This is a genomic window from Halorhodospira sp. 9621, assembly GCF_022228055.1.
GTDB lineage: Bacteria > Pseudomonadota > Gammaproteobacteria > Nitrococcales > Halorhodospiraceae > Halorhodospira > Halorhodospira halophila_A.
Genome location: NZ_JAJNRD010000003.1, coordinates 1 through 179690 on the forward strand (window position 1 = coordinate 1; position 179690 = coordinate 179690).

Sequence of the window (179690 nt, forward strand, 5' to 3'; positions counted from 1 at the left end):
CCGCCAGGGCCAGAACCAAAGCCATCAGCCCCAGTCCGCCCAGGCCCCAGGTGGCCGGGGGCACATCGGCCCAGGCCTCGGGCGTCCCCTCGCCGGTGTGGCTGAGCACGGCGGCGATGATCAGCGCAGCCCCGGCGATGGCGGCGTAGACCCGTCGGTTGCCCCGGTCGACCTCCCGACGCAGCTGTTCCATCTCCTGGCAGTGGCGGTGGAGTTCCGCGCGCATGCTGGCCAGGTCGTCCAGCCCGCGGTCGATTCGGTTGGGCAGCTCCGGTAGCTTGTCCCCCCACTCCGGCAGCTGTTTGCGGATGTTGCGCAGCGCTGCCGCCGGGCCCAGCTCCTCGCGCATCCAGCGCTCCAGGAATGGTTTGGCCGTGGTCCACAGGTCCAGATCGGGGTAGAGGTTGCGGCCCAGCCCCTCGATGTTGAGCAGGGTCTTCTGCAGCAGCACCAGCTGCGGCTGCACCTCCATGTTGAAGCGCCGGCCGGTCTGGAACAGCCGCAGCAGCAGCTGGGCGAAGGAGATCTCGTGCAGCGGGCGGGCGAAGGCCGGTTCGCAGACGGTACGGATGGCGGCCTCGAACTCCTCGACCCGGGTACCCGCCGGGACCCATCCCGACTCGACGTGCAATTCGGCCACCCGCCGGTAGTCCCGGTTGAAGAAGGCCATGAAATTACCGGCCAGGTAGTGGTGGTCCGTCGGTGCCAGCGAACCCATGATGCCGAAGTCGATCGCGATGTAACGCGGCTCGGTGGGCCGCGTGGGGTCGACGAAGATGTTGCCCGGGTGCATGTCCGCGTGGAAGAAGCTGTCGCGGAAGACCTGGGTAAAGAAGATCTCGGTGCCGCGCTCGGCGAGCTTCTTGAGGTCGATGCCGTGGGCCTTGAGGGCCTCGATGTCGCTGATCGGCAACCCGTGCACCCGCTCCATGACCATTACGTTGCGCCCGGTGTAGCGCCAGTAGACGGCTGGCACGTAGAGCAGCTCCGAGTTCTCGAAGTTGCGCCGCAGCTGCGAGGCGTTGGCCGCCTCGCGCATGAGGTCGAGCTCGTCGTAGAGGTTCTTCTCGAACTCGCGGATGACGTCCACCGGGTGCAGACGTCGTGCGTCGGGTACGTAGCGCTCGGCCAGGGCGGCGGCGGTATGTAGCAGGTCCAGGTCGCGGCGGATGACCGCCGGGATGCCCGGGCGTACCACCTTGACCACCACCTCGCTGCCGTCGTGCAGCTGCGCGCCGTGGACCTGGGCGATAGAGGCCGAGGCGATGGGGGTGTCCTCGAAGTGGGCGAAGACGTCCTGGATGGGGCAACCGTAGGTCCGCTCGACGATGCGCCGGGCGTCCTCGTGGGGGAACGGCGGCACCCGGTCCTGTAGCCGCGCCAGCTCACGGGCAACGTCGGCCGGGAGCAAGTCCTGGCGCGTCGACAGGATCTGCCCGAGCTTGACGAAGATCGGTCCCAGCTCCTCCAGGGCACGCCGGACGCGCACCCCGCGGGGGACCTTGCGCCGTACCCAGCGCCAGGGCATGAAGATGACCAGAAAGCGCAGCGGGCGGAAGATGGGGGCCGCCAACACGACGTCGTCGACGCCGTTGCGGAGCATCACCAGCTGGATCCGGGTCAGGCGCAACAGGCGACGCGGTCCGATCATCAGCGCCCTCGTTCCAGCCGCTGGATGCGTGCGGCGAGGCGGTCGGTGTCAGCGCGCAGGCGGTCCACGTCTTCCAGGAAGGCGCGGGCGCGCTCGGGCTCCGGCACTAGGCCGGACTCCTCGGCCAGCCACTCGCCGAGGTCGGTGGCGCTCTGCTGCGCGCTGTCGTTGAGCCAGCGGCCTGCGTTGCGCAGGGTGTCGGCGCTCCACTGTGCCAATGGGTCGCCGAGCAGGCGCGCCAGCGGTTCCTCCCAGTCCGGGCGCAGGCCGCTGAACAGGTTGCGCAGGTGCTCGACCACCGCCACCTCACCGCGGATGCGCAGTCGTCCCACGGCGTCGCTGCCCTGACTCAGTAGCGCCGTCAGTGCCTCGCGGCTGGCGATGATCTCGGCGTCGGTCTCCTCGTCGGCGTCGGCCCCGCTGCCGCAGAGCACGACACCCGATTCGCGGAAGCGCACCACCAAGTGCGGGAATCCCTCCACGCTCAGACGCACCCGCCGGCCGAGCAGCGGGGCGAGCAGCTCGGCGGCGTCGGGATCCAGGTGGATCCAGCGGTTGATCAGGGCGTCGAGCATGGCATCGGCGTCTTCAGTAGACCCAGCCGGTGTGGATGGCAGCCACACCGGCGGTGAGCAGGGTGTAGTCGCAGTCCTCGAAGCCGGCCTCCTCCATCATGCCCTTGAGCACCGGGGCCTCGGGGTGCATGCGGATCGACTCGGCCAGGTAGCGGTAGCTCTCCGCATCGTTGACCACCAGCTTGCCCATCATCGGCATGATGCGGAAGGAGTAGAGGTCGTAGAGTGGTCGCAGTGCCGAGACGTACACGTGGGAGAACTCGAGGATCACAGCCCGTCCACCGGGGCGTAGCACGCGGCGCATCTCGGCCAGGGCGTTTTCCTTGCGGGTGACGTTGCGCAGACCGAAACCGATGGTCACCCGATCGAAGGAGGCGTCGGGAAAGGGCAGTTCCTCGGCGTCGGCAAGGACGCAAGCAGCCTGTTCGCCGACGCCCTCGTCGATCATGCGGTCCCGCCCCCGGGCGAGCATGGAGAGGTTGATGTCGCTCATCACCACCCGGCCTTCGGGGCCAACGCGGGGCAGCGCCAGGCTGGCCAGATCGCCGGTGCCCGAAGCGATGTCCAGAACCTCGTGGCCCGGGCGCAGCACGGTCTGGCCGATGGTCTGGCGTTTCCAGATGCGGTGCAGGCCACCGGACATCAGGTCGTTCATGAAGTCGTAGCGGTCCGCCACCGAATCGAAAACCGAGCCGACCCGCTTGGCCTTCTCCTCCAGCGGGACCTCGCGGTAGCCGAAGTGGGTGGTCTTGTCGTCGCTCACGCTGTCCTCCCCCTACCCGCCCCTGCGGGTTGTCTCGGATGGGCCGGTCACAGGATGTACCGACTCAGGTCCTCGTCCTCGGCCAGGCCGGCCAGGTGCTCTTCCACATAGGCCGCATCGACGGTGCGGGTCTGGCCGCTGTGGTCCGCCGCCTCGTAGGAGAGCTGCTCGAGCAGGCGTTCCATCACGGTGTGCAGGCGCCGGGCGCCGATGTTCTCGGTTCGCTCGTTGACCTGACGGGCGATCTCGGCGATGCGGCGCACGCCGTCGTCGGTGAATTCCAGGGTCAATCCCTCGGCGGCCATCAGGGCCCGGTACTGCGCCACCAGCGAGCTGCTCGGCTCGGTGAGGATGCGCACGAACTCTTCGGTGCCCAGGGCCTCCAGTTCAACGCGGATGGGCAGGCGCCCCTGGAGCTCTGGGATCAGATCCGAGGGCTTGGCAACGTGGAAGGCGCCGGAGGCGATGAACAGGATATGGTCGGTACGCACCATGCCGTGCTTGGTGGAGACCGTGGCGCCCTCGACCAGCGGCAGCAGGTCGCGCTGGACGCCCTCGCGGGAGACGTCCCCGCCGCCGCTCTGCTCGGCACGCTTGGTGACCTTGTCGACCTCATCGAGGAAGACGATGCCCTGCTCCTCGACCCGCTTGACGGCCTCGGCCTTGACCTCTTCCTCGTTGACCAGTTTGGCGGCTTCCTCGTCCCGCAGCACCCGTTTGGCCTCGGCGACGGTTAGCTTGCGCCGCTGGGTCCGCTCCTGGCCCATGTTGCGGAACAGCCCCTGGAGCTGGTTGGACATCTCCTCCATCCCCGGCGGAGCCATGATGTCCACGCCGGGCCCGCTGGCCTGGACCTCGACCTCGATCTCGCGGTCGTCGAGTTCGCCGTTGCGCAGCTTCTGCCGGAACTTCTCCCGGGTGCGGTTCTCTACGTCCTCGGGTCCGCCGCCGCTGGGCCCGGGCAGCAGGGTGTCGAGCAGGCGGTCCTCAACGGCCCGATCGGCCTTGTGGCGCATCTCGGCCATGGCCTCTTCGCGAACCAGCTTCAGGGCCAGGTCGGTGAGGTCGCGGATGATCGACTCGACGTCGCGGCCGACGTAGCCGACCTCGGTGAACTTGGTCGCCTCGATCTTGATGAACGGCGCCCGCGCCAACCGTGCCAGCCGGCGGGCGATCTCGGTCTTGCCGACGCCAGTGGGGCCGATCATGAGGATGTTCTTGGGGGTGATCTCGCTGCGCAGCGGCTCGTCGACCTGCATGCGCCGCCAGCGATTGCGCAGGGCGATGGCCACGGCGCGCTTCGCCTCGCCCTGGCCGACGATGTGCTTGTCCAGCTCCTGGACGATCTCGCGCGGGGTCATCGTGGCTTCCGACATGTCGTTACGACTCCTCACGGGTCTCGGGCAGCGTCTCCACGGTGATGTGGCGGTTGGTATAGACGCAGATATCGCCGGCGATCTCCAGCGCCCGCTGGGTGATCTGGGCCGCGGGCAATTCGGTGGACTCGAGCAGGGCCCGGCCGGCGGCCTGGGCGTAGGGACCGCCGGAGCCGACGGCCATCAGGTCGTGCTCCGGCTCGATGACGTCGCCGGTACCGGAGAGCGTCAGTAGGGATTCGGTGTTGGCGACCACGAGCAGGGCCTCCAGGCGGCGCAGGACGCGGTCCGAGCGCCACTCCTTGGCCAGCTCGACGGCGGAGCGGGCCAGTTGCCCGTGGTGCTTCTCAAGCTGCGCCTCGAAGCGCTCGAACAGTGTGAATGCGTCCGCCGTGGCGCCGGCAAAACCGGCCAGAACCCGGCCGTGGTAGAGCCGGCGGACCTTGCGCGCGTTGCCCTTGAGCACCGTGTGCCCGAGGGTGACCTGTCCGTCGCCGCCGAGGGCGACCTGCCCCTCGCGGCGGACGGCGAGGATGGTGGTGCCGTGCAGTGTTTCCAAGATCGGCCTCCTGAGTGTTCGCGCCGCTCATTGTACCCGAGAGCATCGCCCGCGGGTCGACGCTGCCGTGGCACCGAGCCCGCGGTTCACTCCGGATCCGGGTCCCGGCGCCGCCGGGCCCGGGGGTGGGCGCGGTCGTAGACCTGGGCCAGGTGCTGGAAGTCGAGGTGCGTGTAGATCTGGGTGGTGGAGATGTCGGCGTGCCCGAGCAGCTCCTGGACGGCGCGCAGGTCGCCGCTGGACTCGAGCATGTGTGTGGCGAAGGAGTGGCGGAGCATGTGCGGGTGGACCCGCCGTTGGACCCCGCGCAGTCGGGCCAGGCGCTGGAGCCGGCGCTGCACGGTGCGCGGACCCAGCCGCGCACCGTGGCGGCCGACGAACACGGCGGTCTCCTCGGCGTCCGCCCAAGCCGGTCGGTGGCGGAGCCAGGCGTCGAGGGCTCGCAGGGCTTGGCGTCCGACCGGCACCACCCGGTCCTTGGCGCCCTTGCCGCGCAGCACGCGGACCAGCCCGTCGCGCCGGTCGATGTCCATCACGTTCAGCCCGACCACCTCGGAGAGGCGCAGCCCGCTGGAGTAGATGAGCTCGTAGAGCGCGGCGTCGCGGGCCTGGAGCGGGTGCTCGAAGTCGGCGCCGTCGAGCAGTCCGGCCGCCTCGTCCGGGTCGAGGGTGCCGGGCAGGCGCCGCGGGGTCTGTGGCGGACGCACCTCGGCGGCCGGGTCCGCGGCGGCCGCCCCTTCCCGGATCAGGAAGCGATAGAAGCTGCGCAGCGCGGCCAGCTGCCGGCCTAGGGTGCGGCCGGCCAGGCCGCGACGGCGGCCGCGGGCGACCCAGGCACGGACCACGTCGTGATTCACGGCGGACCAGCTGGAGAGGTCCTGCTCGGCGCAATAGGCGGCGAAGGCCTCCAGATCCTGGCGGTAGCGCTGCCGTGTCGGTTCAGCCAGGCGGCGCTCCGTGGCCAGGTGGCGGTCGAACCGCTCCAGCCAGCTAAGGTCCAAGGCTACCCCCGGTGCAGGAGCCGGTCGAATACGCGCGCCGCGGTGGTACCGAGCCGGCGCAGGAAGACCGTGCCCTGGCCCGGGTGGTAGCGCTGGGGATCGCTGCTGCCGATGCCGAGCACGCCCACGGCACGCTCGTCGATCATCGGTACCAGTGCGGCACTGGCCACGGTTGTCTCGGTGTCCGGAAAGATGGTCCGGGCCTGGGCGTCGGTGGGTGCCCCGCAGCTGGGGCGGCCGCGCTCGAGCAGGGGCCTGAAGCAGGTCAGCGTCGGGTCGCCGTCGCCGAGCAACTCGGGGAGGGGCTCGCGCGCCGCGGCACTGCCCTGCTCCGGGGCGATGAGCAGCAGACCGACGGCATCGGCCTGGAAACCCTCGCGCAGTCCGGCACGCAGGGCCTCGACCGCCGCCTGCAGGTCGTCGGCGGCGAACAGGTCCAGGGTCAGCTCGTGGAGCCGTTCGGCGGTTCCCTCGTTCTGCCGGGCCACCCGGACCATGTCGTCGAGACGCCGGCGCAGCCCCGCACTCTCCTCGCGCAGGACCCGGACCTGGTGTTCGATCAGCGAGGTGGCATCGCCGCAGTCGTGGCGGAGTTCGAGCCGCGCGAGAACCTCGGGGTGGCGGTGCAGCAGGTCGGGGTGTTCGACCAGGTAGGCGGCCACCTCGGCCTCGTCGAGCAGCGGGGCCTCTTCACGCTTCGCGCTCTCTGTCACACCGTTCGTCCTGCTTGCTTAGCGGGTCGGTCCCCGGGGCGTCACCGCGGCGGAGGCGGGTAGCTCGATCTCGCCGCGGAAAACGGTGCGTGCCGGGCCGGTCATCCACACCGAGCGCCCGGGACCGCGCCAGTGTATCACGAGCACTCCGCCGGTCAGCTCCACGGTCACCGTGGTGTCGAGCCAGTCGCGCAGGCGGCCGGCGACCACGGCGGCACACGCCCCGGTGCCGCAGGCCGGCGTCTCGCCGACGCCGCGCTCGAAGACACGCAGACGGATCCGATCGCGGCTGCAGACCTCCATGAAGCCGACGTTGACCCGCCGCGGGAAGCGCGCGTGCCGCTCGATTTCGGCCCCAAGCTCGGCCACGGCGGCGGTGTCGACGTCGTCGACGCGGAGGACGGCGTGCGGGTTGCCCAACGAGACCGCACCGATGGTCCGCTCACCGCTGCTAGTGGCCAGCCGGTACGCCTCCTGCCTCACCGGCGCCTGGAACGGGATCCGTGCGGGCTCGAGTTCCGGTGGACCCATGTCGACGCTCACCTGGCCGTCGTCGCGGGGCTCCGCCTCGGTGATCCGGCCGTCCGTCTCGATCCGCAGCACCCCCGGCGCGGCCAGCCCCTCGTCGATTAGGAAGCGGGCCAGACAGCGGACGCCATTGCCGCAATGCTCGACCTCGCCGCCGTCGGCGTTGAAGATCCGGTAGCGGACGTCGGCGGCGACGTGCGCCGGCGGCTCGGCGACCAGCAGCTGGTCACAGCCGACGCCGAGCCGGCGGTCGGCCAGGCTGCGGATGGTCTCGGTGGTCAGCTCCAGGCGCTGGCGGACGCCGTCGAGGACGACGAAGTCGTTGCCCAGCGCCTCCATCTTGGTAAAGCGCACGGCTTCAGTCCTCCGGTAGAGACGCTTCCCCGGTCATCAGCTCGTCGAGGGTCTCACGGCGGCGGATCAGGTGGCTCCGGGGACCGTCGACGAGTACCTCCGGCGGCCGAGGCCGGGCGTTATACGCTGAAGCCATGACGGCGCCGTAGGCGCCGGCGCTGCGGATGGCCAGCAGACCGCCGGCGGCGGCCGGCAGCGGGCAATCGCGGGCGAAGGTATCTGCGGACTCGCACACCGGTCCGACCACATCCACCGGGCGGCAGTGCGCGCTCGTCGGGGCGATGGACTCGACGGTGTGGGCGGCGTCGTAGAGCGCCGGGCGCAGGTAGTCGTTCATGCCGGCGTCGACGATGGCGAACTCCCTGCCTCCGTTTTGTTTGAGATACTCGATGCGCGTGACCAGGACGCCGGCCTCGGCGACGATGGCCCGGCCCGGCTCGACCAGAACCGCTACCCCGAGATCCCGCAGCGGCGCCGTGACGGCCTCGATGTGCTCCGCCGGGCTCGGTGGCCGCTCATCGACGTAGTGCACCCCGAGCCCCCCGCCGGCGTCGACGTGGTCCAGGACGATCCCCTGCTCCTGCAGACGGCGCGCCAGTGCCGCCAGCCGCTCGGCGGCCTCGGTCAGGGGAGCCACCGAGAGCAGTTGCGAGCCGATGTGGCAGGCGATGCCGCGTACCTGCAGGCGTGGGTCGTCGGCCGCCTGCCGATAGAGGGCTTCGGCCTCGTCGAGGGCGATCCCGAACTTGCTCTGTGCCAGTCCGGTGGCGATGTAGGGGTGGGTCTCGGGGTTGACGTCGGGGTTGACCCGCAGGGCCACCGGCGCCGGGGTGCCCTCGGCCTCCGCGACGCCGGCGATGCGTTCGAGCTCGGCGGCGGACTCCACGTTGAAGCAGCGGATGCCGGCGCGCAGCGCGCGGCGGATCTCGTCGGTGCCCTTGCCAACGCCGGAGAAGACCACCCGCGCGGCTTCCCCGCCGGCGCGCAGGACCCGTTCCAGTTCGCCGCCCGAGACGATGTCGAAGCCGGCGCCGTGGCGGGCGAGCAGATTGAGCAGGCCGAGGTTGCCGTTGGCCTTGACTGCGTAGCAGATATCGGCATCGCTGCCGAGGGCGGTGCGGTAGCGATTCCAGCGCGCCTCGATAGCGGCGCGGGAGTAGACGTAACAGGGGGTGCCGTAACGCTCGGCCACCTCGTCGAGGGGCAGTGATTCCACCCACAGGCGGTCATCGTGTCGGGTGAAGCCGGGGTGCGTCATGACGGGTCCTCTTCGCCGCTTTCGTCGGGGAGGTAGAGATCGGCCTTCTGGCCGCAGCCACCGGCGAGGATCAGCAGGGCGAGCAGCACCAGCGCCGCCGTCCGGGATCGCGTAGGCATGAGCCTCTCCACGGATGGGTGATAAACCGCTCATTATAGCGGCTAGCGGGGCCCATCGTGAGGGCGGCGGGTGCCGGCCGTTCCGCGGTTTCCGTCCCCGGACCCCCTCGTTATACTGATCCAACCATCAGATAAACTAAGGCATTGAGAGGGGTCATGACGGACAATCCGCTTCGAGGGCTGGCCGGCGTCGGGCAGAGCGTCTGGTACGACAACATCCATCGCGGCATGCTGCCGGAGGAGCTGGAGCGCCTGGTCCGGGAGGACGGGCTGAGCGGCGTGACCACCAATCCGGCCATCTTCCAGAAGGCGATCGGTGGCACCGACGCCTACGACCAGGCCATCACCGAGGCGATCGGGCAGGTCGGCCGTGACCCGGAAGCGGTCTTCGAGGCGCTGGCCATGGACGACATCCGCGCCGCGGCGCGGGTCCTGCGTCGGGTTTATGAGGCCAGCGACGGCGTCGACGGCTACGTCAGTATGGAGGTGTCACCGGATCTGGCCGGGGATGCGCGCGGCACAGTCACGGAGGCTCTGCGCCTCTCCGCCGAGGCCGGCGAGCCCAACGTCATGATCAAAGTCCCCGCCACCTCGGCCGGCGTGGAGGCCTTCGAGGAGCTGACGGTCCGGGGCATACCGGTGAACGTGACCCTGATCTTCGGGGTCGAGCGCTACCGGCAGGTGGCCGATGCGTACGTGCGCGCCCTTGAGCGGCGCCGTCAGGCCGGGGATCCGGTCGCCGCGCCGGCGTCGGTGGCGAGCCTGTTCATCAGCCGCCTCGACGCCAAGATCGATCCGCTGTTGTCGGACGATGCGTCGGCGCCCGTGCCGCCCGGGCAGGCGGCCATCGCTAACGCGCGGACCGCCTACTCGGTCTATCGGGAGATCTTCCACGGCGCCGGCTTCGCCGCCCTGGCCGAGGCCGGAGCGCGGCCCCAGCGGCTGCTCTGGGCTAGCACCGGGGTCAAGGGCGAGCGCTACCCGGAGACCTACTATGTCGAGGCGCTTGCCGGCCCGGAGACCGTCACCACCTTGCCGCCGGCCACCTACGAGGCATACCGCCGGGACGGCCAGCCGCAGGAGCGGATCACCGAGCGGCTCGAGCAGGCGCCCGCGGTGCTCGACGAGCTGCGGGCGCAGGGCATCGACCTCGACGGTGTCCTCGCAGAACTTGAGCGCGAGGGAATCGATGCCTTCGTCCAGGCCCACCGGGCCCTGCTCGAGGCCCTGGAGAAAAAGCTGCAGGCCGCCGCCGGGACGTGAGACCCTGACCCGCCGAGATCCCGTAGGCGTCATGCAGAGGAAGGAGGCTGCCATTGGCCACGTACGCGATCGGTGACATTCAGGGATGCTGCGACCCGCTCAAGCGACTACTGGAGCAGATCCGCTTCGATCCGGCGCAGGACACGATCTGGTTCGTGGGCGATCTGGTCAACCGTGGCCCGGACTCGCTCGGTGTGCTGCGCTTGGTGCGCAACGAGCTCGGCGATCGGGCGATCACCGTCCTCGGCAACCACGACATCCACCTGATGTCGGTCTGGAGTGGCCACGGCCGGCTGAAGAACGCCGATACCCTGCGCGGCACCTTGGATGCCCCGGACGTCGATGAGCTGATCGAGTGGCTGCGGCGCCGGCCGCTGATGCACGTCGACGAGAGCCTGGGCTACGCCATGGCCCACGCCGGCCTGCCGCCGGCCTGGAGCGTGGCCGAGGCGAAGCTGCGCGCCCACGAGCTGGAGCGGGCCCTGCGCGGCGACATCCCCCTCGACGACCTGATGGACAACATCTACGGCAACCGGCCCATCGAGTGGTCCGACGAGCTCGAGGGCTACGACCGGCTGCGCTTCATCACCAACGCCTTCATGCGCATGCGCTTCGTCGACGGTCAGGGTCGGCTGCTGCTGCGCGAGAAGGGTCGACCCGACCGTGCCCCAGAGGGGCACTACCCATGGTTTGTCGCCCGGAGGAGGCTGCGCGCCTCGCCGGATCCGGTGAAGCTGGTGACCGGGCATTGGTCGCTGCTTGGCTTCCACAATGACCACGGGGTGCTGAGCATCGACACGGGCTGCCAGTGGGGCAATACGCTGACGGCCGTGCGGATCGATGACGGCAGCGAGGCGGTGCATAGCCTCAAGTGTCCCGAGCACGCCTGAGCGGCCGCTCAGAGCGCCTTGAGCAGTCGCTGCCAGTCGAAGGCCGGCCCCGGGTCCGTCTTGCGTCCCGGGGCGATATCGCTGTGGCCGGCGATGCGATCCGGCTTGATCGCCGGGTAGCGGGCCCGCAGCGTCTGTACCACCGGGAGCAGCGTCACGTACTGAGCCTCCGTGAACGGAGTGCGCTCGTCGCCCTCGAGCTCGATCCCCACCGAGAAGTCGTTGCACTCGGGGCGTCCCCGGAACGACGAGCGGCCGGCGTGCCACGCGCGGCGGTGGAACGGTACGTACTGCGTGACATTGCCTTGGCGGTCGATGAGCAGGTGGGCAGAGACGCGCAGATCGGCGATCGACTCAAAGGTGGGGTGAGCCGCCGGGTCGAGCTGGTTGGTGAACAGCTCGTCGATCCAGCCGCCGCCGAACTCCCCGGGGGGCAGGCTGATGGCGTGGAGGACTAGCAGGTCGACGACGCAGCCAGGCGGGCGGGGGCCGTGATTCGGTGAAGGGCAGTGGCGGGCCGGGTGCAGGAGCCCTGTGGCGGGATCAATGCTGTAGCGTCCGCTGCTGGGCACGGGACGGCTCCGGCAACCGTTGACCGATGGCCCCCGCCGCCTGGCGGGGGCCATCAGATACCGTCGAAAGGGGTCGCCTCAGCGGCCGATGGCCACGTCGAGGCGGGTGCCGAAGGCCGACTCGTAGCGGCTCTTGAAGCTATCGGCGTCGATGGAGTGGTTCTGCGTACCGCTCTGCTCGACCTTGATCGCGCCCATCAGCGAGGCGATACGGCCGGTGGTCTCCCAGTCCAGATCGCGCAGCAGGCCGAAGAGCAGCCCGGCCCGGAAGGCGTCGCCGCAACCCGTGGGGTCGGCGACCTGGCTGATCGGTGCCGCCGGCACGTGGATGATCTGGCCGTTGGTGTAGATGTGGGAGCCCTCGGCGCCGCGGGTCACGATCAGCGCCTCGACCTTGTTCGCGATGTCCTCGAGCTCCATGTGGGTCTTCTCGGTGAGCAGGCGCGACTCGTAGTCGTTGACCGCCACCCAGGTGGCGCCCTCGACGAACTCACGCAGCTGATCACCGTCGAACGCCGGCATGGCCTGGCCCGGGTCGAAGATGAACGGGATACCGGCGTCGACGAACTGCCGGGCGTGCTTGACCATGCCCTCCGGGCCGTTGGGGGCGACCACCCCGACCTTGCCGCCGGCGTCGGTGGGGACGTCAACCTTGTGGGCGTCGCCCATGGCGCCCGGGTGGAACGCCGTGATCTGGTTGTCGTCCATGTCGGTGGTGATGTAGGCCTGGGCAGTGTAGTGCTCGTTGAGCGTGCTGATATAGCGCTGCTCGATGCCGTGGCTTGTCATCCAGTCGGCGTAGCTGCCGATGTCGGCGCCGACGGTGGCCAGGGTGAGCGGCTCCTCACCGAGCATCTTCAGGTTGTAGGCGATGTTGCCGGCGCAGCCGCCGTATTCGCGGCGCAGCTGCGGCACCAGGAACGAGACGTTCAGGATGTGGACCTGCTCCGGCAGGATGTGGTTCCGGAAGCGGTCGTGGAACACCATGATGGTGTCGAAAGCGACAGAGCCGCTGATAATGGCGGACATTGAATCCTCCTTGTCGTGGGTGTTCGTTAGCCTTCCCAGCGCAGATCGAGCTCACGCGCGGCCTTGACGTCGTCGAGCCGGCGCACGGGCAGGCGGTACGGAGCGCCCTTGACCATGTCGATGTTCTCGCGCGCCTCCTCGCGGATGCGCACCATGGCGTCGACGAAGCCGTCGAGCTCGCGCTTGGACTCGGTCTCGGTCGGCTCGATGAGCAACGCCTCGGGCACCAACAGGGGGAAGTAGGTGGTCGGCGCATGGTAGCCGAGATCGAGCAGGCGCTTGGCGAAGTCCATGACGTTGGCGCCGAGCTCCTTGGCCTCGTGCTTGAGGCTGACGATGAACTCGTGGCTGGCCCGGCGCTCCGGGTAGGCCACGGTGAAGCCGGCCTCGCGCAGCCGGGTCATCAGGTAGTTGGCGTTGAGCGTCGAGTACTCGGCCACCCGGGGCATGCCCTCGCGGCCGAGCATGCGCATGTAGGCGTACGCGCGCAGCAGCACCCCGGAGTTGCCGTTGAAGGTGCACAGCCGGCCGATGGAACTCGGGCAGTCCGTCTCGGTGAGCCAGCGGTAGTGATCGCCCTCCCGGGTGACCCGGGGGATGGGTAGGTAGGGTAGCAGGCGCTCGCTGACGCCCACCGCACCGGCACCCGGTCCCCCGCCGCCGTGGGGCGTGGAGAACGTCTTGTGCAGGTTCATGTGGATGACGTCGAAGCCCATGTCCCCGGGCCGCGCCTTGCCGAGGATGGCGTTGAGGTTGGCGCCGTCGTAGTAGAGCAGGCCGCCGGCCTCGTGGACGGTCATGGCGATCTCCTCGATGCGCCGCTCGAAGACCCCCACGGTCGACGGGTTGGTGAGCATGATCCCGGCGGTCTGCGGTCCGACGGCCGCCTTGAACGCCTCCATGTCGACGTCCCCGTCGGCACCGGTGGGGATCTCGCGCACCTTGTAGCCGCACATGGTGGCAGTGGCCGGATTGGTGCCGTGGGCCGCATCGGGCACCAGGATCTCGGTGCGCCCGTCGTCGCCGCGTGCGTCGTGGTAGGCGCGGATCATGGCCACACCGGCGAACTCGCCCTGGGCGCCGGCCATCACCGACAGCGTGACATCCTGCATGCCGGTGACGACGGCCAGATCCTGCTGGAGCTCGTGGATGCAGGCCAGGAAGCCCTGCCCCGTCTCGTCGGGCGCCAGCGGATGGCGCTCGAGGAACTGGGGCAGCATCGCGAGGTTGTTGGCACCCCGCGGGTTGTACTTCATGGTGCAGGAGCCCAGCGGGTAAAAATGGGTGTCGATGGAGAAATTCTTCTGCGACAGCCGGGTGTAGTGACGCACCGTCTCCAGCTCCGAGACCTGCGGCAGTTGAGGCTGGCGCTGGCGGCGGAAACGGCGCGGGAGGCTGTCAGCCCCCGGCGCCTCCTTGGGGGCCTGGGCGTAGGCACGCCGGCCCTCACGGCTGATGTCATAGATGAGCACAGCTTCGGACTCCTCAGTCATAATCACAGGGCGCGCTGCACGTCGTCGTAGTCGGGTTCCTCGGCGATCTCGGGGACGAGCTGCGTGTACACCACCTGCCCGCCGTCATCGATGATCACCACGGCCCGGGCGCACAGGCCCTCCATGGGGCCCTCCTCGATGCGCACGCCGTAGTCGCGGGCGAAGGCCGAATCGCGCATGGCCGAGAGCATCACCACGTTGCCGACGCCCTCCGCGCTACAGAAGCGCTGCTGGGCAAAGGGCAGATCGGCGGAGACGGTGGCGAAGGTGACCTCCGCATGGCTGCGGGCCAGCTCATCGAAACGCTTGGCCGAGGCGCTGCACACCGGGGTGTCGAGACTCGGCACGATGTTGAGCACCAGCCGCCGACCGGCGAAGTCGCCCAGTCGGTGATCCTGCAGCTCGCTGTCAACCAGCCGGAAATCCGGGGCTGCCGAGCCGGTGCCCGGCAGCTCGCCGCAGGTACGGAACGGGGTGCCCTTGAGGGTGACGGTGGCCATGGCGCGATACCTCCTCCGCGACGATGCGCGGTTGTGGGGCTCAGGCGCGGGCGCGCTGCCCGGTGTTGCGCAGGGCATCGGCCAGCGCCGCAGCGAACCGGTCGATCTCCTCGGAGGTGCGGGTCTCGGTGGCGCAGACGAGCAGCGCCGGACCCCACTCCGGGAATTCCTGACTGAGGTCGTAGCCACCGAGTACGCCGCGGTGGGCGAGCGTCGGCAGGACCTCCTCGGCAGGCGCGGGGATCCGCAGCGGGACCTCGTGGAAGAAGGGGCCGTCGAAGAGCCGCTCGACTCCATCGATGGCTGTCAGCTTCTGTACCAGCTCCCGTGTGCGCTCGTGGCTGACCGCCGCCACGCGGGCGAGCCCCTCGGCACCGAGCAGGGACAGGTGCACGGTGGCCGCGGTGACCATCAGCCCCTGGTTGGTGCAGATGTTGGACGTCGCCTTGGAGCGGCGGATGTGCTGCTCCCGGGCCTGCAATGTCAAGGTATAGCCGGTTCGCCCGTCGGCGTCGACCGTTCGCCCGACGATCCGGCCGGGCAGTTGACGCACGTGCTGCTTGCGCGTGGTCATGTAGCCGAAGTATGGGCCGCCGGAGGCCAGCGGGATGCCCAGCGGCTGCCCCTCGCCACAGGCGATGTCGGCGCCTTCGCTGCCCCACTCGCCGGGTGGGGTCAAAAGCGCCAGAGCGACCGGGTTACACACGGCAATGACCAAGGCGTTCAGACCGTGGGCCCAGTCGGTCAGGCGGTCCACCTCCTCGAGGGCGCCGAAGAAGTTCGGCTGCGGGACCACCACCGCGGCGAAGGGTTCGTCCTCGAAGCGGCCGAGTGCCTCGGGATCGATGCGCCCGACGGTGTCGTCCAGGGGAGCCTCAACCAGCTCGATGCCCTGGTTGGCGACAATGGTCTCGACCACGCGCCGGTAGTACGGATGCACGCTGCGCGGCATCAGTACCCGCTTGCTCTTGGCCTTGCGGTTGGCCCGCACGGCCATGAGCACCGCCTCGGCCAGCGCGGTGGCGCCGTCGTAGAGCGAGGCGTTGGAGGCGTACAGCCCGGTGAGCTCCGACATCATGGTCTGGAACTCGTAGAGCAGCTGCAGGGTGCCCTGCGACGCCTCGGCCTGATACGGCGTGTAAGCGCTGTAGAACTCACCGCGGGTGGTGATCTCCCAGACGGCCGCCGGAACGTGGTGATCGTAGGCGCCGGCGCCCACGAAGCAGGCCGGCTGCACGTCCTGCGCGGCCCGGCGACGCATAAGCTGCGTCACCTCCATCTCGTTCATCCCGGCGGGGATGGCATCGATGGACGCCTTACGCAGCGATTCGGGGATTTCGTCGAAGAGATCCTCGATCCGCTCGACGCCGATGGCGTCGAGCATCTCGCGGATCTCCTGCTCGGTATGCGGTACAAACGGCATCGTTCGGGTCCCGTGTTAGCGGACGGGTTTCAACCCTCGTCGGCCACCAGCTCCTGATAGGCGGCGGCATCCAGAAGACCGTCGATCTCACTAGTGTCGGCGGGCTGGATGCGCATGATCCACCCATCGCCGTAAGGGTCGGTGTTCACGGCCTCGGGGTTGTCGGCCAGGGCCTCGTTGCCCTGGGTGACCTCGCCACTGATCGGGGCGTAGACGTCGGAGGCGGCCTTGACCGACTCGACCACCGCGCACGCCTCTTCGGCCTGGACCTGGCTTCCGGCCTCCGGCGGTTCGACGAAGACCAGGTCGCCCAGCGACTCCTGGGCGTGCTCGGTGATCCCCACCGTCACGCTGCCATCGGCTTCCACGCGGACCCACTCGTGGTTGCGCGTGTACTTGAGGTCTTCAGGTACCTGACTCATGGGATGCGTTCCTCGCAATTCGGGGATGAATTCGCGTCTGAAAGCCGTGGAAGGGCTAGACGCATACCTTACCATGGCGGACGAAGGGCGGTTTGACACGCCGCGCGGCGGCCTCGCGGTTGCGGATGACCACGCGGAAATCGCCCTCGGCGTCGGCGGGGATGCGGGCCAGTGCGATGGGCCCGCCGAGGGTCGGCGAATGGGCGCCGCTGGTGATCACCCCGTCGCCAGCGTCAGTGCGCACGACGTAGCCCGCGCGGGCCGGGGCGCGACCCTCGACCACCAGGCCGATCAGGCGCCAGGCGACGCCCTGGCGGTGCTGCTCCTCGAGTGCCGCACGGCCGACGAAGTCGCGATCCTCCGGGGCCCACGCCACGGTCCACCCGAGCGCGGCCTCCAGCGGCGTGGTCTCCTCGTCCATCTCGTTGCCGTTGAGGTTGAGTCCGGCCTCGAGGCGCAGGCTGTCGCGGGCGCCGAGCCCGCACGGCTGGGCGCCGGCCTCAGTCAGCCGATCCCACAGAGCGGGGGCCTGGTCGGCCGGTAGGATCAGCTCGAAGCCGTCCTCGCCGGTGTAACCGGTGCGCCCGGCAAAGACCTCACCCACCGTGGCCGCCTGGAACGGTTTACAGGCCAGCGCTGCGGCAGCCTCGTCGCCGTAGAGCTGCTCGAGCAGGGAGGTCGCCCGCGGCCCCTGGACCGCGACCATGGCCAGGTCGTCCCGGGCCTCGGCGGTGACGCCGGCCTGCTGCGCCTGTTCGAGCAGCCGCGGGCGGACCTTCTCGCGGGTGGCGGCGTTGGAGACCACGCGGTAGGTCTCCTCGTCGCGTAGGTAGACGATCAGGTCGTCGACGACACCGCCGCGCTCGTTGAGCAGGCAACTATAGAGGGCTTGCCCGGGGCGCCCGTCCAGCTTGGCGACATCGTTGGCCAGCTGTTGGCGCAGCAGGCCACGGGCAGCCGGGCCGGAGAGGTCGGTGACGGCCATATGGGAGACGTCGAACAGGCCGACGTCGCTGCGCACGGCCTGGTGTTCGGCCAGCTGAGAGCCGTAGTGAAGCGGCATCTCCCAGCCGGCGAAATCGACCACGCGGGCGCCGGCGCCCACGTGTCTATCGTAGAGCGGAGTTCTTTGCGGCATCTCTGGAATCGGTCGCTAGGGTGGCGAAATACTATACGCACAAAGTCCGATAAACCCAAACGAGGGGCCCTGAGGCGCCGGGTGCCGGGCCCTAGCGACCGCGGATCGTGCCCCGTACGAGCAGGATCACCGGCAGCAGCCCGACGCCGACCAAGGTGATCGCCGGCACCGCCGCCCGCTCCCACACGCCCTCGGTGGTGAACTCGTAGATGCGCACCGCCAGGGTATCCCAGCCGAAGGGTCGCAGCAGCAGGGTGGCGGGCATCTCCTTCATCACGTCGACGCCGACGAGCAGCAGTGCGGTGAGTAGCCCCGGGGCGAGCATGGGCACGTAGATCCGGCGGATCACCTCGCGGTCGCCGGCGCCCAGGCTTCGCGCCGCATCGCGCAAGACGGGACGGACCCGCTCGAGGCTGCTGTCCACGGCGCCGTAGGCGACCGCCATGAAGCGCACTACGTAGGCGAGGATCAGGGCGAAGATGCTTCCCGCAAGGAAGGTGGTGCCCAGTCCACCCCAGGGGCCGACCAGGCTGGCTACCAGGTGATCGAGCCAGGTCAGCGCCAGCATGATGCCGACGGCCAGCACTGCGCCGGGTAGCGCGTAGCCCAGGGTCGCGGCGGTGACCGCGCGCTGGGTCAGCCGGTCCGGCTGCACGCGGCGGGCATAGGCCAGCAGCAGTGCGATCAGCACGGTGAGCACTGCGGCGCTGGCGCCGAGGGTGAGGGTGTTCTGGATCAGCGACCAGTAGGTGCTGTCCAGATCCTCGAGGCGCCGGGAGGCCCAGATCAGCAGCTGGATCATGGGTAAGACAAAGCCCAGCGCCAGAACGGTGCCGGCTGCCGCTGTGGCCGCCCAGCGGCGCCAGCCCCGCAGCTGGATGCGCTCCAGGTGCTGGGTGCCGCCCTGGGAGAAGCGAGCCCGGCCGCGGGCCCGGCGTTCGACCCACAGCCCGGCGAGGATGATCAGCAGCAGGATGGCCGCCAGCTGCGCGGCGGCGTTGATGCTGAAGAAGCCGAACCAGGCACGGTAGATGGCCGTGGTGAACGTCTCGAAGTTGAAGATGGCTACAGCGCCGAAATCGGCCAGCGTCTCCATCAGGGCCAGGGCCGTGCCCGCGGCGATGGCCGGCCGGGCCATGGGGACGGCCACCCGGAAGAACGCCGCCCACGGTGACAGCCCCTGGATGCGGGCGGCCTCCAGGGGGCCTCGGCCCTGGGCGAGGAACGCCGTCCGGGTGAGCATGTAGACGTAAGGATAGAAGACCAGCGCCATGACCAGCACCACCCCCGGTGCCGAGCGCACCGAGGGTAGTTCGAAACCGGGGCCGATGAGCTCCCGCAGTCCGGTCTGCAGCGGGCCGGCGTACTCGAAGAAGCCGATGAATACGAAGGCCAGCACGTAGGCCGGAACCGCCAGCGGCAGCATCAGGGCCCAGTCGAAGAAGCGGCGCCCGGGGAATTCGCAGACCGCCGTCAGCCACGCCAGGCCCACGCCCAGGACCATTACGGCGCTGCCGACGCCAAAGATGAGGATGGCGGTGTTGCGCAGGATCTCGGGCAGCAGCGTGTCGGCCAGGTGGCGCCAGACCTCGTGATCCGGGTTCAGCCACGAGAACAGGGTCACCAGGATGGGCGTAAACAGCAGGCCCCCGGCGATGACTGCGAAGACACGCCAGGGGCCGATGCGCTGCCAGAGTCGGCGCAGCCTGGGGCTGCGCGCCGCGCTCGTGAGCGAGACCACGTCGCTTACCGGTACCCGGCCCGATCCATCAGCATGGTGGCCTGGCGCTGGAGCCGGCCGGCTTCGCTGACGTTGATGGTATCGGGCTTGAACTCGCCCCACCCGGCGACGATGGGATCGAGTTCGACGCCCTCCACCGCGGGATACTCAAGGTTAATGGCGGCGAACTGCTCCTGGGCGTCATCGCTGGCCAGCCACTCGAGCAGCTTTTGGGCCTTCTCGGGATTGGAGGCGTGCCGGGTTACGCCGGCCCCGGACACGTTGACGTGGACGCCGTGGCCATCCTGATCGGGCCAGAAGACCTCGACCGGGAAGTCCGGGTCATCGCGCAGGATGCGCCCGAGGTAGTAGGTGTTGGTGATGCCCACGTCGCACTGGCCGGCCTCGATGGCCTCGAGGACCGAGGTGTCGTTGGAGAAGGGTGAGGTGGCCAGGTTGTCGACCCAGCCCTCGACGATGCGGGCTGTCTCCTCCTCGCCCTCGTGGTGAAGCATCATGGCCACCAGAGACTGGTTGTAGACTTGCTGCGAGGTCCGCAGGCACAGCCGTCCCTCCCACTGGTCGTCGGCCAGGCCGGCGTAGGTGTCGAGTTCTTCGGGATCGACCCGCTCGGGGCTGTACATGATGGTGCGTGCGCGCACGGACAGACCGAACCAGCGATCCTCCGGATCGCGCAGGTGCTCAGGGATGCGCTCGCGCAGCTGCGCCGAGTCGAGGCTGGCGAGCAGGTCGTTCTCGGTGGCCTGGTGCAGGTTGCCGGCATCCACGGTGAGCAGCACGTCCGCTGGGGTGCGCTCGCCCTCGGCCTTGAGCCGCTCCATCAGCGGGCCGGCGTCATCGGTGACGAAGCGCACGGAGATCCCGGTCTCTTCGGTGAAACGCTCGAGAATGGGGCTGATCAGGTGATCCTGGCGCGCCGAATAGACGGTCAGCTCATCGTCACCGGTGTCGCACCCGGTTACCAAGACGGCTCCTGCGACCAGCGCGGTCACGACGGGGATTCGACGGAACATGGGTTCTCCCTGTGTTTGGTCCATGACAGCGATCGATGATAATGATTCTTGTTTCTGGCTGGCAAGCGTCTTGGCACCCTTGACCGGAATTCGTTATACGCCAGGTCCGCGGGCGAGCTCCGGGAGGTCGCCGTGGAGGCCCATCAGACCGGTCATCAGCGCCTGTCGCAGGGGCGGCAAGCGGGCCGCGATGCGTAGCCCCGTGCCTCGCAGCAGGGGCAACGGCGCTGCCTGCGCGCCGAAAAGCCACTGGGTGATGTCCAGACCGTTCTGCATGCGCGCGTTGCTGCCCCGGCGACGCCGCTCGTAGCGACGCAGCGGGCCGATGCCGCCCGGATCGCGCCCGGCCGAGTGGGCCTCCAGGACGCACTCGATCAGCGTGGCGGCATCCAGCAGGCTGAGGTTCACTGCCTGCGCGGCCAGCGGGTGCACCGTGTGGGCCGCATTGCCGACCAGCGCCAGTCGCGGTCCGATGTAGCGCTCCGCACGCCCGCGGATCAGCCGTTGTGCCTGGCGGGCGGATGACGCCTCGATGCCGCCGAGCACGGCGCCGCTGGCGATCTCCAGCTGATGGTGAAACGAGCTGCTGTCTGCCTCCAGAAGCCGCCGAGCGCGCGTCCGGGGTACCGGCCAGAGCAGGGCTGACTCGTGCTCGTCGAGGGGCAGCAGGGTCAACGGCTCGTCGCCGCAGAAGCGCTGGCGGACGGTGTGCCCCGGGGGGCGCTCGGTGCGGATCCGGGCGATCACGGCGTCCTGGCCGTAACCGGCGCGGCGCCAGCGGATACCCGCCAGCCGGCGCAGGGGGGAGTTGTCGCCGTCGGCGGCCACCAGCAGCCTGGCGGTCAGCGCCTGCCCGTCCTCGAGGTGAATGGTCAGCCGCTGCCGGTCGGCGGCGATGTCGCGGACAGGGCCCGTGGCCAGGCGGCGCGTCTGCGGTAGGGCGTCGAAGAGCTCGCGCAGGGCGCGGTCAATCACGCCCCGCTCAACCACGTGCCCGAGGCGCGTCTCGCCGACTTCACAGGCGCTGAGGGTCAGGTGAGCCGCGGCGTTGCAGTCCTCCAGTTCCAGCGCCTCGATCGGGTAGGTGCGGTCCCGGGTGATGAAGGGCCAGCCACCGAGATGGCGCAGGACCCGCTCGGAGACGATGTCGATCACCGAGTGCCGGGGCTCGCTCCCCGGTGCCGGGGCCGCACAAACCTCTGCGGCATCCAGCAGGGTGACCGCCAGGCCGCCTCGAGCGAGTCCGACGGCGGTCGCCAGCGCCGACGCGCCGGCGCCCTGGATGATGACGTCCGCTTCCTTCACGACGGGTCCTCCCCGGTGGCCTCCGGTGGTCGGCAGGCGGCGACCGGCAACGGGCCGACCCGCCCGGCGCCGGTGCGCAGCAGGGTGCGCCGCATGGGGGGGCAGCGCTGCAGGGCGGCTAGTCCGGCACTGCGCGCCAGCCGCAGCAGCGGGTGGGCTGACCCGAAGCCGCTCACCAGGGTGTTGGTAAAGGCCCGCGTGCGCAGGAGATCCTCGGAGCGTCGCCGGACGTAGGCCCGGAGCAGCGGTTCGGCGCCGGGGTCGCCGCCGCCGGCGCGGCTGTCGCCGATGAGCTCGACCAGCGTCGCCGCGTCGCGCAGAGCGAGGTTGAGGCCCTGTCCGGCGACCGGGTGCAGGGTATGCGCCGCATTGCCAAGCAGCAGCACCCGGCCGGTATACGGGGTCGGGGTGTAGCGTTCCACCAGCGGGTAGGTGAGGCGGTGACCGCAGCTGCGGAAGGGGCCCAGGCGGTAGCCGAAGGCCTGTTGGAGGGCGGCCAGGAACCGCGCATCGTCGCCGTCGCGGTAGGCCTCGGCGCGTTCCGGCGGCACGGACCAGACGATGGCGCAGCGCCCCTCGGCGATGGGCAGCAGCGCCAGGGGGCCGGCTCGGGTGAAGCGCTCGAAGGCCCAACCCTGGTGGTGTCGGGCCGGCGTCACGGTGGTGATCACCGCGCTCTGGCGGTAGTCACGGCTGTGCACCGAAAGTCCGGCCAGCTTGCGGGTCTGGGAATCGGCTCCGTCCGCGGCGACGAGCAGGCGCGCGCTGAGCCGTTGCTCACCGTCGGTCCCGGCCGAGGTCACCCGGACGCGATCGCTGCCCTGTTCCACGGCCTGCACCTGAGCGGGACTGATCAGGGTGATGCGCTCGTCGGTTTCCAGACGCTCGCCGAGGACGGTGCCCATCTGCCGGTTGGCGAGCAGCCAGCCAAGCGCATCCACCCCCTCTTGCCCGGCGTCGAAGTGGACGAAGCCCCAGCCGCCCTGCTCCGATACGTGGATGTGTCGGATCGGGGTGAGCACCGACCGCACTGGTTGCCACAGCCCCCAGGCGTCGAGGATGTAGCGGCTGGAGGGAGCGAGGGCCGTATGGCGTTCATCGAAACTTGGCTGTGCACCATGATCCGCTGGGACCGGCTCGATCACCGCCACGCGCAGCCCGGCCTGGGCCAGCCCGCAGGCCAGGGCGCCGCCGACCAGGCCGCCGCCGGCGATGATGATGTCGTAGGGCTCGGTCTCCAACGTCAGTCGAAATCTCCACTTTCCTCGTAGCCCGCGCCGCGCACGGCGCCCATCAGATCCTCGATGGCCTCGGGCGTTTTCGGGACGCCGCTGGTGAGCACGCGCGGAGTCTCCCGTTCGACAACCACGTCGTCCTCGATACGCACGCCGATCCCGTGCCAGCGACGGTCCACCTCCTCGCTGCCCGGTGGGCAATAGAGCCCCGGCTCGACGGTCACCACCATGCCGGGATGGAGGACGCGCCACGCTCCCTCTACTGCATAGCTGCCGACGTCGTGCACGTCCAGTCCCAGCCAGTGCCCGGTGCGGTGCGGGAAGAAGCGCCGGTGGGCGCCCTGCTCGATCAGGCCGTCGACTTCGCCTTCAAGCCAGCCAAGATCCACCATGCCCTGGGTGAGGATGCGCGTGGCGGTGCGGTGGAAGGCGTCGAAGTCGTTGCCGCTGCGCACCTGCTCGATAGCTGCCTCCTGGGCGGCGAGGACCACGTCGTAGACGGCCCGCTGTTCGGCGCTGAAGGAGCCGCTGACCGGGAAGGTGCGGGTGATGTCCGCGGCGTAGCCGTCCACCTCGGCGCCGGCGTCGATGAGCACCAGATCGCCCTCGCGCAACCGGTCGCGCAGGGTGATGTAGTGGAGCACGCAGGCGTTGGCGCCCCCAGCGACAATGCTCGGGTAGGCCGCCTCGCCGCCGTGGCGATGGAAGATGCCGAGCAGTTCGGCAGCCAGGGTGTACTCGGGCATGTCCGGCTGCACCACCTGCATGGCGCGCCGGTGGGCGGCCACCGAGATGCCGGCGGCCCTGCGCATGGCCTCCAGTTCAGCCGGGCGCTTGATCAGGCGCTGCTCGTGGATGTTGTGATCGAGCAGTTCGATGCTGCTCGGCGCCACGCTTAGGCCACGGGCGCGTTCGCGGCCGGCCTGCAGCCATTGCAGCAGCCTGCGATCCCAGTGTTCGTCGCGCCCCAGCGGACCGATGAGCCGCTCCCGGCCGACGAGCAGATCGGGCAGGCGTTGATCAAGCTCGCTCAGCGGCCAAGCCTGGTCAGCGCCGTAGGCCGCACAGGCCGCCTCGGGACCGGTGCGTGCCCCGGCCCAGCGCTCCGCGTCGGGATCCCGCTCGCGGACGAACAGGATGTACTCGCCTTCGGGCCGGCCCGGGGCGATGACCGCTACGGCGTCCGGCTCCGGGAAGGCGGTGAGGTAGCGGAAGTCGCTGTCCTGGCGGAACGGATGATCCACGTCGCGATTGCGCGGCTGCTCCCGTGCCGCCGGGATCACCGCCACCGCGGCCTCGCCCATGCGCCGTGCCAGGGTCTCCCGCTGCTCGCGGGCGAGCTGCCGGAAGTCGATGGCCTCGCTCATGAGTTCTGCGCCTCGATGCTCGGGTGCCCCATGTGCTCGCGGCAGAGCAGGACGCCGACGCGGATGTACTCGAGCAGCTCCGTGTAGGACGCCTCATCATCCTCGTCGTCGGCTGGCTCGGCGGCAACCCGGGCGATCTCGGCCAGGTCGCTGAGGAACTCGCGGACCTCGGCGGGCAGTTCGGTGTCCTGGCCGGGCTCGGTGCGCCCAATCCCGAACAGGAACCCGCTGCTCCAGGCGGCCAGGGCGCGGACCCGCTCGTTCAGCGGCTCGTCCTCGGGCGGCAGCAGCGGCGCAAAGCCCATGGCGTCGTCAGCGAGTTCGGTGGCGGTTTCGTCGTAGAGCAGCGTCAGGGTCTCTAGGCAGGCGCGGGCCGACTCGCCGCGCGGTTCGGTATCCGCCAGCACCTCGGCGATCCAGTGCGCCTGCCCGGCCTCGCCGGTGCCGCTGAGCATACCGGCCAGCATCCCGTGGGCTTCGGCTGCACCCACCGGCGTACCGACCGCCTCGAGGACCTCGGCGACCCCCTGATAACGTTGTCCGGAAGCCATGGCTCGTCCACCCTCATCTGTCGTGGAACCGGGATGGTCCCATCCTAACAGCGGCGCTGCCGATTGACCGTGCCCGACCGGCGCACTATAGTCGGCGATCAGGGGAGGTGACTCCAAGTGTCTGATTACTCGGTCGAAGAGCTGGTGCGTCTGGAGCAGCGCATCGAGCAGCTGCTGCGCCAGCACGAGCGCCTGCGCGAAGAAAACCGCCTGCTTCGCCAGGCGCAGGAGCAGCTCCAGGCGGATCGGGCCGCGCTTCAGGAGAAGAACGAACTCGCCCGGTCCCAGATCGAGTCGATGATCAGCCGGCTCAAGGCGATGGAGCAGTAGCGCATGACCGAAGCGGTCAAGGTACGCATCCTCGATCAGGACTTCACCGTGGCGTGTCCCGAGGACGCCAAAAACGAGCTGTTGCAGTCCGCGGACTATGTGGATCGCAAGATGCGCGAGATCCGCAAGAGCGGCAATGTGGTCGGCACGGATCGGGTTGCCGTGGTGGCGGCGCTGAACATCGCCTACGAACTGCTCAGCGTCCAGGCCGAGAACGAGCAGCTGGCAGACGTACGCCAGCGCCTGGCCCGGCTGGACGCGCGCATTTCGGAGGCTGTCGACGGTGGCTCCTGAGATTGCTTGCACGAAACCCTGCCGTGGGTGATCATGGAGTCACGGCATCCCCTGCGGTGTTCGATCTCAGGCCGAGTTATCTTGAGCCTCAGAGCAATGCCCAAGGGACCGGGCGTGGGTTGACCGGTGTGCATGTCCGCTTCGAGCGGAAAGCCTAAGGCAGCTCCCCCCGTCCCTACCTGAACCGAAGGGTTCAAGGGCAGGCCTGTACGGCATACGCGGGGGGTGTCCTTTTTCCCTTGCCGCGCATACCTCCTTCCCCCTTGTGTCGAGGAGTGCCGCCTTGGCTGCCAAGCGCGACATCCGCCGTCGCTTGCGCGAGCACCGTCGCCGGATCCCTGCCAGCGACCGTCGTCGTGCCGGACTCCGCTTGCGCGACGAGGTGCTCAGGCTGGTCGTGACCCGGGGCCTGCATCGCGTAGCCGGATACCTCGACGCCGACGGCGAGGCGCCTACCGGGGCGATCCTCACGGCACTGCACCAGCGCGGGAGGGCTGTCTACCTGCCGGCGTTGCGTCGGCACGGTCGCCGCATGGCCTTCCGGCGCTGGGTCCCGGGCACTCCGCTGCGCCCCAATCGGTACGGAGTCCCCGAGCCGCCGCCCGCGCTGGCGGACGAGGTGCCGGTGCGGGGGCTGGATCTGGTGCTGGCTCCGCTGGTTGCCTTTGATCCCGCCGGGCGGCGGCTCGGTATGGGCGGCGGATTCTACGACGCCACCTTCGCCCGAATGCGCCGCTACCCCTGGCACCCTCCGCGGATCGTTGGCCTGGCGTTCAGCACGCAGCAGGTGGCGGAACTGCCCGGCGAAGCCTGGGACCTGCCCCTGGACGGGGTGATCACCGAGCGTGGCTGTGTCAGTCTGCCGGTACGCACGATCCGGCAGGAGGCGGCATGAACCGCTGGTTGATGAAGTCCGAGCCCGACGTGTTCGGCATCGAGGATCTCGCTGCGGCCCCGCAGGGGACTGATCGTTGGGATGGGGTGCGCAATTACCAGGTGCGCAACATGATCCGTGATCACATGCGTCCGGGTGATGTGGCCTTCTTCTACCACTCCAACACCCGTCCGCCGGGGGTGGTCGGGTTGATGGAGGTGGTCAGCGACCCTTACCCGGATCCTACGGCTTTCGATCCTGACGACCCCCACTACGACCCGAAAAGCACCCCGGAGGCGCCCCGCTGGTTCTGCGTCGATGTCCGCTTTCGCGAGCGCCTGTCCCGCCGGGTCACCCTTCAGGAGCTGCGGGATTGCCCCGAGCTTGAGGGGTTCCCGTTGATCCGGCGGGGCAATCGTCTGTCCATTGTCCCGGTCACCGAGGCGCAGTGGACGGCCATCCTCCGCCTGGCCGACGACTGAGCGGGGCCTTTCCAACCCGGGTGCGTCGCCGGCGTCCGCGGTCGGTGGGCTCATCTTCCCGTCGACGCGGCCGATCCCCTCTCCACGGGCCGGCGCCATGGCAGCGCCGGCATCAGCCCACAAAAGGGAGCCGACGCGATCATGAACGAATCCGGCACCAGAGACTGGCGCATGGGGCGCTGGGTGGTCATCAGCGCGATCCTGGCGGTGTTTTTCGCCGCGCCGGTGGCTTACTGGGGTTACCAGTCGTTTGAGGAGCGGGTCGACGGGCAGCCACCGCCGGAGGTCGTGGATCCGGAGCCGTTTCGGGTCCCCGAGCTGACCTTCATCGAAGCCGACAGCAGTGAGGTTCTGCTTGAGCGTCTGCGCGAGCACGGCGGCGAGCAGTGGCCTCCCGACGAAGTGGTTCCGGCGGTGACTGCGGGTAGCTTCCCCGAGGACCTCGACGAGGTGGACGTGCAGACCCGCAAGGAGGTCTTCTTCCGTATCCTGACGCCCATCGTACTGGCAGAAAATGCCCGTCTGCGCGAGGCCCGCGCGTTCGTGGTCGAGGCCGGGGCCCGTCGCGACGAGCTCGAAGGTGCCGCCGGCGAGCGCCTGGAGGCCCTGGCCGAGCACTACCGGGTCGATCTCGACGACGACGATGCCATTGAGGTGTTGCTCCACCGGCTCGACGAGATCCCGCCGGATATGGCTCTGGCCCAGGCCGCCAACGAGAGCGGCTGGGGAACCTCGCGCTTCACCCGGCAGGCCAACAACCTCTTCGGCGAGTGGACCTGGACGCAGGAGGAGGGTCTGGTCCCCGAGCGTCGCGGCGAAGGTGAGAGCCACCGCATCCGGGTTTTCCCGTCCCTGCAGCGCTCCGTGCGCTCCTACTACTTCACCCTCAATGTCGGGCACGCCTACGACGATCTGCGTGATCTGCGCGCCGAGATGCGGGATGAGGCGCGGGAGCTCGACGGGGAGGCACTGAGCGCCGGATTGACGGCCTACTCGGAACGCGGCCAGGCCTACGTTGAAGAGGTGCGCTCGATGATCCGTTTCAACGAACTCGCACGGATCAACGGCCTGCGTCTCGACGAGGTCGAGCACGAGCCGACGCAGCTGGCCGAAGCCGGGGGGCCGGACGAGGCGGAGGCGGCCGGCGAGTGATCGCCCCCGCCGCCCCGGGTCAGGGGTTGAGCCACTGCTTGCTGAACCAGAAGAAGCGCCCGCTGCCGTCGCGGTGCGGCGCGGTGCAGTTGTAGCGGGCGCGACCCTTGCCGAAGGGCTCCTCGGCCTGCACGGCTAAGCGGGTCTGCTCGTCGTCCAGCCATTCCACCTCCATCGCCCCCTGGCCACTGGCGAAGCAGTTCAGGCGGCCGGCGCCGACGTCGTGGTCCTCGGCCAGCTGGATCTCCATGCGCGGCGGGTTGTTGTCCGCGTCGAGGAGCGGGTCGAAGGGTTCCATCGACTCGACGGGCAGCGGCAGGCTGTTGGCACGCAGTTCGAAGTCCTCCATGTCGCCGAACTGTTCGTTGACCGCGAAGCGCGGCAGGGCACGCTTGTCGCTGAGTGTTCCGATGGCCCCGGAATGCTGTCCGAAAGCGGTGTACCCCTTGTCACGAAGCAGGTCGGCCAGTTCCGGGTTGTACTCGCCGAAGGGGTAGGCGTAGAGCTTCGGGTCGGTGTTCACGTCCTCGCCGAGTTCCTCCTGCAGGCGCTGCTGGGCGTTGTCGACGTCCTCGCGCATGCGCGCCCGCCACGCCTCGTCGTCCTCCTCGTCATCCCGGCGGACGAGGTAGTCGTGGCTGGAGGAGTGATTGGCGAAGCGGACGAGGCCCGAGTCGCGCATCTCGCGCATCTGCTCCCAGTCCATATAGGCGGAGCGGCCCGAGTCGACGTCGTCGGTGGCGACGAAGACCGTCATTGGCCAGTCGCGCTCCTTCAGGCGGGGGAACGCCTCCTCGTACACGGAGGCGTAGGCGTCATCGACGGTAATCGATACCGTCCGTTCCGGGAGCTCGCCACCGTGGCGGAGCACGTCGATGACCCACTCGACGGGCCAGACGTTGAAGTCCTCCTCCTCAAGGTAGTCGAGCTGTGCCTCGAACTGCTCGAGCCGGACGCTGGTGGACGGATAGCGGTCCTCGCCGAAGCGGTGATACATGAAGACGACGGCGCTGCCCCGGGGCTCGGCCTGCGGATCCTTTTCCGGCGGCTGTTGCCCGAGGGCGTGGCTGCTGCCGCCCGCCGTTAGGGCGGCCAGGGTGATGCCGAGCGGCAGCCAGGTGCGTGCGTGCATAACGGATCTCCTCGTGTGCGCGGGCTCAGCTCAGGAACAGCTTGTAAGCCGGGTTGTCCGTCTCCTCGACGCAGCTGTAGTCGAGTTCGTGCAGGAACTCCTGGAAGGCCTCGCGCGCGTCGGCGGGCACCTGGATCCCGCAGAGGACCCGACCGTAAGCGGCGCCATTGTTGCGGTAGTGGAACAGGCTGATGTTCCAGCGTCCCCCCAGGCTGGCCAGGAACTGCATCAATGCACCGGGGCGCTCCGGGAACTCGAAGCGGTAGACCACCTCGTCGGCGACACCGTGCCCACGGCCGCCGACCATGTGGCGCACGTGGACCTTCGCCATCTCGTCCCGGGTTAGGTCGAGCACGGGGTACCCCTGTTCGCGCAGCCGGTCGATCAGGGCGTGGCGCTCCTGGTCGCCCTCCTGCAGGGCGATTCCGGCGTAGACGTGGGCGGTGTCCGGGTCGGCCATGCGGTAGTTGAACTCGGTGATCGGTCGTTCGCCGATGGTCTCGCAGAAGCGCCGGAAGGCGCCCGGGCGCTCGGGGATGGTCACCGCCAGCACCGCCTCGCGGTGCTCACCCAGCTCGGCGCGCTCGGCTACGTGGGACAGCCGTGAGAAGTTCATGTTGGCGCCGCTGTTGATCGCCACCAGGGTTTCGTTGCGGATGCCGTGCGCGCTGGCGTATTTCTTGGCGCCAGCCACACCGAGTGCCCCGGCCGGCTCCAGAATGGAGCGGGTCTCCTCGAAGACCTCCTTGATCGACGCGCAAATCTCATCGGTACTGACCAGCACCACCTCGTCGATGTGGCGGCGCAGGATGGGCCAGGTATGCTCGCCGATCTGGCGCACCGCCACGCCGTCCGCGAACAGCCCCACCTGATCGAGGCGGACGCGCTCGTCGCGCTCGAGGCTGGTGGCCAGGGTCGGGGCATCCTCGGGCTCGACGGCCACGATGCGGATATCCGGGCGCAGCTGGCTGATGTAGACGGCGATGCCCGCGGCCAGTCCGCCGCCACCGACCGGGATGAACACGGCATGGATGTCGCGCGGGTGCTGGTGGAGGATCTCCATGCCCACCGTGCCCTGGCCGGCGATGACGTCCGGGTGGTCGTAGGGTGGGATGTAGGTCAGGCCGTGGCTGTCGATCAGTTCTTGCGCCTTGCCCGACGCGGCGTCGTAGCCGTCGCCGTGCAGCACGACGTTGCCGCCGAAGCGGCGCACCGCGTCCACCTTGATCTGCGGTGTGGTCCGCGGCATGACGATGGTGGCCTCGATGCCGAGCCGTCGCGCCGAGAGCGCAACACCCTGGGCGTGGTTGCCCGCCGAAGCGCAGATCACTCCGCGTTGGCGGGCCTCCTCGGAAAGGCGGATGATGCGGTTGTAGGCGCCGCGCAGCTTGAAGGAGAAGACCGGCTGGAGATCCTCGCGCTTGAGCAGCAGGTGGTTGCCCATGCGCGCTGAGAGGATCGGCGCGGCCTCCAGCGGCGTCTGCTCGGCGACGTCGTAGACACAGGCGGTCAGGATGCGCTCAAGGTAGGCGCGCTGATCCTGTTCCAGCGCCGGTTTGTCGGCGTCGGGCTTGACTTGGTTATGATGGGTAGCCATATCACCTACAGCATACCGCTAGCGGCGGTCGTACCGAACCCACTTGGATCAAAATGCATCAGGAGTCGAGATGAGCGATCAGGGCAAGCGTCTGGCCGCCGAGGCGGCGCTGGAGTACGTCGAGGAAGACGCCTATGTCGGCGTCGGGACTGGCTCGACGGTCAATCTGTTCATCGATGCCCTGGCAGACATGCGCGATCGCATCGCCGGGGCGGTCTCCAGCTCGGAGGCCAGCACCCAGCGGCTGCGTGACCGCGGCATCGACGTGACCGACCTCAACAGTGCCGGCCGCTTGCCGGTCTACATCGACGGGGCCGACGAGGCCAACCGCTTCCTGCAACTGATCAAGGGCGGTGGCGGGGCGCTGACCCGCGAAAAGATCGTTGCTTCGGCCTCGGACCGGTTCGTCTGCGTGGCCGATGAGGGCAAGATGGTCGATGTCCTCGGTGCCTTCCCGCTTCCGGTGGAGGTGATCCCGATGGCGCGCAGCACCGTGGCCCGGGAGCTGGTTCGGCTCGGCGGCCGGCCGGAGCTGCGCGAGGGGTTCACCACCGACAACGGGAACGTGATCCTCGACGTTCACGGTCTGTCGATCACCGAGCCCATGAAGCTCGAGCAGACCCTGAACAATATCCCCGGCGTGGTGACCAACGGGATCTTCGCCCTGCGCCCGGCGGATTTGCTGCTGCTCGGCAGCGACTCGGGGGTCCGGCGTCTGACGGCCGAGTAAGGGCGTCCGCAACGGGAGGTCGTGTTGTCGGACATCCCTCGCCTGCTCATCGTCCTCGGGATCCTGCTGGTTCTGGTCGGGCTCGCCTGGCCCTGGATCGACAAGCTCGGTCTGGGTCGCCTGCCCGGGGACATCGCCATCGAGCGCGATGGATTCCGCTTCTACTTCCCCATCACCACCATGCTGCTGGTCAGCGCGGTGGTGACCCTGCTGCTGTGGCTGTTCCGCAAATAGCCCCAGGGCTAGCCACCGCTGACCGGTGGCAGCAGAACCAGGACGCTGTCGTCGTCCACCCGCGTATCCGGCGGGACCAGGGTATCGCCCACGGCCACGGCCACCTGCGGCAGGTGCTCGGCCAGCCCCGGGCAGGCCACGGCGGCCGCATCGAGCGCCGCGGCCACCGTGCCCTCGGGCGGGGCCGGCAGCTCGAGCCGGGTTGCTCCGGCGGCCTCGGTCAGTACCCCGTACAGTTCCAGTTGCATGGCCGTCTCCCTCCCCCGCCAGGCTGGACCTCTCCCCGCGGACCGGTCACAATCGCCGCATCCCGGCGCGGTTCGCGCTCCGTTCGTTCTTGCCGCTGAACAGGTTCTCGCATGGATCGGTCGATGACGCAAACGTCCCCGCGCCCGTCCTGGCCAACGATCGCCTGGCACGCGATCCGGCCGCGCACGCTGCCGCTTTCGCTGTCCCCGATCCTCGCCGGCTCCGCTGTGGGCTGGGTGGAAAGTGGTGTCCTGCGCCTGGACGTGACCCTGGTTGCGGCGCTTTCCACCGCGGCGATCCAGATCGGAACCAATCTGCAGAACGATGCCGCCGACACCCTCAATCAGACCGATAGCGCCGAGCGGATCGGTCCGGTGCGGGTTACCGAGCGCGGTTGGCTCACCCCGCGCCAGGTCATGGCGGCCGCCTACAGCGCCTTTGCTCTGGCCCTGGTCTGCGGTGCCTACCTGGTGGCCATCGGCGGGTTGCCGATCCTGGTGCTGGGTATCCTCTCGGTGCTGGCCGGTTACGCGTATTCCGGGGGGCCGTTCCCGATCTCACGCGGCCCCTTCGGCGAGTTGTTCGTCATCTTCTTCTTCGGGCTGGTTGCCGTCGGTGGTGTGGTCTATCTGTATACGGGGGCGATCAGCCCCCCGGCGCTGGTGATGGGACTGGCCGTCGGGTTGCCCGCGGCCGCGGTGCTCCTGGTCAATAACTTGCGCGACCGCGAGGGAGACCGTGAGGCCGGGCGCTGGACGCTGGCCATCCTGCTAGGGCCCTTGGGATCGGTCTGGCTGTTCGGCGGGCTGCTGGCTGGCGTGGCGCTGGGCTTGCTCGGGTTGGCCGCGTTCGGGGTGCCGTGGACCGGTGCGGCCCTGGGGCTGGCCGTGCTGCCCTTCGGGGTGCGCATCTGGCGCTCGCTGATGGGTGCGAGCAGCGGCGAGGATTACAATCGCTGCCTGGCCCGTACCGGGGTGTTCCAGCTGCTGCTCGCCCTCGTCGCCGGCGCGGGGCTGGTCGCCGGGGCCTACCTCCACGGGATCGCCTAGGGGCCGGGCCCGGCGCCATGGATGCTTGTTGAAGGCATCCGGGGCAAGCGTTATGGTCCGATTGACCGCCCGGTTGGTCGTCACCGCACGGATTCAATAGGCACAGGAGAGAGGCTAGCGATCATGCAAACGGCGCGAGATCTGCTTTTCGGAGGGGTGGCCCCGGCTACGCTGGTCGCTGATGCGGGGTTGACCGCGCTGCGGGTTGGCGCCGGACTGATGATGGCCGTGGGCCACGGTTTGCCCAAGATCCCGCCCCAGGAGGGGTTCGTCGGTATGGTGGAGGGCATCGGCCTGCCGGTGCCCCTGTTCTTTGCCTGGCTGGCGGGGATCGCCGAGTTGATCGGAGGCCTGCTACTCGCCGCCGGCCTGCTGACCCGCCCCGCGGCTGCGGTGATCCTCGGCACCATGCTGGTTGCCGCTTTCGGGGTGCATTTCGCCGCGGGCGACCCGCTGTTCGCCGTTGATGGCCCGAGCGCCGAGATGGCCGTGCTCTACGCCTTCGTCGCCCTGGCGTTCATGCTGGTCGGTTCCGGCCGGCTCGGTGTTGACCACCTGGTGCGCGAGCGTGTCGCGCGGCTGACCCCCTGAGGAGGTGCCATGAGCGAGGAAGAGGCTTCCACGCCCGCGGAGGGAACTTGGAAAAGCCGGCTGGGGCGCTGGCTGAACATTGCCCTGGCCATCGGTGCGCTGGTCGCCCTGGTCGGGACGTTCATCGTCTGGGGCGAGGGTGCATTCGGCTTCCTGCTGGCGTTCGTCGTCCTCTTCCCGGCTGCGCTGGTCTCGGCGCTGATGCGCTGGTGGCCGCGGCACTCGGCCGAGGGCGTGCGTGATGGCCTGTGCTGGCGGCGCCGGCTGTACATCAGCGCCGGCGGTATCGCCTTCGCGTCGCTGCTGTGCCTGGTCATCGGGGTGGCGTGGTTCGGGACCGCTCCCGGGACCATGTTGCTGGTGGCCGGAACCATGCTGCTGCCGCCGGCGGTGATACTGGGGCTGCTGGCCTTCTCCCTGCGCGATCGAGAGCGTCTGGCGGATACGGTGCGCGATCCGGGCGAGCCAATCGTCTACCAGGCCGAGGTGCACTGGGGGGTTTTCCTGCCCACCATCCTGGTGCTGACCGCGACGCTGCTGCTCGTGCTGGCGCCTCTGGGTACCTTCGGGTACGTCCTGGCCACCATCCTCTATTTGATCGTGCTGCCCGGCACCGCGGCCCATTCGCTCAGCATCTTCCTCAACACCGAGCTGGAGCTGACGCCGAACAAGCTGATCGCCGGTACCGGTCTGATCGTGCGCACGGCGCGTGTCTTCGAGCGTGAGCATATCCAGGCCGTCGGGGTCTACTACGGCTGGATGGGGCGCATCCTCGGATACGGACGCCTGAGCTTCGTCTGCAAGGACGGCACCAGCTTCAAGGTGCCGGGCATTGTCGATCCCGACGGTCTGCGCCACATCGTCGATCGAGGTCTGTAGGCCCTCGCGGTTACCCCGTAGTCGGCCGCGGTGGCGAGTCGACCCCGGTGTCCGCCAGGTACGGGTCGATGAGGCCGCGCAGGTCGACCCGTGCCTGCAGGCGCCGGCAGAGCATGAAGGTGCCCATGAACTTGCGGTGCAGGAACAGGGTATCGGAGGCTGGCGTCCCGGCGAAGCGGTCGCTGAAGAACATGGTCCGGCCCCGGTGGTAGACCCGCTCGAACAGGTCCGACGCGCCGAAGTCGTAGGCCCCTTGGTGACGCAGCGGCTCACTGGTCATCTCCAGCAGCTCCAGTAGCGCCCCCTCCTGCTCCGCTGACGCGCCAGGCTCCAGATACCCGAGTTCCCGTGCGCACGACTGCAAGACCTCACGGTCCCGATCCCGAGCGGCGCGCCCCATGCGCCGATAGGTTTCGACCAGTTCGGGGCGCACCGAGTGCGTGGCGCCGAAATCGAGCAGCACCAGGCAGCCGCGTTCGGCGTCGTAGAGGAAGTTGCTGAAATTGGGGTCGGTCTGCACCAGGCGGAACTCGAAGAGCTCGCGCAACGCCAGCCGGCTGAGCAACGAGGCCGCATGATCGCACAGGGAAGCCGGCTCGCCGCCCCGACCGGCCAGCTGATCGACCGGGGTGCCGTGGACATAGTCCATGGCCAGCACCCGGGGGGTGGTCAGGTCCCGGTGCACGCCGGGCAGGGTGATCTCCGGGTCGTCGCCCAGCGCCCGGTCGTAGGCCTCCAGGGCGTCGGCTTCCGCCTCATAGTCGGCCTCCTGGTGAAGCTGGCGCCTCGCCTCGTCGAGCAGGCTCTCGACGCGTAGGCCGCGCGGCATGAGGCCGCTGTGACGCATCACGAAACCGAGATTGTCCAGGTCGCTGTCGATGCTCTCGCGCACCCCGGGGAACTGGATCTTCAGCGCCAGTTCCCGCCCGTCGGCGGCCACGGCACGATGGACCTGGCCGATCGAGGCGGCGGCTACGGGGGTGAAGTCAAAATCACGGAACCGCTTGAGCCACCCTTTGCCGAACTCGCGGCGCAGGACGCTGTCGAGCTGGCTTAGCGGCATCGCCTCCGCCTCATGGCGCAGTGCGCCCATGATCTCCGCGATCTCGGGGGCCAGTACGTCGGTGCCGTCCATGGACATCAACTGGCCCATCTTCATCACGGCGCCCCGCATGCGCCCGAGTCGGTCGGTAATCCGCCGGGCGCGCTCCGGGGAGAGCTCGATCCGGCCCTGGCCCTCTTCGCCCCCGGTCAGGTCGCGCAGGCCGCTCCAGCCGATCCCCAGAGCTAGATCGCCGGTGGCCCGCCCCAAGTGATAGAGGCGACCCCACCGGCTGCTGGGTACAGCCCGGCTGCGGCGCTCGTCACCGCTGCCGCTCATGCGTTGTCGAGGGTCGAGAGCATGTACTCGATGGCCTTGATCAGTTCGTCCTTATCGGCCCGCCCGCGGTAGGCCGGCATGGCGCCCTTGCCCCGCAGGGTGGCGTCGAGCAGCTCGTCGATGTCGCGCGAGCGGTCCGCCCAGTCTGCCTCCTGCCCGAGGACCGGCGCACCGGCGATGCCGCGGTCGTGGCACGAACGGCAGCTCGGAGCGGTGCCACTGCGGTAGATGGCGAGTCCGGGGTGGTCTTCATTGCCCTGTTCGGTTTGGTCGGCCACTGGCTGTGCCTCAGCTTCCTCATCGGCCGATGTCGCCTCGTCGGTCGACACGCTGTTGTTTCCTTCCTCGGTTGCCGCCTCCTCGCGGGCGCCCTCCATCGGATCCTCGGCCGGCTCGAAATGCGCCTCCTGATCGCCCGTCTCGTCCGTCTCGGGGGTTTCAGGGGCGGATGAATCGTTGCAGCCCGAAAGGGCCAGCAGGCCCGCGGCGATGATCACCAACATCCAGTACCGCACGTGCATGGTGCACTCCTCTTGCTCAGACCGGCGTCTCTATCTCTGCAGTGTAGGCGGAGTGCGGTCTTCCGTCACGCTGCACCGATAGGGTCCCGGCGAGGGTGTTTTGCCCCTGGCACCGCCGGAGTCGGAATCAGTAAGCTGTGGCTCAGGATTCATTCGGGGGAGTGCCCATGCATTGGAGTCGCGAGTCCTGGATCGGGCTGGCAGCACTGGTGTTCGCCATCCTGATCTACTACCTGCTGCACTGGGTGGGGATGGCCTTCCTGGACGCCATCTGGGCCGGCCATGGCCTGGAACGCGGCTCGCCGGTGGCCGTGCTGCTCGGGCCGTTGGTCCTGGCTGTGGTCCTTGTCGTGACCGCCGCGGTCGCCGCAGTGCCGGCCTGGGCGCTGCTCTTTGCCATGGGGGTTGGGCGCTTCCTGGGCCACCGCGCCGGACTGTGGCCCCTGCTCGGATTGAGTGCTCCGGAGGGCAAGGATCTGCGTGCTCACCTCGGGGCCGCGCGTCACGCCGTGCGCACGGCGCTGGAGGCCGTGGTGGGGGTCGGCCTGTTCGCCCCGATGGGCATCCTCTACGGGGGGATCCTGATCGCTTTGGGTGGTGGCGGTGCACCCGGTGCTCTGGTCAACATCCTCGGTTACGGTCTGGGGTTTTTCCTGGCTTGGGCGACCATGCGGCTACTGGTGCGCTACTGGGGGCGCCTGGAAGCCCTGCGCGCCGATGCGCTGGCGCAGGCCGAGCGTGGGGCGCTGTGGCTCGAGCTCATCGGGCAGCGCATCCTGCGCCAGCTCAACGGCGGGCGACTGCCCCGCGATTGACGGGTGCGCACCGCCCTGGCGGCGGTGCGCTGGCTGGAAGTTCTCCCCCTCCCCGTTTTGTCGCTCTCCCGCAATCGAAGCGGGTTGTCAGGCATGCACCGGCGCTATGCTATAGGTGATTACTCTGGTCCCTCGCGTCGCGTCGCGCGGGATGGTCGGTGGCGATGAGATTGCCAGGGACGCGGTGGATAGCCGCGAAGCCGAGGGAGAGGTGCATGTTCGAGCGCATCAAAGACTGCCGTAATGTAAGTGACTTTCGCGAGCTGGCCCGCAAGCGGTTGCCCGGGCCCATCTTCCACTACATCGACGGGGCGGCCGAGGACGAGATCACCTATCGGCGCAATACCCAGGCCTTCGAGCGGTGCGATCTGGTACCGAACGTGCTCGCCGGGGTGGAGGAGGTCGACCCCTCGGTGACCGTGATGGGGCAGCGGCTGGGCATGCCCGTATTCTGCTCGCCGACCGCGCTCCAGCGCCTGTTTCACTACCAGGGTGAGCGCGCGGTGGCCGCAGCCGCGCAGAAATACCATACGTTCTTCGGTATCTCGTCGCTCGGTACGGTCAGCATTGAGGAGATCGGCGAGCGTTACTCCACGCCGAAGATGTTCCAGTTTTATTTCCACAAGGACCGCGAGCTGAACCGGGCGATGATCGAGCGTTGCCAGGCCGCCGGTTTCGAGGCTCTGACGCTGACCGTGGATACCATCACCGGGGGGAATCGTGAGCGGGACCTGCGCACTGGTTTCACTTCACCGCCGCGACTGACGCTGCGCAGCCTGGCTAGCTTCGCTTGGCACCCGCGCTGGGCATTCAACTACTACACCAGGGAGCCCTTCAGCCTGCCGCAGCTCAGCACCCACGTGCGCGAGGGGAGCAAAGTCCCCATCTCGGTGGGCGAGTACTTCTCGACCATGCTCGATCAGGGGCTGACCTGGCGGCACGCCGAGCAGTTGTGCGCCCAATGGGGAGGACCGTTCTGTCTCAAGGGCGTGATGAGCCCGGAGGATGCGCGGCGGGCGGTGGATATCGGTGCCTCGGCGATCATGGTCTCGAACCATGCGGGAAGGCAGCTCGATGGCTCGCGGGCGCCCTTCGATCAGATCGCGGAAATCGCGGACGCCGTCGGCGGGCAGATCGACATTATATGTGATGGCGGCATCCAGCGCGGTACTCACATCCTCAAGGCGCTTGCTGCCGGCGCCACGGCCTGTTCCGGCGGTCACCTGTACCTTTACGCGCTGGCCGCCGGTGGCCAGGCGGGGGTCGAGAAAGCGCTTGACAATCTCTACAACGAGGTCATCCGTGACATGAAGCTGATGGGGATTACGTCGCTGGATCAGTTGACACGGGATCATCTGCGCTATCGATAGGCGGTCCGCGTCGATCCATCGGCACCGCCGTCGCTGTCCGCCAAAACCATGCAGTCAGCAGATGCGGGCGGGCTCAGGAAGCCTCCCAAGCATCTCTCAAAGGCGCTGCCGAGGAGGCCCCGCAGCAAGCATGTGGTTACGAGTCAGTTGCCATCTGGAACTCGAGCTGGAGGGCGAGAGCCTCATGCTATTCATGCTGCGTGCACGCAGCAGTGGACGGCAGTGGGTGGCCCGGGATCGCTACGCCGTGCGGCCAAGCCTGCCCATCACGGAGTACCGCGACCTCTACGGCAATGCCTGCCAGCGCCTGCTCGCTTCTGCGGGAGCGCTTACGGTGTCGGTGAGCGCTGATGTTCGCGTGCCGGCTGGCGTCGAGCAGCAGCCGGGCGCGCCGTTCGTGCCCGTACAGGACCTTCCCCAGGAAACACTCATCCACCTGCTGCCCAGCCGCTATTGTGAATCGGACCGACTCCTTGCGCAGGCGAGCGATATCGTTGCCGGCCAGTCACCCGGCTATGACCAGGTGGCAGCCATCGCGACGTGGATCTATCACAATGTCGCATACCAGCCGACAACGGATCCGGAGCCGATCTCAGCGCAGCAGCTCCTTGAACGCCGTGCGGGGGTCTGCCGTGACTTTGCGCATCTGGGTATTGCACTCTGCCGCAGCCTCAGTATCCCGGCGCGCCTCGTGACGGGTTATCTCCAGGGGTTGGAGCCGATGGACCTTCACGCTTGGTTCGAGGCGTATGTTGGTGGTGGCTGGTTTACCTTTGATCCGACCAGGGAGACCCTTGAGGGTGCGCGGGTTCAACTCGGGCACGGCCGCGATGCGGCCGATGCCCCGGTCTTCCACCAGTTCGGACCGCCCGTCGTGCCGAGCGTGATGCAGGTGCAGGTTGAGCCGATCTCCGGTCCTGACGCAGGTCTCTTCGCCGCCGGGGTGGAACGATCCGCACGGGATGTTGGCTGACCCGGGGTCTGAAGAGACAGCGCCTGTGCCTCAGGGTTCAGCTATACAGGGGGCTAAGGTGGCGTTGGGGCTTTGCAGGACGCCGCGGGAAAGAGAAATGGTGGCCGGGGACGGAATCGAACCGCCGACACTGAGATTTTCAATCCCATGCTCTACCGACTGAGCTACCCGGCCATCGGCTGCGTATTCAAGCTGAAACCGCCCCCCGAGTCAAGGGGCGGCGCCGTTTTCAGCTGCCATCAGGGCTGAAATCCGGCGGTGGTGCCGAGCCTTGGCCAAAGAAGAAGTTCTCCATCTCGCGCTCGAGAAAGGCGCGGGCCTTGGGGTCGGCCGGGGTGAGCCGGTATTCGTTGATGAGCATAGTCTGCTGCTGGACCCACATGCTCCAGGCCTGCTTGCTTACGTTTTCGAAGATCCGCTGGCCCAGCTCGCCGGGGTACGGTGGGCGGTCCAGGGCGTCGGCCTCCTGCTGGAGCTTCACGCAGTGCACCTTTCTCGACATGCTGCCCTCTTGATGGATGTAAGCGTCCGGTTAGTGTACCGACCCGGTCCATGTTGCTGCCAGCGTACCTGGATTCAGGTCACCGGATAGCCGGCATCGCGGAGGATCCGCCGGATCGGTGCCGGCAGTCCGGGCAACGTCTCCTGGCCGGGACGGAACCAGCGGCGTTGGGCGGTGGGCTCGCCGACGGCGGTTGCCGCTGTGTGCCAGCGCAGCCGCACCGGCTGCAGGATCAGCTCAAAGTGGGTCAGTGCGTGGTGTCGCTCGGGTAGCCTTCCGGCCGGTTCGCAGTGCGCGCCCAACGCCTGTGCCCGCGCCAACGGGTCTTCGTCCGGCTGGCACTCCGGCAGGGACCATAGCCCGCCCCAGATGCCCGTGGCTGGGCGGCGTTCCAGCAGCAGGGTGTCGGTGTGCTCGATCAACAGCAGCTGCCGTTGGCGCCGGGGGCGCCGGCGCGCCGGTCGGGGGGCCGGGTAGGCCTCGGGATGGCCCGCCGCCCGGGCCGTGCACGCCGAGGCCAGGGGGCATAGCAGGCACGCCGGTTCCTGCGGCGTACAGACCAGTGCCCCGAGATCCATCAGCCCCTGGTTGAACCGGCGGCAGTCGTCTTCAGGGATGAGGGCGGCGGAAAGCGCCCACAGCTCCCGCGCGACCGGGTTGCGCCCGGGCCAGCCCTCGATGCCGGCGAGCCGCGCCAGCACCCGTTTAACGTTGCCGTCGAGGATCGGCGCGGGTAGGCCGTGGCCCAGCGAGCGGATGGCACCCGCCGTGGAGGGGCCGATACCAGGCAGCGTCTGCAGGGCCGCGAGCTCGTCGGGCAGGTGACCGTTCCAATCGGCCTCAATTCGCTGTGCGGCGGCATGCAGGTTGCGGGCACGGGCGTAGTAGCCCAGCCCGGCCCAGAGCCCGAGGACATCGTCGAGTTCGGCGTGGGCGAGGTCGATTACGTCCGGGTAGTGCCCCATGAAGCGCTCGAAGTAGGGTACGACGGTCTCGACCCGGGTCTGCTGCAGCATGACCTCGGAGATCCACACCCGGTAGGGCGTGGCCGGCTGCTGCCAGGGCAGGTCGTTTCGCCCGTGCTGCCGCTGCCACGCGATCAGTTGCTCCTGAAGCGCCTGGCAGCGGTCTGGGGTGGCCCAGCGGCGCATCCGCTCAGCGCAGCCGCCGCAGGAAGCTCTCCGCCTCCTGACGGATGCGGTCCTCGGCGCGGTCGGTTTGCTCCTCGAGCTCCTGTTCAATCCGCTCCCGGAAGCCCTCTCGGACCTTCTCTTCGGCCTCCTCGAGCCGCTGCTGGGCCTCGCGCAGACGCCGGATCTCCTGCTCGGTCAGCGCAGCGCGGAGGTCGAAGCGGATGCGTGGGCTGAACAGGTCACCGCTGAACTCCATGGGTACGGTGATGTCCTTGAGCTCGCGAATCGGTCGGCCGTCGGCGTCCTCCAGGTTGTCGATCACCGATAGGCGCACGCGGTAGTCGATGGTCTCGCTGAGCACGTTGGCGTGACCGGCGCCGCGAGCGCGCAGGATCGGCGATTCGGCGCGCAGGTTGTCGTTGTGAATCTCGCCGTCGCGCAGCTCGAAGCCTGCCGTCAAGGATCCGAAATCCGTGCGTGCCTCGTCCTCCGGCGGCTCCGGCCTCGGCTGGGCCCGGACTCGGGCCACGCCCTCGCGGAACATGTGCGGGATGTTCAGGCCAAGCACCGCGCCCTCGCTGACATCCAGCTCGGCATCGCCGCGGAAGTCCTCGATCAGCTGGTAGAGGTTCTCGCCGCCGCCTTCGCCCCGCAGAGCGAAGCGGCCCCGGCCGTGGAGCCAGTCCCGCTCGAGGAGGTCCTCGAGCAGCGGTGCGAACCGCACGTTATCCAGGCGGTGGTCGAGCTCGAAGTACGGATAGTCGCCGCGGGCATCGAGGAAGGTGGCGGCGCGATACTCGCCCTCGTAGAGGCGAGCCTCCATGCCGGCAATGCCCACGCGGCCGTCTTTGCCGCTGAGATCTCCGCGGATGTCCTCGATCAGCAGCCCGGAGAGGGTCAGGGCGCCGATCTCCAGCCCGCCATTGAGTGCCAGGGTGCGCAGGGGCTCCAGCGGCAGGTCGAGAGCGACCTCCTCGAGATCGGGCAGGCCGGTATCCGGCGCCGTCGGCTCGTCCACGGCACGCCGTTGCTCGGCGGGCAGGTAGCGGTCCAGGTTGATCTCGTCGACAGTCAGATTGAGGGTCATGGCCGGGCCGGTCCAGTTCTCGATCCCGCCGTCGAGCTCGATGCGCGATTGATCCACATCCAAGCCGAATTCGGGCAGCAACAGTTGCTGGCCATCCAGCTCGATCCGTCCCGTGCCGCCGACACGGGTCAGCGCCGTGGCGTCTGCCGGCGTGGGCATGCCGACGTCCAGCCGGCTTAGCGCTGTGCGCAGATTGAACGCGGGCAGTTGCCAGTCGATGCCGCCAAAGGCGCCGTCTTCATCCATCTCCAGGTCGGCCGCCGCCTGGAGGGTGATCCCGGCGGCAGTGGCTTCCAGCTCCGGCCAGTCCACCCGCAGCGTCTCGCCCAGGCCGATGCTGCCGTGGCCGGTCACACCCAGACGCTGTTGGCGGCCGGGCACCTCGGCCCCCTGGGCCTCGATGAGCATCTCGAGTCCGTCCAGGTCGAACTGTTCCAGGGCCTCGTCCAGGGTGGCCTGCAGGCGCAGTTGACCGTCGATTCGGGGCAGATCTTCGCCCTGGCCGACCCAGCTCGACTGCACGGCCACCGGGCGCCCAAGGCGCAGCGCCTCGATGTCCAGGTCGAAGCGTTCCACCTCCTTGCGGTCATCGATGCTGCGGTCCTCCCAGAACAGCTGCCCGCGCCGGACCTGCAGTCCGCCGAAGGCGGCATCCCGGAGGATGGGTGGCAGCTCGCCGAGCGGTGCCCCGTCCGTCGGTTCCGCCGGCGGTTCTTCCTCCTCGGCGAACCGCGCGACCAGGTCCTCCCAGTTGCCTTCGCCCTCCTCGTTGATCATGAGCCGGGCGATGGGAGCCTCGACACTGACCAGCCGTGTCTCGAGCTGGCCCCAGAGCAAGGGCAGGAGACGCACCGCCGCGTCCACCCGTTCCACCTCCAGGAAGGGGTCCTCGTGGAATCCGTCCCGGTCGGCGAGGGTGACGCGGCCGACTTCGACCCCCAGCCACGGGAAGAAGGAGAGCCGGATGTCCCCGTCGATGGTCAGCTCCCGTCCGGTCTCTTCCTGAACGGCAGCCGCGATGTCGTCCCGGTAGTCATTGGGGTCGAGGATCACGCTGATCAGCGTTGCCGTCGCAACCAGCAGGGCGAACAGCCCGATCACGGCGTAGAGGAACCACTTGAGTATCCAGGGCATAAACCGAGTCCTGCGTTGAACGTGTCCGATGGCTGGCATTCTATCGTGCCACGCCGTCAGGCTTGTCCCCGAGGATACGTGGGCTGGTATCGTACCGGTAAGGTCTTCGCGGAGTCCGCCATGCGTTTTTACCTGTACGTGGTTGTTGCCCTGATGATCCTCATGCTGGTCTGGACGTTCTTCATCTGGGATCCGGAGGAGATGATCCCCCCGGCCACCGAGCGTGAGGCGCCCGTCCACCCCGATGAGCAGCAGGAGTAGCCGAGGTGGCAGGACACGCCGGCGAGGTGTTTAAGCCCCTGGCCCTGTCGGTGCTCACCGTTTCCGACAGCCGGGGGTTGGCGGAGGATACCTCCGGGGCCGCGCTGGCGGAGCGGCTTGAGTCAGCCGGCCACGCCCTGGCCGGTCGGACCATCGTCCCGGATGATCGCTATCGGATCCGCGCCGAGGTCTCGGCCTGGGTTGCGGATGATCGGGTGGACGGGGTGCTCATCAACGGTGGGACTGGGCTCACTGCCCGCGACGTGACGCCGGAGGCGATCAGGCCGCTTTTTGATCGCGAGATCCCGGGCTTCGGCGAGCTTTTCCGGCAGCGCTCCTTCGAGGAAATCGGCAACGCCACCCTGCAGTCGCGGGCCGTGGCGGGTGTGGCCAACGCTACGCTCATCTTTGCCCTGCCGGGGTCCACCGGCGGGTGCTGCACCGCGTGGGATCGAGTGCTCGCCGATCAGCTCGATGCCCGCACCCGGCCGTGCAATTTTGCGACCTTGCTGCCCCGCACGCGTGGTTCGGAGCCCTTGGCGTAGCGCCCGAAATTCGGTACGCTACCCCCTTACCGCCCGTAGCTCAGCCGGATAGAGCGTCGGCCTCCGGAGCCGAAGGTCGCAGGTTCGAATCCTGCCGGGCGGGCCACCTTCCCCATCGCTTAACGCCAATCGCCCCCGCGGCAATCCGAAAGAACCGCGTCCGCTGCGCGGGCGCCGGAGCGCAGTGCGCCGTGCTGCGATCCGTGGGCCCGGTGGTCGCCGCAGGCATAGAGGCCCCCGCCGAGCCGCGCGCCCTGATAGGGCTCGGTCAGAGCAGGCGGTGCCTGGACCGGTTGTCCGTACGGGATGCGCTCTAGGCGCAGAGGCCGCCAATGATCGACCACCGGCCCGAACCAGTCACGCAGCTGCGATACGGCCTCGCACTGCAGGGTGGGGTCGTCCAGATCCTGCGCGTCCCCGAGCACCGTCGCGCTGACTAGGTGCCAGCCGGCTGGGGCATACTCCGGCGCGACCACGCTAGGCACCGCCAGGTGCAGGACGGGCCCCTCGCCCTCGCCGTTAAGCAGGATCAGTGGGTCGGTGACCGGTGGCTCAGGGACGGCGAACTGCAGACAGGTTACCGGTCGGCCGGCGGCGGTGGGCTGCCCGGTCAGTCGGGTGAAAGCCGGGCCGTCGGTGGCTACAACGACCGCATCGGGGCTGAGCCGTTCACCGTCCGCAAGCCGCACGCTTGGCCCATCCTCGATGGCCTCGGCGGCGGTGCCCAGCCGCAGTGTCACCCGCTCCGCGGGCAGCTGGTCTGCCAGCTGCCGGGGTAGGTCGCCCACGCCAGCGGCGGGGATCGCCGCATCGCCCTCGGCGAACATGCGAAAGACGAAGTTGAGCAGCCGGGCCGAGGTCTGGAGCTGCGGGTCGAGCAGCACGCCGCCGAACAGCGGCCGCAGGAAACGCTCGATCATCGGCCCGGAGAAGCCCTCGGCGGTGAGCGACTCGGCACTGCTGCGTTGCGGTCCGTACAGGGGGCTCTCGGGATCGCCGCGGCGCAGACGCGCCCGCAGCCGGGCGATGCGCACCTTGTCGCCCAGGCTGCCCACCGGCGCCCGCAGGGTCTTCAACAGCGCCTGCGGGGCGCGGAATGGATCGCTGAGGCGGTGCAGGCCGCCCTCGGTCCGGATCAGGGCCCCGGGGGCGAAGCGGCGCAGGCGTAGGGCGCCCAGGTCAGCGCGGGTGCGCAGCTCCGGGTAGGCGGTCAACAAGACCTGGAAACCGCGATCCAGCTGGAAGGCCGGCTCCTGATCGTCGGCCAAGCCGCCATCGAGGCGCAGGCGGTCGGTGCGAACCCGCCCGCCCACCTCCCTGGAGGCTTCCAGCAACCGGACGTGGGCACCACCCAGGGCCAGATCGCGGGCTGCGGCCAGGCCGGCCAGGCCGGCGCCGATCACCACCACTTGCGGATGTTCCGCGCTCATACTGCTCCTCCTGGGTGCGGACTCTGCGGGCTAGAGACCCTGCCGTTCGCGCCAGCGCTCAATGGCCTCCGCCACCTTTGCCGGGCACTCCTCCTGCGGGAGGTGGCCGCACGCCTGCAGTTCCACCCGCTCGGCGTTGGGCAGGGCGTCAGCCACGCGGTGGGAATCCGCGGCAGGGATGACTTCGTCCTCGACGCTGATGATGACCTGCGTCGGGGTCTCGATGCCTGCCAGGGGGCCGCGCACTTGCAGGGCGTCGGTCAGCGAGCGGTGCATCAGCTGCCCCCAGGCCCGGTCCCAGCCGGCCATGGCGGTGTGCATGGTCATGCGGGCCTCGCGCTCCGGGGTGATGGCGTCCTCGTCGTAATAAGAGCGCTCGAGCAGTTCGGTGCTTTTCCCGAACCAGCGCCCTCCCAGCAGGCTCAGGCGCTTGGCCTGCGGCAGTTGCGCCAGCCACTGGGGTAGCGTGGGTCGCTCTAGGGCGGCCATTGGGTTGATCAGCACCAGACCGGCGACCCGCTCGGGCGCCTGGCGTGCCGCCTCCAGAGCGATCACCCCGCCGGCGGAGTTGCCCACCAACACCGCCTCCTCCTGGCCGAGTTCATCCATGAGGCTGAACAGGTGGTCGACGTCGGCCTCCAGGGTGAAGGGGTTGGGTCCCTCGCCGGGATAGTCGGGCTTGTCGCTCAGCCCGTAGGGGATCTGGTCGTAGGCCACGGTGTAGCGGTCGCGTCCCAGTTTCGGCAGAAGCGGTTCCCAGGTCACGGTACTGAACGAGAAGCCGTGCAGGAGAAGCCAGGCCGGCCGCCCGGTATCGGCGTGCTCTTCGCCAGCGGCGACGTAGTGCAGCTGCAGCCCGTCGGGGTAACCGGGGAACGAGATCGAGACAAAGCGGCTGTCGTCACCGCCGAGTTCGCGGCCGTCCTTGACCCCGTCCGCCGGCTGCGTGGGGATCATGAACGGCCCGATGGCGAGAACCAGGCCCGCGAGTATGAATAGGCCGCCGACCACGATACCGATGCCCTGCAGGATGGTGCCGACTGTCCCCACGCTCATCCCCCTTGCTGGTCTTCCGTTCCGGGCCAAGGCTACCACGGCCGTGGCGGCGCTTGCCGCGTGCGGCGGTCTGTGCAGTTGACCCGGTCGCGCGGCGGCGCTAGCGTTCACGGGAGCCTGGCAACCACGCGCACCTGCGCCGGAGTCGGCAGAGCATGGTCCCTTCCGGCGGTTATCGCGGCTTCGTCCTGGCGGCACTGTTCCTGATGCTCGGCCTTTCTGCGGGGACCGCCGGGCCGGAGCGGGGCTGCCCGGACGCCGACTACGGCGAGCGCTTCCACGAGGCCCTGGAGGCGGCGCGCGCCGATGACTGGTCCCGCGTGGCCGAGCTTGAGCCCTGTCTCGGCGATGCCCACCCGATGGCCGCCTACCTCGACTTCCACCGTCTGCGCAGTGCGCTCCCCGAGGTCGATCCGCAGCGTGTGGTGGCCTACCGCCAGCGCTATGCCGGTACCCCGCTGGCCGATGTCCTCAAGCGCGTCGCCTTGCGTCGCTACGCCGAGGCGGGGGACGACGCGGCGGTGCGCCGGGTGACCGACGAGCCACCCTCCCGCCTGGCTCTGCGCTGTCACTGGTGGCAGGCCCATCTGGAAACGCGCCGGGGAGAGGCCCTCGCCTTTGCCCGGCGCACCTGGCACGCCGGGGTCTCGCGGCCGTCAGCATGCGACGGGCTATTCGAGGCAGCCCGCGGGGCTGGCGTCATCGACGACCGGGCTGTCTGGGAGCGTATGCGTCTGGCCTTTCGCAACGAGCAGGCGGGTCTGATGCGCTATCTCGAGGGGCTGCTCGGTGGGGAGCGCTGGCTGGTCGCCGCCGAGTGGCTCCAGCGGCTCGACCGAAATCCGGCGCGGATCATCGAGCTCGATGAGGGTCTGCCGCCGCGGCTGCGTCGACAGCTTACTGCCGACGGGCTCTACCGGCTGGCCCGCGTGGACACCGCGGCCGCGCGCAGTTATCTGGAGCAGAGTGGCGACGGGCTTGCCGAGCTGCCCGCGGGCGAGCGGCGGGAGGTGTTTGAGCGGGTTGCCTGGTACTCGATCATCCGGGGCATCCCTGAGAACCGCGGTTGGGTCGACCGGTGGCTGGCCGAGCAGGACGATACCGATTTGCTCGAGCAGCGCATGCGCCGGGCGGTGATCGAGGAGCAGTGGACCGACCTGGTCTACTGGTACACCCGTCTGCCCGAGGCCTCCGCACGCAGTGCGCGCTGGCAGTACTGGCTGGGTCGGGCGCGGGCCGAGCTGGGAGACCCGGCGCTGGCAGGTGAGCACTGGCGGGAGGCGGCGGGGGAGCGCTCGTTCTGGGGGTTCATGGCGGCCGAACGGGTCGGGCGGCCCTATGCGCTGCGCGAGGTCCGCCCGGAACCGGATCCGCCTGCTCCGGATCCCGCCCTCCTGCGGGTCCGCCTGCTCCACGGTGTCGGTGAACTGCGTCTGGCCCGGGACGAGTGGCGCCACCTGCTGCAAGGCCGTGAGGCGGCGGAACAACGCGCCCTAGCTGCCCACGCCTACCGGCAGGGGTGGCACGAGCTGGCGGTGGTCGCCGCCAACCGCGCCGGGGCCCACGAGGCGTTGCAGTGGCGTTTCCCCCATGCCTACCGGGATGCCTTCCGGCGGGCGGCCGCGGAGACCGGCATCGAATCCTGCCTGCTCATGGCGGTCGCCCGGCGCGAGTCGGGTTTCCATCGGGATGCCGTCTCGCCGGCGGGGGCCCGCGGGCTGATGCAGCTGCTGCCGGGTACTGCCCGCCAGATGGCCCGTTCCAACGGTGAGCCCCTGCCGGATGCCCGGGCGCTGAACGATCCGGAACTCAATGTGCGCCTCGGTGCCGAGTACATGCAGCGGCTATTGGAGCGCTTCGAAGGCAACCGGCCGAAGGCACTGGCGGCCTACAACGCCGGTCCGAGCCGTGTCGCGGGGTGGCTGGAGCGGGATGGACGCCCTCTGGATGTCTGGATCGAGTCGATCCCCTACTACGAGACCCGGCGATACGTGCAAGCGGTGCTTGCCTACCGCACGATCCTGGCCCACCGTGGCGGGCTGGAACCGGTGGCCTCGGTGGTCACGCACGAGGAGATGGCCCTGGTCTACGGGGAGCCGACGGACGACCGGGAACCGGCCACGGTGCGCCTGAGCCGGCACCCGGCGGATGGCCCGCTGCCGGGGTCTGACGATCCTCTGCGGGACTGAGCGGCGCGTCGCGCCCTGTTACCCTGATCCCCCGTTCGCCCGGTCGCGGCTCTGCTGCACCCGGGCGTTTCCGGAGTCGCTCAAGCGTTAGGGAAACCGACGTGACCGTACTCAACCAGAAAGGACCCTCCTCTTGGCACTGGCTGGTGGGCGGGGCTGCGCTCGTGATCATCCTGGCCGGGCTCCAGGCGGTCTCCGGCATCGTCAATCCGCTGCTGCTGGCCGCGTTCCTGGCCATCGCCTCGGCGACCCCGCTGAACTGGATGCAGCGCCGCGGCGTGCCGGCAGCGGTGGCGGTGATGATCCTCTTCCTGGGGGTGGGGCTGGTCTTCTTCCTGCTCTTCCTCGCCCTGCGCGGCGCGGTGGAGACCATGGCTGCGCAAGCGCCGCAGTATCAGGAGCAGCTCACCGTGGTCTTCGGTCAGGTGCGCGATTACGTCGTCGCCATGGGTGTGCCGCCGGAGGCCCTCCCCGAGGAGGTGCCGCTGCCGGCAGTGGGTACGCTGACCGATGCGGCGGCGACCATCGCCAGCGGCATCGGCCAGTTTACGGCGGCCACCTTCCTGGTGCTGCTCGCCTTCATGTTCCTGCTGCTCGAGGAGAGCACGCTGCCCGGCAAGCTCTCGGTGGCCTTCCCGGCCAGTCGTCGGGCGCGGGTGCGCACTCGCCGGTTCCTCCACGCCGTTGATCGCTACATCTTCATCAAGAGCGCGACCAGCACGCTGACCGGCGTGATCATCGGCACCGGGCTCTGGCTGATTGGGGTGGATTTCCCGATCCTCTGGGGCATCCTCGCCGGATTGCTGAACTTTATCCCCACGGTCGGGTCGATCATTGCTGCCGCCCCTGCGGTGGTGGTGGCCCTGCTCGGGGGAGGGCTGCTCGATGCGGTGCTCACCGTCGTCCTTTACGTGGCGGTGAATGTGGCCATCGGTTCCATCACCGAGCCGCGATTGATGGGGCGGACTCTGGGGCTGTCGCCACTGGTGGTGTTGATCTCGTTGATGGTCTGGGGCTGGGTGTTCGGGCCGGTAGGGATGCTGCTGTCGATCCCGCTGACCATGATCGCCAAGCTGGCCCTTGAGGCGCAGCCCGAGACCCGCTGGATCGCCGTGCTGCTCAGCGATCGCGCCGACGAGCGCATCGGCTGACCCGCACGGCCCCGCCCCGGATCGGGCGTGCCCGATCCGGGGCGGCCTGCAGCGACCTCGTGGCGGTCAGCGCCGCGGGCCGAACTCCTCACGGAAGCGTTCGCGCTGCTCGGCGTCGAGCAGTCCGATCATCTCGTTGCGCATGCGCACGCGCTCGGCCAACAGCTCGCCCTGCAGCTCGGACATGCGGCCATGGAGCTCTTCGATGGCGTCGGGGTCCGGCTGCTCGACCGCCATCAGCTCGGCCATATCGTCGCGCATTTCGGCCAGTTCGACCCCTACGTGGGCCTCGAACTCCCGGTAGGCGCGGCGGAGCTTGCGCATCTCGGCGAGCTTGTCGCCCTCAAGCTCCAGCTCCCAGAGGGGCGTCCGTGGATCACCGAAGCCGCCCTCAAAACCGCCGCGCATCCAGTCCCAGCACGGGCCGTAGCCCAGGCCGGAGCCCATGCCCATTCCCATGCCGGGTTGCTGCATCGCTCCGGCACCCGGGCCTCCAGGCCCGAAACCTTGTCCCATGCCGGCGCCGCGATCGGCCTGAGCCGCTGCCAGCCCGCTGCCGAGCAGCGCCGCGGTAGCGAAGGCGATCAGGGATGCGGTTCTTCTGCTGCCGCGAACTCGTCCTGCCATGGTCTTGCCTCCCTTGAGAGTCGCTCTCTCCATCGATGCGTGATCCGGCGGCAGCGGTGCCGCCGCCGGGTCCTGTGGAAAACGGGTCGGGCGGCCGATCAGGCCGCCGCGGCGGCGAGGAACAGGCCGATGACGCAGGCCAAAGCGGCCATCCAGGCCAGGCTGCGCAGGCTCGCGTAATCGCCGATGTAGAACAGCCCGTAGGCAATTCGCAGCAGGACGAAGAGCACCGCCAAGGTGTCGATCACGCCCTGCGCCGCGCCGACTTGGTGGGCGATGATGACCGCCGCCGCAAAGGGCGGGAAGGCCTCGTAGCCGTTCTGCTGGGCCCAGTGGGCGCGCTTTGGCCACCCTTCCTGGCGGTCGAGCCACTCCCGGGGGCGGGTGTTGTCGAACTGCCCGCCACCAAACTTGGCGGCGCCGGCGAAGGCCATGGGCAGGATGGCGGCGACGAGGACCATCCAGTAGCCGAGGGACATGGGCATCTCCTTCCACTGGCTGCGACCCCCGTCCGGGGGCCTCCGGCCCCAGTCTAGGGCAATCCGCGCCTCCCCGCCTATTGTCCCGTCGACGATGCCGGCGGGCCCGGCGCTCAGCCGGTCTCGTTGCGCAGCTGCTCGGCCCGCTCAATGAGTTCGGCCCGGCGGATCTTGAGTCCCCGCGTCTCGGGCAGCGGGTGCCAGGCAACCGGGGTCATGTGCGGGCTCAGTCGGGCTCGCAGCCACTCGCGCAATGCGCTCACGGGGAGCTCGTCGCCGTTCGTCTGCACGAACGCCACTGGGCGCTGGCCGAACTCGCGATCGCTGCGTGGGACCACCACCGCCTCGCGGACCACCGGGTGCTCGCGGAGAGCCGCCTCGATGGTCTCAGGCTGGATGTTTTCGCCGCCGCTGATGAACTGGTTGTCGCGGCGTCCCGTGATCACCAGGCGCCCCGCATGCCAGTACCCCAGGTCGCCGGTTGAGAACCAGCCGTCCCCGTCGGTCAGCGGCGCCACGCTGCCGCCGTCAAGGTACCCCGGGCAGAGCGTCTCGCCGCGCACGCGGATCTCACCCTCGTCGATGCGCAGCTCGCGGAAGGGCAGGACCCGTCCGCCACCGCGCAGCGCAGGCCAAGTGGCCACCTGAGCGGTCATCTCGGTCAGGCCGTAGCTCATGTAGCACGGAACCCCCCGCGCCTGCGCCTGCTCCAGCAGATCGGCCGCTACCGGCCCGCCGCCGAGCAGCACGCAGCGCAGGAAGGGCAGGGGGGTGTCGGCCGCATGCAGCAGGCGGCGCAGCTGGGTCTCCACCATGGAGACATGGCTGATGCGGTGGGTGCTCAGGAAGGCCGCGTCCTCGCTGCGACCACCAACGACCATGGGTACCCCGGCCTCCAGGCAGCGGAAGATGATCCCCAGCCCGCCCACATGGAACAGGGGTAGGGAGAGCAGGTAGCGATCCGGGCTGCGCAGCGGCAGGTATGCCAGGGCGCCCTGGGCGCTGCGGACGTAGTTGGCGTAACTGTGTGCCGCGATGCGCGGCGTCCCGGTCGAGCCGGAGGTGGCCACCCCGGCGCAGGGGGCGTCGGCCTTGAAGCGCCACTGCAGATCCGCAGCGGGTGTGCCGGGCGGGCCTTCGCCGGTGTGTCGGAGTTCGGCGCCGGGGGCTGGGATCAGACCGGAGATGCCGTGCCCGGCCAGCAGCCCCTGCAGGGCGGCCTCCGGCATGCGCTCCGAGACCGGCAGGACACGCCCGCCGGCCCGCAACACGGCCAGCCAGTCGATGACCCCGGCGGTGTCGGTGGTGATGCGAAGGGAGGTCCATGTCCCGGCGCCGAGGCCCTGCTCCTGCAGGGCCCGGGCGCGCCGGCTGACCGCCTCGTGGAGGGCTGCGAAGGTGTAGCAGAACCCCGGTTCGATGAGCGCCGGGTGCTGCGGCCAGCGGTGGCTGGCCCGCGTCAGTCGGCACGGGAACCGGGCGGGCATGGTCACAGCAGCGGGGCCTCCGCAGTGAGCTGCTCACGCCGGCGTACCGGCTTGGTTGTGTGCCCGGGCTGGCTGCGCAGGGGCTCGAGCAGGGCCTCGGGCCAGGCGCCGAAGGTATCCAGTCCCGGAGTGGCCTGCAGCCCCCACCTCGCGGCCAACCGGGTGTAGAGGTCCAGGGTGATGTTGCTTTCGAAGGCAGCGCTGAGCACCACCTGCACACCGGCGCTGGTGGCGGCGTCGATCCACGCGCGGGTGCGGGTCAACCCGGTCAGCATCGGCTTGAGGACCACTGCACCGAGCCCGGCGGTGGTGAGGTCGGCGTCCGGATGCTCGCGGAGGGTCTCATCCCAGGCGAAGGGGATGGCTGTCCGTGACGACCATCCGGCGTACGAGGCACCCGGGCGCAGCGGCTCCTCGATGAAGGCCACGCGCTCCGCGGGCAGCCCGGCGCAGAGGCGTGCCGCCTCCTCGGGGGTCCAGCTGCGGTTGGCGTCCAGTCGCAGCTGCGTGGTAGCGGGCAGCCGGTCAAGGATGTACGCCAAGCGGCGTGCGTCCTCCGCCACGCTGGCCCGGCCCACCTTCACCTTAACGCAGGGGCCGACCGGTGCGTCGATGCGGCGTTGCTCGTGGCCGATCAGGCGGCAGCTGGTCACCTGCGGCGTCTCTCCGGGAGGGTGGACCCACTGCAGCCAGCCGGCCTCCAGGCCGAAGCGCGCGGCCGGTGGGAGCGCCCGCAGCGCCTCGGGGACGCCGGTGCCGGAGGTGGCCTGCTGCAGCTCGCCGGCGGCCCTTTCGGCACCGGCGGCGAAGAAGTGCCGGCAGGCGTCGATGCATTCGTCCAGGCCCTCGGTGCTGAACCCGGGCAACGGGGCGATCTCCGAGATGGCCCGGCATCCTTCCTCGCTCTCCCAGAACAGCAGGGCGCCGTGGCGCTCCGCAACCGGGGCCGTGCCGGGCAGAAGCGCCACCCGGTAGCGGCGAACCTCCACCGAGCGCAGCTGCGTGGACACGGTTAGGGGTTGTGCTTGAAGCGCCGGAAGTTCGGCTTGCGTTTCTCCAGGTAGGCGTTACGGCCCTCCTGCCCCTCTTCGGTCATGTAGAAGAGCATGGTGGCGTTGCCGGCCAGCTCCTGGATGCCGGCCTGCCCGTCGACGCCGGCGTTGAATGCGGACTTGAGTGCGCGCAGGGCGATGGGCGAGTGCTCGAGGATGCGCTGGCACCAGGCCACGGTCTCGCGCTCGAGCTCGCTGAGCGGCACCACCTTGTTGACCAGGTCCATGGCCCGCGCCTCCTCGGCGTCGTACTGCCGGCACAGGAACCAGATCTCCCGGGCCTTCTTCTGGCCGACGACGCTGGCCATGTAGCTGGCTCCGAAGCCGCCGTCGAAGGAGCCCACCCGCGGTCCGGTCTGGCCGAAGCGCGCGTTGTCGGCGGCCACCGTCAGGTCGCAGATCAGGTGCAGCACGTGGCCGCCGCCGATGGCGTAGCCGGCCACCATGGCGATCACCGGCTTCGGACAGGAGCGGATGTCGCGCTGCAGGTCGAGGACGTTCAGGTGGTGGGTGCCCTGCTCGTCCTGGTAGCCGGAGTCGCCGCGCACCCGCTGATCACCGCCCGAGCAGAAGGCCAGGTCGCCGTAGCCGGTCAGGATGACCACGCCGATCTCCTGGTCGAAGCGGGCATCGGCGAGGGCCTGCTGCATCTCAAGGACGGTGCGCGGCCGGAAGGCGTTGCGCACCTCGGGGCGGTTGATGGTGATCTTCGCGATCCCGTCGGCCTTGTGATAGAGGACGTCCGTGTAGCCGCTGGAGCAGTCGGTCCAGTCCAGCGCCGTTTCGATGGAGTTCGGGTGCTCTTCGCTCATATCAGGGGTGCTCACCGGTGCAGATGCGTTGGATGACTGCGGCCACCGCCTCGGGGGCCTCGGCGTGGCAGTTATGCCCGACGCCATCGATTTTGACAACCGTAAGCCCCGGGGTCTGGGTGGCCAGGTCGTCGGCGATGGCCGAGAACTTCTGATCCCGCGCGCCGGCGATGTAGGCGCAGGGGGCTGCGAGGCGGCGCAGCGCCGGGCGCAGATCCGGCTGTCCGGCCACGCTGGCGGCGCGCAGGGTCGCGGCCAGGTGTTGGGGGTCGTGTCCGGCCCGGCGCTGTATCAGGGCCCGGCGACGCGGCTCGCTCAGGTCGGCGAAGACCGGTTGGCGGTACCAGGCGTCCAGGTTCTCCAGCCATGAGCCGGTGCTCAGACGTCGGGCCCAGGCATCATCGTGGCGACGCCGCTGCGCCCTTGCCGAGGCATCCTGCAGCCCCGGGTGGGCGCCCTCTAGGATCAGCGCGCTGATTCGCTGGGGATGCCGGTCGGCAAGCGCGAGGGCCAGGCGACCGCCGAGGGAGTAGCCAACCAGGGCGAAGCGCGGCGGCAGTTCGGGGGCCAGGCGCGCCCAGAGGGCGTCGGCCAGCGCATCAAAGGTTTGCCCCGGCGGCGGTGCGCCGTCGTGTCCAGGCAGGGGCGGGGTTCGGCAGCGCAACCCCGGCGCCAGCGCCTCGGCCACCGGCCGCCACTCGTCGGGATCGCCCAGGAAGCCGTGCAGGCAGACGACATCGGGGGTGTGGGCGGTGGGTCCTGCATCCGCCATCGGTCACAACGCCTCGAGGGCGCGGAACAGGGCCGCTATCTGCCCGCTGCCGGCGCCGGGCGGGCACACCACTTCGATGACGCTGCCGCCGGGCCTGGATCGCGCCTCGCGGTGAGCCGCCTGGAGGCTGTCGCCGTCGCCGCAGTGCCAGTAGGGCAGCCGGAACTGCTCGGCCGCACGGGCGAACCCGTAGCCGTGGGGCATGCGGAACAGGCGGCGATGGGCCTCGCCGGTCTCTTCGCGGGCCGGCAGCAGATCGAAGATGCCGCCGCCATCGTTGTTGAGCACCACCACCACGCAGGTATGTCGGGCCTCGCCGAGCAGGGCCAGGCTGTTGAGGTCGTGCAGGGCCGATAGGTCGCCGACCACCAGCGTGACGCCGTCCCGGTGGTGGTGGGCGAAACCGGCGGCGGTGGCGATCAGCCCATCGATGCCGCTGACGCCGCGTTGCGTGACGCAGGGGTTGCCGTGGGCGGGTGCGGCAAAGAGATCGAAGACCCGGATCGGTAGGCTGTTGCCGGGGAACAGCGCCATGCCTGGTGGCAGCACCTGGCTGATTCGCTCGGCGGCGGCCGGCTCCGCGAACGGGGCGTTGGCCAGCGCCGTGCGGCACGCCTCGGCCACCCGGGCGCGGGCCTCGGCAAGGCCGGGTAGTGGCGGCTGTGGCGCGTCGGGGCGAAGGGTGCGGCATGCGGCGGCGATATCCGCCTGAACCGTGGTCGCGTGCCAGTCGGGGTCGAGATCCTCATCGCCACGGGTGACCAGCCAGCGCTGCGGTGCGTGGTCGGCGAGCCAGGCGGGCAGCCGGCGGCCGGTGAGCCGGCCACCGAACTGGACGACCTGGCGGGCGTGGCCCAGGGCCTCGCGCCCGGCGGCCGTGGCAAGCAATAGCTCCGCCCCGCCGACCACGCACGGGTGGGCGCGCAAGCGCAGCTGGCTGCCGGGGTCGGCGAGGACGGGGATGTTGCCGGCGGCGGCGGTCTCCAGCACCGCTTCGGCCTCGTCGCTGCGCAGCTCACCGGCGACGAACAGCTGCGGTGGGTCCGCCTCCTTAAGCGGCGGCGCCGCTACTTGCCCCTGGTGGCCGGGTGGCAGGGGCGGGGGCGCCGCGGGTTGTTCGGCGCCCCCGTAGAGGGGTTCGCGCAGCGGCATGTTGATATGGATGGGCCCGCTGCCGCCGGGGTCGGTGGCGGCGGTCAGGGTGGCGTCCAGACGCCGGTTCAGCCAGCGGCCGCACAGCGCCGTCTCGGGTGTCGGCAGTGCCAGGGTGGCCCGTACCAGCGGGGCGAAGAGGCCCTCCTGGGGCATGGCCTGGTTGGCGCCGCAGTCGTGTAGTTCGGGCGGTCGATCGGCGCTGATCACCACCAGGGGTAGCCGGCTCTGCCGGGCCTCCGCGACCGCGGGGTGGAGGTTCGGCACTGCTGTGCCCGAGGTGGTGATCACCGCTACCGGGCGCTGGCTGGCGCGAATCAGCCCCAATGCGTAGAAGGCCAGGCCGCGTTCGTCGAAGTGGGTGTGCACGCGCAGCCCGCAGGCGGCCTCGGTTCGTCGGGCGGCGGCCAGTGCCAGAGGGGCACTGCGGCTGCCGGGGGCGATGCAGAAGTCCACCACGCCGTGGCCGTGCAGACGGTCGATAAGGCTGCCGGCCCAGGTGGCGTTGAGGTCCTCGGTGCGCACGCTGTCCCCCGGACTAGCCCTGCACGGCGGAGAGGAAGGACTCGATCTTGGCCTCCAGCTCCTGCCACTCGGCCTCGGGCTCGGAGCCCTGGACGATGCCGACGCCGGAGTAGCACCAGGCCCGGTCGCCGGCGACCAGCGCCGAGCGGATAGCCACGGCCAGCTCCGAGGCATCGCCGGAAAGCAGGCCGATGACCCCGCTGTACCAGCCGCGGCGGAAACCCTCCTGGCGGCTGATCAGGTCCTGGGCCCGGCGGCGCGGGAAGCCGCAGACCGCCGGTGTCGGGTGGAGGGCATCGAGCAGTTGGTGGTCGCCGACCCCCGGGCGCAGGGTCGCCTCGATGGGCAGCCGGCGGTGCTGGATGCGGTCGAGTTTGAGCACTCCGGCCTGCTCGGGGGCGTCGATGCGGATCGCCCAAGGCTCGAGTTCCCCGCGGATGTAGCGGGTGACCCAGGCGTGTTCGCGGACCAGCTTAGAGTCCTCCCGCAAGGACGCCTCCAGGGCGGCGTCCTCCGCCGCGGTCTCACCGCGGCGCACAGTGCCGGCCAGGGATTCGGTCTGGACCGAACGCCCGCTGCGGTAGAACAGCCGCTCCGGCGAGCAGCCCATGAAGATCCGTCCGGCGTGCTCGATGGCGAAGCAGTAGCTGCCGTCGGTGATCGCCGACCAGCGGCGCAGCGTGGTGAAGGCGGCCAGCGGGCGGTCGAGCCGGAGGGCTACCTGCCGGGCCAGCACCGCCTTGTGCACGTGGCCGACCCGGATGTCTCGGAGGATCGCCTCGATGCGGCTGCTGCACTCGGCGAAATCCAGGTCCTCCGTGCGGTCGGTGACCCGTGCCGGCCGGTGTTCGCTCACGGCTGCCGGGCGCAGATCCTCAAGGAGCCCGGTCAGCTCGCTCCGGCGTTGCCGGAGTTCCGCAGCACTTTCGGCGTACAGGTTGACACTCAGCTGCTGCCCGGCGCGGTTGCCTTGCAGTTCCACTGCGGGGAGTAGGGCCAGGCTGGCCGGGAAACCCTGCCACTCGCCGGCACCAGAGCGGCCATCGAAGGAGAAGGCGCAGAGCAGGTGGACCCCGGGGTGGCGCGCCAGGCTCTGGGCGTGGCGCAGCAGCGCGGGGTGGTCGTCCGGGGTGTCGGCCGTGTACCGCCAAGCGGCGCCGATGCCGGCCAGGCGGATCTGACCGGAGCGGTCCTGCCAGTAGCAGCGCGGCGCCAGCGGGTTGGCCTCCAGCCAAGCGAGCGGGTCGACCTCCGGTACGGGCACGCTGGCTCGCACCAGGCCCGGGCTCTCGAACCGCCACTGCCGCACCTGCACGAGCAGGTCCTCGATGGCCTGCTCCGCGGGGTCGCAGGGGCTCCCTCGACGGTGGCCGGCGTCCCCGCTCGGTGGGGTACCCGGCACGTTGGCACGTTGCGGGCTGTGAGGCATCGCGATCCAGGGGTTGGTGGTGCTGCGCCCGGCACGGATCAGGGTGTCGCGCAGGGGTTATACACTACCTGAACGAGCACTCGCGCGCACGCATGCGGCGTGCGGTTGGCGGTTCGGCGGCGCGGTGCCTGCGCGGCCCCGTGGGCCGGTTCAGCGGCGACGCACGAACCGGCCGGTCAGAGCCTCGATGCCGGCGATGCGCTCGGTGACCGCCTGCAGCCGTTCGTCGGTTCGCAGCGATTCGCCGGTGACCCGCTCGGCCACCCCCTCGATGCTCGAGACGCTGCGCGCGATCTCCTGCGAGGTGGCCCCCTGCTGTTCGGTGGCGGTGGCGATCTGGCCGGCCATGTCGCGGATCTCGTCGACGGCCGCCTGGATCTCCTGCAGCGAGCTGCTGGACTCGTCGGCGTGCGCCAGGGTCTGCTCGGCGCGACTGCGGCTCTCACGCATGGCCTCGACGGCCTCGGCCGAGCCGCTCTGCAGCGACTCGATGATGCCATCGATCTCGCGGGTCGATTCCGCCGTCTGCCCGGCGAGCTTGCGCACCTCCTCGGCGACGACGGTAAAGCTGCGCCCCGCCTCGCCGGCGCGGGCGGATTCCACCGACGCATTCAGGGCGAGCAGGTGGGTCTGCTTGGTGATCTTGCCGATGAGGGTGGCCGCCTTGCCGATGCGCTCCGCCTCGCCGTTGACCCGTTCGATGGTGGCCGCGGCGTTCTCGATGTCGCGGACCAGGGAGCGCACCGCGGCGGTGCTCTGTTCCACGGTCTGCCGGCCCCGCTCGGTCTGTTTCCCGGCGCGCTCGGTGGCATCGGCGGTGGCCGAAGCGTTCTGGGCCACCTCCTGGACCGTCGCGCTCATCTGTTCCATGGCGGTGGCTACGCTGCGGGTTTCGTCGCTCTGCTGCTGCGCCTCGTCGCGCACCGCGTGCATCGACTGGCGGGCCTCGGCGGCCTCTGCGGAGAGGCGGCGGGCGTCGTCCCCCAGGCGCTTGGCGATGGCCTGGGTCTCGGAGGCGAGGTGCAGCAGCGCCAGATGGATCGACGCTCGATCGTCGCGGCGGCCGAGGTAGATCGCCTCGCTGAGCGGGTCATCGAGCAGCGCTCGGGCCTGCTCGCGGGCGCCACGGAGCTGACTCAGCACCTGCAGGCCGGCGGCGCCGAGGGCGGCGATGCCGGCGGTGCCGAGCGACAGCTGGCCCCCGGTGCCGACCGGCAGCAGGGCGCCGAGGGCGACGCCGAGCAGTGCGGCCAGCGCACCGCCGGCCAGCCAGACGCCACCGCCCGGGCGCCGCCGTTCGATCAGCCCGGCGGGCAGGGGGCCCTTGTCCGGCTCCGCGGCGCGCAGGCGCCGGTAAGCGCGTTCGGCCCGCTCGATCACCGCCTCGTCGCCGATCTGCTGACGCACCGACTGGATCTCGGTGATGTTGCCCGTATCGTCTCGGATGGGCGTGGCGTAGGCGTGAACCCAGTAGTGATCGCCGTTCTTGCAGCGGTTCTTGATCACCCCCATCCACGGTTGCCCGGACTGCAGGCGCTGCCACATGTGCTCGAACACCACCCGCGGCATGTCCGGGTGACGGATCACGTTGTGGGGTTGCCCGATGAGTTCGTCCGGTTGGTAGCCGCTGATGCGGACAAAGTCCTCGTTGATGTAGCGGATCCGTCCGCGGGAGTCGGTGGTCGACAGGATGTTGGCGCCATCCCAGACGGCAACACGGCGCTGCGTGACCGGTTCGTTGACTCGCAACGCGGAGCCCTCCTCTGTGTCGGCGGCGGCGCGGCCGCGCCTGAACCAATGTATGATCCAGAGTACGGTCTTTCGTTGGTGGAGTCACTTCCCTGTGGGCGCGGTCGGGGTTGGGCCAACCGCTGCTCCGGGGCTACAGTGATCCCGTGGGGAATCGGTCCCCGCAGGGCCGTGGGCCGCTGGTTCCTGCACTGCTGAGGGTGGACGTTTGCCCAGATTGAATGCCGAGTCCGACCCGGACGACTTACTTACCCTGGCCGCCGAGTCGGTGGGCTTGGGCGTATGGCGTATCGACCTGCAGACCGAGTGCATCGAGCTGTGTCCGCGCGCCCGGGCCCTCTTCGGCTTGACCGACGACGCCCCGCGGCCGGCCCGCGAGGGGCTGGACCACTATGCCCTCGAGCATCGCGAGCGGTTGCAGGAGGCCTATCGCCGGTGCATCGATGACGGCACCGCCTACGATGTCGAGTTCCAAGCCCGGGTTGCCGGCGGGGAGCAGCGCTGGCTGCGCGCGACCGGGACGCCGGTGCGCGATGCCGCCGGCCGGATGACCGCGGTGGCCGGCGCCCTGCTCGATATCGAGGATTATAAGGCGCGCGAGTCCGAGCACGCCGAGGCGCGGGTGGCGGCCGAGCGCACGGACCGGGCCAAGTCGGAGTTCCTCTCGGCGATGAGCCACGAGCTGCGCACCCCGCTCAACGCCATCGTCGGCTTCGCGCAGCTGCTCTATGCCGACGATGAGCTCGATGCCGCCACCCGCAGCGAATACTTGCGCCACATCCTCAGTGCCGGCTGGCACCTGCGTGATCTGGTCGGCGACATCCTGGATCTGGCGCGGATCGAGGCCGGCCGTGCGTCACTGACGCCGGAGACGGTGCGCGTCTCCGATCTGCTGCAGGAGGGTCTGCGCCTCGTGCGTGATCAGGCCGCCGACCACGGCGTCAGCCTGCGCCTGGAGGGTTCCGGGCGCTCCAGCGGGGTGTGTGTCTGGGCGGACCGGCTGCGGCTCAAGCAGGTGGTGCTGAACCTGCTGACCAACGCCATCAAGTACAACCGTGAGGGCGGATCGGTGGTCCTCAGCTACGGATGCGACGAGGCCGGGCAGGTGTGGGTCGACGTGGCCGACACGGGGCTGGGGATTGATCCGGAGCGCCGCGAGGGGCTCTTCGAGACCTTCGACCGGCTCGGGCGCGAGACGGGAAGCATCGAGGGCGTGGGGATCGGGCTACCGCTGGCGCTGCGGCTCAGCCGCCTGATGGGCGGTGATCTGCATTTGGTCGAGAGCGCACCGGATCAGGGCTCCCGCTTCCGGCTGAGCCTGCCCGGCATCGACGGTGAGGGCTGGGATCGGCACCACACGCCGAGCCTCGACCCGCAGTTGCTGGATGAGCGCGCCGATGATCCGCCCCTGCGTGTGCTGGCGGTGGAGGACAACCGGGTCAACATGCTGCTGCTCAGCGGTTTGGTGGCCAAGCGCCGGGGCGTGGAGCTGCTCGAGGCCTACGACGGAGGCACCGGGCTGGAGATGGCCAAGCGCAAGCGGCCGGATCTGATCCTGCTCGACATGCACCTGCCGGATACCGACGGCTTTGCCTTGGCCCGGCAGCTGCGCGCCGATCCGGCGCTGCACGAGACACCGCTGGTGGCGGTCAGCGCCGATGCCAGCGACGAGGTCCGTCGCCGAGCCCTGGACGAGGGGTTCAACGACTATATCGTCAAGCCTTTCGAGCTGGAGCAGCTCGATGCGCTGATCCGCGAGGTCCGGCTGAGTCGCTAGCCGTGGGAGCCGGGGTGCAGCAGGACGCCACCACCTACTGCCTGACGCTGTTCCTTACCGAGGCGATGCGGGTCAGAGTGGGCCGGCTCGGGATGGTGGGATTCCCCGCCGGCTGGTGGGTCTACACGGGCAGCGCGCGGCGCAACATGGATGCCCGGATCGCCCGGCACCTGCGCCGGGACAAACCGCGGCGCTGGCACCTGGACTACCTGACCGGCGACCGGCGCGTCATCGTGGTGTCGGTCACCCGGCACGCCGAGCCGGAGTGTCGGCGCAACCGCCGCAATGGCGGTATCGTGGTGGTGTCGGGCTTCGGCGCTAGCGACTGCGTGGCCGGCTGTGGTAGCCACCTGCGCTGGCTCGGCGCGGCGCCTGTGCCGGACGCTGCGAGTGGCGGCGCCGATAGCCTCCGGCAGCACCCGCAATCCCCGGAAAGAGGACACCCATGTACGTAGATCCCATGCCCCTGAGCGCTTACCCCTGGTACCTGCGCCCTTGGTTCTGGTGGCAGCGGCGGCGCGCCGGCTCGGTGTCCGAACCGATCCGCCTGTGGGCGCGCCGGCCCCGGTTGCTGGCGCCGCTGATGCTCCTCGGGGCGGCGTTCGAGCGCCGGCGCGCCGACCTCGAGCCCGGTCTGCGCGGGTTGGTGGGGCTGCGCGTGGGGCAGCTCAACGAATGCCCTTTCACGGTTGATCAGAGCGCCCACAGCCTCCAACGACAGGGTGTGCCCTGGGAGAAGATCCGTGCGGTCGCCGATTGGGCCGAGGGGGAGGGTTTCACCAGCCGGGAGCGGGTGGTGCTCGGCTACGTCGAGGCGGTCACGCGCAGCGACACCCCGGTCAGCGCCGACGTGGTCGGGGCGGTGAAGCGCCATCTGGATGATGAGGCCCTGATCGAACTCACCGGGCTGGTGGCCTTCCACAACATGACCACCAAGTTCAACAATGCCCTCGATGTCCCGCCCCAGGGGCTGTGCGTGCTGAGCGTCAACGAGCGTGGCGAGGCGGTGGCCCGGGAGGCGAACCCGGCCCGGGGCGAGTAGGGTATCCTCCGAAAGGTGTGGATCCGAGTGACGAGGAGGTCCCGTGAGCACGCTGGAGCAAGCCCTGATTGGCAACTGCGCCTTTGCCGCGCTGGTCAACCGCCAGGCCGAGATCACCTGGGCCTGTATGCCCCGCTTCGACGGCGATCCGGTGTTCTGCTCCCTGCTCGGCGATCCGGCCGCCGGCGCCGGGGCGGGGCGGTTCGCCATCGAACTCGAGGGGTTGGCGCGCACCGAGCAGTGGTACGAGCGGAACACCGCCATCGTGGTGACGCGGCTCTACGATCATCAGGGCGGGGTGGTGGAGGTGACCGACTTCGCCCCGCGCTTCGAGCAGTTCGGACGAACCTTCCGCCCGGTGGAGTTGATCCGCCAGGTGCGCCGGGTGGCCGGTTCGCCCCTGATTCGGCTGGTGGTGCGGCCGGTGTTCGATCATGGTCGGGCGTTGCCCAGCGTCACCCAGGGCAGCAATCACGTGCGCTACGTCGGCCCGGGCCAAGTCCTGCGCCTGACCACCGACGCCTCGCTGACCGCGATCCAGGATGAGACCCCGTTCATCCTCGAGGACGACCTGACGCTCGTGTTCGGTCCCGACGAGACGCTGCCCCAGTCGCCCCATGAGACGGGCTACCAGTTCTATGAGCACACCTGCATCTATTGGCAGGAGTGGGTGCGCAACCTGGCCATCCCCTTCGAGTGGCAGGAGGCGGTGATCCGCGCCGCGATCACGCTTAAGCTCAACACCTACGAGGACACCGGTGCGGTGATCGCCGCGGTGACCACCTCGGTCCCCGAGGCGCCGGATACCGGTCGCAACTGGGACTACCGGTACTGCTGGCTGCGTGACGCGTACTTCGTGATCAACGCCCTCAACCGGCTGGGGGCGACCAAGACGATGGAGCACTACGTGCGCTTCATCATCAACACCACCGCCGGTATCGAGGGTCGCTCCCTGCGCCCGGTGTATCGCATCAACGGCCGCGATGATCTCTTCGAGACCATCGCCTACGGGTTGCCCGGATACCGGGAGATGGGCCCGGTCCGCATCGGCAACCAGGCCTACGAGCAGCAGCAGAACGACGTCTACGGCTCGGTGATCCTGGCCACGGCGCACCTGTTCTTCGATGAGCGCCTGCGCCGCCGCGGCGATGAAGCGCTGTTCCGTCGCCTCGAGCAGCTCGGCGAGCAGGCCGTGGCCGTCTACCGCGAGCCGGATGCCGGCCCCTGGGAGTTCCGCGGTTTTGAGAAGGTGCACACTTTCTCGGCGGCAATCTGCTGGGCGGCTGCCCGCAACCTGCGCGCTATCGCCGCTAAACTGGGGCTGATGGAGCGGGCCGACTACTGGCGCCGCCGCGCCGACGAGATGGCAGCCACCATCCGCACCGAGGCCTGGAACGAGCAGCGCAACAGCTACATGGCCAGCTTCGGCGGCCAGGATCTCGACGCCAGTCTGATGCTGCTCTACGAATGGGGTTTCCTGCGCGCGGGCGACCCGCGTCTGGCCGGAACCGTGCGCGCCGTGGAGCAGGAGCTGCGCCACGGCGACTTCCTGTTCCGCTACGTCCACGAGGACGACTTCGGCAAGCCGCACACGGCCTTCACCACCTGCACCTTCTGGTATATCGATGCCCTGGCCGCGGTCGGGCGTGACGCGGAGGCCCGCGCGCTGTTCGAGCGCCTGCTCGAGTGCCGCAATCACGTCGGTCTGCTCTCGGAGGATATCGACCCGTACACTGGAGAACTCTGGGGCAACTTCCCGCAGACCTACAGCATGGTCGGACTCATTAACTCGGCCATGCGCCTGAGTCGTACTTGGGAGGAACCGCTGTGAGTCGACTGGTGACCGTTTCCAACCGTGTGGCCCTGCCCAGCCAGCTGCAGGCGGCCCAGGGTGGGCTCGCTGTCGGCCTGCGCTCGGCGCTGGAGGAGTCTGGCGGGATCTGGTTCGGCTGGGACGGCGGCGTCGACGAGCGCATCGACGGGTTGCGCCAGCCGCGCGTGCAGACCGCCAACGGGGTGCGTTACGCCACCCTGCGTCTGAGTCGCAGTGAATACAACCGGTACTACCTGGGGTACGCCAACCAGGTGCTGTGGCCGCTGTTCCACTACCGCATGTCCTTCGTGCACTGCCGCCGGGAGCGCGTCGAGGGCTACTGGGAGGTGAACCGGCTGTTCGCCGAGCACCTACCGCCGCTGCTTGAGGGCGACGAGGTTATCTGGGTCCATGACTACCACTTCATCCCGCTCGGGCAGTTGCTGCGCGAACAGGGCGTCGAGGCGCCCATCGGCTTCTTCCTGCACACCCCCTTCCCGCCCTGGGATGTCTACCGCGCTCTACCGGGCCACGAGCGTCTGCTTGAGTCCCTGTGCCGCTACGACCTGGTGGGGTTCCAGACAGCCATCGACCGGGACAACTTCTTCGACTGCCTGGCGCATTACCGCCCGCAGCTCCCGCGCCCCCGGGCCGAGGTCTTCCCCATCAGCATCGATGTCGATCAGGTAGCCCGCGAGGCCCAGCGGGGTTACAACTCCCAGCAGGGGCGGCGGCTGCAGCAGAGTCTGCGCGATCGGCGGCTGATGATCGGGGTCGACCGGCTCGACTACAGCAAGGGCCTGCGCAACCGGTTCGAGGCCTACGAGGCCCTGCTCGAGCAGCACAGCGAGCAGCGCGGGGATGTGGTCTTCCTGCAGATCGCCCCCGTCTCACGCGGGGATGTGCCCGAGTACGAGGAGATCCGCCAGCACCTGGAGTACCTGGCCGGCCACATCAATGGTCGTTTCGCGGAGTACGACTGGGTGCCGCTGCGCTACCTCAACCGCGGCTTCCACCGCTCGAACATCCTTGGCTTTCTGGCGCGCAGCGATGTCGGGCTGATCACCCCGATGCGCGACGGCATGAACCTGGTGGCGAAGGAGTTCGTCGCCGCTCAGGATCCCGGTGATCCGGGTGCCCTTGTGCTCTCGCGCTATGCGGGCGCGGCGCAGGAGTTGGATGGCGCGGTGCTGGTCAATCCCTACGATGTGGACCAGATGGTCGATGCTATGCACCAGGCGCTGACCATGCCGCTGGGTGAGCGACGCGAGCGCTGGCAGCAGATGATCGAGGCCCTGCGCCGGCAGGATATCCACCGCTGGCGGACGGAGTTCATCCAGGCCCTGCACGATGCTCACCGCGCAAGGAGTTCGGAGGCGCTGTGACCCGTTACCTGCTGGCCGACATCGGCGGTACGCATACCCGCGTGGCGGAGGCGGTTCCGGGCGAACCCCCGGGGCCGGTCACGCAGTACCGCAATCGCGATCTCGCCGGCCCCAGCGAGGCGCTGCAGCGCCACCGCACCGGGCACGCCGACGAAGACTGGTGGGTGGCGGCGGCAGTGGCCGGACCCGTGGCTCAGGGGGAGGTTCGGCTGACCAACCTCGGCTGGCAGCTCGAGGTCGGCGAGCTGGCGTGCCGTACCGGGGCGGCTCGTGCCGAGCTGGTTAACGACTACCAGGCGCTGGCCCGCGCTCTGCCCGAACTGGATCCGGCGGCGCACTGCACTGTGCTGCGATCCGGTACGCCGGCGTCGGGTGGGGCGATGGCGGTGCTTGGGCCGGGCACGGGCCTGGGCGTCTCCGGGCTGGTGCCGGCCGTCCGGGGCTGGGGGGTGATCGCCGGCGAGGGCGGCCACGTCACCCTCGCCGCCGCCGACGAGACCGAGGCAACGTTGCTCGGTGCCTTGCGCGGGGAACTCGGCCACGTCTCCGCCGAGGCGGTGCTCAGTGGGCCCGGGTTGAGCCGGCTGCACCGGGTGCTCCACGGGGTCGAGGCGGCCCCGGAGGCCATTACTGCCGCCGACGGCGAGGCCGACCCGGCGGCTCGGGAGACCATCGACCGTTTCCTCGCCCTGCTCGGCGGGACCGCCGGCAACCTCGCGCTCACCCTGGGTGCGCGCGCAGGTGTGTTCCTCGCCGGCGGGCTCCTGCCGCGGTTGAGTGCCTCGCGGCTAGCCGACTCGCCGTTGCTCGAGCGCTTCCTGGCCAAAGGGCGCTTCCGTAGCTACCTCGAGCCGGTGCCGGTTTGGCGCATCGACGATCCGGCGGCAGCTGCGCTGCTCGGGCTGCGCGCGTGGCTGGATGACTTGCGGTACCCTTGAGACCCGAGTGGATTCAGGCATGCGGCTGGCAGGCGAGGCCTTCTGACCATGGCATCATCCCGCATCCCGGCGGACGAGGCGCACCGCCTCGAGGCCCTGGCGCGGTACCAAGGCGGTGAAAGCGGCCCCGAGGTGGCCTTTGACCGGCTGGTGGGCTTGTGCGCAAGGGTCTTCGAGGTGCCCATCGCTTTCATCTCGCTGGTCGAGCGCGAGCGGCAATGGTTCAAGGCGGCTCGCGGGCTGGAGCTGACGGAGACGCCGCGCGAGATCGCCTTCTGCAACTGCGTGATCGAGACCGGGGATCCGCTGGTGGTCACTGACAGCCACCGGGATCCGTACTACGCGGACCATCCGCTGGTTACCGGGCCCCCGCACCTGCGCTTTTACGCCGGGGTGCCGCTGGTCGTCGATGGCGGCGCGCGGATCGGCACCCTATGCCTCGGGGATCGCCGGCCGCGGACCCTCTCCGGCGCCGAGCTGGAGACCCTGCAGGAGCTGGCGGCCATGGTGGTGGACGAGTTCGAGCTGCGCCGGGCCAACCAGCGCCTCGATCAAGAGCGGGCGCGCGCCGAGCGGGCGGCCACCGAGCTGCGCCGCGCCAACCTCGAACTGCAGCAGGCCCGCGAGGAGGCCGAGCGGGGTAATCGGGCCAAGAGCCAGTTCCTCTCAAGCATGAGCCACGAACTGCGCACGCCGCTGAACGCCGTGCTCGGTTTCGCCCAGATCCTCGATCAGGACCCGCGCGAGCCGCTCTCCGAGCGCCAGGCCGGCTACGTCGAGCAGATCCTCGGGGGTGGTCGGCACTTGCTGTCGCTGATCGACGACATCCTCGATCTCTCCCGGGTTGAGGCCGGTCGGGTGCAGCTGCAGCCGGAGTGGGTGGCGCCGGGGTCGCTGGTTGATCAGTGCGTCGAGCTGCTCGGTCCCCTGGCCGCCGATGCTGGGGTGCACCTGTCGGTGCAGCAGGCCGCTGATGCCCCGGCAACGATCCGGGCCGATCCACAGCGCATCCGGCAGGTGCTGTTCAACCTGCTCAGCAATGCCGTGAAGTACAACCGGCCGCAGGGGCGGGTGGACCTCGAGGTCGAAGCGTCCGCCGCCAACCGGATCCGGTTCCGGGTGCGGGACACCGGGGTCGGCATCCCTGAGGAGCGCCAGCGCGAGGTCTTCTACCCCTTCAATCGCCTGGGCCTGGAATCCTCGGAGGTGGAGGGGACCGGAATCGGCCTGGTGGTGACTCGCCGCCTGGTTGAGCAGATGGGCGGAGAGCTAGGCTTCTCCAGCGAGCCCGGGGCCGGGTCGGTCTTCTGGGTCGAACTGCCCTGTTTCCCTGCGGAGAGCGAGGTTTCCGGCGATGGATAAGCCGAGCTACGAGGGCAGCGGGCTGGTCAACCTGATGGCCTCCCTGGGTCGCGCATTCGCGGCCGGGTCGAGCCACTATCCAGCCCTCGACCCCGATCCGGACCTGGGGCTGGAGGATGCCCGCACGGTGATCCTCTGGATTATCGACGGCCTCGGCGACCACTTCCTGGCCCGACAGCCGGCCAGCACACTGGCCCGAGACCGGGTTCGGGGGCTGACCTCGGTTTTCCCGGCCACCACCTCGGCGGCGCTGACCAGTATCATTACCGGCCGCCCACCGCGGGGGCACGGGGTCACAGGCTGGTTCATGTACGTCCACGAGCTCGGCGCCGTCACCGCCTGGCTGCCTTTCGGGCCGCGGGTGGGCAAGGGGCAGTGGTCCGGTATCGAGCCGGAAAGCGCCGAGTTGCTTCAGCGCGACCCGATCTGGGATCGCTTCGAGGCCGAGACGCACGTCGTCCAGCCCTCTTGGCTGGTCGATACGCCGTACAGCCGCGGGGTCACGGGACGCTATGCCCGGCGCCACGGTTATCAGGGGCTGGACGAGCTGCGCGAGGTGCTCGTGCGGATCGCCCGCGAGCCCGGCCGGCAGCGCCGATTCGTCTACGCCTACTGGCCGGATCTGGATACGCTGAGCCATCAGCACGGGGTCGACAGTGCGCCGGTGCGCGATCAGTTTCGCTCCATCGATATCGCCTGGCAGCGACTGCTCGACGGGGTCCAGGGTACCGATACCGTGGTGCTGGCCACGGCCGATCACGGCCTGATCGACACCGCCCCCGAGCGGACCCTCTACCTCGAGGACCATCCGGAACTCGCCGAGATGCTGGCCCTGCCGCTGTGCGGCGAGCCGCGGGCGGCTTACTGCTACCTGCGTCCCGGCACCGAGACCGACTTCCAGCTCTATTGTCGGGAGCGCCTGGGGGCCGTCTGCCAGGTCGCCCGGGCCGAAGAGCTGCTTGCAGCCGGTTGGTTCGGTCCGATGCCCGAGCACCCCCGGCTGCGCCGGAGGATCGGCGACTGGGTGTTGTTGCCTGCGGACGGCTGGGTGATCAAGGATCGGCTGGTGGGTGAGGGCCGTTTCGCCCAGGTGGGCGTGCACGGTGGCGCCTCGGCCAGTGAGCAGTGGGTGCCGCTGATTGCCGCACGGCCGTGATAGCATCAGCAGGATGGAATCCCTGCTCTACACCGCCGAGGTGCCCTTCGAGGCCGCGCGACGCGTTGGCCGGGGCTGGCACGGCCACTCCTTCCGGCTGCGTGTGCGGGCGGCGCCCGATGGTGGTGCCGCCGATCCGGACGCGCTGGCCGATGCGTGCGCCCGCGTGACGGCGCCATTTGACTACACGCTCCTCAACGAGCGCCTCGAGGATCCCGCTGACGACCGGCTGCTCGACGAGCTCGGCCGGTGCTTGCGCACCGCTGGCGTGACCCCGCGGCGGCTGGCGCTGCGCAGTGCCCCGGATCGCGGCGTCGGCCGCGGTGAGGTGGACTGGGCGTGGCGGGCCTTCCGGTTCGAGGCGGCCCATCGGCTGCCCTACGTCCCCGAAGGCCACCCGTGCGGGCGCATGCACGGGCACGGGTACCTGGTGGTGCTCGAGGCCACCGGCGCCGATGCTGAGGGGCTGGGGGCGGCGTGGGCGCCGCTGGGCGAGGCCCTGGACCGCGCCTGCCTGAACGACTTCCTGGACAACCCCACCAGTGAACTCATTGCCGTCTGGCTCTGGGAGCAGCTCCGTCCCCGCTGCCCCGGGCTTACCCGATTGCATGTCCATGAGACGGAGCACTCTGGCTGCACCTACGACGGCGAGCGGCACACCATCTGGAAGGCCCAGCGTTTTGAGGCCGCCACCTGCGTTTCGGGGCCCGGAGATCGACGCGGCCGGTTGCACGGGCACGGCTATCGGCTGCGGGTCCATGTCACTGCCCCGCTGGACCGCGTGCTCGGCTGGACGTTGGACTACGGCGACGTCAAGGCGGCCTTCGCGCCTGTGCGCCAGGCGCTGGACCACCAGCGCCTGGACGCGATCGCCGGTCTCGAGGCCGGGGACGTGGCCAGTCTGGCCGCCTGGGTGGCGCGCTCCGCGCACCAGCGGCTGCCGGAACTCCACCGCGTGGACTGCTACGAGCGCGACGGCGTCGGGGCCATCGCCTGGCCGGATTGAGCCGTGAGCTACGCCGTCCACAGTCTGTTCTATACCCTGCAGGGCGAAGGAGGGCGAAGCGGCCGGCCGGCTGTCTTTGTGCGTTTTGCCGGCTGCAACCTGTGGAGCGGCCGGGAGTCCGATCGAGCGACGGCCGTCTGCAGGTTCTGCGATACCGAGTTCGTGGGTACCGGCGGTCCCGGCGGGGGGCGTTTCGGTGACGCCGGGGAGCTGGCCGCGGCGGTGGCGGCGCAGTGGCCCGACGGCGGTGCGCCCTATGTCGTTTGCACCGGCGGTGAACCGGCGTTACAGCTCGACGCGGACCTGCTGGCAGCCCTGCACGCCCGGGGGTTTGAGGTGGCCGTGGAGACCAACGGCACCTTGCCCCTGGCGCCGGGCGTGGACTGGCTTTGCGTTAGCCCCAAAGCAGGGACCGAGCTGGCGGTCACCGCCGGTGACGAACTCAAGCTGATCTATCCGCAGCCCGGAGCAGAGCCGGAGCGCTACGCCCACCTGGCATTCCGCCACTTCTATCTCCAGCCCTTGGACGATGCCCAGCGCGATGCGCATACCCGTGCGGCACTGGACTACTGCCGTGCGCACCCGCAGTGGTGGCTGAGCATGCAGATCCACAAAGACCTGGGTATCCCGTAGCCCTCGGGGCGCCGCTTGCGCTCGGCCGGGGACCCAGGCAACGTGGACCCTCAGGTCCGCCTCTGGCGAGGGGAAAGGTCATGTTCGAGGTCAGTCTGGATACTGTCTGCTTTATCATCCGCAAGTGCCGGGAGTTCCAGGCTAAGGAGGCGGTGGTCATCCCCGACTCGCCGGATGGCCCCGAGGACGACTGGGCGCTTCAGGTCCTTGCCGACCACGCCGATGACCTGAGCGTGCAAGAGCTGCGTGCCACCTTCGAGGACATGGAGCCGGCGGAGCAGGCCGAGGTCGTGGCGCTGATGTGGATCGGACGCGGCGATTTCGATGCCAGCGAGTGGACGGAGGCGCGCAGCGAGGCGAAGTCGGCGTGGAACCCGCGGACCGCTGACTATATCCTCGCTACGCCGCTGGCGGCCGACTACCTGGAAGAGGGACTGGATGCCTTCGGTTTCGAGTGTGACGACTGAAGGCCGCGCGGGCCGGCTACGACCGCCCGAGCCGGTTCGATAGCCAGGTGTCCAGGCGCTGGATCTCGGGCATGCAGACCGCGTGCTCCATAGGGAAATCGTGCCACTCCACGGGATGGCCTGCGGCCTCCAGCTCGGCAGCCGCCTGGCGGCCGAGTTCGATGGGAACGATCGGATCCTGCGTCCCGTGGGCCATGAAGACCGGGGCCCGTGCCCCGTCGTGGCCGGTCTCCGTGGCGCTCGGCAACCAGCCCGAAAGCGCAATGACCCCGGCCGGCGGGGTTGACGAGTTGAGCGCCGTGTAGAGGGCGGTGGCGGCGCCCTGCGAGAAGCCTGCGAGGAACAGGCGCTCGGCGGGGGTGCCGCGTTCCACCTCCCGGCGCATCAGCGCCTCGATCTGCAGTCGTGCTCGCTCGAGCCCCGGCGTATCCTCATCGATGCCGCCGCCGCCAAGGCCCCGGATGTCGTACCACGCCGGCATGGACATGCCGCCGTTGACCGTGACCGGCTGGACCGGGGCGTGGGGGAAGATCAAGCGCACGCCGTAACCGGCGCTCTGGCGGAGTTCATCGACGATGGGCGCGAAGTCGTGGCCGTCGGCGCCCAGGCCGTGGAGCCAGATGATGCTGGCGGAAACGTTCTCGCCGGTGCGCTTCTCCACGCACTCGAGCAGGGAGGTCTCGTTCATGCTTGATCCTTGGTGGTGACTCGGTTGGCCATACGCTCCAGCCGTTCACGATCCTCCTGGTGCCAGGCCAGGGCGTCGCTGGCCTGGACGGCGGCGTCGAGGATCGGCGCCACCCACGGGGGCTGCTCGGGGCTGATGCGGTAGTGGACCCATTGCCCGCGGCGTCGACACTCGACCAGCCCGGCCTCGCGGAGCATGGCTAGATGGCGGGAGATCTTGGGCTGAATAATACCCAGTGCTTCAGTGAGCTCGCAGACGCATAACCAGCCCTCGCGGCGCAGCAGAAGCAGGCAACGCAGCCGCGTGGGGTCGCCGAAGAGTCGGAACAGGTGGTCGGGCGTCAGGGGCATGCGCTCAGGGTAGGGGGCGCGCGGTATTCGTTCAAGCGAATAGCTACGGCGCCACGCGCCGCCTCTGCCCGACAGAGGCGGCGCGTGGCGCCGTCTTAGCGTCCGCTCACGCGGCCTTGGTGGTCTTCGCGGCCAGGCTACTGGTGCTCTCGCGGACCGACTGCTGCAGGTCCTCGGTCATCGCCTGGCTGAGCTGGGCCAGAGTCCGGGCATCCTTGGCGAGGCTGTCCGAGGTCTCGCGGGCCGCCTCCACGCTCTTCTGCAGGTAGTTCTGCAGCTGCTCCGGCGACTGGACCTCGCTTGCTTCGCGCAGGTTGCCGAGGGTGGCGTCGGTGTAGCGCCGGGCCATGTCCAGCTGGTAATCGGTCATCTTCTCCCAGTGCTCGAGCATCTTGCTGTTCACACCGTGGAAGGGCTCGGCATAGGGCCCGAACTGGGTCTGCATCTGCTTGATCATCTCTTGGTAGTTCATCATTGCCACCGCTCCTTTCGCGCCGTTCCGGGCTTTGTCTCGATTGTTGCCATGCAGCATAGCAGTGGCCATGTTGCGTCGCAACAAAATCGGTTGAAAAAAACTCGTGGGTGGCAGGTTGCGAGGCCCCCAACTTGTGCCAATATATGGGGCGCGACCGACAGCAAGACCTGACCCTGGTCCTCATGGAGGTCGCGTCACGATGATTAATACAGAGGTTGTTTGAGATGTCAGAGCGTCAACAAGGTACGGTTAAGTGGTTCGACAACGCCAAGGGCTACGGCTTCATCAGCCGCGAGGGGGGTGAAGACGTGTTCGTCCACTTCCGTGCCATCCGGGGCGACGGTTTCCGCTCCCTGGACGAGGGTCAAGCGGTCGAGTTCAGCGTGACCCGCAGCCCCAAGGGCCTGCAGGCCGAGGACGTCGCAGCGCTTTAAACCGCCGCCAGAGCGGCAGTAAGCTGCCATTGAGAGAAAGGCCCGCCCCTGGCGGGCCTTTCTCGTTGTGGGACGTGCGTGTGCGCCCCGGCGACATGTGCTAAACAGAGGGGTCCACAGAGGGAGTTGCCCCACCCATGTCCGAACGCGTCTTCACCCTGGAAGTCCACCCCTGCCTCCCGCCGTCACTCGCCCGCCTGCGCGAGCTGGTCGATGACCTCTACTATTCCTGGGACCGGCGAGTCCGGGGGCTGTTCTACCAGATTGACCCCGAGTGCTGGGAGGCCAGCGGCCACAACCCCAAGGTTTTCCTGCGCCGGGTTCCCCAGGAGGCGTTAGAGCGTGCCGCCGAGGACCCGACCTTCCTGGAAGACTACAACCGGACCCTTTCCGCCTACGACACCTATCTGGAGCAGGACACGTCGCCGGAGGTTGCCCCGCACCTGGATCCGGACCAGGACCTGGTGGCCTACTTCTGCGCCGAGTTCGGCCTGCACGAGAGCCTGCCCCTTTACTCTGGCGGCCTCGGCATCCTCGCCGGTGACCACTGCAAGGCGGCCAGCGATCTGCGCGTGCCGCTGATCGCGGTCGGGTTGCTCTATCGCCAGGGCTACTTCATCCAGAGCATCGATCACGAAGGGCGCCAGGTGGCGCACTATGTGCCCACCGAGGTGGCGCAGCTGCCCGCCTACCCACGCCAGGATGGTGACGGCGAGGAGCTGCGGGTGGCTGTCGACTTCCCCGGACGATCGGTGCAGCTGCGCATCTGGTCGGTGCGGGCCGGCCACGTGCGTCTGTACATGCTCGACAGCGATGTGCCCGAGAACACCCCCGAGGATCGCTCGATCACCTATCAGCTCTACGGCGGCGGCACCGAGATGCGCATCAAGCAGGAGCTCTGCCTCGGCATCGGGGGCGTACGGGCGCTGCGCAAGCTTGGCGTGGCGCCGACGGTCTGGCACTTGAACGAGGGGCACTCGGCCTTCCAGCTCGTCGAGCGCTGCCGCGAGTGGGTGGCGGCCGGCGTCGATTTCGTCACGGCGATGGAGGCCGTCGCCGGGGGCTCGGTGTTTACGACGCACACGCCGGTGGCGGCGGGTCACGACATCTTCGATCCGGAGATGGTCCGCGAATACCTGGGGGCTGCGCTCGGGGACTCCGGGCTCGATATCGATGCCCTGCTGGCGCTGGGCAACGGGCGGGCTGAGCAGCCGGGTTTCAACATGACCAGCCTGGCCCTGCGCGGATCGCGCTTCCACAACGGGGTCAGCCGAATCCACGGCCGCGTGGCCTCGGAGATGGAGGCGCGCATCTGGCCTGATGTGCCGGCTCAGGAGAACCCCATCCACGCCATCACCAACGGCGTGCACGTGCCGACCTTCCTGGCCCAGGAGTGGGGCAATCTCTTCGATCAGCGCTGGCCGGCCTGGCGCAGCGAGCTGAGCAACGAGGCGTTCTGGAGCGTGGTCGACGAGCTGCCCGATCACCGCTACTGGAGCATGCGCCAGAGCCTGAAGTCGCAGATGCTCCGCGACGTCTGTGCCCGGGTCGAGGCGCGGTGCAAGCGCAACGGCATGGCCGAGGCGATGATCCGGCGCATGACCCGCTTCATCCGCGACCCCGAGGCCGATGTCCTCGTGCTCGGTTTTGCCCGCCGCTTTGCCACCTACAAGCGCGCTCTGCTGATCTTCCGCGACCTCGAGCGTCTCAAGCAGCTGCTCAACGATCCCGAGCGGCCGATGATCCTGATCTTCGCCGGCAAGGCCCACCCGCACGATGAGCAGGGCCAGGAGATGATTCGGCGGATCCACGAGCTGACCCTCGATCCCGATCTGATCGGGCGGCTTCTGCTGCTGGAGAACTACGACATGGCGCTGGCGCGCAAGCTGGTGACCGGTGTCGACGTGTGGCTGAACAATCCGGAGTACCCCCTGGAGGCGTGCGGCACCTCCGGTCAGAAGGCGGCCATCAACGGGGTGGTCAATCTCTCGGTTCTGGATGGCTGGTGGGATGAGGGCTACGCCGGGGACAACGGCTGGGCGATCTACCCCCACGCGCCGGGCTTCGATCCGGAGTACCGTGACGGCGAGGAGGCCCGCGACCTGCTCGATACCCTTGCCGGTGAGGTGGCGCCGCTCTACTTCGATCGCGGTGAGCGCGGCTACTCGGCCGGCTGGGTGCAGATGTCCAAGGCCTCGATGCGCAGTACGCTGCCCCGGTTCAATGCGCAGCGCATGGTGATGGACTATGTGCGCGATCTCTATGGCCCGGCCGCCCGACATCATCGGCGCCTGACCGACGAGGAGTTGGCCGGCGCCGCTGGTCTGGCCGCCTGGAAGGAGCATGTGCGGGCCTGCTGGGACGGGACGGCCCTGGAGCTGATCGACGAGGCCCCGGACGCCCTGCGCCACGGAGAGCCGTTGCGTCTGCGGGTGAAGGCGCAGCTCAACGGGCTGGGTGCCGATGATGTCACCGTCGAGTGCCGCTTCAGCCCGGTGCCCCACCCCCGGGATCCGGGCCAGACCCAGCGTTTCGTGTTCTCGCCCACTGGCGGTGATGACGACGGGGATCCGCTGTTCTCCCTGGACATTCAACCCCGCCTCAACGGCTTGCAGTACTTCCGTATCTGCATGTACCCGAGCCACCCGCTGCTCGGTCACCCGCTGGAGCTGGGGCGGATGCGCTGGCTCTAGGCGGCGACCGCCGCCTAGAGCCGGCCGTAGAGTTCGTTGAGGGCGCGCAGCTGCCCGGCCAGGGGGTCGGGCAGCCACTCCCATTCAAAACGCCAGCGCCAGTTGCCCTCGGCAACCCCGGGCACGTTCATGCGGTGCTCGCCGCCCAGCGCCAGCAGATCCTGCAACGGGATCACGGCCAGTCCCGCCACCGACGCCAGCGCTGCCCGGATCAGCGGCCACGGCATCGGTTCGCCGGGGTGGCCCAGGTAGGCGTGGAGCCGCTGCGCCGTCGCCTCCGGTAGGTCGGCGTACCAGCCCAGGGTGGTGTCGTTGTCGTGGGTACCGGTGTAGACGACGCAGTGCCGGTGGTGCTGGTGGGGTAGGTAGGGGTTGGCGGCGTCGCTGTCGAAGGCGAAGTGCAGCACCTTCATCCCCGGCAGGGCGAAGCGCTCGCGGAGCCGCTCCACGTCCTCGGTGATCACGCCCAGATCCTCGGCCACCAGCGGGACCCGACCGAAGCGCTCCTCCACCGCCTCGAGTAGGGCGTCCCCGGGGGCTGCCTCCCAGTATCCGTCCCGGGCGGTGGGCGCCTCGGCCGGGATCGCCCAGCAGGCGCTCAGCCCCCGGAAGTGATCGATGCGCACGAAGTCGAACAGGGCCAGCTGGGTGGCCAGCCGCTCGAGCCACCACGCGAAGCCGTCGCCCTGCAGGCGCTGCCAGTCGTAGAGCGGGTTGCCCCAGCGCTGGCCCTCGGCGGAGAAATAGTCCGGTGGCACGCCGGCGACGAGGGCCGCATGCCCCTCGTCGTCGAGTCGGAAGTACCGCCGGTGGGCCCAGGTATCGGCGCTGTCGTGGGCGACGAAAATGGGGACGTCGCCGAAGAACTGGACACCGCGCTCGGCGGCGTAGTCGCGCAACGCCTGCCACTGGCTGAAGAAGAGGTACTGTTCAAAGATGTGGCGGTCGATCCGCCCGGCCAGCCGGTGGGTGGCTGCCTCCAGCGCCGCCGGTTCGCGGTCCCGCTCGGCGGCGGGCCACGTCCACCAGGCCGCGTCGCCGTGCTCCTCGCGTAGGGCGGCGTAGAGGGCGTAGTCCTCCAGCCAGTGGCCCTGCTCGCGCCGGAAGGCGTCGATCTGCGCCTCGGTCGGTGCGTCACCTTGTTCGCGCAGCCGCTGGTGGGCGCGGTGCAGGCAGGAGCGGCGCCAGGCCCGCAGCGCGACAGGATCGTCTCCGGTCTCTGGGGGGTGAAGCTCCTCCGGCGTCAGCCACCCCCGCTCGGCCAGTGCGTTTAGGTCGATGTAGCACGGCTCGCCCGCGTGAACCGACAACCCCTGGTAGGGGCTGAGGTCGTCGTGGGTGGGGCCGAGCGGCAGCATCTGCCAGATGGTGAAGCCGCTTGCCGCCAGCCAGTCCACGAAGCGGTAGGCGTGCTGCCCCAGGTCGCCGTTGCCTGCGGGCCCAGGCAGGGCGCTGAGGTGAACCAGCACCCCAGCCCGGCGCCGCTCGGCCAGCTCCGCGCCGCTCACGGCTCGGCGCGTCCGTGGCGCATCACGCCGCCGCGCTCGGGCGAGCCCCGGCCCTGGCGCGCGAAGGCGTGGCTCAGGTGCTCCGGCGGCTCCTGGCCCAGGGCGTGGTACAGCGCGGCGAGTTGGATCCGATAGAGGTGGTCGAAGTCGCGGATCACGTCGGCGGGGTTGTAGTCGCCGAACCACCAGAACCAGTCCGAACTCTCGCAGATGGCCAGCTGCGCCTCGGCGCGTTCCCGGGCGGCTTCGTCGAGCGCGCCGATACGCTGATCGAACGCCTGCTTGGCCTCGGCAAGCAGCTCCCAGGCCCGATCCTTGTCCACCTCGCCGATCCAGGTGGAGAGGGTGCCGTAGACCCAGCTGCCGGCCACCAGTCGTGACAGGGGGCGCGGCTCGAGTTCCTCGGCCGCCTCGGCGAAGGTGGTCAGCACCAGTCCCGGGTGATCGCCGAGCCGCTGATACAGGCCGTTGAGAAAATGGAAACCGTTGGCGGGGTAGTGCTCCCAGGCGTTCTCGCCGTCCATGATGATCGGGATGACCGTCTGTTCCGGTGCCTCGCAGCCGGCGGCGATGGCCTCCATGCGGCTGATTAGATTGGCGACGGCGTCGTCGCCGTGCCAGTCGGAGAACTCGAAGCCGATGGCGTCGGACAGCCCGTCGTCGCGGAAGAAGCAGCGGGTTCCGTCGCCGCTGTCGCCCTCGGCGTCGAGGGCGTAGGCCCGGTGCCACTGGCCGTTGCCGGTGCCCTCCGGGCCGAGGCTGTTGTCCAGGACCGCGCCGCCGCTGGCCGCCCAGCGGAATCCGAACTCCTGCAGTAGCCTCAGGGTGGCCTGGCTGATCGCCCCCTCCGACGGCCAGCACCCCCGCGGCCGGTGGCCGAAGGTGTGCTCAAAGCGCCGTATGCCCTGCTCGAGGTGCCAGCGCGCCCGGTCCTCGCCGCCGGGATAGCGGTCGACCACCGGCATGGAACTCTCGGGCCAGGACTCGCGGGCGCACTGCAGATCCTGGAGCAGTGGCAGGATGGGGTGCCCATAGGGGGTCATCGACAGCTCGACCCGCCCGGTCTCGGCCAGGTGGCGGTAGCGGTGGGGCAGGCCGGCGAGCAGCTCGCCGATTACGCCGAGCAGTTCGCGTCGGTCGTGGAGGGTAAAGCCCTTGCCCTGGTCGATCAGCCGCTGGACCCGCGGCTCGCCGCGGCGGACGGTCTCGCCCATCCAGCCCAGGTGGTACCAGGTGATCAGATCCACCAAGAAGGCGTCGCTGAGGTAGCGCATGCTCGCCGGGTGGGCGCTGACCATCTCGGCGATCTCGAGCAGGTGCCGGAATGCCGGGAACGGGTCCGCTAGCCGCTGGCGGTTGATGCGCTGGCACTGCTCGACCAGGCGGCGCCGCTCGTGCTCGTTGACCGGCAGGGTGGGCATGGCCAGGGCGCGCAGCAGGGGGTCGCGCAGCCGTTCGCCGCTTTCCAGGAAGCCGGCGATCTGGCGGCTGTAGTCCTCCAGCTGCTCGAGGAGAACCGGGGAGAAGTTGACCACTGCGCGCGCCGCCGGGTTGGCCTCGAGGTGGGCGGCCATGTCGGCGTAGTCCTTGATCCCGTGCAGGTAGGTCCAAGGTAGTAGGTAGTCGCCGGTGCCGGGGTCGAGGTAGCTCGGCTGGTGCATGTGCCAGCACAGCACCACGCGCACGGGCTGGGTCTCTGTCGCGTTCGGGTCGCTGGCATCAATAGACAACGTGGATCTCCTGGCCGAGCATTTCCGGGGTGACGAGGACAACACCGCTGGGGCTGACCGTAAAGCGCCGCGCGTCCTCCTCGGGATCTTCGCCGATCACGGTCCCCGCCTGGATGTGGCAGTACTTGTCGATCACCGCGTTGCGGATCCGACAGTCGGGCTCGATATGGGCCTCGGGGAGGATCACCGAGTCCTCAACCCGGGTGCGTTCATCGACGATCACCGACGAGAACAGTAGCGAGCGCCGTAGCCGCGCCCCGGAGATGATGCACCCGCCGGAGACCATGGAGTCGACTACGGTGCCGCGGCGGCCCTCCTCGTCGAAGACGAACTTGGCCGGGGGCAGCTGCTCCTGGAAGGTCCAGATCGGCCACTTGCGGTCATAGAGGTTGAGCTCCGGGGTGACGTCGATCAGCTCAAGGTTGGTCCGCCAGAAGGCGTCGATGGTTCCTACGTCCCGCCAGTACGCCTGGTCCCCGGTGGTCGGCTCCCGGAAGGGGTAGGCCATGACTCGGGCCTGGTCGATCAGCTGCGGGATGATGTCCTTGCCGAAGTCATGCTCCGAGCCGCTGCGGGCGTCCGCCCCGAGGGTTCGGAAGAGGAAGTCCCGGTTGAAGACGTAGACCCCCATGGAGGCCAGCGCACGGTCGTCGCGGCCGGGGATCGGCGTGGGGTTGGCCGGCTTCTCGTCGAAGCGAACCACCCGGCTGTCGTCATCGATGCCCATGACGCCGAAGGCGCTGGCTTCCTCGATGGGGACCTCGAGGCAACTGACGGTGACGTCGGCGCCGCTCTCCACGTGGTAGGCAAGCAGCGGCCCGTAGTCCATCTTGTAGATGTGGTCGCCGGCGAGGATCAGGACGTAGTCGGGATCGTGCAGCCGGACGATGTCCAGGCTCTGATAAACCGCATCGGCCGTGCCTTGGTACCAGGAGTCGGCGATGCGCTGCTGGGCTGGCAGCAGTTCGACGAACTCGCCGAAGTCGCTGCTCAGCGAGCTCCAGCCCTGACGGATGTGCCGGATCAGGGAGTGGGCCTTGTACTGGGTGAGTACGCCAATGCGCCGCACGCCGGAATTAATGCAGTTGGACAGGGGGAAGTCGATGATGCGGAACTTGCCGCCGAACGGAACCGCCGGTTTGGCACGCCACTGGGTGAGCTCGCGCAGCCGCGTGCCGCGGCCGCCGGCGAGGATCAGGGCCAGGGTGTCTCGGGTCAGGCGGCTGACGAAACGGGGAGAGCGATGGGATAACACGTCGGATCTTCCTGGTGACAGAGGCCTGAAGGGCAGTATGGACGGCTTTTCCGGCGATCGACAGGGTATTGCGTGCCAGCGCCCCTTCCGGCAGGGTCCATTGAAGCCGGCGAGCGGGGTGTGCGCGTGAATCGATCCATTCAGAAGGATGCCGGGGGTGACGACCGGCAGCGTATCGCGGAGGGCCGTCACGCCGACCCCTTCGCCTACCTCGGCGGGCCCCACGGCGCCGAGCGCCGGGTGCGGATCTACCACCCGGAAGCCGTGGAGGTAACCTTCAAGGACGGCACCGCGGTGCCCCGTATCGCGGGTACCGACTTCTTCGAGGCGCCGCTGCCCGCCGCCCTGCAGGCGCCGTACGTCTTCTGCTGGCGCGACGCTGGCGGGAGCTGGCGCAGCACCTACGACCCCTACAGCTTCCCGCCGGTGCTCTCCGAGTTCGATCTGCACCTCTACGCCGAGGGGCGGCACTGGCACGCCCAGCGCTTTCTAGGCGCGCACTGCACCACGGTGGAGGGGGTGGCGGGCGTGGCCTTTGCCGTCTGGGCGCCCAACGCCGAGCGGGTCAGCGTGGTGGGCGACTTCAACCGCTGGGACGGGCGTCTTCACCCCATGCGGTTGCGCCTCGAGGCCGGGGTGTGGGAGCTGTTTATCCCCGGGCTGGAGCCGGGGGCGTTGTACAAGTTCGAGTTACGCGGTCACGGCGGTTGTGGCCCCATGCTCAAGACCGACCCCTGTGCCCGGCGTTACCAGCAAAGGCCCGAAACGGCCGCCGTGGTCGAGCCGCCGGAGGCCTACGCCTGGGAGGACGGCGAGTGGATGGAGCGCCGGCGCCGGGAGGGCAGCGCCTGGCAGCAGGCGCCCTGGTCGATCTACGAGGTCCACCTTGGCTCCTGGCAGCGCGATGCGCAGGGCGGTTTCCTCGACTACCGCACCCTTGCCCACGAGCTGGTCGCGTACGTCCAGCGCACTGGGTTTACCCACATCGAGCTGCTGCCGATCACCGAGCACCCGCTGGACGACTCTTGGGGCTACCAGACCACCGGCTACTTTGCCCCGACCAGCCGCTTCGGCGGCCCGGATGATTTCCGCTACTTCATTGACTACTGCCACCGCCACGGCATCGGAGTGATCCTGGACTGGGTGCCCGCCCACTTCCCGCGGGACGCCTGGGCGCTGGCCCGCTTCGACGGTACGCCGCTCTACGAGCACGCCGATCCCCGCCAGGGGGAGCACCGCGACTGGGGGACGCTGATCTTCAACTTCGGCCGCAACGAGGTGCGCAGTTTCCTGCTCTCCAGCGCCCTGTACTGGCTCGAGGCCTACCATCTGGATGGGCTGCGCGTCGACGCAGTGGCCTCCATGCTCTATCTGGACTACTCCCGCGAGGACGGTGACTGGGTGGCGAACGTCCACGGCGGCAACGAGAACCTGGAGGCCATCGCCTTCCTGCGCGAGGTCAACACCGTTACCCACGGCGAGCAGCCTGGGACCTGCATCATCGCGGAGGAGTCCACCTCTTGGCCGCAGGTCACGCGCCCGACCTACCTCGGTGGGCTGGGGTTCACCATGAAGTGGAACATGGGCTGGATGCACGACACCCTGACCTACCTCGGCGAGGACCCCGTCCACCGCCGCTACCACCACGACCAGCTGACCTTTGGTCTGCTCTACGCCTTCACCGAGAACTTCGTCCTGCCGTTCAGTCACGACGAGGTGGTCCACGGCAAGGGCAGCCTGCTTGACCGCATGCCCGGCGACGACTGGCAGCGCCTGGCCAACCTGCGCCTGCTCTACGCCTACCAGTTCACCTATCCGGGCAAAAAGCTGCTGTTCATGGGCTGCGAGATCGGCCAGCGCAGCGAATGGGATGCCGATTCTACGGTGGACTGGGCGGCCCTATCCGATCCACGCCACGCCGGCGTGCAGCGCCTGATCGGCGATCTCAACGGGCTCTACCGGGGCGAGCCGGCGCTGCACCGGCACGACTTCTCCGAGGCGGGCTTCGCCTGGGTGGATTGCCACGACGCCGAGCAGTCGGTGCTCAGTTACCTGCGCTGCGGTGACGCCGGCGAGCGGGCAATGGTGGTTCTCAACTTCACGCCGGTGCCACGCCACGGCTATCGGCTGGGCGTGCCGGTCGCTGGGTACTGGGCGGAGCGGATGAACACCGATTCGGCCCTCTACGGCGGCTCGGATGTGGGCAACGCCGGTGGCGTGATCGCCGAGCCGGTGCCGTGGAGCGGCCACCCGTATTCGGTGGTGCTGACCCTGCCGCCGCTGGCCGGCCTGGTGCTGGTCGGGGAGGGTGCGTGAGGATCCTGTTCGCCACCGCCGAGGCTTGGCCGCTGGCCAAGACCGGGGGCTTGGGCGACGTGGCTTTCGGCCTGACCCGGGGGCTGGCTGAGCTCGATTGCGACGTACACCTGTTGATGCCCGCCTATCCGGGTGCCGCCGAGCAGCTGGAGGGCACGGTCCGCCGGCGTCAGGTGCCGTGGGCCGACGGGGATGTGGCGCTGATTGAAGGGCGGCTGCCCGGCACCGGGGTTGGGGTCTGGCTGCTCGACGATCCGCCGCTGTTCGCACGCGTCGGCGGTCCCTACGCCACGGCTGGGGGCGATGCCTGGCCGGACAATCATTGGCGGTTCTGCCGTCTGTCGCAGGTGGCTGCGGCTCTGGCAGCGGGGGATTTGCTGGACTGGCGCGCCGACGTGCTCCACGGCAACGACTGGCAGACCGCGTTGGCCCCGGTGTTCCTGCGCGAGCGCAGCGAGCGGCCGGCCACCGTGTTCGGTATCCACAATCTGGCCTACCGCGGGCTCTTTCCGGCGGAACTCTATCCCCGGCTCGGGCTGCCAGCCGAGCTCTGGCACCCCGAGGGGTTGGAGTTTTTCGGCCAGCTGGCCTTTATCAAGGGCTCGCTGGTCTTCGCCGACGCCCTGGTGACGGTCAGCCCAACCTACGCTCGCGAGATCCAGACCCCGGCCTTTGGCTGGGGGCTGGAGGGGCTCCTCCACCACCGGCGGGACCGGCTGTTCGGCATCGTCAACGGCATCGATACCGAGACCTGGGACCCGGGGCGTGACCCCCATCTGGCCGCCCGCTACGCCGAACCGGACGACCCGGCCCGGTGGGCCAATCGCGGGGCCGTGGCACGGGCCGTTGGCCTGGCGGAGGGCGACGGGCCCGTGCTCGGTTTCGTCGGTCGGCTGGTGGAGCAAAAGGGTGTGGACCTGATCCTGGCGGCGTTGCCGCGTCTGCTGGCCAGCGGCGCGCGGCTGGCCCTTCTCGGCTCGGGGGATCATAGGCTGGAGGCCGCGCTGCGTGCCGCGGCCGAACAATATCCGGGGCAGGTCGGGGTGGTGATCGGCTACGATGAGGCGCTCGCCCACCAGATCGAGGCCGGCAGTGATCTGTTTCTGATGCCCTCGCGCTTTGAGCCGTGCGGGCTCAACCAGCTCTACTCCCTGCGCTACGGGACGCCGCCGGTGGTCCACCCCACCGGCGGGCTGGCGGATACGGTCGTGGACGTGGATGCCCACCCCCAGAGCGGTAACGGTTTCCACCTGGCTGCGGCGGAGGGCGCCGCCCTGGCCGAGGCGGTGGAGCGGGCCTTGGCGCACTGGCGGGATCGGTCGGCTTGGCACGCCATCCAGGCCCGCGGCATGGCCGGGAGCTACTCGTGGGAGGCCTCGGCGCGGGCGTATCGGGATCTGTATCGCGAGCTGGGGGCAGAGCGGGGATGACGACCGCTCCGCCGGGTCAGCGCCCGCGGATTAGCGCTGGCGCCTGCCCCGCCCCCGGCCCTTTCGCTGCCGGGCCGGGGGGGCGCCCGCGGGCGGCGTCTGCCGGCGGGGGTGCTTGCCCGTCGGGGTCCGTCGCCCCTCGCCGGCGGATCCGGTGCCCGGCGGCTGGTGGGCGGGCACCAGGTGACGTTTGCTGTTGCCGATCAGGTCCGCGCGGCCCATGCGCTGCAGGGCCTGGCGCAGCAGCGGCCAGTTCTCCGGGTCGTGGTAACGCAGGAAGGCCTTGTGGAGCCGACGCGTGCGCAGACCCCGGGCGGTGTGCACCGGGGCGCCGCCCTCCGGCCCGACCCGGCGCAGCGGGTCGCGGCCGCTGTGATACATGGCGGTGGCCAGCGCCATGGGCGTGGGCAGGAAGGCCTGCACCTGGTTGGGCCGGAAGCCGTTGCGCTTGAGCCACAGGGCCAGCTGCAGCATGTCCTCGTCCGTGGTGCCCGGGTGGGCGGCGATGAAGTACGGGATTAGGTACTGCTCCTTGCCCGCCCGCCGGCTGTAGTCCTCAAACAGCGCCTTGAAGCGATCGTAGGTGTCCATGCCCGGTTTGAGCATCCGCCCCAGGGGCCCGGGCTCCGTGTGCTCCGGCGCGATCTTCAGGTAGCCGCCGACGTGGTGGCTGACCAGCTCCCGCACGTAAGCCTTGGAGTGGATGGCCAGGTCGTAGCGCACGCCCGAGGCCACCAGGACCTTCTTCACGCCGGGGCGTTGCCGGGCCTGGCGGTAGAGGTCGATCAGCGGCTCGTGATCGGTGTCAAGGTTGCGGCAGATGCGGGGGTAGAGGCACGACATGCGCCGGCAATGGGCCTCGGCCTGCGGGTCCTTGCAGCCCATGCGGTACATGTTGGCACTGGGGCCGCCGAGATCCGAGATGACCCCGGTAAAGCCCTCGGTGCGCTCGGCGATCTCGTCGATCTCGCGCAGGATCGACTCCCGGGAGCGGGACTGGATCAGCCGCCCCTCGTGCTCCGTGATCGAGCAGAAGCTGCAGCCGCCGAAGCAGCCGCGCATGATGCTCACCGAGAAGCGGATCATCTCCCAGGCGGGGATCCGGCGTCCGGCGTAGTCTGGGTGCGGCCCCCGCTGGTAGGGCAGTTCGTAGAGGGTGTCCAGCTCCTCGGTGCTCAGCGGCAGCGGAGGCGGCGTGATCCAGACCTCCTGATCGCCGTGGGCCTGCACCAGGGTCCGGGCGTTGTGCGGGTTGGTCTCCTGGCGGGTGATGCGCGCCAGCTCGGCAAAACGATCCGCGTCCCGGCGCACGCTCTCCCAGTCCGGCAGCCGCAGCACGCCCTGCTGGTCGGCCGGGTCGTCCTCCGCGGGGCCGGGAGCGGGGCGGGCGTAAGCGATGCCGCGCACGTCGCGGATCCGCTGCGGCGGCTCGCCGGCGGCGATGCGGTGGGCGACCTCGACCAGGGCCCGTTCCGCGTTGCCGTAGAGCAACAGGTCGGCCTTGGCGTCGAGCAGCACCGAGCGCCGGACCTTGTCGGACCAGTAGTCGTAGTGGGCCAGGCGGCGCAGGCTGGCCTCGATCCCGCCCAGGAGGATCGGCGTGTCGCGGTAGGCCTGGCGCAGGCGCTGGCTGTAGACGATGGTGGCCCGGTCGGGGCGGCGTCCGCCCTCGTCATCGGGGCTGTAGGCGTCGTTGCTGCGGCGCCGACCATCGGCGGTGTACCGGTTGACCATGGAGTCCATGTTGCCGGCGGTGACGCCAAAGAAGAGGTTCGGTGCCCCCAGGGCCTGGAAGTCGGTGGTGTCGCGCCAGTCGGGCTGGGCGATAATACCCACGCGGAAGCCCTGGGCCTCGAGCAGACGGCCGATGATGGCCATGCCGAAGCTCGGGTGATCGACGTAGGCGTCGCCGGTGACCAGGATGATGTCGCAGCTGTCCCAGCCCAACTCGCCCATTTCTCGCCGGGACATGGGCAGAAACGGCGCTACGCCGAAGCGGGCCGCCCAGTAGGGGCGGTAGGAGAACAGTGCGGGGGGCTTCGAGTCGTTCACGCCGTCATGGTAACCGGCGCAGCGGGGCGCGTCATGGACGTTTTGTGTGCCGCGGCCGCAACTTGAGCGGATCCCGGGGCGGCGCTAGGGTGTCGGGCTCGAATCATCGCCCCGGAGTCCATGTGTCATGAAGATCGAGCAGCAGACCCTCACCGTGCAGACCCGCGGCCGTGGGACCCATGAGCTCACCCGTCGCCTCGCCGACGCCATTGGTGAGTACGGCGTTTCGCGTGGCCTCGCGCATGCCTTCTGCCACCACACCAGCGCCTCGCTCATGATCACCGAGAACGCCGATCCCAGTGTCCGCGCCGATCTGGAGCGGTTCATGGCCCGTGTAGCGCCGGACGGCGACCCCATGTACGAGCACGACATGGAGGGCCCTGACGACATGCCGGCCCACATCCGCAGCATGCTCACCGGCAGCGGCGTGACCATCCCGATCAGCGGCGGTCGCCCGGCGCTGGGGACGTGGCAGGGGCTCTACCTCTGGGAGCACCGCAGCGGGGGGCATGCTCGACGCGTGACGCTGACGCTGATCGGGGAGTGACGGGAAGAGTCACGATCGAGTCACGCGGGTCGCCGGGAGGCTGGACGCAGTACGTGGGTTTTTGCGTAACGATGGATTGGAGGGCGGGAAATGGTGGGCCCGGTCGGATTCGAACCGACGACCAAGGGATTATGAGTCACGCTCCAACCGTTGCGGGCTGTCTGCCGGGTTCGTCTTTTGTTGTGCCTTTGTCAACATAGTGCGCTGATCGTAAAGCCTTTATGGTCGCCTTCCGTCGTCCCGCGTCGTTTCCTGTTGCATCCTCTGTCGCCCTGTGTAGCCTGTCCGAAGTGTATCCAGAGTGTATCCGGGGGTGCCGGATACACCGGCCGCGACGGACGGACGGGAGGGGGCAATGGCGCACGGACAAGCCGTCAAACTGACAGCCAAGGCCGTAGAGCGGTACCGACCCGGGGAGAAGCGCCGACATATCAAGGACGCGCTCACGCCGGGTCTGTACCTGCGGATCGAGCCGACCGGCCGGAAAGCCTGGTACTACCGCTACGGCGGGCAGGGGGCGCGGTGGATGCGGCTGGGCAGCACCGATGAACTGGACGTGAGCCAGGCGCGGGCGAAGGCGACGGAGTACCGCCAGGCGGTGAGGGCCGGCGAGGATCCGGCAGCCGAGCGCCAGCGGGCCCGGGCCGAACGCCGGCGCACGCCCACCGTGGCGGACTTCGTGGACGAATACATCCAGCGCCATGCGAAGCCGCATAAGCGGACCTGGAACGAGGACCAGCGGACACTACGGAACTGGGTGGTCCCGAGAATCGGGCGGCTCAAGGTCGATGAGGTACATCGGCGCGACGTGACAGCCGTACTGGACGCCTGCCGCGACGCCGGACACCGGCGGATGCCGGGGAAGGTGCTGGCGGTCATGCGGCGGATGTTCCGCTTCGCGGTCGAGCGCGGCGTAATCGAAACCACGCCGGTGCAATACATCAGCGAGCGCCAGCCGGAGTCCACGCCGCGGGCGATGCAGCCCGAGACCGTTCGCGCCTGGTGGGAAGCCACCGGCCGAACCATCGGGGCCGAGGTGCCGGAGGAGCCCAAACCAGTGGCGCTGGCGCTTCGGCTGCTGCTGCTGACCGGACAGCGCCCGGGCGAGGTGGCCGGGATCCGGCTGGACGAGCTGGACCTGGACAACGAGGAGACCGGGCCGGTTTGGACGATCCCCGCCGAGCGGCGTAAGCACGGCAAGGCCCACGCCGTCGCGCTGTGTCCGATGGCGGAGGCCGTTGTCCGGCAAGCGCTGGACACGGTGGCCGCGCCAGGGGGCGAGGACGGCAGCCCCGGGCTGCTGTTCCCGAACCGCGCCGGCGGGCCGTGCCGAGTGGATAGCGGCCTGAACCGATCGCTGCGGCTTTACTTCGGCCGGAGCGGGCCCACGCCCCACGCGGCCCGGCACACCGTCGCCACTGAGCTGGAGGCCCTCGGCTTCGATGAGCAGGACATTGGCCGTGTCCTCGGCCACGCCTCAACGACCGTAACCGGCCGGGTCTATATCAACCGGCGGTCCCTGACCGCGCAGCGGCGTATCCTGGGGGCGTGGGAAGCGCGGCTGCGGGAGATCACCGGCGCTGGGGCGGCGGGTACTGAATAGATAACCACCGGCCGGGCGGCGGCGGCGTGGGGCGGGCCGTGTTCGCCGCCCCCGGGCAGCCGCCCGCCGACGCTGCCGCATCCCCGCGCAAACCTAGCCGGCGCGCACGCACCAGCGGGCCGCGGCTCCCCGTCAGTCGCAACCGCCTATCCATCCAGCATCGCCGCCGACGCCCGCCAGAACCGACGCCATCGCCACCAGTAGCAGCACCCAGCCCCGGCGGCCGCTGGTGGTGCCCAGCGGCGCCGAGGCGGGGCGCCCGACGAGCCCTGGGCTCCCGCCCGCTGCTGTTCGTTGTCCGCCCGCTACCGCCGCGCTCGGAACCCGTGCAGGTGGGTCAGCTAGCCGCACCGCGCAGCCCTTTGCGCTTACCGCCCGTCAGTAACTTACCCGGTAGGTTTGCAATGCGTCGATCCGACCTGTCCGGGGCGGGAAGCCTGTCTGCGCGCGGGTCTCGTTAGTCCCTTTGTCGGAAAGACCCGACAATTTGTCGAAGTGGACTAGACAATCTGTAGGGTGTTGTTTGTGCAGCAAAATTTGTCTTTTCTCGCTTGCGAGCCCTCCGTTCCTGGGGGACGATGGAACTGTGACTGGCGACAGCAGATCACCGGGGCCGAACACTAACAGCGAGGAGCAATACCGATGTCAGCACTGAAAAGACCCCCCGCCCAGCAAGCGCGCGTTTCCGGGTCGTCGCCCCGTTCGCTGGCCGATCAACTCCCCTGCCTCGCCCGCGACGTGGACGTCGCAAAGGCTCTAGGGGTCCACCGGGCTACCGTCCATCGTTGGGCGCAAAAGGGGCGGCTGCCCCGGCCAGTTCGGCTGGGAACCAACTACTCGCGCTGGCGCGCAAGCGACATCGTGGCCTGGGCGCGGGAGGTCGGCTTGGAAAGGGCGGAGGAGTGAGGAGACGGCCTGCCCTCGGCGAGGAGGGGGCGAGGACAGGCCGGAGCCGCGCACGAACGGACGAACGAGAGGACAGACACAAGGAGAACGCCATGGACTACCCCTCTACTGGATATAGTAACAGCCCGAACAGCGGCCCGCACGCAGCCGCCCCTGCGGCCGGCCTCGGGCTCGGCGAGGCGCTCCAGCGTGTGGAGCGTGAGGACGGCGGTGGTGTCGCCGCCCCGGCCCAAGAGAGTCGGCGAGACGACGGCAGCGCCCGCCAGGAGCAACGACACGCGCCCAACCGGACACATAGGGAATACCGCGAGGACGGCTACCAGGTGGCCCCAATCATCCCGCCCGGGGCCGAGCTGTCACCGAACACCTCAATTCAGCGCGACGACGTGGGCAAGATCCCCGGCCGGTTGGGGCAGAACGGTTGGGCTGGCTTCGACTGGTTACGGAAAAGCAGGAAGCCTACTAAGAAAGCGCTGGAGCAGTGGACCAAAACCGGCGCCGGCGTCGGGTTCGTCTGCGGCGAGCCGGGCGGTGTGGTCGGTATCGACATCGACGTGCTCGACGAAGACGCCGCCGGGCTGGTGCAGCAGGTCGCGGAGCAGACGCTGGGCGGTGCGCCGGTGCGGGTGGGGCGTTGGCCGAAACGGCTGTTGGTCTACGGCGTAGACGTGCTGTCCGAGCCGGTCCAGACCAGCAAGATCGCTTTCCGCTCCGGCGCCGAGGGTACACGCAAGCACCTAATCGAGATCCGCGGCCAAGGGCAGCAGTTCGTCGCGCAGGGCATCCACCCGAATACCAGACAGCCGTACACCTGGGACCGGCCGGTGCCGCCGCGGGATGAGCTGGTCCAGGTGGACGCCGGACAGGTGTGCGAGCTGGTGGACGCGCTGGTCGAGGCGCTGGAGGAGGCCGGGTGGGAAGTTCAGCAGGGCGGCGGCAAGGGGCGGAGTGCAGCCGCCCGGGCGAAGGTGGATCAAGACGCGCTGGCGGCCGACGACCTGGACATGATGGACGAGGCGGTGGCTGCGATCCGCAACACGACGGCGCGCTTCCCGGACCGGGATGCCTACATCCGCGTAGCGAACGCGATCAAGGCGGCGTACCGGGACGACCCGGCCCGGGGTGAGGCGGCGTGGCTGGACTGGTGCGCCCGGTGGGAAGACCCGCCCGAGGGTGACGGCAACGAACCGGACAAGGCGCTGTCGGACTACCGGCGCTGCCGGCCGCCGTTCGAGATTGGCGCCCCTTACCTGTACCAGCTCGCCCGTGAGGATGGGTTCAATGACGCGGCCCGGGTTTTCCCGGACGCACCGCCGGAGCCGGCCAGCGATGGCAACGCCGACAGCGCGCCCAGCGGCACGGACAACCAGACGGACGACCAGCGGCGCTGGAACCAGGCGCTCCAGTACATGCTCGGGGACTACGTCTACGTCGAAGACGTCGAGCGTTTCGTCTGTCTGTCCGAGAGCTACCGGCGGCTGCTGACCCCGAAGACTTTGGATATTCGGATGACGAAGCTAGGGCTGGGCAGCGTCGGCGCATCGAAAAACCGCGGGTCCGTCCAGTTCCACGAGCACGACGGCACCCTGGTCAAATCCGCGACCTACCGGCCGGAGGACCATCGGAACGTAGTGGACGAGGGGCTGATGGGCCCGGCGGTGAACCTCTGGCGCCCGGGGGAGCTGACTCAAGAGCAAGCCGCGGCTATGACGGTGTCCGGCGACGACGTCCGGCCGTGGCTGGAGCTGGTCGAGCATATCGTGCCGGATGACGACGAGCGGCGGACTGTACTGGACTGGCTGGCGTGGTGCGTCCAGAACCCCGGGGCCAAGCCGAGCTGGCACCTGGTGCTGGGCGGGCGGCCGGGGTGCGGGAAAGACACGATCCTGCAACCGGTGATCCGAGCCTTGGGGCGGCACAACGTGGCACAGCTACAAGCTCATGAGCTGCAACAACCGTGGACGGACTTTCTGGAGGGCACGGCTCTGGTCGTGGTCCAGGAAATGAACAGTTTCGAGCGGAAGGCCGTCATGGACCGACTGAAGCCGCTGCTGGCTCGGCCGCCCGAGGAAGTTCGCATCAACGCGAAGAATCAACGGCAGTACACGCTGCCGAACATCACGGCCTGGGTCTTCCTGACTAACCACGAGAACGCTATCGCCATCGAAACAGGCGACCGGCGGTTCTTTGTCGTCTGGTCCGACTTCTCCAAGCCCAACTGGCCGGAAGAACGGTTCGGGGAGCTATATCGCTGGATGGAGCAGGAAGGTGGCTGGCGGTCCGTTGCGGCATGGCTCACACAGCGCGAGCTGTCCGAAGGGTTCAACGCGAAAGGGGCCGCCCCGCATACGACGGCCAAGGCCCACATGCAGACCATGACTGAGCCGGCGCTGAAGCAGGACATCCGCGAGATCCTGAGCAACCAGGAGGGGCCGGCCGGATACCACCGGGACCTGATCGCTCCGGCCGAGTTGCGCCAGTACCTCCAGCGGGAGCACGGATACCCGAGCCACCTGACCACTCCGAACAAGGTGACGAGCGTCCTGCGGGAGCTGGGGGGCAGAAAGCTCGGGCAATTCTGGTACGGAAGCAATGCCCGGGCAGTGATGTGGGCGGTCAGCAACGTGGAGCACTGGCAGAAGCAGGTCGCGGACGGGGTCAATCCGGCGCGGGTTTACTTCGACGAGGTGGAAGCCCGCAACGAGTCGGTCATCAAGGCGAAGTTCGGCGGGGGTGCCCTCGACGACTAGGGCGCCTCCGGCCGCGGGGTGTTGCCCCGCTAACCGCTAGGCTTCGCTAACTGTCGCGCGCAAGGGTTAGCGGATCGTAACGCACTGTTTTATAGGTAGTTAACACTGTTACCTCTAACCTCTAACCAAAAAAGGAATATAGAGAGATAGGAGAGTGTAAGGGTGTATCTGTGCGCATACGGGTGTGTGCACTGTATGTACCGAAAAAAAAACGGGGTTAGCGGTTAGCGGGTGAGCGGTAACCACCCGGCCGCCTCCGCAGCCGCATGACGAAGGAGAAGCAGACATGAGAGATCGCACAGACGTGATCGCAGATCAGACCCCCTGGCCCCCGGGCGAGGCGTTGCCGGAGCTGGGCGAACTGCTGTTCGGGGCAATCATCACCGGCCGCACTGGAACGCTGCACCGGACTCGGGGCGGCCACATCAGCAGCGCCAGCCCCCTGGAGCAGGAGGGGGCCGAGTTGCCGTATGCGCTCCAGCGCCGGGAAGCGGCCATGCGCCTTCTCGCGCTGCGAGCAGCGGTCATCGACCGCCCCGAGCTTGCCGGCGTTACGACCGCGGAACCGGAGTTCTTCGAGGGTGGTGGCGAGCCCGACGACAACCCCGACCTGGTGCAGGAGGCCATGCGCTCGCCGGAGGCGTTGGCCGCCCCGACGGCGCCGCTGGAGGATGCCATGGACGCCGAGCTGCTGGCGGCCCTCAAGGAGGCGGCGCTGGTCTTGCTCGCGTCTCGCCCCGCCCTGGCCGCCGCCCACGACGACCTCCAGGCCGACACCGGCCAGGCGGTCCACCGGCCGCAAGCCCTCCGCCCCGCTGTGGCCGCGCTCGCCCCGAACAGCGCCGAGCGCGATCCCGAACGCCGATGGAATATGGCGGTAGAGCAGGCCCGGCAGCTTGTCAGGGAGACGCACGAAATGCCTTCCCAGCCGTCCAGCCCCCACGACCTGAGCAGCGAACAGGAGAAGCGGACGGCCTGGCGGATGCTCCAGGTGCTGGGGCTCACCACCCAACAAGCCGAGCGCGTCCGCCAGCTGGGGCTCCAGCGGCGCCGGATCGTGGAGTCGGACCCGGAAATGCGCGAGCAGCTCAACACGGACTCCGATCTGTTCGTGTTCATGGATAACATCCTGCTCGGGCTCATGCCCCCCTGGGACGGCAGCGGGGACACCGCGACGGACGCGCGGCTACTTGTTGAGGACATGCGCCTGTACCGCCGCGACCTGCTTTCCCGACTCACCGCGAACTGGACGCCGTCCTCCCCGGCGTTACGCAGTAACGCGATGCATTGAGCAAGGAGATCCCCAATGGCACGCCACAGGACAGTCCGAAACCAGTCGGGCCGCCCCGGACCGCGGGAAGCGGCCCGCGTGACCGGCCGTGACCCGAAAACGCAGCGGTTCCGCGGCGCCATCCACGGACTGACCGAGAAACAGAGGGCGTTCGTCCGAGCGCTCGTTTACAACGGAGGCAGCCAAGCCGATGCCGTCCGCGCTGCCGGGTACAACTCGACCTATCCGCGCTCCATGGCGCGGGATCTGCTGGCCAACGACCGCGTGGCGCGCGCACTCCATGAAGAACGGCAGTGGGCGATCTCGGGCGGCTTGGCGAACGCGGCTATCGGCGTCCTCAATGATCTTTTGTCGGATCCGGAAACCCCGGCCGCCACCCGGTTCAATGCTGCGAAGTTCGCGCTGGAAATGGCCGGCCACAGCGTGGACGAGCAGCAGCCGAAGGAGGACGAAGCGAGCCTGAACCGCCCGCTGGCGGAAATGACCCTGGAGGAGCTGGAGGGCATCGTCAGGGACGGGCAGCGGCTGCGGGACGCCCTGAACCCACCGGATCAGGACACCGCTGGCGCCGTCATCGAGCAACCTGACGAGGCCGCGGGAGACGATTCTGGCGAGCCTGTCACGGGCGGCGACGGGGCTGCGGAGCCATGATCGTCGGGACCGCCTGCCCGGTCTTGCTCCGGACGGCTTCCAGCCGCTACGGCTTGCGCACTCGCTCTGTGCGCCGCCGTAGCGGGCATGTCCGCGGCACCGGACAGCCTCCCCGCCCGGCCTCCTGGTCGCCCCCGACCCGGTGGCCCGGTGGGGCTCTGGAACCTGCGGACCCTCCCGGCCCTGCGGAACCTGCGAACCCAGCCGACCCTACCGAACCCGCCGACCAAGCGACCACGCAACCGCCCGGCCCTCCGATCCGGTCGGCCAGCACCAGCGGGGCAACCGCCGGACAGCCTTTCCTGGCCCCTGGCTATCCGGCACCCTTGTAGTGATAGAGGACGTATATACAGGAGACACTGAGATGCCGCGCACACCGAACCCCAATTACGCGAACCCGCACTGGGCCCGCGCCGCCGAGAACCTCGGTAAGATCATCGCCGGCCCGGACGCCCGGCAACAGCTCGAAATGGAGTCCACGGCCGCCCAGCGGGCCGGGCAGGACCTTGAGAACCGCCGATTGGCGGACGCCCTCGACGCTGACGAGCGTATGCGCTTCGGCATGACCTACGGCGGAACGCCGGACGGCGGCACCGAAGCGCAGTCCCTGGGCGGCGGGGGCCTGACGGACCCCGAGTCGGGAGCGCCGACGATGTTTTCCGGCTTGGCTGAGGCCGACCCGGCCGCCACCGGCCACCAGGTGGACGTCCCCACCAGCCAGGATTACGGCCCGCGCGAACTCATGCGCGATGCGGTGTCCTCCGGCCGGGCCAGCGAGGCCCCGGACCTGGCGCAGGCCCTCGGCGGTATCAACCTGGCCGAAGGTCGGGCCACGCCGGATCAGATGCGGGCCTACATGGCCGGGGCCGGCCAGCAGCCCGGCGCTGACCTGGCGCTCACGACCGGCCGCGCGGACCAACTCCGTGCCGAGGACCGCCAGCACGACCTCGCGGAGGTCTTCGCCGAGCGGGAGGCCGATTGGACCTATTCGCCCGAGGCCCTGGTCCACGATCAGCTTGCCGAGGGCAACGTGGACGCGGCGGCGCTGATGTCCGAGGAGCTGGGCGTCCGGGGTCCGCTGTCGTCGGACGAGCAGATCGCCCGCGACCACCGGCGCGGGGATCCCGAAGCGGCCGCAGCACTGTCCGGTATCCGCTACGGCGAGGGCCCGCAGGCCCCGGCTGGTGCGGACTTCGACCCGGGCGACGTGCTGGACTACGAGAAGCACGTCTACAGCATCGTGAACGACCACCTCCCGGAAGACATGCCGGGCAACCACCGGGGCGAGATCGCACGCCGCGCCGTCGAGATCGCGCGCCAAGGGCGGGGACAGGTCAGCCCGACCGAAGCGGTCCACATGGCTATGGACGAGGGCGGCGGCCTGCACATGGCGGGTGCCGGCTGGATTCGCAGCGGCACGCCGAAGCTTCGCGGTGCTCCAGCCCCGACCGGCCACCCGATCAACTGGCCGCAGGGCGCCGGCCCGCAGCCCCAACCCGGGGCGCCAGGCCAGATCCCGCAGCAAGAAAGGCAGCCGCAACCGGCCCGCGAACCGCGCGGCCGTGCGGATGCAGGCCGGCACCAGGAGGACACGGTGGCCGGCGGTGGTGCCGATCAGGTCGTGATGCTCGGCCCGGACGGTGAGCCGATCACCCAAGCCGAGATCGAGGAGACGGCCCGCGGGCGAGATATGAGCCCCGAGGCAGTCGAGGCCTTCCTGCTCAAGCAAGGCGCCCAACCCCGCGGCCAGGGCGCCGGCGGCGGTCGGATCCAGCCGGGTGATATGTACGGCACCGGCGTGGTCCGGTAGCTGCCGCTACCCCGGCCCGCGTGCCAGGGTTACAACTGCTCCACGTCCAGGTGGTCGTAGTCTTGCCACGCGGGCCGGGGCGTCAGCCGGTTCCCGGGCGGTGGTGCGAACTGATGCGGAGCGTATGATTCCGGCGGGTCTTGCTCCTCGGCGCCGCGGTACCGTTCGAGGAGGTCTGTCGGCTCATCGGCTCGGCCCTGCTGGCGGTCCGGGGAGCCGTCGCCGTACCGCTCCAGCAGATCGCGGCCCCCGTCCGTTCCGCCTTCGTCCGTGCCCCCGCCCCGGGGTGGCTCAGACGGCTGGGGCACGTTGGGGCCAGGGTTGGGTCGCTGCAAGCCATGCGCCTGGCCGAAGCCCGCGCCTTGCGCGCTTTCTGCGCCCGCCGCCGGGGACTGCCTGTCCATCTCCTCGACCGCCGCCGCGGCCGTGAGGACCACCAGCAACGCCACGATAATCCGTCCACCCCACATCCCGGCGCCCCTTTCGTTTGCCGGCGCAGTTCTGCGCCCCCCAACATTTACTCTGGCAGCGCTGACGGCATCCATAAAGCGAGCCGGGGTGTTTTCGGCTACAGGGGGTGGGGTGGCGCGTGGCCGCGGCGGCTTCGGCCGAAACGGCGGCGGCGGACGCCGCATCGGCGGCGCTGGGTAAGCCACACCTACCGCCCTACCGGGTCGGCCTGGTCGGGGCGGCACCCGGGCGACCCGGTGGGGCTGGGTTGCGGAGGGGTCCGGTCAGTTCTGCGAGCTGCGCAATTTTCTCGCGCGGCCGGGATAGGAGGCTCGGCGGCGCGGGCGGACATACCCCAGGGGGCAGCCGCGCGAGCTGGACCGAAGCAAGCAGCCGGCTCGCGCGCTGCGTCGGCGGGAGCGCTGCGTCTGTCCGGCAGGGCCACCCCCTAGCGCACCGGCGGCGAGGTGCCGCCCCCAGGATGCGGACCGCGGCAGCACCGGCCATGTCCGGCGGACAGCGGACAAGCCAGCTCCGCCGCCAGGAGGGCCGGGCGGCCCGTGACATTGTCACACCAGCCGCCGCCCCCGCTGGCACCGACCCGCCCGGCTGGGCGGCGGCTTACCCTCACCACGCCACCGGATCCGCAACGGCTGGCCGCTGCCGCCGCGACCGGCTGCCACCGTGACCGCCGCCTACCTGACCGCGAGCTGCGACACGCTGCCGCATACCCACCCCAAGAAAAGCAGTTATGAGAATTGATATTCCCGTAACAATTAGGCAGCGTAGGGGGTGAAGGCGGCCACGGTGGACCGCCAGCACAACGAGCAGCGAGGAGCGGAGCCATGATCGACCAACAGACCATCGAAACCGTCCTGGACAACATCGCGGATCAATGCCCAATGGGCTATTGGCCAGGCAACGAGTTTGGGGGCATCCATGTCCCGCCCCCCTTGGACGGTCCGGTCAGGCAAGAGGCGGAGCGGCGCGCGGCGCTCAGTCGTATCGGGAACCGGATCAAGCCGGCAGATGGCACCGTCTACATGCACCCGAACGACGGCGGCGCCGTTGGGTTTCCCGAACTGATGCGGGGGCTCCAGGGCGTAGACCGCATCCTGGCCGAGGTTGAGGGGTTGGACGCCGCAACCGCCGCGGACCTGGAGCGGCTCCGGCATTGCCTCGCCCATGAGCTAGTCGGCGGTCCGGATGTTGAGATCGAGCCGGAACCGCTCCTGGCCATGGCGCGGGTCTACGCCGCCAATGAACTGGAGCGCGAGGTCAGCCATGGGTGACGAGCAGCAGCGCAACGGCAACCAGCAGCCCCCGCCCCCGCGCGGGGGCGCGGCTGCTTCGGACAATGCGGCCGGACAGCCGGACAGTGCGGGGCACCAGGGCGCGGCGGCGGCTGCGCAGTCGGACACGCCGGACACGGCCGCAGCACCAGCGGCGGACACGCCGGGCAGCGGGGGCGGTGGCGGCGCGCTGCTACCCGCGCGGCCGGAGGGCGGGGAGCTGGACTACCTCGCCCCCGAGACGGCCGCCCAGAATCCGGCCGCCGTCTACCTGGCGCGGCTGTCCGGCGGTAGCCGGCGGACGATGCGGGCGGCGCTGGACGTGATCGCGTCCGAACTGTCCGGCGGGCAGCATGACGCCGCCAGCGCGCCGTGGGGGCGTGTCCGGTATGAGCACGTCCAGGCGGTACGGTCCCGGCTGGCGGAACGGTACGCGCCGGCCACGGCGAACAAGCACCTGTCAGCGCTGCGGAATGTCCTAAAGGAAGCCTGGCGGCTTGGGCACATGAGCGCGGAGCACTACCACCGGGCGGTGGACGTGGCGGCGGTGCGCGGGAACTCGCAGCCCAAGGGCCGCGCGCTAACGCTGGCCGAGGCCCAGGCGGTCTTCCGCGCCTGCTTGGAGCGCGGCGGACCAGCCGGGGCGCGGGACGCGGCGCTGTTCGGGGTGCTGTACGGCGGCGGGCTTCGCCGCTCCGAGGCCGTGGCACTAGACCTGGACGACTTCCACGAAAACGGCGGCGAGGGGCCGCGCCTGATCGTGCGGGGCAAGGGTCAGAAGGCCAGGACCACATACCTGGACGCCGGAACCCATGCGGCGCTGGCGGATTGGATCGAGTGGCGGGGCCGAGAGGCGGGGCCGCTGCTCTGTCCGGTGACGCAGGCCGGCCGGGTGGATCTGCGGCGGATGACGGATCAGGCGGTGTACTACGCGCTGGACCGAGCCCGGCAGCGGGCCAACGTCGAGCCGTTCACGCCGCATGATCTTCGGCGCAGCTACGCCGGCGACCTGCTCGACGCCGGGGCGGACCTGGCCACCGTGCGCGGCCTGATGGGGCACGCCAGCGTCGAGACCACGGCCAACTACGACCGCCGAGGCGAGCGCGCCAAGGCCCGGGCCGCGGCGCTGCGGGTAACGCCGTACTCGTCCGGCGGCGGTGGTGGCGAGTGAAAGCGCGCCCCTGGTGCCGCTCCCGTTCCATGGGCGGCGCCGGGGGCGGTTGCTTCGGGGTGGTGTAGCCGGCTGCCGCCGCTGGCGACACCGGAGCTGGCGCGTGGCGGTCAGTGACCTAGACTGCGACGGTGAGCGATAGGAGTGCTGACCGAGTCCAGGAGGGAGCGGGGGATGGTTTCGGAAGTGCTGGATGCGATCCACGGCTTTAGCCAGTGGCTCGGCGACATTCTTGCCGCACTGATCGCGGCCGCCCTCATGATGGCGGCGTTTGCTCTCCTTGCAGGAGCGTTGTTCCTGGCGGCCTGGGCGTTCGCCTGGGTACTGGCGAAGCTCTTGCTGTGGGCGGATGGCCGGGGCGTTTTCGACTGGATAGCGCGCCACGCCCGACCTTTCACCACGGAGCGGTCCCGCAGGAACTGGCGCCTTTACCTGAGCGATCTGCTTCACACGGCCGAGCAGCTCACGGGCAAATAGCCTCCCCACCGTCACCCCCGCATGGCGCCCCATGAGCCCGTGATGGCGGGGCGCCATCCCCAGGCCGCGTGCCCGGCGGTGCCGACCGCCACGCGAGCGATAGTGTCGCCAGAGGTGTCGCCAGCCGAGCCCCAGCGGGGGCGAGCTATGAGCGTAAGCAGTTGAAAGTATTGGTGGGCCCGGTCGGATTCGAACCGACGACCAAGGGATTATGAGTCCCCTGCTCTAACCACTGAGCTACAGGCCCGTCGGAGGGGATAGGGATCCCGCAGGGATCAAAACACAACCCCGGGGCGCCGGCAATGGCACCCCGGGGATCGGCTCGGGCGCGGGTTACTCCTCCAGGAAGCTGCGCAGCCCCTCCGAGCGGGTCGGGTGGCGCAGCTTGCGCAGCGCCTTGGCCTCGATCTGGCGGATGCGCTCGCGGGTGACATCGAACTGTTTGCCGACCTCTTCGAGGGTATGGTCGGTGTTCATGTCGATGCCAAAGCGCATGCGCAGGACCTTGGCCTCCCGGGGCGTCAGCCCGGAGAGTACCTCGCGCACCGACTCGCGCAGGCCTTCGGAGGTGGCCGAGTCCACCGGCGAGGTGACGCTGGTGTCCTCGATGAAGTCGCCCAGGTGGCTGTCCTCGTCGTCGCCGATGGGCGTCTCCATGGAGATCGGCTCCTTGGCGATCTTGAGGACCTTGCGCACCTTGTCCTCGGGCATCTCCATGCGCTCGGCGAGCTCCTCGGGGGTGGCCTCGCGGCCCATCTCCTGAAGCATCTGCCGCGATACCCGGTTGAGCTTGTTGATGGTCTCGATCATGTGCACCGGGATGCGGATGGTCCGGGCCTGGTCCGCGATGGAGCGCGTAATCGCCTGGCGGATCCACCACGTTGCATAAGTCGAGAACTTGTAGCCGCGCCGGTACTCGAACTTATCCACGGCCTTCATCAGGCCGATGTTGCCCTCCTGGATCAGGTCCAGGAACTGGAGGCCGCGGTTGGTGTACTTCTTCGCGATGGAGATGACCAGGCGCAGGTTGGCCTCGACCATCTCCTTCTTGGCGCGGCGGGCCTTGGCCTCACCGATGGACATGCGGCGGTTGATCTCCTTGATCTCCGCGACGGAGAGGCCGTTCTTGTCGGCGATCTCCTTGAGATCCGCCTGGGCCTTGCGGATGGTCTCGGCGTGCGGCTTCAGTCGCTCGGCGCGCTCGCCCCCCTCGGCCAGCAGGTCGTCGAGCCAAGTGGGGTCGGTTTCGCGATCCTGGAAGCTCTTGACGAACTCCTTGCGAGCCATTCGCCCTTCGCGGGTGCACAGATTCATGATCTCGCGCTCTCGGGCGCGGATCGTATCCACCGTGCCACGCAGCCGGTCGGCCACAGCGTCCACCACCTTCGGGGTGAACTTGATGCTCAGGAAGATCTCCTCCAGCTCGCCGCGCAGTTCGGCGATGCGCGGTGCGGCCGAACCCTCGCTGGCCAAAACCTCCTGCATCTCGTTGTAGGCGGCCCGCAGGCGCTCAAAGAGCTCCGCCACCGCCTCGGGATCGGGGCCGGTTTCGGTGGCGGTGGTCTCCTCCTCGTCCTCGGTGGCGGTCTCCGGGGCGGCAGCGGGGGCCTCCGGAAGCTGCTCGGAGCCGTCCTCGCGGTCACGGAAGCCGGCAAGGATGTCGGTCAGCCGGGCCTCGCCCTCCTGGGCGCGGTCGTAGAGCATGATCAGCTGCCGGGCCGCCTCCGGGTAGGAGGAGAGGGCCATCAAAGCACGGTCGAGCCCGTCCTCAATCCGCTTGGCCAGCTCGATCTCGCCCTCGCGGGTGAGCAGCTCGACGCTGCCCATCTCGCGCATGTACATGCGCACGGGGTCGGTGGTCCGGCCGAACTCGGCGTCCACGGCGGCGAGGGCGGCAGCGGCCTCTTCGGCCTCGTCCTCGTCGGTGGCCACGGTGGTTTCAGCCAGGAGCAGCTCGTCCGAGTCCGGGGCCGTCTCGTGGACGTTGATTCCCATGTCGTTGATCATGCCGATGATATCGTCGATTTGATCGGGGTCGACGATATCGTCGGGGAGGTGGTCGTTAACCTCCGCGTAGGTCAGAAAGCCCTGCTCTTTGCCCTTGGCGATGAGCTGCTTGATTTGCGACTGTTGATCCTGTGACATAGGCGATCGGTCTGATCCGCGGTTGCTCGGGGAAGGCGCCGCTGAGCGGAACCGTACAGTGTAGCGTCCAGGTTCGGGTTCCTTCAAGGGCGCGTCAGGTTTTAGAGGCGAAACGCCGCGCGAAGTTCCTCCATCTCCTGCTGTTCATCGGCGCTGATCCGGCCCCGCTTGAGCCGGTCCATCAGCAGCTGCAGTCGTGTCGCCTGACGCAGCCGCTCCTGCTCCAGGTCCATGGTCTGCTCATCCCGTTCCTCCTGCTCGAGCTCACGGACCAACCGCTTCTGCTCGTTGTGGATGATCTGCTCCTCGATCCGCATGAGGGCGTCCTGGAGTTCCTGCTGGTGGTCCCCCTCGGCCATGGCGGTTCGTTGCCAGGCCGCCAGCCGGTGTAGCGGGGTCTCGTGCGGGGTGTCGCGGAACCGCTCCAAGACCCTTGCCGTTGTGATATTGGGTTCCGTGCGCGCCAGTTCAAGGAGCTGTTGCAGCAAGTCTAGTCCAGGAATGTCTCGATCGGCGAAGCGGTCCGGGTCGCCGGCGTACGCCGCGAGCTGCGGCTGCTGCAGCAGCAGGGCGATGGCGTGGCGCACGGGGGTGCGCTGCAGGCTTGTCTCGGGACTGCGTGGGGCGCTGCGCGGCTGCGCGGCGCCTTGGTTGCGGGTGGCTTCGCCCCGTCCTTCGAGGATGCGGTCGATGCGTTCGGGCTCGGTGCGCGTCAGCTCGGCGAGCTGGCCGATCAGCGTCTCGCGCACGATGCCCCGTGGTAGCCGCCGCAGCGGGTTGCTGGCCCGTTCCAGCAGGCGGGCGCGGCCGTCGACGGTGGTCAGGTCGCACTCCTCGCCGAGGTGGGCCAGGAAGAATTCGATGACCGGCGTGGCGGCATCCAGGCGTGCTTCGAAGGCCTCGCGGCCCTCGCTGCGCACCAGGTCGTCGGGGTCGCTGCCCTCGGGCAGCAGCAGCACGCGGACCTCGCGGTCGCCCTGCAGGACTGGGAGCAGGTTCTCGACGGCGCGCAGCGCCGCGCTGCGGCCGGCGTCGTCGCCGTCGAAACAGAGCACCAGTTCGTCCGCGGAGCGCAGTAGCAGCGTCGCCTGCTCGGCGGTGGTGGCGGTACCCAGGGTGGCGACGGCGCCAGGGATGCCCTGCTGGGTCAGGGCGATGACATCCATGTACCCCTCGACCACGATCAGCCGGCCGGGGCGGCGCTCGGCTTGAAGGGCTTGGTAGAGGCCGTAGACTTCACGGCCCTTGTGGAAGACCGGGGTCTCCGGGGAGTTGAGGTACTTGGGCTCGCCGTCGGAGACCACTCGGGCGCCGAAGGCCACCACGCGACCGCGGCGATCGTGGATCGGGAAGGTAATGCGATCGCGGAAACGGTCGTAGGTCTTCTGTTCCCGTTCGATGATCAGTCCGGCGCGGATGGCCGGTCGCGGGTCATCGAGCTGGCGCAGGAGGTTGTCCCAGCCCGGCGGGGCGAAGCCGAGGCCGAAACGGGCGGCCACCTCCCCGGAGATCCCGCGCCGACGCAGGTATTCTACGGCGCTCTGGCGCGCGGGGTGGTTGCGCAGTGCGTCGCGGAAGAACTGGTGGGCGTGGGCCAGAGCGCGGTACAGCGGGGCGTATTCGTCGGCGGCCCGGCGGGCCCCGCCGCCGTCCGGGATTTCCAGGCCAACCCGGCCGGCCAGCTCCTCAATGGCCTCACGGAACTCCATGCGGTCGTGTTCCATGAGGAAGCGGATCGCCGTGCCGTGGGCACCACAGCCGAAGCAGTGGTAGGTCTGTCGTTCAGGATTGACGTTGAACGAGGGGGTGCGCTCGTCGTGGAAGGGGCAGCGCGCCTTGTAATTGCTGCCGGCCGGGCGCAACGGCACGCGCTCGCCGATGACGGCGACGATGTCGGTGCGTTGCAGCACCTCATCGATGAACTCATCGGGGATCCGCCCGGCCATCGGCCAGCCTCCGGGGTCTGGAAGGCTCCAGACGGTATCGCGGCGAGGGCGGGGTCAGCCGCCGAGGCGGTTCTTGACGCGAGCGCTGACTGCGCCGAGGTCGGCCCGCCCCTGGAGCTTCTCTTTGAGAGATCCCATGACGCGGCCCATGTCCTTGATCGATGCGGCCCCTGAGTTGTTGATGGCCTCTTCGATCAGGGCGTCGATCTCTTCATCGCTGGCCGCTTGGGGAAGGAACTCGGAGAGGATCTCGATCTCTCGTTCCTCGGCCTCGGCCCGGGCGGTCTGGCCGGCGTCGCGGTACTGCTCGGCGGACTCCCGCCGCTGCTTGACCGCCTTGGCCAGGACATCGATGGCCGCGCTGTCGTCGGTGGCGAGGTCACAGCGCTCGTCCACCTCACGCTGCTTGAGTGCCGCGCTCGCCGAGCGCAGGACCGCCAATCGCTCCTTGTCGCCGGAACGCATGGCGGATTTCACTGCCTCGAGCACGGTTTCCTTGACGCTGCTGGGTGCGGCCATCGGTTCCTGGGTCCGGGGGTCAGTAGGGCCGCTGGCGCCGCTGCTGCTCGCGGTTGAGCCGCTTCATGTGCCGCTTGACGGCGGCGGCCTGCTTGCGCTTACGCACCTGCGTGGGCTTTTCGTAGTACTCGCGCCGGCGGATCTCGGACAGCACGCCCGCCTTCTCGCAGGAACGCTTGAAGCGGCGCAGGGCCACCTCGAATGGCTCGTTTTCGCGGACTTTCACAATCGGCATGCGCTCGTCGACCCCTTCGTCGTTGTCCATGGCAAATGATTATCCGGGCATTTCAGCCCAAAGATAAACGAGCAGTCTAGTTGCCATGAGGGGGGTATTTCAACCTCGCCGTCGGCGTTTTTTCGGGTAGGGGCGACTGCCATCGGGCTGCGTGTTGAAGCGCTTGTAGGTCCACTGGTACTGCGCCGGAGCGATGCGCACGCACTGCTCGACTCCCCGGTTGATCGCCGCCGTGGCCGAGGTCGGGTCGCGGCCGGCGACGTCAGGGTCGGCGGGCAGGAAGTGCAGATCGTAGCCGCGACCGGCGGGGAGTCGCTCGGCGAACGCGAATAGTGGCACGGCGCCGGAGCGCTGGGCGATGCGCCCGGCCAGGGTCATGGTCTTGGCGGGGACCCCGAAAAACGGCGCGAAGGGTTCACTGCCGTCCGGCTCCTGGTCGGGCAGGATGCCGACCACCTCCCGGCGGGCGAGGGCGCGCAGTACGCCGCGCACGCCCTGGGGGCCGGCGGGGAGCAGGCGGGCTCCGTTGCGCGAGCGCCCGGCGAGCAGGATGGGTTCCAGAGCGGGCTGGCGGGGGGGGCGGTACAGGGCCGTGAGCGGTTGTCGCGCAGCCACCCAGAGGTTGAGCAGTTCCCAGCAGCCGATATGGGGGGCGAGCAGGAGCACGCCCCGACCTTCATCCAGGGCCTGGTCGAAGTGGGTTCGGCCGTGGACCTGGCGCACCCAGCCGACCACCCGTTCAGGCGGGCGCTTAAAGACCGGCGCGATCTCCAGCGCGGTCTTGCACGTCTCCTGCAGGGCGTTGCGAACCAGGCGGCGCCGCGCGCCCGCGGCCAGATCCGGGAAGCAGAGGCGCAGGTTGATCTCGGCGACCTGCCGCGTCCGATTGGGCAGGTAGGCCAGGGTGGTGCCGACCGCCGCACCGACGGCGTGCAGTACGGGCAGGGGCAGTCGGGCCAGGACGGAGAGGGTCCATTCCAGGCTGCGTGGTGGGGCTGGCTCTTCGGTCATGGCGATAGCTAACCTGTTCCCGGGGCGGCAAGGCAACCCGGGCGGTGGTGTTCGGGGGCAGGCTCGCTACACTTTCCCGGTGGGGTGCCATGCGCGCCCGGGACGAGCCTTTACCCATGTGGCCGTGCCCGGAGTTCTTCGTGAGGACATACAGGAGAGGATTCCAATGAGCGGTAACCAACCGATGGAAGAAATGGTCCGGAACTGGACCGAGATGCAGCAGCGCATGTGGGATACGTGGCTGCAGACGGTGCGTGGCATGCAGATGCCCACCGGGGTGTCCCAGGGCGATGAGTGGCAGCGCCACTATCAGCAGAACCTGGAGGCCTGGGAGAAGGCGGTCCGCGAGGCCCTCGACGCCCAGGTGCAGTGGGCGCAGAAGTGGGCACAGCAGGCCGGTGCCGGAGAGCATGCCAGCGAGGGGATGCAGGAGGCGGTTAAGCAGACCCAGGAGATGATGAAGTCCTGGACCGAGGCGCAGAGCAAGCTCTGGAACGCCTGGTTCGACAGCGTGAAGAACATGGATCCGTCCCGCATGGCGGAGCAGTGGGACTCGGAGGGCCAGCGCGTGCTCCAGGCCTGGCAGGATGCGACCAAGCGGGCTCAGGAGGCGATGCAGGAGCTATCCGGAACCGCGACGTCGGGGGCTGCCGGCTCGCAGAAATCCTCTGCAGGGCGCAGCACCTCTGGCGGCAGCAAGAAGGCCTGATCGGACGAAAAAAAAAGCCGACGCATCCTGCGTCGGCTTGAACCCGCTTCCCTCGGGCTAATGGGCGGGGGCCTTACTCTTCCTTGAGCGGTCCCTGAAGGCCGAGCGATCCATCGCCCCACCCAGGCTCCCGCACAATCGACTGGGCTCTTCCGTTAAGCCTCAGGAGTTCGACTGCCGGTAGCCGTGGTCTACAATGCCCCAGCGCCCGTAGCAGGGAAATCAGGGGCAGCCGCAGTGCGTGTAAGACAAATCTGACATCGTCGGCGATGATCACCGTTATTCAGCGTTCAGGAAGGGCCCGGGTTTGGGTCGAGGGCGAGGTTGTCGGGCAGATCGGGCACGGGCTGGTCGCCCTGGTCTGTGCCGTGCGCGGGGATGGCCCGCAACAGGCCCGGCGCCTGGCCGAGCGGGTGCTGGGCTACCGGGTGTTTCCGGATGACGCCGGGCGCATGAACGCCTCCGCCCTCGATCGGGCCTGCGGTGTGCTAGCTGTGCCGCAGTTCACCCTGGCCGCGGATACACGCAAGGGCATGCGGCCGAGCTTCGGACCCGCTGCCGACCCCCAGACCGGTCAGGACCTGTTCGGTATCTTTCTGGATGCTCTGCACGCCCGGGCGACGGGGCCGGTGGCCGCCGGGGTCTTTGGCGCGGACATGCAGGTTGAGCTGGTCAATGACGGGCCGGTGACCTTCTGGCTGGAGGCGCCGCCGGGGCCGGCCGGCGCCGTGTGATATCCTCGTTCGCCCGTCGGGCGTCAGGCCCGGATCGATTCCAACTGCGAGGGCGTTACGGCCATGGCCAAGCGAACGGCAGAAGTCGAGCGCACCACCGGCGAGACCGCCGTGCGGGTGCGGGTGGATCTCGACGGCGAGGGGAGCGCAGAACTCGACTGCGGGGTCCCCTTCTTCGAGCATATGCTCGCCCAGGTGGCCCGTCACGGCGGCTTGGATCTGCACGTCCAGGCCAAGGGGGACACCTGGATCGATGACCACCACACCGTGGAGGACGTGGGCATCGCGCTCGGGCAGGCGCTGGCTCGTGCGTGGGGCGACAAGGCCGGGCTGACCCGCTACGGGTACGCCTATGTGCCCCTGGACGAGGCGCTATCGCGTGCCGTGCTCGACCTCTCCGGCCGGCCTGGGCTCGTCTATGAGGCCGAGTTCCCGCGGGCGCTGATCGGACGCTTTGATACCGAACTCGTCGAGGAGTTCTTCCGGGCCCTGACCAGCCACGCTGCGGTGACCGCACACCTGGACGTGCTGCGCGGACGCAATGCTCACCACATGGTCGAATGCCTTTTTAAGGCCTTCGGGCGCGCGCTGCGCCAGGCCGTCAGCCTGGATGAGCGCGCCGCGGGTCGGATCCCTTCCACCAAGGGGGCCCTCTAGCCATGAGCCGGGTGGCCATCGTTGACTACGGTATGGGCAACCTGCGCTCGGTCTACCGGGCCCTGGCCCACGCCGCCGGTGACGAGTCGGGTCTCGAGGTGACCGCCGACCCCGCCCGGGTCCGGGATGCCGAGCGTGTTGTACTCCCGGGCGTCGGCGCCATCGGCGACTGCATGACCGAACTCGACCGCCTCGGGCTGACCGCTGCCCTAATCGAGGCCGCGCAAAGCCGTCCCTTCCTCGGTATCTGCCTGGGGATGCAGGCGCTGCTGACCCACAGCGAGGAGAGCGGCGGGGTGGACGGCCTGGGTGTGCTGCCCGGACGTGCCGTACGATTCCCAGACGGCGAGCGCGACGGCCGCGGGCGGCCGCTGAAGGTGCCGCACATGGGCTGGAGCCGGGTGCACCGGCCTTGCCGGCACCCGCTGTGGGCCGGCATCGAGGACGGGACTTGGTTCTATTTCGTGCACAGCTACTACGTCGTGGCCGACGATCCGGGCATCATCGTCGGCCAGGCCGAGCACGGGTGCCGTTTCGCCGCCGCCGTGGCGGACGGGCCCTGCTTCGCCGTGCAATTCCATCCGGAGAAGAGCCAGGACGCGGGCCTGCGCCTCTACCGCAACTTCCTCGACTGGGACGGGAGCTGGACGTGATCGTAATCCCCGCCATCGATCTCAAGAACGGCCACTGTGTGCGGCTGCGCCAGGGCCGGATGGACGACGAGACCATCTTCGACGCCGACCCCGTGGCAGTGGCCGGGCGCTGGGTGGCGGCCGGCGCCAGGCGCCTCCACCTGGTCGACCTCGACGGCGCGGTGCAGGGCCGGCCTGCCCACGAGGAGACGATCCACGCGATCGCCCGCGCCTACCCCGATACGCCGCTGCAGATCGGCGGTGGCATCCGCAGCCGGGATACGGCCCTGCGCTACCTGGACGCCGGCGTGGGTTACGTCATTGTCGGCACCCGTGCCGTGCGCGAGCCGGCTTTCGTGGAGGAGCTCTGCCGCGAGATCCCCGGGCGGGTGTGCGTGGGGCTGGATGCGCGGGGCGGGTACGTCGCCACCGATGGCTGGGAACAGACCTCCGAGGTGGCCGCCGTCGACCTCGCTCGCCGGTTCGAGGACGCCGGCGTGGCGGCGTTGATCTTCACGGACATCGGCCGGGACGGGATGATGCAGGGCTGCAACGTTGAGGCCACCCGCGAGCTGGCCCGGGCCGTTTCCATCCCGGTGATCGCATCCGGCGGTGTCAGCAGCCTCGAGGACGTGCGCAGCCTGGCCGCGAGCCCGGAGGGCATCGCCGGGGCCATCGTGGGGCGGGCCATCTACGACGGCGGCCTTGAGCTGGCCGCCGCTATCCGCACGGCGCGGGAGGCCGGCGATGACCGCTAAGCGCATTATCCCTTGCCTGGATGTGGATGGCGGCCGGGTGGTCAAGGGCGTCCGTTTCGTGGACATTCGCGACGCTGGCGACCCCGTGGAGATCGCCCGGCGCTACGACGCCATGGGGGCTGACGAGCTGACCTTCCTGGATATCACCGCCAGCCACGAGGAGCGCGATACCATCTACGATGTGGTGGAGGCGGTGGCCGGGCAGGTCTTCATCCCGTTGACCGTCGGTGGCGGCGTGCGCACCGTGGCCGACGTGCGCCGCCTGCTCAATGCCGGCGCCGACAAGGTGGCTATCAACACCGCGGCGGTTCACCGCCCGGAGTTCGTCCGCGAGGCCGCCGAACGCTTCGGCTCGCAGTGCATCGTGGTGGCGGTGGACGCCAAGCAGGTTGAGGAGGATCCGCCGCGCTGGGAGGTCTTCACCCACGGCGGGCGCAATCCCACCGGGCTCGAGGTCATCAGCTGGTGCCAGCGCCTGGTGGCGCTGGGAGCCGGCGAGATCCTGCTGACCAGCATGGACCGAGACGGCACAAGGGCCGGTTTCGATCTCGGCCTGACCCGCGCCGTCGCCGATGCGGTGACCGTGCCGGTGATCGCCTCCGGCGGCGTGGGGGATCTGGAACACCTGGCCGATGGGGTCGACGAGGGGGGAGCCGATGCCGTTCTGGCGGCGAGCATTTTCCACTTCGGCGACCACACCGTCGGCGAGGCCAAGGCGTACATGGCGGAACGCGGTATCGAGGTCCGACAATGAGCGAAGCCGGAACCGGGCGGTCGGCGGCCGACACCCTGCGCGAGCTGGCCGAGACCATCGAGCGGCGCCGCGGTGCATCGCCGGATGCCTCCTATGTGGCGCGGCTTCACCACAAAGGCTTTGACGCCATCCTCAAGAAGGTTGGCGAGGAGGCGACCGAGACGGTGATCGCCGCCAAGGGCGGCGAGCGGGAACAGATCGTTTATGAGACCGCCGATCTGTGGTTCCATACTCTCGTCATGCTCTCCGCCAGTGGGGTGTCGGTGGATGAGGTGCTGGCGGAGCTGGAGCGACGGGTGGGCCGTTCGGGCCTGGACGAGAAAGCGGCCCGCGGCGAGTGAGCAACGCATAACGGAAGGCGCCGCACGGCGTCGGAGGGTGAGGAGATGGGATTCAATATCTGGTCGCTGCTGATCATTCTGCTGATCGTGGCGCTGCTGTTCGGCACCAAGAAGCTGCGCAATATCGGCGGGGACCTTGGTGGTGCCATCCGCGGCTTCAAGGAGTCGATGCGGGAGGGCGAAGAGGAAGAGGCGCAGAAGCGCGCCGATGGGGAGTCGTCGGAGGAGCCCGAGCCGCTGGAGCACCAGGGCGACCCCGCCTCCGAGCAGGGCCACGCCCGGGAGAGCAGTGCCACCCGCCAGAGTGCCGAGCAGCACGACCGTAGCGCCTCCTGAGAGGCGCCGGCGCGCCTCCGGTACGGCCCTGACGCAGGATCGCCATGTTCGACCTCGGCTTCTGGGAAGTTCTGATCATCTGCCTGATCGGCTTGCTGGTGCTCGGCCCCGAGCGCATGGCTCGTACCGTGCGCGTGCTCGGCCGATGGGCCGGGAAGGCGCGCTCTTCGTTCAACGCGACGCGCCGCGAGGTCGAGCGCGAGCTGCGGGTCGAGGAGATTCGCAAGGCGGGCGAGTCGGTTCGGCGCGATGTCGAGCAGACCCGCCGCGCCTTCACGGGGGCTGAGGAGGACGTCGAGCGGGAGACCCGGGAGGCCCGGCGCGCCGCCCGGCTCCGCAGGGCCGAGGAATCCGAGGGCGGTAAGCCGCGCGGCGCCGACAAGGAGCAGGACCAGTGAGTGCCGGCGAGCCCGACGAGAAAGAGGGGGGTGACGAGAAGCTTCAGGAGGCACCGCTGCTTAGCCACCTGAAGGAGTTCCGCGACCGCCTGCTGCGCATCGTCGTGGTGGTCCTGGGGGCGTTCCTGCTCCTCTACCCCTTCCGGGACACACTCTACCGCTGGATCTCCGGGCCGCTTCAGGAAGTCCTGCCCGAGGGCACCTCGATGATTGCTATCAAGGTGGCCTCGCCGTTTCTGATTCCCATGAAGCTGGCCCTGGTGGCGGCCATCTTCATCACCATCCCCTACATCCTCTACCAGCTCTGGGCCTTCGTGGCGCCGGGGCTGTACCGCCACGAGCGGCGGATGATCTGGCCGTTGCTGATCTCCAGCACCGGGCTGTTCTATCTCGGGGCGGCCTTCGCCTACTTCGTGGTCTTCCCGATCGCCTTCCGCTTCTTTGCACTGGTCTCCCCGGAAGGCGTGCAGATGATGACGGATATCGGCGAATACCTGTCGTTCGTGCTGACCCTGTTCTTCGCCTTCGGTGCGGCCTTTCAGGTGCCGATCGCGACCATCCTTCTGGTGCGCAGTGGCATCTCCACCCGGGAGAGCCTCGCGGCCAAGCGCCCCTACGTGATTGTCGGTGCCTTCGTGGTGGGTATGATGCTCACCCCGCCCGATGTGCTCTCGCAGGTGCTGCTGGCCGTGCCGGTGTGGTTGCTCTACGAGATCGGCATCCTGCTCGCCGGACGGACGCAGCCCGCCGAGGCCGCCTCACCGGACGGCGGCGGAGGCGATCACGGTTAGCGGTGGCGCCCGGGGTGCGCTGGCCCGCCGGGGCCGCCGCGCCCCGGGCGCACGGGTTCTCTCCGTTCGCTCCGAGCCTTAGAGTGGTGGCATGACTGATCGCGGCCTTTTCGAACACCTTCGCAACACCTCCTACCTGCACGGGGCCAATGCGGCCTTCATCGAGGACCTGTACGAGACGTACCTGGCCGATCCGAGCCGCGTGGACCCGGAGTGGCGCGCCTACTTCCACAGCCTGACCCGGGAGTCCGGCACCGGTGAGGACATCCCGCACAGCCCCATCCGGGCCCGCTTTGAGCAGCACGCGCGGGACAATGGCGGCACTCCGGCGCGGGCCTCCGGCGCTGTCCAGGGCGGGCTGAGCGCCGAGGCGGCCGAGAAGCAGGCGGCGGTGCTGCGGCTGATCAACTCCTACCGTTTTCGGGGTCACCAGGCGGCGGATATCGACCCCCTGGACCTGCGCCCGAAACCGCCGGTGCCGGATCTCGATCCGGCCTTCCACGGCCTGTCGCCGGCGGAGCTGGACCAAACGTTCAACACCGGGTCCCTCTACGCGCCGACGCAGATGACGCTGCGCGAGATCATCGCTCAGCTCGAGGAGGTCTATTGCGGGTCCGTCGGTTCGGAGTACATGCACATCACGGATACGGTGCAGAAGCGCTGGATCCAGGAGCGGCTCGAAGGGACCGGTTGCCGTCCGCGGCTGAGCGCCGCGCGCAAGAAAGAGATCCTCGAGCGCCTGACTGCGGCCGAGGGTATCGAGAAGTACCTGCATTCCAAGTACGTGGGCCAGAAGCGGTTCTCCCTGGAGGGTGGGGACTCGCTGATCCCCCTGCTCCACGACCTGATCCAGGGCGCCGGACGCGAGGGCGTCAAGGAGATGGTGCTGGGCATGGCCCACCGGGGCCGGCTCAACGTGCTGATTAACATCATGGGCAAGGACCCGGGCGACCTGTTCGCCGAGTTTGAGGGCCATCAACCCGACGGGCTGCAGGGCTCCGGCGACGTCAAGTACCACATGGGCTTCTCGTCGGACATCCAGACCCCGGGCGGTCCCATGCACGTGGCTCTGGCCTTTAATCCGTCGCACCTGGAGATCGTCAACCCGGTGGTCGAGGGCTCCTGCCGCGGGCGCATGCGCCGGCGTCGCGATCCCCAGGGCGAGCAGGTCCTGCCCCTGCTCATCCACGGTGACGCCGCCTTCGCCGGGCAGGGCGTGGTCATGGAGACCTTCCAGCTCTCCCAGGCCCGCGGTTTCTATACCGGGGGTACGGTGCACGTGGTGGTCAACAACCAGATCGGGTTCACCACCTCGCACCCGCAAGACACGCGCTCGAGCCACTACTGCACCGAAGTGGCGAAGATCGTTCAGGCGCCGATCTTCCACGTCAACGGCGATGACCCCGAGGCGGTAGCCTTCACCACGGCCCTGGCCCTGGATTACCGCAACACCTTCCACCGCGATGTGGTCATCGATCTGATCTGCTACCGCCGCCACGGCCACAACGAGGCCGACGAGCCGGCGGCCACGCAGCCGATGATGTACCAGAAGATCCGCAACCAGCCGACGGTACGCCAGCGTTACGCCGAGCGGTTGGTGCAGGAAGGCATCCTCGGGCCGCGGGAGTCCGAGGAGATGGTCGCCGCCTACCGCGAGGCCCTTGAAAACCGGGAGGTGGTGGCGTCGAACATCCTCACCGGCGTGCGCAACGACTACGCCGCGAACTGGACCCGGTTCGTCGGCGGCGAGTGGAATGAGCCGGTGGAGACCGCCGTGGACAAGGAGCGCCTGCGCGGGCTGCAGCAGATTCTCGACGCCCTGCCCGACGGCTTCGAACTCAATCCGCGGGTGGCCTCCATCATGGAGAGCCGGCGCAAAATGGTCGCCGGTGCGCTGCCGCTGGACTGGGGCTTTGCCGAGACCATGGCCTACGCCACGCTGCTGCAGGACGGCTACCGCGTGCGTCTGACCGGCCAGGACTCCGGCCGGGGGACCTTCTTCCACCGCCACGCCGTGCTGCACAACGCCCGTGACGGCTCCAACTTCGTGCCGCTGCAGGACGTGACCACCGAGCCGCAGGACTTCGTAGTCATCGACTCGCTCCTCTCCGAGGAGGCCGTGGTCGGTTTCGAGTACGGCTACGCCACCACTGAGCCGGACACCCTGACCATCTGGGAGGCGCAGTTCGGTGACTTCGCCAACGGCGCGCAGGTGGTCATCGACCAGTTCATCGCCGCGGCCGAGGCCAAGTGGGGGCGGCTGTCGGGGTTGACCATGTTCCTGCCCCACGGCTACGAGGGGCAGGGGCCGGAGCACTCGTCGGCCCGCCTGGAGCGCTACTTGCAGCTGTGTGCCGAGAACAACATGCAGGTCTGCGTGCCCTCGACGCCGGCGCAGTTCTTCCACATGCTGCGCCGGCAGATGCTGCGCCGCTACCGCAAGCCACTGGTGGTGCTGACGCCGAAAAGCCTGCTTCGGCACAAGCTCTCCACCTCCGGGCTTGACGACCTGACCGGCGGCCACTTCCACAACATCATCGATGAGGTGGACGGGCTCGATCCCGCTGCCTGCCGCCGGGTGGTGCTGTGCGCCGGCAAGGTCTACTACGACCTGCTCGAGGCCCGCCGGCGGGAGGCCCGCAATGACATCGCCATCATCCGGGTCGAGCAGCTCTACCCGTTCCCGGAGAAGGCGCTGCGCCGGCTGCTGACCGAGCGCTACGCGGCCGCCACCGAGGTGGTCTGGTGCCAGGAGGAGCCGAAGAACCAGGGCGCCTGGTACTCCACCAACCACCACCTCTACAACTGCATGGGGCCGGATCAGCGGCTGCGCTACGCCGGGCGCTCGGCGGCGGCATCGCCGGCGGTCGGCTACCCCAAGCGCCACCACGAGCAGCAGCGGGCGCTGGTCGAGGATGCCCTTGGCTAGGCGGCACGCGGCGATCGAGCCCGGACGAGAACACCAGAGAAGGGGACCTGCATGAGCGTCGAGATCAAGGTGCCAGCGCTGCCCGAGTCCGTCAGCGAGGCGACGGTGGTGGCCTGGCATAAGCAGCCCGGCGAGGCGGTGAGCCAGGACGAGAACCTGGTCGATCTGGAGACGGATAAGGTGGTGCTGGAGGTCCCGGCGCCCGCCGACGGTGTGCTGCAGGGGATCGACCGTGCGGTGGGCGATACGGTCACCCCGGACGATATCCTCGGGCACGTCGAGGCGGGTGCCGCAGCCGCCACCGATGACCCCCCGGCCGCCGAGACCGCAGCGGCGGCCGCGGCCGGCGGACAGGCGTCGGACGACGCCGAGCCGGCCCCCCAGGGCGGGGAGGACACGGCCCCCGAGGCGCCCGTCGCGGCCGCGGACGCGGAGGCGGCACCGGCGGCGAGCCTGGACGGGCTCAGCCCGGCGGTGCGCCGTCTGGTCCGCGAGCACGGCCTGGATCCTGCCCGGATCGAGTCCTCCAGTGGCGACGGTCGCCTGACCAAGGAAGACGTGCTCCGCCATCTGGAGCGTCGGGCCGAGGCCGAGGCAGCGCCCACCGCGGTTACAGCACCGCAGAGCGCCCCCGCCGCCGAGGCCGCCCCGCTGGGCGACCGACCCGAGCAGCGGGTGCCCATGACCCGGCTGCGCCAGCGCATCGCCGAGCGTTTGGTCGAGGCGCAGCAGACCGCGGCCATGCTCACCACCTTCAACGAGGTGGACATGCAGCCGGTGATGGATCTGCGCGCCCGTTACCGCGAGCGTTTCGAAAAGGCCCACGACGTGCGCTTAGGCTTCATGTCGTTCTTCGTCAAGGCGGCGGTCGAGGCCCTCAAGCGCTATCCGGCGGTCAACGCCTCGATCGACGGCAATGACATCATCTACCACGGCTATTACGACATCGGCATCGCCGTCTCCTCGCCGCGGGGGCTGGTGGTGCCGGTGCTGCGCGACGCCGACCGCCTCTCCTTCGCCGAGATCGAGTCACAGATCAACGAGCTCGGCAAGCGTGCCCAGCAGGGCAAGCTGAGCATGGACGAGCTTACCGGCGGGACCTTCACCATCACCAACGGCGGGATCTTCGGGTCGCTGCTCTCCACGCCCATCCTCAACCCGCCTCAGAGCGGCATCCTGGGGATGCACAAGATCCAGGAACGACCGGTGGTCGAGGACGGTGAGATCGTGGTCCGGCCGATGATGTACCTGGCCCACACCTACGACCACCGCATCATCGACGGCCGCGAGGCGGTGCAGTTCCTGGTGGCCGTCAAGGACTGCATCGAGGATCCCGCCCGGCTGCTGCTCGAAATCTAGCGGCGCGGGCCCAGGATCCGCCCGGGGCCGGAGGCCCTCGAGCGCACATACAACCACAGAACAGGGTCGCAACATGTCCAATCACTACGATGTCATCGTTATCGGTGCCGGCCCCGCCGGATACAGCGCTGCCATTCGCTGCGCCCAGCTGGGCATGCGCACTGCCGTGGTCGACGCCTTCGTCTTCAAGGATGGCGAGCCCGCCCTCGGCGGCACTTGCCTGAACGTCGGCTGCATCCCCTCCAAGGCGCTGCTCGACAGCTCGGAGCAGTATCACAAGGTCACCGAGCAGCTCAGCGCCCACGGCATCACCGCCCAGGGGGTGGAGCTGGATGTGGAGAAGATGATCGCCCGCAAGGACAAGGTGGTGAAGGATCTCACCGGGGGCATCCGTCAGCTGTTCAAGGCCAACAAGATCGAGTGGATCCACGGTCACGGCCAGTTGGTCGAGGCGAAGACCGTGGAGGTCCGCCGCTCGGATGGCACCAGTGAGCGCTACAGCGCCGACTCCGTCGTACTGGCCACCGGCTCGCGCAGCGTCGAGATCGGCGCCGCAGCGCTGGATCACGAGCGCATCGTCAACTCCGACGGGGCGCTGGACTTCACCGAGGTGCCGCAGCGGCTCGGCATCATCGGCGCCGGGGTCATCGGCCTCGAGATGGGCTCGGTATGGAGCCGCCTCGGCTCGGAGGTGGTGCTGCTCGAGGCGCAGGACGAATTCCTCGGGCCGGTGGACCGCCAGGTGGCGCGCACGGCCCAGAAGGAGTTCAAGAAGCAGGGGCTGGATATCCGCCTGGGTTGCCGGGTCACCGGCACCCGGGTCGACGGTGGGGTCACGGTCTCCTACGAGGACAAGAACGGTGGGCAGGAGCTGGAGGTCGACCGCCTCATCGTCTGCGTCGGCCGGCGACCCAACACCGATGACCTCTGCTCGAAAGAGGTCGATCTGCTCCTCGACGAGCGTGGCTTCATCAATGTCGACGAGGACTGCAAGACCAACCTGCCCGACGTCTACGCCGTCGGCGACGTCGTGCGCGGGCCGATGCTCGCCCACAAGGGCCAAGAAGAGGGCATCCTGGTGGCGGAACGGATCGCCGGCAAGGGCGGGCACCTCAACTACGAGACCATCCCGTGGGTGATCTACACCGACCCCGAGATCGCCTGGGTGGGTCGGACCGAGGAGCAGCTGAAGAAGGCCGGCATCCCCTACAACACCGGGGTTTTCGGCTTTGCTGCCAACGGGCGGGCCCGTGCCATGGACCAGACCGCTGGGATGGTCAAGCTCATCGCCCACGCCGAGACCGACCGGTTGCTCGGGGCCCACATCATCGGTCCGCAGGCCTCCGAACTCATCGCCGAGGCGGTGGTGACCATGGAGTTCGCCGGCTCCGCCGAGGACATCGCGCGCACCATCCACGCCCACCCGACGCTCTCCGAGTCCGTCCACGAAGCGGCCCTGGCCGTGGGTAAGCGGGCCATCCATAAGGCCAACTGAGCCGGTACGCGCCGTGCGCCGCCCCCGCACGGGGCGGCGCCCCCGCACGGGGCGGCGCCGCCGCGAGCGGTCCGGATTCCGTTGCACCGAGGCAGTGCCGCTGGAGCACCGCTTTCGGGTATTCTGGACCCATGACCACCATCCGTACCGTCGCGACCACTCTTCCGATCCTTCTCCTGCTGGCCGCGTGCGCTACTCCCGAGCGGGCGCAGGACCGCGAGCCGGCCGGGGTCCGTGAGGATCCCCCCGCCCCCTTGGCCGAGGCCGAGCCCGAGCCCATCGAGGCCCCCGAGACTGTCCCGGAGCCGGCACCGGGGCTGGGTACCGCCGATGAACCGTTCATTGCCCGCGGGCAGGAGCCGGGGTGGATGCTGCGCATGGACGGCGAGCGCATGCGGCTGCTGGCCGATTACGGCCGCCTCGAGGTGGCCGCCGCGCAGCCGGACCCGGAGGTAACGGACACGGCCCTGCGCTATACGGCGGAGACCGATAACGGCCGCGCGCTGGAGGTTGTCGTCGAGCAGGCGCTGTGCGCCGATGTGGCCACCGGCATGCCGCACCCGTACCGCGTCGACTACACCCTGGACGGTACGCAGCATCGCGGTTGCGGCGGCGATCCCCGGGCGTTGCTGACCGGGGGTGAGTGGCAGATCGTGGCCGTCGACGGCGAGATCCCCGAGGCGATCATCACGCTCGATCTCGATGCCGAGGGGCGGGTTCACGGGCAGGCGCCGTGTAATCGCTACGCCGGCGCCTACCGGCTGACCGGCGAGCGGATCGTGTTCAGCGGCCTGGCCGCCACGCGCATGGCCTGCCGCGACGCGGGCCTGGCGGAAGCCGAGCAGGCGTTCCTGGATGTGCTCGCCGGGGTGTACTTCCTCTATATGCCCGAAGTCGACCGTCTGCGCCTGCTGACCGCGGATGGCAGGCGCCTGGAGGCGGTCCGCGCGGAGGAGGCCGGCGGGGTGGCGCCGTGAGCGTTCGCCCCTGCCCCCTGTGCGGCAGCTCGGCGGTGCTGTTCCATCGGGCCGAGCGCACGTATTACCGATGCCCGAGCTGCGCCCTGGTCCACGTACCGCCCCAGCAGCACCTGTCGGCGGCGGACGAGAAGGCTGTCTACGACCAGCACCGGAATGCGGTGAGCGACCCGGGCTACCGGCGCTTCCTGGCCCGGATCGCCGATCCGCTGATGGCCGCGGTGGTGCCGCCGGCGCGCGTGCTGGATTTCGGTTGCGGCCACGGCCCCGCGCTGGCGGCGATGTTCCGTGAGGCAGGCTATCAGGCCGAGGTCTACGATCCCTTCTACTTCCCCGATCCGTCGCCGTTGCGCGATCGCTACGAGGTGGTTACCGCCACCGAGGTGGTCGAGCACCTGGCCGAGCCGGCGGCCGAGCTCGACGGGCTCTGGGGGTGCGTGCGACCCGGGGGTTGGCTGGGTATCATGACCAAGCGCCAGCCGTCCGCCGAGGCGTTCGGTGCCTGGCACTACCTGCGCGACCCGACCCACATCGCCTTCTTCGCCGAGGCGACCTTCTGCTGGTTCGCCCGACGCTGGGGCGCGGAGCTGCACCTACCGCGGGACGATGTCGCCCTGTTGCGCCGCCCGGTCGCCGGCGGCGCGGGCTGAGGACAGTCGGGGCCATGCCTGCTATGTTCACCCGAGACCGCTGCACCTTCAGCGGCAGCCTGAAGCGAGGATTCGCAGTGCCACACGACCTCCCCGACCGCCCACGACGCCACACCCTGAAGATGATGATCAGCGCATCCCTGATGCCCTTGGTGGGCATGTCGGCCACCCCGGTTGCCGGCGCCCGGGGCGGCGAGGTGGACCGGGACGGGAGGCCGCGTATCGGCCTGGCGCTCGGCAGCGGCGGGGCCCGCGGCCTCTCCCACCTGCTGGTCTTCGAGGCGCTCGAGGAGCTCGGGGTGCGTCCGCACCGGATCAGTGGCTGCAGCATCGGCGCCATCATGGGCGCGCTCTATGCCGCCGGGCTTAGCGCCGAGGAGATCCGAGCCGGAATCGATGAGCTCGTCGCCGATCAGGACGAGAACTGGCTGCAGACGCTGATGGGCGGCAAATGGCGGCAGTGGCTCGACTTCGTGCAGCCGTCGGATCGCGACGGCGGGCTTGTGGAGTCCGACGCCTTTATCGCCCACCTGCGCAAGGAGACGGGCGTGTCGCGCTTTGGCGAGCTGGAGATTCCGCTGCAGATTGTGGCCACCGACTACTGGAAGCGCGAGGCGGTGGTCTTCGATTCGGGTGCGTTGTGGCCGGCGGTCCAGGCGAGCATGGCCATGCCGGGGCTGTTCAGCCCGGTCTCCTATCAGGATCGGGTGCTGGTCGACGGCGGCCTGACCAATCCGGTGCCGTTCGACCTGCTCGCTGAGGATTGCGACGTGGTGGTGGCGGTCAATGTGCTCGGCACCCGTGAGGAGGGCAAGGACGAGGCACTGCGCAACCCGGCGTACCTGGACAACATCTTCAACACGTTCCAGGTCATGCAGTACTCCATCCTGCAGGAGAAGCGGCGGCGGGAGGAGCCCGATATCCTGATCAGCCCGGCGATCCGCGATATCCGCGTGCTCGACTTTCACAGGGTGGATACGATCCTTGAGCAGGCCCGCCCTGAGGTGGACATCCTCCGGGACGAGCTGCGTGAACGGCTGGCCGAGTGGTGAGCGGGATGATGGCGGAATGGTTTGCCAGCGGCCGCGTCATCGACGCCATCCTGGTGCTGATGCTCCTCGAGGGGGCCCTGCTTTACGCGCTCTACCGGCGCACCGGTCATGGCCTGGCGCCGGCAACCATCGTGACCACCCTGGCGGCCGGCGGCTTCCTGCTGCTGGCGCTGCGCGCCGCGCTGACCGGTGCCCCGTGGTACTGGGTCTCGGGGTGGTTGCTGGCTGGCCTGGCGGCCCACCTGGCGGATCTGTGGCAGCGTCTGGGCCGGTCCTGACTGTTACGCTTTGTAGGCGGCGAAGCAGCGCATGACCCCGCGCGCCCGTCGCGAGGTGCCGTCGATGCGGAACCCCGCCGCGCGCACGGCTGCCTCGGTATCCCGGTTGAGGTGGCAGCCGCCGCTGACGGCGGTCCACACCGGCTGGATGCGGTCCTGCACCCGGCCCGCCAGCCCCGGTGAGCGCACGTGCTCGAGCATTCGCAGCACCCCGTGATCGTCGAGGACCCGGCGGATCTCCCGCAGCCCCGCCGCGGTATCGCCGACGCTGCAGAAACTCAGGCTGGTGGTGACCGTGTCGAAGCTGCCGTCGGCGAAGGGCAGTGCCTCCGCGCGGCCAACGTACAGCGGGACCTGCGGCGCCCGGCGCCGGGCGCGGCGCAACGCGGCGGCGTCCGGATCCACTGCCCACACCGCGGTCTCGGCGGGATAGAGCGGTAGGGTCCGTCCCGTCCCGCAGCCTACCTCCAGGACACGGCCGCGGACCCCGTCGACGAGCGCCTCGCGCCAGCGGTGCATGCCTAAGCGTTCGCAGACGGCCATACCGGCGTCGTAGAGCCACGGGATGTGCTCGACGCCACGCACCGGGGTCACTCGCGAAGCCAGCAGGCGGCTCGATGCTCCGGGCGGGGCCGGAAGTCCGGCGGCGGCGGATCGAGCTCGCACCGACCCGCCATGGCGTGCGGGCAGCGTGGGTGGTAACGGCATCCGGTGGGTGGCTGGATCAGGCTGGGCGCCTCGCCCCCGGGGACTGGGCGGGGGCGGCCGGCGTTGGCGGCATCGGGGTCGCCGAGGGCGCTGAGCAGGGCCTCGGTGTAGGGGTGCTGGGGCCGCTGCAACAGCGCGTCCACAGGGGCCTGCTCGACGATGCGTCCGCCGTACATCACCATCGCCCGGTCCACATAGTGGCGGACCGTCGAGAGGTCGTGGGTGATGTAAAGCAGGGCCAAGTCGTGCTCCTGTTGCACCCGGTGGAGCAGGTTGAGGATCTCCACCCGGACCGAGGCGTCGAGCATGGAGACGGGCTCGTCGGCGATGATCATCGCCGGCCGCAGCAGCAGTGCCCGGGCGATGACCACGCGCTGCTGCTGACCGCCGCTGAGTTGGTGGGGAAACTTGCCGGCCACCTCGGCCGCGGGGCTGAGGCCAACCTCTTCGAGGGCTGCCTCGATGCGCCGCCAGCGCTCGGCGCGCGGGCGGACGCCGTGGATAATCAGCGGCTCGGCCAGGATCCGCTGCACCTCCATGAACGGTGGCAGGGCCCCGTAGGGGTCCTGCTGGACGTAGCCGACCTGCGCGCGGTATGTCTTGAGGGCCGCGCCGTTGAGCTCACCCACCTCGGTACCGGCGAAACGCACCGAGCCGGCGGTGGGCCGGTGCAGCCCGAGCAGGGTGCGCGCCAGAGAGCTCTTGCCGCAGCCGCTCTCGCCGACCACCGCAATGGCCTCACCGGCGTCCAGGCTGAAGGCTACGCCGTCGACGGCGCGCACCGTGCCGGTCCGCAGGAACCCCCACTGACGCAGTTCGAAGTGGGTGTGCAGGCCGTCAACGCACAGCAGTGCCTCATCGGTGCTGCCGGTGGTGCGCGCCGCGATGGGTGAGTGCAAGCTCATGGTCCCCCTCCCGAGCGGTGGTGAAGCCAGCAGCGGACTCGGTGCCGGGTATCGTAGGCAACCTCGGGTGGTGGCTCGCTGCAGCGCTCATAGGCCTTCGGGCAGCGTTCGGCGAAGCGGCAGCCGGTCGGCGGCTCGAGCAGGCTCGGGGGGCGGCCCGGTATGGCGCGTGGCGGCTGCTCCTGGTGCAGCCGGGGCACCGAGTCCATCAGCAGCCGCGAGTAGGGGTGGGCGGGATGGCCGAAGAACGCCTCGGCGCTGGCGGTCTCCACCACCTGCCCGGCGTACATCAGCGCCACCCGGTCGGCCAGTTCGCTGGAGGTGGCGATATCGTGGGTGATCAGCACGAAGCTGACCCCGCGTTGGGCCTTGATGCGCTTGAGCACGTTCATGATGGATGCCTGGGTGAGCACGTCCAGCGCCGAGGTGGGCTCGTCGAGGACGACCAGGTCCGGTTCGGTCACCAGCGCCATGGCCAGCACCGCGCGCTGGCGCATGCCCCCCGAAAGCTCGTGGGGGTAGCGGCGCAGGAAATCCGTGGCGATGCCCACCTCCTCGAAGGCGGCGCCGGCGCGACGGTGTGCCTCCCGCCGGCCCAGCCGGTGGTGCACGCGCAGCGGTTCAGCCACCTGTTCCCCGACGCGCACCACCGGGTTGAGGGCGTTCATGGCCGCCTGCATGACCAGGGCGATGCGCACCCAACGCACTTCGCGGCGGAAGCGCTCCTCCGGAAGGCCGAGCACGTCGCGTCCGTCCAGGCGCATCTGGCCGCTGGGGGCATGGGCGTTGCGCGGCAGCGTGCGCAGCAGGGTACGCGCCAGCGAGCTCTTGCCGCAGCCGGACTCGCCGAGCACGGCCAGGGCCTCGTTGCGGCGCACCTCCAAGTTCACGCCGTCCACCGCCCACAGGGTGCCGCGCGCGGTGGCGTAGCCCAGGCGCAGGTTCTCGATCTCGAGCAGCGGGGCACCGGCCATCAGAGGTTCCTCAGCCGCGGGTTGAAGATCCGGTCTAGGGCGAAGCCGAGCATGGCAAAGCCGAGTCCGGTGAGCATCAGCAGCGCCGCCGGCGACAGCACCCAGTAGTAAAAGCCGTGGTAGAGCGCACTCTGGGCCTGGGCATCGTGCAGGACCTTGCCCCACGTCGGCAGCACCGGGTCACCCAGGCCGAGAACCGCCAACGACGCCTCCAGGAAGACGTAGGTGGGGATCAGGGTGACGAAGGTGGGGATGAGCACTGGCAGGATCCGCGGCACCATGTAGCGCAGGATGATCCGGCCGCCCCCGGCCCCATAGGCGCGCGCCGCCTCGATATAGGGCGCTTCACGGATGGGCAGCAGCATCGAGCGGTACATCTTGATCCCGGCGCTGAATATGCCCAGCACCACGACGACGCCGAGCATCAGCCAGATGCTGGTCGAATAGAGGGTGCCGATCATCACCAGGATCGGCAGCAGCGGCAGGATGATGTTCACCTCGGTGAGCCGCTGGATGGTGGCGTCCACCCAGCCCCCGTACCAGACCCCGGTGGCGGCGATGATCAGGGTGGTCACTGTGGTGCCCACGGCGGCGAGCAGTCCGAAGGCGAGGGCGACCGGCGTGCCCCAGAGCAGGGCTACGGCCAGGTCGCGGCGCTGGTGGTCGGTGCCGAAGGCGCCGTGGACCTGCCCGTAGACGACCAGCTCGGCGTGCAGCCGGGCGGACTCTTCGAAGTGCACCGTCTCGATAACCAGCTCGTAGGTGCCGGTGCGCACTGTCGGGTCCGGGGTTCCGGGCTCGGCGTCGGTGAACAGGCCGACCTGGGGCGCGCGGCCCAGCCGACTCTCCAGTTGCCGGTCCTGGGAGATGGAGAAGCGCTCCCGCTCCCCCACCCGGCGGGCGTCGATGGGGATCTCCTCGCCGTCCGGGGTGCGCCAGTGCACCCGCGTGAAGGGCTGGCCCTGCTCGAACTCCGCCTCGAGGAAGAGATTGATCTCCGAGGGGAAGCCGTCGTAGGGGAAGTCGACCTCCAGGGTGGTTGTCTCGAGCCGTGCTGCGCCCAGATCCTGGCGCTCGGTGGGCGCATCCTCGCTGGAGACGGTGATGGTGCGCGGGGCATCCCCGCCGAGAAGCCGGTCGGTCCACGCCGGGCTGGCGTTGACCGGCAGGTCCTGCCAGGCGTCGCCGCCGCGCCAGAGCTTCTGCGCCTCGGAGTAGGGGATGGCGGTCACGGCATAGATGGCCGTGGCGATCAGCATGGCGATGATCAGCAGCCCGGCCACGGCGGACGGGTAGCGTCGTACCTGGGTGAGCCCATCGCGCCAGCGGATCATCCCTGCCCCCCGTCGATGCGGACCCGCGGGTCCAGGATGGCGTAGAGGAAGTCCAGCAGGAACACGGTCACGGCCAGCAGGTAGGCAAAGATGACCACCGAGCCGATGATGACCGGCGTGTCACGGTGCCCGATGGCCTCGAAGAGTAGCGTGCCCAGGCCCGGCCAGTTGAAGACCTGTTCGAGAATGATCGCACCGCTCCATAGGCCGATGAGCATCAGCAGGAAGCTGGTGATGATCGGCGAAAGTGTCGGCCGGAGGATGTAGCGCTGCTCCACCAGGGCGTCGGGCAAACCCTTGGCACGGGCCATCTCCACATAATCCTCGCTGGAGTGGATGAGGAAGAACGTCCGCCACGAGTAGATCGATATGAAGATCTGGGCGATGAACATCGCCGCCACCGGTAGCGCCATGTGGCGGATCACGCTGGCTGCATAGGCCCACGGATCCTCCGGCGGCGGCACCGCCACCATGCCGCCGGACGGCAGCAGCGGGAAGATGAACGCAAGCAGCAGGATCAGGAAGATGCCGTAGAACCACGCCGGCGCCGCCGAGGTGGGTGCCAGGCCGATCACGGTCTGGTCCAGCCGGCTGCCGTAGCGTCGTGACAGCGACAGCGCGGCGAAGACCGAGACGAAAAACACCAGCAGGTTGGCGGTGCCGAAGAGCAGCAGCGTCGCCGGCAGGCGCTCGGCAATGATGTTGTAGACCTGCCGGGAACCGGCATCGCTGTGCATCTGCTCCGCCCGCCCCAGGTCGAGGGTCATGGCCGCGCGCAGGTAGTCGAAGCTGCGCACGATGAACGGCTCGTCCAGGCGCAGGCGCTCGACCTCTAGGTCGATCTGGCGCTGCATCAGTTCCTCGCGCTCCTCCGAGTCGAGGTCCTGGAAGGCCGGGTCTCCCCGGACCTGTTCGGCCACTTCGCCCTGGATCTGGGCCATGCGCAGCTCATCCACCTGCCCGCCCATGTTGGCGATGAGGATGGTCAGGTAGACACCGATCAGCACGGTCAGCAGCAGGGCGATGAGCCGCTTGGCGGTGAAAACCCCAAGATGACGGAGGTCGCGGAGCAAGGAGGCGGTGCGGCTGACGGGGGCGGCGCTGGCCACGGCTACTCCTCCTCCTGGCTGTCTGCTTCGGGGCCGCCGGCCGGTAGGGTGGCGAAGGCGTGGGTGGCGAATGCCGGCAGGGCCACGCTTCGTGAGGTGACGGCCAGTTCCATGCTGTTGGCTCCGGTGCCCAGCGTCTCCAGCGCCTCGGCGGGGACGCGGATGCGCCACTGTCCGTCGCCGTCCGGCTCGCTCTCGCCTTTCAGCGCCAGCCGGTCGTCCCGGTCGAAGAGGAGAAAGCGGGCGGTCTCGATCTCCTCGTCCGGGTAGGGTTCGCCGGCGTAGGTGATGCGGACCGTCAGCTCGAGATCCTCGCCGTGCTCGACCAGCAGCGGTCCGTCGATTTCCAGCTCCGGGATGCGCGGGTCGGTGAAGCGCAGCCACTTGTCGGCCGGATCCGGGTGATCCGGGTAGCGACGCAGCACGATGCTGCCCTCCACCGGGCGGACCGAGTGCAGGTAGAACGGCCCATCATCCACCCAGAAGTGGCCGCGTTCCTGCTGCCAGGTGTCGAGGGCGCGGTAGCGCTCGGCGGCCTCGCCCTCACGCAGCCATTCGCCAAGGGCCTGCTCGAAGGGCACCTGCTCGGCCTCAGCGGCAGCGCGCAGGTAGCCGCGGAGAACCTCCAGGCTCGGCCCCGAGACCAGGTTGAGCCACTCCACATCCATGCGGTCGGCCTTGCTCGAGGAGAAGGCGAGCTCGCCGCGGCGCTCGGCCTGGATGCCCAGGTTGACCACGTGCCAGGGCTGAGCGGCCGGGATGCGGGCGGCGACCAGGTTCTCGGCGTCCGGGTAGACCTGGTCGCTGTAGACCTCGACGGTCAGGGGGTCGGTATCGGTAATCCGCCAGCCGCGGAAGTTGCGTTGATAGACCTCGAACTCCGGCAGGTGGGAGGGATCGAACAGCGGGCTGTCCTCGTCGGCTCGGGCGAAGCTCAGGATCCAAGGCAGCACCACGTCGGCCACGGAGACCTGCGAGCCGTCGTGCCAGCGGCGCTCGAGGTAGTCGTCCTCGTAGTGGAGGACTACCCGCGAGCGGGCGGTCAGTCCATCCTCGTGGCGATCGTCCACGGTCAGGATGCGCTGCTCCTCCGGGTCCCAGTCGATCCAGGCGTCACCGGGGATCTCGATGGTCTCAGCGGTTTCCAGCGAGACCCAGTCCAGGGTGCGGTTGACCGGCGCGTCCTCAGTGACCGTGACCTCCGCCGAGTCGAGTCGCTGCGGCCAGTAGAGGCCGGTGAAGGGGTCGGGCAGCACCGCCGAGTCGGTCAACCCGCGCAGGATCATGCGGTCGAAGATCCAGTTGCTGCCGGCGACGTGGTTCCACGGTTCGGTGAGCATGCTCGGCGTGGCTGCCACCACGCGACCGCCCACGCGATCGCTGAAACGCAGGGTAAAGGGCCACAGCTGCGACCCGGAGAGCCCGCCGGCCAGGTCGCCGGCCACCTCAAGATCGGCGGCGTGGGGCCAGACACTGAGCTGATCCGCCAGCCAGATGCGCGCCGAGTTTTCCATCGCCAGGGTCAGGCCCTCCTCCATGAGTTCCTGGCGTTCCCCGACGCTGGTGTAGTCGCGGCGCTCCAGGCGCTCGGCGGCCTCGCTGAACGCCTCGGTGGGCTCATACGCCTGCCATAGCGGGTCGGGGCGGCCTCGGGGGGTGTAGTAGTAGTTGAAGTTGTCGCCGATGTCGCGGTTGATCACGGTCGAGACCCAGGCGCCGGTGTAGATGTGCCAGCGTCCGGCGGCCGGGTCGCCGGTCATCCAGATGCGGGAGGCCTCCTCGGCCGTGCGGTAGAGGCGCTCGACGGTGAAGCCGAGATCCTCCATCAGGTTGGCGATGTAGTCCCCGACCCGCTCACGGTTGTCCTCGGTGCGGATGAGCACGGTGAGGGTCACCGGCTCGTCGGCGTAATACCAGCGGCCCTCCCGGCGCTCGGCGCCGCGCGCCTCCATGGTTTCCGCGATGGTCGCCTCGGCGCGCTCCGGGTCATGGCGGTACTTGAGTTCCAGCGAGCGTGCGGTCTCCGCCAGCCGGGCGTAGTCGGGGAAGGCCGTGTTGATCGGCAGATAGCGGGGCACCGCAAGACCGCCGAAGAGTTCCTCGGCCACGTGGCGCCGGTCGATCAGGCGATTCAGCGCCTCGCGGATGCGCGGCTCGCGGAATGGATTGAGTCGCTGCTCGTCCTCGAAGGCGGCCGGGTTGAGGGTCAGCTCGATGGCCGTGCCGTGGGAAAGGAAGTGGTCGACCTGCTCCGAGTCCTGCGCTTGGCGGAAGATGGTGGCGCTGTCGATACCCTGAGTGAATAGGTGGTGCGAGCCGTGCTCGATGAGCGCGGTGAGCCGGCCCGGGTCGGACTCCTCGGTGAAGATGATCTCATCGACTAGTGCACCGCGGCGTTCGGCCGGGTCGCCCGGTTCGCCCCGGTTGCTGGCGTCGGTGTCCGCGCCGCGCTGTTCGCCGATGATCAGCACGGTGGCGATTGCCCCGGCAATCAGGGCCAGCGCGGCCAGGGGGATATAGGAGCGCGGCGCCATGGGTCGAGCCTGTGAGTCCTCGCTGCGGGGTCGGTTTTTGACCGCAGCTCATGGTGCACCAAGCTTTGCGTGGGGTCCAACCTGCCCTTGGCCCGGGGCGCGCGCAATGCAGCGTGAGCCGGATCATTGTTGAACATAATGCTGCTCCCGTACGAAGCGCGCGGAGAACACGCAGAAAACGCCATGAGAGCTCCTAACATATTGGTTGTTATATGATTTGGGAGGCGGTGAAGCGCTGTTGTAAACTCGCTGAACTGGCCGTCAGAGGTGATAAAAAATGCAGGAATTCACGGCGTGGCGGGTCCCGGAATCCGGCAGGGAGGATCAGGGCGGGGTCGTGACCCTCGGTGCCGCCGATCTGCCCGCTGGCGATGTGCTGGTCCGGGTGGCGTACTCCTCCGTCAACTACAAGGATGCGCTGGCCCTGACCGGCCAGGGCAAGATCCTGCGCCGTTTCCCCATCACCCCGGGGATCGATGCCGCCGGCGTCGTGGTTGAGAGCGACAGCGACGATGTGAAAGTCGGGGCGCAGGTGCTGATCACCGGCTGCGGTCTGGGTGAGGTCCACGACGGCGGCTTCGCCGAGTACGTGCGGATCCCTGCCGACTGGGTCGTGCCGCTGCCCGGAGGGCTGACGCCCCGCCAGGCGATGGCACTCGGTACCGCCGGATTCACGGCGGCGCTGGCCCTGATTCGCATGGAGGCGGCCGGGCAGACCCCGGCGCTGGGCGATGTGCTCGTCACCGGGGCTTCGGGGGGCGTGGGCAGCATCGCCGTGGATCTGTTCAGCAACGCCGGTTACCGCGTGGTAGCGGTTTCCGGCAAGAAGGATGCGGCGTCATATCTCCACGCGCTGGGCGCCGCCGAGGTGGTGAGCCCGGAGGCGATCGGGCTCAGCGAGCGGCCGCTGGATCGCGCCCGCTTCGCCGGCGTGGTCGACAACGTTGGCGGTCCCCTGCTCGCCGGGCTGCTGCCCCAGGTCGAGGAGTACGGCAACGTCGCCTCCATCGGTCTGGCCGGGGGCGTGAAGCTCGAGACCACCGTCATGCCGTGGATCCTGCGCGGCGTGAGCATGCTCGGCGTCAGTTCCGCCAACTGCCCGCGCCCCCTGCGCCTGGAGAGCTGGCGGCGGCTCGGCGAAGACCTGCGTCCGCAGGACCCGGAAGGCTTCGTTACCCGCGAGGTGGAACTCGACGGGCTGCGCGATGCCGCCGAGGCGATGCTCGCCCGGCAGGTGACCGGCCGCACCCTGGTCCGCGTGGGCGGCGACGCCGTCGCCTGACCCGTCCGGCCCGCCCACCCGATCACGACACGGAGCGAACGAAAACATGACCGATCAGTCATCCGCGGGACGCCGCTTCCGCGACGCCGTTACGCAGGAACAACCGCTGCAGGTGGTCGGCGCCATCAACGCCTATTCGGCGCTGCTCGCCGAGCGGGCCGGGTTCCAGGCGCTGTACGTCTCCGGCGCCGGGGTGGCCAATGCCTCGTACGGCCTGCCGGATCTGGGGATCACCCAGTTGGCCGATGTGGTCGAGGACGTCCGGCGCATCACCGACGTGACCCGCGCGCCGGTGCTGGTGGATATCGACACCGGCTTTGGCGGTGCCTTCAGCGTCGCGCGGACTATCCGCGAGCTGACGCGCGCCGGGGCGGCCGCGGTGCACATCGAGGACCAGGTCCAGGCCAAGCGCTGCGGTCACCGCCCGGGCAAGGAGCTGGTCTCCACCGCCGAGATGGTCGATCGGGTCCGAGCGGCGGTGGACGCGCGGCCCGATCCGGAGCTGGTGGTCATGGCGCGCACCGACGCCCGCGCCTCGGAGGGTCTGGAGGCCGCCCTGGAGCGCGCCGAGGCGTACGTGGAGGCTGGTGCCGACATGGTCTTCGCCGAGGCCATGCACAGCCTTGAGGACATCCGCACCTTCACCGACCGGCTCTCGGTGCCGGTGCTGGCCAACATCACCGAGTTCGGCAAGACGCCGTACTTCACGGTGGCGCAGCTGCGCGAGGCGGGGGCGGGGCTCGTCCTCTATCCGCTTTCGGCCTTCCGGGCCATGAGCCGGGCCGCCGAGGAGGTCTACGGCGCCATTCGTGCCGAGGGAACCCAGGAGGGCATGCTCGATCGCATGCAGACGCGCGAAGAGCTCTACGAGGTGCTCGGCTACCACGACTATGAGCGCAAGCTCGATGAGCTCTTCGGGCGCGACGTACGAACAGGAGGAGAGAAGCGATGACGGGAAAGAAGACCGGTGCCGGGCTGCGTGGCCAATCCGCCGGGGAGACGGCGCTGTGCACGGTCGGCCAGGAGGGGACGGGCCTGACCTACCGCGGCTACGACGTCCGTGACCTGGCGGCACAGTGCGAGTTCGAGGAGGTGGCCTACCTGCTGCTCTACGGCGAACTCCCCGACCGCGCCCAGCTCGAGGCGTACAAGCGCCGCCTCTCCGGCATGCGCGAGCTGCCGCCGGCGGTCAAGGCGGTCCTTGAGCAGATCCCGCGGGATGCCCACCCCATGGATGTGATGCGCACTGGCTGTTCCATGCTCGGCACCCTGGAGACCGAGACCGATTTCTCGCAGCAGGCCGAGGTGGCGGACCGTCTGCTGGCGGTCTTCCCGTCGATCATCACCTACTGGTACCGATACAGCCACGAAGGTGTGCGCATCGATACCGACAGCGACGAGGACTCCATCGGCGCCCACTTCCTCTACCTGCTCCGCGGTGAGCGGCCCAACGCGCTGCACAAGAACGTCATGCACGTCTCGCTGATCCTCTATGCGGAGCACGAGTTCAACGCCTCCACCTTCGCTGCCCGGGTCTGCGCCTCGACGCTGTCGGACATGCACTCGGCCATCACGGGGGCAATCGGGACCCTGCGCGGCCCGCTCCACGGTGGCGCCAACGAGGCTGCCATGGAGATGCTCGAGCAGTGGTCTAGCCCGGAGGAGGCGCGACGCGAGCTGGCCGGAATGCTCGAGCGCAAGGAGAAAGTCATGGGCTTCGGCCATGCGGTCTACACCGAGGTCGACCCGCGCAACGCCGTGATCAAGGAGTGGTCCCGCGAGCTCGCCGCGGAGGTCGGTGACGAGACCCTGTTCCCGGTCTCCGAGGCCGTGGAGCAGTTGATGTGGGACGAGAAGGGGCTGTTCGCGAATGCCGACTTCTACCACGCCTCGGCCTACCGCTTCATGGGGATTCCCACCAAGCTGTTCACGCCGATCTTCGTGATGTCCCGGCATAGCGGGTGGGCGGCCCACGTGATGGAGCAGCGGGCGAAGAACCGCATCATTCGTCCGAGCGCCGATTACACCGGCCACAATCTGCGTGCGGTGCCGCCGATCGATCAGCGCTGACACGCCGTTCAGCCCGGGAACGCCGCCTCCGCCCCGTTGCCGCGGGGGGCGCGGAGTCGGCGGCGACCGTGGCACGATCAACTGCAACTGGTTCTTGAGGAAGCTTGCCCATGTCCGGAGACATCCGCAGCGCCCAGCGCCCCGATCCCGATGCCGAGCTGGTGGCCATCGCCGACTACGTCAGCGCCACCGACATCGACTCCGCCGAGGCGTATCAGACCGCCCGGCACTGCCTGATGGACAGCCTCGCCTGCGCCATGATGGCGCTCGACTACCCGGCCTGCACCAAGCTGCTCGGGCCCATCGTCCCAGGCGCCGAGATGCGCGACGGGGTGGTGGTGCCGGGCACCGCCTATCGCCTCGATCCGGTGCAGGGCGCGTTCAACATCGGCGCCCTGATCCGTTGGCTGGACTTCAACGACACCTGGCTGGCTGCCGAGTGGGGCCACCCCTCGGACAACCTCGGCGGCATCCTCGCCGCGGCCGACTACGAGAGCCGCCGGCGGCTCGCCCGGAGCGAGACGCCGCTGACCATGCGCGAGGTGCTCACCGCCGCCATCAAGGCCCACGAGATCCAGGGTGTGCTGGCGCTGGAGAACAGCTTCAACCGCGTCGGCCTCGACCACGTCCTGCTGGTACGGCTGGCCACCACGGCCGTGGCCACCCGGCTGCTCGGCGGCAGCCGCGAGGATGTCATCAACGCCGTCTCCAACGCCTGGATCGACGGCGGGGCGCTGCGCACCTATCGCCACGCGCCGAACACCGGATCGCGCAAGAGCTGGGCCGCCGGTGACGCCTCGGCGCGCGGCGTGCGCCTGGCGCTGATGAGCCTCACCGGCGAGATGGGCTACCCCTCCGCCCTCTCCGCCCAGGGGTGGGGCTTCCAGGACGTGCTCTTCCGTGGCGAGCCGATCCGTCGCTCCCAGGCCTACGCCAGTTACGTCATGGAGCACGTGCTGTTCAAGATCTCCTTCCCGGCGGAGTTCCACGCCCAGACGGCCGTCGAGGCAGCCCTGAAGCTCCACGCGGAGGTGGCGCCGCGGCTCGATGAGGTTGACCGGGTCATCATCGAGACCCAGGAGGCGGGGGTGCGGATCATCGACAAGACTGGGCCGCTGAACAACCCCGCCGACCGCGACCACTGCCTGCAGTACATGGTTGCGGTCCCGCTGATCTTCGGCCGCCTCACCGCCGCCGACTACGAGGACGCCGTGGCCGCGGATCCGCGGATCGATGCCCTGCGCGAGCGCATGGAGGTCACCGAAAACGAGGGCTTCTCGCGGGATTACATGGACCCCGACAAGCGATCCATCGGCAACGCCGTGCAGGTCGTCTTCAAGGACGGCTCGAAGACCGAGCGCATCGCCGTGGAATACCCCATCGGCCACCGCCGTCGTCGCGACGAGGGCATCCCGGTGCTTGAGGAGAAGTTCCGCAACGCCGTATCGTCCCGCTTCGCGCCGCGGCAAGCTGGCGCGATTGAGGCTGCGCTCGGCGAGCAGCAGCGGCTGGAGCAGATGCCGGTCCACGAGTTCATGGACCTCTGGCGGGTCTGAGCCCGCTGCCGGCGCCACCCCGGCGGGCAGCCGCCCGCCGGGGGGTGGGTCAGATGTCGAAGAACCCGCCGAAGCCGTCGAACAGGCCACCGTCGTCGCCGCCGACATCGCCCACGTCGCCCTCCATCGCGGCGGGGCTGAGGCCGAGATCCCCCGGGCTAAAGCCCATGTCCTCGGCAACGGCGGCAAAGGCCCGCTGCATCTCGGCGTTAAGGGTCATCCCGGCGAGCAGGGTGCCCAGATAGGCACCGCCGCCGACGGCCGCCGCCGTTCCCAGCAGTCCCGGTCCACGTCCGCCACGTCCCGCCCGGGCCTGGCTCGCCTCCAGCAGGTGTAGCCGGTTGATCAGCTCCTGATCGCCCGACTCCAGGATCCTGCGCCGCGCTTCTTCCGCTCTCTTTTGCCGCCGGTTCATCATCGACCTCCTGCGCTGTCCACGCGTGGGTCAGCTTTCAACATCTGAAGCTAGATGCACCGGTGCGTGGCTTCAAGGCAGCCGCGGTACGGTTATCGGGTGGGAGCAGGTCCGGCGAGTGGGCACAAAAAAACGCGGCCCCTGTGGCGGGGCCGCGTCCGTGCATCCGGGCGCCCGAGGGCGCCGGAGGTGTCTCAGGACTCCAGCGGGCGGTAGGCCACCTGCTGGATGAAGTCCACATCGTTGCGGTAGTACGGCTTCTGCAGGTCGCCGTAGCGCTCCACGTTGATGAACCCGGCGTCCTCGAGCAGGTGGGTCATGTAGTCCTGCCGCAGCGGGTACATCTTCAGCTGGAAGGTGGAGCCGTCGGCAAAGACGTACTGGAAACGCGCCATCGTCCGGTGCAGCTCGGCCGGGCCCACGTCCACACCCTCGCCGGTGTAGCAGTAGGCGTGCTTGGAGCTGTAGCCGTTGTCGAGCATGTCGTCGTAGTTGCGCTGATCGATGATCAGCATCCCGCCCGGACGCAGCACGCGGTACATCGCCAGCAGCGCGGTGCGGCGGTCCTCGTGATCGAACAGGTGGGTGAAGGAGTTGCCCAGGCACACCGCAGCGTCGTACTGCTCGGTGCCCATGACCTTGTCGAGCTCCAGCCAGTCGACGGCCCGGGTGTCGCTGAACTCCACGCCGTACTTGCTGGCGTTCTCGCGGGCCTTGATCAGCATGTTCTCGGAGCCGTCGACGGCGGTCACCTCGAAGCCGGCCTGAGCCAGCGAGACGGCGTTGACCCCCGTGCCGGTGGCCAGGTCGATGACCTTCTTGGCGCCGTGGGCGCCCACCAGGCGGTTGTAGAAGGCGCCTTCGCGGGCCAGACGCGTCTCCCACCCCACCAGGTCATCCCAGTAGTCGGCAAAACCGGGGGTATACTGCTCGTACTGCCAGCCTGCTTCGGCGTTTAGGGCCTGGGACATTATTGCATTCCTGCGTTGCTTCTCGGGATCGATGACTATGATCGTCGCGATCCATCGGGCGATACAGAATCAGTTTTGGACATTATGAACCGGTACAGTTGCGTTAGACTGGACCGTGATGACCACACCGCTCTACGAACGAGTGGCCGAGACCCTCGCCGGGCAGATCGAACAGGGCGTCTATGCCCCTGGCGACCGGCTGCCCGGACTGCGACGGCTGCGCCGGCACTTCGGGGTGAGCATGGCGACCATCGTCGCCGCCTGTGAACTGCTTGAGCAGCGCGAGATCCTCGAGGCGCGGCCACGCTCCGGGTTCTACGTCCGCGAACGCACCACCGCCGCCGCGGCGCCGAGCGAGCAGGTGGGCGAAGTGGACGCGCCCAGTCTGGTGCTCGGCCAGGAGCGTGTGCTCGATCTGGTCCGCGCCCACCACGAGCCGGACGTGGTCTCGCTGGGTGCTGCCGCGGCGCCCGCCGCTTTCCTGCCGGCGGCGGCCATGGACCGCAGCTTTGCCCGGGTGCGCCGCCGACAGCGCGAGCGCGTCAATGCCTACGACTTCCCGCCGGGCTGTGCTGAGCTGCGCACCCAGATCGCCCGGCGCATGGCCTACGCCGGCTGCAGCCTTTCGCCGGACGACATCGTGCTGACCGCCGGCTGCCAGGAGGCAATCACCCTCAGCCTGCGTGCCGTGGCCGAGCCCGGCGACGTGGTGGCCATCGAGTCACCCACCTTCTACGGCATCCTCCAGGCCATCGAGTCCCAGGGGATGCAGGCCCTGGAGGTCGCCACCGACCCCCACTCGGGGATGATCCCCGAGGCCCTTGAGCGGGCCCTGTCGCGTTGGTCGATCCGTGCCTGCGTGCTCATGCCCACTTTCGGCAATCCGCTGGGCCACGTGACCCCGGAGGCGCGCAAGCAGGAACTGGTGACACTGCTTAACGCCCACAACGTGCCCCTGATCGAGGACGACGTCTACGGTGAGCTGGCCTTCGACGGCACCCGCCCGTGGGCGGCGAAGGCCTTCGATGGCCAGGGCGAAGTGCTCTACTGCAGTTCGTTCTCGAAGATCCTCGGTGCCGGGCTGCGCGTCGGCTGGGTGGCGCCGGGGCGCTACCGGGATCGTCTCGTCTACCTCAAGTACGCAACCAGTCAAGCCACCTGCACCCTGAGTACGCTGGCCGTGGCCGACTACCTGGAGCAGGGCGGCTACGACCGCTTCCTGCGCCGGGCCCGGCGCAACTACGAGCGGCACGTGCGTTGGATCGCCGGTCTGGTACGCCGCCACTTCCCCGAGGGGACCCGAGTGACCCGGCCACGGGGCGGTTTCGTGGTCTGGGTCGAACTGCCGGCCGGCTGCGACAGCCTGGAGCTGCAGCGCCGGGCGCTGGCCGAGGGGGTCAGCGTGGCCCCGGGGCCGGTGTTCTCGCCCACCGGGCGGTACGGACGCTGCCTGCGGCTGAACTGCGCCCAGGCCGATGTGGCGGCCACGGAGTGGGCGCTGCAGCGGCTCGGTGCCCTCGCCGCCGGCGAGGACCGTGGCGACGTTCGCGGTTGAGCCGGCCCCTCTTGGCCGGCGCGGCCCGGCTCGGCTACCGTGAGGCGGCATGGAACAGCTGCAGAATACCCTCCAGCGCATCGACGGCCGGGGCTACAAGGCGTACAAGGACATCCAGGGCCGCCACGCTTTCCCCGGCTTCACCCTGTGTGTGGACAAGGTCCAGGCCGACCCGTTTGCCGCGCCTTCGCGGCTGCGGGCTGTGGTGCCGTGGGAGCGGGCGGGGCTGCCCGAAGCGGCCTTGATCGGCGAGCCCCGGCGCCGCGCGGCGCGTGACTACATCGCCCGGGCCTTCGAGCGTGCCGCCGCCAGCGAGCAGGCGGTCCGCATCGATTCAGGCGCTCAGACGGTGCTTGATCGCAGTGCCGTGCTGTTCACCGACGCCGGTGTCGAGCTGCGTTTCACCGTCGCCCTGCCGGCGCGCGGGCGGACCATCCTCGGTCGCCAGGCGGCCGAGATCCTTTGCCGGAAACTGCCGCGGATCGTCGCCGCTGCTGCCGAGGCGCAGCAACTCGACGGCGCTTCGCTGGAGCGCCACTGCGCCGCGGTGGAGGACCAGCAGGCGCTGCGTGCGCAGCTCGACGAGCGCGGCCTGGTGGCCTTCGTCGCTGAAGGGGCGGTCCTGCCGCGGCGCTCCGGCGTGGACGACCGGCCCCTGAGCGATGCCATCCCCTTCCACAGCCCCGATTCGCTGCGCCTGACGCTGCACGCCCCCAATGCCGGTCCGATCGCCGGTATGGGCGTCCCGGCGGGGATCACGCTTATCGTCGGCGGCGGCTTTCACGGCAAGTCGACCCTGCTCAATGCCTTGGAGCTCGGGGTCTATGACCACGTCCCCGGGGATGGTCGCGACGGCGTCGTCAGCGTCGAGGACGCGGCGAAGATCCGCGCCGAGGACGGGCGCGCCGTCCACGCCGTGAACCTGTCGCCATACATCGGCGAGTTGCCCTTTGGCAAGTCCACCACCGCCTTCTCCACGGACCTGGCCTCCGGCTCCACCAGCCAGGCGGCCGCCCTGCAGGAGGCCCTCGAGGCGGGGTCGCGCACCCTGCTGGTGGACGAGGACACCTCGGCGACCAACTTTATGATCCGCGATCGGCGCATGCAGGCCCTGGTGGCCCGGGATGCCGAACCGATCACGCCGCTGGTCGATCGCATCGCCGAGCTGCGCGATCGCCATGCGGTGTCCACGTTATTGGTGATGGGCGGCTCTGGAGACTATCTGGACAGCGCCGATACGGTCATCCAGATGCAGGAGTACCGTCCGGCCGATGTCACCGCCGAGGCGCGGCGGGTAGCCGCCGAGTACGCCACCGGGCGCCACGCCGAGGTGCGCTCGCCGCTGGCCTGGCCGACGACCCGCGCCGTGGAGGGGGGTACAGTGCGTACCGAGACCAAGCCCGGTAAGCGCAAGGTGCAGGGCCGCGGGCGCGATACCCTGCTGCTCGGCCGGGAGGCCGTCGACCTGCGCGCCGTGGAGCAGATCGCCGATCCCGCCCAGGTGCGGGCCATCGGCCTGCTGCTCGAGCGACTCTCGGACAGCGGCCGGGTCGAGGACCCGCCGGCGTGGCTGGCCGATCTGCTGAACCGCCACTGGGATCAGCTGCTGCCCCGCCCGGACGGGGACCTGGCCCGCCCGCGGACGATCGAGGTCATGGCTGCGCTGAACCGCCTGCGCGGTGCCCGTTTCGGCGGCGTCGCCGACGGCGTAGGCTAGGCCCAGGCAGGCCAGCGACGCGAGCGGAGGGCAGAGGATGCGGGTGTTGATCATCGGGGCCCACGGGCAGGTGGGGCGGCGACTGGTGGAGCGGCTGGCGCCGAGCCGGCACGAGGTGCGGGCCATGGTCCGGGATCCGGACCAGCAGCCGGCCCTGGCGGCCGCGGGGGCCACCGAGACCGTGGTGGCTGACCTCGAGCGTGACTGTAGCCAGGCAGTCCGCGGCGCGGACGCTGTGGTCTTCACGGCCGGTTCTGGCCCGCATACCGGTGCCGACAAGACCGAGGCGGTGGACCGTCAAGGCGCGTTGCGGATCATCGAGCTGGCCGAGGCGGCCGGGGTGCGGCGTTTCGTGATGGTTTCGGCGATGCGCACGGAGTGCCCCGAGCAGGCCCCGGAGCGGCTGCGGCCGTACCTGGCGGCCAAGCGTGAGGCCGATGACCGCCTGCGCGCGACGGCCATGGACTGGACCATCCTGCGTCCCGGGCGTCTGCTCAATGAACGCGCCCGCGGGCGGGTGACCCTCGGCGAGGGGCTGCCCTACGGCGAGATTCCGCGGGATGATGTGGCCGCGCTGCTGGCGGCCCTGCTCGACGCCGGGGTGACGTCGCGGCGCACGCTGGATGCCGTCTCCGGCGAAACCGCCGTACGTGAGGCGGTTCGCCGGCTCGGCGTTAGCTAGGCCTCGGTGCTACTTGGCGCAGGTCTTCAGGCCCAGCGGGATGTAGGCCGGGCAGACCCCGACGATGGCGGTCGCCAGCGGGACCAGGCCGATCCATCCCCAGGCGGTCTGTGGCCCGATGAACGCCAGAGCGATCAGGCAGATGCCCACCACGGCACGGATGGCGCGATCCACGGTGCCCATGTTCCTGCTTACGTCCATTGCGATTCCTCCTTGGGTATCGACTCTCGGGTCTGATATCCGAAGTATTGCATATCAGTCCGGTGCGCGTCGCTGCAGCAGCCGCTCCACCCAGGCGGCGGTGAGTCGGTCGAGGAGTCGGTTCTGCTGTTGCCGTGCAGCCAGGTTACCCAGGTCGATCCAGCCCAGTGGCTGATCCTGTTCGGCGCAGGAGAAGACGGCCCGGGTCCGCTCGCCGGTCTCCGGGTCCACCTGCCACTGCAGGCACTGGGCGCAGACGCCCTTGAGCATGCACTGCATGGGACTGCCCACCGTGCCCACGGCCTCGAGGTGGTCCGGGAAGTATGCCGACAGGCCGTCCGCCAGTGCCTGCTGGAAGCCGAACAGGAGCCCGGTGCCGCCGACGACCAGGATCCGGTCGACCTCGGCCAGCGGTAGCCCCGGGGCATCGGGGGCGATCTCGCCGTCGCCGTAGCGGCGGACCAGGTCGACCATGTCGGCGCTGATCACTGCGCTGTCCTGAGGGCGGCGCGGCTCGAAGGCGGGCTCGCGGGCGGTAGCCCAGACGATCTGGTCGGCGCCGGCCTCCAGCTCATCGGGGTGATCGATCTCCTCGGCGCTGCCGAAGGCGGCGATGTAGAGCACCCGGTTGCCCGCCGCGCGCAGCGCCGAGCCGATATCGTGCATCACCGCCGCGCCCCAGCGGCCGGCCACCACCATCACCGTGCGGTCTTCGGGGATCTCCGTGGGCGCGCCGGTGGGGCCCATCAGCACCAACGGGTCGCCGGGCTGCAGGCGGGCGGCGATGCGCGGGGCGGCCCCCCACTGCAACAGCATCAGGCGGATGCAGTCGCCGTCGATACCGGTGCCCGAGACGGTCATCAGTGGTACCTGCAGGCGGGTGCCGTCGACCACCGGACTGTGCGTCTCCAGCGTCTGCAGGCGGAAGAACTGCCCGGGCCGAAAACGGGCTGCGGCCAGCGGTGCCCGGACCCAGATCTCGGCCACGGCCGGGCTCGGCTGCTCCACGGAGACCACCCGCGGGGTCAGCCGCGCGGCCAGGTTGTCGAGAAAGGCGCGAGCCTTGCGACCGGGCTGCATGGGAAGCCCGCCGAGGGCGGCGAGCACTTGCGGGTAGCTGCGTCGCGCCGAGGCGATGGCCTGCACCACGCTGCCGGCGAATACCGGGTGGGTGTCGCCGATGAACGAGACCGTGCGCCCGGCCGACTGGTAAGACGTGAACGGGCCGATCTCCGGTGCCTTGCAGTGCTCGCCGGCGGCGATGGGCTGCAGGCCCCTGCGCCGGTAGCCGTAGGGCCGGTAGTGGATGCCCTGCAGCTGAAGGCTGCCCGGGTGCTCGTGGGCGTAGATGGTATTGGGCACGGTCCCGGCGGCGACGAAGATCGAGCGGGCCGCGAGCTCCGTCTCGCGCCCGGTGGCGTACCAGCGGCCGCCGTCGTGGCGCATGCGCCGGAAGACCACCGAGTGGACGTGGTCGTGCTCGTCCAGGCGCACGTGCAGGGGCTCGAGCCCCTCGGCGTAGAGGATGCCCTCCTCCAGGGCCTTGGTGAGCTCCTCATGGTTGCGCACGTAGGCCGGCGAGGCGGTGAGGCCCTTGCGGTAGGCGATGGTGACGCCGCCCCAGGCCTGGAGCAGCGGCGCGAATCGCGGCGCCTCGCCGGCCGCATGGGCGCGCTCGCGCTCAGCACGCACGGCGCGCCCATGGGCCAGGAACTCCTCGAGGATGGCCTGGTCCTCGACGCCGAGCCCGGCCCCGAACCCGGCGCCTTCAGCCTCCAGGGCCTCGTAGTGGGCGAGGACCTTCTCCACCTGAGCGATGTAGTGGGCCTGTACCTCGGTGGCAGTATCGACGGCGGTCAGCCCGCCGCCAATGACCACCGCCGGCATGCGCACCTGTAGGTTGGCAATGCTCTCACTCTTGCCGGCCCCAGTCAGCTGCAGGGCCATGAGGAAGTCGTTGGCCTGGCGCATGCCCCGGGCCAGGCTGTTGCCGACCTCCAGCACCCGGGGGTAGCCGGCCCCGGTGGCGATGCAGACGTGGTCGAAGCCGAGCGCCCAGGCATCCTCTAGGGTGAGGGTGCCGCCCAGCCGGACGCCGCCGTGGACGGCATAGCGCTCGCGCCGGGCCAGGGTGAGGTAGATGAGCTTAAGGAAGTTCTTGTCCCAGCGGTTGGTGATGCCGTACTCGGCGACGCCCCCAAAGCCGTAGAGGGTGCGCGTCTGCAGCGGTTCCCAGACGTCGCCCCAGTCGCGGATCGGTCCGTCCAGCCACGCCTGGGGCAGCGGTTCGATTTTCAGGCCGTCGACGGCCACCACGGTGCACCCGGCCATGGTCAGGTGGTGGGCCATGGTGAAGCCCGCGGGCCCTTGCCCGGCGATCAGCACCCGGCGGCCGTTCTCCTCGGCGGGCAGGTACTGACGGGCGCGCAGCGGGTTCCAGCGCGCGAGGAGGTGGTAAAGTTCGACGCCCCAGGGCAGCCCGAGCACGTCGGTGAGGGTGCGGGTCTCGATCTGCGGGACGTCCACCGGGTCCTGCTTCTGGTAGATACAGGCCTTCATGCAGTCGTTGCAGATCCGGTGGCCGGTGGCCGGAATCATGGGGTTATCCACCATCGCCACGGCGAGCGCGGCCAGCGGGTGGCCGTCGCGGTAGAGGCGGTTCATCTCCGAGATGCGCTCCTCCAGCGGGCAGCCGGTGAGCTGTACCCCGAGCGGATCCGCCTTGTACCCAAGCTCCGGGTCGCCCTTCCTCTCGGGGAAGCCCCGTGAGCAGAAGTCGCCCTCGTGGTCGTGGCAGTAGATGCAGTAGTGGGCCTCGGCGCTGACTTGGCGCTGCGGGGCGCGGCCGTCAGTGAGCTCGAAGCCGTCCCGGCTGCGCCAGCGCGCGCGGGGGGCGTGGAAGCGGACGGGCTGGCCCTGCGCCTCGGTGGCCTCGGCCTCCAGCGCCACCAGGTTGGTGTGGTCCACCCGCTGCGGCAGCCGGAACGCCGCCCAGTCGGCGACGGCGGCCTGGCCCGGCGGGGTGTGCAGGGCCGCGGCACACCAGTCCAGCAGACGCTCACGTTCGGCTTCTGCGTCGCTTTCGGCGGTGTACTGTGCGGCCAGCCGGGCTACGGCCAGTTCGCGGTCCCGGCGGTCAATGCCCCGGGCGTCCAAGGCCTGATCCAGCCACCTGTCGAGCTCGGCGAATGACACCTGGGGGGGGGGCTTGCGTCGGCGGGCCCGCTTCTGGACCCAGTCCCGCCGGAAGGCGAGCACCTCGCCGTCCCGGGTCAGGGCGTCACGGACGGTCTGCAGGGAGGCCTTGATGCCGAAGGCCTCGGCCAGGAACGCCTCGAGGCAGGGTGCCGTGGCGATGAGCCATTCCCCCAGGTCGCGGTCACTGAGGTTCGGGCGGTCCGGGTCGCGGTGCGCCTCGAGCTGCGCCGCCCGTTCCGGAGCCACGGCGCGGAGGTGCGCCAGGAAGCGCCGATCGAGTTCCAGCAGGCCGGTCCGGCTATGCAGATCCCTGTAGTTCAGGCCCTCGAGGCAGATGGGGTCTTCGCTCATTCCTCTCGCTCCACGCGCACCCGGTATTCGAGGGTTGTCTCGTCATCGGCCTCCAGCGCCAGGTCCCACAGCGCCCAACGGCCTTCAGCGCGCTCCGGCTCTTGGCTGGTCTCGAGCAGCTCCCAGTCGCCGGGGAAACGTTCCACGAGCTCGATCCGAGTGGCGGCCTCGCCGCGGTTGCGCAGGCGGATGCGCCAGGCGGCCTCGAAGCCTTCGGTCGTCTCCAGTGCCCGGCGCTCGCGCAGGGTGCGCTCGCCGGTGACGGTGAAGGCGGGGCCCAGCTCCACCTCGATTTCGTCCCCGGCGGCGGTCCCCGGGATGCGCCCCTCGCCCACCGGCTCGGCGGCCCCGGGCGGGCCGGTGAGCAGCGTTACGCGGCCAGGGGGCAGATCGGTGCCGGCCTGCCAGCTGGCTACGCGCCGGGCCGGCGAGTGCTGCGGGCGGTCTGGCTCAGCACCGGCGTTGCTGCGCAGCCGGTGATAGCGGTCGAAGGCGTCGGGCGTCTGGCTGAAGAGCTGGATGCGGTGGCTGCGCCCGGCGAGCAGATCGTGGGGTTCGGCGGTCTGGAACCGGGGCAGGCCGTCGAGTCGATCGGCCGTGACCGACTCGGCCCGGGCCAGGGTGCGGACAGGGGCGTCACCGAGGCTGGCGCCGATCAGGCTCAAGCGGGCCTGTTGCAGGTCGATACCGGTTTCGTTCTCCACGCGGGCGTAGCCCTCCAGGCGCGGCTCGGCGTCTTCGATGACGCGCAGCTGGTAGTCGGGATGCCAGGTCAGGCCCTCGCTGCGGTAGGCCAGGTTAGCGGGGTGGGTGCCGCCGCGCTCGCTGTCGATGGCCAGCTCGAGGGTGGGTCGCCCGTGCAGCCGGGGCGGTCGCTCCGGGAAGGCGAAGCGGGTCTCGCTGCCGCGTGGCAGCGGGTAGACCGCCTCGTCGGTGGCGACAATCACCTCGTCGGCGTCGAAGGCGAGCAGATAGCCACGTTCCCAGGTGCGGTCGGCGCCCGCGCGGTAGCGGATCTCGCTGCCCAAGTGGTGGCGCAGCAGCCCCTCCTCATCGAGGTCGCCCGGCGTGAAGGCAACCGCACCGACCCTGGGGAGGTGCTCGGAATCAAGGCTGACCGTGCCGGCATCGATGTGTTCCGGGACGTCGGTGAGGACGAGCCGCGCCGGCTCGTCGGGGAGCCCGATCTCGCGGGTCTCGCGGAACACCGCCGGCCCCCGCAGGTAGACGGTGACCGCTAGCGCCGTGCGATCCTGTCCGTCGCTGATTACCTCACGCACACCCTCGGGCAGCGTGCGGGTGCCGAGCGGGACCGGTTCCAGCTCCGCCGGCGCGGTCTCGGCGGCGTGGCCGGGGTTGGCGAGAGCGAAGAGCAGCAACGGGGTGACAAGCATGGGCAGCGGGACGGGCGTGGTCATGGTCAGCCGGCGAATCATCGGTGGTCCTGGTGCGCGGCGCGGGTCAGGGTCGAATGTAGCATGCAGGCCAGGCGCCTTTCTCGGGGCACTCGGGGTAGGGTTGTCGCTAGCTGCCGGTGTGCCCGGCCCGGCGGCGGGTGAGGAGGCCGCGCTGCCGCCGGTGGTCGCCACCGTGCCCGGGCTCGATGTGGATCCCGACGCCTATCCGGCGGCGGTCTCCGTAGTCGGCCGGGAGGCCTACGCCGATCGCCGCCGCCTCTCCCTGGACCAGGGGCTCGACCGCGTACCCGGGGTGCACACCCAGAACCGCTACAACGCCGCCCAGGATCTGCGCCTGTCGGTGCGGGGTTTCGGCGCCCGCTCGCCCTTCGGGCTGCGCGGCGTCCGCGCCTTCGTGGACGATGTGCCGTACACGGTGGCCGACGGCCAGAGCCAGCTCGATGCGCTGGACCCGGCCTTCGTGGAGCGCCTGGAGGTCATCCGCGGGCCGGCCTCCGCCCTCTACGGCAACGCCGCCGGGGGCGTCTTTCGCTTCACCACGCTGGAGCCCCCGGACAGCGGTGACTTCCTGGGCGGCGAGGTGCTCTTCGGCAGCCACGGCGAGCGGGCCCAGCGGGTCTGGGGCGGGCGCGCCGAGGAGACATGGCGGACGGCGGTGACCGCCTCCAATCAGGAGATGGATGGCTACCGCGACCACTCGGGCTCAGCGCAGCGGCGGCTGAACATCAAGCTCGACCGCGACCTGGCCGGGGGGGAGCGGCTGCGTTTCATCGCCAACCTCCTCGATGCCCCGGAGGCCCAGGACCCGGGGGGGCTCAGTCGCCGCGATGTACGGGAGGATCGGCGGCAGGCGGCGGGCAGCGCGCTCCAGTACGACGCCGGCGAGGAGGTGGAGCAGCAGAGCGGGGCGGTGATCCTCACCGCGGAGCCGTCGGCCACCGAACTCTGGGAGGGCCGGGCCTTCCTGCAGCGCCGGGACTTCTACCGGCGGAACCCTTTTGACGGTGGTGATGACCTCGGGAATGATCAGTTGAGCCCGGGCGGGATTGTCACCTTCGAGCGCTACTTCGGCGGCGTCGGCGGCCGCCACGTGCGCCGCACCGAGGCCGCCGGGCGGCCGGTGCAGGTCTCCGTGGGTACCGACGCCGAGTGGCAGTACGACGACCGGCAGCGTTACGTCAACGACGAGGGCGACGAAGGAGAGCGCACCAACGATCAGATTGAGCAGGCCCAGGTGGTGGCCGGTTACCTGCAGGCGGAGTGGGAGGTGGCGCCGCGCTGGCGGCTGGTCGGCGGCGGTCGTCTGGACTGGACCCGGATGAGCATCGACGATCGCAAGGCGACGCATGGGGGAACCGAAAGTCAGACCTACACCGAGCCGAGCTACCTGGCCGGGGTGCGCTACGCCGTGGCGGAGGATCACAGCCTCTACGCCAACGCCAGCTCCGCCTTCGAGACGCCGACCCTCTGGGAGCTCTGGGACCGCGACGAAGGGGGCATCAACGACGCGATCGAGCCGCAGCAGGCGCGCTCCCTGGAGGTCGGGGTCAAGGGGCGGGCCCTGGATCGGCGGCTGCGCTACGAGCTCAGCCTCTTTCAAGTGGTGACCGAGGACGAACTGGTCCCGCAGGGGGAGACCGACGGTCCGGAGCGCTATGAGAACGCCGGCGAGACCCGCCGGCGGGGCGTGGAGCTGGGTTTGGAGGCGTTCCCGACGGATCGCCTGGAGCTGACCGCCGCTCTGGCCTACGGGCAGTTCACCTTCCGGGATTACGAGACGCCGGCTATCGGGGACGATGATGCCCCGGGTGAGATCGATGAAGAGGCGAAGTCGGTGGCGGGCAACCGCATCCCGGGCGTGCCCCGCGCCCACGGCTACCTGGAGGCCGCCTGGCAGGCCCCCAACGGCTGGCGTGTGGCCGGTGACCTGCGGGCTAGCGAGGGCATCTGGGCCGACGACCGCAACACCCAGCGCAGTTCCGGCTACGCCGAGGTCGGCCTGCACGCCAGCCGCACCTTCGTCACCGACGCCTACGAGGCGCAGCCCTTCTTCGGGGTCAACAACCTCTTCGACGAGACCTACGACGCCAACGTGCGCATCAACCAGGCCAACGAGTTCGATAATCGGCTCGAGGATGGGGGCTACTTCGAACCCGCCCCGGAGCGCACCATCTACGCCGGGATTCGCTTCGAGACCTACTGAAACGAGGGCCGGGAGGGGTTATCCTCCCGGCCTTCGTCGCGACGCCAAGCCTCCCGCCGGGCCGGCGGGGTCATCCAACAGGGAGTTCAGTCAGTATGCCGCGGAGCGCTGCGCCCTTCGGCGCCCAGGACCGTGCCAAGGGCCTGATGATCGCCGCCGCCGGAGTGACGGCGCTGAGCTTCGATGCGGTGCTGGTGCGCCTGGCCGGGGCCGGGGGCTGGGATGTGGTCTTCTGGCGGGGGCTGCTGATGGCGGTGGCGGTCAGCGCGCTGCTCTTCGCCACCCAGGGTCGTTACACCCTGCGCATCTGGCGCCGGGGTGGCTGGGCCGCGGCAGCCTCCGGGCTGTTCTTCGGGCTGAACTCGATCCTCTTTGTCTTCGCGGTGCTCAACACCCACGCCGCCAACGTGCTGGTGCTCTTCGCGACCGCACCGCTCTTCTCGGCGGTGTTCACCTGGCTCTTCCTGCGTGAGCCGATCCAGAGCCGGACCTGGTGGACCATCGCCGCGGTGATCGTCGGCATGGCCGTGATCTTCAGCGCTCCGGCGGAACCCGGCGGGCGGCTGGGCGACCTGGCGGCCCTGCTGGCCGCCGCCAATATGGGCGCCAACCTCACGCTGCTGCGTGCCCGTCCGGAGATCAACCGCCTGCCGGTGGTGGCCACCGGCGGCGTCGTCGCCGCCCTGTGTGCCGCCCCCTGGGCGGCGCCGTTGGCCCTGGGCTGGGAGAGCTACGCGGTGCTCGGCGTCATGGGTCTGGTGCAGATGCCCCTGGCCCTGGTGCTCATCGCCCAGTCCACCCGCTACCTGCCCTCGCCGGAGGTCAGCCTGGTGCTGCTGCTCGAGGCGGCCCTGGGGCCGGTCTGGGTGTGGCTGGTCTTCGCCGAGGTGCCGCCGGTGCCGTCGATGCTTGGCGGGGCGGTGATCGTGCTGGCGCTGCTCGGGTATTTCGCCCGGGACGCCTGGGAGGGCGCGGTGGGGTGGCGCTTCGGGCGGAGCTGAGGGTGGCACTCAGGCGCCGTCGTGCACGGCGCCGGCGATCTGCGTCTCGGCCCAGTCGAGGACCTCGCGGACACGCGGCGACGCAAGTCGGTACGCCTCGCCCGGCGTGACCCATCGGTACTCGTGGTGCTCCGGGCGGCCGAGTTCCGGGTTGATGCCGAGGACCACGCGCCGCGTGGTGGTCTCGGCGACGTAGTAGCGGGCCACCTTGCCCTGGGCGTAGGGGCCGGTCTCGAAGAACGCGTAGCCCCAGCGGAAGGTCAGCTCGGTGATTCCGGCCTCTTCCTGGACCTCGCGCCGGGCTGCCTCGAGTGGCTCCTCGCCGGGCTCGACCTTGCCCTTGGGGAAGTCCCAGTACTGGAAGGCGCGCAGGAGCAGATAGAGACGCCCCCGCTCGGCGAAGCGCACCGGAATGACGCCCGCCGAGAGGGTACGCCGTCTCCGCCGCCTACGACGTGGCCGAGGTGGCCGCTGCGTCATGGTAGGCCGGGGAGAGTTCGTGAAGGGCACGGATCATGGCGTCGACGTTCTCGGGCGGCGTCTCCGGCTGGATCCCGTGGCCGAGGTTGAAGACGTGGCCCGGCCCGTGGCCGAACTCCTCGAGGCAGCGGGCCACCTCGCGGCGGATTACCTCGGGGTTGGCGTGCAGCATGCACGGATCCAGGTTGCCCTGCAGCGCCACCCGGTCGCCGATGCGGCGGCGGGCTTCGGTCAGTGAGGTGGTCCAGTCAAGACCGACGCCGTCACAGCCGGTGTCGGCGATGTCTTCCAGCCACTGCCCGCCGCCCTTGGTGAACAGGGTCACCGGGATGCGCCGCCCCTCGCGCTCGCGGGGCAGCTGCTCGACGATGCGCTGCATGTAGGCCAGCGAGAACTCCCGGTAGCGCACCGGGTCCAGCGCGCCGCCCCAGGTATCGAAGATCATCAGCGCCTGGGCACCGGCCTCGATCTGCCCGTTGAGGTAGTCGGCCACCGTGTCGGCCAGCTTGGTCATCAGCCGGTGGGCGGCCTCCGGCTCGTTGAAGAGCAGGCTCTTGCTGGCCGCGAAGGTCTTGCTGGAGCCGCCCTCGATCATGTAAGTGGCCAGCGTCCAGGGGCTGCCGGTGAAGCCGATCAGCGGCACCTGACCGGCCAGCTCCTTGCGGCAGGCCGCGACCGCGTCCATGACGTAGCTCAGCTCCTTGTCGGCGGAGGGCTGCGGCAGGCGGTCGATGTCGGCGGCCGTCTTGACCCGGTGCTCGAAGACCGGTCCCTCACCGGAGACGAAGTTCAGCCCCAGCCCCATGGCCTCCGGGATGGTGAGGATGTCCGAAAAGAGGATGGCGGCATCGAGCTCATAGCGCTCCAGCGGCTGCAGCGTGACCCGGGCCGCCAGCTCGGGGCTGCGGCACAGGCCCATGAAGCTGCCGGCCTGGGCCCGCACCTCTCGGTATTCGGCCAGATAGCGGCCGGCCTGGCGCATCATCCAGACCGGGGTCCGGTCCACGGGCTGGCGCTGGAACGCGCGCAGGATTCGATCGTTCTTGAGCTCAGAGCTGCTCACCGCGTCACTCCTATACCTGTAGGTGATCAAGGATGCCCTTGGCTGCCTCACGGCCCTCCCAGACAGCCGTCACGACCAGATCGGAGCCGCGGACCATGTCGCCGCCGGCGAAGATCTTCGGGTTGGTGGTCTGTCCGAAGGTTCCGTCCTGCCGGCTGACCCGCACCTGGCCCCAATCGTCGAGCTCGACGCCGTGCTGCTCCAGCCAATGCGGCGGGCTGGGCCGAAAGCCGAAGGCGATGATGAGGCTGTCGGCCGGCAGCACCTCTTCGGAGCCGGGCACCGGCTCCGGCCGGCGTCGCCCGTGTTCGTCCGGGGCACCGAGCTCGGTCCGGACTACCTTAACCCCTTCGATGTGGTTTTCTCCAATGACTTCGATCGGCTGGCGATTCCAGAGGAACTCGACGCCCTCCTCCTTGGCGTTCTCGACCTCGCGCCGGGAGCCGGGCATGTTCTGCTCGTCGCGGCGGTAGGCGCAGGTGACGCTGGCCGCCCCCTGCCGGATGGCGGTGCGGTTGCAGTCCATGGCCGTGTCGCCGCCGCCGAGGACCACGACACGCTTGCCGCGCATGTCGATGAACTCGTCCTCGGTGCCCTGCCAGCCCTCCTCGCGGTTGATGTTCGAGACCAGGTAGGGCAGCGCCTCGTAGACCCCGGGCAGATCCTCGCCGGGGAAGCCGCCGCGCATGTAGGTGTAGGTGCCGGTACCAAGGAAGACGGCGTCGTACTCGGCGAGGAGTTCGTCGAAGCTGACGGCCTGCCCGACCTCGGTGTTGAGGCGGAACTCGACGCCGATGCCCTCGAGGATTTCGCGGCGCCGGCGGACGATGTCCTTGTCGAGCTTGAACGGCGGGATGCCGAAGGTCAGCAGGCCGCCGATCTCCGGGTAGCGGTCGAAGACCACCGGCCGGACCCCGTTGCGGGCGAGCACGTCGGCCGCACCAAGCCCGGCGGGACCGGCGCCGATGATCGCCACCCGTTTGCCCGTGTCGACCACGTCGCTGACATCGGGCCGCCAGCCCTGGCGCAGGGCCTCGTCGCTGATGTACTTCTCCACCGACCCGATGGTCACTGCACCGAAGCCGTCGTTGAGGGTGCAAGCCCCCTCGCAGAGCCGGTCCTGTGGGCAGACGCGACCGCAAACGTCGGGCAGGGTGTTGGTCTTGTGGGAGAGTTCCGCGGCCTCGAACAGGTTGCCCTCGGCCACCAGCCGCAGCCAGTGCGGGATGTAGTTATGGACCGGGCACTTCCACTCACAGTAGGGGTTGCCGCAGTCGAGGCAGCGCCCCGCCTGGGCGGCGGCGGTCTGCTCGTCGTAGCGGCCGTAGATCTCGGCGAAGCGGCGGATGCGCTCGTCGACCTGGAGCTTGTCCGGGTCGCGGCGCGGGATCTCGAGGAACTGGAAGACACTGCTGGACATGGCTGACTAATCCGTCCGTGCTCGGGCGCCGCCGGCGGCCGTCAGGCCGCCTGGCGGAGCGTATCGAGGATGGTGTGAAGATCGGCGGCCTTCGGCTTGACCAGCCAGAAGCGGGGCAGGTAGCCGCGGAAGTCGTCGAGGACCGCCCGTCCCCACACGCTGCCGGTCTCGGCCACGAACTCGCGGATCAGCTCGCGCAGGTAGTTGCGGTGAGCCTCCATGTTTTCCGACTGCAGTCGGTGGATGTCGATGAGCTCGTGGTTGTAGCGGTCGGCGAAGGTGCCGGCCTCGTCGAGGACGAAGGCGAGACCGCCGGTCATGCCGGCACCGAAGTTGACCCCGGTGGGCCCGAGCACGCAGACCACGCCGCCGGTCATGTACTCGCAGCCGTGGTCGCCGACGCCCTCGACCACCGCGGTGGCGCCGGAGTTGCGCACACCGAAGCGCTCGCCGACGGTGCCGGCGGCGTAGAGCCGCCCGCCGGTGGCGCCGTAGAGGCAGGTGTTGCCCATGATGGTGGTCTTGCGCGCCTCGAACCGGCTGCCTTCGGGTGGGTAGAGGACGAGCTTACCGCCGGCCATGCCCTTGCCCACGTAGTCGTTGGCGTCCCCCTCGAGCACCATGTGCAGCCCGCCGGCGTTCCAGACGCCGAAGCTCTGCCCCGCGGTACCGGTCAGGCGTAGGGTGACCGGGCTGTTCGCCATGCCCTGGTTGCCGTGGCGGCGGGCGATTTCGCCGCTGAGCCGGGCGCCGATGGAGCGGTTGTTGTTGCGCAGGGTGTAGTGGAACTCACCGCCGGTGCCGGCCTCGATGGTCGGCAGGCAGTCGGCCACCATCCGCTCGGCCAGCTCGCCCTTGTCGAAGGGCACGTTGGACGGCTCCAGGCAGCGCTTGGGCTTGTCTTCGGGGACACCGCCGTCGGAGAGGATCGGCGACAGGTCCAGACGCCCCTGGCGCTCGGTCTCGCCGGGCAGGATCTCCAGCAGGTCGGTTCGCCCGATGAGGTCCTCGAGCCGGCGTACACCGAGCAACGCCAACCACTCGCGGGTCTCCTCGGCGACGAAGCGGAAGTAGTTCGCCACCTTCTCAGCGGTCCCGACGAAGTGCTTCAGGCGCAGGACGTTGTCCTGGGTGGCCACGCCGGTGGCGCAGTTGTTCAGGTGGCAGATGCGCAGGTACTTGCAGCCGAGGGCCACCATGGGCGCGGTGCCAAAGCCGAAGCTCTCGGCGCCGAGGATCGCCCCCTTGATCACGTCCAGGCCGGTCTTCATGCCGCCGTCGGCCTGCAGCCGCACCTTGTCGCGCAGGTCGTTGGCGCGCAGGGTCTGGTGGGTCTCGGTCAGGCCCAGCTCCCACGGGCCGCCGGCGTACTTCACGGAGGTCAGCGGGCTGGCGCCGGTGCCGCCGTCGTAGCCGGCGATGGTGATCAGGTCGGCATACGCCTTGGCCACGCCGGCGGCCACGGTGCCGACGCCGGCCTCGGCCACCAGCTTCACCGAGACCTGCGCCTGCGGGTTGACCTGCTTGAGGTCGAAGATCAGCTGCGCCAGGTCCTCGATGGAGTAGATGTCGTGGTGCGGCGGCGGCGAGATCAGGGCCACCCCGGGCTTGGAGTAGCGCAGCCGGGCGATCATCTCATTGACCTTGTGCCCCGGCAGCTGTCCGCCCTCGCCGGGCTTGGCGCCCTGGGCCACCTTGATCTGCAGCACCTCGGCGTTGACGAGGTAGTGCGGGGTGACGCCAAAGCGCCCCGAGGCGATCTGCTTGATCTTCGAGACCCGATCAGTGCCGTAGCGGGCCGGGTCTTCGCCGCCTTCGCCGGAGTTCGACCGGCCGCCGAGGCGGTTCATGGCCATGGCCAGGGCCTCGTGGGCCTCTGGCGACAGCGCCCCGAGGCTCATCCCGGCGGAGTCGAACCGGGTGAGGATGTCGTCGATGGGCTGGACCTCGTCCACCGCAATGCCCTGCTCCGGGGCCTTGAGCCCGAGCAGATCACGCAGGGTGGCGGTGGGGCGCTGGTTCACCTCGTCCGCGAACCGCTTGTAGGTGGCGTAGTCGCCGTTCTCCACCGCCTGCTGCAGGTAGGAGACCACCTCGGGGTTGTAGCAGTGGTACTCGCCGCCGTGGACGTACTTGAAGACCCCGCCCTGGTCGAGGAGTTCGGTGGGGCGGTGGGCGCGCCGGGCCAGTTCGCGCGCGTCGGCCTCGAGGTCGGTGAAGTCCATGCCCTGGATGCGGTTGGTGGTGCCGGTGAAGCACAGGTCCACCACCTCGTCGGACAGGCCCACGGACTCGAACAGCTGTGCCCCGCGGTAGCTGGCGATGGTGGAGATCCCCATCTTGGAGAGGATCTTGTACAGCCCCTTGTTCAGCCCCTTGCGGTAGTTGAGGCAGAGCTCCTCGACGTCCCCCTCGATCCGCCCGGAGCGGGCCATCTCGGCCACGACTTCGTAGGCGAGGTAGGGGTAGACGCAGGTTGCCCCGTAACCGATCAGGCAGCCGATGTGGTGGGGGTCGCGGGCGGTGCCGGTCTCGACGATGAGATTGGCGTTGCAGCGCAGGCCCCGGGCCACCAAGCGGTGGTGGACGGCGCCGGTGGCCAGCAGGGCGTGGATGGTCAGCCGGCCGCGCTCGACCCGGCGGTCGGAGAGCACCACCAGCGTCGACCCGGCGCGGACCGCTGCCTCGGCCTCGGCGGCGACGGCCTCGATGGCGCTGCGCAGACTCAGTTGAGCGGGGTCGTAGGTCAGGTCGATGACGGTGTGGGCGTACTCCGGGTCGTCCAGGGCCTTGAGCGCCGCGAACTTTGCGCCGGATAGCACCGGCGAGTCCACGGTAATGCGCTTGGCGTGATCCTCGGACTCGTCGAAGAGGTTCTTTTCCCGGCCCAGACAGGTCTCCAGCGACATCACGATCCGCTCGCGCAGCGGGTCGATCGCCGGGTTGGTGACCTGGGCGAACTGCTGTCGGAAGGTGTCGTAGAGGGCTCGGACCTTGCGCGAGAGCACCGGCAGTGGGGTGTCGTCGCCCATCGAGCCGACGGCCTCCTGGCCGTCCTCGGCCATCACCTTCATCACCTGGTCGCGCTCCTCGAAAGAGACGCCGAAGAGCTTCTGGTGGACTTCAAGGGCCTTGGCATCGAGCTGCGGCTTGCGGCCGTCGTGGCCGGCGAGGGGCTCGAGGCGGCGCAGGTGGTCGCTGAGCCAGACCTTATAAGGCTTGCGGCGCATCAGCCGCTCGTCGATCTGCTCGGGAGTGAGCAGCTGTCCGGTTTCGGTATCGGCGGCGAGCATTTCGCCGGGCTTGAGTCGCCCCTTGGCCACCACCTCGGCCGGGTCGTAGTCCCAGACGCCGATCTCCGAGGCCAGGGTGATGTGGCGATCGCGGGTCATCACCCAGCGTGCCGGCCGCAGGCCGTTGCGATCCAGGGTGCAGGCGGCGTGGCGGCCGTCGGTGAGGACGATGCCGGCCGGACCGTCCCAGGGCTCGCAGTGCATGGAGTGGTACTCGTAGAACGCGCGCAGGTCCGCGTCCATAGAGTCGACGTTCTGCCAAGCCGGGGGCATGAGGAGGCGCATGGCGCGGAAGATGTCCATCCCCCCCTGGAGGAGCACGTCGAGCATGTTGTCGAGGCTCGAGGAATCGGAACCCTCGCTGTTGACCAGCGGGTGCACCGCTTCCATGTCAGGGATCAGCGGGGTGTTCAGCGTGAAAGCCCGGGCATTGGCCCAGTTGCGGTTGCCCTGGATGGTGTTGATCTCGCCATTATGGGCCAGGTAGCGGAACGGCTGGGCGAGGCGCCATTGGGGCAGGGTGTTGGTGGAGAAACGCTGGTGGAAGACGCAGAGGGAAGAGGCGAGGCGCGGGTCCTGAAGGTCCTGGTAGAAGGAGGGGAGGTAATCCGGCATCACCAGCCCCTTGTAGGAGAGGACCCGGCCCGAAAGGCTGGCGACGTAGAAGACCTCGTCTTCGCTGCTGATTGCCTTCTCGGTAAGTCGGCGGGCGATGAACAACCGCCGTTCCAGGTCCTGGGCCTCCATCCCCGGATCGGCGTTGACGAAGACTTGTTCGATCCGGGGACGGGTTTGGAGGGCCTGGGCCCCCAGCGCCGAGGGGTCCACCGGGACCTCGCGGAATCCGGCCGGCTCCAGCCCCTGGCTGCGCAGCGCCTCACGTAGGGCCTCGCGGGCGGCTTCCGCGCGCTGGTCGTCGGGGTGGAGGAACAGGCTGCCCACGGCGTACTGCTCGCCGAGTTCCAGGCCAGCCTCCTCTGCCACGGCGCGCAGGAAGGCGTCGGGCTTGGTCAGCAGCAGGCCGCAGCCGTCGCCGGTCTTGCCGTCGGCCGCCACCGCGCCACGGTGAGTGAGTCGCCCGAGGGCGGCTACAGCGGTTTCGATGAGCCAATGGCTGGGGTTACCATCCATATGGGCAATCAGCCCGAAACCGCAGTTGTCTCGTTCGAAGCTGGGCCGGTACAGGCCGGGTGCGTTTTCGTCCGTCACGGTCGCCTCTGGGATGCTGCGGGGTCGTTTTTTTCAGGGGGCGGCCGGCCCTCTGGGCGCGGTGCGCCGCCGGTGTCGATCACCCGCCGACAAAAGCGGGACGGTAGTATATGCACGAGCCCCCGTGGGCGCAAACGCCGATTGCCGGCGCTCCGGCACGGCGTCCCACTGGCCTTTTTGCACCCGCGCGTGTCAGAGTGACAACCCAGTCACCATCCGTATTTACCGCGTTCAACGACGGCGAGCGGGAGCAAGAAGCGCATGGTTCATGAGCTGCAGGGGTACTGCGTCGAGGATCTGGAGCCGGGGATGGCGGGATCCTACACGCGGACCGTCACCGAGGCCGACCTGGTCCTCTTCGCCGGCCTCTCCGGGGACAATAACCCCGTGCACATCAACGAGGAGTTTGCCTCGACGACCTTCGCCAAGGGGCGCATCGCCCACGGGCTGTTCCTCGGTGGGCTGATCTCCTGCGTCCTCGGCACCCGCATGCCGGGGCCGGGGGCCATTTACCTCGGTCAGCAGCTGCGCTTTCAGGCGCCGGTGCGCATCGGTGACACCGTGCGCGCCGAGGCCACAGTCATCGAGGTGGAGCGCGAGCGCCATCGCGTGCGCCTGGATACCCGCTGCTACGTGCGCAAGCGCACCGTGCTCACCGGTGAGGCCGAGGTCATGGTCAACAGCCGCGAGGCCTGAGCGGCCCCGCGCGTAGACAGGCGGTTCAGGCCCCGCCGCGCAGCGCCTCGATGACCGGAGCAGTCTGCGGGTAGGTGCCGCGCCAGAGATAGAACGATTCCGCTGCCTGCTCAACGAGCATGCCCAGACCGTCGCAGACCACGGCGGCGCCGCGCGCCCGTGCCCAGGCCATGAACGGCGTGTCGCCGTCGGCATAGACCAGGTCGTAGGCGGCGGCGCCGGGGGCGAGCAAGTCGTCGGGCAGGGGTGGCATCTCGCCCTGCAGCCCGGCGGCGGTGGTGTTCAGTACCACGTCAAAGGTATGCCCGTGCAGCGCTTCGAAGCCGCAACCGCGGATGCGCGTGTCGGCGGAGGCGAGGGCCTCGGCGCGACTCACCGTGCGGTTGGCGATGACCAGCGTCTGTGGCCCCTCGGCGAGCAGCTCGCTCAGGACCCCTCGGGCGGCGCCGCCGGCGCCGAGCAGGAGCAGGCGCCGGCCGGCCAGCTGGACCCCGTGATTGTCGCGCAGGTCGCGCAGCAGGCCGATACCGTCGGTGTTGTCGCCGAAGCGGCGACCGTCGGCCTCGGCGCGCAGGGTGTTCACGGCGCCGGCGGTTCGGGCCCGCTCGCTGAGGGTGTCGGCGAAGGCACAGGCTGCCTCCTTGAACGGCACGGTGACGTTGAGCCCGTGGCCGCCGCCGGCGAAGAACGCTTGCGCCACGGCGTCGAAGTGTTCCTCCGGGGCCCACAAGCGCTGGTAGAACAGGTCGGCCCCTACCTCCGCGGCGAAGCGGGCGTGGATTTGGGGTGATTTGCTGTGGGCAATCGGGTTGCCGACGACGGCGTAGTGATCGCTCATGGGTCTGTCCCGGTTCAGCCGAAGCTCCAGTAGAGCAAGTAGAAAAAGACCACGGCGAGGATGCCACCGGCGGGCAGGGTGACGAGCCACGACATGAACACCCCGGTCACCACCCGCAGGTCGATGGCGGCCAGTCCACGGGCCAGCCCGACGCCGAGCACGGCCCCGACCAGGGTGTGGGTGGTGGAGATGGGCAGGCCGATGCCCGAGGCGGTGACCACGGTCCCGGCGGTGGCCAGATTGCAGGCGAACCCCCGGCTCGGGGTGAGCTGGGTGATGTTCTTGCCCACCGTGGCGATGACGTGGCGGCCGAGCATCAGCAATCCAGCGACGATACCCACTGCGCCCAGGACCAGGACCCACACCGGGACCGGTGCCTCGGGCTGGATCTCGCCGCTGGTCACGGTGGCGACCACCGCGGCCACCGGCCCGACGGCGTTGGCTACGTCGTTGGAGCCGTGGGCGAAGGCCATGGCGCAGGCGGTGATGATCATCAGTACGGCGAAGACCCGTTCGACGTTACGGAACTGGTAGCGCCGGTGAGGGCGCTCGTCGAAGCGGGTGCGATGGATCGCCAGCTTGCCGGCCCAGGCCATGACCAGGCCGATGGCGAGCGACAGCAGGAGGTTGGTGGCGAAGCCCAGCTCCAGCCCGATGTGCTGCAGCCCACGGAAGAGGGTGATGACCGAGACGAAGAACCCGGTGAGGAAGATATAGAAGGGCACCCACTTCTTGGCCGCCTCCAGCGGATGGCGGCGGTCGAGGACCAGCATCTGCACTGAGCGGAACAGGGCGAAGCTGACCACCGCAGCGATCAGCGGCGAGGTGACCCAGCTGGCGGCCACCTGCCCGACGGCCGGCCAGTGGATGGCCCCCCAGCCCAGTCCGGCGATACCGAAGCCGACCAGGGCGCCGATGATCGAGTGCGTGGTGGAGACCGGCCAACCTCGCCAGGAGGCCACCAGCAGCCAGCAGCCAGCGGCGGCGAGGGCGGCGAGCATGCCGAAGACGAGGATCTCCTCCTCGCCGACCAGTGATGAGGTGTCGACGATGCCGCCGCGGACCGTGGCTGCCACCGCGCCGCCGGCGAGCACCGCGCCGGCGAACTCGAAGATGGCGGCGATCACCACCGCCTGGCGAATGGTCAGTGCCCGCGAGCCCACCGACGTGGCCATGGCGTTGGCCACGTCGTTGGCCCCGATGCCCCAGGCCATGAACAGTCCGAACGCAGCGGCGAGGGCCAGGTAGACGACGGCGTATTCCATGCCTCAGCGCGCGAGCAGGATCTGAAAGCGGGCGCCCGTCTGCTGGGCACGGTCGGCGAGGGTGCCGAGGGCCTCGATGATCTGGTAGAGGAACATGACATCCACCGGGTAGAGCTCGCGCTCGATCTCGAACAGCTGCGAGCGCAGCTGGACCTGCATGCGGTCGGTTTCGGCCTCTACGTCGTCGAGTTTGTCCAGCAGGCTCTCGACGATCTCCAGCTCCGCGCCGCGGAAGCCGGCCTCGACCAGCTCATCGAGCTCGCGTACCGAGGCCTTGGCCTGGCGGGCCGCCTCGATGCCCTGATCGAGCAGACCCAGGGTGGCCTCTTCCAGTGCCGCCGGCCACTGCATCTGGCGGCCGATCATCAGCCCGGCGATGTCCTTGCTCTTGTTGGCGATCCGATCCTGGGCGCGCAGCAGCTCGAGGAAGTCACGCCGGTCCCACGGCATGAACAGATCCGGCGGCAGGTGTGCGCGGATCTCCTTCTTCAGGCGGTCCGCCTCGTGCTCGTGCTGGACGATCTGGCGGTGGGCGTCGCGCATGCGCTGCACGTCGCCCGCCGCCGAGGCCCGGAAGAGTTCCGGCAGCACCTCCACGCAGTCGACCACCTCGGCCATGTGTTGCTGCAAAGGTGCGACCGGCGAGGAGCCGAAGATCCGGGCGAAGTAGCTCTTCAAGATCTCAGTCCTCTTCGCGCATCCACTGAGCCGCAGCCCGTGCGTGGTAGGTCAGGATGCCATCGGCGCCCGCCCGGCGCAGCGAGAGCAGCGCCTCGAGCACGCACTCGCGCTCGTCGAGCCAGCCGTTCTGGGCGGCTGCCTTGAGCATGGAGTACTCGCCGCTGACCTGGTAGGCGAAGGTCGGCACCCCGAATTCGTCCTTGATCCGCCGGATGACGTCCAGGTAGGGGAGGCCGGGTTTGACCATGAACATGTCGGCCCCCTCCTGCAGATCGAGGGCCACCTCGTGCAGGGCCTCGTCGCTGTTGCCCGGGTCCATCTGATAGCTGTCCTTGCCCGGTCCGGCCACGCCGCTGCCGAGGTTGTCCGAGGAGCCCACGGCATCGCGGAACGGACCGTAGTAGCAGGAGGCGTACTTGGCCGCGTAGGAGAGGATGCGCACATTGCGGTGGTCGTGGGACTCCAGGGCGCTGCGGATCGCCCCCACGCGGCCATCCATCATGTCGGAGGGGCCGACCACGTCGGCTCCGGCCTCGGCGTGGGAGAGCGCCTGGCGGACCAGGACCTCGACGGTCTCCTCGTTCATGACGTAGCCGGTTTCGTCGATCAGCCCGTCCTGGCCGTGACTGGTGAACGGGTCGAGGGCGACGTCGGTCATGACGCCCATCCCGGGGACCGCATCCTTGACCGCACGCACGGCGCGCTGGGCGATGCCGCTCGGGTTGTAGGCTTCGCGCGCGTCCTCGCTTTTCACTTCGGCGGGGGTCACCGGGAAGATGGCGATCAGCGGGATGCCGAGGGCGTGCAGCTCCCGCGCCTCCTGGACCAGTCGGTCGATGGTCATGCGCTCGACGCCGGGCATGGAGGGCACCGGCTCGGTGCGATCCTCGCCGTCGAGGACGAAGACCGGCTGGATCAGATCCTCCGGGCCGAGCCGAGTCTCCCGCATGAGTCGGCGGGAGAAGGCGTCGCGGCGCATCCGGCGCGGGCGCCGTAGGGGGTAGCCGCCATTGAACTGCGGTTGGGAGCTCCGTGTCACGACCGCCTCCATTGTTTCACGCTGCCGTTGAAGGCCTTGATTATGCCCGCTCCCCTGGCGTCGCCCAAGGGTTCACCCCGGGGGAACTTGACGCAGTGTGCCGGTGTCCTTGTGATTGAGGCGGGGGCGCGTGCTGATGCGCGCTTCCCCGGATCATTCCAAATCGCCTAGAGAGGAGAGGACTGATGCGCAAGCTGGCAACCATCCTGGGGGTCCTGACCATCGCCGGCGGGCTGACGCTGGCGGGCTGCGGCGGCGGCGACGACTTCGAGGAGCTCGACGAGTTCGAGGAGATGCCGGAGGGCGATGAGCCGGCCCCGATGGACGAGGACGAGGCCTTTGACGACTTCGAGGACGACTTTGATGACGACTTCGATGACGACTTCGAGGATGACTTCGGCGACGAGGATCTCGAAGAGCAGTTCTAAGTCCTGACGGCCCGCCCCGAGGTGGGTCGATCCCGAATAAAGAGGGGGCGTCACCGCGGTGACGCCCCCTCTTTCGGTTTCTCCTGCCGGCCGCGGGCCGCGCCGCCTAGCGCGAGCCCTTGAGCTTGCGACTGCGCTCGACGAACTCGTGGATGATCGGCGTCATAATCAGCTCCATGGCGAAGCCGGTCTTGCCGCCGGGGACCACCATGGTGTTCCGCCGCGACATGAAGGAGTCGGGGATCATGTTCAGCAGGTACGGGAAATCGATCCCGAAGCGCTCCGGCTGACGGAAGCGGATCACCGTAAAGGACTCATCCGGCGTCGGCACGTCCCGGGCGATAAACGGGTTCGAGGTATCCACCGTGGGTACGCGCTGGAAGTTGATGTCGGTCCGCGAGAACTGCGGCGTGACGTAGTTCACGTAGTCCGGCATGCGCCGCAGGATGGTGTCCACGGTCTTCTCGGCTGTGTAGCCGCGCTCGGCGCCGTCGCGATGGATCTTCTGGATCCACTCCAGGTTGACGATGGGCACCACGCCGACGAGCAGGTCCACGTGCTGCGCCACGTTGTGCTCCTCGGTCACGACGCCGCCGTGCAGCCCCTCGTAGAAGAGCAGATCGCTGTCCTGGCCGGCGTCCTCCCAGTCGGTGAACTCGCCGGGGCGCAGTCCGTAGGGTTCCGCCTCCTCATCGCTGTGAAGGTACCTGCGGCGTCGACAGATGCCCTCCTGGCCGTACCGGCGGAAGGAGTGCTCGAGCTCGTCGAAGACGTTGGCCTCCGGCCCGAAGTGGCTCAGGTTGCGCCCCTCCTCGGCGGCTCGGGCCAGCTGGTCGCGCATCTCCTGCCGGTTGAAGCGGTGGAAAGCGTCGCCCTCGATCACCACCGGGGTGACCTGTTCCCGGCGGAAGATGTGCTCGAAGGCGTTCTTGACGGTGCTGGTCCCTGCCCCGGAGGAGCCTGTGACCGCAATGATGGGATGCTTCTCGGACATGGCTTGACCCTCTTGCTCGCTGACTAGAAATTCCCTTGAACGCGAGCTCAACCGGCGCGGTGCGCAGCCTCGAGCTCCTTGCGCATATCGGCGATGGCCTGGCCGTAGTCTTCGGCCCCGAAGACCGCCGAGCCGGCCACGAAGGTGTCCGCGCCGGCCTCGGCCACCTGACGGATGTTCTCGGCCTTGATCCCGCCGTCGACCTGCAGGCGGGCGTCCGGGTTCAGCTCATCGATCAGTTGCCGCGCCTCGCGGATCTTGTCGATGGTCCCGGGGATGAACTTCTGCCCCCCGAAGCCGGGGTTGACCGACATCAGCAGCACCATGTCGACCTTATCGGCGACGTAGCGCAGGCAGTCGAGCGGCGTGGCCGGGTTGAAGACCAGGCCGGCCCGGCAGCCGTGCTCGCGGATCAGGCTCAGGGAGCGGTCGACGTGCTCGCTGGCCTCGGGGTGGAAGGTGATCCAGTCGGCCCCGGCCGCGGCGAAATCGGGGATGATCCGGTCCACCGGCTTGATCATCAGATGCACGTCAATGGGCGCAGTGATGCCGTGATCGCGCAGCGCCTGGCAGACCAGCGGGCCGATGGTCAGATTGGGGACATAGTGGTTGTCCATGACATCGAAGTGGATGGCATCGGCGCCGGCCCGGAGAACGGCGTTGACCTCATCGCCCAGGCGGGCGAAATCGGCGGACAGGATGGACGGTGCGATCCACGGCTTGTTCATGGGTACTCCTCCCGGCTTGAACCCAGGGCGCCCCGGCAAGCTAAGCCCGGGGCGCCCCGCGGGGAACTAAGGATTGATGATTATTGGAATAAACGGGCTCACGGAACGGCCTGCAGCGGCGGTTCCTGCGGGGGCGCAACCCCTGGCGTCTCCGGGACCTGCCAGTGCCGGTGGGCCTCGTCGAGGATGAACTGACGGAACGCCTCCGCCGCCGGCGAGAGGCGCTTGCCCGAGCGGTGGACCAGGTACCACTGCCGCTCCAGAGGGAAGCCCTCGACGTTGAGCACCCGCAGCCGGCCCAACTCGAGCTCTAGGGCTACGGTGTGGATGGAGACGACGCCGAGCCCGAGTCCGGCCTGTACCGACTGCTTGATGGCCTCGTTGGAACTCATTTCGAGCCCGCCGCGCAGGTTCATGCCGCGTTCCTCGAGCACGCGCTGGACCGCGTTGCGGGTGCCCGAGCCCTGCTCGCGCAGCACGAAGAGCTCGTCCTGCAGGCGTTCGAGTGGGATCGGCGAGCCGTCTGCCAGTGGGTGGTCCGGCGCGGCGATGATCACCAGCGGATTCGGCATGAAGGCCTCGGCGGCGACATCCAGCCCCTCCGGCGGGCGACCCATGACCGCCAGGTCCATCTCATTGTCCTGAATGCGGCGGATCACCCCCTCCCGGTTGGTGACCTCTAGCTGGAACGTCACCCCGGGCTGTCGCCGGGTGAAGGCGGCGAGCAGGTCGGTGGCGAAGTAGTTGGCGGTCGAGGCCACCGTCAGTCGCAGTCGGCCGCTGTTCAGCCCGCGCAGGGCTTCGAGGCCGTCGGCGAGCTCGCGCAGTTCGGCGGAGATGCGCTGGGCATAGCGCCGCACCTCCTCGCCGGCCTCGGTGAGGTAGATTCGTTTACCGATCTGCTCGAACAGGGGCAGTCCGACCTGCTGCTCGAGCTGCTTGATCTGCATGGAGACCGCCGGCTGCGTGAGATACAGCTCCTCGGCGGCACGGGTGAAGCTGAGATGTCGGGCTACAGACTCGAACACCTGTAGCTGCCGTAGTGTGATGTTCATCCTCCTGGGCCTCCCCCAATGCTTGTTAATAATGGAAAACTTATCCAAGCACCAAAAACAATTTCTTTTTCTTCTTGAACTGCAAGGCTATGCTGTCTGAAGACATGCCGCAAGGGGCAGCCACAAGAACCGGTGCTGCTCATCAAAGCCCCGGGGCGTGTTTGGACTTACGAGCAGAAACGCTTGAGGAGAGGATCGATGGCTAGCAAGACGTACACCGCGGGCGTCAAGGAGTATCGGGAGACCTACTGGGAGCCCGATTACAAGATCAAGGATAGCGACCTTCTGGCCGTGTTCAAGGTGACGCCGCAGCCCGGCGTGGACCGCGAGGAGGCGGCCGCCGCCGTCGCCGCCGAGTCCTCCACCGGGACCTGGACCACGGTCTGGACCGACCTGCTCACCGACCTGGAGCACTACAAGGGTCGCGCCTACAAGGTCGAGGACGTGCCGGGCGACGACGAGGCTTTCTACGCCTTCATCGCCTACCCCATCGACCTCTTCGAAGAGGGCTCGATCGTCAACGTCTTCACCTCGCTGGTGGGCAACGTCTTCGGCTTCAAGGCCGTGCGCGCCCTGCGCCTGGAGGACGTGCGCTTCCCGCTGCACTTCGTGATGACCTGCCCCGGGCCGCCGAACGGCATCCAGGTCGAGCGGGACAAGATGAACAAGTACGGCCGGCCGCTGCTCGGCTGCACCATCAAGCCCAAGCTCGGCCTCTCGGCCAAGAACTACGGCCGCGCGGTCTACGAGTGCCTGCGCGGCGGTCTCGACTTCACCAAGGACGACGAGAACGTCAACTCCCAGCCCTTCATGCGCTGGCGCGACCGCTTCGAGTTCGTCATGGAGGCGATCCAGAAGGCCGAGGAGGAAACCGGCGAGCGCAAGGGCCACTACCTCAACGTCACCGCCCCGACGCCGGAGGAGATGTACAAGCGTGCCGAGTTTGCCAAGGAGATCGGCGCGCCGATCATCATGCACGACTACATCACCGCCGGCTTCTGTGCCCACCAGGGCCTGGCCAACTGGTGCCGCGACAACGGCATGCTGCTGCACATCCACCGCGCCATGCACGCGGTGCTCGACCGCAACCCGAACCACGGCATCCACTTCCGGGTGCTGACCAAGATCCTGCGCCTGATGGGCGGCGACCAGCTGCACACCGGAACGGTGGTCGGCAAGCTCGAGGGTGACCGCCAGTCGACGCTGGGCTGGATCGACCTGCTGCGCAAGCCTTACATCGAGGAGGACCGCTCCCGCGGCCTGTTCTTCGATCAGGAGTGGGGCGCGATGCCGGGCGCCTTCGCCGTCGCTTCCGGCGGGATCCACGTCTGGCACATGCCGGCTCTGTTGTCGATCTTCGGTGACGATGCGGTCTTCCAGTTCGGCGGCGGTACGCTGGGCCACCCCTGGGGCAATGCCGCCGGCGCCGCGGCCAACCGCGTGGCCCTGGAGGCCTGCGTCAAGGCCCGCAACGAGGGCCGCGAGCTCGAGAAGGAGGGCAAGGAGATCCTCACCGAGGCCGCCAAGAGCAGCCCCGAGCTGAAGGCCGCCATGGAGACGTGGAAGGAGATCAAGTTCGAGTTCGACACCGTGGACAAGCTGGACACGGCGCACCGGTAAAGGGGAAGGAGACTGAGCAATGAGTGAGATCCAGGATTACAAGTCCAAGCTGTCCGATCCGAACAGCCGTCGCTTCGAGACCTTCTCCTACCTGCCGGAGATGAGCGACGCGGACGTCCGCAAGCAGGTCCAGTACATCGTCGACCAGGGCTGGAACCCGGCCATCGAGCACACCGAGCCGGAGAACGCCTTCGACCACTACTGGTACATGTGGAAGCTGCCGATGTTCGGCGAGACCGACGTGGACGCCATCCTCAAAGAGGCCGAGGCGTGCCACAAGGAGCACCCGGAGCACCACGTGCGCTTGATTGGCTACGACAACTACCGGCAGACGCAGGGCACCGCGATGGTGATCTATCGGGGTCCCATCGACGCCTAGTGGCCGGGGTGTGCCCGGCGATCGCCGCCCGCGCCGGGCGGTGGTCGCCGGGACCGCACCGCTGCTTTTCGAATGGTGGCCGGGATCGCCCCCGTCGCCATTCGAAAAGCCAGTACCCGAGCGGAGGGGCCGATGACCGAGCACGATGTGGACCAGTATCGCGTCACTGAAGCGCCGTACTACCGGCCGGTCAGTGACGAGGTCGATCTCTACCAGGCCGCCTACCAGGCCCGCATGCCCGTCATGCTCAAGGGGCCGACCGGCTGCGGCAAGTCTCGTTTCGTCGAGTACATGGCCTGGCAGCTGCAGCGTCCCCTGGTTACGGTGGCCTGCAACGAGGATATGACCGCCGCCGACCTGGTGGGCCGCTACCTGCTCGACGCCAATGGCACCCGCTGGCAGGACGGGCCGCTGACCACCGCGGCGCGGATCGGCGCCATCTGCTACCTCGACGAGGTGGTCGAGGCGCGTCAGGACACCACCGTGGTGATCCACCCCCTGACCGACCACCGGCGCACCCTGCCGCTCGAGAAGAAGGGCGAGCTGGTGCACGCCCACCCGGACTTCCACCTGGTGATCTCCTACAACCCCGGCTATCAGTCGCTGATGAAGGACCTCAAGCAGTCCACCAAGCAGCGTTTCGGCGCCCTCGACTTCGACTACCCGGAGGCCGCGGCCGAGGCGGAGATCGTCGCCCACGAGACCGGCGTCGACAGCGATATCGCCGACAAGCTGGTGCAGATCGCCCACCGCGCCCGCAACCTCAAGGGCCACGGGCTGGATGAAGGGATCTCCACGCGTCTGCTGGTCTACGCCGGCAACCTGATCGCCAAGGGCATCGAGCCGCGCTCAGCCTGCACCATGTCGCTGGTGCGCCCCCTGACCGACGATCCGGACATGCGCGAGACGCTGGATCAGGCGGTGGCGACCTACTTCTGAACGACCGGGTGATCACCCGGGGGCAGTGCGGGGGATTGCGATGACGGTGCGCCTCGAGGACTACCGTGAGACCCTGGTGGCGGCGGATCCGCGGATCGCCGAGACGCTGGAGGCGAGCTTCGCCGAGGCGTCGCGGGTGATGTCGCCACGGGGGCTGCACAACTACCTGGAAGGGGCCCGGGCCCTGGCCGAGCTGGGCCGCGGCGCCGACCTGGTCATCTGCTACCTGGAGGCGATGCCTGCGGTGGCCAAGGAAGTGGGCGAGGACGTGCTCACCGAGGTGGTCACTGCCGCCATGAAGCTCTCCTCGATGGTCAGCGGCCAGGTGATTGCCCTGCTGCTGGCCGGCTTACCCACTGCCGCGCGACGGCTCGGCGATCCGGAGCTGCTGCGCCAGTTCCTGAACCTCGTCCACCAGCTTTCGGCCAAGGCTCCGCGCGGCCTGCGGCCGATGCTCGAGAACCTCGACGAGCTCTTCTCCAAGCTCACCCTGGGCGGGTTCCGGCGCTGGGCGCTGTGGGGCGCCCAGGCCCACGCCCGCGATTTCGAGCAGCAGCGCGCCTACTTCGGCCTGCAGAGTGCCGACAGTCAGGCGATGCTCCAGCAGGAGCGCCGCGGCACGCTGCTGGTGGATAACCAGCGCAAGCTCAACTTCTACCTGCGTGCGCTCTGGGCCCGGGACTTCTTCATGCGGCCGACCTCCGGGGACTTCGAGACCCGCGAGGGGTACAAGCCGTTCATCGAGCAGCGGGTGATCCATCTGCCCGACGCTTACGACGACTACCACGGGCTGCCGGGCAAGGACCTCTATCGGGCCGCGGCCGCCCACGCGGCCGCGCACCTGGTCCATACCATCGAGCCGCTCTCGCCCGAGATGCTCAATCCGGCGCAGATGGCCGTCATCGGCCTGATCGAGGACGCCCGGGTCGAGGCGCTGGCCATCGACGAGTTTCCGGGGCTGCAGCGGCTGTGGCTGCCTTTCCACCGGGCCCGGGCCGCCGAGCGCGAGGCGGAGCTGGATCCGGTGGTCGAGCGCCTGGAGCGGGCTGCCCACGCCCTGCTTGACCCGGAGTACGCCGACGACGACCCCTGGGTCCAGCAGGTGCGCGAGATCTTCCACTACCACTTCGCCGATCGCCCCCGGGACGTGGGGCTGTCGTGGGAGCTGGGCATGGAGCTGCACAATAGCCTGGCGCAGCGCTACCCCATGCCCTCGGCCCGCGTCCTGCAGCGGATGGCCGTCCCTTACCGCGACGACAACCGCTACCTCTTCGCCAGCGATGAGGAGGAGTGGCTCGAGGCGGAGTACATCCCGGCCAGCCACCGGCAGGTGCGCCGCCAGGTCAACCTGATGGAGTTCGTCAACGAGGTTGACTGCGAACTCGCCGGCGACGACGCGCAGGAGGTTTGGGTCCTCGGGACGGAGCTCTTCCCCTACGAGGACTTCGGGGTCAGCTACAACGAGATGGAAGGGGTGGAGCCGGCCAGCCCGCCGTTCCATTACCCGGAGTGGGATTACCAGGTCCAGCTCAATCGCCCCGACTGGGTCACGGTGGTCGAGCGCCGTCCGAAACGCGGCGACCCCGAGGTCATGGACCAGGTCCTCAAGGACTACCGGCCGGTGGCCAGCCGCCTGCGCTACCTCGTCGACGCCTTGCAGCCCCAGGGGGTGATCCGCGAGCGCCGACAGGAGGACGGCGACGAGCTGGATATCGACGCCGCCGTGCGCTCCATGGTCGACCTGCGCCTGGGCATGAGCCCCGATCCGCGCATCAACACCCGCTACATCCGTAAGACCCGGGATCTGTCGGCGCTGCTTCTGCTCGATCTCTCCGAGTCCACCAACGACGCTATGGGCGGCAGCGAGAAGACCGTCATCGAGCTGACCCGCGAGGCCACCTCGCTGCTCGGCTGGGCCATCAACGGCATCGGTGACCCCTTCGCCGTCCACGGCTTCTCCTCGGACGGTCGGCACGACGTCCAGTACTACCGGTTCAAGGACTTCCATCAGCCGTGGAGCGAGGAAGCGAAGTCCCGCCTGGCTGGGATGCGCGGGCAGTACTCGACCCGCATGGGCGCGGCAATGCGCCACGCCGGCGCCCACTTGGTGCGTCAACCGCAGCGGCGCAAGCTGTTATTGATCGTCACCGACGGAGAGCCGCACGACGTCGACGTGCGGGATCCGCAGTACCTGCGCCACGACGCCCGCAAGGCTGCCGAGGAGCTGTCCGCCCGAGGGGTGACCAGCTACTGCCTGACCCTGGATCGGGACGCGGACGCCTACGTGTCACGGATCTTCGGGGCCAACGGCTACTCGGTGGTCGAGCACGTGGAGCGCCTGCCGGAGCGCCTGCCGGCGGTGTTCGCCCAGCTGACCCGGTAGCCGCTTATTCGGACGATCAGGACGGTTTGCTTTTGCTGATCGTTCGCGATCCGTAAAGTTTCGGGGCAGTATGGCGGCATGCTCGACCCGAGCCGCAACAGAACAATATTCCATTGAGGGAGGTAGAACATGGCGTCGACCGAACTGAGCCGACGAGAGCTCGCCAACGGCATTCGCGCCCTGGCCATGGACGCTGTCCAAAAGGCCAACTCCGGCCACCCGGGGGCACCGATGGGTATGGCGGACATCGCCGAGGTGCTGTGGCGGGACTACATGCGCCATGCGCCCCAGCGGCCGGGCTGGTTCGACCGCGATCGTTTCGTCCTCTCCAATGGTCACGGGTCGATGCTGCAGTATGCGCTGCTCCATCTGACCGGCTACGACCTCACCACCGACGACCTCAAGAACTTCCGCCAGCTGCACTCCCGGACCCCGGGGCACCCGGAGTACGGCTACACGCCGGGCGTGGAGACCACCACCGGGCCGCTGGGCCAGGGGCTGGCGAACAGCGTTGGCCTGGCGCTGGCCGAGCGGATGCTGGCGGCGCGCTTCAACCGCCCGGGCCACGAGATCATCGATCACTACACCTACGTCTTCATGGGCGACGGCTGCCTGATGGAGGGGGTCTCCCATGAGGCGTGCTCGCTGGCCGGCACCCTGCGGCTGGGCAAGCTGATTGCCTTCTACGACGACAACAGCATCTCCATCGACGGCAACGTCGAGGGCTGGTACACGGAGGATGTCCGCAAGCGTTTCGAGGCTTACGGCTGGCAGGTGATCGGCCCGGTGGATGGTCACGACGGCGAGGCCGTGCGGCAGGCCATCGAGCAGGCGCGCGCCGATACCAGCCGCCCGACGCTGATCGACTGCAAGACGGTGATCGGCTTCGGTGCGCCCAATCAGTGCGGCACCGCTGGCGTGCACGGTGCCCCCTTGGGCGAAGAGGAGATCGCCGCCTGCCGCAAGCAGCTGGGCTGGGAGCACGGCCCGTTCGAGATCCCCGAAGCCCATTACAAGGCGTGGGATGCGCGTGCTGGTGGCGAGCAGCTGCTCCAGGAGTGGGGCGAGCGCCTCGAGGCGTATCGCAAGGAACACCCCGAGCTGGCCGACGAGCTGGAGCGGCGGATGCGCGGTGAGTTGCCGGGCAACTGGCAGGAGCTGGTTGCCGAGGGCCTGGAGAAGTTCGCCGGCGGCAAGAAGGACGCCACCCGCAAGTCTTCCCAGGCGGTGCTCGGTCACTTCGGGCCGCAACTGCCCGAGCTGCTCGGCGGTTCCGCCGACCTGACAGGCTCGAACAACACCTGGTGGGACGGTTGCTCGACGGTCAGCCAGGAGCAGCCCGACGGCAACTACGTCTTTTACGGCGTGCGCGAGTTCGGGATGACCGCCATCATGAACGGCATCGCCCTGCACGGCGGGTTCATCCCCTACGGCGGCACCTTCCTGATCTTCTCCGACTACGCCCGCAACGCCGTGCGTATGGCGGCGCTGATGAAGCAGCGGGTGGTGATGGTCTACACCCACGACTCCATCGGCCTCGGCGAGGACGGACCCACGCACCAGCCTGTCGAGCAGCTGGCCAGTCTGCGCCTGATCCCCAACCTGCACGTTTGGCGTCCGTGTGACGCCCAGGAGACTGCAGCGGCCTGGGCGGCGGCCATCGCCCGCGAGGACGGACCGAGCGTGCTGGCACTGTCGCGCCAGGGCATGGAGCCGCAGCAGCGCAGCGGCGACCAAGCCCGGTCCATCGCCCGCGGTGGCTATGTCCTCAAGGAGGCCGGCTCCGGCAAGCCCGAGCTGGTCATCCTGGCCACCGGCTCCGAGGTGGATCTGGCCATGGCGGCCCGGGACCGTCTCGAGGGCGAGGGGCGCAGCGTTCGCGTGGTCTCCATGCCCTGTGTCGAGGCGTTCTGCGCGCAGGACGAGGCCTACCGTCAGCAGGTGCTGCCCGGTGATGTACCGCGGGTGGCCGTCGAGGCCGGTGCCACCGGCCTGTGGCAGGGCTGGGTCGGTCAGTGCGGCCTCGTAGTCGGCCTCGACACCTTCGGCGAATCGGCGCCGGGGCCGGAACTCTACGAGCACTTCGGCCTGACCGCGGACAGCGTGGCTGATGCGGGCCGGCGGGTCCTCGGCTGAGGGCCCCCGCCCGCGGGCGCAGAACCAGAATCGACTAGAGGAGAGTGGCCGTGAAAGCGAAGCGCATGACCGATCTCGACCTGGCGGGCAAGCGGGTGCTCATCCGCGAGGACCTGAACGTCCCGATCAAGGAGGGCCAGGTCGCCGACGATACCCGCGTGCGCGCTGCCGCCGAGAGCATCCGCCAGGCCATGCAGGCCGGTGGCCGGGTGCTGGTGATGTCCCACCTCGGGCGGCCCAAGGAGGGCGAATACGACGCCGAGGCCTCGATGGCTCCGGTGGCCCGCCGCCTGGGCGAGATCCTGGGTTGCGAGGTGCCGGTGGTGCGTGAATGGCTCGATGGCGTCGACGTTGCCGAGGGCGGCGTCGCGCTGGCGGAGAACGTGCGCTTTCAGCCCGGCGAGACCAAGGACGACGAGGATCTGGCCCGACGCATGGCGGCACTGTGCGATGTCTTCGTCATGGATGCCTTCGGCACCGCGCACCGTGCCCAGGCCTCCACCCACGGCGTGGCCCGTTTCGCGCCCGAGGCGTGTGCCGGTCCGCTGCTCGCCGCCGAGCTGGAGGCCCTGGGCAAGGCGCTGGACAACCCGGCCCGGCCGATGATCGCCATCGTCGGCGGCTCCAAGGTCTCCGGTAAGGTGCAGGTGCTGGAGGCGCTCACTCACAAGGTGGATCAGCTCATTGTCGGCGGCGGGATCGCCAACACCTTCATTGCCGCGGCGGGATACTCCGTCGGCAAGTCCCTCTATGAGGCTGACTTCGTCGAAACCGCCAAGCGCCTGATGCAAGAGGCCCGCGCCAAGGGTGGCGAGATCCCGATCCCCGAGGATGTGATCACCGCCAGGGAGTTCTCCGCGGACGCCGAGGCCAGCGTCCACCCGGTGGAGGCCGTGCCCGACGACGAGATGATCCTCGATGTCGGGCCGAAGACCCGTGCCCGCTACGACGGCATGCTGCGCAATGCCGGTACGGTGGTCTGGAACGGCCCGGTGGGCGTGTTCGAGATGGCGCCCTTCGCCGGCGGTACCGAGGCACTGGCCGAGGCCATTGCCGCCAGTGACGGCTTCTCGATCGCCGGCGGCGGTGACACCCTGGCCGCCGTGGAGCAGTTCGGCATCACCGAGCGGGTCTCCTACATCTCCACCGGCGGTGGCGCCTTCCTCGAGTTCCTCGAGGGTCGCGAGCTGCCCGGTGTTGCGGCCCTCGAGCAGCACGCGGCGGCGCATTCGTGATCGACGCGGTACTCAGTCAGGGAGTCGGTGGCGTGATGCCCCGCAGAACCAAGATCCTGGCGACCCTCGGGCCGGCGACGGACCGGCCCGAGGGCCTGGAGGCCGTCCTCGCCGCCGGGGTGGATGTGGTGCGCATCAACCTCTCCCACGGCGAGGCCAGCGACCACCGCCAGCGGGTCGAGGCCGTGCGCGCCTGGGGCGAGGCCCATGGTCGCCGTGTCGGGGTGCTGGTGGATCTGCAGGGGCCGAAGATCCGCATCGAGCGCTTTCGCAATGGCCCGATCCAGCTGCGCCGCGGCGACCCCTTTATCCTCGATCCCGCCGTGGATCCGGATGCCGGGGACCACACCCGCGTCGGGGTCGCCTACCGGGCCCTGCCGGATGACCTGCATCCCGGCGACGAACTGCTGCTCGACGACGGCCGCCTGGTGGTCCGGGTCGAGCGCATCGAGGGGACCGCCGTCCACACCACCGTGCAGGTTGGCGGTGAACTCAGCGATCGCAAGGGCATCAACCGCCGCGGTGGCGGGCTCTCCGCACCGGCGCTCACCGACAAGGACCGGGTCGATATCGTTACGGCCGCCGAGTTGGCCGCCGATTACGTGGCGGTCTCGTTCCCGCGGTGCGCCGACGACATCCACGAGGCCCGGCGGCTGCTCACCGAGGCCGGTGGGCGCTCCGGGATCGTGGCCAAGATCGAGCGCGCCGAAGCGCTGGACGCCGCCGAGGAGATCATGGATGCCGCCGATGCCATCATGGTCGCCCGCGGCGATCTCGGCGTGGAGATCGGCGATGCTGCGTTGCCCGAGGTCCAGAAGCAGCTCATCCAGACCGCCCGGGCTCGCAACCGGGTGGCCATCACGGCGACGCAGATGATGGAGTCGATGATCGACAACCCCATCCCGACGCGGGCCGAGGTCTTCGACGTGGCCAACGCCGTGCGGGACGGCACCGACGCCGTGATGCTATCGGCCGAAACCGCCACCGGCTCGTTCCCGGCCGAGACGGTGGCCGCCATGGACCGGGTCTGTCGGGCGGCCGAGCGCAGTCGCACGGTGACGGTTTCCCACCACCGGCTGGACGAGCACTTCACACAGGTCGACGAGACGGTGGCCATGGCGGCGATGTACGCCGCCAACCACTTCTCCATCAAGGCGCTGATCGCCATCACCGAATCCGGGGGAACGGCCTCGTGGATGTCGCGGATCAGCTCGGGGCTGCCGATCTACGTCCTGACCCGCCACCCGGAGACCCGGGGGCGGGTGACCCTCTACCGCGGCGTCTATCCGCTGGAGTTCGATGCCGAGCAGGAGGACCTCAACGCCCTCAAGAGCCGGCTACTGGCGCGCCTCTCCCGTCAGGGACTGGTCAACCAGGGCGACTACGTCCTGGTCACCCACGGCGAGGAGCTCGGTGCCGCGGGCGGTACGAACACGTTGCGCATCGTCTGCGTGGACGATTATCTCTAGAGTGAATGCACAGATAGCGGAGGAGTCGAGACTATGGCGATGATCACCCTGCGACAGCTGCTCGATCATGCAGCCGAGCACGGCTACGGCATGCCGGCGTTCAACGCCAACAATATGGAGCAGCTCCACGCCATCATGGAGGCGGCCAAGGAGTGCGATAGCCCGGCTATCGTCCAGGCGTCCGCCGGGGCCCGCAAGTACGCCGGCGTCCCCTTCTATCGGCACCTGATGGAGGCCGCCGTGGAGTCCTATCCGGACGTCCCGCTGGTGGTCCACCTGGACCACGGTGCCAACCCCGGTGCCTGCATGCGCGCCATCCAGTCCGGGTTCACCTCGGTGATGATGGACGGCTCGCTGAAGGAAGATGGCAAGACCCCCGCCGACTATGACTACAACGCCGGAGTGACCCGCCGCGCTGCCGAGATGGCGCATGCCGGCGGTGTCTCGGTCGAGGGCGAGATCGGCGTGCTCGGCTCCCTCGAAACCGGTGAGGCCGGCAAGGAGGACGGCGTCGGGGCCGAGGGCAAGATGGACAAGGACAAACTGCTCACCGACCCGGAGGAGGCGGCGCAGTTCGTCCGCGATACCCATGTCGACGCCCTCGCCATCGCCTGCGGCACCAGCCACGGCGCCTACAAGTTCACCCGTCCGCCCACGGGCGACATCCTGGCCATCAGCCGGATCAAGGAGATCCACCAGCGCCTGCCGGACACCCACCTGGTCATGCACGGCAGCTCCCAGGTGCCGCAGGAGTGGCTGGAGCTGATCAACCAGTTCGGCGGTGAGATCCCCGAGACCTACGGCGTACCGGTCGAGGAGGTCCAAGAGGGCATCCGCAACGGGGTGCGCAAGGTCAACATCGATACCGACCTGCGCCTGGCCTCCACCGGCGCGGTGCGCAAGCACCTGGCCGAGAACCCGTCCAACTTCGACCCGCGCAAGTTCCTGAAGGCCTCCACCGAGGCTATGAAGGAGATCTGCAAGGCCCGCTACGAGGCCTTCGGCTCGGCGGGGATGGCGTCCAAGATCAAGCCGGTCCCCCTAGAGACCATGGTCGAGCGTTACGAGTCCGGCGAGCTCGCCCCCAAGGTGAGCTGAACCGGGAGCTGTCCCCAGAGCCTTGGGGGGGGGGGCCCCCCCCCCCCCCCCCCCCCCCCCGGGGGGGCCCCCCCGGCCCCCCGGCCAAGCCAGCGGGGAGCAATACCATGCGCAGGATTAGCGGTATTTTCCTCAAGGGGCTGCTGGCGGTTCTGCCGGCGGTCGTCACCCTCTATCTTCTCTACTGGCTGATCATGACCGCCGAGCGGGCGCTCGGGAGCGTCGTGCAGCTGATCATCCCCGAGACCTGGTATCACCCCGGCCTGGGCGTGGCCCTGGCACTGGCCGGCATCTTCGCCATCGGCGTCCTCCTCAACTTCTACCTTCTGCGCCGCCTGTGGGAGTGGTTCGAGCAGATCCTCCTGCAGCTGCCGGTGGTCAAGACCATCTACGGGGCGGTGCAGGACCTGACCGGGTTTGTCTCCCGGGCCGAGGAGCTGGGCGACCAGGTGGTCACGGTGCCGCTGCCCGGTAGCGATTACCGGGTGCTCGGCGTGGTGACGCGCAGGCAGTGGGCGGGGGTGGCCGAAGGGCTCGGTGACGAGCACACCATCGCCGTCTACACCCCCATGAGTTACCAGGTGGGTGGCTACACGCTGCTGGTTCCGGCCTCGGTGGTCGAGCCCGTCGATATGAGTGTCGAGGACGCCATGCGCTTTGCGGTCACCGCGGGGATGTCGACGCGCAAGAGCGCCTCGCTCGACGAGCTGCTCGAGGAACCGCCCGAGGGAGCGGAGAGGCAGCCGTGACCTAGCGACGACAAGAACAACAAAGCTCGCCCGTCTGCGGGGATCCCCCGGGGGCCCACAAGGCCGCCGGGTGCGGGACGGCCACCCGCCGTGTCGCGCCCCGTGGGTCCCGGCGACTCTTAACCAGGAGGTGGACCATGAAATCGATACCCGAGTTGCGCGACGATCCGGATCCGGAGGAGATCCAGGAGTGGCTCGACGCCCTGGATGCGGTGATCGAGCACGAGGGGCCCGAGCGGGCGCAGCAGATCCTCGAGCACCTGGTCAGCAAGGGCCGGCGCCGGCTCGGCCATCTGCCCTTCAAGGCCACCACCGGCTACATCAACACCATCCCCCGGCACCTCGAGGTGCGCCCGCCGGAGTACACCGATCACCACCTGGAGTGGCGTATCCGGGCGCTGGTGCGCTGGAACGCCATCGCCATGGTGGTTGCCGCCAACCGTGAGCACGACGGCATCGGCGGGCACATCGCCAGCTACGCCTCGGCCTGCACCCTCTACGAGGTCGGCTTCAACCACTTCTGGCGGGCGCCCAACGAGGAGCAGGACGGCGATCTGGTCTTCCTCCAGGGGCACTCCGCGCCGGGGATCTACGCCCGCGCCTTCCTCGAGGGGCGGCTCAGCGCCGAGCAGCTGGCCGGTTTTCGTCAGGACGTCGACGGCGACGGCATCAGCTCCTATCCCCACCCTTGGCTGATGCCCAACTTCTGGCAGTTCCCCACCGTCTCCATGGGCCTCGGCCCGATCCAGGCGGTGCAGCAGGCGCGCATGATGAAGTACCTGCACCACCGCGGGATCGAGGACACCGCAGACCGCAAGGTCTGGTGCTTCATGGGCGACGGCGAGATGGACGAGCCGGAGTCGATGGGCTCGATCGGCCTGGCCGCCCGCGAGCAGCTCGACAACCTGATCTTCGTGGTCAACTGCAACCTGCAGCGCCTCGACGGTCCGGTGCGCGGCAACGGCAAGATCATCCAGGAGCTCGAGGGCGAGTTCCGCGGCGCCGGCTGGAACGTGATCAAGGTGATCTGGGGCTCGCGCTGGGATCCGCTGCTCGAGCTTGACCACGAGGGGCTGCTGCAGCAGCGCATGGAGGAGGCCGTCGACGGCGAGTACCAGGCCTTCAAGGCGCGCGGCGGTGATTACACCCGCAAGCACTTCTTCGCCAAGTACCCGGAGCTGGAGAAGATGGTCGCCGGCATGTCCGACTACGACATCTACCGGCTCAACCGCGGTGGCCACGACCCGCACAAGGTCTACGCGGCCTACCACGCCGCGGTGAACCATACCGGGCAGCCGACCGTGATCCTGGCCAAGACCGTCAAGGGCTACGGCATGGGCGAGGCCGGCGAGGGGCAGAACATCACCCACCAGCAGAAGAAGATGGGTGAGAACGCCCTGCGCCGGTTCCGCGACCACTACGAGATCCCCATCCCCGACGAGCAGCTCAAGGAGACGCCCTTCTACAAGCCCGATGACGACGCCCCGGAGATGCGCTACCTCCACGAGCGTAGGCAGGCCCTGGGCGGCTACATGCCGGTGCGCTACGAGCGGGCGCCGGCGCTCGAGGTCCCGCAGCTCTCCGCCTTCGACGCGCTGCTCAAGGACAGCGGCGAGCGGGAGCTGTCCACCACCATGGCCTTCGTGCGCGCGCTGACGGTGCTCACCCGCGACAAGCAGATCGGCCAGCGGGTGGTGCCCATCATCCCCGACGAGGCGCGCACCTTCGGGATGGAGGGGCTGTTCCGTCAGCTCGGCATCTACTCCAACGTGGGGCAGCTCTACGAGCCCGAGGACGCCGATCAGCTGATGTCCTACCGCGAGGCGCAGACCGGGCAGATCCTCGAGGAGGGGCTGGATGAGGCCGGTGCCATGTCCTCGTGGATGGCGGCGGCCACGGCCTACGCCAACCACGGCGTCAACATGATCCCCTTCTACATCTTCTACTCCATGTTCGGCTTCCAGCGGGTGGGGGACCTGTGCTGGGCCGCCGGGGATATCCAGGCCCGGGGCTTCCTGATTGGTGGCACCGCCGGCCGGACCACCCTCAACGGCGAGGGGCTGCAGCACCAGGACGGCCACAGCCACGTCCTCGCCTCGACCATCCCCAACTGCGTCTCCTACGACCCGGCCTTCGACTACGAGCTGGCGGTGATCGTCCAGGACGGGCTGCGCCGGATGTACGCCGAGCAGGAGAACTGCTTCTACTACCTGACCGTCTACAACGAAAACCACACCCATCCGGCGATGCCCGAGGGGGCCGAGGAGGGCATTCGCCGCGGCATGTACCTCTTCCGCGCCGGCCCCAAGAAGAAGGGGCCGCGGGTGCAGCTGATGGGCTCGGGGAGCATCTTCCGCGAGGTGATCGCCGCCGCGGAGCTGCTCGCTGGCGATTTCGGCGTCCATGCCGATATCTGGAGCTGCCCCTCGTTCACCGAGCTGGCCCGCGACGGCATGGCCTGCGCCCGGGGCAACCGCCTCCACCCGGAGTCCGAGCGTCGGCAGTCGTACCTGCAGGCGTGCCTGGAGGGCTACAGTGGCCCGGCCATTGCCGCCACCGACTACATGCGCGCCTACCCGGATCAGATCCGTCCCTACATCGGACGCAAGTTCTGGTCCCTGGGGACCGATGGCTTCGGCCGCTCGGATACCCGCGAGAAGCTGCGGCGCTTCTTCGAGGTGGATCGCTACCACATCGCCGCGGCAGCCCTCTACGCCCTGGCCGATGAGGGCGAGATCGAGGCCGGGAAGGTCAGCGAGGCCATCGGCAAGTACCAGCTGGCGGCGGATGCCCCGAACCCGTGGGAGGTGTGACCGTGGCGGAACAGGAGCTCAAGGTACCGGATATCGGCGGCTTCGAGGCCGTGGAGGTGATCGAGGTCCTGGTCGCGCCCGGGGACCGGATCGAGCCGGAGCAGTCGCTGATCACCCTCGAGTCCGACAAGGCGAGCATGGAGGTGCCGGCGGAGGTCGGGGGCGAGATCCGGGCGGTGCACATCGCCGTCGGTGATATGGTCTCCGAGGGGAGTGTGATCGCCACCGTCGACACGGCCGCCGCCGATGCCGCATCCGGGCCGGCTGAGCCGGCGGCACCGGCCGAGGCCCCGGCTGCTGAGGGCGCCCCGGCCGAGGAAACGGCCGGATCGTCCGGAAGCGAAAAGCCGGCCGGCGGATCGGCGCCGGTGGCCCCTGCGCCCGCCCCGGCGGGCAGCGGCACAGGGCCCGCCGCGTCCAGCGGCGGGCAGCCGCCGATCGATCGCGACGGCCACCGCGCCGCCCACGCCAGCCCTTCGGTTCGTCGCTACGCCCGCGAGCTCGGCGTCGACCTCGGGCGCGTCAGCGGCAGCGGACGCAAGGGGCGTATTCGGCGCGAGGACGTGGAGGCCTACGTCAAGCGCGTGATGCAGGGCCAGGAGGTCCCGCCAACGGGTGCCGCCGCCGGCGCCCCGGCCGGCGAAGGGGTCGGGATCCCGCCGATCCCCGAGCAGGACTTCAGTCGTTTCGGCGAGGTGGAGCGGGTGGCGCTGACCCGCATCCAGCGGCTCTCGGGGCCGCACCTGCACCGCAGCTGGCTGAATGTCCCCCACGTCACACAGTTCGATGAAGCCGACATCACCGAGATGGAGGCCTTCCGCCAGTCGTTGAAGAAGGAGGCCGAGGCCCGGGGCGTGAAGCTCACCCCGCTGGCCTTCCTGGTCAAGGCGGCCACCGCGGCCCTCGCCGAGTACCCGCGTTTCAACGCCAGCCTCTCGGCGGACGGGCAGGAGCTGATCATCAAGCACTACTGCCATATCGGCGTGGCCGTCGACACCCCCGAGGGGCTGGTGGTCCCGGTCCTGCGCGACGCCGATCAGAAAGGTGTGCTGCAGATCGCCGAGGACCTCGGCGCCCTCTCGGCCAAGGCCCGCGACGGCAAGCTCTCTCCGGCGGACATGCAGGGAGGCTGTTTCTCCATCTCGAGCCTCGGTGGCATCGGTGGTACGGCGTTCACGCCCATCGTCAACGCCCCGGAGGTGGCGATCCTCGGCGTCTCCAAGTCGGAGACCCGGCCGGTGTGGGATGGGCAGGCCTTCCAACCGCGGCTGATGCTCCCGTTGTCGCTCTCCTACGACCACCGCGTCATTGACGGCGCCATGGCCGCCCGGTTCACCACCTACCTGAGCCAGGTTCTCGGCGACCTGCGCCGGCTGGTGCTGTAAGGGGCGCCCAGCGGGCGGGGGCGGCCGCCGGCCGCCCCCGCGCAAACCAGCGCCGGCGTGCTGCGCCGGCGGACTCGGCAAGGATTGGAGCACGGCATGGCTGAGCAACAGGTCAAGGTACCGGATATCGGCGGCTTCGAGGCCGTGGAGGTCATCGAGGTGCTGGTCGGACCGGGGGATCGGGTCGCGTCCGAGCAATCACTGATCACCCTGGAATCCGACAAGGCGAGCATGGAGGTGCCCGCATCCGCGGCCGGGGTGGTGCGTGAGGTGCACGTGGCGGTGGGCGATACGGTCTCCGAGGGGTCTCCGATCCTGACCCTCCAGGCGGAAGAGGCCGCCGGCGGTGATCCGGCTGCCGGCGAGGGCGCGGCCGGTGGAGCCGCCACCGGGGCACCCGCCGAGCAGACCCCGGCGGACGAAGGGGTGGCCGCGGCCGCCACCGATGCCCCGCAGGAGGCGGACTGCGACCTGGTCGTCCTCGGCGCGGGGCCGGGGGGGTACAGTGCCGCCTTCCGGGCCGCCGACCTGGGGCTGAAGGTGATGCTGGTGGATCGGTACCCGGTCCTCGGCGGCGTCTGCCTGAACGTCGGCTGCATCCCCTCCAAGGCGCTGCTCCACGCCGCCAAGGTGGTGGACGAGGCGGATCAGTTCGCCGCCCACGGGATCGCCTTCGGTAAGCCGAAGATCGATCTGGAGCGGCTCAACGACTGGAAGCGCGGCATCATCAAGCAGCTGACCCAGGGGCTGGCCGGCATCGCCAAACAGCGCAAGGTTGAGGTGGTCACCGGCGAGGCGACCTTCGCCGATGCCCACCACCTGCGGGTGGCCGGTGAGGAGGGAACGCGGACCATCAGTTTCCGGCACTGCATCATCGCCGCCGGGTCGCGGCCGGCGATCCCGCCGTCGCTGGCCGTGGACGACCCGCGGGTGATGGACTCCACCGGTGCCCTCAAGCTCGAGGAGATCCCCGAGCGATTGCTGGTGGTTGGCGGCGGGATCATCGGCCTGGAGATGGCCTCGGTCTACTCCGGGCTGGGCAGCAAGGTGACGGTGGTCGAACTCTCCGACCGGCTCATGCCCGGGGCCGACCCGGATCTGGTCAAGGTCCTGCGCAAGCGCCTGGCCAAGCGCTGCGAGGCGATCCACCTCAACACGGAGGTGACCGGGGTCAAGGCGAACAAGAAGTCGCTGACGGTCACCCTGAGCGGTGCGGATGCCCCGGAGAGTGACCGCTTCGATCGCGTCTTGGTGGCGGTGGGCCGCCGTCCGAACAGCGACGGTATCGGCCTTGAGGCCGCCGGACTGACGCCGGGCGATGACGGCTGCCTGAGCGTGGACGAGCACATGCGCACCGCAGTGCCGCACATCCACGCCATCGGCGATATCGTCGGCCAGCCCATGCTGGCCCACAAGGCGGTGCACGAGGGCAAGATCGCCGCCGAGGTGATCGCTGGGGAGAAGAGCGCCTGGGACGCCCGGGCCATCCCCTCGGTGGCCTACACCGATCCGGAGGTCGCCTGGGTGGGGGTGACCGAGGAGCAGGCGAAGGCCGAGGGGATCGCCTACGAGAAGGGGGCCTTCCCGTGGGCGGCCAACGGTCGCGCGCTGTCGCTCGATGCCAGCGATGGCGTCTCCAAGATCCTCTTCGATGCGGACACTGGGCGGGTGATCGGCGGCGGCATCGTGGGCCCCGGTGCCGGCGATCTGATCGGCGAGATCGGCCTGGCCCTGGAGATGGGGGCGGATGCCCACGACATCGGTCTGACCGTCCATCCCCACCCGACCCTCTCCGAGACGGTGGCCATGGCGGCGGAGATGGCCAGCGGCAGCATCACCGATCTGCTGCCGCCGAAAAAGCGCAAGTAGCTGCCGCTCGTCGC

The 179690-nt window shown here is 69.1% G+C and carries 161 protein-coding genes, 3 tRNA genes and 1 other RNA gene; 86 read left to right on the plus strand and 79 right to left on the minus strand.

Annotated elements, in window-relative coordinates:
• The 10 genes from ubiB to lptM all read right to left on the minus strand — a co-directional run.
• Nucleotides 1-1651 (minus strand): ubiquinone biosynthesis regulatory protein kinase UbiB (ubiB, locus tag LRF89_RS02345; protein WP_238636548.1); only part of this gene is annotated, 1651 nt, incomplete at its 3' end.
• Nucleotides 1651-2226, minus strand: a complete 576-nt coding sequence (locus LRF89_RS02350; protein ID WP_238636550.1) for a ubiquinone biosynthesis accessory factor UbiJ — start codon at nucleotides 2224-2226, stop codon at nucleotides 1651-1653. The genes ubiB and LRF89_RS02350, both read right to left, overlap by 1 nt.
• 13 nt (nucleotides 2227-2239) lie before the next feature.
• Nucleotides 2240-2989 carry a ubiquinone/menaquinone biosynthesis methyltransferase gene (locus LRF89_RS02355; RefSeq protein WP_201170163.1) on the minus strand — a complete coding sequence of 250 codons (750 nt, stop codon included), beginning with the start codon at nucleotides 2987-2989 and terminating at the stop codon, nucleotides 2240-2242.
• Between the two features lie 47 nt (nucleotides 2990-3036).
• Nucleotides 3037-4365, minus strand: a complete 1329-nt coding sequence (hslU, locus tag LRF89_RS02360) for an ATP-dependent protease ATPase subunit HslU (protein ID WP_201170160.1) — start codon at nucleotides 4363-4365, stop codon at nucleotides 3037-3039.
• Nucleotides 4366-4369: 4 nt separating this feature from the next.
• Complete coding sequence (gene hslV, locus LRF89_RS02365; RefSeq protein WP_201170157.1) at nucleotides 4370-4924, minus strand: ATP-dependent protease subunit HslV; 555 nt, start codon at nucleotides 4922-4924, stop codon at nucleotides 4370-4372.
• Between the two features lie 86 nt (nucleotides 4925-5010).
• Complete coding sequence (gene xerC, locus LRF89_RS02370) at nucleotides 5011-5925, minus strand: tyrosine recombinase XerC (RefSeq protein ID WP_201170154.1); 915 nt, start codon at nucleotides 5923-5925, stop codon at nucleotides 5011-5013.
• A 2-nt stretch (nucleotides 5926-5927) separates the two neighbouring features.
• Nucleotides 5928-6638 (minus strand): DUF484 family protein, encoded by a 711-nt coding sequence (locus LRF89_RS02375; protein ID WP_201170151.1) that lies wholly within the window; start codon nucleotides 6636-6638, stop codon nucleotides 5928-5930.
• An 18-nt stretch (nucleotides 6639-6656) separates the two neighbouring features.
• Nucleotides 6657-7505 (minus strand): diaminopimelate epimerase, encoded by an 849-nt coding sequence (gene dapF / locus LRF89_RS02380; protein ID WP_207189768.1) that lies wholly within the window; start codon nucleotides 7503-7505, stop codon nucleotides 6657-6659.
• A gap of 19 nt (nucleotides 7506-7524) precedes the next feature.
• Nucleotides 7525-8778 carry a diaminopimelate decarboxylase gene (gene lysA, locus LRF89_RS02385; protein ID WP_238636552.1) on the minus strand — a complete coding sequence of 418 codons (1254 nt, stop codon included), beginning with the start codon at nucleotides 8776-8778 and terminating at the stop codon, nucleotides 7525-7527.
• Entirely contained in the window at nucleotides 8775-8897 is a 123-nt protein-coding gene (gene lptM / locus LRF89_RS02390) for an LPS translocon maturation chaperone LptM (protein WP_201170142.1), read from the minus strand. The genes lysA and lptM overlap by 4 nt, the downstream gene beginning before the upstream one ends.
• A gap of 156 nt (nucleotides 8898-9053) precedes the next feature.
• Between lptM and tal the strand changes: the two genes are divergently transcribed.
• Together tal and LRF89_RS02400 are read left to right on the plus strand one after the other, a co-directional pair.
• The gene (gene tal, locus LRF89_RS02395; protein WP_201170139.1) at nucleotides 9054-10160 is read left to right on the plus strand and encodes a transaldolase; all 1107 of its coding nucleotides are present in this window, start codon (nucleotides 9054-9056) and stop codon (nucleotides 10158-10160) included.
• Nucleotides 10161-10213: 53 nt separating this feature from the next.
• On the plus strand, nucleotides 10214-11050 hold the full coding sequence (locus tag LRF89_RS02400; protein WP_201170136.1) for a symmetrical bis(5'-nucleosyl)-tetraphosphatase: 837 nt from the start codon (nucleotides 10214-10216) through the stop codon (nucleotides 11048-11050).
• Nucleotides 11051-11058: 8 nt separating this feature from the next.
• Here the strand turns inward: LRF89_RS02400 and ampD are convergent, their stop codons facing one another.
• The 13 genes from ampD to LRF89_RS02465 form a co-directional block, all read right to left on the minus strand.
• Entirely contained in the window at nucleotides 11059-11622 is a 564-nt protein-coding gene (gene ampD, locus LRF89_RS02405) for a 1,6-anhydro-N-acetylmuramyl-L-alanine amidase AmpD (protein ID WP_238633647.1), read from the minus strand.
• Nucleotides 11623-11700: 78 nt separating this feature from the next.
• Nucleotides 11701-12651, minus strand: a complete 951-nt coding sequence (locus LRF89_RS02410) for a carbohydrate kinase family protein (RefSeq protein ID WP_201170132.1) — start codon at nucleotides 12649-12651, stop codon at nucleotides 11701-11703.
• A 26-nt stretch (nucleotides 12652-12677) separates the two neighbouring features.
• Complete coding sequence (gcvPB, locus tag LRF89_RS02415; protein WP_238636553.1) at nucleotides 12678-14144, minus strand: aminomethyl-transferring glycine dehydrogenase subunit GcvPB; 1467 nt, start codon at nucleotides 14142-14144, stop codon at nucleotides 12678-12680.
• 2 nt (nucleotides 14145-14146) lie between these two features.
• The gene (tpx, locus tag LRF89_RS02420; protein ID WP_201170130.1) at nucleotides 14147-14644 is read right to left on the minus strand and encodes a thiol peroxidase; all 498 of its coding nucleotides are present in this window, start codon (nucleotides 14642-14644) and stop codon (nucleotides 14147-14149) included.
• A gap of 40 nt (nucleotides 14645-14684) precedes the next feature.
• Nucleotides 14685-16067: an aminomethyl-transferring glycine dehydrogenase subunit GcvPA gene (gene gcvPA / locus LRF89_RS02425; protein WP_201170129.1), complete on the minus strand. Its 1383-nt coding sequence runs from the start codon at nucleotides 16065-16067 to the stop codon at nucleotides 14685-14687.
• Nucleotides 16068-16096: 29 nt separating this feature from the next.
• Nucleotides 16097-16489, minus strand: a complete 393-nt coding sequence (gene gcvH / locus LRF89_RS02430) for a glycine cleavage system protein GcvH (RefSeq protein ID WP_201170128.1) — start codon at nucleotides 16487-16489, stop codon at nucleotides 16097-16099.
• A gap of 55 nt (nucleotides 16490-16544) precedes the next feature.
• Complete coding sequence (gene gcvT, locus LRF89_RS02435; protein ID WP_238633644.1) at nucleotides 16545-17627, minus strand: glycine cleavage system aminomethyltransferase GcvT; 1083 nt, start codon at nucleotides 17625-17627, stop codon at nucleotides 16545-16547.
• A 91-nt stretch (nucleotides 17628-17718) separates the two neighbouring features.
• Nucleotides 17719-19368: an ABC transporter permease subunit gene (locus tag LRF89_RS02440; protein ID WP_201170125.1), complete on the minus strand. Its 1650-nt coding sequence runs from the start codon at nucleotides 19366-19368 to the stop codon at nucleotides 17719-17721.
• A 5-nt stretch (nucleotides 19369-19373) separates the two neighbouring features.
• Nucleotides 19374-20381 carry a Fe(3+) ABC transporter substrate-binding protein gene (locus LRF89_RS02445; protein WP_238634663.1) on the minus strand — a complete coding sequence of 336 codons (1008 nt, stop codon included), beginning with the start codon at nucleotides 20379-20381 and terminating at the stop codon, nucleotides 19374-19376.
• Between the two features lie 93 nt (nucleotides 20382-20474).
• Nucleotides 20475-21686 carry an FAD-dependent monooxygenase gene (locus LRF89_RS02450; RefSeq protein ID WP_238636554.1) on the minus strand — a complete coding sequence of 404 codons (1212 nt, stop codon included), beginning with the start codon at nucleotides 21684-21686 and terminating at the stop codon, nucleotides 20475-20477.
• The gene (gene ubiH / locus LRF89_RS02455; RefSeq protein WP_201170120.1) at nucleotides 21683-22927 is read right to left on the minus strand and encodes a 2-octaprenyl-6-methoxyphenyl hydroxylase; all 1245 of its coding nucleotides are present in this window, start codon (nucleotides 22925-22927) and stop codon (nucleotides 21683-21685) included. Before ubiH ends, LRF89_RS02450 begins: the two co-directional genes overlap by 4 nt.
• A gap of 2 nt (nucleotides 22928-22929) precedes the next feature.
• Nucleotides 22930-24288, minus strand: coding sequence for an aminopeptidase P N-terminal domain-containing protein (locus tag LRF89_RS02460; RefSeq protein ID WP_201170119.1), 1359 nt, complete (start codon nucleotides 24286-24288; stop codon nucleotides 22930-22932).
• Nucleotides 24285-24839 (minus strand): UPF0149 family protein, encoded by a 555-nt coding sequence (locus LRF89_RS02465; RefSeq protein WP_238633639.1) that lies wholly within the window; start codon nucleotides 24837-24839, stop codon nucleotides 24285-24287. Before LRF89_RS02465 ends, LRF89_RS02460 begins: the two co-directional genes overlap by 4 nt.
• A 117-nt stretch (nucleotides 24840-24956) precedes the next feature.
• Here LRF89_RS02465 and LRF89_RS02470 point away from each other — a divergent pair, with 117 nt between their 5' ends.
• The 6 genes from LRF89_RS02470 to LRF89_RS02495 all read left to right on the plus strand — a co-directional run bounded on the left by LRF89_RS02470 (nucleotide 24957) and on the right by LRF89_RS02495 (nucleotide 27971).
• On the plus strand, nucleotides 24957-25169 hold the full coding sequence (locus tag LRF89_RS02470) for a TIGR02449 family protein (protein WP_201170117.1): 213 nt from the start codon (nucleotides 24957-24959) through the stop codon (nucleotides 25167-25169).
• Between the two features lie 3 nt (nucleotides 25170-25172).
• Nucleotides 25173-25463, plus strand: a complete 291-nt coding sequence (locus LRF89_RS02475) for a cell division protein ZapA (protein ID WP_201170116.1) — start codon at nucleotides 25173-25175, stop codon at nucleotides 25461-25463.
• A 45-nt stretch (nucleotides 25464-25508) separates the two neighbouring features.
• A non-coding RNA gene (ssrS, locus tag LRF89_RS02480) (6S RNA) lies at nucleotides 25509-25692 on the plus strand.
• A gap of 54 nt (nucleotides 25693-25746) precedes the next feature.
• Nucleotides 25747-26358: a 5-formyltetrahydrofolate cyclo-ligase gene (locus tag LRF89_RS02485; RefSeq protein ID WP_238636555.1), complete on the plus strand. Its 612-nt coding sequence runs from the start codon at nucleotides 25747-25749 to the stop codon at nucleotides 26356-26358.
• Nucleotides 26355-26819: an EVE domain-containing protein gene (locus LRF89_RS02490; protein ID WP_201170111.1), complete on the plus strand. Its 465-nt coding sequence runs from the start codon at nucleotides 26355-26357 to the stop codon at nucleotides 26817-26819. Before LRF89_RS02485 ends, LRF89_RS02490 begins: the two co-directional genes overlap by 4 nt.
• Before the next feature lie 141 nt (nucleotides 26820-26960).
• On the plus strand, nucleotides 26961-27971 hold the full coding sequence (locus LRF89_RS02495; protein WP_201170107.1) for a glucosaminidase domain-containing protein: 1011 nt from the start codon (nucleotides 26961-26963) through the stop codon (nucleotides 27969-27971).
• 19 nt (nucleotides 27972-27990) lie between these two features.
• Here the strand turns inward: LRF89_RS02495 and LRF89_RS02500 are convergent, their stop codons facing one another.
• Nucleotides 27991-29103 carry a polysaccharide deacetylase family protein gene (locus tag LRF89_RS02500; RefSeq protein WP_238636557.1) on the minus strand — a complete coding sequence of 371 codons (1113 nt, stop codon included), beginning with the start codon at nucleotides 29101-29103 and terminating at the stop codon, nucleotides 27991-27993.
• Nucleotides 29104-29128: 25 nt separating this feature from the next.
• Nucleotides 29129-30700 carry a threonine ammonia-lyase, biosynthetic gene (ilvA, locus tag LRF89_RS02505; protein WP_238634667.1) on the minus strand — a complete coding sequence of 524 codons (1572 nt, stop codon included), beginning with the start codon at nucleotides 30698-30700 and terminating at the stop codon, nucleotides 29129-29131.
• 70 nt (nucleotides 30701-30770) lie between these two features.
• Between ilvA and rpiA the strand changes: the two genes are divergently transcribed.
• On the plus strand, nucleotides 30771-31430 hold the full coding sequence (gene rpiA / locus LRF89_RS02510) for a ribose-5-phosphate isomerase RpiA (RefSeq protein WP_201242154.1): 660 nt from the start codon (nucleotides 30771-30773) through the stop codon (nucleotides 31428-31430).
• A 24-nt stretch (nucleotides 31431-31454) separates the two neighbouring features.
• On the plus strand, nucleotides 31455-31664 hold the full coding sequence (locus LRF89_RS02515) for a DUF2905 domain-containing protein (RefSeq protein WP_201170103.1): 210 nt from the start codon (nucleotides 31455-31457) through the stop codon (nucleotides 31662-31664).
• 8 nt (nucleotides 31665-31672) lie between these two features.
• Here the strand turns inward: LRF89_RS02515 and LRF89_RS02520 are convergent, their stop codons facing one another.
• Nucleotides 31673-31912 carry a MoaD/ThiS family protein gene (locus LRF89_RS02520; RefSeq protein ID WP_201170102.1) on the minus strand — a complete coding sequence of 80 codons (240 nt, stop codon included), beginning with the start codon at nucleotides 31910-31912 and terminating at the stop codon, nucleotides 31673-31675.
• A 123-nt stretch (nucleotides 31913-32035) separates the two neighbouring features.
• On the opposite strand from LRF89_RS02520, the gene menA reads away from it, so the two are divergent.
• The 3 genes from menA to LRF89_RS02535 all read left to right on the plus strand — a co-directional run bounded on the left by menA (nucleotide 32036) and on the right by LRF89_RS02535 (nucleotide 34432).
• Nucleotides 32036-32962: a 1,4-dihydroxy-2-naphthoate octaprenyltransferase gene (gene menA / locus LRF89_RS02525; RefSeq protein ID WP_201170101.1), complete on the plus strand. Its 927-nt coding sequence runs from the start codon at nucleotides 32036-32038 to the stop codon at nucleotides 32960-32962.
• Between the two features lie 123 nt (nucleotides 32963-33085).
• On the plus strand, nucleotides 33086-33553 hold the full coding sequence (locus LRF89_RS02530; RefSeq protein WP_201170100.1) for a DoxX family protein: 468 nt from the start codon (nucleotides 33086-33088) through the stop codon (nucleotides 33551-33553).
• Nucleotides 33554-33562: 9 nt separating this feature from the next.
• The gene (locus tag LRF89_RS02535; protein ID WP_201170098.1) at nucleotides 33563-34432 is read left to right on the plus strand and encodes a PH domain-containing protein; all 870 of its coding nucleotides are present in this window, start codon (nucleotides 33563-33565) and stop codon (nucleotides 34430-34432) included.
• A 10-nt stretch (nucleotides 34433-34442) separates the two neighbouring features.
• Here the strand turns inward: LRF89_RS02535 and LRF89_RS02540 are convergent, their stop codons facing one another.
• Nucleotides 34443-35813 carry an ABC1 kinase family protein gene (locus LRF89_RS02540; RefSeq protein WP_201170096.1) on the minus strand — a complete coding sequence of 457 codons (1371 nt, stop codon included), beginning with the start codon at nucleotides 35811-35813 and terminating at the stop codon, nucleotides 34443-34445.
• Nucleotides 35810-36334 (minus strand): c-type cytochrome, encoded by a 525-nt coding sequence (locus LRF89_RS02545; RefSeq protein WP_238636558.1) that lies wholly within the window; start codon nucleotides 36332-36334, stop codon nucleotides 35810-35812. Before LRF89_RS02545 ends, LRF89_RS02540 begins: the two co-directional genes overlap by 4 nt.
• Nucleotides 36335-36501: 167 nt before the next feature.
• Between LRF89_RS02545 and LRF89_RS02550 the strand changes: the two genes are divergently transcribed.
• From LRF89_RS02550 to LRF89_RS02560, 3 genes are all read left to right on the plus strand, one after another.
• Nucleotides 36502-37149: a hypothetical protein gene (locus tag LRF89_RS02550; protein ID WP_238636559.1), complete on the plus strand. Its 648-nt coding sequence runs from the start codon at nucleotides 36502-36504 to the stop codon at nucleotides 37147-37149.
• A gap of 215 nt (nucleotides 37150-37364) precedes the next feature.
• Nucleotides 37365-38519: an alpha-hydroxy acid oxidase gene (locus LRF89_RS02555; RefSeq protein ID WP_201170089.1), complete on the plus strand. Its 1155-nt coding sequence runs from the start codon at nucleotides 37365-37367 to the stop codon at nucleotides 38517-38519.
• A gap of 130 nt (nucleotides 38520-38649) precedes the next feature.
• On the plus strand, nucleotides 38650-39492 hold the full coding sequence (locus LRF89_RS02560) for a transglutaminase-like domain-containing protein (RefSeq protein ID WP_238636560.1): 843 nt from the start codon (nucleotides 38650-38652) through the stop codon (nucleotides 39490-39492).
• A gap of 98 nt (nucleotides 39493-39590) precedes the next feature.
• On the opposite strand, the gene LRF89_RS02565 is transcribed toward LRF89_RS02560, so the two are convergent.
• The 4 genes from LRF89_RS02565 to LRF89_RS02580 all read right to left on the minus strand — a co-directional run bounded on the left by LRF89_RS02565 (nucleotide 39591) and on the right by LRF89_RS02580 (nucleotide 43348).
• Nucleotides 39591-39666: transfer RNA gene (locus LRF89_RS02565), tRNA-Phe, on the minus strand.
• Nucleotides 39667-39721: 55 nt separating this feature from the next.
• On the minus strand, nucleotides 39722-39994 hold the full coding sequence (locus tag LRF89_RS02570; RefSeq protein WP_201170085.1) for an oxidative damage protection protein: 273 nt from the start codon (nucleotides 39992-39994) through the stop codon (nucleotides 39722-39724).
• A 74-nt stretch (nucleotides 39995-40068) separates the two neighbouring features.
• Nucleotides 40069-41145, minus strand: coding sequence for an A/G-specific adenine glycosylase (gene mutY / locus LRF89_RS02575; RefSeq protein WP_201170082.1), 1077 nt, complete (start codon nucleotides 41143-41145; stop codon nucleotides 40069-40071).
• 4 nt (nucleotides 41146-41149) lie between these two features.
• Nucleotides 41150-43348, minus strand: coding sequence for an AsmA family protein (locus LRF89_RS02580; RefSeq protein WP_201241407.1), 2199 nt, complete (start codon nucleotides 43346-43348; stop codon nucleotides 41150-41152).
• A gap of 120 nt (nucleotides 43349-43468) precedes the next feature.
• On the opposite strand from LRF89_RS02580, the gene LRF89_RS02585 reads away from it, so the two are divergent.
• The 3 genes from LRF89_RS02585 (at nucleotide 43469) to LRF89_RS02595 (ending at nucleotide 44260) form a co-directional block, all read left to right on the plus strand.
• Nucleotides 43469-43609 (plus strand): hypothetical protein, encoded by a 141-nt coding sequence (locus LRF89_RS02585; protein WP_201170078.1) that lies wholly within the window; start codon nucleotides 43469-43471, stop codon nucleotides 43607-43609.
• A 5-nt stretch (nucleotides 43610-43614) separates the two neighbouring features.
• Entirely contained in the window at nucleotides 43615-44154 is a 540-nt protein-coding gene (gene moaB, locus LRF89_RS02590; RefSeq protein ID WP_201241408.1) for a molybdenum cofactor biosynthesis protein B, read from the plus strand.
• Nucleotides 44155-44183: 29 nt separating this feature from the next.
• Nucleotides 44184-44260, plus strand: a tRNA-Arg gene (locus LRF89_RS02595).
• Between the two features lie 13 nt (nucleotides 44261-44273).
• Here the strand turns inward: LRF89_RS02595 and LRF89_RS02600 are convergent.
• Together LRF89_RS02600 and LRF89_RS02605 are read right to left on the minus strand one after the other, a co-directional pair.
• A complete protein-coding gene (locus LRF89_RS02600) occupies nucleotides 44274-45584 on the minus strand; it encodes an NAD(P)/FAD-dependent oxidoreductase (protein WP_238633628.1) in 1311 nt (436 codons plus the stop codon).
• Nucleotides 45585-45614: 30 nt separating this feature from the next.
• Entirely contained in the window at nucleotides 45615-46640 is a 1026-nt protein-coding gene (locus tag LRF89_RS02605; RefSeq protein WP_201170072.1) for an alpha/beta fold hydrolase, read from the minus strand.
• A 155-nt stretch (nucleotides 46641-46795) separates the two neighbouring features.
• Between LRF89_RS02605 and LRF89_RS02610 the strand changes: the two genes are divergently transcribed.
• Both LRF89_RS02610 and LRF89_RS02615 read left to right on the plus strand, forming a co-directional pair.
• The gene (locus LRF89_RS02610) at nucleotides 46796-48829 is read left to right on the plus strand and encodes a transglycosylase SLT domain-containing protein (RefSeq protein WP_201241410.1); all 2034 of its coding nucleotides are present in this window, start codon (nucleotides 46796-46798) and stop codon (nucleotides 48827-48829) included.
• 101 nt (nucleotides 48830-48930) lie between these two features.
• Nucleotides 48931-49980, plus strand: a complete 1050-nt coding sequence (locus tag LRF89_RS02615; protein WP_201241411.1) for an AI-2E family transporter — start codon at nucleotides 48931-48933, stop codon at nucleotides 49978-49980.
• 66 nt (nucleotides 49981-50046) lie between these two features.
• Here the strand turns inward: LRF89_RS02615 and LRF89_RS02620 are convergent, their stop codons facing one another.
• The 9 genes from LRF89_RS02620 to LRF89_RS02660 form a co-directional block, all read right to left on the minus strand.
• On the minus strand, nucleotides 50047-50607 hold the full coding sequence (locus LRF89_RS02620; protein ID WP_238633626.1) for a Spy/CpxP family protein refolding chaperone: 561 nt from the start codon (nucleotides 50605-50607) through the stop codon (nucleotides 50047-50049).
• Between the two features lie 98 nt (nucleotides 50608-50705).
• The gene (locus LRF89_RS02625; RefSeq protein WP_201170063.1) at nucleotides 50706-51086 is read right to left on the minus strand and encodes an MAPEG family protein; all 381 of its coding nucleotides are present in this window, start codon (nucleotides 51084-51086) and stop codon (nucleotides 50706-50708) included.
• A gap of 113 nt (nucleotides 51087-51199) precedes the next feature.
• Complete coding sequence (locus LRF89_RS02630; protein ID WP_238634786.1) at nucleotides 51200-52573, minus strand: AMP-binding protein; 1374 nt, start codon at nucleotides 52571-52573, stop codon at nucleotides 51200-51202.
• Nucleotides 52574-52575: 2 nt separating this feature from the next.
• On the minus strand, nucleotides 52576-53583 hold the full coding sequence (gene menC, locus LRF89_RS02635) for an o-succinylbenzoate synthase (RefSeq protein ID WP_238636561.1): 1008 nt from the start codon (nucleotides 53581-53583) through the stop codon (nucleotides 52576-52578).
• A gap of 2 nt (nucleotides 53584-53585) precedes the next feature.
• A complete protein-coding gene (menB, locus tag LRF89_RS02640; RefSeq protein WP_238634672.1) occupies nucleotides 53586-54437 on the minus strand; it encodes a 1,4-dihydroxy-2-naphthoyl-CoA synthase in 852 nt (283 codons plus the stop codon).
• A 1-nt stretch (nucleotide 54438) separates the two neighbouring features.
• Complete coding sequence (gene menH / locus LRF89_RS02645; protein ID WP_238636562.1) at nucleotides 54439-55209, minus strand: 2-succinyl-6-hydroxy-2,4-cyclohexadiene-1-carboxylate synthase; 771 nt, start codon at nucleotides 55207-55209, stop codon at nucleotides 54439-54441.
• Nucleotides 55210-55212: 3 nt separating this feature from the next.
• On the minus strand, nucleotides 55213-56886 hold the full coding sequence (gene menD / locus LRF89_RS02650; protein ID WP_201170047.1) for a 2-succinyl-5-enolpyruvyl-6-hydroxy-3-cyclohexene-1-carboxylic-acid synthase: 1674 nt from the start codon (nucleotides 56884-56886) through the stop codon (nucleotides 55213-55215).
• A 13-nt stretch (nucleotides 56887-56899) separates the two neighbouring features.
• On the minus strand, nucleotides 56900-58288 hold the full coding sequence (locus LRF89_RS02655) for an isochorismate synthase (RefSeq protein ID WP_238633622.1): 1389 nt from the start codon (nucleotides 58286-58288) through the stop codon (nucleotides 56900-56902).
• A gap of 177 nt (nucleotides 58289-58465) precedes the next feature.
• The gene (locus LRF89_RS02660) at nucleotides 58466-60064 is read right to left on the minus strand and encodes a methyl-accepting chemotaxis protein (protein WP_201170042.1); all 1599 of its coding nucleotides are present in this window, start codon (nucleotides 60062-60064) and stop codon (nucleotides 58466-58468) included.
• 208 nt (nucleotides 60065-60272) lie between these two features.
• Between LRF89_RS02660 and LRF89_RS02665 the strand changes: the two genes are divergently transcribed.
• The 11 genes from LRF89_RS02665 to LRF89_RS02715 all read left to right on the plus strand — a co-directional run bounded on the left by LRF89_RS02665 (nucleotide 60273) and on the right by LRF89_RS02715 (nucleotide 71643).
• The gene (locus LRF89_RS02665; RefSeq protein ID WP_201241419.1) at nucleotides 60273-61841 is read left to right on the plus strand and encodes a PAS domain-containing hybrid sensor histidine kinase/response regulator; all 1569 of its coding nucleotides are present in this window, start codon (nucleotides 60273-60275) and stop codon (nucleotides 61839-61841) included.
• Between the two features lie 14 nt (nucleotides 61842-61855).
• Nucleotides 61856-62296, plus strand: a complete 441-nt coding sequence (locus LRF89_RS02670; RefSeq protein WP_201170310.1) for a DUF123 domain-containing protein — start codon at nucleotides 61856-61858, stop codon at nucleotides 62294-62296.
• Nucleotides 62287-62883, plus strand: a complete 597-nt coding sequence (locus tag LRF89_RS02675) for a carboxymuconolactone decarboxylase family protein (RefSeq protein WP_201170038.1) — start codon at nucleotides 62287-62289, stop codon at nucleotides 62881-62883. Before LRF89_RS02670 ends, LRF89_RS02675 begins: the two co-directional genes overlap by 10 nt.
• A 43-nt stretch (nucleotides 62884-62926) precedes the next feature.
• Nucleotides 62927-64714, plus strand: a complete 1788-nt coding sequence (locus LRF89_RS02680) for a glycoside hydrolase family 15 protein (RefSeq protein ID WP_201170036.1) — start codon at nucleotides 62927-62929, stop codon at nucleotides 64712-64714.
• The gene (locus LRF89_RS02685) at nucleotides 64711-66081 is read left to right on the plus strand and encodes an alpha,alpha-trehalose-phosphate synthase (UDP-forming) (protein ID WP_201170034.1); all 1371 of its coding nucleotides are present in this window, start codon (nucleotides 64711-64713) and stop codon (nucleotides 66079-66081) included. The genes LRF89_RS02680 and LRF89_RS02685 overlap by 4 nt, the downstream gene beginning before the upstream one ends.
• On the plus strand, nucleotides 66078-67019 hold the full coding sequence (locus LRF89_RS02690; protein WP_238636563.1) for a glucokinase: 942 nt from the start codon (nucleotides 66078-66080) through the stop codon (nucleotides 67017-67019). Before LRF89_RS02685 ends, LRF89_RS02690 begins: the two co-directional genes overlap by 4 nt.
• Before the next feature lie 48 nt (nucleotides 67020-67067).
• Nucleotides 67068-68381, plus strand: coding sequence for a GAF domain-containing sensor histidine kinase (locus LRF89_RS02695; RefSeq protein ID WP_238636564.1), 1314 nt, complete (start codon nucleotides 67068-67070; stop codon nucleotides 68379-68381).
• Nucleotides 68374-69537 carry an alkaline phosphatase family protein gene (locus tag LRF89_RS02700; RefSeq protein ID WP_238634676.1) on the plus strand — a complete coding sequence of 388 codons (1164 nt, stop codon included), beginning with the start codon at nucleotides 68374-68376 and terminating at the stop codon, nucleotides 69535-69537. The genes LRF89_RS02695 and LRF89_RS02700 overlap by 8 nt, the downstream gene beginning before the upstream one ends.
• 13 nt (nucleotides 69538-69550) lie before the next feature.
• Nucleotides 69551-70543 carry a 6-carboxytetrahydropterin synthase gene (locus LRF89_RS13635; protein ID WP_201170025.1) on the plus strand — a complete coding sequence of 331 codons (993 nt, stop codon included), beginning with the start codon at nucleotides 69551-69553 and terminating at the stop codon, nucleotides 70541-70543.
• A gap of 3 nt (nucleotides 70544-70546) precedes the next feature.
• On the plus strand, nucleotides 70547-71176 hold the full coding sequence (queE, locus tag LRF89_RS02710; protein ID WP_201170023.1) for a 7-carboxy-7-deazaguanine synthase: 630 nt from the start codon (nucleotides 70547-70549) through the stop codon (nucleotides 71174-71176).
• Nucleotides 71177-71256: 80 nt separating this feature from the next.
• Entirely contained in the window at nucleotides 71257-71643 is a 387-nt protein-coding gene (locus tag LRF89_RS02715; protein ID WP_201170021.1) for a DUF3775 domain-containing protein, read from the plus strand.
• 16 nt (nucleotides 71644-71659) lie between these two features.
• Here LRF89_RS02715 and LRF89_RS02720 read toward each other — a convergent pair whose 3' ends face one another.
• The 3 genes from LRF89_RS02720 to LRF89_RS02730 form a co-directional block, all read right to left on the minus strand.
• Nucleotides 71660-72331: an alpha/beta hydrolase gene (locus LRF89_RS02720; protein WP_201170019.1), complete on the minus strand. Its 672-nt coding sequence runs from the start codon at nucleotides 72329-72331 to the stop codon at nucleotides 71660-71662.
• On the minus strand, nucleotides 72328-72681 hold the full coding sequence (locus LRF89_RS02725; RefSeq protein WP_201170016.1) for a metalloregulator ArsR/SmtB family transcription factor: 354 nt from the start codon (nucleotides 72679-72681) through the stop codon (nucleotides 72328-72330). The genes LRF89_RS02720 and LRF89_RS02725 overlap by 4 nt, the downstream gene beginning before the upstream one ends.
• A gap of 106 nt (nucleotides 72682-72787) precedes the next feature.
• Nucleotides 72788-73156 carry a phasin family protein gene (locus LRF89_RS02730; RefSeq protein ID WP_201170014.1) on the minus strand — a complete coding sequence of 123 codons (369 nt, stop codon included), beginning with the start codon at nucleotides 73154-73156 and terminating at the stop codon, nucleotides 72788-72790.
• Between the two features lie 224 nt (nucleotides 73157-73380).
• Here LRF89_RS02730 and LRF89_RS02735 point away from each other — a divergent pair, with 224 nt between their 5' ends.
• Together LRF89_RS02735 and glgP are read left to right on the plus strand one after the other, a co-directional pair.
• On the plus strand, nucleotides 73381-73590 hold the full coding sequence (locus LRF89_RS02735; RefSeq protein WP_201170011.1) for a cold-shock protein: 210 nt from the start codon (nucleotides 73381-73383) through the stop codon (nucleotides 73588-73590).
• Nucleotides 73591-73727: 137 nt separating this feature from the next.
• Nucleotides 73728-76283, plus strand: a complete 2556-nt coding sequence (glgP, locus tag LRF89_RS02740; protein WP_201241754.1) for an alpha-glucan family phosphorylase — start codon at nucleotides 73728-73730, stop codon at nucleotides 76281-76283.
• 14 nt (nucleotides 76284-76297) lie between these two features.
• On the opposite strand, the gene malQ is transcribed toward glgP, so the two are convergent.
• The 3 genes from malQ to glgC are packed head-to-tail and all read right to left on the minus strand — an operon-like array spanning nucleotide 76298 to nucleotide 80776.
• Nucleotides 76298-77791 carry a 4-alpha-glucanotransferase gene (malQ, locus tag LRF89_RS02745; protein WP_238636565.1) on the minus strand — a complete coding sequence of 498 codons (1494 nt, stop codon included), beginning with the start codon at nucleotides 77789-77791 and terminating at the stop codon, nucleotides 76298-76300.
• Entirely contained in the window at nucleotides 77788-79452 is a 1665-nt protein-coding gene (locus LRF89_RS02750) for a glycoside hydrolase (RefSeq protein WP_370641507.1), read from the minus strand. Before LRF89_RS02750 ends, malQ begins: the two co-directional genes overlap by 4 nt.
• 58 nt (nucleotides 79453-79510) lie before the next feature.
• Nucleotides 79511-80776, minus strand: coding sequence for a glucose-1-phosphate adenylyltransferase (gene glgC / locus LRF89_RS02755; RefSeq protein ID WP_201241757.1), 1266 nt, complete (start codon nucleotides 80774-80776; stop codon nucleotides 79511-79513).
• Nucleotides 80777-80902: 126 nt separating this feature from the next.
• Between glgC and glgB the strand changes: the two genes are divergently transcribed.
• A complete protein-coding gene (gene glgB, locus LRF89_RS02760; RefSeq protein ID WP_238633456.1) occupies nucleotides 80903-83092 on the plus strand; it encodes a 1,4-alpha-glucan branching protein GlgB in 2190 nt (729 codons plus the stop codon).
• Nucleotides 83089-84522 carry a glycogen synthase GlgA gene (glgA, locus tag LRF89_RS02765; protein ID WP_201169998.1) on the plus strand — a complete coding sequence of 478 codons (1434 nt, stop codon included), beginning with the start codon at nucleotides 83089-83091 and terminating at the stop codon, nucleotides 84520-84522. Before glgB ends, glgA begins: the two co-directional genes overlap by 4 nt.
• Nucleotides 84523-84552: 30 nt before the next feature.
• Here the strand turns inward: glgA and LRF89_RS02770 are convergent, their stop codons facing one another.
• Nucleotides 84553-86574: a YgiQ family radical SAM protein gene (locus LRF89_RS02770; protein ID WP_238634682.1), complete on the minus strand. Its 2022-nt coding sequence runs from the start codon at nucleotides 86572-86574 to the stop codon at nucleotides 84553-84555.
• A gap of 127 nt (nucleotides 86575-86701) precedes the next feature.
• Between LRF89_RS02770 and LRF89_RS02775 the strand changes: the two genes are divergently transcribed.
• The 7 genes from LRF89_RS02775 (at nucleotide 86702) to LRF89_RS02800 (ending at nucleotide 96132) form a co-directional block, all read left to right on the plus strand.
• Entirely contained in the window at nucleotides 86702-87121 is a 420-nt protein-coding gene (locus LRF89_RS02775; RefSeq protein WP_201169994.1) for a secondary thiamine-phosphate synthase enzyme YjbQ, read from the plus strand.
• A gap of 355 nt (nucleotides 87122-87476) precedes the next feature.
• Complete coding sequence (locus LRF89_RS02780) at nucleotides 87477-88724, plus strand: tyrosine-type recombinase/integrase (protein WP_238636566.1); 1248 nt, start codon at nucleotides 87477-87479, stop codon at nucleotides 88722-88724.
• 642 nt (nucleotides 88725-89366) lie between these two features.
• Nucleotides 89367-89630, plus strand: coding sequence for a helix-turn-helix transcriptional regulator (locus LRF89_RS13640; RefSeq protein ID WP_443134957.1), 264 nt, complete (start codon nucleotides 89367-89369; stop codon nucleotides 89628-89630).
• A 92-nt stretch (nucleotides 89631-89722) separates the two neighbouring features.
• Nucleotides 89723-92380, plus strand: a complete 2658-nt coding sequence (locus tag LRF89_RS02785) for a DUF5906 domain-containing protein (protein WP_238636567.1) — start codon at nucleotides 89723-89725, stop codon at nucleotides 92378-92380.
• Between the two features lie 286 nt (nucleotides 92381-92666).
• A complete protein-coding gene (locus LRF89_RS02790; RefSeq protein WP_238636568.1) occupies nucleotides 92667-93671 on the plus strand; it encodes a hypothetical protein in 1005 nt (334 codons plus the stop codon).
• A gap of 15 nt (nucleotides 93672-93686) precedes the next feature.
• The gene (locus tag LRF89_RS02795; protein WP_238636569.1) at nucleotides 93687-94322 is read left to right on the plus strand and encodes a terminase small subunit; all 636 of its coding nucleotides are present in this window, start codon (nucleotides 93687-93689) and stop codon (nucleotides 94320-94322) included.
• 364 nt (nucleotides 94323-94686) lie between these two features.
• Nucleotides 94687-96132, plus strand: coding sequence for a hypothetical protein (locus LRF89_RS02800; RefSeq protein WP_238636570.1), 1446 nt, complete (start codon nucleotides 94687-94689; stop codon nucleotides 96130-96132).
• 29 nt (nucleotides 96133-96161) lie between these two features.
• Here LRF89_RS02800 and LRF89_RS02805 read toward each other — a convergent pair whose 3' ends face one another.
• Nucleotides 96162-96581, minus strand: coding sequence for a hypothetical protein (locus LRF89_RS02805; RefSeq protein ID WP_238636571.1), 420 nt, complete (start codon nucleotides 96579-96581; stop codon nucleotides 96162-96164).
• An 846-nt stretch (nucleotides 96582-97427) separates the two neighbouring features.
• On the opposite strand from LRF89_RS02805, the gene LRF89_RS02810 reads away from it, so the two are divergent.
• The 3 genes from LRF89_RS02810 to LRF89_RS02820 all read left to right on the plus strand — a co-directional run bounded on the left by LRF89_RS02810 (nucleotide 97428) and on the right by LRF89_RS02820 (nucleotide 99522).
• Complete coding sequence (locus LRF89_RS02810; protein WP_238636572.1) at nucleotides 97428-97874, plus strand: hypothetical protein; 447 nt, start codon at nucleotides 97428-97430, stop codon at nucleotides 97872-97874.
• On the plus strand, nucleotides 97867-99045 hold the full coding sequence (locus tag LRF89_RS02815) for a tyrosine-type recombinase/integrase (protein WP_238636573.1): 1179 nt from the start codon (nucleotides 97867-97869) through the stop codon (nucleotides 99043-99045). Before LRF89_RS02810 ends, LRF89_RS02815 begins: the two co-directional genes overlap by 8 nt.
• 174 nt (nucleotides 99046-99219) lie before the next feature.
• Nucleotides 99220-99522, plus strand: a complete 303-nt coding sequence (locus LRF89_RS02820; protein ID WP_238636574.1) for a hypothetical protein — start codon at nucleotides 99220-99222, stop codon at nucleotides 99520-99522.
• A gap of 171 nt (nucleotides 99523-99693) precedes the next feature.
• On the opposite strand, the gene LRF89_RS02825 is transcribed toward LRF89_RS02820, so the two are convergent.
• The 6 genes from LRF89_RS02825 to LRF89_RS02850 all read right to left on the minus strand — a co-directional run bounded on the left by LRF89_RS02825 (nucleotide 99694) and on the right by LRF89_RS02850 (nucleotide 105378).
• Nucleotides 99694-99769: transfer RNA gene (locus LRF89_RS02825), tRNA-Ile, on the minus strand.
• A gap of 86 nt (nucleotides 99770-99855) precedes the next feature.
• Nucleotides 99856-101667: an RNA polymerase sigma factor RpoD gene (gene rpoD / locus LRF89_RS02830; protein ID WP_201169992.1), complete on the minus strand. Its 1812-nt coding sequence runs from the start codon at nucleotides 101665-101667 to the stop codon at nucleotides 99856-99858.
• Nucleotides 101668-101768: 101 nt separating this feature from the next.
• A complete protein-coding gene (gene dnaG, locus LRF89_RS02835; RefSeq protein WP_238636575.1) occupies nucleotides 101769-103613 on the minus strand; it encodes a DNA primase in 1845 nt (614 codons plus the stop codon).
• A gap of 54 nt (nucleotides 103614-103667) precedes the next feature.
• On the minus strand, nucleotides 103668-104132 hold the full coding sequence (locus LRF89_RS02840; RefSeq protein ID WP_201169990.1) for a GatB/YqeY domain-containing protein: 465 nt from the start codon (nucleotides 104130-104132) through the stop codon (nucleotides 103668-103670).
• Nucleotides 104133-104151: 19 nt separating this feature from the next.
• Nucleotides 104152-104367, minus strand: coding sequence for a 30S ribosomal protein S21 (rpsU, locus tag LRF89_RS02845; RefSeq protein WP_011813897.1), 216 nt, complete (start codon nucleotides 104365-104367; stop codon nucleotides 104152-104154).
• 99 nt (nucleotides 104368-104466) lie between these two features.
• On the minus strand, nucleotides 104467-105378 hold the full coding sequence (locus LRF89_RS02850; RefSeq protein ID WP_238634683.1) for a lysophospholipid acyltransferase family protein: 912 nt from the start codon (nucleotides 105376-105378) through the stop codon (nucleotides 104467-104469).
• Nucleotides 105379-105544: 166 nt separating this feature from the next.
• Between LRF89_RS02850 and LRF89_RS02855 the strand changes: the two genes are divergently transcribed.
• The 17 genes from LRF89_RS02855 (at nucleotide 105545) to LRF89_RS02935 (ending at nucleotide 120228) form a co-directional block, all read left to right on the plus strand.
• The gene (locus LRF89_RS02855) at nucleotides 105545-106087 is read left to right on the plus strand and encodes a hypothetical protein (RefSeq protein WP_201169988.1); all 543 of its coding nucleotides are present in this window, start codon (nucleotides 105545-105547) and stop codon (nucleotides 106085-106087) included.
• A gap of 269 nt (nucleotides 106088-106356) precedes the next feature.
• Nucleotides 106357-106821: a D-aminoacyl-tRNA deacylase gene (gene dtd, locus LRF89_RS02860; protein WP_201169987.1), complete on the plus strand. Its 465-nt coding sequence runs from the start codon at nucleotides 106357-106359 to the stop codon at nucleotides 106819-106821.
• A gap of 63 nt (nucleotides 106822-106884) precedes the next feature.
• Nucleotides 106885-107478 (plus strand): imidazoleglycerol-phosphate dehydratase HisB, encoded by a 594-nt coding sequence (hisB, locus tag LRF89_RS02865; RefSeq protein ID WP_201169986.1) that lies wholly within the window; start codon nucleotides 106885-106887, stop codon nucleotides 107476-107478.
• A 2-nt stretch (nucleotides 107479-107480) separates the two neighbouring features.
• Nucleotides 107481-108131 carry an imidazole glycerol phosphate synthase subunit HisH gene (gene hisH / locus LRF89_RS02870; RefSeq protein ID WP_201169984.1) on the plus strand — a complete coding sequence of 217 codons (651 nt, stop codon included), beginning with the start codon at nucleotides 107481-107483 and terminating at the stop codon, nucleotides 108129-108131.
• Nucleotides 108128-108868, plus strand: coding sequence for a 1-(5-phosphoribosyl)-5-[(5-phosphoribosylamino)methylideneamino]imidazole-4-carboxamide isomerase (gene hisA, locus LRF89_RS02875; RefSeq protein WP_201241764.1), 741 nt, complete (start codon nucleotides 108128-108130; stop codon nucleotides 108866-108868). Before hisH ends, hisA begins: the two co-directional genes overlap by 4 nt.
• On the plus strand, nucleotides 108858-109622 hold the full coding sequence (hisF, locus tag LRF89_RS02880; protein WP_201169980.1) for an imidazole glycerol phosphate synthase subunit HisF: 765 nt from the start codon (nucleotides 108858-108860) through the stop codon (nucleotides 109620-109622). The genes hisA and hisF overlap by 11 nt, the downstream gene beginning before the upstream one ends.
• The gene (locus LRF89_RS02885) at nucleotides 109619-109963 is read left to right on the plus strand and encodes a phosphoribosyl-ATP diphosphatase (RefSeq protein ID WP_238636576.1); all 345 of its coding nucleotides are present in this window, start codon (nucleotides 109619-109621) and stop codon (nucleotides 109961-109963) included. The genes hisF and LRF89_RS02885 overlap by 4 nt, the downstream gene beginning before the upstream one ends.
• Nucleotides 109964-110008: 45 nt before the next feature.
• Nucleotides 110009-110299 carry a Sec-independent protein translocase subunit TatA gene (tatA, locus tag LRF89_RS02890; RefSeq protein WP_201169976.1) on the plus strand — a complete coding sequence of 97 codons (291 nt, stop codon included), beginning with the start codon at nucleotides 110009-110011 and terminating at the stop codon, nucleotides 110297-110299.
• A 44-nt stretch (nucleotides 110300-110343) separates the two neighbouring features.
• Nucleotides 110344-110697, plus strand: a complete 354-nt coding sequence (gene tatB / locus LRF89_RS02895; protein ID WP_201241765.1) for a Sec-independent protein translocase protein TatB — start codon at nucleotides 110344-110346, stop codon at nucleotides 110695-110697.
• Nucleotides 110694-111488 carry a twin-arginine translocase subunit TatC gene (tatC, locus tag LRF89_RS02900; protein WP_201169972.1) on the plus strand — a complete coding sequence of 265 codons (795 nt, stop codon included), beginning with the start codon at nucleotides 110694-110696 and terminating at the stop codon, nucleotides 111486-111488. Before tatB ends, tatC begins: the two co-directional genes overlap by 4 nt.
• A gap of 91 nt (nucleotides 111489-111579) precedes the next feature.
• On the plus strand, nucleotides 111580-114417 hold the full coding sequence (locus LRF89_RS02905) for a 2-oxoglutarate dehydrogenase E1 component (RefSeq protein WP_201169970.1): 2838 nt from the start codon (nucleotides 111580-111582) through the stop codon (nucleotides 114415-114417).
• A 51-nt stretch (nucleotides 114418-114468) separates the two neighbouring features.
• A complete protein-coding gene (gene odhB / locus LRF89_RS02910; protein ID WP_238634684.1) occupies nucleotides 114469-115776 on the plus strand; it encodes a 2-oxoglutarate dehydrogenase complex dihydrolipoyllysine-residue succinyltransferase in 1308 nt (435 codons plus the stop codon).
• A 73-nt stretch (nucleotides 115777-115849) separates the two neighbouring features.
• On the plus strand, nucleotides 115850-117271 hold the full coding sequence (gene lpdA, locus LRF89_RS02915) for a dihydrolipoyl dehydrogenase (protein ID WP_201169965.1): 1422 nt from the start codon (nucleotides 115850-115852) through the stop codon (nucleotides 117269-117271).
• Nucleotides 117272-117402: 131 nt separating this feature from the next.
• Nucleotides 117403-118248 (plus strand): META domain-containing protein, encoded by an 846-nt coding sequence (locus LRF89_RS02920; RefSeq protein WP_201169964.1) that lies wholly within the window; start codon nucleotides 117403-117405, stop codon nucleotides 118246-118248.
• The gene (locus tag LRF89_RS02925; RefSeq protein ID WP_238636577.1) at nucleotides 118245-118898 is read left to right on the plus strand and encodes a class I SAM-dependent methyltransferase; all 654 of its coding nucleotides are present in this window, start codon (nucleotides 118245-118247) and stop codon (nucleotides 118896-118898) included. Before LRF89_RS02920 ends, LRF89_RS02925 begins: the two co-directional genes overlap by 4 nt.
• A 77-nt stretch (nucleotides 118899-118975) precedes the next feature.
• Nucleotides 118976-119950, plus strand: a complete 975-nt coding sequence (locus LRF89_RS02930; protein WP_238634686.1) for a patatin-like phospholipase family protein — start codon at nucleotides 118976-118978, stop codon at nucleotides 119948-119950.
• Nucleotides 119951-119958: 8 nt separating this feature from the next.
• The gene (locus LRF89_RS02935; RefSeq protein WP_201169961.1) at nucleotides 119959-120228 is read left to right on the plus strand and encodes a hypothetical protein; all 270 of its coding nucleotides are present in this window, start codon (nucleotides 119959-119961) and stop codon (nucleotides 120226-120228) included.
• A gap of 3 nt (nucleotides 120229-120231) precedes the next feature.
• On the opposite strand, the gene LRF89_RS02940 is transcribed toward LRF89_RS02935, so the two are convergent.
• Genes LRF89_RS02940 through LRF89_RS02965 form a run of 6 tightly spaced genes read right to left on the minus strand, consistent with a single transcriptional unit; the run spans nucleotide 120232 to nucleotide 127792 of the window.
• Nucleotides 120232-120813 (minus strand): methyltransferase domain-containing protein, encoded by a 582-nt coding sequence (locus LRF89_RS02940; RefSeq protein ID WP_201170306.1) that lies wholly within the window; start codon nucleotides 120811-120813, stop codon nucleotides 120232-120234.
• A gap of 5 nt (nucleotides 120814-120818) precedes the next feature.
• Entirely contained in the window at nucleotides 120819-121841 is a 1023-nt protein-coding gene (locus LRF89_RS02945; RefSeq protein WP_238634687.1) for an ABC transporter ATP-binding protein, read from the minus strand.
• A complete protein-coding gene (locus LRF89_RS02950; RefSeq protein WP_201169959.1) occupies nucleotides 121838-122815 on the minus strand; it encodes an ABC transporter ATP-binding protein in 978 nt (325 codons plus the stop codon). The genes LRF89_RS02945 and LRF89_RS02950 overlap by 4 nt, the downstream gene beginning before the upstream one ends.
• Entirely contained in the window at nucleotides 122815-124149 is a 1335-nt protein-coding gene (locus LRF89_RS02955) for an ABC transporter permease (protein ID WP_201242995.1), read from the minus strand. Before LRF89_RS02955 ends, LRF89_RS02950 begins: the two co-directional genes overlap by 1 nt.
• The gene (locus LRF89_RS02960; RefSeq protein ID WP_201169953.1) at nucleotides 124146-125258 is read right to left on the minus strand and encodes an ABC transporter permease subunit; all 1113 of its coding nucleotides are present in this window, start codon (nucleotides 125256-125258) and stop codon (nucleotides 124146-124148) included. The genes LRF89_RS02955 and LRF89_RS02960 overlap by 4 nt, the downstream gene beginning before the upstream one ends.
• Nucleotides 125259-125260: 2 nt before the next feature.
• A complete protein-coding gene (locus tag LRF89_RS02965) occupies nucleotides 125261-127792 on the minus strand; it encodes an ABC transporter substrate-binding protein (protein ID WP_238636578.1) in 2532 nt (843 codons plus the stop codon).
• A 277-nt stretch (nucleotides 127793-128069) separates the two neighbouring features.
• Here LRF89_RS02965 and LRF89_RS02970 point away from each other — a divergent pair, with 277 nt between their 5' ends.
• From LRF89_RS02970 to LRF89_RS02985, 4 genes are all read left to right on the plus strand, one after another.
• Nucleotides 128070-129074, plus strand: a complete 1005-nt coding sequence (locus LRF89_RS02970; RefSeq protein ID WP_201169948.1) for a YhdH/YhfP family quinone oxidoreductase — start codon at nucleotides 128070-128072, stop codon at nucleotides 129072-129074.
• A 46-nt stretch (nucleotides 129075-129120) separates the two neighbouring features.
• The gene (gene prpB, locus LRF89_RS02975) at nucleotides 129121-130026 is read left to right on the plus strand and encodes a methylisocitrate lyase (RefSeq protein ID WP_201169946.1); all 906 of its coding nucleotides are present in this window, start codon (nucleotides 129121-129123) and stop codon (nucleotides 130024-130026) included.
• Nucleotides 130023-131144 (plus strand): bifunctional 2-methylcitrate synthase/citrate synthase, encoded by a 1122-nt coding sequence (prpC, locus tag LRF89_RS02980; protein WP_238636579.1) that lies wholly within the window; start codon nucleotides 130023-130025, stop codon nucleotides 131142-131144. The genes prpB and prpC overlap by 4 nt, the downstream gene beginning before the upstream one ends.
• A gap of 110 nt (nucleotides 131145-131254) precedes the next feature.
• Nucleotides 131255-132700 carry a bifunctional 2-methylcitrate dehydratase/aconitate hydratase gene (locus tag LRF89_RS02985; RefSeq protein ID WP_238636580.1) on the plus strand — a complete coding sequence of 482 codons (1446 nt, stop codon included), beginning with the start codon at nucleotides 131255-131257 and terminating at the stop codon, nucleotides 132698-132700.
• A 49-nt stretch (nucleotides 132701-132749) separates the two neighbouring features.
• Here LRF89_RS02985 and LRF89_RS02990 read toward each other — a convergent pair whose 3' ends face one another.
• Both LRF89_RS02990 and LRF89_RS02995 read right to left on the minus strand, forming a co-directional pair.
• Entirely contained in the window at nucleotides 132750-133115 is a 366-nt protein-coding gene (locus LRF89_RS02990) for a hypothetical protein (RefSeq protein ID WP_201169940.1), read from the minus strand.
• 194 nt (nucleotides 133116-133309) lie between these two features.
• Nucleotides 133310-134086 (minus strand): class I SAM-dependent methyltransferase, encoded by a 777-nt coding sequence (locus LRF89_RS02995; RefSeq protein WP_201169938.1) that lies wholly within the window; start codon nucleotides 134084-134086, stop codon nucleotides 133310-133312.
• A 118-nt stretch (nucleotides 134087-134204) separates the two neighbouring features.
• Between LRF89_RS02995 and LRF89_RS03000 the strand changes: the two genes are divergently transcribed.
• The 3 genes from LRF89_RS03000 to LRF89_RS03010 are packed head-to-tail and all read left to right on the plus strand — an operon-like array spanning nucleotide 134205 to nucleotide 138040.
• The gene (locus LRF89_RS03000) at nucleotides 134205-135641 is read left to right on the plus strand and encodes an aminotransferase-like domain-containing protein (RefSeq protein WP_201169936.1); all 1437 of its coding nucleotides are present in this window, start codon (nucleotides 134205-134207) and stop codon (nucleotides 135639-135641) included.
• Between the two features lie 49 nt (nucleotides 135642-135690).
• Nucleotides 135691-137358, plus strand: coding sequence for an ABC-ATPase domain-containing protein (locus tag LRF89_RS03005; RefSeq protein ID WP_201169934.1), 1668 nt, complete (start codon nucleotides 135691-135693; stop codon nucleotides 137356-137358).
• Nucleotides 137359-137395: 37 nt separating this feature from the next.
• Nucleotides 137396-138040 (plus strand): SDR family oxidoreductase, encoded by a 645-nt coding sequence (locus LRF89_RS03010; protein ID WP_201169931.1) that lies wholly within the window; start codon nucleotides 137396-137398, stop codon nucleotides 138038-138040.
• A gap of 9 nt (nucleotides 138041-138049) precedes the next feature.
• Here the strand turns inward: LRF89_RS03010 and LRF89_RS03015 are convergent, their stop codons facing one another.
• From LRF89_RS03015 to LRF89_RS03025, 3 genes are read right to left on the minus strand one after another with little or no spacing between them, the layout of a single operon-like run.
• Nucleotides 138050-138241 (minus strand): YgaP family membrane protein, encoded by a 192-nt coding sequence (locus tag LRF89_RS03015; RefSeq protein WP_201169928.1) that lies wholly within the window; start codon nucleotides 138239-138241, stop codon nucleotides 138050-138052.
• A gap of 54 nt (nucleotides 138242-138295) precedes the next feature.
• Nucleotides 138296-141790 (minus strand): FAD-dependent oxidoreductase, encoded by a 3495-nt coding sequence (locus LRF89_RS03020; protein WP_238636581.1) that lies wholly within the window; start codon nucleotides 141788-141790, stop codon nucleotides 138296-138298.
• Nucleotides 141787-143226 (minus strand): DUF4139 domain-containing protein, encoded by a 1440-nt coding sequence (locus LRF89_RS03025; protein ID WP_238636582.1) that lies wholly within the window; start codon nucleotides 143224-143226, stop codon nucleotides 141787-141789. Before LRF89_RS03025 ends, LRF89_RS03020 begins: the two co-directional genes overlap by 4 nt.
• Nucleotides 143227-143308: 82 nt before the next feature.
• Between LRF89_RS03025 and LRF89_RS03030 the strand changes: the two genes are divergently transcribed.
• The gene (locus tag LRF89_RS03030; protein ID WP_238636583.1) at nucleotides 143309-145411 is read left to right on the plus strand and encodes a TonB-dependent receptor family protein; all 2103 of its coding nucleotides are present in this window, start codon (nucleotides 143309-143311) and stop codon (nucleotides 145409-145411) included.
• Between the two features lie 95 nt (nucleotides 145412-145506).
• Nucleotides 145507-146412 (plus strand): DMT family transporter, encoded by a 906-nt coding sequence (locus tag LRF89_RS03035; protein WP_201169919.1) that lies wholly within the window; start codon nucleotides 145507-145509, stop codon nucleotides 146410-146412.
• Between the two features lie 9 nt (nucleotides 146413-146421).
• On the opposite strand, the gene LRF89_RS03040 is transcribed toward LRF89_RS03035, so the two are convergent.
• The 4 genes from LRF89_RS03040 to gltB are packed head-to-tail and all read right to left on the minus strand — an operon-like array spanning nucleotide 146422 to nucleotide 153877.
• On the minus strand, nucleotides 146422-146892 hold the full coding sequence (locus LRF89_RS03040; protein WP_201169918.1) for an NUDIX domain-containing protein: 471 nt from the start codon (nucleotides 146890-146892) through the stop codon (nucleotides 146422-146424).
• A complete protein-coding gene (gene hemE / locus LRF89_RS03045) occupies nucleotides 146861-147955 on the minus strand; it encodes a uroporphyrinogen decarboxylase (RefSeq protein ID WP_201169917.1) in 1095 nt (364 codons plus the stop codon). The genes LRF89_RS03040 and hemE overlap by 32 nt, the downstream gene beginning before the upstream one ends.
• A 10-nt stretch (nucleotides 147956-147965) precedes the next feature.
• Nucleotides 147966-149375 carry an FAD-dependent oxidoreductase gene (locus tag LRF89_RS03050; protein ID WP_201169916.1) on the minus strand — a complete coding sequence of 470 codons (1410 nt, stop codon included), beginning with the start codon at nucleotides 149373-149375 and terminating at the stop codon, nucleotides 147966-147968.
• A gap of 41 nt (nucleotides 149376-149416) precedes the next feature.
• The gene (gene gltB, locus LRF89_RS03055; protein ID WP_238636584.1) at nucleotides 149417-153877 is read right to left on the minus strand and encodes a glutamate synthase large subunit; all 4461 of its coding nucleotides are present in this window, start codon (nucleotides 153875-153877) and stop codon (nucleotides 149417-149419) included.
• Between the two features lie 261 nt (nucleotides 153878-154138).
• On the opposite strand from gltB, the gene LRF89_RS03060 reads away from it, so the two are divergent.
• Nucleotides 154139-154573, plus strand: a complete 435-nt coding sequence (locus tag LRF89_RS03060) for a MaoC family dehydratase (RefSeq protein ID WP_201169914.1) — start codon at nucleotides 154139-154141, stop codon at nucleotides 154571-154573.
• A 25-nt stretch (nucleotides 154574-154598) separates the two neighbouring features.
• Here LRF89_RS03060 and aroE read toward each other — a convergent pair whose 3' ends face one another.
• From aroE to hemB, 4 genes are read right to left on the minus strand one after another with little or no spacing between them, the layout of a single operon-like run.
• The gene (aroE, locus tag LRF89_RS03065; RefSeq protein ID WP_201169912.1) at nucleotides 154599-155411 is read right to left on the minus strand and encodes a shikimate dehydrogenase; all 813 of its coding nucleotides are present in this window, start codon (nucleotides 155409-155411) and stop codon (nucleotides 154599-154601) included.
• Nucleotides 155412-155425: 14 nt separating this feature from the next.
• On the minus strand, nucleotides 155426-156676 hold the full coding sequence (locus LRF89_RS03070; protein WP_201169910.1) for an inorganic phosphate transporter: 1251 nt from the start codon (nucleotides 156674-156676) through the stop codon (nucleotides 155426-155428).
• 3 nt (nucleotides 156677-156679) lie between these two features.
• Nucleotides 156680-157354, minus strand: a complete 675-nt coding sequence (locus tag LRF89_RS03075) for a TIGR00153 family protein (RefSeq protein ID WP_201169907.1) — start codon at nucleotides 157352-157354, stop codon at nucleotides 156680-156682.
• Between the two features lie 4 nt (nucleotides 157355-157358).
• A complete protein-coding gene (gene hemB, locus LRF89_RS03080; protein WP_201169904.1) occupies nucleotides 157359-158408 on the minus strand; it encodes a porphobilinogen synthase in 1050 nt (349 codons plus the stop codon).
• Nucleotides 158409-158581: 173 nt separating this feature from the next.
• Here hemB and LRF89_RS03085 point away from each other — a divergent pair, with 173 nt between their 5' ends.
• Nucleotides 158582-158824, plus strand: coding sequence for a hypothetical protein (locus tag LRF89_RS03085; protein WP_201169901.1), 243 nt, complete (start codon nucleotides 158582-158584; stop codon nucleotides 158822-158824).
• A 106-nt stretch (nucleotides 158825-158930) separates the two neighbouring features.
• Here the strand turns inward: LRF89_RS03085 and LRF89_RS03090 are convergent, their stop codons facing one another.
• From LRF89_RS03090 to LRF89_RS03100, 3 genes are all read right to left on the minus strand, one after another.
• Nucleotides 158931-159818, minus strand: coding sequence for a phosphoribulokinase (locus tag LRF89_RS03090; protein WP_201169898.1), 888 nt, complete (start codon nucleotides 159816-159818; stop codon nucleotides 158931-158933).
• 47 nt (nucleotides 159819-159865) lie between these two features.
• Complete coding sequence (gene rpe, locus LRF89_RS03095) at nucleotides 159866-160546, minus strand: ribulose-phosphate 3-epimerase (RefSeq protein ID WP_201242984.1); 681 nt, start codon at nucleotides 160544-160546, stop codon at nucleotides 159866-159868.
• 98 nt (nucleotides 160547-160644) lie between these two features.
• Nucleotides 160645-161601 carry a LysR family transcriptional regulator gene (locus LRF89_RS03100; RefSeq protein ID WP_011813846.1) on the minus strand — a complete coding sequence of 319 codons (957 nt, stop codon included), beginning with the start codon at nucleotides 161599-161601 and terminating at the stop codon, nucleotides 160645-160647.
• Nucleotides 161602-161799: 198 nt separating this feature from the next.
• Between LRF89_RS03100 and LRF89_RS03105 the strand changes: the two genes are divergently transcribed.
• The 12 genes from LRF89_RS03105 (at nucleotide 161800) to lpdA (LRF89_RS03160) (ending at nucleotide 179676) form a co-directional block, all read left to right on the plus strand.
• The gene (locus LRF89_RS03105; protein ID WP_201242983.1) at nucleotides 161800-163221 is read left to right on the plus strand and encodes a form I ribulose bisphosphate carboxylase large subunit; all 1422 of its coding nucleotides are present in this window, start codon (nucleotides 161800-161802) and stop codon (nucleotides 163219-163221) included.
• A gap of 19 nt (nucleotides 163222-163240) precedes the next feature.
• Nucleotides 163241-163600, plus strand: coding sequence for a ribulose bisphosphate carboxylase small subunit (locus LRF89_RS03110; RefSeq protein ID WP_201169891.1), 360 nt, complete (start codon nucleotides 163241-163243; stop codon nucleotides 163598-163600).
• 132 nt (nucleotides 163601-163732) lie between these two features.
• Nucleotides 163733-164539 (plus strand): CbbQ/NirQ/NorQ/GpvN family protein, encoded by an 807-nt coding sequence (locus LRF89_RS03115; RefSeq protein ID WP_201169889.1) that lies wholly within the window; start codon nucleotides 163733-163735, stop codon nucleotides 164537-164539.
• Between the two features lie 40 nt (nucleotides 164540-164579).
• A complete protein-coding gene (locus LRF89_RS03120; protein ID WP_238636585.1) occupies nucleotides 164580-166922 on the plus strand; it encodes a nitric oxide reductase activation protein NorD in 2343 nt (780 codons plus the stop codon).
• A gap of 129 nt (nucleotides 166923-167051) precedes the next feature.
• Nucleotides 167052-169058, plus strand: coding sequence for a transketolase (gene tkt, locus LRF89_RS03125; protein WP_238636586.1), 2007 nt, complete (start codon nucleotides 167052-167054; stop codon nucleotides 169056-169058).
• Between the two features lie 50 nt (nucleotides 169059-169108).
• Nucleotides 169109-170293, plus strand: coding sequence for a phosphoglycerate kinase (locus LRF89_RS03130; protein ID WP_201169882.1), 1185 nt, complete (start codon nucleotides 169109-169111; stop codon nucleotides 170291-170293).
• Nucleotides 170294-170328: 35 nt separating this feature from the next.
• Nucleotides 170329-171762 (plus strand): pyruvate kinase, encoded by a 1434-nt coding sequence (gene pyk, locus LRF89_RS03135; protein WP_201169880.1) that lies wholly within the window; start codon nucleotides 170329-170331, stop codon nucleotides 171760-171762.
• Nucleotides 171763-171795: 33 nt separating this feature from the next.
• Entirely contained in the window at nucleotides 171796-172860 is a 1065-nt protein-coding gene (fba, locus tag LRF89_RS03140) for a class II fructose-bisphosphate aldolase (RefSeq protein ID WP_201169878.1), read from the plus strand.
• Nucleotides 172861-172967: 107 nt separating this feature from the next.
• Nucleotides 172968-173609, plus strand: coding sequence for a DUF502 domain-containing protein (locus LRF89_RS03145; RefSeq protein WP_201169876.1), 642 nt, complete (start codon nucleotides 172968-172970; stop codon nucleotides 173607-173609).
• Nucleotides 173610-173746: 137 nt separating this feature from the next.
• The gene (aceE, locus tag LRF89_RS03150; RefSeq protein ID WP_201169874.1) at nucleotides 173747-176422 is read left to right on the plus strand and encodes a pyruvate dehydrogenase (acetyl-transferring), homodimeric type; all 2676 of its coding nucleotides are present in this window, start codon (nucleotides 173747-173749) and stop codon (nucleotides 176420-176422) included.
• Nucleotides 176423-176424: 2 nt separating this feature from the next.
• Nucleotides 176425-177807, plus strand: a complete 1383-nt coding sequence (aceF, locus tag LRF89_RS03155; RefSeq protein ID WP_238636587.1) for a dihydrolipoyllysine-residue acetyltransferase — start codon at nucleotides 176425-176427, stop codon at nucleotides 177805-177807.
• A 96-nt stretch (nucleotides 177808-177903) separates the two neighbouring features.
• Entirely contained in the window at nucleotides 177904-179676 is a 1773-nt protein-coding gene (lpdA, locus tag LRF89_RS03160) for a dihydrolipoyl dehydrogenase (protein WP_201242980.1), read from the plus strand.
• The last annotated feature ends 14 nt before the right edge of the window (nucleotides 179677-179690 follow it).

What these genes read in the sequence shown, in the direction of transcription:
- LRF89_RS02350 (WP_238636550.1), bottom strand. Translation starts at nt 2,226, where the DNA reads ATGCTCGACGCCCTGATCAACCGCTGGATCCACCTGGATCCCGACGCC.
- hslU (WP_201170160.1), bottom strand. Translation starts at nt 4,365, where the DNA reads ATGTCGGAAGCCACGATGACCCCGCGCGAGATCGTCCAGGAGCTGGAC.
- dapF (WP_207189768.1), bottom strand. Translation starts at nt 7,505, where the DNA reads ATGGAGGCGCTGGGCAACGACTTCGTCGTCCTCGACGGCGTCCGCCAG.
- lysA (WP_238636552.1), bottom strand. Translation starts at nt 8,778, where the DNA reads ATGACGCACCCCGGCTTCACCCGACACGATGACCGCCTGTGGGTGGAA.
- lptM (WP_201170142.1), bottom strand. Translation starts at nt 8,897, where the DNA reads ATGCCTACGCGATCCCGGACGGCGGCGCTGGTGCTGCTCGCCCTGCTG.
- tal (WP_201170139.1), top strand. Translation starts at nt 9,054, where the DNA reads ATGACGGACAATCCGCTTCGAGGGCTGGCCGGCGTCGGGCAGAGCGTC.
- LRF89_RS02410 (WP_201170132.1), bottom strand. Translation starts at nt 12,651, where the DNA reads ATGTCCGCCATTATCAGCGGCTCTGTCGCTTTCGACACCATCATGGTG.
- gcvPB (WP_238636553.1), bottom strand. Translation starts at nt 14,144, where the DNA reads ATGACTGAGGAGTCCGAAGCTGTGCTCATCTATGACATCAGCCGTGAG.
- tpx (WP_201170130.1), bottom strand. Translation starts at nt 14,644, where the DNA reads ATGGCCACCGTCACCCTCAAGGGCACCCCGTTCCGTACCTGCGGCGAG.
- gcvPA (WP_201170129.1), bottom strand. Translation starts at nt 16,067, where the DNA reads ATGCCGTTTGTACCGCATACCGAGCAGGAGATCCGCGAGATGCTCGAC.
- gcvH (WP_201170128.1), bottom strand. Translation starts at nt 16,489, where the DNA reads ATGAGTCAGGTACCTGAAGACCTCAAGTACACGCGCAACCACGAGTGG.
- gcvT (WP_238633644.1), bottom strand. Translation starts at nt 17,627, where the DNA reads ATGCCGCAAAGAACTCCGCTCTACGATAGACACGTGGGCGCCGGCGCC.
- LRF89_RS02445 (WP_238634663.1), bottom strand. Translation starts at nt 20,381, where the DNA reads ATGTTCCGTCGAATCCCCGTCGTGACCGCGCTGGTCGCAGGAGCCGTC.
- LRF89_RS02460 (WP_201170119.1), bottom strand. Translation starts at nt 24,288, where the DNA reads ATGAGCGAGGCCATCGACTTCCGGCAGCTCGCCCGCGAGCAGCGGGAG.
- LRF89_RS02465 (WP_238633639.1), bottom strand. Translation starts at nt 24,839, where the DNA reads ATGGCTTCCGGACAACGTTATCAGGGGGTCGCCGAGGTCCTCGAGGCG.
- LRF89_RS02475 (WP_201170116.1), top strand. Translation starts at nt 25,173, where the DNA reads ATGACCGAAGCGGTCAAGGTACGCATCCTCGATCAGGACTTCACCGTG.
- LRF89_RS02490 (WP_201170111.1), top strand. Translation starts at nt 26,355, where the DNA reads ATGAACCGCTGGTTGATGAAGTCCGAGCCCGACGTGTTCGGCATCGAG.
- LRF89_RS02495 (WP_201170107.1), top strand. Translation starts at nt 26,961, where the DNA reads ATGAACGAATCCGGCACCAGAGACTGGCGCATGGGGCGCTGGGTGGTC.
- LRF89_RS02500 (WP_238636557.1), bottom strand. Translation starts at nt 29,103, where the DNA reads ATGCACGCACGCACCTGGCTGCCGCTCGGCATCACCCTGGCCGCCCTA.
- ilvA (WP_238634667.1), bottom strand. Translation starts at nt 30,700, where the DNA reads ATGGCTACCCATCATAACCAAGTCAAGCCCGACGCCGACAAACCGGCG.
- rpiA (WP_201242154.1), top strand. Translation starts at nt 30,771, where the DNA reads ATGAGCGATCAGGGCAAGCGTCTGGCCGCCGAGGCGGCGCTGGAGTAC.
- LRF89_RS02520 (WP_201170102.1), bottom strand. Translation starts at nt 31,912, where the DNA reads ATGCAACTGGAACTGTACGGGGTACTGACCGAGGCCGCCGGAGCAACC.
- menA (WP_201170101.1), top strand. Translation starts at nt 32,036, where the DNA reads ATGACGCAAACGTCCCCGCGCCCGTCCTGGCCAACGATCGCCTGGCAC.
- LRF89_RS02530 (WP_201170100.1), top strand. Translation starts at nt 33,086, where the DNA reads ATGCAAACGGCGCGAGATCTGCTTTTCGGAGGGGTGGCCCCGGCTACG.
- LRF89_RS02535 (WP_201170098.1), top strand. Translation starts at nt 33,563, where the DNA reads ATGAGCGAGGAAGAGGCTTCCACGCCCGCGGAGGGAACTTGGAAAAGC.
- LRF89_RS02540 (WP_201170096.1), bottom strand. Translation starts at nt 35,813, where the DNA reads ATGAGCGGCAGCGGTGACGAGCGCCGCAGCCGGGCTGTACCCAGCAGC.
- LRF89_RS02545 (WP_238636558.1), bottom strand. Translation starts at nt 36,334, where the DNA reads ATGCACGTGCGGTACTGGATGTTGGTGATCATCGCCGCGGGCCTGCTG.
- LRF89_RS02550 (WP_238636559.1), top strand. Translation starts at nt 36,502, where the DNA reads ATGCATTGGAGTCGCGAGTCCTGGATCGGGCTGGCAGCACTGGTGTTC.
- LRF89_RS02555 (WP_201170089.1), top strand. Translation starts at nt 37,365, where the DNA reads ATGTTCGAGCGCATCAAAGACTGCCGTAATGTAAGTGACTTTCGCGAG.
- LRF89_RS02560 (WP_238636560.1), top strand. Translation starts at nt 38,650, where the DNA reads ATGTGGTTACGAGTCAGTTGCCATCTGGAACTCGAGCTGGAGGGCGAG.
- LRF89_RS02570 (WP_201170085.1), bottom strand. Translation starts at nt 39,994, where the DNA reads ATGTCGAGAAAGGTGCACTGCGTGAAGCTCCAGCAGGAGGCCGACGCC.
- mutY (WP_201170082.1), bottom strand. Translation starts at nt 41,145, where the DNA reads ATGCGCCGCTGGGCCACCCCAGACCGCTGCCAGGCGCTTCAGGAGCAA.
- LRF89_RS02580 (WP_201241407.1), bottom strand. Translation starts at nt 43,348, where the DNA reads ATGCCCTGGATACTCAAGTGGTTCCTCTACGCCGTGATCGGGCTGTTC.
- LRF89_RS02585 (WP_201170078.1), top strand. Translation starts at nt 43,469, where the DNA reads ATGCGTTTTTACCTGTACGTGGTTGTTGCCCTGATGATCCTCATGCTG.
- LRF89_RS02600 (WP_238633628.1), bottom strand. Translation starts at nt 45,584, where the DNA reads ATGAGCGCGGAACATCCGCAAGTGGTGGTGATCGGCGCCGGCCTGGCC.
- LRF89_RS02605 (WP_201170072.1), bottom strand. Translation starts at nt 46,640, where the DNA reads ATGAGCGTGGGGACAGTCGGCACCATCCTGCAGGGCATCGGTATCGTG.
- LRF89_RS02610 (WP_201241410.1), top strand. Translation starts at nt 46,796, where the DNA reads ATGGTCCCTTCCGGCGGTTATCGCGGCTTCGTCCTGGCGGCACTGTTC.
- LRF89_RS02620 (WP_238633626.1), bottom strand. Translation starts at nt 50,607, where the DNA reads ATGGCAGGACGAGTTCGCGGCAGCAGAAGAACCGCATCCCTGATCGCC.
- LRF89_RS02625 (WP_201170063.1), bottom strand. Translation starts at nt 51,086, where the DNA reads ATGTCCCTCGGCTACTGGATGGTCCTCGTCGCCGCCATCCTGCCCATG.
- LRF89_RS02630 (WP_238634786.1), bottom strand. Translation starts at nt 52,573, where the DNA reads ATGCCCGCCCGGTTCCCGTGCCGACTGACGCGGGCCAGCCACCGCTGG.
- menB (WP_238634672.1), bottom strand. Translation starts at nt 54,437, where the DNA reads ATGAGCGAAGAGCACCCGAACTCCATCGAAACGGCGCTGGACTGGACC.
- menH (WP_238636562.1), bottom strand. Translation starts at nt 55,209, where the DNA reads ATGGCGGATGCAGGACCCACCGCCCACACCCCCGATGTCGTCTGCCTG.
- LRF89_RS02675 (WP_201170038.1), top strand. Translation starts at nt 62,287, where the DNA reads ATGTACGTAGATCCCATGCCCCTGAGCGCTTACCCCTGGTACCTGCGC.
- LRF89_RS02695 (WP_238636564.1), top strand. Translation starts at nt 67,068, where the DNA reads ATGGCATCATCCCGCATCCCGGCGGACGAGGCGCACCGCCTCGAGGCC.
- LRF89_RS02700 (WP_238634676.1), top strand. Translation starts at nt 68,374, where the DNA reads ATGGATAAGCCGAGCTACGAGGGCAGCGGGCTGGTCAACCTGATGGCC.
- LRF89_RS13635 (WP_201170025.1), top strand. Translation starts at nt 69,551, where the DNA reads ATGGAATCCCTGCTCTACACCGCCGAGGTGCCCTTCGAGGCCGCGCGA.
- LRF89_RS02715 (WP_201170021.1), top strand. Translation starts at nt 71,257, where the DNA reads ATGTTCGAGGTCAGTCTGGATACTGTCTGCTTTATCATCCGCAAGTGC.
- LRF89_RS02720 (WP_201170019.1), bottom strand. Translation starts at nt 72,331, where the DNA reads ATGAACGAGACCTCCCTGCTCGAGTGCGTGGAGAAGCGCACCGGCGAG.
- LRF89_RS02725 (WP_201170016.1), bottom strand. Translation starts at nt 72,681, where the DNA reads ATGCCCCTGACGCCCGACCACCTGTTCCGACTCTTCGGCGACCCCACG.
- LRF89_RS02730 (WP_201170014.1), bottom strand. Translation starts at nt 73,156, where the DNA reads ATGATGAACTACCAAGAGATGATCAAGCAGATGCAGACCCAGTTCGGG.
- LRF89_RS02735 (WP_201170011.1), top strand. Translation starts at nt 73,381, where the DNA reads ATGTCAGAGCGTCAACAAGGTACGGTTAAGTGGTTCGACAACGCCAAG.
- glgP (WP_201241754.1), top strand. Translation starts at nt 73,728, where the DNA reads ATGTCCGAACGCGTCTTCACCCTGGAAGTCCACCCCTGCCTCCCGCCG.
- LRF89_RS02750 (WP_370641507.1), bottom strand. Translation starts at nt 79,452, where the DNA reads ATGCACCAGCCGAGCTACCTCGACCCCGGCACCGGCGACTACCTACTA.
- LRF89_RS02775 (WP_201169994.1), top strand. Translation starts at nt 86,702, where the DNA reads ATGAAGATCGAGCAGCAGACCCTCACCGTGCAGACCCGCGGCCGTGGG.
- LRF89_RS02780 (WP_238636566.1), top strand. Translation starts at nt 87,477, where the DNA reads ATGGCGCACGGACAAGCCGTCAAACTGACAGCCAAGGCCGTAGAGCGG.
- LRF89_RS13640 (WP_443134957.1), top strand. Translation starts at nt 89,367, where the DNA reads ATGTCAGCACTGAAAAGACCCCCCGCCCAGCAAGCGCGCGTTTCCGGG.
- LRF89_RS02785 (WP_238636567.1), top strand. Translation starts at nt 89,723, where the DNA reads ATGGACTACCCCTCTACTGGATATAGTAACAGCCCGAACAGCGGCCCG.
- LRF89_RS02790 (WP_238636568.1), top strand. Translation starts at nt 92,667, where the DNA reads ATGAGAGATCGCACAGACGTGATCGCAGATCAGACCCCCTGGCCCCCG.
- LRF89_RS02795 (WP_238636569.1), top strand. Translation starts at nt 93,687, where the DNA reads ATGGCACGCCACAGGACAGTCCGAAACCAGTCGGGCCGCCCCGGACCG.
- LRF89_RS02800 (WP_238636570.1), top strand. Translation starts at nt 94,687, where the DNA reads ATGCCGCGCACACCGAACCCCAATTACGCGAACCCGCACTGGGCCCGC.
- LRF89_RS02810 (WP_238636572.1), top strand. Translation starts at nt 97,428, where the DNA reads ATGATCGACCAACAGACCATCGAAACCGTCCTGGACAACATCGCGGAT.
- LRF89_RS02815 (WP_238636573.1), top strand. Translation starts at nt 97,867, where the DNA reads ATGGGTGACGAGCAGCAGCGCAACGGCAACCAGCAGCCCCCGCCCCCG.
- LRF89_RS02820 (WP_238636574.1), top strand. Translation starts at nt 99,220, where the DNA reads ATGGTTTCGGAAGTGCTGGATGCGATCCACGGCTTTAGCCAGTGGCTC.
- rpoD (WP_201169992.1), bottom strand. Translation starts at nt 101,667, where the DNA reads ATGTCACAGGATCAACAGTCGCAAATCAAGCAGCTCATCGCCAAGGGC.
- dnaG (WP_238636575.1), bottom strand. Translation starts at nt 103,613, where the DNA reads ATGGCCGGGCGGATCCCCGATGAGTTCATCGATGAGGTGCTGCAACGC.
- LRF89_RS02840 (WP_201169990.1), bottom strand. Translation starts at nt 104,132, where the DNA reads ATGGCCGCACCCAGCAGCGTCAAGGAAACCGTGCTCGAGGCAGTGAAA.
- rpsU (WP_011813897.1), bottom strand. Translation starts at nt 104,367, where the DNA reads ATGCCGATTGTGAAAGTCCGCGAAAACGAGCCATTCGAGGTGGCCCTG.
- LRF89_RS02850 (WP_238634683.1), bottom strand. Translation starts at nt 105,378, where the DNA reads ATGACCGAAGAGCCAGCCCCACCACGCAGCCTGGAATGGACCCTCTCC.
- LRF89_RS02855 (WP_201169988.1), top strand. Translation starts at nt 105,545, where the DNA reads ATGAGCGGTAACCAACCGATGGAAGAAATGGTCCGGAACTGGACCGAG.
- dtd (WP_201169987.1), top strand. Translation starts at nt 106,357, where the DNA reads ATGATCACCGTTATTCAGCGTTCAGGAAGGGCCCGGGTTTGGGTCGAG.
- hisB (WP_201169986.1), top strand. Translation starts at nt 106,885, where the DNA reads ATGGCCAAGCGAACGGCAGAAGTCGAGCGCACCACCGGCGAGACCGCC.
- hisH (WP_201169984.1), top strand. Translation starts at nt 107,481, where the DNA reads ATGAGCCGGGTGGCCATCGTTGACTACGGTATGGGCAACCTGCGCTCG.
- hisF (WP_201169980.1), top strand. Translation starts at nt 108,858, where the DNA reads ATGACCGCTAAGCGCATTATCCCTTGCCTGGATGTGGATGGCGGCCGG.
- LRF89_RS02885 (WP_238636576.1), top strand. Translation starts at nt 109,619, where the DNA reads ATGAGCGAAGCCGGAACCGGGCGGTCGGCGGCCGACACCCTGCGCGAG.
- tatA (WP_201169976.1), top strand. Translation starts at nt 110,009, where the DNA reads ATGGGATTCAATATCTGGTCGCTGCTGATCATTCTGCTGATCGTGGCG.
- tatB (WP_201241765.1), top strand. Translation starts at nt 110,344, where the DNA reads ATGTTCGACCTCGGCTTCTGGGAAGTTCTGATCATCTGCCTGATCGGC.
- LRF89_RS02905 (WP_201169970.1), top strand. Translation starts at nt 111,580, where the DNA reads ATGACTGATCGCGGCCTTTTCGAACACCTTCGCAACACCTCCTACCTG.
- odhB (WP_238634684.1), top strand. Translation starts at nt 114,469, where the DNA reads ATGAGCGTCGAGATCAAGGTGCCAGCGCTGCCCGAGTCCGTCAGCGAG.
- lpdA (WP_201169965.1), top strand. Translation starts at nt 115,850, where the DNA reads ATGTCCAATCACTACGATGTCATCGTTATCGGTGCCGGCCCCGCCGGA.
- LRF89_RS02920 (WP_201169964.1), top strand. Translation starts at nt 117,403, where the DNA reads ATGACCACCATCCGTACCGTCGCGACCACTCTTCCGATCCTTCTCCTG.
- LRF89_RS02935 (WP_201169961.1), top strand. Translation starts at nt 119,959, where the DNA reads ATGGCGGAATGGTTTGCCAGCGGCCGCGTCATCGACGCCATCCTGGTG.
- LRF89_RS02945 (WP_238634687.1), bottom strand. Translation starts at nt 121,841, where the DNA reads ATGAGCTTGCACTCACCCATCGCGGCGCGCACCACCGGCAGCACCGAT.
- LRF89_RS02950 (WP_201169959.1), bottom strand. Translation starts at nt 122,815, where the DNA reads ATGGCCGGTGCCCCGCTGCTCGAGATCGAGAACCTGCGCCTGGGCTAC.
- LRF89_RS02955 (WP_201242995.1), bottom strand. Translation starts at nt 124,149, where the DNA reads ATGATCCGCTGGCGCGATGGGCTCACCCAGGTACGACGCTACCCGTCC.
- LRF89_RS02965 (WP_238636578.1), bottom strand. Translation starts at nt 127,792, where the DNA reads ATGGCGCCGCGCTCCTATATCCCCCTGGCCGCGCTGGCCCTGATTGCC.
- LRF89_RS02970 (WP_201169948.1), top strand. Translation starts at nt 128,070, where the DNA reads ATGCAGGAATTCACGGCGTGGCGGGTCCCGGAATCCGGCAGGGAGGAT.
- prpB (WP_201169946.1), top strand. Translation starts at nt 129,121, where the DNA reads ATGACCGATCAGTCATCCGCGGGACGCCGCTTCCGCGACGCCGTTACG.
- prpC (WP_238636579.1), top strand. Translation starts at nt 130,023, where the DNA reads ATGACGGGAAAGAAGACCGGTGCCGGGCTGCGTGGCCAATCCGCCGGG.
- LRF89_RS02985 (WP_238636580.1), top strand. Translation starts at nt 131,255, where the DNA reads ATGTCCGGAGACATCCGCAGCGCCCAGCGCCCCGATCCCGATGCCGAG.
- LRF89_RS02990 (WP_201169940.1), bottom strand. Translation starts at nt 133,115, where the DNA reads ATGAACCGGCGGCAAAAGAGAGCGGAAGAAGCGCGGCGCAGGATCCTG.
- LRF89_RS02995 (WP_201169938.1), bottom strand. Translation starts at nt 134,086, where the DNA reads ATGTCCCAGGCCCTAAACGCCGAAGCAGGCTGGCAGTACGAGCAGTAT.
- LRF89_RS03000 (WP_201169936.1), top strand. Translation starts at nt 134,205, where the DNA reads ATGACCACACCGCTCTACGAACGAGTGGCCGAGACCCTCGCCGGGCAG.
- LRF89_RS03005 (WP_201169934.1), top strand. Translation starts at nt 135,691, where the DNA reads ATGGAACAGCTGCAGAATACCCTCCAGCGCATCGACGGCCGGGGCTAC.
- LRF89_RS03010 (WP_201169931.1), top strand. Translation starts at nt 137,396, where the DNA reads ATGCGGGTGTTGATCATCGGGGCCCACGGGCAGGTGGGGCGGCGACTG.
- LRF89_RS03015 (WP_201169928.1), bottom strand. Translation starts at nt 138,241, where the DNA reads ATGGACGTAAGCAGGAACATGGGCACCGTGGATCGCGCCATCCGTGCC.
- LRF89_RS03020 (WP_238636581.1), bottom strand. Translation starts at nt 141,790, where the DNA reads ATGAGCGAAGACCCCATCTGCCTCGAGGGCCTGAACTACAGGGATCTG.
- LRF89_RS03025 (WP_238636582.1), bottom strand. Translation starts at nt 143,226, where the DNA reads ATGATTCGCCGGCTGACCATGACCACGCCCGTCCCGCTGCCCATGCTT.
- LRF89_RS03035 (WP_201169919.1), top strand. Translation starts at nt 145,507, where the DNA reads ATGCCGCGGAGCGCTGCGCCCTTCGGCGCCCAGGACCGTGCCAAGGGC.
- LRF89_RS03040 (WP_201169918.1), bottom strand. Translation starts at nt 146,892, where the DNA reads ATGACGCAGCGGCCACCTCGGCCACGTCGTAGGCGGCGGAGACGGCGT.
- LRF89_RS03050 (WP_201169916.1), bottom strand. Translation starts at nt 149,375, where the DNA reads ATGTCCAGCAGTGTCTTCCAGTTCCTCGAGATCCCGCGCCGCGACCCG.
- LRF89_RS03060 (WP_201169914.1), top strand. Translation starts at nt 154,139, where the DNA reads ATGGTTCATGAGCTGCAGGGGTACTGCGTCGAGGATCTGGAGCCGGGG.
- aroE (WP_201169912.1), bottom strand. Translation starts at nt 155,411, where the DNA reads ATGAGCGATCACTACGCCGTCGTCGGCAACCCGATTGCCCACAGCAAA.
- LRF89_RS03070 (WP_201169910.1), bottom strand. Translation starts at nt 156,676, where the DNA reads ATGGAATACGCCGTCGTCTACCTGGCCCTCGCCGCTGCGTTCGGACTG.
- hemB (WP_201169904.1), bottom strand. Translation starts at nt 158,408, where the DNA reads ATGGAGGCGGTCGTGACACGGAGCTCCCAACCGCAGTTCAATGGCGGC.
- LRF89_RS03085 (WP_201169901.1), top strand. Translation starts at nt 158,582, where the DNA reads ATGCGCAAGCTGGCAACCATCCTGGGGGTCCTGACCATCGCCGGCGGG.
- LRF89_RS03090 (WP_201169898.1), bottom strand. Translation starts at nt 159,818, where the DNA reads ATGTCCGAGAAGCATCCCATCATTGCGGTCACAGGCTCCTCCGGGGCA.
- rpe (WP_201242984.1), bottom strand. Translation starts at nt 160,546, where the DNA reads ATGAACAAGCCGTGGATCGCACCGTCCATCCTGTCCGCCGATTTCGCC.
- LRF89_RS03100 (WP_011813846.1), bottom strand. Translation starts at nt 161,601, where the DNA reads ATGAACATCACACTACGGCAGCTACAGGTGTTCGAGTCTGTAGCCCGA.
- LRF89_RS03105 (WP_201242983.1), top strand. Translation starts at nt 161,800, where the DNA reads ATGGCTAGCAAGACGTACACCGCGGGCGTCAAGGAGTATCGGGAGACC.
- LRF89_RS03110 (WP_201169891.1), top strand. Translation starts at nt 163,241, where the DNA reads ATGAGTGAGATCCAGGATTACAAGTCCAAGCTGTCCGATCCGAACAGC.
- LRF89_RS03115 (WP_201169889.1), top strand. Translation starts at nt 163,733, where the DNA reads ATGACCGAGCACGATGTGGACCAGTATCGCGTCACTGAAGCGCCGTAC.
- LRF89_RS03120 (WP_238636585.1), top strand. Translation starts at nt 164,580, where the DNA reads ATGACGGTGCGCCTCGAGGACTACCGTGAGACCCTGGTGGCGGCGGAT.
- tkt (WP_238636586.1), top strand. Translation starts at nt 167,052, where the DNA reads ATGGCGTCGACCGAACTGAGCCGACGAGAGCTCGCCAACGGCATTCGC.
- pyk (WP_201169880.1), top strand. Translation starts at nt 170,329, where the DNA reads ATGCCCCGCAGAACCAAGATCCTGGCGACCCTCGGGCCGGCGACGGAC.
- fba (WP_201169878.1), top strand. Translation starts at nt 171,796, where the DNA reads ATGGCGATGATCACCCTGCGACAGCTGCTCGATCATGCAGCCGAGCAC.
- LRF89_RS03145 (WP_201169876.1), top strand. Translation starts at nt 172,968, where the DNA reads ATGCGCAGGATTAGCGGTATTTTCCTCAAGGGGCTGCTGGCGGTTCTG.
- aceE (WP_201169874.1), top strand. Translation starts at nt 173,747, where the DNA reads ATGAAATCGATACCCGAGTTGCGCGACGATCCGGATCCGGAGGAGATC.
- lpdA (WP_201242980.1), top strand. Translation starts at nt 177,904, where the DNA reads ATGGCTGAGCAACAGGTCAAGGTACCGGATATCGGCGGCTTCGAGGCC.